The sequence below is a fragment of the Streptomyces sp. NPDC048278 genome (assembly GCF_040652195.1).
Lineage (GTDB): Bacteria > Actinomycetota > Actinomycetes > Streptomycetales > Streptomycetaceae > Streptomyces.
Map to the genome: position 1 here is coordinate 453,174 of NZ_JBEZLP010000001.1, position 227,374 is coordinate 680,547.

The following is a 227,374-nucleotide window of genomic DNA, read 5'->3' on the forward strand; positions in this document are numbered from 1 at the left end:
GGTGTGCCGGTCTTCTGCGAGAAGCCGGTCGCGAAGACGATGGCCGAGGGCGTCGAGGTCCTCAAGGCCGTCCAGGGCAGGGACGTGCCGATCCAGATCGGCTACAACCGCCGTTTCGACGCGGGCTTCGTCGCCGCCCGGGCCGCCGTCCGCTCCGGTGAACTTGGCAAGCTGCACACCGTGCGCTCCACCACCCTGGACCCGGCGCCGCCGCCGGCCGCGTACATCGCCGCGTCCGGCGGGATCTTCCGGGACTGTTCCGTGCACGACTTCGACATCATCCGCTGGGTGACCGGCCGTGAGGTCACCGAGGTGTACGCGGTCGGCGGCAACCGGGGCGCCGAGTACATCAAGGAGGCGGGCGACGCCGACACCACCGGCGCGATCCTCACCCTGGACGACGGCACCATCGCGGTGGTCTCCAACTCCCGGCACAACGCCCGCGGCTACGACGTCCGCATGGAGCTGCACGGCTTCGCGGACTCCATCGCCGTCGGCCTGGAGGACAAGCTCCCGCTGCGCTCGGTGGAGCCCGGCGTGACGTTCCCCGCGGGCACCCCGCACGACTTCTTCATGGACCGGTTCACGGCGGCCTACCGCGCCGAGCTCACCGCGTTCACCGAGGTCGTGGCCGGCACCCGGCCCTCCCCGTGCACCGTCGAGGACGCCCTGGAGGCCGGCTGGATCGCCGACGCCTGCACGCTGTCCCTGCACGAGCACCGGCCGGTGACGATCGCGGAGGTCCGCGGGGCCTGACACCTGCGGACACCGTACGAGCGGCGGGGCGGGGACCGGCACGGGTCCCCGCCCCGCCGTCCTTTCCGTCAGGCCCGCAGCCCGTCCACGATCAGGGCCAGGATGCGGGCCGCCCGGGCCTCGGCGTCGCCGCGTGCCGGGTCGATCCGCCACAGGACGCTGAGCTGGAGGAGCACGTCCTCCGGGTCGATGCCCGGTTTGAGGCTGCCGTCCGCGGCTCCCGCGGCGAGCAGGACGCCGATGGCGTCCACGAACGGGCCGTACATCGGGTCCTCGGCGGCGCCCCCGGTCGCCGCGTGCACGACCTCGGAGACGCCGAACTTGAGCCTGCCGTAGTGGGCGACCTCGGCGAACCAGCGGCGCAGCGCCTCCAGCGGCGGATGCGTGCCGAGCAGCCGCGGCGCGAGGTCGATCAGGTGCTGGAGGTCGTGCCGGTACAGCTCCATGATCAGCGCCTCCCGGGTCGGGAAGTGCCGGTAGAGCGTGCCGATGCCGACGCCGGCCTTGCGGGCGATCGCGGAGAGGGATGCCGTGCCGGCGGCGGCGAGCTCCGCCCGGGCCACGGAGAGGATCCGGTCCCGGTTGTCGCGGGCGTCCCTCCGGGTCGGTTTCGAGGGCTGCGGGTTCACGGTGTCTGTGGTCCGTCCGGTGTGGATTGCTATCCGGAGACCCCTCCGGTACGTTGGGAGACGTAGCGGAGGGGTCTCCGCTTCATTGCCGATTCTGGCACACATCCCGTCGCGCGCGTCCAGTCGCGCACATCCCGTCGCATGCGTGGAGGTCAGTCATGCCCGAACTCGTTCTGGTCACCGGGGGCACCGGGTACATCGCCGGCTGGTGCGTCGCCGAGCTGCTGCGGCGCGGTTACGACGTGCGGACGACGGTGCGGGCCCCGGGCCGCGAGCAGGCGGTCGTCGACGCCGTCTCGACCGTCGTCGACCCGGCCGGGCGGCTGGACTTCGCCGTGGCCGACCTCACCGCCGACGCCGGCTGGGACGCCGCGACGAAGGGCGTCGACCGGGTGCTGCACGTGGCCTCGCCGCTGGGCGTGACCGCGGGCTCCTCCGACCTGGTCACCCCGGCCCGGGACGGCACCCTGCGCGTGCTGCGGGCGGCCACCGCGGCAGGGGTACGGCGGGTGGTGATGACGTCGGCCGCGAACGCCGCGAGCCCGTCGTCGTACGCCTCGGAGGGGGTCACCGACGAGACGCTGTGGACCGATCCGGAGGATCCGACGCTGATCCCCTACCGGCGGTCGAAGACCCTCGCCGAGCTGGCGGCCTGGGAGTTCATGCGGGGGCACGACGGGCCGACCGAGCTGACCACCGTGCTGCCCGGCGCGGTGTTCGGGCCGGTGCTGACGGCGGACACCGCGGGTTCCGTCGGGATCGTCGCGCGGATGGTGTCCGGGGCGATGCCCGGGGTGCCGCGGATCGGGCTGGAGGTGGTGGACGTCCGGGACCTGGTCGACGTCCACCTCAGGGCGATGACCTCACCGGCCGCGGCGGGCGAACGCTTCCTCGCCACCGGCGAGTTCGTGTGGATGGCGGACATGGCCCGGGTGCTGCGGGACGGTCTCGGCGAGCGCGGGCGGCAGGTCTCCACCCGCCGGCTGCCCGACTTCGCCGTGCGCCTCGCCGCCCGCTTCCGGGACCCCTCGCTACGGGAGATCACCCCGGCGCTGGGCCGCCGCAACCGGCACAGCACCGAGAAGGCGGCGCGGCTGCTGGACTGGCAGCCGCGCCCGGCCCGGCAGACGGTGCTGGACTGCGCCGAGAGCCTGCTGGCCCACGGCGCGGTCCGGCTGCCGGCGGCGGCTCAGAGGCCGTAGCGCACCGCGAACTCGTCCGGGTCGTAGGCGTCCCGGTCGGGGTCGTGCTGGACCGCCGGCCTGGTCTCCACCATGTCCTCCGGGCGGATCCGCTCGGGCAGCGCGCCGAACCGCTCCTTGCGTGTCACGGCCTCGGCCGCGGTCTCCTCGTGGCTCATGATCGTCCTCCCCGTCGTAGCGGGTGTCACCCGTCACTGTGCGAACGCGCGCGCCCCGGCGGGTGTTCCCGAACCCGCCGGGGCGCGCGGGGTCCGTGGAGAGATCCACGGACCCGGGAAGCGGCTGTCAGGCGCCGCAGGACCACAGGAATTTCCGGGTGCGCACCGCGACGGGCAGCAGCGGCTCGTCCGGATCGCAGGGGTACATGTCCCGCTCGGGGATCGCGATCAGGTCCGCCCCCAGCCGCCGCGCCGCCGCCGCCGGCACCGGCACCGGCACCGGCACCGGCACCGGATCCAGCTCGGGCACGCCGCCGGTTGGCTCGCACATCACGCCCTGGGCCACGGCCGGCCCGAACCGGGTGCACGGGGTGTGGACGTCGGCGAGTCCGGGGCCGAGCCGACCCGGATGCGGTCGAGAGGGGTGGTCACGGGGTCACGACTTCCCTTCCGGACCGGTCGCGGCGGGTGCGGCGACCTCCTCCTCTTCGGGGAGTTCCTCGGTGTCGACCCCGCGCACCTGGGACAGCTCGTGCTTGAGGGCCGCGAGTTCGGCGCCGCCCGCCATGTGGTTGGTGAGCTCCTCCAGGGTGATGTCGCTGCGTTCGGCGGAGAGTTCGAGGGTGCCGAGGCGCAGGACGCTGAAGTGGTCGCCGACCATGTAGGCGTGGTGCGGGTTGTGGGTGATGAAGATGACGCCGAGGCCGCGTTCGCGGGCGGCGGCGATGTACTTCAGCACCACGCCGGACTGCTTGACGCCGAGGGCGGCCGTCGGCTCGTCCAGGATGAGGACGCGGGCGCCGAAGTAGACGGCGCGGGCGATGGCCACGCACTGGCGCTGGCCGCCGGAGAGGGTGCCGATGGGCTGGTCCAGGTCATCCAGGATGATGCCCATGTTGCGCAGTTCACGGTCGGCGGTCTCCTTCATCTTCGCGATGTCGAGACGGCGCACGGGCCAGGGGCCCTTGGTCATCTCGGAGCCGAGGAAGAAGTTCCGCCACACCGGCATCAGCGGGACGGTGGCGAGGTCCTGGTAGACGGTGGCGATGCCCTTGTCGAGGGCCTCGCGCGGGGTGGCGAAGCGGACCGGGGTGCCGTCGACGAGGAAGTCGCCCTCGGTGTGCTGGTGCAGCCCCGAGATGATCTTGATGAGGGTGGACTTGCCGGCGCCGTTGTCGCCGAGGACGCAGGTCACCTGGTTGGGGAAGACCTTGAGGTCGACGCCGTGCAGGGCGCGGATGTTGCCGTAGGACTTCCCGGCGCCGCGCAGTTCGACGATCGGGCCGCCGTCGGCGGACGCGTCGTCCTGGAGGACGGCGCCGTGGGTTCCGGTGGTGTTGTCTGTCATCGGGTCACCTCCTGGTCGCGGTCCGCTGGACCCACAGGTTGATCATCACGGCGCCGAGGAGCATCACGCCGAGGAAGGCCTTGAACCAGTCGGGGTTCCAGCCCGCGTAGACGATGCCCTGCTGGACCATGCCGAACATGAAGGCGCCGAAGACCGGGCCGATCGCCGAGCCGGCACCGCCGGTCAGGAGGCAGCCGCCGATGACCGCGGCGGAGATGTAGATCAGCTCCTGGCCCACGCCCTCGCCGGACTGCACGGTGTTGAAGGAGAACAGCTGGTGCATGCCGACGAACCAGGCGCCGAAGCCGACCAGCATGAACAGCGAGATCTTGGTGAAGTTCACCGGGACGCCGACCGCGCGGGCGCTCTCCTTGTTGCCGCCGACCGCGAAGATCCAGTTACCGTACTTGGTGCGCAGCAGCACCCAGGTGGCGATGGCGGCGAAGAACAGCCACCAGAAGATGGTGATCTTCACCTGGACGCCGCCGATGTCGAAGGACGACGCGAAGACGGCCTTGACCTGGCCGAAGCCGTCCATGTTGCTGATGTCGTCGGTGGCGACGTTGCCGGTGACCAGCTTGGTCACCGCGAGGTTCACGCCCTGGAGGATCAGGAAGCTGCCCAGGGTGATGAGGAAGGAGGGCAGTCCGGTCTTGACGACCAGCCAGCCGTTGAGGAAGCCGATGCCCAGCGACACGGCGAGCGCGACGATCACGCCCGCCCAGACGTTGAGGGTCAGCTGGTAGCTGAGCATGGCGGCGGTGAGGGCCGAGCTGACCACCGCGACGCCGGCGGAGAGGTCGAACTCGCCGCCGATCATCAGCAGCGCGACCGGCAGCGCCATGATGCCGATGGTCGACGACTGGTAGAGGATGTTCGCCATCGAGCTGGCCTCGCGCACCGGCGGTGCCGCGATCAGGAAGAAGACGTAGACCGCGACGGCGCCGAGGAAGACGCCGACGTCCGGCCGGGCCAGGATCCGCAGCGCCAGGGGGCGCTGGGCGGTCCGCCCGTCCTTCTCCTTGGGGCCGGGGGCCGGCGGCGTCTCCACCGCCGGCTGTGCCTGCTGACTCATACCGATCACCGTGTGCCCTTCGCGGCGAACTCGGCGACCTTGTCGACGTTGGACTTGTCGACGAAGGCCGGCCCGGTCAGCACCGGCTGCTCGCCGCCGCCCATGTAGTTGCCGTTGTTCTTGTAGAGCCACAGCGAGTCGACGGCCAGGTAGCCCTGGAGGTAGGGCTGCTGGTCCACGGCGAACTCGATGCTGCCCTTGCTGATGGCGCCGGTGAGGTCCTTGTTGAGGTCGAAGGTGGCGATCTTCGCCTTGCTGCCCGCGTCGGACACCGACTGCACGGCGATCAGCGCGATCGGGGCGCCGAGCGTGACCACGTGGTCGATGGCGGTGTCCTGGGTGAGCTTGGCGGTGATCGTCGACTTGACCGAGGTCGGGGAGGTGCCGTCGACGTACAGGGTCTCCGTCGTCCCGGAGAAGGTCTTCTTCACACCGTCGCAGCGCTGGGTGAGGCCGACGTTGCCCTGCTCCTGGATGACACAGACGACCTTCTTGGCGCCCTCCGTGTTCAGCCGGTTGCCGAGCGCCTCGCCGGCGACCGTCTCGTCCTGGCCGAAGAACTCCAGCAGCCCGAGCTTCTTCCAGTCGCTCAGGCCGGAGTTGAGGCCGACGACCGGGATCTTCGCGGCGGTGGCCTTGGCGACGACGTCCTTCATGGCGTCCGGCTTGGCGAGGGTGACCGCGATCCCGTCGACCTTCTGGTCGATCGCGTTCTGCACCAGGTTGGCCTGGTTGCCCGCGTTCGGGTCGGCGGAGTAGACGAGCTTGATGTTGTCCTTGTCCGCGGCGGCCTGGGCTCCCTTGCGGACGATGTCCCAGAAGGTGTCGCCCGGCGCCTGGTGGGTGACCAGCGCGACCGTCATCCGCGGGGTGGACGCCTTGCCCGCCGAGGCGGCCGTTCCTCCCTCTTCGGACTTCTTTCCTCCGGAGCTGCTGGAGCAGCCTGCGAGGGTCAGGGCTGCCGCCGCGGCGACGGCCACGATCGGGGCCAGCCTGCGCGAACGGGAGTGGGAAGAGCGGTCCATCCTGCACCTCACTGTGCGACCGGAGAAGGAAGGGATCCGGCGGATCCCATGGCCCGGACCGACGAAGGTGGCCCGGGTCACTGCTGTGCGTTGGGACGGGATACAAGTCCCTGTGAGGCCCGCTGTCAATACTTTGTTAAGACATCATTTCACATTCAGGTCCGAATGTAAGTACAAACCATTGACAGCGCGACCTGCCCCGATCTACACCTGAGGGGCATCCTGCCCCTGGTGCCGACGGCCACACCGTCCCGTCCGAATGAGGTCCCATGAGCCAGCCGACCACCCGCCTGACCGTCGCCCAGGCACTGGTGCGGTTCCTGTCCGCCCAGTACACCGAGCGCGACGGCGTCCGGCACCGGCTGATCGCCGGCACCTGGGGCATCTTCGGCCACGGCAACGTGGCGGGGATCGGCCAGGCACTCCTGGAGTACGGCGACGTCATGCCGTACCACCAGGGTCGCAACGAGCAGGCGATGGTGCACGCGGCGGTCGGCCACGCCCGCCAGCTGGACCGGCTCTCCGCGCAGGCGGTCACCACCTCCATCGGCCCGGGCGCCACCAACCTGGTGACCGGCGCGGCCCTCGCCACCATCAACCGGCTGCCGGTGCTGCTGCTCCCCGGCGACTACTTCGCCAGCCACGCGCCCGACCCGCTGCTCCAGCAGCTGGAGCACCCGACCGAGTTCGACGTGTCGGTCAACGACACCCTGCGCCCGGTCTCCCGCTACTTCGACCGGATCACCCGCCCCGAGGCGCTGATCCCCTCCGCGCTGAACGCCATGCGGGTGCTCGCCGACCCGGCCGAGACCGGCGCGGTCACCCTGGCCCTCCCCCAGGACGTCCAGGCGGAGGCGTACGACTGGCCGGAGGAGTTCTTCGCGGAGCGCGTGTGGCGGGTCCGGCGGCCCGCCCCGGACCCCGTGGAGCTGACGGCCGCCGTGGACGCCGTGACGGCCGCTCAGCGGCCGTTGATCGTGGCGGGCGGCGGAGTCCACCACAGCCGCGCGGAAGACGCCCTGAGGGCCCTCGTGGAGGCCACGGGCATCCCCGTGGCCTCGACCCAGGCGGGCAAGGGCTCGCTGCGCCACGACCACCCGGCCGACCTGGGCGGGATCGGGCACACCGGGACCGCCGTCGCGGACGACCTGGCCCGCGCCGCCGACCTGGTCATCGGCGTCGGCACCCGGTACACGGACTTCACCACGGCCTCCGGCACCCTCTTCCAGAACCCGGACGTCCGCTTCCTCAACGTGAACATCACCGGCTTCGACGCGCACAAGCTGGCCGCGCGGACGGTCGTGGCGGACGCGCGGGCGGCCCTGGAGGCGCTCGCAGGGGCGCTGGCCGGGTACCGCGTGGACGGCGCCTACGAGGCCGAGTACCGGGCCGGCAAGGAGCGGTGGGACGCGGTCGTCGAGGCCGCCTACCGCGCGGACGACGAAGATGCCGTGCCCACCCAGACCCAGGTGCTCGGCGCCCTCGACGCCGTCGTGGGCGATGACGACGTTGTCATCAACGCGGCCGGCTCGCTCCCGGGCGACCTGCACAAGCTGTGGCGGGCCCGCTCGCCGCGCCAGTACCACCTGGAGTACGGCTACTCCTGCATGGGCTACGAGATCCCGGCCGGCATCGGCGTGCAGCAGGCGGCCCCGGACGCGGTGGTCTGGTCGCTGGTCGGCGACGGCACCTACCTGATGATGCCGACCGAGCTCGTCACCGCGGTCCAGGAGGGCCTGCCGGTCAACCTGGTCCTCATCCAGAACCACGGGTACGCCTCCATCGGCGGCCTCTCCGAGACGGTCGGCGGCGAGCGGTTCGGCACCGCCTACCGCTTCCGCTCCGCCGACGGCACCTTCTCCGGCGCCCCGCTGCCGGTGGACCTCGCCGCCAACGCGGCCAGCCTCGGCATGGAGGTGCTGCGCGCCAAGACCGTGCGGGAGCTGCGCGAGGCCCTCGCGACGGCCCGCGCGAGCTCCCGGCCGACCTGCGTGTACGTGGAGACGGACCCGGCACCGACCGCTCCCGGTGCGGAGGCCTGGTGGGACGTGCCGGTCGCCGAGACCGCCGCCCGCGAGGCCGCCGTACAGGCCCGCGAGGAGTACGACCGGCAGGTCGCCGACCGCCGCCGGCACCTGTGAACCCCGACCCGCGCTCTGGAAGGAGGTGTCCCGGTGGCCCGAACCGGTGATTCCGCCCGCGCCGCGACCGTCTCGGCGCTCGACACCCTGGACTTCGCCCTGGACCGCGGCAGTCCGGTACCGCTCTACTACCAGCTCGCCCAGCAGCTGGAGGAGGCCATCGAGCACGGGGTGCTCGCCCCGGGCAACCTCCTGGGCAACGAGATCGACCTGTCGGTGCGGCTCGGCCTGTCCCGGCCCACGGTCCGCCAGGCCATCCAGTCCCTCGTCGACAAGGGACTGTTGGTGCGCCGCCGGGGCGTGGGCACCCAGGTGGTGCACAGCCAGGTCAAACGGCCGCTGGAGCTGAGCAGCCTCTACGACGACCTGGAGTCGGCCGGGCAGGGCCCGACCACCCGGGTGCTGCGCAACGAGCGGATCCCGGCGAGCGCCGAGGTGGCCGCCGCGCTCGGCATCGCCGAGGGCGCGGAGGTGGTCGTCCTGGAGCGGCTGCGCTGCACGCACGGCCAGCCGGTCGCGTTCCTGTGCAACTACCTGCCCGCCGCCCTGCTCGAACTCGAGACCGAGCGGCTGGAGTCGACCGGCCTGTACCGGATGATGCGCACGGCCGGCATCACCCTGCACAGCGCCCGGCAGACGGTGGGTGCCCGCAGCGCCACCGCCGAGGAGGCCGTCCGGCTCGACGAGCAGGAGGGCGCCGCCCTGCTCACCATGCAGCGCACGGCGTACGACGACACCGGACGGCCGGTGGAGTACGGCAGCCACGTCTACCGGGCATCCAGGTACGCCTTCGACTTCCAACTGCTGGTACGGCCGTAGAACGTGCCGTGCCGGGCCGGTTGCTGCGGGTTTAACCGCTGGTCCCGCGACGCGAAACCAACACGCCCGCACACGAGCCCCCACCGAGTTTGTCCGGTGGGGGCTCCGTCGTACCGCTTTGTTCAACAAACCGGCAGGCAACCATGTCGATTACGTTTCGGGCAAGAGACGGGCGAGAGAGACGCAGGCTATTGACGCATGAGCGGACAAGCGGCTGTTATTGCGCCCACGATGTTCGGCCGAGTTGGTTTCTGATCGGTTTCGGGACCTTTCGAAGATCAACTCTTCCCCTTGCCGAACCCTGTTCCTCAGGAGCCGCCATGCGCATCTCCCCGTCCGGTCTTCACGTGCCGGGTCCGAGCCGCCGTAACGTCCTGCGCGGTGCCGGTTCGGCCGCCCTCCTCGCGGGCGCCGGCATACCCCTGCTCTCCGCCTGCGGCAGCAGCGGGTCCTCCTCCGACCCGAAGACCGTCAGCCTCGGCTCCAACGCGTCCGACGCCGTGCCGAAGAAGGCGTACCAGTCCGTCTACGACGCCTTCAAGAAGTCGTCCGGCGTCACCGTCAAGGTGAACACCAAGGACCACAACACCTTCCAGGAGCAGATCAACTCCTACCTGCAGGGCACGCCGGACGACGTGTTCAACTGGTTCGCGGGCTACCGGATGCAGTTCTTCGCGCAGAAGGGCCTGGCCTCCCCGATCGACGACGTGTGGGAGAAGATCGGGGCCAACTTCCCCGACGCGATGAAGAAGCTCAGCAAGGGCGAGGACGGCAAGTACTACTTCGTGCCGCTGACCACGTACCCCTGGGCGGTCTTCTACCGCAAGAGCGTCTTCCAGGCGAAGGGCTACACGGTCCCGACCACGTGGGACGAACTCGTGGCGCTGTGCAAGCAGATGAAGAAGGACGGCCTGGTCCCGATCGCCTTCGGCGACAAGGACGCCTGGCCGGCGATGGGCACCTTCGACCAGATCAACTTCCGCCTCAACGGCTACGACTTCCACGTCCAGCTGATGGCGGGCAAGGCGGAGTGGACCGACGCCAAGGTCAAGGCCGTCTTCGACCACTGGGCCGAGCTGCTCCCCTACCACCAGGACGGCTTCATGGGCCGCACCTGGCAGGACGCCGCCCAGGGCCTGGTGTCGAAGAAGTCCGGCATGTACCTCCTCGGCTCCTTCGTGGCCCAGCAGTTCACCAACGCCTCGGACCTGGAGGACCTCGACTTCTTCCCGTTCCCGGAGATCAACTCCGCGTACGGCCAGGACACCGTGGAGGCGCCCACCGACGGCTTCATGGTCAGCAAGTCCCCGAAGAACCACGACGGTGTCGTGAAGCTCCTCGAGTACCTCGGCACCCCGGCCGCCGAGGAGACGTACCTGAAGACGGACCCGAGCGTGGTGGCCGCCTCCAGCAAGGCCTCCACCGCCGCGTACTCCACGCTGCAGAAGAAGGCGTTCGACATGATCGGCGCCGCCAAGAGCCTCACCCAGTTCATGGACCGCGACTCCCGGCCGGACTTCACCTCCACGGTGATGCAGCCCTCCCTGCAGAAGTTCCTGCAGAACCCGAAGGGGATCGACAGTCTGCTCTCGTCGATCGAGCGCCAGAAGAAGACCATCTTCGCGTCCGAGTGAGCATCCTGAATGACGACTGACACCCCCACGAAGTCCCAGGAGGCGGCCGCCGTGCCGCCTCCTGGGCGCGCGTCCAAGAACAAGCGGGTCCAGCAGGGGCACAAGCGCCTGCTGACCCGCCGCGACCGGATCACGCTCGCCTTCATGGCGGGCGTGCCGACGATCCTCCATGTCCTCCTGGTCTGGGTGACCGCCCTGGCCTCGATCCTCCTGGCCTTCACCTCCTGGGACGGCATCGGCTTCGACTCCATCAAGTGGGTCGGGTTCGACAACTTCCACCAACTCTTCACCGACAACCCGCAGTTCTGGCCGGCCGTCGAGCACAACGTCATCTGGTTCGTGGTGCTCATCCTGATCCCGACGCCGTTCGGCCTGTTCCTGGCCGTGCAGCTGGACAAGAAGATCCGGTTCAGCCGGGTCTACCAGACGGCGTTCTTCCTCCCGGTCGTCATCTCCCTGGCCTGCATCGGGTTCGTCTGGCAGCTGATCTACAACCCGGACACGGGCCTGATCAACAGCATCATCGGCGCCAACAAGCCGGGCCACTACATCGACTGGATCGGTGACCCGAACCTCAACCTGTGGGCGGTCCTGGTCGCCGCGTCCTGGCGGCACACCGGCTACATGATGATCCTGTACCTGGCCGGCCTGAAGAGCGTCGACCCGTCGCTGCGGGAGGCCTCGGCCCTCGACGGCGCCAACGAGTGGCAGACGTTCAAGAACGTCATCTTCCCGACGCTGCGGCCGACCAACACCATCGTCCTGGTCGTGACCATCATCGAGGCGCTGCGCGCCTTCGACCTGGTCTTCGTCTTCAACAAGGGCGCCCAGGGCACCGAGTTGCTCTCCATCCTGGTGACCAACAACATCATCGGCGAGTCCAGCCGCATCGGTTACGGCTCGGCGATCGCGGTGGTGCTGCTGTTCATCTCCCTGATCGTGATCATTCCCTACCTGATCGCGACCTTCCGGAAGGAGCGCCGCGCATGAGCACCGTGAGCAACGCGCTGCCCAAGCAGCGCAACCCGATCCGCCCGGCCCGCGTCCTGCTGCACACGTTCCTGGCCCTGACGGCCCTGGCGTGGCTCGCCCCGCTGCTGTGGGCGATCTTCTCGGCGCTGCGCCCGTACAGCGAGACCAGCAACCGCGGCTACGTGTCCTGGCCGCACACGCTGAACTTCGACAACTTCAAGAACGCGTTCGAGCAGTCGGACATGACCCACTACTTCATGAACACGCTGGTCATCGCGGTCCCGGCCGTGCTGCTCACGCTGTTCCTGTCGTCGATGGTCGCGTTCTACGTCGCCCGTTTCGACTTCCGGGTCAACCTGTTCCTGCTGCTGGTCTTCACGGCCGGCAACCTGCTGCCGCAGCAGGTCATCATCACCCCGCTGTACCGGATGTACCTGCTGACGAACCTGCCGGGCATCACCGCCAGCGGCAAGCTGTACGACTCGGCGCTCGGCCTGGTGCTGATCCACGTGGCGTTCCAGTCCGGGTTCTGCGCCTTCGTGCTGGCGAACTACATGCGTTCGCTGCCGCACGAGCTGACCGAGGCCGCGCTGGTGGACGGCGCGTCGGTGTGGCGGCTGTACTGGCAGATCACCCTGCCGCTGTGCAAGCCCGCGATGGCGGCCCTGGCGACCCTGTTGTCGATCTGGATCTACAACGACTTCTTCTGGGCCCTGGTGCTGATCTCGACCGGTGAGAACATGCCGATCACATCGGCGCTGAACAACCTCTCCGGCCAGTACTTCACCGACCCGAACCTGGTCGCCGCCGGTTCCCTGCTCACCGCGATCCCGACGCTGCTCGTCTACTTCGCGCTGCAGAAGCAGTTCGTCAGCGGTCTGACCCTGGGCTCCGCCAAGGGCTGATCCGGCCCCGTCCGAAAGAGAACCTCGTGCACAACCCGTTCACCCCGGTCGCCTCCGTGCCCGTGGACACGCGCACCGCCCGTGTCCACGAGGAGGGCTGGCAGTCCTGGTCGCCGAGCGGCTCCTACGCCCTCGGCTCGGCCCCGTACCGCCCGACGAACGCCAACTGGGCGACCGTCTGCTACCGCCCCGGCCGCGCCGTCCCCGCCGGGGCCTTCCAGGGCGAGGGCCTGCTGGCGCTCGACCCGGGCGACGGCTCCCCGGTCCGGCTCTGGGCCGCGGCCGACCCGCTGCACGAGGTTCCCTCGGTCCGGCTGACCGTCGCGGCCGGGGTCGCCGAGGTCGAGGCCGACGGCCCGGTCAAGGAGTGGACCGGCACGGACATCCAGTCCGTGCTGGCCGACTGGGCCGGCGCCCTGGCCGTGCCGGCGCCCCGCCCGGCGCCCACCGTCTGGTGCTCCTGGTACGAGTACTTCACGGCCGTCACCGAGGACGACATCCACGAGAACCTGCGGGCGATGGACACCCTCGACCTGCCGATCGACGTGGTGCAGATCGACGACGGCTACCAGAGCGCGCTCGGCGACTGGCTGAACCTCTCCGGCCGCTTCCGCTCCCGGCGGGGCATCGCGGACGCCATCCGCGGGCGTGGCCGCCGGGCCGGCATCTGGACGGCGCCCTTCCTGGTCGACCCGGCGAGCGACCTCGCCGAGACGTATCCGGACTGGCTGGTCCGCGACCCCGACGGCAGCCCGCTGCGCGCGGGCCGCAACTGGGGCCACGTGCTGTACGTCCTGGACACCACCCACCCGGCCGCCGCGGCCTACCTCACCGACGTCTTCGCGACGCTGCGCGCCGAGGGCTACGACTACTTCAAGACCGACTTCCTCTACGCGGGCGCCCTGGACGGCGTACGGCACTCGGGCGCCGACGCGCTCACCGCCTACCGGCTCGGCATCGGCCTGATCCGGGAGGCGATCGGCGCGGACGCCTACCTGCTGGGCTGCGGCGCGCCGCTCCTGCCCTCCATCGGCCTGTTCGACGCCATGCGGGTCAGCCCGGACACGGCTCCGCACCGCCGCCCCGAGGCCGACGACTTCAGCCAACCGGGCCAGGACCCGGCCGAGTTCACCGGCGTCGGCCGCCAGTGGCAGCACGGCCGCCTCTGGGTCAACGACCCCGACTGCCTGATGGCCCGCCCCGCCGTGGAGACCCGTGCCCGCTGGGCGGCGCACGTGGAGGCCGTCGGCGGCCTGGTCGCCTCCAGCGACCGGCTGCTCTCGCTCGACCCGTGGGGCGTGGAGACGACCCGCCGCCTTCTCACCGGAGCCAACGGAGCCAACCGATGAACGACCGCACCCTCTCCGTCCCCGGCATCGCCTACGGCGGCGACTACAACCCCGAGCAGTGGCCCGAGGAGGTGTGGGACGAGGACGTCCGCCTGATGCGCGAGGCGGGCGTGAACATGGTCAGCGTCGGCATCTTCTCCTGGGCGCTCATGGAACCCGCCGAGGGTGTCTACGACTTCTCGCGCATGGACCGGATCCTCGGCCTGCTGCACGAGAACGGCATCGCCGCCGACCTCGCCACCCCCACGGCCGCCCCGCCGGCCTGGTTCTTCCGCGCCCACCCCGAGGCACTCCCGGTGGACCACGACGGCCGCACCCTGTCGTACGGCAGCCGCCAGACGTTCTGCCCGAGCAGCCCCGCCTACCGCGAGGCCGCGCTGCGCATCGCGGGCGCGCTCGCCGACCGGTACGCGAGCCATCCGGCCGTGAAGATGTGGCACGTCCACAACGAGTACGGCTGCCACAACGCGGCCTGCTACTGCGACGCCAGCGCGGAGTCCTTCCGCCGCTGGCTGCGCGCGAAGTACGCCGGCGACCTGGCCGCCCTCAACCACGCCTGGGGCACCGCCTTCTGGAGCCAGTGGTACTACGACTGGGACGAGATCCTGCCGCCCCGCGCGACCGGCGCCGTGCCCAACCCGACCCACCAGCTGGACTGGCGGCGGTTCTGCTCGGACGAACTGCTCTCGCTGTACAAGGCGGAGCGGGACGTCCTGCGGGAGGCGGCCCCGGCGATCCCCGCCACCACCAACTTCATGGTGATGTACAACTTCGACGCCCTCGACTACTGGCGCTGGGCCCCGGAGCTGGACGTGGTGGCCAACGACCACTACCTGATGTCCGCCGACCCGGAGTCGCAGATCGACATCGCGCTGAGCGGCGACGTGATGCGGTCGCTGGCCGGCGGTCCGTGGCTGCTGATGGAGCACTCGACGGGCGCGGTCAACTGGCAGCCCGTCAACCGGGCCAAGACCGCGGGTGAGTTGCGCCGCAACGCGCTCGCGCACGTGGCGCACGGCGCCGACGGCATCTGCTACTTCCAGTGGCGGGCGGCGAAGGCGGGCGCCGAGCAGTGGCACTCGGCGATGCTGCCGCACGCCGGGACCGACAGCCGGATCTGGCGGGACGTGGTCCGGCTCGGTGCCGATCTCCAGGCACTCGCCGAGGTGCGCGGCAGCACCGGCACGGCCGAGGTGGCCGTCGTCTGGGACTGGGACGCCCGCTGGGCCGTGGAGCTGCCCTCGCAGCCGAGCGAGAAGCTGCGCTACCTGGACGTCGTCCGCGCCTGGTACGAGCCGCTGTGGCGGGCCGGCGTGGCGGTGGACTTCGTCCGCCCGGACGCCGACCTGTCGGCGTACAAGGTGGTGCTCGCCCCGAGTCTCTACCTGGTGGACGACACGGGCACCGCGAACCTCACCGCCTTCGCGGAGGCCGGCGGCACCCTCGCCGTCGGCTTCCACAGCGGTGCGGTGGACGAGAACTGCCATGTGCGGCTGGGCGGTTACCCGGGCGCCTTCCGGGAGCTGCTCGGCGTGTCCACGGACGAGCTGTTCCCGCTGCTGCCCGAGGAGCGGGTGGCGCTGAGCGAGGGCGGCACGGGCTCGCTCTGGTCCGAGCGGGTGCGGCTCGCGGGCGCGGCGGAAGTGACGTCGTTCGCCGACGGCCCGCTCGCCGGTGTGCCTGCGGTGACCCGGCACGGCTACGGTGCGGGCGCCGCGTGGTACGTGGCGACGCTGCCGGACGCGGACACCCTGGCGGGGCTGCTCGGCCGGATCCGCGCCGAGGCGGGCGTGGCCGCGGGCCGCACCGCCCCGGCCGGTGTGGAGGTCGCCGTGCGGCGCGGTGCGGACGCGGACTACGTGTTCGTGATCGACCACACCGGCGAGGGCGCCGAAGTGCCGGTCGCGGCGGGGTCGGTGGAGCTGCTGTCCGGCAAGCCGGCCGACGGCACGGTCACCGTGGCGCCGGGCGAGGTCGCCGTCGTACGGGAGCCTCGCGGTCAGTGAGCCGCGTCCAGGCGGGCGCGCTGGCCGGGCGTGAGCTCCAGGTCCACGGCGGCGAGGTTCTCCTCCAGCTGGGCCACGGACGACACCCCGGCCAGCGGGACGACCGGCAGCGGCCCGCCCAGCAGCCAGGCCAGCACCACCTGGTTGCGGGTCGCCCCGGTCTCCCGGACCACCTCGTCCAGCGCGGCGAGGCGGGACGGGGTGCCGGGGTGGTCGTAGTCGGCGGGCAGCCGCTTGCCGGGCCGGCTGTAGGCGCCCTTGAGCAGCGGTGAGTAGGCGACCAGGGTGAGGCCGGGCTCGGCGCGCAGGTAGCTGCGCAGCTGGGCGTCGGCGGAGCCGAGGCTGCCGTCCGGGAAAAGGTCGTCGGGGATGTCGGTGCGCGGGCGCAGGTAGCTGTGCTGGTACTGGAGCACCTCGTAGCCGGGCAGGCCGGCCGCGGCGGCCAGGGCGCGGGCGCGTTCCAGCCGCCAGACGGCGTGGTTGCTGGCGCCGAGCAGGCCGACGGTGCCCTCCGCGACGAGCGCGGCGAACCCCTCGGCGGTCTCGCGGAGCGGGACGGCGGGGTCCTCTATGTGGGCGTAGAGCAGGTCGAGCCGCTCGACGCCGAGGCGTTCGCGGCTGCGCTCGGCCGACTCCCGGATCACCTTCGCGGACAGCCCCTCGGGGTTGTCGGTGTAGCTCGTGCCGGGGGCGAGCGGGCGGGCGCCGAGCTTGGTGGCGATGACGACCTCGGCCCCTGTCCCGCGGCTGCGCCGCCAGCGGCCGAGCAGTTCCTCGCTCTGGCCGCCCTGGCTCCCGTCCTCCCAGAAGGCGTAGTTGTCCGACGTGTCGACGAAGTTCCCGCCGGCCTCGACATAGCGGTCGAGGACGGCGAAGGAGGTCTGCTCGTCGGTGCGGGACCCGAACAGCATGGCGCCGAGCGCGAGGACGCTCACCTCGCGGCGGGTGCCCGGGTCGGTGCCGATGGTGCGGTACTTCATGCCGTCTCCTCCGTCCGCGCACCCGGGGGTCCGGGTGCGCGGTGGTGAGTCTCCGGCTTGAAGTGCACCCGAAGTCAAGGGCGTCGGGCGAACGGTCCGTCCAGGGCCGCCCACTGCAGCAGCATGATCGTCTTGGCGTCGGCGATCTCGCCGGTCCGGATCATCTCCAGGGCGCGCCGGAAGGGGAGTTCGAGGATCTCGATGTCCTCGCCCTCCTCGTCCAGGCCGCCGCCCTCGTGGGTGCGGGTCGAGGGGCCGTAGGAGGCCGCGTAGAAGGAGATCCGCTCGGTGACCGAGCCCGGGCTCATGTAGACGTCGAAGACGTGCTCGACCTCGCCGACGGTGTGGCCGGTCTCCTCGACGACCTCGCGGCGCACCGCGTGCTCCGGGTGCTCGGCCTCGTCGTCCAGCAGGCCGGCCGGGGTCTCGACCAGCATCCCGTCGGGGTGGCCGTTGACGTACACCGGGAACCGGAACTGGCGCGTGAGCAGGACGGTCTCCCGCTCGGCGTCGTACAGGAGCAGCGTGGCCCCGTTGCCCCGGTCGTGGGTCTCGCGCTCCTCGGTGTGCCAGGTGCCGTCGGCGTGCTGGAGGTCGAAGGTGGTGGCCCGCTCGACATACCAGTGACTGGACAGGAGCCTCACCTCCCGGACCTTCACCCGCGGATTCCCGGTCAGCTCCAGCCCGGTCCGGTCGAGACCGGTACGGCCCCGGCGGTCGGGGGTGTCGATCCCGGCGGTCATCACAGACCGCCGGGACGGGCGGTGGCGTTCAGGTGTCTCATGCTCACCTGTCTACCACCGCCCGCGACAGCGCCCCGTAAGGGGCGCGGGGCTGTATCGACATGCGGCTCCGCCGCGTGGGCGCGACCAGCCACGACGGCGCCGCACCCGACCGACAACACGCCCCCGGCCCCCGCCGGCGCAGCGCCTAGTGCACTTCGGCAGGCCGCGGCCCCTCGTCCAGGAACCCGCCCGACTGGTGCTGCCACAGCTTGGCGTAGGCGCCCTCCGCGGCGAGCAGTTCGTGGTGCGTGCCCTGCTCGACGATCCGTCCGCGGTCGAGGACCACCAGCCGGTCCATGGAGGCGACCGTGCTCAGCCGGTGCGCCACCACCAGTGCCGTGCGCCCCTCCATGAGCCGCCACAGCGCCTCCTGGACGAGGATCTCACTCTCGGAGTCCAGCGCGCTGGTCGCCTCGTCCAGGAGCAGGATCGGGGCGTCCCTGAGGATCGCCCGGGCCAGGGCGACCCGCTGGCGCTGGCCGCCGGAGAGCTTGACGCCGCGCTCTCCCACCATCGTGTCGAACCCGTCCGGCAGCGCGTCGGCGAACTCCGTCACGTGCGCGGCCTCGGCCGCCAGCCGGATCTCGGCGTCGGTGGCGTCCGGCCGGGCGAAGGCGATGTTGTCCCGCAGGGTGCGGTGGAACATCGCCGGGTCCTGCGGGACGTAGGCGATCTGGCCGCGCAGGTCGGCCTGGCGCAGCCGGCTGATGTCCTGGCCGCCGATCGTGATCCGGCCGCCGTCGATGTCGGTCATCCGCAGCAGCAGCCGGGTCAGCGTGGTCTTGCCGCCGCCCGACCGGCCGACGAAGCCGAACTTCGACCCGCTGGGCACGTCCAGCTCCAGCCCCTCGAACAGCGGTTTGGCGCCCGCGTGGGTGAAGGAGACCTTCTCGAAGCGGACGCCGGCGGCCCGCGGCGCGAGCGGCTCCGGGGCCGGGGGATCGACGACGGTCGGCGGTTCGAGGAGCAGTTCGGTGAACTGGGCCGCCTCCGTCATGGAACTCTCCATACGCCGGTAGATCTGGTTGAACTCGAACATGATCCGGGTGGCGTTGGTGTAGTAGGTGAAGGCGACCACGACCGCCTCCACGCTGTGTCCGCCGCCCGCCAGGGCCACCGCGAGCAGCAGGCCCACCGCGTTGGTCGCCACGGACAGCGGCGCGACGAGGGTGTCGATGCGCAGGTTGCCGTAGTCCCAGGAGCGCAGGGTGCGCCGCCTCGACTCGGCGACCCGCGACCGGTGTTCGGCGGCCTCCCGCCGCTCGGCGGCGAACGCCCGGACGGTGTCCATGTTCATCAGGCTGTCGGCGACGTGCCCGGACACCCGGGCGATCGCCTCCTCACGCCGGTCGACGAGCCGCTGGCGGCGGCGGATCAGCGGGAACACGCACACCGCCGTCACCGCGATCATCGCGAGCAGCGCGACGACGAGCAGCGGCTCGTAGCGCCACAGCACCACCGAACCGAACGCCAGCGGCACGAAGCTGCCGACGATGTTGAAGGTCAGCGTGTCGCCGAACTCCTCGAAGCGGGTGGCGAAGCTCAGCACCCGCTTGGTGAGGGAGCCCGCGAAGTTGTCGTGGAAGAACGCGGCGTCCTTCGCGAACAGTTCGTCCATGCCGATGATGTACAGGTGCTCGATGCCGAGGGCGTCCAGACGGTTCAGGCAGTGCAGACCGATCCGCCAGAACGTCTCCGCCAGCAGCAGGACACCGGCGAAGCCGAGGACGTACGGCAGTGTGGCGCCGAGGCCCAGGCCGTGGCCGTCGGCGATCCGGCCGATCAGCTTGGCCACGACCAGCGGGGCCAGGTAGTTGATTCCGATGTTGCCGAGCGCCGGCAGCAGCATCCCGGGCAGCGTGAGCCACTTGAGCCGGGCCAGCTCCCGTCCGTAGTAGCGAAGGGCGAGCAGTACGGCGCCCTTGCGCGGTCCCGTCGCAGGTAAATCGACAGAGGATGTCATCTCAACCCTGTGTAGTCGTCGCGCGGCATGCCGAGTCGGCCGTCGCTTGGTCCGCGGCGGCCTGGAATCGGCAGGTCAGGAAAGGGAAGTGTCCCGCGACGACGGTCGTGCGGTCCACGTGTTTTTTGGTCGGCGACTACGGAGCGAACATGCTCTCGACCGGAGGGGAGCCTGCCGACCCGAGGTGCCCGGTGTCATGGCCGCAGCCAGTCCCGGTCCGGGAGTTCGAGCAGCCGGGCGATGTCCGCCGCCTCGGGCAGGGGGCCGTGATCCCCCGTCACGCCGAGCGCGGAGACGGCGGTGAGGTGGCCCAGCCGGAGGGCGCGGGACAGCGGCTCCGCACGCAGCAGCCCGGCCAGGAAGCCCGCCGCGAAGGCGTCGCCCGCGCCGACCGGTTCCACCACGGCCGTCCGCAGCGCGGGCACCGTCCACGTGCCGTGCGCGGTCACGGCGGTCGCGGTGCGGGCGCCGTCCTTGACGACGAGGATCCGCGGGCCGGGCAGCAGGTCCCGCAGCCCGGGGACGGTCAGGTCGCCGCCCCACAGCGCCTGGGCCTCGTCGAGGCCCACGAAGACGATGTCGGCACGGTCGGCCAGGGCGCGCAGCACCGTCGGCGCGGTGCCGTCCGGCCACAGCGCGGCGCGGTGGTTGACGTCGAAGCTGACGGCGTACGGCCGGTCGGCGGCGGGCCGGTCGAGGGCCCGGGTCACCAGGGCGCGGCAGGACGCGGAGAGGGCGGGGGTGATGCCGGTGAGGTGCAGCAGGGCGGCCGAGCCGAGCGGTTCGCCGTCGAGCAGGCCGGGGCCGAGGGCCGAGGCCGCCGAGCCGGCCCGGTAGTAGTGGACGCGGGTGCCGGCCGGGCCCGGGTTCTTGAGGAGAAGGCCGGTGGGCCGGTGCGGGTCGGTGCGCACATGTGTCACGTCGACCCCGGCGGCGGCGACCGCGGCGCGCACCCGGCGGCCCAGCGGGTCGTCGCCGACGGCCGAGAGCCAGTGGACCGGGACGCCGTGGTCCGCGAGGTACATGGCCACGTTCGACTCGGCCCCCGCGACGGACAGCCGCAGCCGATCGGCGTCCGCCAGCGGCCGGGGCGGGTCGGGGGCGAGGGCGGCCATGGTCTCGCCGAGGCAGACGACCGGTCCCGGGGCCGGACGCCAGGCAGCCGTCACGCGGGTCCCTCCTCCCGTACGACGGCCCGGAACGCGCGGGCCCGGTCGCGCAGGGCGCCGAGACTGCCGCCGTCCGCCGCGTCCCCGACAAGGGGGGAGCCGACGCCGACCGCGGTGGCCCCGGCGGCCAGGTAGGCCCGCGCGGCCGGCACGTCGACGCCGCCGACCGGGACGAACGCCGCGTCGGGGAACGGCCCGCGCAGCGCCTTCAGATACGCCGCTCCCCCCGCCTCGGCGGCCGGGAAGAGCTTCAGTGCGGCGGCCCCCCGGGCCTGCGCGGCGATCACGTCGGTGGGGGTCAGCACGCCCGCCAGGACCGGCATGCCGAGCTGCCGCGCGGTGTCGGCACCGGCACCGAGGCCGGGGGTGACGGCGAACGTGGCGCCCGCGCGGTGGGCGGCGTGCGCGTCGGCGGCGGTCAGCACCGTGCCGGCGCCCAGCGGGCGGTCGGGGCCGAGTTCCTTGCGGGCCCGGGTGAGGACGGTGAGGGCTTCCGTGCCGCTGAGCGACACCTCGATCAGTTCGATGCCCTCCTCGGCCAGGGTCAGCACGGTGCGCAGGGCGGCGTCCGGGTCGCCGCCGCGCACGATGGCGAGCAGGCGACGGGCGGCGAGGGCGGCTCGCAGATCCACGAGCGGGCTCCTTCCAGGGGTCTCGGGCCAGGGGTCTCGGGCTAGGGATCTGGGGCTGGGTGTCTCGGGCTGGGTGTCTCGGGGGCTCAGGGCGTCAGGCGCCAGGCTCCAGGCCCGGGGCCAGGGGGCTCAGGGGCAGCGGCAGTCGGCCGTCGCGGTGAGCCGCCAGCGGACCTCGCCCGAGGCGGGGACGCGGGCGGCGTCGTCCGGGCCGGCGTCGGCGAGGTCGAAGACGCGGCCGAGCATCGGTTCGACGCCCGTGCTGCGGTACGGCCGGCCGGCGGGGAAGCCGCCGAGGTTGCGCCACAGGGCGACGGAACACGGCTGCCCCTCCGCCTCGACGGCGAGGGCGAGCCGGTCCGCGCCGTCGTGCACACAGCACCGCCCGCCCTCCACCACGGCCCCGACCGCCGTGCCGTCGTCCGGCCCGAACCGGTCGAGCCGCAGCCCCCGGGGGGCCGGCCAGGCACCCGCCAGCCACGGGGCGCCGTCCGGCCAGGGACGGTCCAGCAGGGGCGCCGCCTCCGGGAACAGCCGGGTGGGCGCCCTCTCCCGGGCCCGGACGACGGCCTCCTCGGAGAGGTCCAGCAGTGCGTGGGCGGCCCAGAGGAAGCGGAAACCGGGCTCGGCCGCCAGCACGTAGGCGGCCTCCGCACCGTCGTCCGTGGCGCACACCGTGCGGGTCAGGACGAAGCGGTCGCAGCGAACCGTCTCCCCGGCGCCGTCACCGTCCCCTTCCCGTGTCCAGGGCCGGGACCACGCGTCCCCGTGGTCGGGGGTGCCGCGCACGGTCGGGACGCACTCCTCCACTCCCCCGGCGTCCACGAACGCGTCGCCCGGTGCGACGCCGGCACGTTCGGGGCTCTCCCGCCGCCACAGCCATTCGCGGTCGCCGTGCCGCAGCGAGGTCCAACGGCCGCCGTGCGCGGGGTCGGTGACGACGTCGAGGGGCGGTGGCACGGTCACCACTCCGCGAAGGAGCCGTCGGCGTGCCGCCACACCGGGTTGCGCCACCGGTGCCCGGAGCGGTCGGCCGCGCGGACGGCCGCCTCGTCGAGGGTGATGCCGAGCCCGGGGGCGTCACCGCGGTGCGCGTGCCCGTCCACGAAGCGGAAGGGTTCGGTGTCGAGGAGGTAGGAGAGAAGGTCGGCTTCCTTGTTGTAGTGGATGCCGCGGCTCTGCTCCTGGATGAGGAAGTTCGGGGTGGCGAAGGCGACCTGGAGGCTGGCGGCGAGGGCGATGGGGCCGAGCGGGCAGTGCGGGGCGAGCTGGGCGCCGTAGGTCTCGGCGAGCGAGGCGATGCGGTGCACCTCGGAGATGCCGCCGGCGTGCGAGAGGTCGGGCTGGGCGACCGCGATGCCGGCGGCGAGGACGGGCAGGAACTCGGCGCGCGAGTACAGGCGTTCGCCGGTGGCCAGCGGCACCGGGCTGGAGGTGACCAGGCCGGGCAGCAGGTGGCCCTGCTCGGGGACGACGGGTTCCTCCACGAACAGCGGGTGCAGCGGGGCGAGTTCGGCGAGGACGCGGCGGGCGCTGGCGGCGGTGAAGCGGCCGTGGAAGTCGACGGCGACGTCGCGGTCGGGGCCGAGGGCGTCGCGGGCCGCGCTCACCCGGGCGACCACGGCCGCCGTCTCCGCGGCCGTCGCCAGGGGCGAGGTGGCCCCGGCGCCGTTCATCTTCACCGCGGTGAAGCCCGCCGCGACCTGGGCGGCGATCTGCTCGGTCAGCTGGGCGGGTTCGTCGCCGCCGACCCAGGCGTAGACCCGCACCCGGTCGCGCACCGGGCCGCCCAGCAGGGCGTGCACGGGGGCACCGTACGTCTTGCCCGCGATGTCCCACAGGGCCTGGTCGAGACCCGCGACGGCGCTCGACAGGACCGGACCGCCCCGGTAGAAGCCGCCCTTGGTGAGCACCTGCCAGTGGTCCTGGATGCGCAGCGGGTCCTGCCCCACCAGGTACTCGGCGAGGACGTCGACGGCCGCGCGGACGACCTCGGCACGCCCCTCGACGACGGGTTCGCCCCAGCCGACCACTCCGTCGTCGGTCTCGACGCGGCAGAACAGCCAGCGCGGCGGGACGAGGAAGGTCTCTATCCGCTCGATCTTCACCGGCCGCCGCTGCCTTCCCTGTCGTCGGTCCCGATCGCGTCGCCGGAACCGATCGCGTCGCCGGTCCCGGTCGCGTCGCCGGAACCGGTCCCGTCCTCCGGTCCGTCGAGCCGGGCCAGGTCGCGGCCCGCCTGGTCGAGCAGGGCCCGCATGGCCGTCTCGGCCGCCTGTGGGTCGCGGTCGCGTACGGCGTCCAGGACGGCGCGGTGGGCGGGAACCGGGTCCTCGCTGTGCGGGGAGCTGTGCACGATGCGGTCGCGGTGGGCGAGTCCCGACTCGATCACCATCTCCATGCGTTCGAGCAGTTCGTTGTGGGTGGCGGCGAGCAGGGCCCGGTGGAAGGCGAGGTCCGCGTCGACGGCGTGCCCCGGGTCGGTCTCCTCCCGTCCCATCGCCTCCACGGCCGTCTCGAGGAGCAGCAGGTCGGCCTCGGTGCGGCGCTCGGCGGCGAGCCGGACCGCGGCCGGTTCGATGATGGCGCGGACCTCGGCGAGGTTGCGCAGCAGAGACCGTTCCGCGCCGGTCGTGGGGCCGCCCTCGAACTGCCAGCGCAGCACGTCGGCGTCGAGCAGGTTCCAGTCCGCGCGGGCCCGCACGAAGGTGCCGCGTTTCTGGCGGGCGTCGACCATGCCCTTGGCGGCGAGCACCTTGAGGGACTCGCGCAGGGCGGTGAGGCTGACGTCGAGTTCGCTCTGCAGCGCCACCAGGTCGAGCGTGGCGCCTTCCGGGATCTCGCCGCCCAGGATGCGGCGCGCCAGGGCCTCCACGGTCTGGCCGTGCACACCGCGGCGGGCGTAGGGCGTCATGTCGTACAGCCTTTCTTTCCATAGGGCATCATGCGGAGGCCTTCACGACGCTCCAGCCGCCGTCCACGACGAGGCCGGCCCCGGTGACGTAGGAGGCCTCGTCGGCGCAGAGGAACGCGATGGCGGCAGCCGCCTCCTCGGGGGTGCCGAAGCGGCGGGCGGCCGTCTGGGCGACGCTGCGTTCCCGTTCCTCCTGCGGTACCCGGTCCCAGGCGCCGGTCAGGATCGGGCCGGGGAGTACGGCGTTGACGCGTACCTCGGGCCCGTACTCGACGGCCAGCTGCCCGCACAGGGAGAGTAGGCCGCCCTTGGCCGCGGCGTAGGCGGGGTGGCCGGGGATGCCCGCGTGGGCGTGCACCGACGAGGTGAGGACGACGGCACCGCGGCGGGCGCGCAGGTCGGGCAGGACCGCCTTGACGCCGAGGAAGCCGCCGGTCAGGTTGACGGCGAGCTGCCGCTCCCAGGACGGCAGGGTCAGCTCGTGGGCCGGTGCGACCTCGACGGTGTAGGCGTTGCCGACGAGCACGTCGACCGGGCCGAAGGCGTGGGCGGCGGTGACGATCCGCGCCCAGTCGTCCTCGGCGGCGACGTCCGCGTGCACGTACCTGGCCCGGCCGCCGTCCTTCTCGATGCCGTCCACCACGGCCTGGCCGCGTTCGTCGGCGAGGTCGGCGAGCACGACGGCGGCGCCCTCACCGGCGAGGCGTGCGGCGGTGGCGGCTCCGATGCCGGAGGCGGCGCCGGTCACCACGGCGGTACGGCCGGTGAAGCGGGCACCGTACCGTCGAACGGGCTGGTCCATCGGGCTCCTTAGAGGATGAGCTGCTGGAAACATATGCGTCCTACAGGCGGCGCAGCACCACCAGGTCGGCATCGTGTTCGGCACGCCACGCGAACGGCAGGCCGTGGTGGAGCAGATGGGCTCCGCCGTACGACGTTCCGGTGGCCGTGTCCCGGTAGCGCGCCGCCGGGTCGAGGCCGCGCAGCCGGAGCCGGTCGGGCCGGCCGGGCATGAGCGGCGCGCCGTCGAGGCGGCCGGTGGAGAGCGCGGCGACGACGGTCCGGTCCCCGGCGTCGTACTGCACGCCGCAGGTGGGGTCGTCCGGTGTGCCGAGCAGCCGGGCCTCGCCGTGGTGGACCACGTCCCGCACCTCCTTGTACCGGGCGATCCAGCGGGCCGCCTCGGCCCGCTGCTCCGGGGTCCAGGCGCGCAGGTCGGCGCCGATCCCGAGGACCCCGCACATGGCGTTGACGAAGCGGAAGGCGAGGCTGCGCGGGCGCGGGTCGAAGATGCCGGGGGCGTCGGTGACCCAGGAGCTCATGACGTGCGGCGCGTGGGCGTGCAGGAAGCCGTGCTGGATGCGCAGCCGGTCCATCGGCGCGGTGTTGTCGCTGGGCCAGACGACGTCGGTGCGGGCGAGGGTGGCGTGCTCGACGCGTCCGCCGCCGCCCGCGCAGCCCTCGACGGTGACGTCGGGGTGGTGGGCGCGCAGGTGGTCGAGGACCTGCAGGTAGCCGGCGACGTGCTCGGCGTCGAGGTCGGTCCGCTCCGCGGGACCGGCGCCGGGACGGCCGCGTTCGGTGGGCGGGCGGTTCATGTCCCACTTCAGGTAGCCGATGCCGTAGTCGCCGAGCAGCCGGTCGAGGGTGCCGATGACGAAGTCCTGGACGTCGGTCCGGCCCAGGTCGAGGAGGAGCTGGTTGCGGACGAGCCGGGCCGGTCGGCCGTCGATCCGGTAGACCCACTCGGGGTGTTCGGCGTGGAGGCGGCTGCCGGGGCTGACCGCCTCCGGCTCCACCCACAGGCCGAAGTCCAGGCCGAGCGCGCGGACTTCCTCGACGAACCGGCCGAAGCCCTGAGGGAACGCCGCCGGGTCCGGGTACCAGTCGCCGAGGCCGCCGGTGTCGTCGGCGCGGCCGGTGAACCAGCCGTCGTCCACGACGAACAGTTCGGCCCCGATGTCCGCCGCCGTCTTCGCCAGCTCCAGCTGCCCCGCGGCCTCGACGTCGAAGCCGGTGGCCTCCCAGGAGTTGTAGAGCACCTTGCGGGGGCGGTGCAGACGGTCGCCGGCGAGGCGGCGCTCGTAGCGGTGCCAGACCCGGGACAGGCCGTCGAGGCCGTCCGGGCTGAAGGCGCAGGCGAGGCGGGGCGTGGCGAGGGTCTCGCCCGCGGCCAGGTGTACGGCGCCCTCGTGCGGCACCCGTCCGGCGCGGACCCGTACGGCACCGCCCGGTTCGGCCTCCGCCGTGATGTGCCAGTTGCCGGGCCATTCGAGGGCGACGCCGTAGACGGCGTCCCCGTCCTGCACGGCGAGCCAGGGCGCGTAGGCGTGGCCGGGGGCGCCCTGCGTGCTGCCGATGGTGAACGTGCCTCGGGCGAGGTCGAGCCGGGTGTGCTGGAACTCCTGCGACCACTGGCCGGAGAGGTACGTCAGCCGGGCCGCGCCCCTGACGGGGACGGTGACGGCGGCCGAGTCGAGCCGCTCCAGGCGGAGTTCGGTGGTGGCGGTGAACTCGGCCCAGCGGAGGATCACGTCGGTGCCGGGGACGGTCTCGTAGCAGAGGACGGTGCGCAGGCCGATCAGCTCGTCCACGAAGGCGAGCCGCAGGGACGCTTCCGTCTCCTCCGCACCGGCGAACTCCCACCACACGCCGCGGCCCTCGCCCGCCACCAGCTCGGCCCCTGTGAACGGCCGCAGCCCGTACGGCAGGTACTCGGCCGGGGCCGCGTCGGCGGGCGTGACGAAGTGGGTGCGGTGGGACCAGTCCAGGGCGGACGGCCCGTCCTCGACCCCCGAGGGGCCCCAGGCGTGCAGCTCGGCCCAGGGGCCGTCCGGGGAGAGCCGGACGGTGTAGCTGGTGTGCTCCGTGTGCAAGGTCCAGCGCGGGTGGGTCACTTGACGGCTCCCAGGTTGAGGCCGGCCACGAAGTGCCGCTGGAAGCGCAGGAACACGGCGACCGTGGGCGCGGCGGCGATGACCGATCCGGCGGCGATCACGTTCCACATCGACACGTACTGGCCCTGGAGTCCGATGAGGGCGGCGGTGATCGGCATCTTGGTGTCGCTGCGCAGGACGGTGATCGCCCAGAGCAGGTCGTTGAAGATCCAGGTGAAGGACAGTGCGCTGAGGGCGGCCAGGGCGGGGCGGGTCAGCGGGAGGATGATCCGCCAGAAGATCTGCCAGGGCCCGGCCCCGTCGACGACCGCCGCCTGCTGGATCTCCACCGGGATCGACCGCATGAACCCGTGCAGGACGAAGACGTAGAAGCCGACGCCGAAGCCGATCTGCACGCCGACGAGCGCGGGCAGGGTGTCGTAGACGCCCAGCACCTCGCTGAGCTTGGAGACCGGGATGAGCAGGATCTGTGGCGGCAGCAGGTTGCCGCCGAGCATCAGCAGCAACAGGGAGCGCCGGAAGGGGAGTTCGTAGCGGCTCAGGGCGAACGCGGCCATCGCGGCGAGGGCCAGGGTCACCAGGACGCAGGGGACGGTGACGAGCAGGCTGTTGACCAGGGCCTGCTGCTGGCCGCCGTCGGTCCAGGCCTGGCCGAAGTTGGCGAGGGTGAAGGAGCGCGGCCAACTGCCCAGGCCGTGGGCGGCGATGTCGTCGAAGGAGCGCAGGCTGGTCACCACGACCAGGGCGATGGGCAGCAGCCACAGGACGGCCAGCGCCCCCGCGCCCAGGTGGAATCCGGCGGTCGCGGCCCGCCTGCGGCGCAGTGCCGTGGCGTGGGCGGACATCAGTCGGCCTCCCGGAAGGCGCGGACGAGGTAGGAGGCGATGACCCCGAACGCGAGGACGAAGATGACGACGGCCAGGGCGGAGCCGTAGCCGAGGCGCAGGGACTGGAAGGCGGTCGAGTACATGTAGGTGCTCAGCAGCTCGGAGGAGTGGTAGGGGCCGCCGCGGGTGAGGGACCAGACGACGTCGAAGGAGCGCAGCGAGTCGATGACGATGACCGACAGAACCACCGCGTTGACGCTCCGCAGTTGGGGCAGCGTGACGTGCCGGAAGCGCTGCCGTGCGTTCGCGCCGTCGACCTTGGCGGCCTCGTGGAGCGCCGGGTCGATGCCCTTGAGGCCGGCCAGGTAGAGGACCATGACGTAGCCGATCTGGCGCCACAGGGCGGGCACGATCACCGCGTACAGGGCCGTGTCCTGGTCGGCGAGCCAGGCGTGCCGGAGACTGCCGAGGCCCACCCCTTCCAGCACCCGGTTGAGGACGCCGTCGGGCTGGTAGATCGCCTGCCAGACGAGGGCGGTGGCGACCAGCGAGAAGACGACCGGCAGGAACAGGGCGGCCCGGTAGAAGCCGACCCCGCGCCGCTCCTGCTGGAGCAGCAGTGCGGCGGCGAGCCCCAGGACGGCGGAGAGGCCGCCGAACAGAACCAGCCACAGGACGGTGTGGCCGAGTGCGCTGCGGAAGACGTCGTCGTGGGACATCTCCCGGAAGTTGTCCAGGCCGACGAACTGCGGCGGGGAGACGCCGTCCCACTTGGTGAGGGCGAGGTAGAAGCCCTGGAGGGCGGGCCAGAACACCCACAGGGCCTCGGCGAGCAGCGGGACCAGGACGAAGGCGAGGACCAGCGGCGGGGTGCGCCGGGGCCCCCGGGCCCGCCTGCCGCCGACGGGCGGGCGGGCCGGGGACTTCCGGTCGGGGGCGGTGAGCACGGCCACGTCAGGCGTTCCAGATCTTCTGGGCGTCGCGCTGCCAGTCGGTCAGGATCCCGCCGATCTGCTGGGGCTCGGCGAGGAACTTGGTCAGGGCGGTGTCGGCGGTGGGCTGGAGGGCGTCGCTGGAGTCCCGGTTGAAGAACTGGGTGATCTCGGCGGCCTCCGCGACGTGCGCGCGGCCCTTCTTGACCAGTGCGGTGCCGGCGTCCTTGGCGTCCGGGTTGCAGGGCAGGACGGTCCCGGAGGAGCCCTTGATGTATATCTCCTGGGCCTCGGCCGTGGCGAGGTACTTCAGCAGGTCGAAGACCTGGTCGCGGCGGCCGGTGCGGGCACTGGCGAAGTAGCCGTCGACCGGCGCCTCTTCGGCGAGCGGGATCTTGGAGTCGATGACGGGGAAGCGGAAGAAGTCGATGTCGTCCAGGGCGCTCTTGGGCGCCGAGTCGGCGAAGAAGGTGCCGATGAGCATCATGCCGGTCTTGCCGCCCAGCAGGGCGGTCGTGGCGTCCTGGAAGGCAAGGGCGGTGCCGTTCGGGTCGAAGTAGGGCAGCACCTCCTGCCAGCGGTCGAAGACCTTGCGCACCTCGGGGTCGTCGAACCGGTGCTTTCCGGCGAGGAGTTCGCGGTGGTACCGGGCGCCGTTGATCCGGATGTCGAGGTAGTCGAACCAGGCCGACGCCACCCAGGGGGTGTTGCCGCCGGCGCCGAGCCCGATCGGGGCGACGCCCTTGCTCTTGAGCTTGTCGCACAGGTCGAGGAAGCCGTCCCAGCTGGTGGGTGCGCTCACGCCCCACTTGGCGAAGGCGGACTTCCGGTAGAACATGCCCCACCAGTAGTAGGTGTTGGGCACGAAGACCTTCTTGCCCGAGCTCGCGGTGCACAGCGAGTTCAGGGCCTTGGTGTACTTCTTGAGGTCGGGCGAGGAGCTCCACACCTCGTCGAGGTCGAGCAGCAGGTTCTTCCTGGCGTAGGCGTCGGCGACCGAGCCGGGGTACCAGGTGTAGACGTCCGGCGGGTTGGCGGAGGTGAGGTAGGTCGGCAGCTGGGTGCGGAAGGTCTCGGCGGCGACCGTGTTCAGGCCGGCGCTGCCGGACCCCTTCTTGCCGTAGGCCGCGACCAGGTCCTCCATCGCGGCCTTGGCCTGCGGGGCGGAGAGGTTGGACTGGAGGGTCGCCGGGCCCTTCGAGGAGGTCTTCCCGGAGGAGGTGGAGGTGACGCAGCCGCTGAGCAGTGCCGCGGTCCCGGTGGCGCCGAGTCCGGCGAGGAAACGCCGTCTGCTGGTCTGGGGGTTGGCCATGGTGGAATCCTCGTTCAGTTGAATCGGGTCCGGTACACGTGGCCGTCGACTCCGCGGAAGGCCGCGTCCACGGCTCCGTCCGGGGCGGCGACCGCGCCGAGCGCGCCGTCGAACGCGGCGCTCGGGAACTCCTGCCGTTTGCTCCAGCCCTGCCAGGCGCCGTCGGCGTACCGCTGCTGCCAGAGCGTGTAGTCCGCGGCCCGCGCGTACAGCAGCACCGTGTCCCCGGTGGCGACCAGCGTCGGGCTGCCGCTGACGGTCCCGCCGAGCGAGGTCCAGTCGGACCACTCCCCCGCCGTGTCCCGGGTCCGCGTCCACACGTCGTCCGCGGCACTGCGCACGGCGACGTGGACGCGCCCCTGAGCATCGACGACGGCGGACGGGCGGCCGTAGACCTGCTTGCCCCCAGGTTCGCCGAGCGAGGACCAGCCGGTCGCCGGGCCGCGCTGCACGACCGTGCCGTCGGCGCCGCGTGCGAACAGCGTCCAGTGCGCGGGGTCGGTGAGGGCGACGGACGGTGCGTCGGTCAACTCCCCGCCCAGGGACTGCCATTGCCCCCAGCGGCCGTCGGCGTGGACCCGCCGGTAGGCCCGCGAGTCGGCGCCGCGCACGAAGACGTCGATCCGGCCGCCTGCGGAGGCGTACACGGCGGGCTGGCCGAGGATCTTCCCCTGCACGGGACCGCCGAGGTCCCGCGTCCGCCCACCGGTGTTCTGCACGAGCGAGCCGTGGGGCCCCCGGAAGAACGTGGAGCCGTCGCCGGCCACGGCCGGGCTCGCGGTGGCCGTGACGCCCAGGTCGGTCCCCGGCAGGGCGTCGGCGCCGGTCAGCCTGAGGAAGGCGGTGCCGTGCGCGGGGACCTCGACGGTGTACGACCCCGTGTGGGTACCCCGGTCGGCACGCGCCCGCAGGTCGCGGACGCGGACCGGGCCGCCGAGACCGGTGTCGGCGAACTGCACGGTGCGCTCGGCCGGTTGGTCCGAGCGGTTGAGCAGGACGACCGCGCGCTGCCCGTGCCCGTGCAGGACCTTGCTGTAGACGTCGCCGGTCGGGTCGGTCGCCACCCGTACGCCCTGGACGGCGAGGGGGTCCTGGTCGACGGCGATGATCTCGGGGTTGCGGAGCGTGCCGAGCATCGCGTCGGACAGCGTGCGCGGGTCGGAGCCCAGCATCAGCGGCGAGCCCATCTCGGCCCACATCACGAACTGGGTGGTGGACTCCTCCTGGGTGAGCTCGTACGTCCCGTCGGTCATCCTCCGCATGGGGATGAGGTAGTCGGGGTCGTTGTAGTGGCCGGGGCCCTGCGCCTCGGGGTGCCAGGCGTTGGCGTCCATGTTGCGCAGGATGTCGGGCCACTCGCCGGGGCTGGGGGTGCCCCAGGCGATGTCGGTGCCGGTGCGCCAGGAGTCGGCGATCGCCGGGGCGTAGACGTAGGTGTTGTGGGCGTCCTGCTCGGGGGTGTGCGGCAGGCCCCAGTCGTCGGTGAGCGGGTTGCAGAGGTTCAGCAGCATCCTGCGGCCGGACTTGGCGACCGCGTCGCTGAACTCCTTGTAGGCGGGCCCGGGATCGAGTTTCGCGCCGATCCCGCAGAGGAAGTCGACCTTGATGGCGTCGATCTTCCAGCTCGCGAACTGCCGTGCGTCCTGGTCGTAGTACCCGCGGCTGCCGAGGCCGCAGCTCCGGCCGCCGTCGTAGGCGCCGGCGTCGGTGTAGATGCCGGCCCGGAGTCCGCGGTCGTGCAGGTAGGTGACGAGGGCGGGGATGCCGGAGGGGAAGCGGTCCGGGTTGGCCGTCAACCGGCCCCGGGCGTCCCGGGGGTTGTCGGCCTGCCAGCCGCCGTCCAGCCAGACGATGTCGTAGCCGGCGTCCCGCAGACCGCTGCTGACGAGTCTGTCGGCGACGGCGCGCACCTCCTTCTCGGTGGGTGCGCCGAGCCCGTAGTAGGTGTTCCAGCCCATGTAGGGCGTCGGCGCGAGGCCGCTGTCGTAGCCGGTGGGTGCGCCTTGGTCGACTGCCGTCCGTGCGACGGCGTCGGGGGTCACGGTGGCGGCCAGGACCACCGCGACGGCTGCCGCGAGGGCGGGCCTGGTGAACCGGTGGTGCCGGGGTCCGGCTGCGGGCGGGTGCGAAGTCACTTGCGTCTCCCGGGGGTTGGGAAGCAGGAGAACGAGACGCGGGCCGCTCTGCCGGAGCGGGACCACGTCGTCACGGCGACGACTGTGGCCCGTGGCCGAAACCGTGTCAAGATTAATTACTAATTTACTAGAACCCCTCACTCCCTCCCGGGAGTGCGTGCGGCCAGGAGGGCGCACGCCACGAGTACCGGCGGGAGCGCTCCGGCCCAGCCCGGCGAGGTCCGCAGGACCGCCGCGCAGGCTCCCGCGCCCGCGATCAGGGCCGCCAGCCGGACGGGCACCCAGCGGTTCGGGCGGCCCGCTCCCACGCCCTTGACGATGTACGTGGCCAGCGTGCCGGTCAGATAGGTGGTCGGCGCCGCGGCCCGGCCGGCCGCCACCATGGCCCCCGACTGGATGCCCATCGCGAGCGCGGCGCCGAACTGGAGGACGTCCCGGGCCGCCCGCCCCGGCGCTCCGCCCAGGGCGGCCCACACCACCGCACCCACGGCCAGCAGGAGCGCCTCGCCGACGAGACAGCGGAGCACCGGCCGCGGCCAGTGCGTGACGGTTCCCTCGTGTCCGCGGGTGAACCGGGCGGTTCCGGCCGCACCCAGCCCGAACCCCGCGAGCGCCAGCACCGCCGCGGTCACGCCCGCGCCCTGGGCGCGGCCGGCCGCCATCCCGAGCAGAGCCAGGTTGCTGGTCATGACCCCGGCGAAGACATGGTCGAGCGCGGTGAAGGAGATGGTCTCCACCGCCCCGGAGGCCGCCACCAGAAGCGCGACGGCGACGCGCAGGGCGGTCCCCGGTTCGGCCGCCGGCTCCCCGGGGGTCTCTGGCGTTCGCCCGCCCGGCACGTCACTCACAGTCCCCGAGCGTAACGTGAGGTGAGGGTCGCTCCCGGTTCCGGCGGACCGGACCACGCGTGCGGACCGGACTGCCCGGAGGCGGCGCGGACTACTCGGAGGCGGCGCGGACCAGGCCGTCCAGCCAGGCCTGGTGGCCGTTGAGCATGGGGTTCGGACGCTCGCTCGCCAGGGCCGCGGCGGGTGCGCCGATCTGCGTCTCCTGGGTGAGGATGCGCACCCGGCCGCCCGGCAGGTCCTCGACCAGCCAGGCGTGCAGCACGTCCAGCCGCTCCTGCGGCCCGCCGTCCTGCTTCGCCGTCCAGGACAGCCGGCCCGGGACGCCCTCGGCCGGCGCCCGGAACTCGACGACCAGGGCGTCGAGGGGCGGGAAGCCGAAGGTACCGAAGCCGAAGACCCGGCCGTCCGCGAGTTCGGGACCGTCGCCCTGCGGGAAACCGATGTCGGCGACGTTGTCGTAGTACCCCTCCCACTCGGAGGTGTCGGTCAGGTAGTGCCAGACCCGGTCCGCCGTGACGCCCTGGACGATCACCTCGTTGGAGACGAAGTTGTCGCCGGTGCCGGGGAGGTACTTCTCGGGCCAGTTGATCGCGTTCTGCGTGGTCATGGGGGTGTCCTCACGGTGGAGTGCGCTGTCGGGACATCGACCGTAGGCCCGCCCACCATCGGAGTACCAATAGGAGCACCGATCTCTGCCATCGGAACTCCGATGCCGGTTCCGGATACGATGGCTGCCGTGAAGAAGCGGACCCCCGTCCCCCTCGACGCCGTGGCCGGCCCCGGCGGACAGCTCCCGGCGCATGCCGACCTGAACCTGCTGCGCACCTTCCTGGCCGTCTACCGCGCCGGCACCTTCACCGCGGCGGCGCCCGCGCTCGGACTCTCCCAGCCCACGGTGACCGCGCAGATCCGCACGCTGGAGCAGCAGACCGGCCGCGAGCTGTTCACCCGGCTGCCCCGCGGCGTGCGGCCCACCGCCCTGGCCCACGAGCTGGCCGCACGGATCGCGAGCCCCCTCGACGCGCTCGCCGGCCTGGAACGCGGTTCCGGGGCCGACCACGCCACGCCCGTGCGCCTCGCCGGCCCGTCGGAGCTGCTGTGCGTACGCGTCCTGCCGGCCCTGGCGCCCCTGGTCGCGGACGGCATCCAGCTCCGGGTCGCCCAGGGACTGCCCGAGCCGCTCCTTGAGGAGTTGCGGACGGGCCGTCACGACCTGGTCGTCGCCACCCGACGGCCACGCGGGCGCGCCCTGGAGTCCGTGCCGCTCACCGACGAGGAGTACCTGCTCGTCGCCGCTCCCGTCTGGGCCGGGCGGATCGCCGCGCAGGCACCGCCGGACGACCCGTGCGGCCTGCCCGCCGCCCTGCGCGCGGTCCCCCTGGTCACCTACGCCGACGACCTGCCGATCCTGCGCCGCTACTGGCGGACCGTCTTCGGCAAGCAGCTCACCACGCGCGCCGCGGTCACCGTGCCCAACCTCTACGCGGTGCTCTCCGCGGTCGGCGCCGGGGCGGGCGTCAGCGTGCTGCCCCGCTCCCTGTGCCAGGACCACCTCGACTCCGGCCGCCTGACCCTCCTGCACGAGCCGGAGGAACCGCCGCTGAACACCCTCTTCCTCGTCCAGCGCCCCGGCACCGAGGCCAACCCCGCCGTACTCCGGGTGCGCGACACCCTCCGGCGCGCGGCGAGCGCCTGGTAGCCGGGGCCGTTCACCGCCCGCTCAGGTGTTCTTCGCCGCCCGGGCCCGATGGGCCGCGACCGTCGTCCGGCTCGCGCACGCGTTGGAGCAGAACCTGCGGGTCCGGTTCCGTGACTGGTCCACGAAGTAGTTTCCGCACCCGGCCGCTGCGCACCGTCCGAGCGTCACCGCCGGATCCCCCGCCACCACCAGGGCGAGCTGGGCGGCGATCAGCTGTCCGACCCAGCGCCCGGCCGGGGTGCCGTTGCGGCTGAAGTGGATGTGCCAGCCGCCGGAATCGTCGTGGTCGGAGAGGTGCATCTCCGGCGGGTAGTCGCGCAGCAGACGGTGCACGGCATCCGGGGCGGCACCGTCGACCGACTGCGCCAGGGCCGTGCGCACGAGGTCGGGCAGCTCGCCGTAGTCGCCGTCCGGCGGCGGAGTCACCTCGTGCTCGGCGAAGAACGCGGCGACGAGTTCGCCGTGCCGATCGAGGGTCCCGGTGTTGGCCAGTTCGACGGCCAACCGCGTCACGTTCCCAATGTAGTCACCGTACTGCACTTGACCACCTACTTCGCCGCTTCCTAATGTAGGCGCCATGATAGCTGATGACACCTACACGGCCCGCCGACTGCTGCTCCTCGGGGAGTGGGACGCCGCGCTCGCCGTCCTGGGCCCGGACGCCGACCCCGAGTTGCGCGCGGAGATCGCCGTCGACCGCTGGTTCTTTCGGATCGACGGTCACGAGGAGGCCGAGAAGGCGGTCGCGGCGCTCGATCCCGCTTCGCCGACCGCACACCTGCTCGCGGCGCGGCTGGCCTACAGCCGCCTGCCGTTCCGGTACGACCCCCGCGCCGACGACCGCGCCGCGGCCGAGGCCGGCTACCGCGCGGCGGCCGGGAGCGGCGACGAGAGGACGCGGGGCTGGGCCGAATACCACCTGGCCGTCCTGCTGGACAACATCGACGAGGACCCGGCCGGCGCCCTCCCGCGCTACGAGACGGCTCTCGGGATCGCGGCGAAGTACGGCGACGGCTACTTCGAGTCCTACATCATCCGACACCTCGCGCCGCACAAGGAGCCCGCCGAGCGGATCGCGATGCTGCGCCGCTCGCTCCACCTGCGGGCCGCGCTCGGCGCCCGGCCGCAGACCGTCGCCGCGCAGGCTCTCCTCGCCGAGAACCTGCCCGAGGACGATCCCGAGCGCGCCGAACTCATGCGGACGTTCCGCCCGGGTGCCGAAGAACTGCGCATCGGGTGGCTCCTGCCGGGGAACCGACCGGCCTGACGCGGTTCAGGGGCCGCCGCGGGTGCCGGTCGTGGCCGGTGTGCCGGTTGTCGGTGAGGGGGAGGTGCTGCCGCCGGTCGTGCCGCCGAGCAGCCCGCCGCCGGTGGTTCCGGCGGTGGTGTCGGTCGGGCTCGGGCTCGCGCAGTGCCTCCGGTGCCGGTGGCAGGGTGCGGTGGTGTGGTTCGGGGTGGTGGCCGGTGCGGTCGGGGTGGCCGCGGGCGCGCTCTGGACCGCGGAGGCGGTGGGGGTCGGAGTGGGCGAGGGCGCGCCGTTCTCGTCCGTGCCCTGACCCAGCTCGGGCGCGGGTGGGAACTGCTGGACGGGTTGCCCCTGGAGGGCCGCGGTCATGTAGCGGGTCCACACCTCGGTGGGCATGTCGGCGCCGAAGACCTTGGCGTAGCCGCCGACGCCCTGCATGGACTGCAGGCCGGCGTTCTTCGGGTCCTCCTTGAACATGCTCACGGCCGTGGTCAGTTGCGGGGTGTAGCCGATGAACCAGGCGGACTTGTAGTCGTCGGTCGTACCGGTCTTGCCGGCCACCGGGCGGCCCAGGGCCTGGGCGTTGGTACCGGTGCCGTACTTCACGACGTCCCGCAGGACGTCGGTGACGGTGTCGGCGGTCGACGCGGGCATGGCCGAGGTGCCCTTCGGGCTGCCGAACCCGGGCAGCTCCCGGCCGTCGGCGACGACCTTGGTGACCGAGTACGGCTCGTGCTGGATCCCGCCGTCGTCGAAGGTGGCGTACGCGTCCGCCATGCGGATCGCCGACGGGGTGGACGTGCCGATGTAGAAGCCGGGAGTGTCGTACTGAAGGCTCGTGCGCAGGAGCCCCGCCTTCAGGGCCTCGCCCTCCACGTCGTCGTAGCCGACGTACTCGCCGAGCTGGACGTAGGGCGTGTTGACCGACTGCTCCATCGCCTTGCGCAGGGTGATGTAACCCCACTTCGTGGTCACGTCGTTGCGCTGGTGCAGGAGCCCCGTGGGGTCGTTCGAGTCCGGAAGCTCCTGGCCCTGCTGGTTCCGGATGGTGATGCCGTCGTCGCCGTCGAACTTCGAGGCCGGGGTGATCGGTGAGGCCGGCTGCCCGGGAGAGAGGACGGCGCCGTGGTCGAGAGCTGCGGCCAGGTCGATGGGCTTGAAGGTGGAGCCGACCGGCACACCGGTCGCGTCCGCGTTGTCCGTCCAGTGCCCCTTGTTCCAGCCGGCCCCGCCGTACAGCGCCACGATCGCGCCGGTGGACGGGCTGATCGACGCCGCGCCGACCTGGACGTCCTTGTCGGCCGAGCGGTGCTGCGGGTCGAGGTGCCGGTGCTCCATCGCGGCGACGGACGCCGCCAGCGCGTTCACCTTCTTCCGGTCGAAGGTGGTGTGGATCTGGTAGCCGCCGCGCCCCAGCTGCTGGTCCGTGAGGGAGGTGTGGGCTTCGACGTACTTCGCCGCGGCCTGCACCAGGTAGCCGGTCTGCCCGGACATCCCCGCCGACGACGTGTACGGCTTGGGCGTGGGGAACCCCGACGCCAGGTAGCGCTGCTCCTGGGCGTCGGTGATCTGGTGGATCTTGACCATCCGGTCCAGCACGTACTTCCAGCGCGCCTTGGCCTGGGCCCTGGCCGCCGGATCGGTGTCGGCGTGCGTCAGCAGGCTCGGCTCGTTGACCGTGGCGGCGATGAAGGCACCCTGGCTGACGTTCAGCTGGAAGGCGTGCACGTGGTAGTAGGTGCGGGCCGCGGCCTCGATCCCGTAGGCGTCCCGGCCGTAGTAGCAGGTGTTGAGGTAGCCCTGGAGTATCTCCTGCTTGGACATCTGCCCGCCGATCTTCAGCGAGATCATGATCTCCCTGAGCTTGCGGGTGACCGACTGGTCCTGGGTGAGGTAGGTGTTCTTCACGAACTGCTGGGTGATGGTGGACCCCGACTGCACCTCGCCGCCCGTGGCCATGTGGTAGACGGCGCGGAGCATGCCCTGCGTGTCGACGCCCGGATCGGAGTAGAAGGTGGCGTTCTCGGCGGCGAGGAAGTCCCACTGGACCGGTCTCGGGACCTGCGCGAGATCGACGTTCTGCCGGTTGGTCGACCCCTGGGTGGCCATCACCGAGCCGTCCGACCAGTAGTAGGTGTTGCTCTGCGCCTGCGTACTGGGGTTCGCACCGGGGATCGTCGTCGTGGCGTAGGCGTAGCCGAACAGGCCCACCAGGCTGCCGGTGAACAGGAGGAAGGTGCCGGACACCAGCTTCCACGAGGGCAGCCACCGCCGGAAGCCGCGCCTGCCCGCCCGCGGGTAGTCGATCAGGCGGCGCCGGCCGGAGCGTCCGGCGTCCGTACGCCGCGTGCCCCCGGCACGGCGGGCGGGCCCGCCCCCGGCCCGGGCGGCCCTGCGTGCCGCGGCCCGGCCGCCGTACGGCACGCCGTCGGAGCCGCGCGGCACACCGTCGGAGCCGGTCACACCGTCGGGGCTGGACGCCGGCGCGGTCCGCCCCGGCGATCGGCGCCGGTGTTCGCTCATTCTCTCCACTCCTCGGTCCAGGACACGGCCCCGCCGTCACCGCGAGACCGCCCGTAGGGTGCCACGTCACCCATCGCCGGGCCGACCTCGGGGCCGACCTCGGGGCCGGATCCTCCTACAGCCCGTAGGAGGACATCACACCCTACGAAATGTAGGGTGAGAGGAGGGTAAGAGGAGGTCCGTCGGCCTGCACCGGGGCGTCAGCCCGCACCGGGGCGGGCGATGCCCTGGTCGTAGGCGAAGATCACGGCCTGGACGCGGTCCCGGGCGCCGATCTTGGCCAGGACACGGCCGACGTGCGTCTTCACCGTGGACTCGGCCACGACGAACCGGGCGGCGATCTCGCCGTTGGTCCACCCCTTGCCGATGGCGACGAGGATCTCACGCTCGCGTTCGGTGAGGGCGGCCAGCCGGGGATCCTCGCCCGGGTCGCCCCTCCGGGCGGGCACGTGCCGGGCGTACTCGTCCAGGATCCGGCGGGTGAGGGCCGGCGCGATCACCGCGTCGCCCCCGGCGACCGCGCGGATCCCGGCGAGGAGTTCGTCGGGGCGCGCGTCCTTGAGCAGGAAGCCGCTGGCCCCGGCCCGCAGGGCGGCGTGCACGTACTCGTCGACGTCGAAGGTGGTCAGCACGAGGACCCGGGAGCGTCCCCCGGCCTCGGCGATCCGGCGGGTCGCCTCGATGCCGTCCATACCGGGCATCCGTACGTCCATCAGCACGACGTCCGGACGCAGCTCGGCGGTCCTGCGGACGGCCTCGGAGCCGTTCGCGGCCTCGCCGACCACCTCCGTCTCGGGCATGGAGTCGAGCAGCACCCGGAAGCCGTAGCGCTGCAGCTGCTGGTCGTCGACGACGAGCACCGTGGTCACCGGGTGCCTCCTCGCGGTGTCAGGTCGAGGGCGGCCTCGACGGTCCATCCCCCGTCGGCCGCCGGTCCGGCGCTCACGGTCCCTCCGTACAGTGCCGCCCGTTCGCGCATGCCCACCAGTCCGTGTCCCTCCTCGTTCCATGGTCCGGGGTGTCCGGCCGGCCCGTTGTCGCGGATCCGGACGACGAGCCGGTCCTCCCCGACGACGACCGCCAGGTTCACCCGGGTGCCGGCGCCGGCGTGCTTCAGGGTGTTGGTCAGGGCTTCCTGGACGATGCGGTAGACCGTCAGCTGCATTCCGCGGTCCAGGGCGTCCACCTCGCCGACGGTCCGGTAGACGATCTCCAGTCCCGCGGTGCGGACGCCGTCGCACAGCGACTCGATGTCCGCGAGGCCCGGCTGCGGGCTGAGCTCGGGCGCCTGCCTGGCGCCGTCCGACGCCTCGCGCAGCACGCCGAGCACCCGGCGCAGCTCGCCGAGGGCCGTGCGGCCGGTGTCGCCGATGAGCTGGAGCGCCTCCTTGCCGCGTTCGGGAGCCCTGTCGGTGGCGTACGCGCCCGCGTCGGCGAGGGTGATGATGACGGACAGGTTGTGGCCGACGATGTCGTGCATCTCCCGGGCCACCCGGGCGCGTTCCGTGGCGGTCGCGAGTCTGATGCGCTGGTCGCGTTCCGTCTCCAGCCGCGCCGCCCGCTCCCGCAGCCCGGCGAGCTGTGCCCGCCGGGTCCGCACCATCAGGCCGACGGCCAGGGCCGCGGTCGCGGTGCTCAGCAGGAAGAACAGGGCGTCCCAGACGGACACGGCCGGCGAGACCCGCACCGCGACCAGCACCATGCCCGCCGCCATGACCGCGCAGGCCCACGGCAGCCGACGCAGCCGCCCGTGCAGGGCCAGGCTGTACAGGGCGACGAACAGGGCGACGTCCGCGCGCAGCGCCGCGTTCAGCGACCACTGCAGGACGAAGACCGCGGCGACGGCGACGAAGGCCGCCATGGGCCGGCGGCGCCGCCACAGCAGCGGCAGCACCAGCCCGGCCTGCAGGGCCAGGACGGCCGCCAGGGGGAGCTCGGTGAAGGCGAACTGGAACCTGTGCCGGCCATCCCCGTCGTCGTCCCGGTACCCCGCGCCGCCGTGGTGCAGCAGGTCCGGCAGGCAGAACATCAGGAAGACCAGCGCCGCCACCGCGGTGTCCAGCACCCACGGATGGGCGCGGTCCGCGTGCCGCAGCCGCTGGCCGGCCCGGGCGAGCCGGGCGGCCAGCGGTCCGGTTCCGCCGATGTCCGCGGCGGAGGTGGTCGTCGTCAAGGTGGTCACCTGCCCATGGTGCAGGCCGTCAGACGTCGCTGCGCACCAGCCGGTACGCGGCGCCCGCCAGCGCCAGCGCCGTCCAGCCGAGGAAGACCAGCAGCCCGGCGCCCGGCGAGAGCGTGGTCGAGTCGTGGGTCAGGGCGAACATCGACTCGCCCGCATTGCTCGGCAGGTAGGGGCTGATGTTGTCCTGCCAGGAGCTGGGCAGCAGGGAGATCAGGCCCGGGACCAGCATGAGGGAGGCGACCAGGACCGAGATCCCGCCGGCCACCGACCGCAGCAGCGCGCCCAGCGCCGTGCCGATGACGCCGACCAGGCCGAGGTAGAGCCCGGCGCCCAGCAGGCTCCGTACGACGCCGGCGTGCGAGAGGCCCATGGCCGCGGCCGTGCCCGACACGATCCGGCTGCCGAACAGGAAAGCGACGAACGCACCCACCGTTGCCACCACCAGCGCGACCAGCCCGAACACCGCGGCCTTGGACCACAGCACGGGCAGCCGGCGCGGTACGGCGGTGAGCGTGGAGCGGATCATTCCGGTGGAGTACTCGCCCGCCGTGACCAGCACGCCGAGCACGCCGAGGGCGAGCTGGGCGAAGTTGGTGCCGAAGAGGGACAGGCTCACGGCCGTCGACGTGGCGAAGTCCGGGTCCCGGTGCGGGGAGCCGACGCCGGACTTGTAGTGGTTCGCGGCGATGAGCCCGAAGGCGACGAGGAAGACCAGGCCGAGGCCCAGGGTGATCCAGGTCGAGCGCAGCGACCACAGCTTGGCCCACTCCGAGGCGAGCACGCGCCGGCCGGTCACCCGGTAGGCGGGGCGGGCCGGGGCTTGCCGGGGCGCCTCGACGGGCGCGGTGAGGGTGCTCATGCCGCGCTCCCCTCGGTCACGCGGGTCTCGATGCCGGCCGTCGTGCCGTGGTACTCCACGGCATCCCTGGTCAGGTTCATGAACGCCTCCTCCAACGACACCGTCCGCGCGGTCAGTTCGAACAGCGCGATCCCTTGCTCGGCCGCCTTCAGGCCGATCTCCCGGGCACCGACCCCGGTCACCTGGAGCTCCTCGGAGCCGGCCCGGCCCGTGATCTCCACGCCCGGAGCGGCCAGTACCTCGCGCAGCCGGGCCGGGTCCTGCGTGGCCACGTGCACCGTGTCGCCGCCCGCCTCCCGGACGAGGTCCGCCACGGTGGTGTCGGCCAGCAGCCGCCCGCGCCCGACGATGATCAGGTGGTCCGCGACCAGGGCCATCTCGCTCATCAGGTGCGAGGACACGAACACGGTCCGGCCCTCCTCGGCGAGGGCCTTCAGCAGGTTGCGGATCCAGAGCACGCCCTCCGGGTCGAGCCCGTTGACCGGCTCGTCCAGCATCACCGTCTGCGGGTCGCCCAGCAGCGCCGCCGCGATGCCGAGCCGCTGCCCCATGCCGAGGGAGAACGCACCGGCCCGCTTCCTCGCCACGCTGCCGAGGCCGGCCAGTTCGATCACCTCGTCGACCCGGCGGCGCGGAATGCCGTGGGTCAGCGCGAGCGCCAGCAGGTGGTTGTAGGCCGAACGGCCCGGGTGGATCGACTTCGCCTCCAGCAGCGCCCCCACCTCCTGCAGCGGTGCCTGGTGGCGGGCGTACTGCTGCCCGTTGACCGTCACCGACCCGCTGCTCGGGGCGTCGAGGCCGACGATCATGCGCATGGTCGTGGACTTCCCCGCGCCGTTGGGCCCCAGAAAGCCGGTCACCGTGCCGGGCTTCACGGCGAAGTCCAGCCCGTCGACGGCCGTCTTCTCGCCGTACCTCTTGGTCAGCTGCTGTGCGTCGATCATGCGCGTCTCTTCCTGTGAGAACCGGCGCCCGTCGGTCGCCCCTGACGCCTCACAGGAAACGCTAGGAGGCGAAACGCCCCGATTCGGTGGTACCGCGGACTGATCCACGCCCGCCGGGTGGTACCGCGGTACTACGTGCCGCTACACCTTCGGGAAGACCGGGTCCCCTCCAGCCGGGCCCGTCCGAGGACCTGGCCCGTGACGGCGGCGCCGCTCAGGGGGCGAAGCCTGAACGGGCCGCCCTGCCGAGCCCTGCCGGACCGGGCGCCCGGCGTTCACCCCCTGCGCCGGGCGCTGGGCAGGGAAATCGGTGGGACGCCCTCGGTGACGGTGTTGCTGACGGCGCCGATGCCTTCGACCGTCATGGTGACGGTGTCGCCGACGACCAGCGGCGGCGGTTCGAAAACATGGTTGCGGCCCCAGAGTTCGGCGAGGCAGCCTCCGTTGCCGCAGGTGCCCGAGCCCAGGACGTCACCCGGCCGGATCCAGGTGCCGCGGGAGGCGTAGGCCGCCATCTCCTCGAACGTCCACGCCATGTTGGACAGCCGGTCCTGCCCCACCAGCTCGCTGTTGACGTACACGGTCAGAGCGAGGTCGAGGAAGCCCTCGGCGTCGCGGTGGGGTTCGAGTTCGTCGGCGGTGACCAGCCAGGGGCCGAGCGTGGTGGCGGTGTCCTTGCCCTTGGCGGGCCCGAGTTTGACCTTCATCTCGCGGCCTTGCAGGTCGCGGGCGGACCAGTCGTTGAGGATCGTGTAACCGATGATGTGTTCGCGTGCCTGCTCGGGGGTGAGGTCCCGGCCGGCCTTGCCGATGACGGCGGCCACTTCGAGTTCGAAGTCGAAGCGCAGGGAACCTGGCGGTACGGGGACGTCGTCGTGGGCACCGATCATCGCGTACGGGTTGGTGAAGTAGAACGCGGGCGCGGCGTACCACTCCTCGGGAACCGTGTCGCCGTATCCCTGCGCGACGCCCGCGACATGGCTCTCGAAGGTCATGTAGTCACGGACGGTGGTCGGTTCGAGCGGCGGCAGCAGCCGGACGTCGGCCAGCGTCACGGGCAGGGAGCCGGCCAGCGCACGTTCTCCCGCCTCGCGCAGCGACTCCTCCCCTTCCAGCATGAGATCGAGCAGGCCGACGGGGTGATCGAAGGGGTGGAACCGGCCGTCGGCGGCGACGCCGGACTTCCGTTTCCCGTCGTGGACGACGCTCGCGAACTTCACGCCACGCTCTCCTTGCTCTCGACCGGCCCGGTGCCACCGGACCGGAAGCCGACGAAGACGGCGGCGATCAGGGCGGCGACCGCGCACGCGGCGGCGGTGAGCAGCAGGGCGTTGTTGTAGCCGTGGGCCAGGGCGTCCGAGGTGAACGGCCTGAGCTTGGCGCTGAGCGGGCCGAGGTCGGCGGTGTGCAGGGCCAGGGGGCCGCCCGCGTCCAGGACGGCGTCGGCGATGCCGTGCTCCTTGGGGGTGAGTCCCGCGTCGGCGAGGCCGCCGGTGAGCCGGCTCGCGGCCATGCCGAGGGCGACGGCTCCGACGACGGCCGGGCCGAGGGTCTGGCCGAGGTCGCGGACCAGGCTGGTGGTGGCGCCGGCCATGCCGGTCAGGCCCGGCGGTACGACATTGACGGCGGCGGCGGTGATGGCGGCGACGACCAGGCCGAAGCCCACGCCGTTGAGGACCAACGGGCCCAGCAGGGGGAGCAGGCCGGTCTCGTGGACCGGCACGGCCCGCAGCCACAGCTGGGCGGTGGCCAGCGAGACGAAGCCGGTGACGAGCATGGGGCCGGGGCCGACGCGGTGCAGCAGGCGGACGAGCAGCGGCCAGATGAACGGGGTGATGCCCTGGATGACCACGAAGGGGACCGCGGCCTGGAAGGGGCTCTGGTGCTGGATGACCCCCAGGCGGATGCTCAGGTCGTAGGCGCCGCCGAGGAAGCCGAACATGCCGATCACCGCCATCGCGGCCGAGGCGGCGAAGGCCCGGATGCGGAAGAGTTCCAGCCGGAGCATCGGAGCGGCGCTGCGGTTCTCCACCACGACGAACGCGGCGAGGAAGACGACGAAGCCGGCGAAGGACAGCACGATCGGCGCCGAGCCCCAGCCGTCGGAAGGGCCCTGGACGATGCCGTACAGCAGGGAGAGCATGGCCAGGGCGATGGTGATCTGACCGGGCCAGTCCAGCGAGCGGCCCTCCGGAGCGGTGGACTCGGCCGCCAGCAGCCAGGCGGCGCCCGCGGTGACGACGGCGATCACGCCGGTGACGCCGAAGGCCCACTGGAAGGAGGCGTGTTCGACGATGCCGCCGGACAGGAGCGGGGCGATGAGGGCGCCCAGGGACAGAGCCGTGGTCCAGGAGGCCAGCCCCTTGGCCCGCTCGGCCGGTGTGGTGGTGACGGCGGTGATCATCGTCAGGGAGGCGGGGAAGAGGGCGGCGGCTCCGATGCCGGAGATCGCCTGCCCGGTGATCAGCTGGGCCGCGGAGCCGGCGGTGGCGGAGACCAGGTAGCCGATCGCGGCCAGCAGCGACGCGCCCACCACCAGCTTCTTACGGCCGTACAGGTCGCCCACGACACCGAAGGTCAGGGCGAGCACCGCGGCCGGCACCAGGAAGGCGTCGCTGATCCAGGTCAGTTCGGAGCCGGAGGCCTGGAGGGAACGCTGTATGACGCCGTTGATCGCGGCGGGCAGCACCAGGCCGATCTGCGCGAGGCAGACGGCCAGGCAGCCCGCCAGGATGGCGCCTGTGTGCCGTTGCGGAGTGGCGAGGGCGATGCCGGACGAGTCGGTCGGTGGGTCGTAGGCAGGTGTGGCGACCATGACTTCTCCTTTGAAGATCGGCGGAAACACATACCGGGGACGGGGGACGGGGGACGGGGAAGAACTGCGTGACCGTCAGGAACCGGTGCACAGCTCGGCCATGCAGCCGAACAGTCCGGGGCCGTCGAGCGGGGGCAGTTCCGGGTCGAGCTCCCGGTAGACGGTGTGGACGTTGACGGCCAGGCGTTCGCTCTCGGCCAGCTCCGCGAAGCGGCCGAGCCGGATGTCGCGCGCGGCGTCCATGACGGGCATCCCGGCGGCGAAGCGGGCGGTGGCCTGCTCGTGGACGTGTACGAGGTACTCGCGGATCTCGCGGACGGCCTGTTTGGTGGTGACCGGTCCATGGCCCGGCACGATCGTGTCGGCGTCGAGAGCGAGCAGGAGGTCGCACGCGGCGAGCCAGCGGGCGAAGGGGCCGTGCCAGACGATCGGCGTGGCGCGGGCGAAGACGATGTCACCGGTGTAGACGACCCCGGCCCGCGGCACGTGGACGATCGTGTCCCCGGCGCTGTGCGCGGGGCCGACGTCGACGAGGCGGACCTCCGTACCGCCGACGTCCAGGACCGCCTCGCCGTCGAAGACCCGGCTCGGCAGCACCGGTTCGATACCGGAGTAGTCGAAGCGGCCGAAGGCGCGGCGGGCGAAGTGTCCCGCGGCATTGTCCATCCCGGTCAGCGCCCGCATCTCGGCCGGGCCCACCTGTCGCATGTCCGCCACCGACCCACGGGCCGCGACGATCTCGGCGTGGGCCACGAGCTGGTTGCCGAACCAGTGGTCGCCGTTGCCGTGCGTGTTGACCACGGTGGTGATCGGCGCGGTGGCCGTGACCGGTGCCAGCGCGTCCAGCATGAGCCTGGTCAGCCGCAGGTCGTAGAGGGTGTCGACGAGCAGTGAAGCGCCCCGGCCGGTGATCAGCCCCGCGTTGCTCATGCCCCAGCCTCCGGCGTCCGCCGTCCAGGCGTGGCAGCCGCCGCCGAGCGCGATCCGGCCCGTGCGGGGGGTCACGGAAGCCATGGCATCTCCTTGTCGCGTTTCACAGCCAGCGTCGCGAGACTCCAGTACATTTTTGGACTGGAGTCCATCAGTGGCGAGGAATCTAGAGAGATACCGGGGAGAGGTCAAGAGCCATGCGGACCTGTGCTCTACTGAGGCCCATGAACATCAGGTCTGCGGCAGCCGGCGACGAGGCCGGTGCGGCGGTCGGACGTCAGGAGCGCAAGCGCCGCAAGCTGTACGACCAGCTGTACGACACGGCTGTCGGCCTCTTCGTCACCCACGGGTTCGAAGCGACCACCATGGACCAGATCGCCGAGGCCGCCGACGTGGCCCGTGCCACCGTCTTCAACCACTATGCGCAGAAGGTCGGCTTCCTGGAGGAATGGGGCGTCCGCCGCCGCGCCCGGGTCGCCGAGATCCTCGGCGCGGAGCACGCGGAGAACCTGCCGGTCGACGACCGCCTGCACCGCTACCTGAAGGAGATGGCCGACCTCAACACCGCATCCCGCGCGGAGACCACCGTCCTGATGGACGCCTCGGCGCGCTACGGCCGTCTGCTCCAGGACCCGTCCCTGGAGGTGGAGCTCACCAGGATCGTCGAAGAGGGGCGCCGCCGGGGGGAGATCAGGACGGGCGTCGACAGCGACCAGGCCGGAGCGCTCCTGGCCGCCTGCTACTTCTCGACGGTCCTGCGCTGGATCCGTGCGGAACCGGCCCCCTTCGACCTCCACCAGCGTCTCCGCGGCGCACTCGACATCATCCTGCGCGGGCTCCTGGCCAACTGCGGGGACTCCAGCGCGCCCTGACAGCGGTTGGGCAGCACATGTCGGGCGCTGCCCCTGGTCGAAAGCCCGCCCGCGGTGCGGGAACACACGGGCCCGCTTGACACGGCTCCCCGACACCCGCCGGACCCGGTCAGGGGCACCGGTCCCCAGGAACGATCAAGGGCCGGTTTCGGATGCCTCCGAAACCGGCCCTGACCTGCGACTGTCTCCAGTCGGGACGACAGGATTTGAACCTGCGACCCCTTGACCCCCAGTCAAGTGCGCTACCAAGCTGCGCCACGTCCCGGTGCGTTTCCCCGCGGTGACCCGCGTGATCGCGCGAACAGCACCTTACCCCACGTTCCCGGGCGGGCAGAAAGAGGGCGGGTGCGGTGGGGAGGGACAATCGGTCGTATGGAAGACGCGGGGACAGGGGCACGGGACCGGGACGCCGAGGGGCGGGCGCGCAGCGCACGGCCGCGGGACGGGCTGGGGCGACCGCTGCCGTACGGCGAGACGGGCGTCGAGCGGCAGCCCGAGGGGGTCGTGCGGACTCCGCAGGAGACGGTCGCCGAGGCGCAGGCGCTGCTGGACGCCGGGAAACCGTTCCACGCGCACGAGGTGTTCGAGGACGCCTGGAAGTCGGGGCCGGAGGCGGAGCGCACGCTGTGGCGGGGCCTGGCCCAGCTGGCCGTCGGGCTCACGCACGCGGCCCGGGGGAACGTGACCGGCGGGGCGCGGTTGCTGCGGCGCGGCGCGGGCGCGGTGGAGGAGTGGGCGGACGGGGGCGGGGGGCTACGGCCTCACGGGATCGATGTCGGCGGACTCGCGCGGTGGGCGCGGGAGCTGGCCGGGCGGGTGGAGGGCGGCGCCGGGAGCGTCGACGCGAAGGGCGAGGCACCCCGGCTGCGCGGCTCGCGGTAGCACCGGGGTGACCCGCTGTCAGTGGCATGCGGCAGACTCGGAGGGGTGCGAGAGATTCATGTCATCGGTATCGGTGCGGGCGACCCCGACCAGCTCACCCTCCAGGCGGTCCGGGCGCTGCGGAGCACCGACGTGTTCTTCCTGCTCGACAAGGGCGAGGTCAAGAGCGATCTGACCGGACTGCGCCGGGACATGCTCGACACGCACCTACCGGACGGCGGCTACCGGCTCGTCGAGGCGCGGGACCCGGAGCGCGACCGGGCCGCCGGCGGCGGGGCGTACTCACCGGCCGTCGGTGACTGGCGCAGTGCCCGAGCGGACATCTACGAGCGGCTGATCCGCGAGGAGCTGGGCGAGGACCAGACCGGCGCCTTCCTGGTGTGGGGCGATCCGTCGTTGTACGACAGCACGTTGGCGATCCTGGAGGAGGTGCTGGCCCGGGGTGCGGTGCGGTTCTCGTACGACGTGGTGCCCGGGATCAGCAGTGTCTCGGCGCTGGCGGCGCGGCACCGTACGGGGCTGAACCGAGTGGCCCGGCCGGTGCAGATCACCACCGGGCGGCGGCTCGCCGAGGGGCTGCCGGACGGGGTGGACGACGTGGTGGTGATGCTCGACGCGCACCAGGCCTTCCGCCGGTACGCGGACGAGGACATCGACATCTACTGGGGCGCCTACCTGGGCACCCCGGACGAGATCCTGGTCTCCGGTCCGATCGCCGAGGCCGGTCCGCGCATCGAGCGGCTGCGGGCCGAGGCACGCGAGCGCAAGGGCTGGATCATGGACACCTACCTGCTGCGCCGCCACCCGGAGCTCCCGAAGGAGGGTTGAGCGGCACCCGGGTGGCGTCGGCTTCGTGACGGTCGTGGTCAGGCGGGGCCGAGCCCCAGCCGTTCCAGCACGCCGGCGACGTCCGGCACGGCCGTCACGCCGGACGGCAACGGGGGCCGGCGTACGACGACCACGGGCAGCCCGAGCTCCCGTGCGGCCGTGAGTTTGGCGGCCGTGGCCGTTCCCCCGCTGTCCTTCGTGACCAGGACGTCGATCAGGTTCCCGGCCAGCAGCACACGCTCGTCGGCGACGGTGAACGGGCCGCGCGCCAACAGCACTTCGGTGTGCCGGGGCAGCGGAGGCTCGGGGGGTTCCACGGACCGCACGACGAAGTGCCGGTCCGTCAGGTGGGCGAAGGCGGACAGGCCCAGGCGTCCCGTGGTGAGGAAGACCCGGGGGCCGAAGCGGTGCAGGGCGGTCGCCGCCGCGGGCAGCGACGGGACCGGGTGCCAGCCGTCGCCCGGCTGCGGCTGCCAGCCGGGGCGGCGCAGGACGACGGAGGGGATTCCGGTGGCCCGGGCGGCTCGGACCGCGTTCGCGGTGATCGTCTCGGCGAAGGGGTGGGTGGCGTCCACCAGCGCGTCCACGCGATGCTCGCGAAGCCAGTCGCCGAGGCCGGCCGCCCCGCCGAAGCCGCCGATCCGCACCTCGCCGGCGAGCGTGCCCGGCCGTGCGACCCGGCCCGCGAGCGAGGTGGTGACACGGACCCCGGAACACCCCGACAACTCGGTGGCGAGGCGGCGGGCCTCGGCCGTACCGCCGAGGATCAGGACGTGCGGGGACATGGGGCGAGCGTACGGGGTCCTTCGCGGAGGGCGCCTCCGCGGGGACGCCGTGGCACACGACGGCCGCCCGGCGGGATCGCCGGGCGGCCGTCGTGGGACGGGACCTCCGTCAGCCCTGGCGGGCCTTGAAGCGGGGGTCCTTCTTGTTGATCACGTAGACCACGCCCCGCCGGCGGACCACCTGGGCGCCGGGCTTGGCCTTCAGTGAACGCAGGGACTTGCGGACCTTCATGGTTCTGTTCTCCTCGGGTCGGTCGCCGGGCGGGTCAGCCGCGGGCGGCGGCGGTACGGCCGTACCGGCGCTCGAAACGCTCCACCCGGCCGGCGCTGTCCAGGACCCGCGCCCTGCCGGTGTAGAAGGGGTGCGACGCGGACGAGATCTCCACGTCGATCAGCGGGTAGGTGTTGCCGTCCTCCCACTCGATCGTCCGGGACGAGTCTGCGGTGGAGCTGGTCAGGAACGCGGTGTCCGCGGCACGGTCCCGGAAGACCACGGGACGGGACGCGGGATGGATGCGGGCCTTCATGGGGTTTCCTCTCTGGGGTGGCTGGTGCGCTGCCGCTCGGCTTCAGCGCTCTTCGCGGAAGTCGACGTGCGCGCCGGCCACCGGGTCGTACTTGCGCAGGACCAGCCGGTCGGGGTCGTTCCGGCGGTTCTTGCGGGTCACGTAGGTGACACCGGTCCCGGCCGTCGACTTCAGCCTGACGACGGGACGCGCGGTACTGCGTGCCATGAGGTTCTCCCTTCGCCCACACCCGGCGTTCTTGATCCGGGCATGTCATTCACGACCTGTGCAACACCACCTCCCGCCGTCGCATTCCCGGGCCCGAGGAGTGTTCAGCGCAGCAGGAGCTGCAGGCCGCCCAGGACCGTCGCGGCGATGACCAGCTGCTCGAACAGTCGCTGGTTGATCCGGTGCACCGCCCACCTGCCGATGAGCGCGCCGGGCACGACGAACACCACGAGCGCGGCGTCCAGCAGCAGCGAGTGGCCGTCGATCAGGCCGAGGCCCGCGCTGAAGGGGACCTTGGAGAGGTTCACGATCAGGAAGAAGAACGCCGAGGTACCCAGGAAGCCGAGTTTGCGGAAGCCGGCCGACAGCAGGTACATCGACATCACCGGGCCGCCCGCGTTGGCGACCATCGTGGTGAAGCCGCCGAGCACCCCGTAGGAACCGGCCTTCGCCCGGCCCGCCCGGGTGGTGACCTCGTCCGGGTCGTCGGGGCGCTCGGCCGTGCGGCGCCGCCAGACCGTGACCCCGGCCATCAGCAGCAGGATCGCGCCGATCGAGGTCCGTACGACGCCGTCGTCGGCCCAGACCAGGAACAGCGTGCCGATCAGCACGCCGGCCGCGACCGCGGGGAACAGCCGCCACAGCGTGGGCCAGTGCGCGTGCCGCCGGTAGGTCGCCACGGCCAGCACGTCGCCCGCGATGAGCAGCGGGAGCAGGACTCCGGTGGAGGCGCGGGCCGGGAGAACCGCGGCGAAGACGGCGAGACTGACGGTGTTGGCCCCGCTGACAGCGGTCTTGGAGAAGCCGACGAGCAGGGCGGCGAATGCCAGGGCGGCGAACTCCCAGCCGGATATGTGCCAGAGCGTCATCGTGTTCATGCGGGGACCGATGCTATGTCCGGACAACCGGATGGTGTAAGTACCGTCTCGCCGATTGGCCCCGGCACCCCTGCGCGGAGGGCGCGGACCGGCCACGACGGGCCGCCCCGGCACGCACGCTCACCCGCCGGAGGCTCACCTGAGCCGGGCCGGTCCATCCGGTGCGTCCACGTCGAGTGCCGCCGCACGCAGGGCGGCGGCCACCCGGACGACCGCGTCGGCGGGTGGATGCGGCAGCCGGGCCAGCAGCTGGCGGCGCTGCTCCTGCGGCCCGCCGCGGACCGGCAGGATCCGGACCCCGGCCGGTGCCGCGGAGGCAAGGGCGGCCGGAACGGTGGTCAACCCGCAGCCGGCGGCGACGAGATGGAGCTTGGCCAGCCAGTCGCGGGCGACATGGACGATCTCCGGCCGCTCGTCCAGCCCCGGCCACACGCCCATCAGCCGGTCCTCCCCGGATGCGGAGCCGGCGATCCAGCGCTGCCCGCGCAGGTCGGCCACATCGACGAAGTCGCCGCGGGCCAGGGGGTGGCCGGCCGGCAGCGCGAGGCACAGGGCGCGCTCGGTGAGGGTCTGGAGCACCAGCGGGGGCGACTCGGCGTCCGGCGCCCGGAACGGCGGCGCCGACGCGAGCAGGGCCAGGTCGATGCTGCCGGCGCGCAGGGCACGCACCAGTGCCGGGGTGGTGCCCTCACGGCCGACGACCTCCAGGCCGGGGTCCGTCCTGCGCAGCGCGGTCAGGGCGTGCGGGACCAGTACGGCGCCCGCGGTGGGGAACCAGCCGAGGCGGACCGTGCCGCCCGCTCCGGGCAGTCCGGACAGTTCCCGCGCCGTCGCCTCGATCTCGTCGAGCACGGTCGTCGCGCGCCGCATGACGACCCGGCCGGCCGCGGTGAGCCGTACCCCGTCGCGGCGCCGCTCCAGCAGCTCCGCGCCCGCCGCGCGCTCGATCGCGGCGATCTGCCGGGACACCGCCGACTGGGTGTAGCCGAGCGAGGCCGCGGCGGCGGTGAAGGTTCCCTGTTCGGTGACCGCGCGGAAGACCCGCAGCGCGGTCAGTGACACATCGTTGAAGTCCATGACGTTCACGCATACTAGCCGTGCGTAACTTTCGTTGGACTCATGAACGCGCCGTTCCTAGCGTGGGACGCATGAACGCTTCCCGCATCGCCCTTGTCACCGGCGCCAACCAGGGGCTCGGCCGCGCCCTCGCCGAAGGCCTCGCCGCCCGGCTGGGCCCGCACGACCTGGTCCTGCTCACGGGGCGCGACCCCGCGCGGGTGACGGACGCCGCCGTCGAGGTGGCCGGGCTGCCCGGAACGCGCGCCCGCGTCGAGGGCCGGGTCCTGGACGTCACCGACGCCGACGCGATCGCCCGGCTCGCCGACGAACTCCGGTCCCGGTACGGCGGGGTGGACATCGTCGTCTCCAACGCGGTCGCCCGGGTCCTGCCCGAGGACTCGCAGTCCGAGCGGGCCGACGAGTTCATCGACGTCTCGAACACCGCCACCCACGCCGTCCTGCGCTCCTTCGGCACCGTCCTGCGCCCGGGCGGCCGGCTGCTCGTGGTGGCGAGTTCGCTCGGCACCCTCGGCCACCTCGACCAACGGCTGCACCACCTGTTCGACGGGGCCAGCCTCGACCAGGTCGAGTACGCCGTCGAGTCCTGGCGCAGCGCCGTCCACAACCGCACCGCCACCGAGGCGGGCTGGCCCGTCTGGCTGAACGTGCCCTCGAAGGTGGCCCAGGTCGCCGCCGTCCGCGCGGTCGCCGCCGAGCGCCGCGAGCAGGACCTGGCCACCGGCACCCTGGTCGCCTCGGTCTGCCCCGGCATGGTCGACACCGCCACGTCCCGCCCCTGGTTCAGCGACTTCAGCGGGGCCCAGTCCCCCGCCGAGGCCGCCCGTGCGGTGCTCGACCTGGTCTTCGCCGAGGACGTCGAGCCCGGCCTCTACGGCGAGCTGATCCGCTTCGGCAAGCCGCTGCCCTGGCACGACGGCACGCCTCCGGTGGAACAGGACCGTCTCGTCAGGCCGTGAGCGCCGGCTGCTGCGCCCGGAGCACGGGTACGAGGCCGCCGGGCGCCGACTCCCCGGCGGCGGTAGCGCAGTTCGGCGCGGTCGGCGTGAAACCCTGGCCGGGACGCGTGCAGCCGAGCCCGTCGAGGAGGACGTCGTATGCCACCCCTGGTCGACCCCGTACCCGGCGGGAGCCCCGGCGATCTCGCCCGGGCCCATGCCCTCGCCCACGAGCTGTCCGCGCAGGGCGTACGCGGGATCGTGCTGGCCTATGTGGACACCGCCGGGATCTGCAGGGTCAAGACCGTCCCCTGGCAGGGGTTGCAGCCGGCGGTGGCCTGGGGCGTCGGCATGTCCCCGGTGTTCGACACCTTCCTGGCGAACGACGCGATCGTGCGCACCGACGTGCTCGGCTCGCCCGACGGCGATCTGCGCCTCTACCCGGACCTGGACCGGCTGGTGGTGCTGGCCGGGCAGCCCGGCTGGGCCTGGGCGCCCGTCGACCGCCTCACCCAGGAGGGTGAACATCACCCCGGATGCAGCCGCACCTTCCTGCGCCGGGTCGTCGCCGACGCCCAGGACCGGCACGGCATCACCTTCAGGGCGGGGGTCGAGATCGAGTGGACGCTCGGCCGGGCCGCCGCGCCGGCCGACGAGTTCGTACCGGCCACGTCGGGTCCGGCGTACAGCGCCGCCCGGCAGATCGAGCTGAGCGACTACACCGCCGACCTGCTCGCGGCCCTGGAGAAGCAGGAGGTGCCGGTCGCCCAGCTCCATCCGGAGTACGCGCCCGGTCAGTTCGAGCTCTCCACCGGCGCCCTGGACCCGGTGGCGGCGGCCGACCAGAGCGTGCTGGTGCGGCAGACCGTGCGGGCCGTGTCGCAGAAGTACGGCCTGCGGGCCTCCTTCGCCCCGGCCGTCGCCGAGCGGGGCGTCGGCAACGGCGGCCACCTGCACCTCTCCCTGTGGCGCCACGGGGGCAACCTGCACGCCGGGGGCGACGCCCGGTACGGCATGACGCCCGCGGCGGAGTCGTTCATCGCCGGGCTGCTGACGCATCTGCCCGCGCTGACGGCGGTGACCGCACCGAGCCCGGCCAGCTATCTGCGGCTCAAGCCCGGCCAGTGGGCCGGGGTGTTCACGGCCTGGGGCCGGGAGACCCGCGAGACCGGGATCCGGGTCATCACCGGCACGGCCGGCCACCAGAGCCAGGACGCCAACCTGGAGGTCAAACCGGTCGACCTGGCCGCCAACCCGTACCTGGCCCTCGGCTGCGTCATCGCGGCCGGACTCGACGGGATCGCCTCGGCCGCGCCGCTGCCCGAGGAGGTCATCGACGACCCGGCCCGGCTGGTCCCGGACGAGGCGGTGGCCCGGGGCGTACGGCGGCTGCCGACCTCGCTCGCCCAGGCCGTCGAGGAGTTCCGCGAGGACAAGGTGCTGCGCAGCGCGCTCGGTCCGGTCCTCGCGGACGCGGTGATCGCCGTACGCGAAGGCGAGACGGCGGCCGTCGCGGGGCTCGACGACGCCGGGGTGGCGGCGGCCTACCGCTGGAAGTACTGATGCCGGGGCCGGTCCGGGAGGCCCTCGACGCGCTCCCGCTCGTCGACCACCACTGCCACGGCGCGGTCACCGCCAACCTCACCGGGCCCGGGTTCGAGTCGCTGCTGACCGAGGGCGAGGCGTGGCCGGGCGTCTCGCCGTTCGACAGCCCCGCCGGCATCGCCGTACGACGGCACTGCGCGCCCCTGCTCGACCTGGAGCGGCACGCGCCGGTGGCCGACTACCTGGCGCGCCGGGCCGAACTGGGCTGGCAGGAGGTCAACCGCCGGTTCCTGACGGCCGCCCGCACGGAGACGTTCTGCGTGGACACCGGCTACGCCCCGCACCCGCTCACCTCCCCCGCCGAACTCGCGGCGGCGGCCGGCGCGCGTGCCTACGAGGTCGTGCGGCTGGAGAGCGTCGCCGAGGCGGTGGCCGCCCGGGGCATCGACGCGGCCGACTACGCGGCTGCCTTCCGGGCGGCGGCCGAGGAGGCGGTACGGCGGCCCGGAGTGGTCGCCGTCAAGTCGGTGGCCGCCTACCGCACCGGCTTCGCCCTGGATCCGGCGCGGCCGACGTACAACGAGGTGACCCGGGCGGCGGCGCTGTGGTTCTCCGGGGGCGGCAGGCTCACCGACCCGGTGCTCATGCGCCATCTGCTGTGGACCGCCGTCGGACTCGGGCTGCCGCTCCAACTGCACGCCGGTTTCGGCGACTCGGACCTGCGGCTGCACCACGCGGACCCGGCCCTGCTCACCGACTGGCTGCGGCTGACCGTGGGCACCGTCCCCGTGCTCCTGCTGCACTGCTGGCCCTACCAGCGCCAGGCCGCCTACCTCGCCGCGGTGTTCGAGCACGTGCACCTCGACGTCGGTCTCGCCCTGCACCACGTGGGCCCGGCCCGGGCCGGGGCGGTGCTGGCGGAGGCGATGGAGATCACCCCGTTCCGCAAACTGCTGTACAGCTCGGACGCCTATGGTGTGGCCGAGTTCCACCACCTCGGCGCGCTGTCCTTCCGGCAGGGGCTGGCCGGAATGCTGCAGGCCCGGGTGGACGCCGACGAACTGAGCCCGACCGACGCGGTGCGGATCGCCGCCTGGACGGGACGTGACAACGCCCGTCGTCTCTACGGACTTCCCGCACCCGACCCCGGCCGCGACTGACCGCGCGCCCTGTCCGGAAAGTATGATCAAGCAATGTCTGACATGACCGAAACCACGCCCGGTTGGCTGTCCTCCGACGAGCTGGAGATGGCGCGCGCCCGCATGCCGATCCTCTACGTGGAGGCCGTGCCCGTGCGCGTCGACGACAGCGGCGAAGTCACCAGCATCGGCCTGCTGCTCCGCATCGGCCCGGACGGAACGGTCAGCCGGACCCTCGTCTCCGGCCGTGTCCTGCACCACGAGCGGGTCCGCGACGCCCTGTTGCGCCATCTGGAGAAGGACCTCGGCCCGGTGGCACTGCCCCGGGTGCCGGCCTCCCTGCAGCCGTTCACGGTGGCCGAGTACTTCCCGACGCTGGGCGTCACCCCGTACCACGACCCGCGTCAGCACGCGGTGTCGCTGGCCTACATCGTGCCGGTGACCGGGGACTGCCGGCCCCGGCAGGACGCCCTGGACCTGGTGTGGTTCAGTCCGCAGGAGGCGACGCTGGAGGCCGTGCAGAGCGAGATGCCGGGCGGCCACGGGGTGTTGCTGAAGCAGGCCCTGGCCCATGTGGGGGTCGTGAGCTAGGGAGGCGGTCCGGCAGGCGGCGCGGCTTCAGCGGGTCCGGTCCCGGACTTCGGGCGGCCCGGAGCCGTCCGGGATGTCCTGCTCGGTCCAGATGCACTTGGCGTCGCTGAGGTAGCGGGCACCCCAGCGTCGGGACAGCGCGGCGACCAGCTGGAGGCCACGGCCGCCCTCGTCGGTGGTGGTGGCGTGCCGGATGCGCGGGGTGCTGAGGCTGCCGTCGTAGACCTCGCAGGTCAGGAGGCGGCTGCGCAGCAGCCTGAGCCGCATGGGGCCCCTGGCGTGCCGGATCACGTTGCCGACCAGCTCGCTCACCAGGAGTTCGGTGGTCGTCGACAGGTCGTCCAGGCCCCACCGGGAGAGCTGGTCGCGGACGAGTCGGCGGGCCTGGCCGGCCGCCCGGGGGTCGTCGGGCAGGCCGAAGGAGGCGATGTCGTCGGCGGGCAGGGCCCGGGTGTGGGCGATGAGCAGGGCCGCGTCGTCGGTGGTCCGCGCCCGGTCCGGGAGCAGCTCCGAGACGACCGTGTCGCACAGCTCCGCCAGGCCCCGTACGTCCGCCTCCTGGTCGGCGCCCGAGAAGCGCGCCGGGCGGACCGCGGACCGGCGCAGGACGCGCAGCAGCTCGGCCAGGCCCTGCTCGGCGTCCTGGGCGTCGGACTCGATGAGCCCGTCGGTGCACAGGACGACCAGGCTGCCGTCCGGGAGCGGCAGTTCGTGCACGGCGAACGGCGGGGTGGCGGCGCCGAGCGGCGGATCGGGGCTCACGACGGGAGAGTGCACGGTGCCGTCGGGATGCACGAACACCGGCGGAGGATGCCCGGCGAGGGCGTAGCAGCAGGTCCGGCCGACCGGGTCGTAGACGGCGTAGAGGCAGGTGGCGTAGGAGTCCTCGCCCAGGTCGCTGACCAGGTCGTTGAGGTGGCCCAGCAGGTCGTCCGGGGCCATGTCGAGATCGGCCAGGGTGCGCACGGCGGTGCGCAGCCGCCCCATGGTGGCGGCCTCGGCGATGCCGTGGCCCATCACGTCGCCGACCACCAGGGCGACCCGGTCCGCGGAGAGCGGGATCACGTCGAACCAGTCGCCGCCCACCTGCTCGCCCCGGCCCGCCGGCAGATAGCGCGCGGCGGCGACGGCGGCGGGCAGCCGGGGCAGGGTCCGGGGCAGCAGGGCGCTCTGCAGTTGCTGCGCGCGGGCGTGCTCCAGGTCGTACAGGCGGGCCCGCTCCAGGGCCTGGCCGACCAGGGCGCTGAGCGTGGTCAGCAGGGAGCGTTCCTCCTCGCCGAAGGGGTGCGTCCGGTTGTAGGAGAGGACGGCCACGCCCACGGCACGCCCGGAGGCGACCAGCGGCAGGAACGCCCAGGCCATCTTCGGCGAGGTCCCCATCCGGATCATGTCCGTCATCACCGGATAGCGCTCGTACATCCGCGCGGGTGACTCCAGGAACTCCGGCCGCCGGGTCCGCAGCACGTCGGTGACCGGCATGCCGGCGATGAGGGGGCCCTCGAAGCGGGCCAGGTAGGCCTGCGGGTAGCCGACGTCGCCGACCCTGGTCAGCCTGCCGTTCTCGAACACGGAGACGATCAGCCCGTCGGCGCCGAACGGCGCCAGGACGCACTGGCCCACGGCCCCCACGACGTCCTGGACGGTCACGGCCTCGGCGAGCGCCGCCGTCAGCTTCGTCGACCGGACCGCGAGCTCGTGCCCGGGTGCGCGGTGCGCCGGCCGCCCGGTGCGGCGCTCCAGGCGCCCGGCGGCCCAGGCCGCCATCGCCCGCAGAAAGGACAGCTGTACGTCGTCAGGCCCGCCGGTGCCGCCGAGCAGCACCGACAGCGTCCCGACCGGCCCGTCGGCCCCGACCAGCGGCACGGCCAGGGTGCGGGACGCCCCCGTCCCCAGGTCGTCCCCGTCGGCCTGGACGAGGACTCCGCGCCGCAGCGCCCGGGCCGGTGGCGCGTCCTGCTCCTCCCGCAGCTCCGCCCAGGCCGACGCGGCCCCGGCGGCGACTCCGTCCACCGCCTCCAGGGTCAGCCGGCTCGTGCCGGGGTCCCACCGGTGCGCCAGCGCGCCCAGTCCCCCGACGCCTGTCACGACCTGGCGAAGGGCGAACGCCAGCGTCGCCGCCCGTCCTCCCGCGGCCGGGGGCTGCTCCGTTTCGGCCCCCTTGTGGCGGTCCGGGCCCATAACGACAGATTAACGACCCTGCCCGGAAGCGTCACTCGGGGTTGCGGCCCACGAAGAACTCGCGGAACGGGTCCATGCTCGGTTCCAGGCCGGCCTCGATCAGCCCCCGGCGCAGGGCGGTCATCTGGGCGTCGTGGATGCGCTGGGTGGGCTGGCGCAGCGGCCCGCCGTTGTAGCCCTGGAGCCAGCCCTGGAACTTCCAGGCCTGCCGGTTGAGGAACGCGCCGCCGTGCAGGGCGGGGGCGAGTCCCGCCTTGATCCTGCGGGCCGGGTGCAGCTGCCAGTACAGGTCGGCCGCGTCGTCGTACCTGCCCTCGCGCAGCAGCCGGAAGGCGCGCGGGATCATCGGGCCGTAGTACTCGTGGTCGCTGGTGGCGGAGAACCGGATCGGCATGATCTGGGAGAGCGGGATCAGCTCGCCCTCGATGGGCATGGAGATGACCACCTCGTCGCCGAAGTGCCGGTGGCACTCGATGACGGACTGGATGCCGGGGAAGCCGCCCTCGGCCTTGATCGCGGCGATGTTGGGGCAGTCGTCGACCAGCCGCCGGATCAGCCGGACCGGGATGTCGGAGGGGTGGATGCGGGGGCTGAATCCCCACAGGTACATGGGGAAGAGCATGACGGCCAGGTTCGTCGCGTCGCAGACGGCCTTGGTGTAGTCGTAGACGTCCTGCTCGGTCTCCGGGTAGAAGTTCGGCGGGTACGACAGGAGCACCAGTTCGGCGCCGGCCTCCTCGGCGCCCTGCACCGCCTCGATGTTCTGCTCCAGGGTGCTCCAGCCGGCGTGGTGGGTGAGCAGGAACCGGTCCCCCGCCTCGTCCTTGACGATCCGCAGGAAGTCCAGGTACTCGGGGAGCTGGATGGCGACCTCGCAGACCCCGAGGGTGCCCATGAAGCCGTGCTCGACGGCGAGCCGGGTGTCGTGCCGGATCGCCTGCTCGTTGATGTGCCTCAGGTCGCCCGTGAAGGACGGGATGGTGCAGTTGACGACGCCGACGAGGTGCTCTCGCGCCCATTCGCGGGCCTCGGCGCGGGTGTAGCGGGCCATGGCTGTGGTCCTTTCACAGGTGCGGTGACCAGGTCGTACCAGCGGCGCAGGATCCGCGAGCGCTCCTCGGCGGCCGGGGCACGCCAGGCGGGCAGGGCGCGGTGTGCCGCGGCGTTCTCCAGCAGCTCCAGCAGGGAGACGTCGTCGGGTCCGCCGCGCACGGGGGGCCTCACTTCGCGACCGGGGCGACGGTGACCGGCAGTTCGGTGCCGAGGGAGAGCTCGGCGGCCCTGCGGACGCACATCGCGGCGACCGCGAGGTCCTGGACGGCGGAGCCGACGGACTTGTAGACGACGATCGCGTCGGGGTCCGGACGCCCCCGCGCCCGGCCGGAGATGACGTCGGCGAGCGGGACCAGCTTCCCGGCGAGGTCGACGCCCGCCTCCTGCGCGGCGATCAGGTCACCGGTCTCGTACGCCACTTCGTGGAGCTGGTCGGCGACGACCAGGGCGGCCCGCTCGATGACCTCGGTGCCCAGCTCACGCTGTTCGGGCAGCGTGGAGCCGATCGAGACGACGGTGGTGCCCGCCGGTACCTCGCGCAGGGTCGGCCGTTCGTCCCGGGAGCGGGCGGCGCAGAGGACCAGACCGGCGCCTTCGACGGCCTTCGCCGCGGTGTCCGCCGTGTGCAGGGGCACGCCGAGGTCGGCGAGCCTGGACGTGAACCGGGCCCGGCTGCGGGGGTCGGGGCTGAACACGGTGACCGAGGACAGCTCGCGGACCGCGGCCAGGGCACGGACATGGTGCTGTGCCTCGAAGCCGGAGCCGATCACGCCGACCGTGACCGTCCCGGGCGGGGCGAGTGCGTCGGCGGCGAGCGCGGAGGTGGCCGCCGTACGGAAGCCGGTGACCGCGTTGCCGTCGAGGAGCGCCAGGAGTTCGACGGTGTCCTGGTCGAAGAGCGGGATCAGGTACGCGGCGCGTCGGCTCCGCGGAGAGGCGGCGATCAGCTTGGCGCCCATCGGGGCCCCGTCCCCCGGCACCCCGCTGAGGGTGCGCAGCCACAGGCCCTCGCCGCGGGCCATCGTGCGCGGCGGGAAACGGGCCTCGTCCGGTGGCGCGCCGTAGGCGGCGCGCAGGGCGGCGACGGCCTCGGGCCAGCCGAAGGCGGCTCGGACGTCGGCGTCGGTCAGAAAGATCGTCACGGGCACCCCGTCGGGAGAGGGACGAGCATCCAATGTGCTGGACATTGAACATTGGATATTCTGTACAGACAAGGCCGTGCCGCTAAGTTGTCCGCAGCGGAAAAGAGAAGAACGAAGGAGCGGGTGGATATGCCCAGCATCCAGCGGCGCGCCGCCGACCTGGTGTTCGAGCACCTCCAGGAGCGCATCGTCTCCGGCGAGTTGGCCCCCGGGGACCGGCTCGATCCCACGGAGATCGCCGCGAGCCTGGGCGTGAGCCGCACCCCGGTCCGGGAGGCCATCCTCCAGCTGGACAGCGCCGGTCTGGTACGACGGCTGCCCTACCGGGGCGTGGTGGTGGCCGACGTCGACCTGGGCCTCGCGGAGGAGGTGGCCGCGCTGCGGATCCACCTGGAGACGCTGGCCGCCAGGATCGCCGTACCGAGACTGCGGGACGAGGACCTGGCCGCCATGCGCGACGCGCACGAGCGGCTGGAGTCGGCGCTCTCCGGCGACGACGCGCAGCGGGACTTCAACGGACTCAACCGCCGCTTCCACATGGCCCTCTACCAGCGCGCCGGATCCTCGGTGCTGCTGCGCGAGATCGAGGGCCTCGCCGACCAGGCCGAGCGCATCCGGATGCACTTCGACCTGCGGCACAGCCCGGCCGGACAGCACCACGCGGCGATCCTGGACGCCTGCGAGCGCGGGGACGCCGAGGCCGCCGCGGCGGCGACCCGCGACCACATCCTGATCACGCACCGGATGGTGACGGGCGCCGACCAACGCCTCGAACCGGGCTCCCCGCTCGCGGCGGTCCTTGCCGCCTCGGGCGCGCCGATCGCCTAGCCCGCCTTACCGAGCGCCGAGCGGAGTGCGTCGTCGATGGCGGGCTCGCGGAAGGTGAAGCCGGACTTCAGCAGGGCGTCCGGGACGGCCCGGCAGCTGCCGGTGATGCCCGCGGCGAACTCGCCGAGGACGGTCCGCAGCGCGAAGGCGGGGACGGCTGCGAGGGTGGGGCGGTGCAGGATCCGGCCCGTCGCCCGGGTGATCTCGCGGTTGGTGAGCGGTTCGGGGGCCGTGAAGTTGAGGGGGCCGGCGATGTCCTCGCGGTCGATCACGTGGCGCAGGGCGGCGATGTGGTCGGGCAGCGAGATGAACGGCCAGAACTGGTCGCCCGAGCCGAGCCTGCCGCCGAGGCCGTACCGGAAGAGCGGGAACAGCCTGCCCCAGGCGCCGCCGTCGGCGGAGACGACGAGACCGGTACGCGGGTGGACGACGCGGACGCCGGCCCGCTCGGCCGACGCGGCGGCGGACTCCCAGCCGACGCAGACGGAGGCCAGGAAGTCCTGTCCGGCCGGGTCGGACTCCGTGACGACACGGTCGCCGGTGTCGCCGTAGTAGCCGGTGGCCGAGGCCGAGACCAGCACCCGGGGCGGCCGGGCGGCCTCGGCACAGGCCTCGGCCACGGTCCGCGTCCCCCGGAGCCGGCTGAGCCTGATCTCCTCCTTGTACGCCGCGGTCCAGCGCCGGTCGCCGACCCCGGCTCCGGCCAGGTGGACCACGGCGTCGACACCGTCCAGGACGGCCGGGTCCAGCCGGGCGCCGGGCTCCCAGGCCGCGGACTCGCTGCCGTCCGCCGTCGGCGCCGCGGTCCGGCCGCGGGTCAGACGCAGCACACCGTGACCGTCGGCGAGGAGGGAACGGGTGAGGGCGGAACCGATGAGTCCGGTGGATCCGGTGATCGCGACGCGCATGACGTTCTCCGATGAGCAGCTGTTTGAGAATTCAAACCAACGGTCGTCAGCGTACTCCGGCCGGGTGTCCGCAGGGCATAAGCGACCCGGCGCGCTCGTCGTCGGGCGGTGCGGCCTCCCGGAACCCCGACCCCGACGTGCCCGGGGTTCGGTCGCCGGGAGGCCGCCTCGTCACCAGGGCGCCGGTGCGGGCGCGGTGGTGGATCCGGCGACCGCTGTCGCTACGGGGCCAGGGTCTCGCCGAAGCGGGCGTCCGGGACGGGGGCGCTCAGGTTGCCGCCGTTGAAGGACCAGGATCCGCTGCCGACGGGGCCGTTGGCCGTGCCGGGGAAGACCCAGGCGGCGCCGTCGTCGGTGTCCTCGCCGGGCGCGGAGGCGATCAGCTCGGCCTTGCCGTCCTTGTCGGCGTCGACGAACCGAAGGGCTCCGCCGAACCAGTCGCCGTCCTCGTTGTCCCCGGGCACGGACGGGGTGCTCTGGCTGTAGCTGACGAGGCCGCGCGGGGTGAGTCCGCGGGCGGTACCGCGCACCACCCACGCGGTGCCCGGGTCGGTGAGGCTGTTGATGTCGTTGCCGGGTGCGCCGATCGCGGCGTCCGCGTAGCCGTCGCCGTTCACGTCCGCCACGGTGACGGCGGCGCCGAAGCGGTCACCGACCTTGTCGTCGCCGGAGGCGCCGATGGTCGTCTGGTCGAAGTGCTGGGCTGCGTCCGGGCCGCTCAGTCCCCCGGGCCCGCCGAGGAAGACGTCGACGGTGCCGCCGTCGACCAGGACCTCGTTGAGGTCGTCGCTGTCGGTCGGGGAGCCGAAGACCACGTCGGGGTAGCCGTCGTTGTTGATGTCACCGGTGGCGCCCACCGGGCCGCCGCGCAGGCCGCGGCCGTACGTCAGCCCGTTGGCGCCGCCGGGCAGGTAGCTGGCCGCACCGAAGGTCTCGACGGGATTGATCGTCTCGTAGACGGTGAAGGTGCCGAGCAGCACGACGTCGTCGGCGCCGCTCCTGTCGTAGTCGCCGGAGGTGAGGCCGGTGGGGGTGAAGTCCTCCGCCCACTTCCAGTCCATGGGAGTGGCCTGGAAGGTGTGGGTGCCGCCGGCGCCGGCCTGGAAGCCGTACGTCTGCAGGGACTTGCCGCTGAGCAGGGCGAGTTCGGTGCGGGAGCCGTGGAAGCGGCCGGTGGCCAGGCCCAGTCCGAAGTGTCCGCGTGCCGTGGGTGCGCTGTCCTGCAACAGGAGCGCGCCGGTCGCCTGCAGCCCGTTCGCGGAGCCCCACAGCACGACCGCCGCTCCCGCGTCGGCGGTGGTCCCGGCGTCCCTGCCGGGCATGCCGACGACGAGATCGGCGTAGCCGTCGCCGTCCAGGTCCCCGGACGTGGTGGTCCGTCCGAAGCCGTCGCCGGTCTGGGCGAGGCCGGGTATCCCGGGCTTGCTCAGGCTGAACGTCGCCCGGCGGGAGGTGGACAGGCCGCTCGCGGATCCGTACAGCACGGCGACGTAGCCGGCGCCCTTCTGGGCGCTGACGGTGCCGCCGGGGGCGGAGATCACGGCATCGGGGTAGCCGTCGCCGTTGAAGTCGTCATGGGCGGCTTCCAGGGCCGCGGGTGCGGCGGGCGCCGGAGCGGCCGTCGCGGTGATCGTGGCGGCGATGGTGAGCAACACGGTCGCCGCGGCCGGCCCGGACAGCAGGTTCGCTCGGCCCCGGAGGGTTCTGGACGTGCTCGTGCTGGAACGCGTACTGGGCACTTCGTGGCTCCTGGGATCTCGGCGTGGCCCGTCGGGATGGAGTCGTGGGGGTACGGCGAGGGCCCGTCCCCGCCGCCGCGGGGTTGGACCGGCGATCCGGCCCAAGGGTTGTGCCCCGGCGCGCCCGGGATCCGAAGCCGCGAACGGCTCGGCGCCCGTCTCCAGTCGGGACGACAGGTTGTGAACCTGCACTCCCTCGACCCCCGGTCGTGGAGCCGGTCAGAGGCGTGCGACTCAAGCCTCGGCTCCCGTACCCACGGGATCTGGATCTCACCGGTGGATACGCCGTGCGGGCGCACCGTCTCGTGAACCGCCCCGCTCCCCGCCCGCTTCGTCGTGCCCGAACCCGGCCACCGGACAGGACGCGCGACGCCGCCGACCGCCGCGGCCGGGAAGACATGGGGACGCGGGAGCCTGTCGTCAGCCGAAGCGGCCCTGCACGTAGTCCGCCGTACGGGGGTCGGAGGGGGTGGAGAACAGGGTGGAGGTGGGGCCGTGTTCGACGATGGTGCCGGGGGTGCCCTGGGCGGCGAGGAAGAAGGCGCACCGGTCGGAGATGCGGGCCGCCTGCTGCATGTTGTGGGTGACGATGACGATCGTGACCTCGTGGGCCAGTTCGCGGATCGTCTGCTCGATGCGCAGGGTCGAGGTGGGGTCCAGGGCGGAGCAGGGCTCGTCCATGAGGAGGACCTTGGGGCGGACCGCGAGGGAGCGGGCTATGCACAGGCGTTGCTGCTGACCGCCGGAGAGGGCACCGCCGGGCTGGCGGAGGCGGGTGCGCACCTCCTGCCACAGGCCCGCCTTGGTGAGGCACTCCTCGACCAGCTCGTCGCGGGCCTCGCCGCTCAGGTGCGTGCCGGTGAGTTTGAGACCCGAGGTGACGTTGTCGTAGAGGGACATGGCGGGGAAGGGGTTCGGCTTCTGGAAGACCATGCCGATCTCGCGGCGGGTCTCGGTGAGACGGCGGCTGGGAGCGTAGACGTCCTCGCCGTCCAGGAGGACCTCGCCGGCCAGGGTGGCGGCCGGGATCAGCTCGTGCATGCGGTTGAGGATGCGGAGGAAGGTGGACTTGCCGCAGCCGGAGGGGCCGATGAGGGCCGTCACCAGGCCGGACGGCATCGACAGCGACACGCGGTCCAGGACTTTGTGGTCGCCGAACCAGGCCGAGATCCGGCGGGTGTCGAGGGTGGCGCCGGCCGCCGTGTCCGGATGGGCGGGCAGGGGAACGGTGGTGTCCGTGTCGCCGGTGGTCTGTTCGGTCACTGCACGTCCTCGGTCGGCGGTCACATCAGGTTGGGGAGGAGCGCGGTCGCCTGGTCGGCGACGGCGAGACCGAGGACGCCCAGCAGGGGGATCCCGAACACCCAGGTGTGGCGGCGGCCCCAGCGGGCGTGGCTCCACGCGACGGCCGCGGCCACGAGCACCAGTGCCTGTCCCCAGAGCACCAGGGGCAGCCAGGCCGAGGGCTGGGCGGCCATCGGTGTCTCGTCCTGCGGGAGGGCGCCGGGGGCGACGCCCGGGGTCGGGGTGGCCTGGACCCGGGAGACCAGGTCCGCGTCCACGCGCAGGATGCCCCGGGGCATGAAGGGGGTGCCGTCGGCCGTGACCAGGGTCAGCCGGCCGTGGCCCGCGGCCGGTGCCGCCGGCTGCGGGTCACCGGCGCGGCGCAGACCGAGCACCCGGTAGGTGTGCCGGCCCTGGCCGGTCGTCACGGTGAACTCCACCCCCGGCCTCAGCTCCCGCAGGTGCAGGAAGGGGCCGCCGAACGTCGTCTGCCGGCCCATCACGACACTGACCCCGGCCTGGCCCGGCAGGGGCGTGTCCCTGCGGTGGCCCGGGCCGCGGGACAGGTCGCCGGCCGTGGTGCCCTCCCGGACGACCTCGCGCAGGTGCAGGGCAGGGATGCTGAGGAGTGCCACCGGTGTGCCGGGCGGCACCGTACCGCCCACCGGAGCCACCCCGTTGGCCAGGGCGCCCCGGAGGGCGGCGTAGTCGACCTGCCGGTCGCGGACGTGGCGGAGGTCGCCCAACGGGCCGGCGTCCAGGACGAATCCGAGCAGCAGCGCGCCGAGGATGCTCAGCGCGACGCCGAGGACCCGGATCCCGGGGCCGGCCGGGCGGGTCTGCCGTGCCGGGGCGGACTCCGCCTCGGAGGGGTCGGGCGCCCCTCCGCCGGCCGGAGCCCGCACCACGGCGCTGGGTGAGGTCATCCCACCCTCACTGACTTCGACGTGGCCGTCCCGTTGGCGTAGCCGGACCGCTTCGCGGTGATGGTGACCGTGATCAGGTGGCCCTTGTCCGTGCGGGTGAGGACGTACGTGGAGTGCGTCCCGCCGCGGATCGCGTGCCCGTCGCGCTTCCAGACGTAGCCGTACGACGTCGCCGCGGGCTTCCAGCTGCCGGGCTTGGCGGTGAGCCGCTTGCCGGTCTTCGCCGTCCCGGTGACCGACGGGCGCGTGGTGTTCTTCAGGGCCGGGCCGCGGGCCACGGTCACGGCGGGGCTGGTCGCACTCGTGCTGCCGCCGCTGTTGGTGGCGGTCACCCGGCAGGCGAGCTTGTGCGGGTAGTCGGCGGCGACCAGGGTGCGGGTGCGCGCGGTCGCCCCGCTGATCGCACTGCCGTCACGCAGCCAGGCGTACGTGGAGGAGGTCGCGCCGTCGAAGGTGGCGCTGCACGTCACGGTGGAGCCGACCCGGACCGTGCCCGTCACCTTCGGCGCCGTGACGACCGTAGGAGGCTTGACCTTGACGGTGTAGGGCAGCGCGGTCGAGGCGGAGGGCGCGTACACGGCGGCGTCGGACGGAGTGAACGCGGCGGTCAGGGAGTGGCTGCCCGCGGCCAGCCCGGACGTGGTCAGCGCCGCCGTGCCGGCGGACACGGCGACCGGGCTGCCGAGCGCCTGGGTGCCGTCCTTGAACTGGACCGTGCCGGCGGCCGTGCCGGGCGCCACCGTCGCGGTGAGCTTGACGGACGTGCCCGCCACGACCGGGCTCGCCGGGGTGGCCGCGAGCGTGGTCGTCGTCGCGGTCACGGACGGGACCGGGTCGGTGTTCTGGTAAGCGGTGTTGGAGGTGAACCAGATCGGGGCGCCGAAGTCGCCGTACGTCGCCGAGCCGAAGGCGCCCCGGCAGGTGAGCGTGAAGTCGTAGCGGCCCTGCAGGGTCTGGAAACCGGCCTCGTTCGCGTAGTCCCGCATCGTCTCCGTAAGCGGCACCACGATCCCGCCGGCCGGCGATGTCTGGTACGTGCCGATCGGCGAGTTGCTGACCACGACCTTGCCGTCCGACGGGAAGCCGGAACCGGTGACCGAGACGATGAGGTTCGTCGCCGGGCTGGGGCACGCGCCGGACGTGGTGACGGTCATTCCACTGGTGTCGGTACCCGTGGGCGGGCCGACCTCCAGGGTGCCGAGCGAAGCCGCCTCGGCCCCGGTCGCGCCGAGGCCGATCGCCCCGGCGACGAGCACGGCGGCGAGACCGGCCGGCACGGAACGGCGTACTGAGGTGAACGTCATGGCTGTGTCTTCTCCTGCTCTCAGTCCTGCGAGCGGTCGGTGTCGTGGTGCGCGGTGGGCGGGGTGCCGGGGAAGTCCAGCAGGCGGCGTCGGCGGACCGACTGGACGAAGAGGGTGCCCAGCAGGACGAGGGCGGCGGCGACGGAGGCCAGCAGGGCCGCGCCGGTGCCGGTGGAGGCGAGGGAGCCGTTGCCGCCGCTGGAACCGCCGGTGACCTCGGTGCCTATGCCCTCCGAGCCGCCGGAGGTGCTGCCGCCGTCCGAACCGCCCGTACCGGCCGTGTCCGTGGGACCGGCGGTGTCGGTCGGCGACGCGGTGTCCGTCGGGGTCGCCGTGTCGGTGGGGGTCGCCGTGTCCGTGGGGCTCCCGGTCTCCGTCGGCGTGGCCGAGTCCGTCGGGGTCGAGGTGGCGGGCGGCGACGAGGAGGCGGGCGGGCTGGTCGTGGCGCCGCCGCTGGGGTCGGTGTCCTGGTAGTCGGTGTTCGAGGTGAACCAGATCGGCGCGGTGAAGTCGGCCAGGCTGGTGCCGTTGAAGGCGGTACGGCAGGTGAGCGTGAAGTCGTAGCGGCCCTGCAGGGTCTGGAAGCCGGCCTCGTTCGCGTAGTCCCGCATGGTCTCCGTGAGCGGCACGACATAGCCGCCGGCGGGCGTCGTCCCGTACGTGGTGAGCGGCGAGTTGCCGACCACGACCTTGCCGCCCGACGGGAAGCCGGAGCCGGTCACGGTCATGATCAGGTTGGTGGCGTTCGACGGGCACGCGCCCGCCGAGGTCAAGGTCATGGTCTCGGTGTCCTTGCCCGTGGCCGGGGCCACCTCCAGCTGGCCGACGGCGGCGGCGTGGGCGCCGGGAGCGGCCAGCAGACCCGCTGTGCCGCAGGCCAGCAGCAGCGCTCCGAGGCCGGCGGCGGCCGGACGGGACAGACGTTTCGACGACACGGTGATGTCTCCTCTGGCTCGTGTGATCGGGTGTGGGTGTTCAGTCGCTCGATCCGGATGTGACCGCCGCGCGGGCCCGGCGCCCTCGCACCCGGAAGAGGGCGCCCACGAGCAGGGCCAGGAGGGCGACGACGAATCCGGACGTCGACAACGCGATGAGCGTCGCGTTCGAGTGCTGGGCCGCGGGCGCGGCGGCCTTCTGCACGCCGCCGGCCGCGGCGGTGGGTGCGGCGGGGCCTCCGTTCGGCACCGCGGGCGACGATCCCCCGGACCCCGCGCCGCTGCCCCCGGCCGAGGCCGAACCGCCCGCCTGCCCCGCCGCGGACGACGGCGACGACGGCGACGCGCCAGCCCCTGCGCCCGCGCCCGCGCCCGCCGACGCCTTCGCCTTCGTCCCGTCCCGGTACGCGGTGTTGGACGAGAACCGCAGCGACCCGCTGAAGTCGCGCACGCTCGACTGCGAGAACGCCCCCTTGAGGCAGCTGAGCGTGAAGGTGTACGTACCGCGCAACGTGTGGAATCCGGCGGTGGTGGCGTAGTCCCGCATCGTGTAGATGAGCGGGATCGACGCACCGCCCCCGGGCGTCTTCTGGTACGTGGTGAGGGGCGCGTTGCCCACGACGATCTGGCCGACGCGGGGGAATCCGGCACCGGCGACGCGTGCGATGACGTTCGTCGTGCCCGACGGGCAGGGCTCGGCCATGGTGAGGGTGAGGGGCTGGGTGTCGCTGCCGTGCCGGGGGGAGACGGTGAGCTGCCCGGCGTCGGCGGCCCGCGCGGAGGGCGCACCGGCGAGCACCGTCGCCATCGTGCCGATCGCCAGCACCATGGCGGCCGGCGTCATCGCCGCCGCCTGTCCGGCCGTGGCCCGGCGCCTCGCACTTTCCACGGGACGACGGCTCGTGGCGCCCGTGCCCCGGCGGCGCGGCCGGCGTCGTACGAAGAACACCACCACGGACGCGACCACCAGCAGGATCAGGCCGAGCCCGGTCCAGGGCACGGCCCAGAAGCCGGCCGATGCGGTGACCCGGGGGTGCACCGGCGGCGGGACGTCGCCGCGTACCGGGACCGGGTCGACGGAGACGGTGACCGTGTCCCGCAGCGTGGGCAGCACGCCCGTGGCCGAGGCCGTGACGGTCAGGGCGGAGCCGGGCAGGAGTTCGGGGATGTCCCGGGGCCTGCGGACCGTCGCGTCGCCGCCGAACAGATCGCTCACCCGCACCGTCTGGCGCGCGCCCAGCCGGACGTTGCCCGTGTTGCGCACGGTGTAGGTGACCGTGGCGGTGCCGGTCCCGAAGGGGTTGAACGTGCCGTGGTAGGTGGTGTGCGGGCCGTCCACGGAGAGCCGCGCCTCGAGCTTGCCCGCGACGCGGAGGTAGATGCGCGCGCCCACGCGCTGGTCGACCTCGACCTTGTTGCCCTTGGCGTCCGTGCGGGTGGCGGCGAGCGAGGCGACGATGCCGCCCGCGTGGTCGCCGGGAGTCAGGTTCTGCGGCACGGCCAGGGTGAAGGGGACGATGACATGGGACCGCCCGGGGACCGTCACCCGCCCCTTGCCGAGCCTCACCCAGGAGCCCACGGCGGTCGACTTCTTGTTCGCCGCGAGCACGTCGAAGCCGCCGTCGGCGGTGATGAAGGCGTCGCCGCCGTACAACCGCAGGGTGATCGGCCTGGTGCCGTAGTTCCACACGGCTACGTGGTCCCGCAGGGCCGCGCCCGGGGTCACGCTGTACGAGAGGTTCGGCCGCCGGTCGGGCTTCTTCGCACCCGACGGCTGGATGCCGAAGGTGGTACGCCCGTGCGGGGCGGCCGGTGTTGACGAGGCGGCGGCCCACCCGGCGGCCGGGAGCCCGGCGAGGACGCAGACGGCGAGAAGGAGGGCGGCAAGACGGCGGGCAGTGGCGGTGATCATGTCGGTCGTCCGATCGGGCGCGAGCGCGGGCTGGGACGGAGGTACGGCGGGGTGGTGCGGAGGTACGGCCGCCCGCCCCGAAAGGCAGTCGGGGCGGACGACCCGCACGGGCGAGCCGAGGTGCGTCCGGGGCGGGCGGAGGGGCCCGCCCGCCCCGGACCCGGGGTGACGCCGGGGGTAGGGATCGGCGTCACCCCTGGCCATCCGGGGATGTCAGATGGCCGTCAGGGTGAGCGTTGCGGTGTAGGTGCCGGCGACGGTCGAGGTCGGCACGTTGAGCGCGAGGTCGGCGCCGAGGTGCGCGGTGCCGAGGCCCGTGCCGGTGGCCAGCGAACGGGACGACTTCAGACCGGCGTTGCCGGCGTCGGCCGGCGCGACACCGCTGGCGGCGGCGACGGTGCCGCCGGCCGTGACGGTCTGGGCCGGCGACTTGTCGACGACGTTCGGGGTCCAGCCGAGGTTCTGGCCGTTGATCTTGTGCGTGCCGCCGTCGGAGAAGTCCGACACCTGGCCGCTCACCGACCAGCCGGGGTTGCCGGCCCGGGTGTCGGTCAGCGTGACCGGGTTGATCTTGCCGGCGGTGGTCAGCAGGTCGCCGTTGGTGTTGAGCACGGGCGACGGCAGGGTGACGTTCGGGGCGTCGACGCTGATGACCAGCGCACCCGGGTTGACGGTCGTGGTGATGTTCTCCGAGGCGGTGACGCCGGCGAACGCACCGATCGTGTAGGCGATCTGGGCCGAGTCCGAACCGAGGTACTTGGTGGTGTCGGCCGGGACGAAGGTCGCGGAGAAGGTGTGGTCACCGGTGGCCAGGCCGGAGGTGCTGTACGTGGCCTGACCGCCCGAGACCGGCACGGTGGCCAGGGTGGTCGTGGTGGCGCCCACGGTGTCCTGGAACTTCACGGAACCGGCGGCGCCGTTCGGCGTGACGGTGGCCGTGAAGCCGACCGGGCTGAACTGGGCCGTCGTACCGGCCGGGGAGACGGCGAGCGCGGTGGTGGTCTGCTGCGCGGGGGCCGTGCCGACCGTGTAGGCGACCGCGCTGGAGGAGGACACGTCGTAGCTGGTGCCGGTCGGCGTGAAGTCCGCGGTCAGCGAGTGCGAGCCCGCGGCCAGGTTGGCGGTGCTGAAGGTGGCGGTGCCGTTGTTCACGGTGACGGGGCCGCCCAGCGCGGTGCCGTTGTCGCGGAACTGCACGGTGCCCGCGGTGGCGGCCGGGGCCACGGTCGCGGTCAGCGTGACGTCGGTGCCCGCGATGACGGGGCTCGCCGGGGAGACGGCGAGGGACGTGGTGGTGGGCGTCTTCACCGACGGGTCGGTGTTCTGGTACGTCGTGTTGGACGTGAACCAGACCGACGCCGGGAAGTCACCGAGGCTGGTGCCGTTGAACGCCGTACGGCAGGTGACGAGGAAGGTGTACTTGCCCGTCAGGGTGGTGAAGCCGGCCGTGTTGGCGTAGTCCCGCATGGTCTGCGTGAGCGGGATGATCAGTCCGCCGTTGGTGTCCGTGCCGTACGAGCTGATCGGCGAGTTGCCGACGACGTTCTGGCCGGCGGCCGGGAACCCGGAGCCCGTCACCGACACGATCACGTTCGTGGCGTTCGCCGGGCATGCACCCGACGTGGTGACGTTCATGCTGGACGTGTCAGTGCCGGTCGCCGGGGTGACGGTCGCGGTGCCGATCTCGGCGGCGGACGCCGACGGGGCCACGAGGCCGACCGTCAGCAGAGCCACCAGGCCCGCGAGACCACCCGCCGTGACCCGCGAGAGTCTGAGCTTCCACACGGTTGTGCTCTCCCTCTTGGAGGATTGCTTGGAGGATTGCTGGGAGGACTGCTGGGAGGACGCGGCTGATTCGGGGTCGCCCCACCCGGTCACGGGGTCTGCTTGCTGGTGTCGCCGCAGTTCGCGTTGGTGGCGAAGCCGTACTCGTTGATGAGGTTGGGCTGCTGGCAGACGAGCGAGTTGGACCCGACGAACACGGTGCTCCAGGGCGCCGTGCCGATCTTGGAGGTCGGGATCACGTTGTAGACGTCGCGCTTCACGCCGAAGCTGCTGTTCAGCGTGTTGGGCGCCACGTCGTCGATGGTGCCGAGGATGGCCCGGCCGCGGACGTCCGCGATGGTCTGCGAACTCTGCGCGTTGTACTGGGCGATGGAGAACGGGGCGATCGACTTGTCGTCGAGGACGCGGCCGTCGTGCTCCTCGACCGGCGAGCCGTTCTTGGTGTCCTTGATGCAGGGGTAGACGCCCGCGACCACGTCGGCGTCGGTGATGCCCATCGTCGACTCCCAGAAGGAGCGCGTACCCGAGCCCGCCTGCGGCAGGTAGACCGTGATGTCGTAGTTCGGGCCGGTCCCCACGTAGTTGGGGTCGCAGTGGTAGATCGCCTTGAGGTCGGTCAGGGCGAGCTTGCGCGGGATCTGGCTGGTCGGGGTGATCGCGTAGCTGACCGCGTCCACGGCGAACGGGACGTAGGTCAGGCCCGGGCTCGCCGCCGCCAGGTTCAGGCTGGAGGAACGGGAGAAGTCCAGGCAGCCGTTGCCCGCCGCGAGCGAGTTCGACAGGGCGGTCCGGCCGGCACCCGAGCCGTTCGGCCGGGCCATGGTGCAGCCGGGCGTGGTGGCGGGGTCCTTGGTGGTGATGTTCGCCGAGCCGACGGCGTCGTAGGAACCGATGACCTTCTGGCCGTTGATGGTGATCGTGTTGGCGAGGCCGTTCATCACGCCCTGCGTGGTGTCGGAGCCCACACCGGACAGCTGGCGGTAGGTCGGAGTGCCGGACGGGTCGGCGACGGCCATGCCGGCGCTGACGGTACCGGTGAGGAGGCCGGCGAGACCGACGGCGGCGATGGCTATCTTCCTTGTGTTCACGTGGGTTTACCCCTCGGCTAGGCTTGCGCCGGGTGATGCCCGGCGCCGGTTTCAGACAGTTCGTTGGCGCGGACCTGTCGATCTTTCGGGTGCGGGCATCACCTCCCCCGGCCGCGGGGTGTCCGGCCCCTCGCCCGCCGGGCCGCGATACCGGCCGCCAGCTGCGGTGCCACCCTCGGCAGGAGGGGGCCGCCGGCGGTCGCCGCGAGGCCGACGACGAGGGCGATCAGGAGGGTGTAGCGCGCGGCGCCGAGCACCCAGGGCGGAGTGAGCGGGGTCGAACTGCCGCTCGCGGCGGGGGCCGTGGCGGACGGTGACCCGGACGGCCGGGCGGACGGCGACGGGGAGGACGAGGGGGACGCCGACGTACCCCCGGCGCCGCCCGTGCCCGCCGCCCCTCCGGCGCCGACACCGCCGCTCGCCGTACCGCCGCCGCCCGACGAGGACCCGGATCCGCCCCCCGCACCGCCCGAGCCGCCGCTCGTGCCGCCGGAGGAGCCCCCGGTGCCGGAACCGGCCCGGGACGCGATGGCGTCGGCCGCGGCACCGGTCTGTCCGCGGAGGCTCTTCGGCAGCGGCGCGTACCCGCCCGGCAGGGTCCCCGCGGACACGCCGGGTGTCTGCCCGCTGCCCACGGCGAACCTCAGCAGCGCGGCGAAGTCCTGGCCCTCTTTCTTGGTCAGCTTCTCCGGCACGGTCGCGGCATAGGTGAGCAGCGTCAGCGGATAGGCGCCCGCGGACGTCGACCTCGGGTCGGTCCGCAGCACGCCCGTGACGCCGCTGGGCTTCATCGCCGCCTCGCCCGCCAGCAGGGCGGTCGAGGTCGGGGCCACGAACGTCCCCGCCGCGTTCTGCAGTTTCGCCGTCACCAGCCCGTAGCGGTTCGCCGTCGCCGTGTCGGTCACGGCGAGCACGGCCCGCTGTCCGGCCGGCTGCGCGGGGTTCTTCTTGTAGGCGGGCGGGATGGCGGTGTTGTCCCAGGTGGTGCGGGCCAGCGTGTCACCGCGGGCGACCGCGCGGGCGGCGGCGTGCATGTCGGTGGCGTACGGGTGCTTGTCCTGCACGCACAGCGGGTTGTCCGGGTGGTCCTGGAACTGCTGGCAGAACGGGTCGCTCTTCGGGTAGTCGGTGACGGGCAACTGGATGCCCTTGTACGCCGGGTTGACCGTCATCCCGGAGAAGGAGGCGTCGCCGTAGCGGCCCTGGTTGTCGGCGGTCCCGTCGAGGAACTCGCGGGCGGCCGGGTCCTGGCCGACCCAGTTCCACAGCTGCCAGGCCGCGTCGGACAGCGCCTCGGGCACCAGGGCGTCGCCGAGGTTGCCGCCGAAGTCCAGGTCCGCGTAGCCGGGGTTGTACTTGCGGAACTCCGGGTCGCGGGCCAGGTTGAACGGGTTGTTCTGAGTGCTGGGCGCGAAGCGGGAGTTGCCGTCCTGATAGGACTCGGTGAGCAGCTTGGCGACCAGTCTCGGGGTCAGGTTCAGCGAGGTGAGCCGGGTGCCGTCGCGTGCCTTGACGTCGGCGGGGGCGTTGAAGCCGGCCCGGCTCTCGATGAAGAAGCCGAAGGTCAGCCCGGAGAGGGTCACCGGTGCGTAGACGGGGTGCTGGTCCGCGGGGAGTTGGTCGCCGGTGACCGGGCGGTTGAGGAAGACCATGCCGGGCTTGCCGGAGACCAGCTTGGCGCGGGCGGTGTCGTCGGTGACCTGGGCATAGCCGTAGATGGCCTTGTCCCCGGTCTGGCACAGCGCGGGCTGCCAGCGCAGGATGGCCTCGGCGACCGGTTCGTCGCCCAGGGTGCTGCGCTCGTCGGCGCCGATCGGGCAGAAGTTGCCGATCGGCTCGAACGACAGCGGTACGACGATGCGGTGCTGCCAGTTGGTGGCGGTCAGCGGCGACGACTGCAGCAGCCCGTTCGGCTGGGACCGGTACCCGCTGCCGTCGACCTCCTGTTCGCCGCGCGGCACGACGACCAACCAGCACTTGCGGCCGGTGGCCGGGTCGCTCGCCCCGGCCGGCACCGCGCCGCAGCCGAGGCCCGGTGCCTCCAGGGAGGTCTGGGCCTCGAAGTACACCTCGCCGGTGCCGTCGGAACCGGTGCGGGCGTAGGGCACTTCGTTGGTGCTGTTCGAGTCGTAGAACTCGTTCCAGTTGCCCTTGGTGATGACATCACCGGTCACCGAGTGGAAGGGCATGTACGAGATGCCGGTCGGGGTCGGCGGCGGGAGCTGCTGGGCCGGGTCCTTCAGGCCGCCGTAGGTGAGCTGCCGGGTGTTGGTGTACGCGCCGGCGCCCTGGCTGCCCGCGCCGGCGCCGAGCGCGGAGGAGCCGCCGAACTGGCACTGCTCCGGGTCGGGACCGCTCGCACCGTCCCCCCAGCACTGCATGATCTGGAGGTAGTCGGCCGCGTAGTCGGTGTCGGAGACGGTGGGCGTGGCGCCCTTCCAGGAGATCTTGATCACCTGGTTGACCAGGTGGGCGGTCTGGCTCACCGTGACCTTCAGGTTCGCGTAGGCGCCGGTGCCCGACACGGTGACCGCGGATCCCTCGGTGGTGGCGGAGGTGGTGGCGGACGAGATGGCCGCGCCGGTCGTCGCGAGCGCGAGGGCGAGGGCGACGAGCAGTCCGGCGAGCGATCGGCGGACGGCGCTCATGAGCCGCCCCGCTTCGCCCGGAGCCGGGAGTTGATCAGGGGCGGCCCGACGGTGACGGCCAGCAGCAGCACGCCCGCCAGCGCCATCAGCACGGCCTGCATGCCGCTTCCGATGCTCCTGGACGTGGAGACCGGCACGGCGTACGCGCCGCCTCCGCCGCTCGACGTGGAACCGCCGTCCGTGCCGATCACCTGGCCGGTGTCCGGGTCGGTCGACGGGCTCGCGCTGCCGCCGGACCCGGCACCCGCGGTCGTACCACCGCCCGATCCCCCGCCGGCTCCGGACCCTCCCGATCCGCCGCCCCCGCTCGACCCGCTCGCCCCGCCCGACGTACCGGCGCCCCCTGACCCGCCGGACCCGCCCGTGCCACCCGTGCCGCCGGACCCGCCGCCCACCACGGTCGGGTCCTTCGCGCCGCCCGTGCCGGTGGAGCACTGGGTCGTGCCCTTCTTGTCACAGGCGGGCGGGTAGGCGGCGGTCTTGGCGAGGGTGTTGCCGCCGTCGCTGGAGAAGGTGGGGTTGTGGCAGTTCTTGATGTTGATCGACTCGACGTCGACACCGGGGATCTTGCGCACCTGGTTGAGGCCGGCCTGCACCAGGTTGATCGGCAGCGGGGAGTACCCGAGGTCGTCCACGTGCTGCTGCCCCTGGCAGAGGAAGTAGTACGAGAAGGCGCCGAGCGTCTTGCCCTTCTGGGTGTTGAAGTTCGACTCCAGCTTGGTCGGCAGGATCATGTAGCTGTAGCTCGACAGCGGATAGGCCCGCGCGTCCGGGTCGGCGTAGACGTCGTCGAGGATCTGCGTGAGATAGCCCGGCGAGGAACTGTCCTCGTTGATCCGCGCCTTGAGCAGGGCGACGGCGACGTTGCTGGCCTTCGGCTCCACGTAGTACCCGGCCTGGTTGAGCACCTTGGCCACCGGGAAGCCGGTGGTGTACACGGCGTACGAGTACTCGACGTAGGTGATCGTGCCGACGTTGCCGCCCTGGGCGACATAGCCGGAGACCCCGTTCGAACCCGACTGGGCGACGAAGCCGCTGCCCGGTACGAGCGGGTAGTTGGAGGTGGTCCCGCAGGGCGTGCTGCGTCCGGCGCGGCGGCAGTAGGCGTCCCACACGGAGCCGTACCGCTTGCTCATCCAGGTCGTGAACTGCGCGGTCGTGCCCGAGCCGTCCGAGCGCACCACCGGCACCACCCGGCGGGCGGGCAGCGCCGCGGCCAGGGCCGGGTTGTCGGCCTTGATCGCCGGGTCGTTCCAGGTCGTGATGGCGCCGGTGAACATCTTGGCGATGACGTCCCCGGAGAGCCGGAGGTTGGTCACCCGGCGGCCCGCGATCGTGAGGTTGTACATGAAGGACGTACCACCGGCCACGATCGGCATGTACGCGTACTTGCGGGACGGCGGCGGGTCCACGACGCCCGAGTCCTTGATGCCGTACGGGATTTCCGACACCGCGTAGTCGACGGTGCCGTTGCGGAACTGGTTGCGGCCGTCGGAGGAGCCGGTGCCGTTGTAGTTCACCGTCATGCCGTACTGCTTGACGTTGGCCCGCCACTGGTCCAGGGCGTTCTGGCTCCAGGTGGAGCCGGCACCGGAGATCGGGACGTAGGTCTCGGCGGCGGCGGGCACGAGGGTGCAGTAGAGGAAGGCGATCACAAGGGCGGTCAGGGTCCTGGCTCGGGCGGTCCTGGCGGTCCTGACTCGGGCGCGTGCGGGGGCTGCCGGGCGTGATCCGGACATGGCGGGTTGGCTCCTGGCTCCTTGGTCGTGGTTCCTGAGTCGTGGTTCCTGAGTCGTGGTTCCTGGGTGCGTCGGTGGTGCTCAGCGGTGTTCGGCGGGGGGCGCGGAGGGGGCGGCGGCCGGTGGGTCGGCGTGCTGGGCCGCCATGCGCTCGGCGTCCCGGCGGGAGGCCAGCACCCTGCGGTGCAGCTGGCCCCGGGTCAGGTCGCCGGGCCCACGGCCGCCGATCACGCGGGCCAGCAGGAAGAGCAGCAGTACGAGGGCCATCAGCAGGGCGGCGGAGCCGAACCCCCGGGCGATGTAGGAGGGTTGCGGCGAGCGCACCAGGTCGAAGGTGGCCAGCGGCAGCGAGATCTGCGGATCGTGCACCGGGTCGGCGTTCAGCCCGGCGTTGACCCCGGAGGTGAGCAGTACAGGCGAGGTCTCGCCGATCCCGCGGGCGGTGCCGAGGATCACCGCGGTGGTGAGACCGGAGCGGGCCGTGGGCAGCACCACGGTCCACACCGTGCGCCACTGGCTCGCGCCCAGGGCGTACGACGCCTCGCGCAGCGAACTCGGCACCAGCCGGATGACCACGTCGGCGGCCCGGATGACGATGGGCAGCATCATCACGCTGAGCGCCAGCGCGGCGGCGAGGCCGGACTTGTCGAGACCGAGGACGAGGATGACCGTGGCGTAGATGAACAGGCCGGCCACGATCGACGGCAGCGCCGTCATCGCCTCGACGATCGTCCGCACGAAACGCGCGTAGCGTCCGGGCACTTCGTTGAGGAACACCGCGCAGGCGAGCCCGAGCGGGATGGTGACGGCCAGCGAGATGGTGATCTGTTCCAGCGTGCCGACGATCGCGTGCACCATGCCGCCGTCGGTGAGCGGCTGCAGCGGGCCGGTCCGCGACATGTCCTGGGTGAAGAAGTTGAGGTGGACCAGAGCCCGGTGACCGCGCCACAGGGTGAAGGCGATCACGAAGACCAGGGCGGCGAGCAGCAGCACTGCGAGGCTGTGCCAGAGCACCGCGGCGACCCGGTCCCGCACCGCGGCGCCGTTCTCGTCGAAGGAGACGAGCACCGCGTACAGGGCGACGAAGAGCACGTAGGTGACGACCACGAAGCCCAGCACCGAGTCGAACGGCGCGATTCTGGCGAACAGCAGGATCGTCAGAGCGGCGGCCCCTGCCACGGCGGCGGCCAGCGCGAGCAGGTCGGTGACGCGGACGGCGGAGGTGTTGCGGCGGGTCTCGGGGCCGTCGTCGGACCCGCGGGCCGGTGGTGCCTGTTCCCTGTCGAGGAGGTCGCTGTCGATGAGGTCGCTCATGTCAGGCCTCCGTCCCGGCACCCGAGCGGCTGCGCGCCACGATCGAGGAGGCGATGAAGTTGACGACGAGGGTCATGAGGAAGAGGGCGAGTCCGGCGGCCATGAGGGCCGACATGCCGAAGTCGCTGGCGGAGCCGTAGCGCAGGGCAATCAGCGCGGAGACGGAGTTGGCGCCGTTCTGCAGGAGGTGCGGCTGGACGGCGAAGACCGGCGAGATGATCATGTACACGGCGATGGTCTCGCCCAGAGCGCGGCCGAGGCCCAGCATGGTCCCGCCGATCACCCCGCCCAGACCGAAGGGCAGGACGACCGCGCGGATCATGCCCCACTTGGTCCCGCCGAGCGCCAGCGCCCCTTCCCGCTCGCCCACCGGTGCCTGGGAGAACGCCTCGCGCATGACCGAGCAGGCGATCGGCGTCACCATCAGGGCGACGACCATCCCGGCGATGAAGGTGGACGAGGTGTAGACCGTCGTGGTGGCCAGCGGGTCGCCCGGGTCGGCCCCGTCGACCTCGAAGAGGGGGATCCAGCCGAAGTACGTGGCGATCCACCGGGACAGTCCGACCACCTGGCCCTGCAGGAAGAAGGCCCCCCACAGCCCATACACCACGCTCGGCACCGCCGCCATCAGGTCCACGAGGCTGATCAGCGTCCGTCGCAGCCGCCGGGGCGCGTACTCCGAGATGTACAGGGCGGTGCCCAGCGCCAGCGGCACGGCGAAGGTGATCGCCACCAGGCCGATCAGCACGGTGCCGGTGAGCACGGCGGCGATGCCGAAGTGATGGGAGTCCGGCTCCCAGGCCGAGGTGGTCAGGAAGGACCACCCGGCCACCCGGAGCGCCTCTGCCGCGCGATAACCGAGGAAGACGCCGACCAGCAGCATGATCGCCAGCACCACGGCGCCGCTGCCGCGTGCCGCACCGCGGAAGAGGCGGTCCGCCGGTTCGACCCTGGTCCGCAGATCACGGGGCGTGTCCAGGCGCTCCGGACCCGGCTGCCCGAGCCCGGAGACGGCGGCGCTCACGACACACCCGCCCCGGCTCGTGCCCCGGCAGGGGCCAGGGGAGGTTCCTCTGCCTCGGCCTCCGGCCGGGCGGACCGCGCCGGTCCCGGCAGGTGCAGCCCGCGCAGACGCGGCCGGCTGACCAGCCCCTCGCCCAACTGGGCCACCGGCACCGCGGCCAGGAACAGTTTGACGTTGTACTGGCACTCCCGTTGCCGCTGATACGACCGTCCGGCCGTGGCGACATCCCGCCCGTCGAGCTCGATCCGCCAGGTCCAGGCGCCCGGCGCGTCGGCCATGACGAACAGCGCCCGCACCTCCGTCACCCGCTCCCGGAGCCGGACGACCGTGGCCTCACACGCGACCAGGTCCTCGAACGACCGCGTGCAACGCCCGAGTTCACGGTTGTTGGCGCTGACCAGACGCCACCCGACCGGTCTGCGTCCCCCGTCCGGTCTTCGTTGCCCTTCTGGATCTTCAGGCAGGTCCATGCCAAGGTCTTCGATCGGTACGTACAAAAAGCGTGGGCGGACCATGAAGACCACCCCCTCCCCTATGTGGTTTTTTCGCCGCTGACCGAAAAAATCCCCCTTGGTGCAGCCGCACCCGAGAGTCTTCGGCTGTGGAGGTTCTGTGAACACAGCTGAGCGAAGGCCGAACGGAACGAAAATGAACGGGAGGTGTTGAAGAACTCGCTGTGACAACGATCAAAGCCGCCATCACGCTGCGCTCCGAATAGGCACCATCACCGGGGGTGGCGTTCAGCGAAGGGCGAAGCCCTCGGCCCGCACTGGGACGACGCCCACCTCACCGAGGGCGTCCTCTCCGTACGCTGCACACTCTCCGCGACCGCTCTCGGCCAACGCCAAACCGGGCGCCGCGACCAACAGTGCGACCACCAGCCCGCCGAGAACACCAAAAGCCGCCCTCCCGTATACGAGAGAACGGCTTCCGACCTGCGTCAAAGCTGGTCGGGACGACAGGATTTGAACCTGCGACCCCTTGACCCCCAGTCAAGTGCGCTACCAAGCTGCGCCACGTCCCGATGCCGTTTGACCTGGGGATTCCCCGGGTGAAACGCGCAAGGAAACAATACCGCACTCGGCTCGGTGGTCGCGCACGCCTTTCGTCCCGGCCGGCCGGGACAGCCGCCCGGGGGCGGTCAGGCGCCGCCCGGCAGCCCCAACTCCGGGTGGGAGTCCAGGAGCCGGGGCGGGGCCGCCTGCCGCCAGGAGTCGGCGAGGATGTCGCGCAGTTCGCCCTCGTCCTCCAGCGCGGCGAGCCGGACCCGGACCCAGGCGAACTGGGCCTCGTGATCGGCGATCCAGAACTTGCCCGGCTCGGCGAGCACCAGCTCCTCGCGCTCCTCCTTGGGGCAGCGCACGGCGATGGAGGTCTCGTCCTCGGGCAGCGTGGCGAACATCTTCCCGGCGACCCGGAACGTGGGCATGCTCCAGGCGATCTTCTCGCTGGTGTCCGGCAGGGACAGGGCGACACGGCGTACGTCTTCGGCTTCCGGCATGCCCCGAACCGTAGCCCCTGCCACCGACAGTCACCTGGTGGGAGCACCCACGTGCTTGTAGTAGAGGGTCGTCGGGCGCAGCACTCCGGCGGGGTCGAGGGCGTAGTCGGGGATGACGCCCGCGCGGGTCCAGCCGGCCGAGCGGTAGAGGCGCTCGGCGGGACTGTCCGTCTCGGTGTCGAGATGGAGCAGGGTGATCCCGGCGCCGGCCGCGGCCTCCTCGGCGACGGTCAGCAGGCCGCGTCCGATGCCCTGGCCGCGGGCGTCGCGGTGGACCATGAGCTTCACCAGCTCGGCGCGGTGCGGGCTGTTCGGCTTGCCGGGGTAGGGGAAGGCGAGGCCGACCGTGCCGACGGTCCGGCCGGCGCCGTCCAGCGCGGCCCAGACGGCGAGCTGCCCGGCGGCCACGGCGGCCACCCGCTCCCGCCACCAGGCGACGGCGCGCTCCCGGTCGAAGGGGGCGATGAAGCCGACGGACGCCCCGCCGTTCACGGTGTCGGCCAACAGCTCGGCCAACTCCCCCACCCGGAGCGACAGTTCATCTGCTTCGAGGCGCAGCGCCCTCACGGCCGCACCACCGCCAGCACGTACCGGGTCGCCGTCGGCCCCGCGCACCGGAACCGGGTCGGCCCCCACACCCGCAGCCGCAGGCAGTCCCCCGTGTCCAGGAGATGCCCGGTCCCCTCCGCCGTCACGGCCAGGCTGCCGTCGAGCACCCAGATGTGCTGCTCCAGGCCGGGCACCGGCGGGCGGTCGTAGGCGATGTCCGCCCCGGGCGCGAGCCGGCCCTCGACGAGTTCGCCGCGCAGTCCGCCGTGCGGCGGCGACACGGACCGGCGGACGAATCCGGAGGCGCGGTCCTCCCACACCTGCTGTTCGGCGGCGCGCAGCACGGGCGCGGGCTCCGCCTCGACCTCGCTGAGCAGCTGGGACATGGTCCGGCCGTAGACGTTGCAGAGGCGGTTGAGGAGGGCTGCCGTGGGGCTGGTCTCGGCCCGTTCGGCCCGGGACAGGGTGGATTTGCTGATTCCGCTACGTTCCGCCAACTCGCCCAGGGACCACCCGTGTTCGATGCGCAGTTCGGCAAGGCGGCGGCCGAGGCGGGCGTCGACGGGGTCAGGGCCGGGGTCAGGGCCGGGGCCGGGGTCGGGGGCGGGTTCGGGAGCGGCCGGGCCTGGGGCGGCCGGGGTCGGGGAGACCGGCGCTTCGTGTTTCATATCCGGGACGGTATCCCTGATGTGGGACGCCCGTGTTAAAGAAGCCTCACAGCCGCGCCGCCTCGCCCAGGGCGTCGAGCACCGGGCGGATCAGCGGATGGCCCTCGGCTCCGCGTCGTACGGCCGCGAAGACCCTGCGGGTCGGGGCGACGCCGTCGACCGGGCGGACCACCACGCCGGTCAGGTCCGTGCCGCGCAGTGCGGAGCGCGGGACCAGGGCCACGCCCGCGTCGGCCGCGGCCAGCGCCACCACGGCCCGGAAGTCGTCGGAGGAGTGTTCGAGCCGGGGCTGGAAGCCGGCGCTCTCGCAGGCGAGGACGACCACGTCGTGGCAGGGGTTGCCGGGATAGGGGCCGATCCAGGTGTCCTTGGCCAGTTCGGCGAGGGGGACCTCGGAGGCCTCGGCCAGCCGGTGGTGGAGCGGGACGACGGCGTCGAACGGCTCCGCGTACAGCGGCACGTGGGTGAGCCGGGGGTCGTCGGCGGGCGGCGCCCCTCGGTACTCGACGGCGACCGCCACGTCGACCTGCCGGTCCAGGACCATGGGGAGGCTGGCGTCGCCCTCGGCGTCCTGGACGCGGATGCGGATGCCGGGGGCGGTGCGAGCGAGGTGGGCCACGGCCGGGGCGACCACCTGGGCGATGCCGGTGGCGAAGGCCGCGACGGTGACCGTGCCGGCCTCGCCGGAACCGTATGCGGCCAGCTCGGCCTCGGCCCGCTCCAGCTGGGCGAGGACCGCGTTGGTGTGGGCGAGCAGGATCTCGCCGGCGGCGGTCAGCCGTACGCCCTTGGCGCTGCGCTCGACCAGGCGGTGGCCGGTCTCCTGTTCGAGGGCCGTCAGCTGCTGGGAGACGGCCGACGGGGTCAGGTACAGCGCGGCGGCAGCCGCGGTCATCGTGCGGTGGTCGGCCACCGCACGGAGGATGTGGAGCCGCCGCGCCTCGATCATGAGGTTGATTATCGCAATATGTCGGAGCCGCTCGGGCCGTCGGCTCCGTTCAGCCCGCCAGCTCCGTTCAGCCCGCCAGCTCCGCGCGGGCCGCGACGAAGGCGTCCACCGCGCGGTCGACGTCGTCCGTGGAGTGGGCCGCGGAGAGCTGGACCCGGATCCGGGCCTGCCCCTGCGGGACCACCGGGTAGGAGAAGCCGATCACGTACACGCCCCGCTCCAGCAGCAGCTCGGCCATGCGGCCCGCCTCGGCCGCGTCGCCGATCATCACGGGGGCGATGGCGTGGTCGCCGGGGAGGACGTCGAAGCCCTCCTCGGTCATCCGGCGGCGGAACAGGGCGGTGTTCTCGGCGAGCCGGACGCGCAGGTCGTCCGCCGCCTCCAGCAGGTCGAGCACCTTCAGCGAGGCCGCCGCGATCACCGGGGCGAGGGTGTTGGAGAAGAGGTAGGGGCGGGAGCGCTGGCGGAGCAGGGCGACGATCTCGGCGCGGGCCGCGACGTAGCCGCCGGAGGCGCCGCCGAGGGCCTTGCCGAGGGTGCCGGTGATGATGTCGACGCGGTCCATCACGCCGTGCAGCTCGGGGGTGCCGCGGCCGGACGGGCCGACGAAGCCGACGGCGTGCGAGTCGTCGACCATGACCATCGCGTGGTAGCGGTCGGCGAGGTCGCAGATCTCGCGGAGCGGCGCCAGGTACCCGTCCATGGAGAACACGCCGTCGGTGACGACCAGGCGGCGCCGGGCGCCCTGCGCCTCCTTGAGCTGCCGTTCCAGGTCGGCCAGGTCGCGGTTGGCGTACCGGAGGCGGCGGGCCTTGGAGAGGCGGATGCCGTCGATGATGGAGGCGTGGTTGAGGGCGTCGGAGATCACCGCGTCCTCCTCGCCGAGGAGGGTCTCGAAGACTCCGCCGTTGGCGTCGAAGCAGGAGGAGTAGAGGATCGTGTCCTCCTGGCCGAGGAACGCCGACAGGCGGGCCTCCAGCTCCTTGTGGACCTCCTGGGTGCCGCAGATGAAGCGGACGGAGGCCATCCCGTAGCCCCAGCGGTCCAGGGCCTGGTGCGCGGCGGCGATCACCTCGGGGTGGTCGGCGAGGCCCAGGTAGTTGTTGGCGCAGAAGTTGAGCACCTCGCCGGGACGGCCGCCGGCGGTGACGGCGACGGTCGCGGACTGCGGGCTGCCGATCACCCGCTCGGGCTTGTGCAGCCCGGCGGCGCGGATCTCGTCGAGGGTGGTGCGCAGGTCGTCGCGCACGGAGTCGAACATGCCAGAAGCTCCTAAGGATTTACGCGAGGAATGACGCGAGGAATGACGCGAGGAATGACGCGAGCGATGACGCGCGGAACAGCACGAGGGATCACGCGACGCATCACGCGACGCATCACGCGGTCCAGTCGAGGATGACCTTGCCGCCACGGCCGCTCGCCGCGTCGGCGAAGGCCGCCTCGAAGTCGCGGTAGCCGTAGCGGCCGGTGATCACGGGAGAGAGGTCGAGTCCGCCCTCCAGGAGAACCGACATCGCGTACCAGGTCTCGAACATCTCGCGGCCGTAGATGCCCTTGATGGTGATCATCGAGGTGACGATCCGGGCCCAGTCGACGGGGAACTCCTGGGCGGGCAGGCCGAGCACGGCGATACGGCCGCCGTGCGTCATGTTGGCGATCATGTCGCGCATGGCCTCGGGGCGGCCGGACATCTCCAGGCCGATGTCGAAGCCCTCGCGCAGCCCGAGCTCCCGCTGCCCTTCGGCGATCCCGGTCCGCGCCACGTTCAGGGCGAGGCTCACGCCGATCTTGCGGGCGAGGTCGAGACGCTCCTCGCTGACGTCGGTGATCACGACGTGGCGGGCGCCCGCGTGCCGGGCCACGGCGGCGGCCATGAGACCGATCGGCCCCGCGCCGGTGATCAGGACGTCCTCGCCGACCAGCGGGAAGGAGAGGGCGGTGTGCACGGCGTTGCCGAACGGGTCGAAGATCGCGGCCACGTCGAGGTCGACGGGGACGCGGTGCACCCAGACGTTGCCCGCGGGCAGTGCGACGTACTCGGCGAACGCCCCGTCCCGGCCGACGCCCAGGCCGACCGTGGCCCGGCACAGGTGGCGCCGTCCGGCCTGGCAGTTGCGGCACTTTCCGCAGACGAGGTGGCCCTCGCCGCTGACCCGGTCGCCCACCTTGATGTCGGTGACGTCCCGGCCGGTCGCCGCGACCTCGCCGACGAACTCGTGGCCGACCACGAGCGGGGTGGTGATCGCCTGCTGGGCCCAGCCGTCCCAGGCCCGGATGTGCAGGTCGGTGCCGCAGATGCCGGTCCGCAGGACCTTGATCAGTACGTCACCGGGTCCGACCGTGGGCTCCGGCACGTCCGTGAGCCACAGCCCGGGCTCCGCCTTCTCCTTGACCAGCGCCTTCAACGCTACGGCTCCTGTGCGTGAGGTCCCGGCCGCGGGGACGCCGAAGCGGCCCGCGGCCGGGGAGGGGGGTGGAATCTCCCAGCAATCTGCCGCACCCGGGCGCATCGGTCCATCGAGGATTTCTTAAGCGCCGCCACAGCTCGGCTTCACACCCCCCGGAACACCCGGCGGGAGACGGCTAGTCGAGGCGCGAGACCTGGTAGTGGGCGATGTGCCAGTCCTCGCCCGTCCGGGTGACGAGGACGGAGAGTTTCACGTCCAGCGGGGGCCGGTCCGTGAAGGAGAACTCGACGGCCAGGTAGCCGAGGACGACGCCGTCGGCGGGCCGCCGGGTCTCCAGGACGCGGTACGCCGCCTTCATCCCGAGGGGCTGGGAGTCGTAGTACGCGGCGACGCCCTGCCGTCCGACGCTGTAGGGATGCAGTCCCTGGAAGACCGCGTCCTCGGTGAACTGGGCCGCGACGCGCTCGGGTTGGTGTGCGCCGACGGCCGCCTTCCACCGGTCGAGGACCGCGCTCAGGATCGCCGTGTCCTCCGCCGTGCTGGTCATGTCCGCTCCTTGCTCTTCCGGGTGGGTGAGTTCCGTGCCGTGTGGGGTGTAGGGCGTGCCGTGTGGGGCGTGCCGTGTGCCGTCAGTGTCCGGCGCTCATGCCGCCGTCGACATGGAGGATCTCGCCCGTGACGAACGGCGCGGTCTCCAGGAAGAGCACCGCGTCGACGATGTCGCTCGCTTCACCCATCCGGCCCACCGGGTGCAGGGCGGCGAGGAACTCGTGGGTCTCCGCCGGGTGCATGGGTGTCTTGATCGTGCCCGGCGACACCGCGTTGACGCGGATGCCGCGGGTGGCGTACTCGATCGCGAGCGACTTGGTCGCGGACTGCAGGCCGCCCTTGGTCAGCGAGGCCAGTACCGACGGGACCCGGGCGTCGGCGCTGTCGACCAGGCTGGTGGTGACGCTGACGACGTGCCCGCCGCCCTGGGCGAGCAGGTGCGGAACCGCCTGCTGGGTGAGGTGGAAGAAGCCGGCGACGTTGATGCCGGTCACGGTGGCGTAGTCCTCGGCGGTGTAGTCGGTGAAGGGCTTCGCCACGAAGATGCCGGCGTTGTTGACCACGGTGTCGATGCGGCCGAACCGCTCGACGGCGGCGGCCACGACCCGCTCGGCGGTCGCCGGGTCGGCGATGTCCCCCTGGACGGTCAGGACGTCGGCGTCATCGACGGGGGCGATGGTGCGCGAGGTGGCGACGACCGCGAAGCCGAGCTTGCGGTAGCCCTCGACGAGGGCGGCGCCGATGCCCTGCGAGGCGCCCGTGACGATCGCGACCTTCTGCTGCTGCGTGCTCATGATGACCTTCTCCGTACTGCTCCGTAGTGGCTGACCGGTACTAGCCGACCGGTCGACTATTTGGAAGGTAGGCCGGGTCCGCCAAAGGTGCCAGGATCGGTTTCCTCCCGGCTGGGAGGCGCGGCCTCCCAGCGCCGCTCAGCCGTGGAGCGCGTACGGGTCGCCCGCGGGCAGCCAGGCGTCCGCGGCGTTGATCCCGAGGTCGCCGACGCCGGCGCACAGGGCGTCGACGGCGGCCAGGACGCCGGCCCGGTCCTCGCTCACACGCCAGACCAGGGACCAGGTCCAGTACACCTTCGGCGCGACGATCTCGCGGCGGACCAGGTCGGGCGGGAGCGGAGTGGTCTGGCCCTTCGGCGAGTTGAGGACGGGCCGGGTGCAGCGGCGGACGTGGTCGAAGTAGGCGGGGCCGGTCACGGCGCCGTCGGAGATGCGCACCGGGCGGGCGCCGACGGCCCGCGTGAGCTCCTCGGCGTACACGTTCCAGGAGGCCCAGGAGGTGACGTCGTCGTCGATCAGGATGTCGGCGTCCCGGGCCGGCAGGTCGCTCGTGTCGGGGCCCTTCGCCACGGCGTACAGCCGGTCCGCGCCGATCAGCCGGGCGCGCAGCCCGAGCCGTTCGAGGTCCTCGCCGCGCACCCAGCAGACGGCGAGGTCCAGACTGCCGTCGGCGACCCGGGCGGCCTGGGTGTGGGAGGGCGCGACCCAGGCGTCCACATGGACCCGGGCCACCGAGGCCGTCCGCGAACCGAGGTCCGGCGGAAGCCAGTTGACGTAGCCGAGCCGCACCGACTGGGAGCCCGAGAGCCGGCCCGCCCGGCGCCTGAGGTCGTCGGCGCGCTCCAGCAGGTCGCGGGTGTGCGGGAGCAGCGCGGCGCCGGCGGGGGTGAGGGAGACCGAGCGGCGGTCCCGGTCGAACAGCCGGACGCCCAGGTCCCGTTCGAGCGCCTTGATCTGCTGGGAGAGGGACGGGCCGGCGATGAGCAGCCGCTCGGCGGCCCGGCCGAAGTTCAGTTCCTCGGCGACCGCGACGAAGTACCGCAGCTGGCGCAGTTCCACGCGCGTCATGCTACGCGCGCTGGGAGGCTGCGCCTCCCAGCAGCGAGCCGGCCGGTCGTGGCAGCGGTGCCGGTGGCGGCGGACGATGGAATCGACGATGAAGTCACCGACGACGGAGGGAGCGCATCGTGCGAGAGTTCCTGGTCGAGATCACCACGACCGTCCCCGAGGGCACGGACCAGGACGAGGTCGACCGGCGACGGGCCGCGGAGGCCGTGCGGGCGCGGGAACTGGCCGCGACCGGCCACCTGGCCCGGCTGTGGCGCCCGGTGGGCGAGCTGCGCAGCATCGGCGTCTGGCGGGCCGCCGACGAGGAGGAGCTCCACGAGAAGGTGCTCGGTACCCTGCCGCTGCGCCCGTGGATGACGGTCACCGTCACGCCACTGGAGTCCCACCCCAACGACCCGGGCCGCGCCGAGGCCACCCGATGACCCGTGTCTCCTCGGCCCATGGCTCCACGGCCCATGGCTCCACGGCCCATGGCTCCAGGGCCCTTGGCTCCGCCGAGTCCGCCCCTGCCGTTGCCCCTCCCGCTGCCCCTCCCGCTGCCCCTCCCGCTGCTGCTGCCGCCGCTGCCTCGCCCTGGACGCATGTCGCCAGGGCCGCAGCCGCGCTCGCCGCGGGCATGGGCGTCGGCCGTTTCGTCTACACCCCGATCCTGCCCCTGATGCACGAACAGGCGGGCCTGTCCGCCGGTGCCGGGGCGAACCTGGCCACCGCCAACTACGCCGGCTACCTGGTCGGCGCGCTCGCCGGCACCCTGGCCCCCGCGCTGGTCCGGTCGCGCGCCGTGCTGCGCGGCTCGCTGCTCCTGCTGACCGCCACGCTCGCCGCGATGCCCCTCACCCACAGCACGGCGGTGTGGGGCGCGCTGCGGCTGCTCGCCGGAGCGGCGAGCGCCCTGGTGTTCGTGATCGCCGTCGCCTCGCTGCTGCACCATCTGCGGGACCACCCGGCACACCTGCCCGGCTGGGCCTTCGGTGGGGTGGGCGCCGGCATCGCGCTGTCCGGCCTGCTGGTCCTGGCCCTGCGGTCCGCCTCCGACTGGCGGGCTGCCTGGTGGGCCGCCGCCGCGCTCACCGGGGTGCTGGCCGCGGCCTCCTGGCGGCTGCGGCCCGAGGACGCGCCCACCGCGAGCGGAACCCACGGCGCCCGGCCCGGGGTCCGCACCCACCGCTGGTTCGGCGCGCTGTTCGTCAGCTACTTCCTGGAGGGCGTCGGCTACATCGTCGCCGGCACGTTCCTGGTCGCGGCGATCGGCCAGGGCTCCCCCGGCTGGGTGGGCAGCGGCGCCTGGGTGCTGGTGGGGCTGGCCGCCGTACCGTCCTCGGCATTGTGGGCCCGGCTCGGGCGCCGCTGGTCCCGGCCCGGTCTGCTGCTCACCGCGCTCGTGATCCAGGCGGCCGGCATCGCGCTGCCGGCGCTGACCGGGAGTACGGCCGCCGCCCTCGGCTCGGCCGTGCTGTTCGGCGCCACGTTCCTGGGGGTGAGCACCCTGGCCCTGGCCACGGGCGCGCAGCTGCGCTTCCCGCGCTCCGTCGCGCTGCTGACCGCCGGTTACTCCGTCGGCCAGATCCTGGGTCCCCTCGTCGTCGCCCCACTGCTGCGGCACGGCTACCACCAGGCCCTGCTGCTGGCCGCCCTCGTCGTCCTCACGGCCGCCGTCGCCGCCGCCGTGCTGCGGATCGGGTTCCCGCATCACATGGGTGCGGACCACACGGGTGCGGACCACGTGGGTGCGGACCACACAGTGCCGGCACGACAGCCGCAACCGGCCGAGGCCGCCCGCCCGTAGACCGAGCCCGTAGACCGACTCGCCCATCCCCGAGCCGAGCCGCCCGTTCCCGGGCCGAACCGCCCGCCCCCAGGGCGAAGCCCACCCGGGCCCTAGGCAGAAGCCGCGCGGCCCTCGACCGAGGCTGGCCGCCCCGGGGTCCCGGTCCCCGGGCCCGGCTCCGCGGTCACGCCGAGCAGCGCCCGGCAGTTGTCCCAGAGGGGGCTCAGCCGTCCGGTGCTGTTGTACAGCTTGGCGAACATCACCTGGCCCTCCAGCTGGGCCACCACCGCCCGTGCCGCCTCCCGGGTGTCGGTCACGCCCACCTCGCCGCGCTCCCGGGCCTCGTCGACGACGGCCGTCACCATGTCGACCTGGGCGTCGAAGATCTCCTTCAGCCGTCCGCGGACCGCCTCGGTCTGGTTGCTCAGCTCCAGGGCGAGGTTCCCGAACAGGCAGCCCGCCACGGTCCCGCAGCCCCGCTGGCCGGCCAGCTGCCCCGCCTCGGTCTCCTCGAACAGCCGCCGCAGCCGCCGCAGCGGTTCCGCGTCGCCGGTGAGGGCCCGGGTCCAGTCGCCCTTCTGGGCCGCCCAGTGCTCGTCGACGACCGCGAGCGCGAGGGCCTCCTTGGACTCGAAGAAGTAGTAGAAGCTGCCCTTCGGCACCCCGGCGGCCTTGCAGATCTCGGCCACGCCGAGCGCCGCGTAACCCCGCCCCTCGATCAGCGAGCGAGCGGCGTCGAGGATCTTCCGCCTGGCGTCACTGGTACGTCCCATACGACCAGCGTACGGAGGTAATAGACCGGTCGGCTAGCGAGGGGGCTGTTCCCGCCGTCACAGCAGCGGCAGGCCGTCCGCCTCGCGGCGCTCGATGCGGGCCACCAGCTCCGCCGCCGAGGACTTGATGGTCTCCAGACCGGGCCGACCCCAGGGCCGCGGCTCCACGTCGACCACGCACACCGTGCCGAGCACCGTCCCCGTGCTGTCGATCAGCGGGGCGCCCAGGTAGGAACGGATGCCGAAGTCGTCGACGACCGGGTTGCCCGCGAACCGCGGGTAGTCACACACGTCCTCCAGGACCAGCGCCTTGCGGCGGACCACCACATGGGGGCAGAAGCCATGGTCGTGGGGCAGCTCACGGCCGAGGACCGGGATGCTGCCGTCGGGCCGTACCACGGGCGGTGCCACGTCCGGCAGGTGCAGACCCGCGAAGAACTGACGGTTCACGTCGATGAAGTTGACCATGGCGTACGGCGCCCGGGTGACCTCGGCGAGCCGGTCCGCGTAGGCGTCGAGGGCGGGGTCCGGGTCTGCGCCCAGGCGCAGTTGGCCGAGGCGCCGGGTGCGCTCGGGGGCCTCCTTGTCCTCCGGCGTGAGCAGCAGGCGGCCGGCCGGGCGCGACGGGTCGTACCTCATGCGCGGGCTCCGTCGCAGTGGACGTGGGTCATATACGGGCTCCGTGAGGGGTGTTTGGGGTTCACATGTGGGCGCCGTGGCTCGGCGCGGAGACCGGGGCATGGGCAATGAGATGGCGGACGAGGGTGAGCAGGGTCTGGACTCCGGAGCTGGAGATACGGGCGTCGCAGCGGACCACCGGGACCTCCGGGTCGAGGTCGATGGCGGCGCGCACCTCGTCGGGGTCGTAGCGGTAGGAACCGTCGAACTCGTTGATGGCGACGATGAAGCCGAGGCCCCGCTCCTCGAAGAAGTCGACGGCCGCGAAGCAGTCCTCCAGGCGCCGCGTGTCGGCGAGGATGACCGCGCCGAGCGCGCCCTCGGACAGTTCGTCCCACATGAACCAGAACCGCTCCTGTCCGGGCGTGCCGAACAGGTAGAGCACGTGCTCCGGGTCCAGGGTGATGCGGCCGAAGTCCATGGCCACGGTCGTCTCGACCTTGTTCTCGATCCCGTCGAGGTTGTCGGTGGCGGCGCTGACCGTGGTGAGGAGTTCCTCCGTGGACAGCGGCGCGATCTCGCTGACCGCGCCCACGAAGGTGGTCTTGCCGACCCCGAACCCACCGGCCACCAGGATCTTCAGCGCGGTGGGGAAGGGATCAGAGCTGTCGTCGTAGTCCATCGAGCACTGCCTCCAGGAGGGACCGGTCAGTGGGGTTGTGGTGGAACACGGGGGGCTTGGCGGTCAGCGCCCCGCAGTCGACGAGGTCGGAGAGCAGCACCTTGGTGACCACGGCGGGCAGTTTGAGGTGCGCGGCGATCTCGGCGACCGAGACGGGGACGCGGCACAGGTCGAGGGCCTGCGCGTGTTCGGGACCGAGGTAGCCGAGGGGCACGGACCCGGTCGCCATCACCTGCGACATGAGGTCGAGGGCGATGCTGGGTTCGGTCCGGCCGTTGCTGACCGTGAACGGGCGCACGAGGCGTCCGGCCGCGTCGTCGAGCCAGGGCCCGTCGCCGGCTGCCGCCACCCTCAAGGCCTCATCGCCGTGGAATCGACGGCGTGCTGCCGGGGCGCGGTGACGAGGTACGGGCGGACGCTCTTGACCAGCATCGCCATCTCGTAGCCGAGGACGGCCGCGTCGGCCTCCCGGCCCGCCAGCACGGCGAGGCAGGTGCCGGAGCCGGCGGTGGTGACGAACAGCAGCGTCGAGTCGAGTTCGACGACGACCTGGCGGACGTCCCCGCCGTCGCCGAACCGGACGCCGGCGCTGCGGCCGAGCGAGTACAGGCCGGAGGCGAGCGCCGCCATGTGGTCGGCGCTGTCCGGGTCTAGGCCGTGGACGGACTTCACCAGCCCGTCGCAGGAGAGGAGCACCGCGCTGGTGGTGTGCGGCACACGCTGCACCAGGCCGCTCATCAGCCAGTCGAGGTCGGATACCTGGGCGGTCGGCGCATCGCTCGCCATGGTGGATCGACTCCTTGGGGTACGAAGACCAGCGGGAGCGCTGGGGGTGGGGGTGCGGGTGGGGGTCGAGACGGTGCTGGTCATCCGGCCGGTGCGCTCCCGTCGGGCCGGGCGGTGAATTCGGAGGTGTGCACCGGGCGCAGGGCCTGGGAGTACGACTGGGTCCGGGACGCGGACTGGGTGTCGGCGGGGTCCCGGTGGCTCCAGCTGATGTGTGGGGGTGCCATGTGGTCCACGGCCATGGGGTCCGTCGCCATGTGGTCCGTGGCCGGGTGGCCTGTGGTCAGGTGGTCAGAGACCGTGTGGTGGTCCGAGCTCGTGTGGCCTGAGGCCAGGTAATCCGGGGCCAGGGGGTCCAGCGCCATGGGGTCTGGCGTCGTGCGGTCCCGGGCTGCCTGATCCTGGGCCGTGAGGTCGTGGGCGGTGAAGTCGGGGGGCAGGTACCCGGACTCCATGTGTGCCGCCTCCATGTGCGGGGCGTCCATGTGCGCGGCATCCATGTGCGCGGCATCCATGTGTGTGGCATCCATGTGCGTGGCATGGGACGTGTTGGTCGGCAGTTCGCCGGATACGTCACGGGCGGCGGTGTCGGCGAAGCCCGTACCCGTGAACCCGTCATGGGCGGAGGCGCCATGGGGGGACGCGCCATGTGCGCCACTCACAGGCTCGGCGGCCGTCGGCTCCGCCTCGGTGGCCTCCAGGTGCTGCTGGGCCTCGGCGAGGCCGATGCCGCGCTGGAAGGCGGCCACCAGACCGGGGTCGTGGCCGGCGGGGTTCTCGTTCTCCTGGCGGGGTGCGGGGCCGCCCCGCAGCTGGGGAACGATGTGCTCCTGGGCGCGGCGGCGCGGCAGTTGGGGTTTGCCCATGGTGCCGCGGACGGCGCCGACCCGCGGTACCGGCGGGGCACCCGCGTGCTCGGCGACCACCGACCGGTCCTCGGGCCGGATGCCGGGCAGTGCCTCGGCCGGGTTCGGGCGGGCCTCCTGGGCGCCGCGCACCGGCAGCGGCGCGGGCGCGCCCCCGTGCTGCGTGCCCCCGTGCTGCCCGCCACCGTGCTGGCCGCCTCCCTGCTGCGCGTGTCGGCGCCGCCCGCCGGCGGCGGGCGTGGCGGGACCCTGCTGCTGCCCCGCCCCCCGGCCGGCCGACGATCCGACCGTGGCGGCCCTGCTTCCGGCTCCCGTGTCCGGCCCCGCGGCGCCACGGCCGCCGACCGGCGCCCCGGCGCCGTCGGACGGCCGGCCTCCCCCGGCGCCGATCACACCGGTCGCACCGGTCGGCGCACCCGGCGCACCGCCCCCGTTCGCCGCGTCGCGCGGCGGCGGAACCGAACCGGCTGCCCCGGCCGAACCGGCCGCCCCCGCCGCCGTGAGTGCGCCCGGTGCCGAGCCCAGCAGGCCCTGCGGGACGACGAGGACCGCCTGGACCCCGCCGTAGATGTTGGTCTGGAGCCGGACGTTGATGCCGTGCCGGCGGGCGAGCTGGGAGACGACGAAGAGGCCGATGCGGCCGTCGGCCAGCAGGCTGGCGACGTTGACCTGGTCGGGGTCGGCGAGCAGGGCGTTCATCTTGGACTGCTCGCCGACCGGCATGCCGAGTCCGCGGTCCTCGACCTCGACCGCGAGGCCGGAGGTGACGAGGTTGGCGCGGAGCAGCACCTGGGTGTGCGGGGCGGAGAACACCGTGGCGTTCTCGACGAGTTCGGCGAGCAGGTGGATGACGTCGGCGACGGCGTGGCCGCGCAGTTCGCCGTCGATCGGCGGGACGAGTTTGACCCGGGAGTACTGCTCGACCTCGGCGATGGCGGAGCGCAGCACCTCCGTCATGGAGACGGGGTTGCTCCACTGCCGCCGGGACACGGCGCCGCCGAGGACGGCGAGGTTCTCGGCGTGCCGTCGGATCCGGGTGGCCAGGTGGTCGACGTGGAAGAGGCCCTTGAGGAGGTCAGGGTCCTCGATCTCGTTCTCCAGTTCGTCGAGGATCGAGATTTCCCGGTGCACGAGGGACTGAAGCCGCCGCGCCAGGTTGACGAAGACCTCCAGCTTCTGTTCGCTGCCGGCCTGGCTGGAGAGCTGGGCCGCCTGCACGACGGCGGTGACGGCGCCGTCGTGCGCACGGGACAGGTCGGCGGCGAGCAGTTCGAAGTCGTCCGCGTCCTCGGGCGGTCCGCCGCGCGGCTTGCGCTGGGGCGGGGTCTCGCCGTGGCGCAGCGCGTCGACGAGGGCGAGCAGTTCGGCCTCGCCTCGGGCGGCGTTTCGGCGCAGGATGCCGACCCGGTCGCTGACCGAGCGGGCGGCGCGGCCCGCGGCCACGGCGGCGATCACGATGCCCGCGGCCGTCACCGAGACCGCTCCGGTGAGCACGGCCAGCAGGGTGAGACTGGGCCGGGCGCCGGTGGACCGGACGGTGAACAGGACGGCCGCGCAGCCGCTGAGCGCCACCGCGACCGGTGGCAGTACCGCCAGTCGCATGAGCTGAGGCCGTATGTGGGTCTCGGGCAGCGCGGGAACGGGTCGGGCGACCGGCCGTCCGTGCCGGCCGCCCTCACGGCGGTCGGCGCGGGCGGCCGGTGCACGGAGGTGAGACATCTGCGTCCTCGTACTGGTGGTCCGTCGGGCCTGGTTTCTCACGCGGGTCGCGCGAGTCGGGGATGCGCCATCGCGGTGCCGGGCGAGGGGACCGCAAAAGAATTCGGCCCCGTGCCGCCCGACGGACACTCACAGTAGTCGCCGACGCATCATGTGCGGTGGGCAGTTGACAAAGTCCCCCCGAGAGGGTCCCGCTCTGGTATGAGCCGTCGTACGAAAGACCGATAACCCCCTCGGCGCTCCGCGCTCGAACGGTCACCCACCGATCCGACCTGCTCAGAACCGGTCGTACGCAGAAGACACAGCAGGCGCGGAAGAGGCGGATCAACGGCTCCGACGCTCCCTGCACAGCTCCTCGCCCATCGGTCCGCACCCCCTCGGCCGACCTCCCGAGGCGGTCGGCGGGCCGTCCGTACCCGCCTCATCACCCCCCAGAACGTCACCCAAAGTGACCACCCTGGCTTCGGCGGTCCTTCGTCGGGGCGCGGGGCGGGCCGTCGTGGGTGTCGACGCCCGTCACTGCACCAGCCGCGGCCAGGGTGAGGTCCGGGCGGCTCAGGACCTCCGCGCTGTCGATGAACTGGTCCACCGCGCCGGCCCCGCGCAACTCCCGTATGTCCGGGTCCTTGATGCGGGCGGTGAGGGCCCGGGCGAAGCGGTCGGCGCGCACCACCCGGAACGGCCGGGAGTGGTACGCACGCGTGGCCGGGTCGACCCGGTCGGTGAGCTCCAGCTCGTTGTGCAGGTGGGCGACGATCTCGTACGCCTGCGCCAGGTGACGCTCGCGGAGGTGCCAGTCGGTGGCGGCGAGAACGGCGGTGAGTTCCGGGGTGAGCCGCGGCGCCGCGTGGGTGCGGGCGAAGGCGCTGCCGAGCCATTTGCCGTACGGCGGGTAGCACCGGTCCATCAGCAGGCAGAGCCGCATGAGGTCGCGGACCAGGCGGGCGGCCTCGACGGCGGAGCCCAGTTCGTCGCCGACCTCGCCGCAGCGGCCGACGAAGGCCTCCTTCTGGGAGATGCGCTGCCACTGGCAGGCGAGGACGTGGAGCCAGAGGTCGTGCGGGTACCAGCGCAGGGCGGCTCGGGCCGGGGTGAGCGTACGGAGGCCGTCGTGGAAGACGGCGCCGGCGGTGACCTCGGCGAGCAGCTGGGTGGGCAGGGCGAGCCAGTGGGCCGGGGTGACTCCGGACGCGGGGTCGAAGCCGAGGGTGGCGCGGAACCAGGAGGAGACGCCGGTCACCTCGACGCGGTGGTGCACGGGCCCGTCGGTGACCCGCATGACGCGGATGTCCCGGTCCCCTGTCGCGGCGAAGTGGGTGGGCCAGCCATGGAAGGTCTTCGGGAGGTGTTCGGCGAGCACATGTCTGATGCGTCCGGCATGGCGGCTCACATCGTGGGAGTGGAGGAAGAGCTGGAGCCGTGGGCCCCATTCGTGGTCGGCGGAGCGCTCGGTGTCGTAGCCGAGCACCTCGGAGCCCGCGCCGATGCGGGCGGCGGAGTGGGGTATGCCGGGCGCGGCCTCCTCCAGGAGGGGGCGGACGGCCTCGGTGTAGAAGCGCCGGGAGAGTTCAAGTCCTGGTAAGAAAGCGGGGCTTGGCATATGTGCATGGCTCATGTCGATGCCCCTGCCCAGGTTGTGCAGGGGCATGCACACCGCTTTCACGTGACCGCCACAGTGGTGGCGGAGTCACCGGCACTTCGTCACATTCGGCACCGAAGACCCGTCGTCACGGTTCGAACCGGATGCCCGTCGTCACCGTTCGCCCGCGAGGCCGAGGTCCCCCTGTCCGGGCGTGCCCTCCGGCCGCTTCTCGCGCTGCCACGGCCGGGCGACCGGTGCCGAGACCGTGCGCCACCAGGGGTCCGCGGGCAGCTTGCCGGACGGCTCGAAGGGCTCGCCGGGGCGCGGCAGCGCGACCGCCTGCCCCACCTCGTCGCCGGCGTCCTTGGTCCACTCCCCCGGCTCGGCCCAGGCGTGCGGGGCGAGGTTGAAGGTGCCCCAGTGGATCGGCAGCAGCAGGCCGTGCGGCTGGCCGCCCTGGAGGTCGAGGTGGGCGCGCATGCCCTCCTCGGGGGTCATGTGTATGTCGGGCCAGAACTCGCTGTACGCGCCGATCTGGATCATCGTCACGTCGAACGGGCCGTGGTCGGCGCCGATGTCCTTGAAGCCGTCGAAGTAGCCGGTGTCACCGCTGTGGTAGATCCGGTGCTCCTCGCCCGCGACGACCCAGGACGCCCACAGGGTGTGCTGGGTGTTGCGCAGCCCTCGGCCGCAGAAGTGGCGGGCGGGGGTGGCGGTCAGGGTCAGGCCGCCGACCTTGGTCTCCTCGTGCCAGTCCAGCTCGCGCAGCCGGTCGGCGGAGACACCCCAGTGTTCGAGGTGGGCGCCGACGCCGAGCGGCACGGCGAACACGGTGTCCGTGTCGGCCAGCGCCTTGATGGTGGGCAGGTCGAGGTGGTCGTAGTGGTCGTGCGAGATGACCACGACGTCGACGGGGCCGAGCGCGGCGAGCGGCAGCGGCACCGGGTGCAGCCGCTTGGGGCCGGCGAAGGGGAACGGGGAGCAGCGCTCGCCCCAGACGGGGTCGAACAGCACGCGGTGTCCGTCGATCTCCGCGAGGACGCTGGAGTGGCCCATCCATGTCACCCGCAGGCCGCCGACGGCGGGCCGGGCGAGGTCGGCGACGGTGGTGGGGTGTACCGGGACGGTCCCCCGGGGGGCTCGGCGGGTGCGCTGCTCCTTCTCGAAGTAGGTCCTGGCGAACTCCAGCATCGAGCCCGAGGGCCGCATCCGGGTGGTGCCGCCGGGGTTCTGGAAGACGCCGTCCTTGAAGTGCGGTGAAGCCTGGATGCGGGCCATGCGCTCGCCGCCGGGGTCCACGCCGAAGGCCGCGGGCCGCAGCACGCGGAGCCCGGAGCTCAGGGAACGCAAGCCGGTCACGGTACCTCCAGTGGTGTCGCCGAGGTCCCCATTATGGTCGGCCCTTGTGACAGTCGGCGTTGACACCGCACCACCCGCCTCCCGATACTGACCCACTGTTCAGTAGCACTGTTTCTTCACACCGCTCCCGAGGAGCCACCGTGACCGCTCCCCTGATGTCCCTGGTCTGGACCGACCACGTCACCGGCCGCCAGGGTTTCCTGGTCGTCGACCGGCTGGTGCGGGGGGTGGCCAGCGGCGGCCTGCGGATGCGGCCCGGCTGCACCCTGGAGGAGGTGACCGGGCTCGCCCGCGGCATGACGATGAAGGAGGCCCTGCACTACAACCCCGAGGGCCGCTACATCCCGCTGGGCGGCGCCAAGGGCGGCATCGACTGCGACCCGCAGGACCCCGGGGCGTACGCCCTGCTGGTCCGCTACCTGCGCGCCATGCGGCCGTACGTGGAGGGTTTCTGGACCACCGGCGAGGACCTGGGGCTCACCCAGGACCTGGTGGACCGGGCGGCGGCCGAGGCGGGTCTCGTCTCCTCGATCCAGGCCGTGTATCCGCTGCTGGACGACGAGGCGACGGCCCGGCGGCGGCTGGCGGACGCCTTCGCGGTCGAGGTGGACGGGATCGGTCTCGACGAGCTGGCGGGCGGCTGCGGGGTCGCCGAGTCGGCGCTGACGGCGCTGGACCGGGCCGGGGTGCCGTACGCGGGCACGCGGGTCGCCGTGCAGGGCCTCGGCACGATGGGCGGGGCGACGGCGCGGTTCCTCGCCCGCGCGGGGCTCACGGTCGTGGCGGTCGCCGACGTCAAGGGCACGATCGCCAACCCGGCGGGCCTGGACGTCGAGGCGCTGCTGCGCGCGCGGGACGCGTACGGCACCGTCGACCGCGCGGTGCTGCGCCCCGGTGACGTGGAACTGCCGGGTGACGCCTGGCTGTCCGCCGAGGCCGAGGTGCTGGTGCCGGCGGCGGTGTCGTACGTGGTCGACACGGGCAACGAGCAGCTGGTCACCGCCCGCTGGATCGTGGAGGCGGCCAACATGCCGGTGCTGCCCGAGGCGGAGGAACGGCTCACCGCGCGCGGGGTGACCGTGCTGCCGGACGTGGTGGTCAACTCGGGCACCAACGCCTGGTGGTGGTGGACCCTGTTCGGCGACATCGGCCCGGACGCCGACGAGGCGTTCGCCCACACGCGCCGCTCGATGCGGGCCCTGGTGGAGCTGATGCTGGACCGCGCGGAGTCCGACGGCACGACCCCGCGGGCCGCCGCCCATGCCCTGGTGACCGACCGGCTGCCGGTGATCGCGGAGCGGTTCGGCTGGTACCGGTGACGCGACCCGCCCTCAGCGGCGGCCGAGAGCGGCGGCGAGCAGCAGCGCGCCCAGAGCCGTGAGGCCGGTGCCCTGCCAGCCGAGGGTGTCGAGCAGGGGTGCGGCGACGGCGGTGCCCAGGGCGCCGACCGTGAAGTACACCACGAGGTAGACGCTGCTGAGGCTGCCGGAGCGGGCGGGGTCGAGGGCGATCACGCGGCTCTGGTTGGCGGCCTGGGCGGCGAAGCAGCCGGCGTCGAACAGGGCGAGGCCGAGGGCCGTGTGCCAGGGGGTGTCCAGGCCGGTGGCCAGCAGGGCGGTGCCGGCCGCGGCGACGGCCATGGAGGCGCCGATCACCGCGCGCGGGCCGTACCGGTCGGTGAGGCGGCCGGTGAACGGGAGCGCGGCGAAGCCGAGCAGCCCGGCCAGGCTGTAGAGGCCGATGGCGGACGGGCCGAGGGAGTGCGGTGGCTGGGCCAGGGCCAGGGTGAGGGCGATCCAGACGAGGTTGAAGGCGAAGTACCAGAGGGTGCCGGTGGCCACCGCGCGGCGCAGCCCCGGCTGGTGCAGGAGCAGACGCGGGAGGGCCGCCAGGGTGGCGCGGTAGCCGCGGTCGGCGTGCGGGCGTCGCCGGGGCAGGAGCGTGGCGGCGGCGAGCGCGCCGAGCAGCGCGAGAGCGGCGAAGACGAGGAGCATCCGCCGCCAGCCGAGGGCGTCGGTGAGGGCGCCGCCCACCAGCCGGCTGAGCAGGATGCCGGCCGACATTCCGGCGGCCACCAGGGCGACGCCGGTTCCGCCGCGGCCGGGCCGGGCGTGCCGGCCGGCGATGTTGCCCGCCTGGGCGGCCACGCTGGCGGCGGCGCCGACGAGCAGGTAGGCGGCCAGGAGCACGAACGCGTCGCGCGCGGTCGCGGCGAGCGCGAGGGCGGCGGCCAGGGCGGTGAGCTGCGCCGCGACCAGGCGGTTGGGGGCGAGGTGGTCGGTGAGCGGGAGCAGCAGGGCGAAGCCGGTCATGCAGCCGGCGAGCGCGGCGGTCGGGACCAGGCCGATCACGGAGAGCGGCACGTCCAGGTCGGTGGCGACCGCGGTGAGCGCCGGCTGCACGGCGTAGTTGTTCGCGATCGCCGTGCCGGCTATGGCGGCCAGCAGGAGCGTGCCGTCGCGGGGCGGCGTCCGGCTCACGGCTGGGCGTCGCGGGTGAGGACGACGGCGTAACGGCATTCGGCGTCGGTGGTGTTGGCGAAGACGCGCTCGGCGGGTGCCCCGAGTTCGATGGTGTCGCCGGCGTCGAGTTCGTGGACCGTGTCGCCGTCGTGGAAGGTCAGCCGGCCGTCGAGGACCCAGACGAGTTGCCGTACGAAGGCGAAGGCCGCGGCCGGGTAGGGCACCCGGGCTCCGGCGGGCAGCCGGATCTCGGCGATCTCCGCCGGGAAGCGCGGGCCGGTGATCTGGCGGCGCCGGTAGCCGGTACCGGGGTCGCGCCATTCGGCGGCGTCGGTGCCGCGCCGCACGCCCGGGGTGTCGGCCACGGACTCCTGCGCGTCCTGCGCGCCCTCGGCGAGGGCCAGCAGTGAGGCGACGCCGAGCTGGAAGGCGGCGGACAGCTTGCCGAGGACGACGGCGGTGGGGCTGCTCTCGCCGCGTTCGATCCGGCTGATCATCGCCGGGGAGACACCGGAGGCGTCCGCGAGCTGCGCCAGGGTCCAGCGGCGGCGCTCCCGCTCGGTGCGGACCCGGGCGGCGATCTGCCGTACCAACGGGTCCGCCGATGGTTCTACTATGTTGGACATGAATCCAATATACGAGAGAAGCGCGGTGACGGTCCGCCCGGCCCGTCCCGAGGACCAGGAGGCCGTCCGCGCGATCCGCAATCACGCGATCGAGCACTCCACGGCCCTGTGGACGGAGACCCCGCAGTCCCCCGCCGAGGGCGCGGCGTGGTTCGCCGCGCACCTGGAGCGCGGCTCGGCGCTCGTGGCCGAAGTCGCCGACGCGCCGGGCGAGGTGGCCGGGTTCGCGGTGTACGGCCCGTGGCGCGCGCTCGACGGCTACCGGCACACGGTGGAGAACTCCGTCTACGTCCGCGAGGGCAGCCACGGGCTCGGCATCGGCTCCGCGCTGCTCGGCCCGCTGATCGCCGCGGCGCGTACGGCCGGACACCATGTGATGATCGCCGGCATCGAGGCCGGGAACGCCGCGTCCGTCCGGCTGCACGGCCGGTTCGGCTTCGAGCACGTCGGCACGGTCCGGGAGGTGGGCACCAAGTTCGGCCGCTGGCTGGACCTGACGATCATGCGGCTGCCGCTGGCCTGGGACGGCGACGCGGGCGGCGGGACGACCGATTAGGGTGACCGCGTGGCGAGAGTGCGGTTGAGCGTGGCCGAGCGGCGGGAGGAGCTGCTGCGGGCCGCCATCGAGCAGATCGAGGCGCGGGGCGTGGCGGCGGTGCGGATCGCCGATGTGGCCTCGGCCCTCGGGGTGAGCAACGCGCTCGTGCTGTACCACTTCTCGACGAAGGAGAAGCTGGTCGCCGCCGCCTTCACCTTTGCCGCCGAGGACGATCTGGCGCATCTGCGCAAGCTGCTGGGCCGCCGCACGTCGGCGCTGCGCCGGCTGCGGGCCGCGGTGCGCTGGTACGCGCCGACCGGGCAGGCCAAGGGCTGGCGGCTGTGGATCGAGGGCTGGGCGGTGGCCTTGCGCGAACCCGCGCTGCGGGACGTCACCAAGGGCCTGGACCAGCAGTGGAAGGCGGCGATCGCCGAGGTCGTCGCCGAGGGGGTGGCGGCGGGCGAGTTCCGGTGCCCCGACCCCGCGGCGGCGGCGCTGCGGCTGACCGCGCTGCTCGACGGGCTCGCCGTCCAGCTGACGTCGTACCCCGGAGCCGTGCCCCGGGCCAGGGCGCAGCAGTGGGTCGACGAGGCGCTGGCGCGCGAACTGGGGCTGCCCGGGCACGAGTAAGGGGCGGCCCGCCAGGAGGCCGCCCCTTACCCGCCGGTGCCGCCTCAGGCCACGGAGGCGATCCGCATCTTGATGTCGTCCGGGGAGAGCGCACCCTTGGCCGTCACGTGGTCGCCGGACGACTCGCCGCGCAGCCGGCGCCCGATCCACGGGACGAGGTACTCGCGGGCCCAGTGCACGTCGTCGCGGCGGACCTCCAGGGTGCCGCGGGGCGGCAGCGGGGGCCACGGCTGGTCGGGATCGGCCGGCACGTCGACGCCGAGCACCTGGCCGGCGCGCAGCGCCACGCGTGTGTGCCCGTCGGGCGAGAGGTGCAGGCGGTCGCCGTCCCAGGCGCGGCGGTCCTGCACGGTCTTGAGGGACCAGAGGTCCAGGACCGGGCAGCCGTACCGGTCGGCGATGGCCCGGACGTGTCCGTTGTACGTGGCGATCTTGCCGCGCAGGTGCTTGAGGACGGGCACGCCCCGGGTGTCGAACCCGGTGGTCACCAGCACCGTGCCGACGGCCTCGGTCAGCTGGGCCACGGCCCGCTCGAACCGCTCGGCGACCTCGTCGGGGTCGGTGCCGGGGCGGATGATGTCGTTGCCGCCCGCGCAGAACGAGACCAGGTCCGGGGCGAGTTCCAGGGCCTGCGGCACCTGGTCCGCCACGATCTGGTCGAGCAGTTTCCCGCGCACGGCAAGGTTGGTGTAGCTGAAGTCGCCCTCGGGCCGCCGGTCGGACAGCAGTACCGCGAACCGGTCGGCCCAGCCGACGAACGCCCCGTCGGGGCCGGGGTCTCCCACGCCCTCGGTGAAGCTGTCCCCCACCGCTGCGTACGACCCGATCACTGATGCATTGTCACTCTTCGAATCGTCTCCCACATCGGACCATGATTCACCTTCGACTGTGACCTACGCGACCGTAATAAGGGCTTGACGCTCGGTGACATAAGACACCCTTAAATACTTTGCCAACCTTGGAATAAGTCCCTGGCCAGCGGCGTTTGAGTGACGACGAACGCGGGGTCAGCCGACGGTGAGGCCCTTGGCGCGGAGGTAGGCGACCGGGTCCACGTCCGAGCCGTAGTCGGGGGTGGTACGGATCTCGAAGTGGAGGTGCGGGCCGGTCACGTTGCCGGTCGCGCCGGAGAGGCCGATCTGCTGGCCCGCGGTCACGGTCTGGCCGACCGAGACGGACAGGGCGGAGAGGTGGCCGTACTGCGCGTAGTAGCCGTCGGCGAGCCGGATGACGACCTGGTTGCCGTAGGCGCCGCCCCAGCCGGCGGTGACGACCGTACCGGCGCCGACGGCCTTGACCGGGGTGCCGGTCGGGACGACGAAGTCGACGCCCGTGTGGTAGCCGCTGGACCACATGCTGCCGGCCACGTGGTAGCCGGTGCCGATGGCGCCACCCGTGACCGGGAGGGCGAAGCCGGAGGCGGTCGCCACCGAACCTTCCGAACCGGTCGAGTCGTTCGAACCGGCAGAGTCGTTCGAACCGGTCGTGCGGTTCGAATCGTTCGAGGAGGCCGAGGACGAGGACGCGGTCGACCTGGACGGCTGTGGGTCCGCGTGGACCCGCGAACGGGAGCCGGAGTCCGTCGTCGCGGCGTGCCGGCCGCCGAGGACGAGCTCGAGACCGGGGTGGATCAGCGAGGGGTTGCCGCCGACGGCCTCCCGGTTGTCGGCGTAGAGCCGGTGCCAGCCGCCGCGGACGTGCTGGTCGCGGGCGATCTTCGAGAGATAGTCGCCGGACACCACCGTGTAGACGCGGTGCGCGGAATGCGTGGCGCCGGAATTCCCCGCGGGCGCCTGCTTCACCGCGGTCTTCTCGATCACCGGAAGCGACTGCGTGGTCTTTTCGGAAAGGGACTGCGGAGTGGCCGCGTGGGCTCCGGTGGTCCCCATGAGCGGCAGAGCCAGCGCGGCGCCACCGGTTCCTGCGACGGCCATGGAGCGGGTGAAACGCTGGGACTTGGGGCGGCGGTGCTTACCCTTCGCGGGCATGGCGCATTCCTCTCCTGCGCCTGCGAGGTGAGCTGTCGGGTTCGGGCTGGAGCTGCCCGGCCGCGCCGAAAGACGCGGCTACACCCCAAGCCGTCCCGGGAACCGGAACAGGCGGTCATACCTGGTGGGTCCCCCGCTCCTGCCGGGCACGGGTGAGTGTGTGTGGGGACTCCGGGCGGCGGCAGGATTCGGCGTTCCGACCGGATGTGTGGCGAACGTAAGCGAGTGGGACGGACGTGGACAAGCAGTCGGTTCCGGCCGTCCGGATTTCACTTGATCCGCTTCCGGAAATCCCGGTCACCCTCCGTGAATTCCGATCTATTCGTTTATCCAACCCTCATGGAAGGCGCCGGAATTACGTGAGCATGACGCGCGACGGACGGTCACGAATATGACGCTCCTCACGCACGTCACGCCACGTCCCCTTATTCCATGGCGAGTTGCAACGAAAGCACTAATTCGGGCAGATAGGTCAGATCCGACGAAGCCGGATGACTGCCGCATCCAGGTCACCCTTCAGCCCGGTGCGCAGCCCGTGATGCAGGAGAACGGCACCTCCGTGCGATTCGCCCGTTTCGAGGCATTCGTACGACGCCGTCGGGTCGAGCCCCTGGAGCCGCAGCGCCGGTGCCGGCTCGCCGTAGCTCTGCGCCTGCAGCCAGGCGAGGACGACGGTCTCGTCGCCGAGCGTGTACTGCACCGCGCTGAGCCCGCCGGCCGGCGGTCGCAGCCGGAACTGGTCGCCGCGCTGCACCAAGGGCCTGATCTCCTTGTAGAGCTCCACCCAACGGCCGGCCTCGGCGAGCTCCTCCTCGGTCCAGTTCGAGAGGTCGCCGCCTACGCCGAGCGCCCCGGCCATGGAGCTGACGAACCGGAAACGCAGCGAGCTGACCCGGTCGTTGAGCTGGTGGTTCGGGCTGTCGGTGACCCAGGCGGACATCACCCGGGCGGGGTGGATCTGGCTGAAGCCGTGCTGGATGGCGAGCCGGTCCAGCGGGTCGGTGTTGTCGGAGGTCCACACCTCGTCGGTGCGGCTCATGATCCCGAGGTCGATCCGCCCGCCACCGCCGGAGCAGGACTCGATGGCGACGTCCGGGTGGGCCGCGCGGATCCGGTCGAGCAGGGCGTACAGCCCGCGCACGTGGTCGACCCACAGGCGCTGCGGGTAGGGCTCGCCGGGCCAGCCCGCATCCGTGAAGCAGCGGTTGAAGTCCCACTTGACGTAGTCGATCGGGGCACTGGACAGCAGGGTGTCGAGCTGCTGCCAGAGGTACTCCTGGACGTCCTCGCGGGCGAGGTTGAGGACGAGCTGGTTGCGGAGTTCCGTCCGCTTCCGTCCCTGCTGGTACTGCACCCAGTCGGGGTGTGCGCGGTAGAGGTCGCTGTCCGCGTTGACCATCTCGGGCTCGACCCAGATGCCGAACTGCATGCCGAGGGCGTGCACGTAGTCGGCGAGCGGCTTGAGGCCCTTGGGGAAGCGGTCGGGGTTGGGCGTCCAGTCGCCGAGGCCGGCGTGGTCGCTGGTGCGGGCGCCGAACCAGCCGTCGTCCACCACGAACAGTTCGACGCCGATCGCGGCGGCCCGGCGGGCGAGGGTGGCCTGCTGGTCCTCGGAGATGTCGAAGGTGGTGGCCTCCCAGGAGTTGAACAGCACGGGCCGGTCCTGGTCGGCGTCCGGGATGACGTACGCGCGCTGGTAGGCATGCCAGGCGCGGCTGGCCCCGCCGAAGCCGCCGTCGGTCCACAGGCCCGCGAAGACGGGACTGGTGTACGACTCGCCCTCGGCCAGCATCAGCAGGCCCGAGTCGTCGTAGCCGGCGCCGCCGGTGATCTGCACGCGCGCGTCGGGGAGTTGGGCGACCGCGATGCGCCAGGAGCCGGACCAGCCGAGGGCGCAGCCCCAGACCTCGCCGCGCTCCTCGGTGGCGTCGGTGTCGAGGGCGACCCAGGGCAGGTGCTGGTGGCCGGTGTGGCCGCGCCGGCTGCCGATGACCTTCTCGCCGTAGGTGAGCGGGGCGCTGACCAGCCGGGACTCGGCGGCCCAGCGGCCGTGCAGCTGGGAGAGCCGCCAGCCCTCGCGGTCGGGGAGCGTCCAGGTGGCGGGGTCGGCGCGGAGCAGCTCCACGCGCGCGTGCGCCTCGTTGTCGACGGTCACCCAGCGCTCGACGACATCGCCGCGCATCCGGTAGTGCAGGGTGATGACGATCCCGTCGTCCGTGAAGCGCAGCCGGAGCTCGTCCTCCTCGACCGCGTAGGAGTCGAAGGTCCACTCGGTGCCCCGGCGCTCGTCGGTCCGCACGGACAGCGCGGGACGGACGAAGCGGGGGCCGCCCTCGACCGGGTACTCCTCACGGCCGTCCAGCGGGGACTCGAAGGGCCAGTAGCCGGGCAGCGCCCGGGTGCTGAGCTCCTCGGCGTCGGTGAGCCGGATCCTGGGGCCCCAGTGCAGGTGGAGCAGTTCGTCGGCCTCCGTCAGATGCAGCGCGTAGCTGCTGCCGGGGCCCGAAAGGAGCCAGGTACGACCGTTTTCGGCGATGTCCACCATCGAGAAACCTCACACAGGGGCCAACAGATCCGCTCAAGCACCAACATCATCAAGGGCCACGGGCTCCGGAAGCAAGGGTCACGGGCCGCCGAGGCGATGCCTGTGGACAACTCATTGCCCACGGAAACCGATGTCGTATGGTCGATCCAGTGCCCGTCGACGAGCAGCGCCGACGGGGCCGGCCGGGAGGAGCCCCCCGTGACGCAGCAGGTCCCGTCGACCGAGCCCGAGCTGGCCGGTGTGCGCAACTTCCGTGACGTGGGCGGCCTGCCGACCGTGGACGGGCGCCGGGTGCGGCCGGGCGTGCTGTTCCGCAGCGGGCATCTGGCGCACGCGACGGAGCAGGACGCGGAGTTCCTCGCCTCGCTCGGCCTGCACACGATCTTCGACTTCCGCAACGCGGCGGACCAGAAGCTGGAGGGCCCGGACGTCGAGCTGCCCGGCGTGCGGAACATGAACCTGCCGCTGACCGACCCGGCGCACGGTGCCGACTTCTGGAAGATGGTCCGCGAGGGCGAGATCGACCAGCTGCGCGGGCTCCTGGGCGACGGCAAGGCCGCGGCCCGGATGGTCACCTCGTACCGCACGATCGTCAAGGACCGCACCGACGAGCACTCGCGCGTGCTGCACGCGCTCGCCGAGGACAGCGTCCCGGCACTGATGCACTGTGCGGCCGGCAAGGACCGGGCGGGCATCTCCATAGCCGTGACGCTGCTCGCGGTGGGTGTGGAGCGGGACGCGATCCTCACCGACTACCTGGAGTCCAACGCCAAGCACCGCCGCTACAAGGTGCGGCGCAGCGGCGGCGGGGAGAGCGCGTACAGCCCCGAGGTGATGGACCTGCTCAGCCCGCTCTTCGATGCTCGCGCGGAGTACCTGGCGGCGGCCTTCGAGAGCATCGAGGAGACGTGGGGTGATGCGGACACGTACCTGGAGCAGGGGCTGAAGCTGGCCCCGGAGACCCGGGAGCGGCTGCGCGAGCGGCTGCTCGACTGAGACCGGACGGAAGGGAAGGCCCCGGCTCAGCCCTTGCCGCCGAGGGAGAACAGCAGGAAGAGGAAGCCTGCCAGGACATGCCCGACGGCGAGATAGATGACCAGCCGGATCCACAGGGACCGGGGGAACTTCTCCTCGATGTTGCTCACGGCAGCTCTCCAGTGATGCCAGTGCTGGGGCCCAGGCACAGCGTGGCCGTGGGGCTCTGCAGCAGGGTGTGGACGAACAGGAGCTCGACCCCGTCGTGGTCCTCGGCGGCGAGCCGGTGCGGGGTGAGCGAGTCGAAGTGCGCGCTGTCGCCGGGCGCGAGCACATGGGTGGTGTCACCGAGGCGCAGCCGGAGCCGGCCGCGCAGGACGTACAGCCATTCCTCGCCGGGATGTACCCGCACGATGTCGCCCTGGGTGCCGAACGGCACCCGGACCCGCAGCGCCTGCATGCCCCGGCCGGAGGCCCCGGCCTGCCAGTACGTCCAGCCGCCGGCGCGGGTCGGTTCCATGCCGCCGGCACGCACGATCGCGTCCCGGTCGGCGACGGTCTCGCCCAGCAGCTCCGATACCGTCGTACTGTAGACACGAGCGAGCGCGAGCAGCATCGGCAGCGAGGGCTGCCGCTGTCCGGTCTCCAGCCGGGAGAGGTGAGCGGGCGACAACCCCGCGTCCCGGGCTGCGGCCTCCAGGGTGAGACCGGCACGGCGGCGCAGGGAGCGCAGCTGCGGGGCGACGGCGGGCAGGCTGTCGACCGGCCCGTCCGTGCCCTCGTTGTCGGAGGTGCTCATGCCTCCATTCAGCCGCAGTTTTGCCTCCGGGGCAATTTTCTTGCCTCAGAGGCAAAACGCTAGCGGTTGGCCACCGCCTGCTTGATCAGCGTCCTGCCGAAGTCCCACATCAGGCCGCCACCGCTGTGGGCGTCGTCCATGACGTCCGTGAAGGCGTCCACGAAGCGGTCCACGTCCTTCTCGTCGACGATCAGCGGCGGAATGAGCTTGATCACCTCCAGGTGGTCGCCGGAGACCTGGGTGAGGATCCGGTGCCGTTGCAGCAGCGGTACGACGACCATCTGGGCGAACAGCCCCTTGCGGGCGGCCTGGAGCATGGTCCAGCGGCTGCGCAGCTTCAGCGAACCGGGCCGGCCGAACTCGATGCCGATCATCAGCCCCCGGCCGCGTACCTCGGCGAGCAGCTCGTACTTGTCGGTCAACGCGGCGAGCCGGGACCTGAGCCGCTCCCCCATGGCCCGGGAGTTGGCGACGATCTGGTCGTTCTCCATGACCGAGAGGACCGCGAGCCCGGCGGCCATGGCCTGGGCGTTGGCGCCGAAGCTGGCCGAGTGGACCAGGACGCGGTCCATGGAGGAGTAGACCTTCTTGAAGATCCAGTCCTTGCCGAGGGTGGCGCCCACCGGGACGTACCCGCCGGACAGCGCCTTGGCCACACACACCAGGTCCGGCTCGACGCCCTCCTCGTGCTGGTAGGCGTAGAAGTCGCCGGTGCGGCCGAGGCCGGTCTGCACCTCGTCGGCGATCAGCAGCGCCTTGTGCCGGTGCAGCAGCTCCTGGGCGGCCCGCAGATAGCCGGGCGGCGCCTCGTGCACGCCCTTGCCCTGGATCGGCTCGACGATCAGGGCGGCCACGTCGCCCTTCTTCAGCTCGCGGGCGAGCGCGTCGAGGTCGCCGAGGGGTACGGCGGTGTCCGGCAGCAGCGGGGCGAAGCCGTCCCGGAAGCCGTCCTCGCCGTTGACCGACAGCGAGCCGGTGGTCAGGCCGTGGAAGGCGTGGTCGCAGTAGAGGACGCGCGGCCTGCCGGTGGCGAACCGGGCGAACTTCAGGGCCGTCTCGACCGCTTCCGTCCCGCTGTTGCCGAAGAACACCCGGTCCAGGTGCGGGCTGTGCGCGAGGAGCCGCTCGGCGAGCAGTCCGGGCAGCGGCTGGCAGTCGAAGCGGGTGAGGTCGGCCAGCTGGGCGTCGAGCACGTCGTGCAGGGCCTTGCGGACGACGGGGTGGTGGCGCCCCAGGCCCATCACCCCGAACCCGGCGAGCATGTCCAGGTAGTCGTTCCCGTCCGCGTCCCAGAAGTGCGCGCCCTCGGCCCGCTCGTAGACCTTGTCGAACCCGATGGTGTGCAGCATGCGCGGGAGCTGGTGGTTCAGGTACTTCGCATGCAGCTCGTACCGCTCACCACTGCGCTCGGCGAGCAACGCACCGAGGTCGAACTCCGTACTCATGGTTTCTCCTTGGCAGCGCTCTCGGTGAAAGCGCCCTCGACTTCGGCGCCCTCAAGGGGCGCGGGGAACTGCGCGACCAGCCCAGACGCCGCCGCACCCGCCACACGACCCCCCGCGACACCGCGCTCCGCGCCGCCCCGCCCCGCGAGACTCGCCCCGATGCGCCCCGCGATCTCCACCGGCGTCAGCCCGATGTCGGCCAGCACCTCCCCCCGCTTCGCATGCGCCAGGAACTGCTCGGGAATCCCGAACCGCCGTACCGGCACGTCCACGTCGGCGTCGCCGAGCGCCAGCGCCACCGCCGCGCCCACCCCGGCCGCCCTGCTGTTGTCCTCGACGACGGCCACCAGCTCGTGCTGAGCCGCCAGCACCGGCAGCGCGGGATCCACGGGCTTGACCCAACGGGGGTCCACGACGGTGCAGTCGATGCCCCGAGCGGAGAGCAGCTCCGCGGCCTGGAGGCAGACCGGCGCCATCACGCCGACCGCGACCAGCAGCACCCGCGGGTCCGCACCACGGTGCAGCACGTCCACCCCGCCGACCCGGTCGACCGCAGGGATGTCCGGCCCCACCGACTCCTTCGGGAAGCGGACCAGCGTCGGCGCGTCGTCCACGGCGACCGCCTCGCGCAGCTGGAGCCGCAGCTGTTCGGCATCGCGCGGGGCGGCGATCCTGAGGCCCGGCACCACCTGGAGGACGGACATGTCCCACATGCCGTTGTGGGAGGCCCCGTCGACCCCGGTCACGCCCGCCCGGTCCAGCACGAACGTCACCCCGCAGCGGTGCAGCGCCACGTCCATCAGCAACTGGTCGAAGGCACGGTTGAGGAACGTCGCGTAGACGGCGACGACGGGGTGCAGTCCGCCGGTCGCCAGCCCCGCCGCGGAGACCGCCGCGTGCTGCTCGGCGATGCCGACGTCCCAGACCCGGCCGGGGAAGCGCTCGGCGAACTTGCCGAGGCCGACCGGGTGCAGCATGGCCGCGGTGATGGCCACGACGTCGTCCCGCTCCTCGCCGATCCGGACGATCTCGTCGCCGAACACCGAAGTCCAGGAAGGGCCGTTGGACGGCGCGAGCGGCTCGCAGGTGAGCGGGTCCATCACGCCGACGGTGTGGAAGTGGTCCTCCTCGTGGGCGAGGGCGGGCTCGTAGCCGCGTCCCTTCTCCGTGAGGCAGTGCACGAGCACCGGCCCGTGGAAGCGTTTCGCGCGCCGCAGCGCCGACTCGACGGCCTTGATGTCGTGTCCGTCGATCGGGCCGACGTACTTGAGGCCCAGGTCCTCGAACATGCCCTGCGGGGCGAAGGCGTCCTTGAAGCCCTTCTTCGCGCCGTGCAGGGACTCGTAGAGGGTGTTGCCGACCACGGGGGTGCGCAGGAGGACGTCCTTGCCCCAGGCCAGCACCCTCTCGTAGCCGTCGGTCGTGCGCAGGGTCGCCAGGTGGTTGGCGAGGCCGCCGATGGTGGGCGCGTAGGACCGCTCGTTGTCGTTGACGACGATGATCAGCGGCCGGTCCTTGGCCGCCGCGATGTTGTTGAGCGCCTCCCAGGCCATCCCGCCGGTCAGCGCGCCGTCGCCGATGACCGCGACGACATGGCCCTTCTCCCCCTGTACCTGGCGGGCCTTGGCGAGGCCGTCGGCCCAGCCGAGCGCGGTGGAGGCGTGGCTGTTCTCGATGACGTCGTGCTCGGACTCCTCGCGGGAGGGGTATCCGGACAGGCCGCCCTTGCCGCGCAGCTTGGAGAAGTCCTGACGGCCGGTCAGCAGCTTGTGGACGTAGCTCTGGTGGCCGGTGTCCCAGAGGATGCGGTCGGCCGGGGACTCGAAGACCCGGTGCAGCGCGACGGTCAGCTCCACGACGCCCAGGTTGGGCCCGAGGTGGCCGCCGGTCCTGGCGACCGCGTGCACCAGGAACTCGCGTATTTCTTCGGACAGTTCGCCGAGTTCCGCCTCGGACAGCGCCTTCAGGTCGCGTGGTCCCCGGATGGTCTCCAGAATCGTCACGCTCGGCCCCCTCTCGGTCCGTGCTGTTCAGCTCACCGTGACGGCGGGTGCTCCGGACCCGGCGCCGTCCTGCTCCATCTGCTCGGCGATCTTCATCGCTTCCTCGATGAGGGTCTCCACGATCTTCGACTCGGGCACGGTCTTGACGACCTCGCCCTTGACGAAGATCTGCCCCTTGCCGTTTCCGGAGGCGACCCCGAGGTCGGCCTCCCGTGCCTCGCCGGGGCCGTTGACCACGCATCCCATGACGGCGACGCGCAGCGGCACCTCCATGCCCTCCAGGCCCGCCGTCACCTCGTCCGCCAGCTTGTAGACGTCGACCTGGGCGCGCCCGCAGGACGGGCAGGAGACGATCTCCAGGCGCCGCTGCCTGAGGTTCAGCGACTCCAGGATCTGGATGCCGACCTTGACCTCCTCCGCGGGCGGGGCGGACAGCGAGACGCGGATCGTGTCACCGATGCCCTGGGACAGCAATGCCCCGAAGGCGACCGCCGACTTGACCGTGCCCTGGAAGGCCGGGCCCGCCTCCGTGACGCCGAGGTGCAGCGGGTAGTCGCACTGGGCGGCGAGCTGCCGGTACGCCTCGATCATCACGACCGGGTCGTTGTGCTTGACGGAGATCTTGATGTCCCGGAAGCCGTGCTCCTCGAAGAGGGACGCTTCCCAGAGAGCGCTCTCCACGAGCGCCTCCGGGGTCGCCCTGCCGTACTTCTGGAGCAGCCGGCGGTCGAGCGAGCCGGCGTTGACCCCGATCCGGATCGGCGTGCCGTGGTCCTTCGCGGCCCGCGCGATCTCCTTGACCTTGTCGTCGAACTGCTTGATGTTGCCGGGGTTGACGCGGACCGCCGCGCAGCCGGCCTCGATGGCCGCGAACACGTACTTCGGCTGGAAGTGGATGTCCGCGATCACCGGGATCTGCGACTTCTTCGCGATGGTCGCCAGGGCGTCCGCGTCGTCCTGCGTGGGGCAGGCGACGCGGACGATCTGGCAGCCGGACGCGGTGAGTTCGGCGATCTGCTGGAGGGTGGCACCGATGTCCGAGGTGCGGGTGGTGGTCATCGACTGGACCGACACCGGGGCGCCGCCGCCGACCGCCACCGGCCCGACCTGGATCTGCCGGGACACGCGCCGTTCGGCGACCGGCCGGGCCGGGACCTCGGGGAGGCCCAGGGAGACTGCGGTCATGCCGTCACTCCCGGTTCCCGGAGACCGTCTCGCGCATGGCGCGCAGCGACTCCTTGAGCGACCCCATGGTGGCGAGGACGGCGGTGGGCTCGTAGCCGCAGTGCGCCATGCAGTTGGCGCAGCGCGGGTCCTTGCCGCGGCCGTACTTGTCCCAGTCGGTCTTCTCGATGAGTTCGCGGTACGTCGGCACGTACCCGTCGCTCATCAGGTAGCAGGGGCGCTGCCAGCCGAAGAGCGAGTAGTTCGGGATCGCCCAGGCCGTGCACGGGAAGTCGACCTTGCCCTCCAGGAAGTCCAGGAAGAGCGGGGAGTGGTTGAGCCGCCACTTCTTGCGGTTGCCGCCCGCGAAGGCCTTCTTGAAGAGCTCGCGGGTCTGCTCCACGCCGAGGAAGTGCTCCTGGTCGGGGGCCTTCTCGTAGGCGTAGGCGGGCGAGATCATCATCTCGTCGACCTTGAGGTCGTCGTTGAGGAAGTTGAGCACCTCGACGATGGTCTGCGGGGTGTCCGTGTTGAAGAAGGTCGAGTTGGTGGTCACCCGGAAGCCGCGCCGCTTGGCCTCCTTGATGGCCGCCACCGCCTCGTCGAAGACGCCTTCCTTCGCGACGGACTCGTCGTGCCGCTCGCGCAGCCCGTCGATGTGCACCGCGAAGGCGAAGTAGGGCGAGGGCGTGAACTTGTCCATCTTCTTGCGCAGCAGCATCGCGTTGGTGCACAGGAAGACGTACTTCCGCTTCGCCACCAACTGCCGCACGATCTCGTCGATCTGAGGATGCATCAGGGGCTCGCCGCCCGCGATGGACACCATCGGCGCACCCGACTCCAGCACCGCGCCGACCGCCTGGGCGACCGGCATGCGCTGCTTCAACACCCCCGCCGGGTGCTGGATCTTGCCGCAGCCCTCACATTTCAGGTTGCACGCGAAGAGGGGTTCCAGCTCCACGATCAGCGGGAACTTGTCCCGCTTGCGAAGCTTCTGTTCAGCCAAGTAGGTAGCGACCTTGATCGACTGGCGCAGCGGCATGGCCATCTGGGCTCACCTCCGGGGGAGCAGCAAAGAACGGTGCCATTCGAAGAAAGCTGGAAGAACGGATCGAAGAACGCGGAAAGCTGATATTCCACCGCGGACCGTGCCGATCCGGACGAGTTCATGTTCAGGAGCGTCCACGACCACCCTGACGGCCGCAACGGGGCGTTCGCCCGCGTGCACGGCGCTCAGGAGCGTGGCCGCCGATTCCATGTCGACCGCGATTGCGCCGGTCGCGAGCAGGTCCGATCGCTCGTGACCGCGGACGACGTGGTCGGAGCCGGTGACGGGTCCGGTGTGGACGGTCCGTCCGGGCAGGGTCCGTGCGAGTTCCTTCACGAGGAGTTCGGTGCCCACGCACGGGACGCTGCCGCGGGGGTCCCGGGTCTCCTCGGCGACGACCAGGTCGCCGGGGTGCATGCCGGGGGCGAGCCCCGCGCAGAAGCCCGTCGCCAGGACCGCGGCACCGGCCAGCGCGGGATCGGCCAGGACCCGGGTGACGGACCGTTCCGCCGCCCTGGGGCCCATGCCGGTGCGCAGGACCGTGACGGGTCCGCCCGCGCCCCCGCGTTCGCCGGCGCGCAGGGCGAGGTGCTCGATGCCGAGTGCGCAGGCGATCAGCAGCGGGGCCGGCGCGGGCGTGGCGTTCATCAGTCCCCCTCTGCCCCGGGCGTGGGCTCGCCGTGCACGTAGCGGCCGAGCGCGGTGAGCGGGAAGACCTGCCGGTAGAGGTGGTAGTTGATGGAGAAGTCCCACGGGAAGCCGGTGCCGGTGAAGTACGGCTCGTCCCAGGAGCCGTCCTCGGCCTGCGTCTCGGCGAGCCACCGGATGCCCCGCTCGACGGCCTTGGCGTCCTTCTCCCCCGCCGCGAGCAGCGCCATCAGCGCCCACGCGGTCTGGGAGGCGGTGGAGGCACCGCGACCGCTCCAGTCGCCGGCGTACTTGTAGGAGCGCAGGTCCTCGCCCCACCCTCCGTCCTCGTTCTGGACCTGCTCGAGCCAGGTCACCGCGCGCCGGATCGCCGGGTGCGAGACGGGCAGCCCGGCGGCGGTGAGCGCGGGTACCACGGAGCCCGTGCCGTAGACGTAGTTGACGCCCCAGCGCCCGAACCAGGCGCCGTTCGGCTCCTGTTCGGCGAGCAACCAGTCGATGCCGCGCCGGGTGCGCGGGTCGTGGGACATGCCCTCGAAGGCGAGCATCTCCACGACGTGCGCGGTGACGTCGGCCGACGGCGGGTCGATGACCTCGCCGAAGTCGCAGAACGGCAGCCGGTTGGGGAACGGGCTGGTGTTGTCGACGTCGAAGGCGCCCCAGGCGCCGTTCTTCGACTGCATGCCGAGGTTCCAGCGCACCCCGCGCCCGATGGCCTTCTCCATCCGCTCCGGGTCGTGGTGCCTGACCCGGCGCAGTGCGAGGACGACCTCGGCGGTGTCGTCGATGTCGGGGTAGTTGTCGTTGTGGAACTCGAACGCCCAGCCGCCCGGGGGGAGCTGGGGCCGTTTGACCGCCCAGTCGCCGGGGCGGACGATCTGCTCGCCGAGCATCCAGTCGGCGGCCTTGACCAGTTGCGGGTGGTCGGCCGGCAGGCCCGCGTCGGCGAGGGCGATGGTCGCCAGACAGGTGTCCCACACCGGCGACTGGCACGCCTCGATCATCCGGGCGCCGTCCTCGCGCCACACGGCGTAACGATCCAGCGACTCCAACCCGGCGCGCATCACGGGGTGTTCGAGGTCGTAGCCGAGCAGGTACAGGGCGATCACCGAGTAGACGGCCGGGGGCTGGATGCCGCCCCAGGCGCCGTCGTTCTCCTGGCGCTCGACGATCCAGCGGGCGGCGGACTTGAGGGCGGAGCCGCGCAGCCGGCCCAGCGCGACCTTGCGGTAGCCGCGGACAACCTTGTCGAGCCGCTGGAAGACGCCCTCCCAACTGGCCACCGTGGCCAGGGGCTGGGGCGGGTTCGGGTCGGCCGGGTCGGTGTGGAGCTCGTCCAGCGGGAAGGGGGCCGGGCGCACCGGGCGCTTGGCCGAGACCACGGTGAGCGGCACGATGGTCTGCCGGGCCCACTGGCCGAAGTTGTAGATGCTGAGCGGGAACCACTTGGGGAAGTACAGGAGTTCCGGCGGGAGTTCGGGCAGGTCCTCCCACTTCCACCAGCCGAACAGGGCCAGCCAGATCCGGGTGAAGACCCGGGCGGCGGCGATCCCGCCGCGCTCGCGGATCCAGGCCGACGCCTTCGCCATGTGGGGGTCGTCCGGCGCGTCTCCGGCCAGCCGCAGGGCGACGTAGGCCTCGATGGTGGTGGAGAGTTCGCCGGGGCCGCCGTAGAAGGTGGCCCAGGTGCCGTCCTCGCGCTGCTCGCCGCGGATGAAGAGCGCGGCGGCGGCGGTCGTGGCCTCGTCGCGGATACCGAGGAACTGGCGGAGCAGCAGGTCCTCGGCGTCCATGGTGACGTTGGTCTCCAGGTAGCCCTTCCACCAGCCCTGCGCGTCCTGCTGGGCGAGCAGATGGCCGGTGGCACGCTGTACGGCGCGTTCGGCGGCTTCGTGTACCCCGGTCGCCACGGGGGTGGTGAGTTCGGTGGTGGCCGAGTCGGCCCGGGGCGGCAGGGTGGCCCCGGTGCTTCCGTCGGTCGTCGCTGTCATGGCTTCCCCTTCGTGCAGTCGTGCGAAATCGTTCTGCTGTGGGTCCGCCGTCGGCCGGTGCTGGCTGCGCGCTCGCACCGGCCGGCGACTACGCGAGGACTATTCGACCGATAATGATCATCTCTTTCGTACGACGACGAAGTCCGCGAGCGCCGTGAACTGCGCCCGTACCCGGTCGGGCATGTCGATGGCGTGCAGGGCCTCGATGGCGATGGTGTGCTGACGGCGCGCCTCTTCGGCGGTCCACTCGCGACCGCCGGCCTCCTCGATGAGGGCGGCGCGGGCGGCGAACTCCTCCTCGGAGAAGTTCTCGAAGTCGCTGCTCTTGGCGTCGGCGGCGAGGATCTCGCCGAGCCGTTCGGAGGCGGGTCCGCCCGCGGCGAGCGCGGCGACGACCGGCAGGGACTTCTTGCGCTGGCGCAGGTCGCTCCAGGTCTGCTTGCCGGTGGACCCCGGGTCGCCCCAGATGCCGAGCAGGTCGTCGACGGCCTGGAAGGCGAGGCCGAGGTGGTAGCCGTACTTCTCCAGGGTGTCGGCGGTGCGGTCGTCCGCGCCGCCGAGCACCGCGCCGATGGAGCTGGAGGCGGCGAGCAGGGCGCCGGTCTTGTTGCCCTCCATCTCCAGGCACTCCTCGACGCTGACGCGGTCGCGGTGCTCGTAGGAGATGTCCTGGGCCTGGCCGTCGATCAGGGCGCGGGTGGCGGTGGTGATGCGGCGGGTGGCGCGGCCGGCCTCGGCGGTGCCGAGTTCGAGCAGGATCTCGTTGGCGAGGGCGAACAGGGCGTCGCCGACCAGGATGGCCTGGGCGGGGCCGTGCACCTTCCAGACGGTGTCGCGGTGCCGGCGCTGTTCGTCGCCGTCCATCAGGTCGTCGTGCAGCAGGGAGAAGTTGTGGACGAGTTCCACGGCGACGGCGCCCGGGATGCCGACCTCGGGGGCGGCGCCGGTGACCTCGGCGGAGAGCACGGCGAGCGCGGGGCGTACGGCCTTGCCGCCGTCGCCGTCGGCGGGGTTGCCCTCGGCGTCGATCCAGCCGAAGTGGTAGGCGGCCACGGTGTCCATGGGGGAGGCCAGGCGGTCGACGGCCGCCCGCAGTACCGGTGTGGCAAGGGTCCGGCCGCGCTCCAGGAGCGCGGTCACGTCCACTGCGGTCTCTCGGGCGCCCTTCGAGTCCGGGGGCACAGTGGGCACAGTTTCTCCTCTTGTTGCGGTACCGGGGGTGCGGGGGCCTGCCGCCTGCTGATCGAGCGTCACGCCGCCTCCTCGAACGCGAAGAGGTGACGGGGGCGGGGCCGGCCCAGAGTGCCGAGGACGGCGTCAGCCGCGCTCACACCGCTGCGGACCGCACTCTCCATGGTCGCGGGCCACCCGGTGGCGGTCCACGCTCCGGCCAGGTAGAGGCCGGGTGCCTTGGTGCGGGCGCCGGGCCGCAGCCGCCCGACGCCGGGGGTGGGGGCGAACGTCGCGGTGCGCTCCCGGGTCACGAAGAAGTCCTGCACCCCGGCGCCGCGCGCACCGGGCAACAGCCGTTCCAGCTCGGGCAGATAGCGCTCGCGCAGGTCCGCGACGGGCAGGTCGATCTCGTCCTGGGCGGCCGACTGGGACAGCGCGAGGTACTGCCCGTCGCGCAGCCCGGAGGCGTGGGTGCGGTCGAACACCCACTGGACCGGGGAGCCGAGGGCCGCGAAGAACGGCTTGGTGAGCACCGTGCGGTCGTAGACCACATGGACGTTGAGGATCGGCGCGGTGCCGATCTCCAGCAGGTTTTCCGGGGCGTCCAGGGCACCGGAGGGCAGCAGGTCGTGGGCCTCGCGCTGGGCGACGGCGAGCACGACGGCGTCGGCGGCGAGCGTCTCGCCGGGAACCTGAACGCTCCAGGTTCCGTTCTCGTTAGTGGAGACGGAGGTGACGCGTGTACGGACCTCGGTACGCACGCCCGCGGAGTCGAGCGCCTTGCGGGCCAGCCGGTCGTGCAGTTCGCCCAGCGGCACATGGGCCCAGCCGATGTCGGCCGCGCCCGGGTCGGACAGCAGACCGGTCTTGAACACCATCGCGGCGAGCCCCAGCGAGGCGTCGCCCGCGACCGCGTTGAGGGTGGCGACCCCGACCAGGTCCCACAGGGCCTCGACGGCACGCGCCGACTGGCCGTGGGCGGCCAGCCAGCTGCCGAAGTCCTGTGCGTCCAGGCTCGGATCGGCGAGGTCGAGCCCCTTGAGCGCGAGCGCGGCACGCCCGACCCTGGCCCGCTCGGCGAGCGAGAGGTGCGGATAGGCGGCCAGGCTGCGCCCCAGATGCAGGGGCACCGGCAGCGGGTCGCGCCTCAGCCTGCCCAGGCGCCGCCCCTCCGGCTTGGCGAGGTCCAGGACGGGTACGTCGAGGCGGTCCTGCAGCGGTGCCAGCGCCGTGCCCTCGATGCGGTCGAGGAACCAGCGGTAGGCGGTGCAGCAACGCAGGTACACGTGCTGGCCGTTGTCCACGGTCAGGTCGCCGCGCTGGAAGGAGAAGGCGAGCCCGCCGAGCCTCGGCCTGCCTTCGAGGAGGGTGACGCGCACCCCGGCGTCGGCGAGTGCGAGCGCCGCCGTGATGCCCGCGAGGCCGCCGCCGATCACGACGGCGGTGCGCCCGGACGGCATGCCGTCGGGCGTCCGCTCGGATCGCGTGCCGTCGGTCATCGTGCTTCCTCCCCTGCCCGCCCGCCGTGCCGGTGGAACGGGGCAGGTCGGGCCGTCGCAGTCAGGGACGCCACGCCGTGCCGGAGGGTTGCCTGCCGTTTCTCTCCGGTGGAGTCACCTTGACCCACTTTGTCCATCAGGCGCGCCTCCTGACGGTCAGGCGGGAGGTGTGGCGCCGGGTGTCCAGCCCGGACAGGCCGCGCACCGCGACGTACGCCTTCTCGCGTCCGGGCAGCGAGACCCGGCCGCGCAGCACCGCCTCCGGCTCGCGCTCGATGCGGTCGAGGAGGCGGCGGTAGATGCCGGCCATGGCGGCGACACAGGCGCCGCTGCGCCGGTCCAGCATGGGCAGCAGCCGGTAGCCCTCGGCGAAAAGGGCACGGGCGCGCCGTACTTCGAAGTGCACGAGCCCCGCGAAGTCGGAGCCCTCCGGCGGGGTCGGCCCGTGGAACCCGGCCGAGCAGCCGAACTTGGCGAGGTCGTCCGAGGGCAGGTAGGTACGGCCGTTGCCGGCGTCCTCGCGGACGTCTCTCAGGATGTTGGTGAGCTGGAGCGCGAGCCCGAGCGTGTCGGCATACTCCGGCGCGCGCTCGGCGCCGCGCGCCCCCGGTTCCGTACCGAACACGCCGAGCGAGAGCCGGCCGATGGCACCGGCCACGCACCGGCAGTAGACCTTGAGGTCGTCCCAGGTCTCGTAGGTCTCGCCGCGGACGTCCATCAGGACGCCGTCGATCAGCTCGTCCAGGCCGCCCAGCGGGATCGGGAAGGCCTGGGCGGCATGGGCGAGGGCGACCGCGACCGGGTCGGTGTCGTCCTCGCCGACCGCGCCGTCCTGGACCCGGGCGAGCAGCGCCCGGGTGTCCTCCAGACGGGCCGCCTTCACGTCGTCCGCCAGCTCGCCGTCGCCGATGTCGTCGACACGCCGGGAGAAGGCGTAGAGCGCCGACATGGCACGCCGCTTGGGCGCCGGGAGCAGCCGGATGCCGTAGGCGAAGTTCCGTGCCTGCTGTCCGGTGACCGTCTCGCAGTAGCTGTAGGCGGCGAGTACCGGTGCGGACACGTGTGTGGGAGAGTCCACGGTCCGGATCACCCCTCTCCTCGCAGAGTCACGCCCACCTCACGCAGCAACCGGCCCTTGCCGGGCTTGGGCGGGCCGGGAAGTACGTCGTATTCGGCGGCGGCGATCGCGTGGACCGCCGCCCTTCCCCCCGCCACGAACCCCGCAAGCAGCAGCTTCAACCTGCCGTGGACGCTACCCACAAGGGGGGCGCCTTCATTCAGGAGATCGCGGGCGCGTTGTGCTTCGTATGCAACCAGTGCACGCACCGATGCGCCCGTGGTTTTCCTGGCGAGATCCGCCTCCTGGACGTGAAAGCGCTTCATGTCCTCGGCGGGCAGATAGATCCGGTCGCGGCCGAGGTCCTCGGCCACGTCCTGGAGGTGTTCGACGATCTGGAGTGCGGTGCAGATCGAGTCGGAGAGCCGGATCCGCCCGGGGGTCGAGGTGCCGGTGACGGCGAGGACCAGGCGGCCGACGGGGTTGGCGGACAGCTCGCAGTAGGCGAGGAGGTCGTCGTAGGTCTCGTAGCGCTTGACGAGCTGGTCCTGGCGGTTGGCGGCGATCAGCCCGAGGAACGGCTCGGGGGTCAGCTCGCGACGGCGGACCGTGGGCTGGAGGCGGCGCAGCAGAGGGTGGTGCGGGACGGCGTCGAAGACGCGGCGCAGGTCGGCCTCGAAGGCGTCGAGCAGGACCAGGCGGTCCTCGGCGTCCTGCGGGGAGACGCCCAGGAGGCGGGCGTCGGCGCCGCCGGGGGCCAGGTCGCCGTCGCCGATGTCGTCGACGAGGCGGGCGAAGCCGTACACCGCCATCAGGTCGTCGCGCCAGGCTTTCGGCAGGAAGAACGGGGCCACGGGGAAGTTCTCGTCCGCGGCCTTGTCCAGGGTGCCGCGCTCCGGGTCTCCGGTGCGCACCGGGCCGGTTGCCGTCACCGTTCGCTGCCCGGGGCCGGGACGGCGCGGCCTGCGTTGAGCTGGGGAGTTTCCGTAGCCATTGCCGTCACATCTCCCGTTCTACACTGCCGACCCAATACACACTATTTCGGACACGCCGCCCAGCAGTCCGCGGGGCGGCCCGGCGGAGGGTGTCGCGCATTATCGCCCCACTTGCCGCTTTCCGGGACCGGTACAGCTTACGTTGTACAACGCATCGAGGTTCGTCGGGGTGTCCCGCAGATCACAACAACACACCGATTGGCGTCAAGATTCCTAAGGCGAGCCCGAGTTGACGTTTCCTTTGCAGACGCGGGCCCCGCCGGAAAGGTTCCGGCGGGGCCTGGGCCGGACGGGGCTACTTGCCCGTGAACTTCTCGTACTCCTTGAGCACCTCTTCGGTCGGGCCGTCCATGCGCAGCTCACCGCGTTCCAGCCACAGCACCCGGTCACAGGTGTCACGGATCGACTTGTTGTTGTGACTCACCAGGAACACGGTGCCGGCGTGCTCGCGCAGTTCGCGGATCCGGTCCTCGGAGCGCTTGCGGAAGGCCGCGTCACCGGTGGCCAGCGCCTCGTCGATCATGAGGACGTCGTGGTCCTTGGCGGCGGCGATGGAGAAGCGGAGGCGGGCCGCCATGCCGGAGGAGTAGGTGCGCATCGGCAGGGTGATGAAGTCGCCCTTGTCGTTGATGCCGGAGAAGTCGACGATCTGCTGGTAGCGCTCCTTGATGTCCTCCCGGGTCATGCCCATGGCGAGGCCGCCCAGGATGACGTTGCGCTCGCCCGTGAGGTCGTTCATCAGGGCCGCGTTGACGCCGAGCAGCGAGGGCTGGCCGTTGGTGTAGACCCTGCCCTGCTCGGTGGGGAGCAGGCCGGCGATGGCCCGCAGCAGGGTGGACTTGCCGGACCCGTTGGAGCCGATCAGGCCGATGGCCTCGCCGCGGTAGGCGACGAAGGAGACACCGCGGACCGCGTGCACCTTGCGGACGCCCCGCTCGTCGCCGCGCCGGAAGATGCGGCTGAGGGCGGCGGTCGCGCTGCCCTTGCCGGTCTTGGCGCCGTTGACGCGGTAGACGATGTGCACGTCCTCCGCGATGACGGTGGGGATCCGCTCCCCCAGGATCTCCTCCCCCAGGATCTCCTCCCCCATGGTCTGGTCCCCTATGGCCTGGTTCCCTACGGTCTGCTCAGCCACGGCCGTACCGCTCCTCCGCCTTCCAGAAGTACACGAAACCGCCGGCGAACACGACCACGGCCCAGGACAGCGCGACGGCCCAGACGTGCGGCGGCAGGTTCGAGGCGCCGTAGCCGTCGATGAGGGCGAAGCGCATCAGGTCCATGAAGACGGTGGCGGGGTTCACCTGGAACAGCGTGCGCGCCCACTCCGGGCGGCCCTCCATCATCTTGGTGATCGAGAACATCACACCGGACATGTACATCCAGGTGCGCAGTACGAACGGCAGCAGCTGGGCGAGGTCCGGCGTCTTGGCGCCCAGCCGGGCCACGATCAGGGCCAGGCCGGTGTTGAAGAGGAACAGCAGGAACAGGATCGGGACGACCAGTACCCAGGACAGGCCCGGGCGGCTGCCGAACCCGACCACCACGGCGACCATCACGATCATCGAGAACAGCAGCTGCTGGAGCTGCTGGAGCGCGAAGGAGATCGGCAGCGAGGCGCGCGGGAAGTGCAGCGCGCGCACCAGACCGAGGTTGCCCGAGATCGCCCGCACGCCCGTCATGATCGAGCTCTGGGTGAACGTGAAGGTGAACACGCCGGTGACCAGGAACGGGATGTAGATGTCCTGCGACATGCCGCGGCTGGCGTGCAGGATGACGCCGAAGATGAAGTAGTACACGGCCGCGTTCAGCAGCGGCGTCGCCACCTGCCAGAGCTGGCCGAGCTTGGCCTGGCTGTACTGGGCGGTGAGCTTCGCCTGCGAGAAGGCCAGGATGAAGTGGCGCCGCCCCCAGAGCCTGCGTACGTACTCGGTCAGCGAGGGGCGCGCGCCGCTCACCGCGAGCCCGTACCTGGCGGCGAGCTGCGCCGCCGTGAGGCCCTCGTCGGGGGACGCCACCGCGGTCACCGCGATCCCGCCGTCATGCGTTGTCTCACTCAAGGGTGGAAGCCTTCGTGCTCGGATGCGTCTTACGTTCGTCTTACGGAATTGTGCTACTGGGCGCGACACGTCTCCGCCATCAGACACATTCCCGGGGGCGTCCGCGCGCCGTGCGCGTCCGTTCCCGTGGCGTGTCCGCAGGCCGAACGCGCGGACACGCACCTTCGAGCTTGTCAGATCACCGGGGGACGGCCCAGTCGCGTGAGTTTCCACACGGTCCGCCAGCGCATCGGGCGGCGGGGTCCGCAGGGGGTCGTCCAGCCCTCCCGGAAGCCGGCGAACCAGGCGTGCAGGGCCGGGCGGGAGGGGCGGCGCGCCAGGGTCAGCAACAGCCACACCCCGAGGTAGACCGGGACCAGGGGGGCGGGCAGGTTGCGGCGGGCCAGCCAGACCCGGTTGCGGGCGACCATCCGGTGGTAGACCGCGTGCCGGGAGGGGGCGGTCGTCGGGTGGTTGAGGACCATGTCGGAGCGGTAGTCGATCATCCAGCCGGCGTCCAGGGCCCGCCAGGCCAGGTCGGTCTCCTCATGGGCGTAGAAGAACTCGTCCGGCAGGCCGCCGACCTCGGCGAGGACCTGGGTGCGGACGGCGTTGGCGCCGCCGAGGAAGGTGGTGACCCGGGAGGAGCGCATCGGGTCGGAGGCCCGCAGCCGCGGCACGTGCCGACGCTGGGTGACGCCGGTGTCCGGGTCGGCGATGCGGAAGCTGATGATGCCGAGCCGCTGGTCGGCGGTGAAGGCCTGGCGGCACAGCTCGGCGGTGTCGTGCTCGGCGAGCAGGCCGTCGTCGTCGAGGAAGAGCAGTATGTCGACGTCACGGCCGCTGGGGCCGAAGGCTTCTATGCCGACGTTCCGCCCGCCGGGGATGCCGAGGTTCTCGGGCAGCTCCAGGGTGCGGACGCCGTCCGGGACGTCGGGGACGGGCGAGCCGTTGCCGACGACGACCACCTCGACCCGCTCGCCGTCCTGCTTGGCGACCGAGTCGAGGAGGGCGCGCAGCTCGTCGGGACGGTTGCCCATGGTGATGACGACCGCGCCGACCTTCAGCCCGGCGCTCACCGCAGCCTGCTCGACGCGAGGACCGAGACCAGGTGCAGCAGGGTCTGCAACAGCGCGATGCCGGCCAGCACGGCGGTGCCGAGCCGGGTCCAGAACAGGTCGCCGTGGAAGTGGTCGGCGACGGCCAGCAGCAGGATCAGCAGCGAGGCCTCGATGCCGAGGATCAGCCGGTGGAACCGGAACAGGGCGGCGGCCCGGCGGGCCAGCGCCATCCCGGAGGAGCGCATCTCCGCGGCGGCCTCCTTGACCACCGGCAGGCCGGCCTGGTGGCGGGCGACGCCGACCAGGTCGGTCTCGGCCTTGATCAGGATGGCGCCGAGCGCGGCCAGGGTGCCGAGGAAGGCCCACAGCCAGTCGATACGGCCGCTGCCGAACAGGTCGGCGGCGCGCAGCCCGAGCCCGACCAGGACGGCCGCGTCGGTCAGGTACGCCCCGACCCGGTCGAGGTAGACACCGCCGAGCGAGTACTGCTGCTTCCAGCGGGCGACCTCGCCGTCGACGCAGTCGAGCAGCAGGTACATCTGGACGCACACCACGCCGAGCACGGCGCCCCAGACGCCCGGCACCAGCAGGGCCGGGCAGGCGAGCACGCCGAAGACGGTCATCAGGTACGTGAGCTGGTTGGGCGTGACCCTGGTGTTCACCAGGTAGCGGTCGACCCGCAGGGACACCTCACGCATGTAGAGGCGCCCCATCCAGTGCTCACCGCTGCGCCGGTCCTTGACCCCTGCGGGGTGGACGACCGGACGGAGTTCAGCTACCGATGGCCTTGACATAGTCGACGTAGAAGTCCTTGATCTGGTGGGTCTTGAGGTCGAGGTGTTCGAGGATGGTGTAGCGGCCGGGGCGGGTCTCCGGGGCGAACTCGACGACCCGGACGAACTCGTCCACGGTGAAGCCGATCTCCTCCGGCAGCACCGGCAGTCCGTGCCGGCGCAGCACATCGGCCATGTACACGGACTCCTCGTGGGCTCCGCGCAGGTACATCGCGAAGGCCGCGCCGAGTCCGCACTGCTCGCCGTGGCTGGCGGCACGCCTCGGGAAGAGCAGGTCGAAGGCGTGGTTGATCTCGTGACAGGCGCCGGAGGACGGGCGGGAGTCACCCGACACCGACATGGCGATGCCGCTGAGCACCAGCGCCTCGGCGAGGACCTGGAGGAAGTCGTTCTCGCCGATGCCACCGGGGTGGCGCAGCACCGCCTCGCCGGCCTGCCGGGCCATGGCGGCGGCCAGACCGTCGATCTTCTCGCCGGTGACACGGTGGGACAGCTCCCAGTCCGCGATCGCCGAGATGTTGGAGACGGCGTCGCCGATGCCGGAGCGCACGAAACGCGCCGGGGCCTCCCGGACGACGTCGAGGTCGATGACGACCGCGATCGGGTTGGGCACGCCGTACGACCCGCGGCCCGCGTCGTTGTCGAGGGTGGCGACGGGCGAGCAGAGGCCGTCGTGCGCGAGGTTCGTCGGCACGGCGACCAGCGGCAGGCCCACCCGGGCCGCCGCGAACTTGGCGCAGTCGATGATCTTGCCGCCACCGAGGCCGACGACCGCGTCGTAGTGGCCGGCCTTGATCTCGCCGGCCAGCCGGATCGCGTCGTCGAGGGTGCCGCCGCCGACCTCGTACCAGGTGGCGCCGGGCAGGCTCGGCGAGACGCGCTCGCGCAGCTTGGAGCCGGAGCCGCCGCTGACGGCGACGGCGAGCCGGCCGGAGTGCGAGATGCGTTCGTCGGCGAGCACGCCGGCGAGGTCGTCGAGGGCACCCGCGCGGATGTCGACGACGACCGGCGAGGGGATCAGCCGGGTCAGTACAGGCACGCGATCTCCCGTCCCCGGGCGAGGTCGTCGTGGTTGTCGATCTCGACCCACCGGACGTCGCCGATGGGCGCGACGTCGATGCGGAAGCCGCGGTTGACCAGTTCCTGGTAGCCGTGCTCGTAGAACTGCTGCGGGTCGGTCTCCCAGACCGCCTTCAGCGCCTCGGCCAGCTCGGGCGCGGCGTCGCCCTCGATGAGGGTGACGCCGATGTACTCGCCGGTCGCCTCGGCCGGGTCCATCAGCTTGGTGATCTTCGTCATGCCGCCCCTGTCGGCGTCGACGACGACCTTCATCTCCTCGTCCGCGAGGGACTTCACGGTGTCCAGGGCGAGGATGATCTTCTTGCCGTCGCCGCGGGCGGCGAGCAGCGTCTTCTCGACGGAGACCGGGTGCACGGTGTCGCCGTTGGCGAGGATCACGCCGTCCTTGAGGGCGTCACGGCCGCACCACAGGGAGTAGGCGTTGTTCCACTCCTCGGCCTTGTCGTTGTCGATGAGGGTGAGCTTGAGCCCGTACTTGGCCTCCAGGGCCGCCTTGCGCTCGTAGACGGCCTCCTTCCGGTAGCCGACGATGATCGCGACCTCGGTCAGGCCGATCTCGGCGAAGTTGCCGAGGGTCAGGTCGAGCACCGTGATCGAGTCCTCTATCCCGGCAGGCCCCACCGGCACCAGCGCCTTGGGCAGGCTGTCGGTGTAGGGGCGCAGACGCCGTCCGGCGCCGGCCGCCAGCACGAGGCCGATCATGCGGGTTCTCCTTCGTCGTGTACGGCGGGTGCCCCTGCGGACACCCAGAAGCGGATGCTCTCGACGAGCACCAGCCCGGCCACGACCACGGCGAGGACCGTGAGCGCGGCCTTGAACTGCGCGGCGGTGAGCGCCGTGGCCAGGACGGTGACCAGCAGCGTCCGCCCTTCCTGCCCCCCGACGGCACGTACCAGCCAGGCCGGCGGCGCCCCGGCGTCACCGCGGATGCGGTACACCGTGTCGTAGTGATGGTAGGCGACGGCGGCTACCAGGCCGAAAGCCGCAGGAAGGGCTCCGTTCACCCCGGATTTGCTTGCGAGGATCAGGACGGTGCCGTACTCGGCGACCCGGAAGAGGGGCGGGACCAGCCAGTCGAGGGCGCCCTTGAGGGGTTTGACGACCGCTTCGGACGAGATCAGGACGTAGACGACGGCGGCCCCGACGAGCGCCGGTCCCGGCCCGTCGAGCCAGGCGGCGAGGAGCAGCAGCGCGGTACCGGCCGCCGCCCACAGCACGGCCGGACCCCTGCTCGCGCGGTGCAGGACACGGGCGCCCAGCTCCGCCAGCGGGCCGGTGTCCGCGAGGTCCGCCAGGGCCTTCGCCGCCCGGTCGGTCCGCTTCGCCTTCCGGGTCAGCGACCGCAGCACCCGCCCGGCCGTGGTGTACGTGGCGGCGAAGGCGCAGCCGACGAGGAGTACGTAGAAGGTGATCCGGGGGGTGGTGGCGGCCGTGAGGACGGCTATCAGGGCCCATCGTTCGCCGATGGGCAGGACTATCATCCGGCGCACCCAGACCGTCCAGCCGACGCTGTCGAGCCGGCCGGAGAGCGCGGCCGTGGGGCTGGTGTTGGCGGTGGCGTCGTGGTTGGCCTCGTTGAAGGAGAAGTCGACCACGTGCCGGCAGGTCTGCAGGACCATCGCGCCGAGCGCGAGGGCCCACACGTCGTCATGGCCGCCGCCGCGGGCGGCGCCGAGGGCGAGGCCGGCGTAGTAGGCGTACTCCTTGGCCCGGTCGAAGGTGGCGTCGAGCCAGGCGCCGAGCGTGGAGTACTGCAGGGAGTAGCGGGCGAGCTGCCCGTCGGTGCAGTCCAGGACGAACGAGCAGAGCAGCAGGACGCCCGCGGCGACGAACCCGGCCCGGGTGCCGGTGGCCGCGCAGGCCGCCGCGACCAGGGCGGTGAGCAGCGAGGCGGTGGTGACCTGGTTCGGGGTCAGTCCGCGCCGGGCGCACCAGCGGGCGATGTACCGGGAGTACGGGCTGATGAAGAAGGTGGTGAAGAAGCCGTCCCGGGACTTCACGGCCGACTTCAGGCGTACGGCCTCGTCGTCGACGGCGGCGACGGCCTGCCGTGCCTCGTTGCGGGCCTGCGGGTCGGCGGGGACGGCGGCGACCAGGCTGCCCAGCTCGGGGCGGTGGACGTCCGCGTCCAGGGCGGTGACCAGGCCGTCGACGGCGAGGTCGGTGGCGCCGCCCGCGGCGGCCTCCCGGGACAGCGCCCGGGCCAGGGCCGGACGGGCGGCCGGCTGGGCGGTGACGGCGCCGGGGATCGCGGCGAGCGGGAAGCGGGGGTCGGTGAGGCCGAGACGCAGGGCGTGCGCGTGGCCGACGAAACGGGCGTCCATGACGGCGACCCGCCGGTCGGCGGGTACGGCCGCGAGCAGGGCCTCGGCCTCGGCGGTGTCCGACGCCGTCCGCACCTCGAAGCCGAGCGCCCGCAGATCGCTCTCCAGTGACGATCCGGGCACCGGCGGACCGGTGACGATGGCGGTCGACAACCGAACTCACTCCCTGGGTGCCGGCGTACGGGCGCCGGTCTGCTGCGTGGTGGGGCGGCGTATGCCTGGTGGCCCCCGGACGGCATTCGGCAGAGGTTAGCGGATGGTGAGGACTGCTTGTTCACCGGCCGTTCACGGCACGGTCGGTCTGCCCTGTCCCTGCCTTTGCCGAGATCATCATCGGCGATCCGGGCCCCGGCTCACAAATGGCACGCACAGAACGGGCATCGGGGACACCGGCCCAAGGCGGGCGCCCGGTCACCCATGGAGCCCGCTCCGACACGGAAGGTAACTGAGGCTGCCCTGACCTGGGATTCGTTTCCGCAGGTCAGGGCACATGACAACGGTGTTCAGTGCCGCGTTGCCGGATACCCCCCACCCGTAGTTCACTGTGATCCCGGGCGAACAACAGGAGGCGTATCTCATGGGGGCAGGGCACGACCACGGCCATGGGCACAGCCACGCGCCGCCGACCGGTACGGCCGCCGCGGCGTACCGCGGCCGGCTCCGGGTGGCGCTCGCCATCACCCTCGGCGTGATGGTGGTCGAGATCGCCGGCGGTCTGGTGGCCGACTCGCTCGCGCTGATCGCGGACGCGGCCCACATGGCGACCGACGCGCTGGGCCTCGGCATGGCCCTGCTGGCGATCCACTTCGCCAACCGTCCCCCGAGCACCAACCGCACCTTCGGCCTCGCCCGCGCCGAGATCCTCGCCGCCCTGGCCAACTGCCTGCTACTGCTCGTGGTCGGCGGGTACGTGCTGTACGAGGCGGTCCAGCGGTTCGTCACGCCCGCGGACACGCACGGCGGCCAGATGATCGTGTTCGGTCTGATCGGCCTGGTCGCCAACATGATCTCGCTCACGCTGCTGGTGCGCGGCCAGCAGGAGAGCCTGAACGTGCGCGGCGCCTTCCTGGAGGTGGCTGCCGACGCGCTGGGCTCGCTGGCGGTGCTGATCTCGGCCGTGGTGATCCTGACCACCGGCTGGCAGGCGGCCGACCCGGTCGCCTCGCTGGTGATCGGGCTGATGATCGTGCCGAGGACGGTGAAGCTGCTGCGCGAGACCCTGGACGTCCTGCTGGAGGCGGCGCCGCGGGACGTCGACATGGCGGAGGTGCGGTCGCACATCCTGGCGCTGGACGGCGTGGAGGACGTGCACGACCTGCACGCCTGGACGATCACCTCGGGGATGCCGGTGCTGTCGGCGCACGTGGTGGTCCGCTCGGACGTGCTGAGCGCCATCGGCCACGAGAAGATGCTGCACGAGCTGCAGGGCTGCCTGGGCCACCACTTCGACGTGGAGCACTGCACCTTCCAGCTGGAGCCGGGCGGGCACGCCGAGCACGAGGCCCGGCTCTGCCACTGACCCCGGCACCCCCGGCCCCCCGGAACGCGGCGCTCCGCACTCCCCCGGCGTCCTGGTGTTCGAGACCCCCGGACGGTTCCCTCCGGCACCCGTAGGGCACGATCAAGTACCGGGTCCCTCTTCCGGCGTGCCCGTGCCGGGAAGTGCCGGGAGTGTCGGATTCGTACGGCAGACTTGGTGCGAAGACCGAGGCGAAGGATGGGTATGCCGATCACACCTGCCACCGCGACGCACAGCACGTCGGAAGGGACCGCAGACGCGATTTTCCTCGAACTCGTCGACGAGAAGGGTGTGACCATCGGCACCGCGGAGAAGCTGGCCGCGCACCAGCCGCCCGGGCAGCTGCACCGGGCGTTCTCCGTCTTCCTCTTCGACGAGCAGGGCAGACTGCTGCTCCAGCAGCGGGCCCTGGGCAAGTACCACTCCCCCGGCGTGTGGTCCAACACCTGCTGCGGCCACCCCTACCCCGGTGAGGCACCCTTCGCGGCGGCGGCCCGGCGGACCTTCGAGGAGCTGGGGGTCTCCCCGTCGCTGCTCGCCGAGGCGGGCACGGTCCGCTACAACCACCCGGACCCCGCCTCCGGCCTGGTCGAGCAGGAGTTCAACCACCTGTTCGTCGGCATGGTGCAGGCACCGCTCGCGCCGGACCCGGAGGAGGTCGAGGCGACCGTCTTCGTGACGGCCGCCGAGCTGGCCGAGCGGCACGCCCAGGATCCCTTCTCGGCCTGGTTCATGACCGTGCTGGACGCGGCCCGCCCGGCGATCAGGGAGCTGACGGGCCCGGCCGCCGGCTGGTGAACCCCCTCAGGGCAGCGTCGCGGGTTTGAGCGGCAGGGCGGCCCAGATCACCTTGCCGCCGCTCGACGTGTGCTCCACGTCCACGACCCCGCCCGCCTCCCGGGCCACCTCCCGCACCAGCAGCAGCCCCCGGCCGCCGGTCTGGCCGTGGTCGGCCTCCAGGGCGGTCGGGCGGTAGGGGTGGTTGTCCTCCACCGACACCCGCACCCACTCGGCACCGACGGCGACCTCCACGGCGAGCACCGGCGACAGCAGCGCCGCGTGCTTGACCGCGTTGGTGACCAGCTCGGAGACGATCAGCAACAGCCCGTACACCAGGTCCTCCGAGACCGGGACGCCCTGGCGCTGGAGCAGGTCCCGTACGGCGCGCCGCGCCTGCGGGACCGAGGCGTCCACGGCGGGGGCGGTGAACCGCCAGACTCCTTCGTACGGCAGCGGATCCGGCGGCGGAGCGCCGCCTCCCTCTGGACGCGGGTCATGCCCGCGCCCGTGGTTCTCCATCGTCCGGTCGCCACCCTCGCGCTCGATTGTCACCACACGACGAGTGTTGGCAACGACCTGCGCCGGCCCGGATGACTGAACACAAGTCAGCGAATATCGAGCGGATCTGACCGTTGGCGTATGACAAGGTCAGTTGTGGAACGACTCTTGCCCTCCTCGATACCGGTTTCGCGAACTATTCGGGTTGTACGGGTATGAGAACTTTCCGAGGCATGCCACGGCAGCCGCCCGGGGCACGGCGGACCGACGCCTATAGCATCCCGCCCATGGAGCCCCGCCTCACCCACCGGGTCGAAGAAGCCGTTGCCACGGTCGTCATTGGCAACGCTGCCAAACGCAACGCGATGACCGCGGAGATGTGGCGTGCCCTCCCGCCCCTCCTCGACATCCTGGCGGCCGACCCCGCGGTGCGGGTTCTCGTGCTCACCGGCGAGGGCGGCACCTTCTGCGCCGGCGCCGACATCTCCACCCTCCGCGGCTCCCCGGCCGAGGCGCAGTCCCTGGCCGTCGCCGCCGAGGAGGCCCTCGCCGCGTTCCCCAAGCCGACCCTCGCGGCGGTCCGCGGCCACTGCGTCGGCGGCGGCTCGCAGCTCGCCGCCGCCTGCGACCTGCGGTTCGCCGAGGAGGGTGCGCTGTTCGGGGTGACACCGGCGAAGCTCGGCATCGTCTACCCGGCCGGCTCCACCCGTCGCCTGGTGTCCCTCGTCGGCCCGGCCACCACCAAGTACCTGCTCTTCTCCGGCGAGTTGATCGACGCGGAACGGGCGCTGCGCACCGGTCTGGTCGACGAGGTGCCGGCGGAGGGCGGACTCGACAAGCGGGTGGCCGAGTTCACCCGGATCCTGGCCGCCCGCTCGCAGCTGACGCAGGCCGCCACGAAGGAGTTCGCGAACGGCCGCACGGACCGGGACGCGCACTGGGCGGAGCAGGCAGGCGGCAGCGGCGACACCGCCGAGGGCGTCGCCGCGTTCCTGGAGCGCCGCCAGCCGCGGTTCACGTGGGCGGTTCCGCCCCGGGGATGAACCGGCGCACCGAGCGAAACAGGCCGAGGACCTCGGCGGACGCCTTCCGCGCGGGGTGCGGCACCGCGGCGAAGGTCTTCGCCGCGGTCAGGGCGGGCTGCCCGTGGTCGGTACGGACGGGGCCGGCCTCCTCGGCGACGAGGACGGCCTCGGAATCCGCCGACCGTTCCTGCCATGCCGGACGTCGTACAGGATCTCCAGGATCTCCATGGGTCGGACACTGGAAGTACGTACCAACCAGTCAGTAGCGTGCGTCCATGACAACCGCCGCCCTGGAGCCGCGCGCCGGCCGCCGCTGCCAGACCCTGCTCAACTCCCTGCACGCGACCCACTTCTTCAGCCCCGAGCTGGCCGAGGAACTGGCCGCGCTCGGGGTCACCCATCCCCGGGCCGTCAACTTCGCGGTGCGGGCAGCTGCGTTGGGGCCGGTCGGGGCCGGCACGGTGACGGCGACGTTCTACAACTACAAGTACGAGCTGGTGGCCCGGCATGTGCCGGCCGTCTGGGAGACCGCGTCCCCGAAGGACGTCCTCGCCGCACGCACGCGTGCCGTCGACGCGTCGATGCGGCGGCTGCTCGGCGCGGACGCGGTGGTCTCCGACCGGATGGCCGAGGCCGCGCGGCTCGCGCTCCGCGCCACCGAGGCCTGCTCGCGCTCCGGCCGCCCGCTGTACGCCGCCCACGCGGATCTGCCGGTGCCCCAGGAGCCCCACCTCGCCTACTGGTACGCGAGCACGCTGCTGCGCGAGCACCGCGGCGACGGGCACCTCGCGGCGCTGCTGGCGGCCGGTCTCGACGGTCTGGAGGCGGTGGTGACGCACACGGCGACCGGCAAGGGCATGGCCCCGAAGTGGGTGTTCGCCACGCGCGGCTGGAACCAGGACGACTGGGACGCGGCGGTACGGCGGCTGCGGGAGCGCGGCCTGCTCGACGCGGCGGGCGAACTGACCGAGGCGGGGGTGGCCCTGCGGGCACACATCGAGACGGAGACGGACCGCCTGGACCGGGCACCGTACGAGCACCTCGGCGCCGACGGCGTATCCCGGCTGACCGAACTGGCCACGGACTTCACACACACGGCGGTGGCCGCGGGGGCGTTCCCCGCAGACCTCATCGGCAAAAGCTGACGCCCCCCCGAGGGCGGAGCACGGCCCGCGGCGCGAGGCCCGTCCGGCACCGCCGGACGGCACCATCCGGGCTGAGCGCCGTCGCGGCGGATCGTGGGAAGGGGACGGCTCGCCGGAGACAGGCGACCGGAACGGGGCCGTCCCTCCACCCGAGGCGGTTCGGCACCGCCGGACGGCGCCGTCCGGACTGAGCACCGTTGCGGCGGGTCGTGGGGAGTGGGCGGGTCGTTGGAAGCGGGCGGCTCGTCGGGGGGCGTGGTAGTTGTCAGCGTTTGGGTCGTCTAGTTGTCACCACTTCGGGTTTTCCGTCCAGGTGTCACCGACTTCGGTCGTCAGGGTCGGCATAGGGAGGCGGGTTGTTCGGGTACGACGGCGAGGTCCCCGCGGCTTCTGCTGATGCACTGTGGTCGTACCTGTGCTCGTGGGCCGACCTGCTGGCGCCGGTCGATGTCTCCGGCGGCCGGGCCGGGCTGGACCTGACGCCGGGGTGAGAGTCGCGGTGGTCGGTGACGTGGCGAACCGCCAGCGAAGAGCTGACGCGGTCGGTCGAGGAGTTGGTCCGGTACGGGTAGCGTGAGTTCGTGCCGATGCGCGTGTTCACGTGGCGGCGGGAGCAAGGTCGTCGTCCCGGGCTGCCGTTTGTTCAGAGCACGGGGCGGCTGCACGGGGCGGAGAGCATGGAGAAGGCCCGGTTCCTGCTCGCTCTGGACTTCGCCGGTGAGGTGACGGATGTTGTTTCGCAGCCGTTCAGGATGCGCTTCGGCGGAGCCGTCAGGGAACGACCACACACCCCGGACTACCCGGTACGCACGCGGACCGGCGATTGGTTGATCGACGTACGCCCGACTGAGCTGATCTTCGACAGGGATCGGCAGCCGGCTCACGAAATCCGAGCGGATCGAGGTCGCCCGGGAACGCGAGCAGGCCCGCGCCGCCGCAGCCGAGCGCCCTCACGTCCCCCGTCGTTCCAGCAGCGCATCGCCCGCAGGACGAGGACAGGCCACGCCGGCGCCGTGAAGCCGCAGTCAGCAATCAAACGGCGACGCCGGCATCCGACCTGGAAAGCCTTCAGCCACGACGGACGTGGCCACCACGCAGGTCAGCAACTCCTCGACCTTCTACAGAAATACGCAGAGGACCTTGCGCACCAGATCGATGACCCGGGAACGACAGCCGGAACCAGTTCCGGACATCTCGGACTTGCGGTGAATTCCTGGGCGTCAACCCTGCCGGAGGTCGTCGGCTGACCGTTGCCCCAGGCGCTGACGCAATAAAATCAACAGCACTTATATAAGTGCTGTTACGATGCGGCGCATGGGTGACAGCCATGCAATCGATCCGACGCAGCAGAGTCTCTGGCGGCCCCTGCGCCTGCTGCAGTCGTCCATGGACGCCGACATCGCCCGGATCTATTCCGAGCACCAGATCGAGGGGCTCAAGCCCAGCTTCGTCATGGAGTTGCTCCGGCTCCACGCCCGCGGCCCCATGACCATCGCGGAACTGGCCGAGTCGGTTCAGCGCACACATTCGGCACTCAGCCAGAAGGTCGCCGCGATGCGCAAGGCCGGCTGGGTCCAGACCGTCGTGGGTGACGACGCACGCACCAGGAAGGTGACACTCACCAAGAAAGCCAGCCGCATCGTGGATCGCCTGGCGGCTGAATGGCGGGCCACCGAGGCTGCCGTCGCTGACCTGGAGTCGGAGATTCCCTACCCGCTCTCCCAGGTCGTCACCGATATCGAGCGGGCTCTGGAGCGCAAGAGTTTCCACGACCGGATCGCCGAGAAGCTTGCGGAGGATCCCGCATGGGGTTGAAGCGCACGCTGATCGACGTGACTCCGTTACGGTCGTCACCACCGTTCCGACGGCTGTGGATCGGCCAGACCCTGTCCGGTTTCGGCGGCCAGATGACGCTCGTCGCCGTCATGTTCCAGGTCTGGCAGATGACGAAGAGCCCCACGTGGACGGGTGCCGTCGGGCTGGCCCAGGCGATTCCCCTCGTCGTGCTCGGACTGTTCGCCGGATCGCTCGTCGATCGAGTGGACCGCCGGAAGTTCTACCTGCTCACGACCAGCGGGCAAGCCGTGTGTTCGCTCCTCCTCGCATTCCAGGCGTTCCTCGGGCACGTTCCTGCCGCCGACGTGCTGGGGCTCGTCGCGCTCCAGTCCTGCTTCGGCGCAGGCGGCGGCCCGGCCTCGCGCACCTTCGTCCCGCTACTTCTGCCCAAGCACCAACTGGCTGCAGGGCTGGCGCTGAGACGCATCGCCTTCCAGGGCGCCATGCTGCTCGGCCCCGCGCTCGCCGGATTGATCGTGGGCGGGCTGGGAGTCGGCGCCTGCTACCTGATCGACGCCTTGACGTTCGTCGCCGCGTTCTACGGTGCCTTCGGCTTGCCGCAGACGAACCCGGGAGACGAACCCGCACGGCCCGGCCTGCGGGGGGTCCTGGACGGCCTGGCCTTCCTGGGCCGCACTCCCGTCATTCGCGGGGCCCTGCTCACCGACCTGGCCACCACCGTGCTGTCGATGCCCATCAGCCTGTTCCCCTTGATCAACGCCGAACGATTCGGCGGCAACCCACGAACCCTAGGACTGTTCCTCACGGCCATCGCCGTCGGCGGCGTCACAGCGTCACTCTTCTCGGGAACCTTCACCCGCCTCCCCCGCCCCGGCCTGGTCATGCTCGGCGGTTCCGCCACCTGGGGCGCAGCGTTGACGCTGTTCGGCCTGTCAGCCAATCCGTGGATCGGCTTGGCTTTCCTCGTCACAGCCGGCGCCGCCGACACCGTCTCCGTCGTCTCCCGGAGCACTGTCGTCCAGATGCACACGCCGCACGAACTCCTCGGCCGAGTCAGTGCCGCTGAACAGATCGTCGGGCAAGCCGGACCCGACATCGGCAACATGCGCGCAGGCCTCGTGGCGGACGCCACCTCGGGAGCGGCAGCCCTCATCAGCGGTGGCCTGCTATGCCTCGGCGCCGTCGCCGTGGTGGGTGCCACCACGGCAGACCTGCGCCGTTCTTCTGCACCGCCCCGTCCACGCACAGCCGCAGCCAGCCCATGATCCCTGCTCCGAGGCGCGCATTCACTGGTTCCAGCTTCGTGACCAGGTTCCAACTATCGTGTCATGACTGAATCGACCACCAAATCCAGGCCAGTGACAGGTGTCGCGCCCAAGTGACAACTATCTCGCCCAGTCACAGTCCGTGTCGCGGAACGGTGCCCTGGGGCCCGGTTGTCGGTGTCACCTGCCACAATTGCGGCGCAACCTCAGTGGAGAAGGCGGTACGGGATCGTGACGACACCCGGGTCCCTGGTTCCAGGGTCCATCGAAGGCAGGATCGCCGAGGAGCTCGGCGTACGGGAGCGGCAGGTCAAGGCTGCCGTGGAGCTGCTCGACGGCGGTTCGACGGTGCCCTTCATCGCCCGCTACCGCAAGGAAGCGACCGAGATGCTCGACGACGCGCAGCTGCGCACGCTCGAGGAGCGGCTGCGCTACCTGCGGGAGCTGGAGGAGCGACGGACGGCGATCCTGGAGTCGGTGCGGGAGCAGGGCAAGCTCACCCCCGAGCTGGAGGCGCAGATCCGGGGCGCGGAGACGAAGGCGCGGCTGGAGGACATCTACCTGCCGTACAAGCCGAAGCGGCGGACCAAAGCGCAGATCGCGCGGGAGGCCGGCCTGGAGCCGCTGGCCGAGGGGCTGCTCGGGGATCCGGGGGTGGAGCCGCTGGCGGCAGCCGCCGCGTTCGTGGACGCCGACAAGGGGGTCGCCGATCCGCAGGCCGCCCTGGACGGTGCCCGCGCGATCCTCACCGAGCGTTTCTCGGAGGATGCCGACCTCATCGGTGAGCTGCGCGAGCGCATGTGGGTGCGCGGCCGGCTCGCCGCGAAGGTGCGGGACGGCAAGGAGGAGGCGGGCGCCAAGTTCGCCGACTACTTCGAGTTCGCCGAGCCCTTCACCGCGCTGCCCTCGCACCGCATCCTGGCCATGCTGCGCGGCGAGAAGGAGGAGGTCCTCGACCTCGTCCTGGAGCCGGAGGAGGCGACGGAGGGCCCGTCCTCGTTCGAGGGCATCGTCGCCCACAAGTTCGGGATCACCGACCGGGGCCGGCCGGCCGACAAGTGGCTGTCGGACACGGTCCGCTGGGCCTGGCGCACCCGGATCCTCGTCCACCTCGGCATCGACCTGCGGCTGCGGCTGCGCACGGCCGCCGAGGACGAGGCGGTCGACGTCTTCGCGGCGAACCTGCGCGACCTGCTGCTCGCCGCCCCGGCCGGCACCCGCGCGACGCTGGGCCTGGACCCCGGCTTCCGGACCGGCGTGAAGGTCGCCGTCGTCGACGCGACCGGCAAGGTGGTCGCCACCGACGTCATCTACCCGCACGTCCCGGCCAACAAGTGGGACGAGGCGATCGCCAAGCTGGCCCGCCTCGCCAAGGAGCACGCGGTCGACCTGGTCGCGATCGGCAACGGCACGGCGTCCCGGGAGACCGACAAGCTCGCCGGTGAGCTGATCACGAAGCATCCGGAGCTGAAGCTCACCAAGGTGATGGTCTCCGAGGCCGGCGCGTCCGTGTACTCGGCCTCTGCCTTCGCCTCGCAGGAGCTGCCCGACATGGACGTGTCGCTGCGCGGCGCCGTCTCCATCGCCCGCCGGCTCCAGGACCCGCTGGCCGAGCTGGTGAAGATCGACCCCAAGTCGATCGGTGTCGGCCAGTACCAGCACGACCTGTCCGAGGTGAAGCTGTCGCGCTCGCTGGACGCGGTGGTCGAGGACTGTGTGAACGGCGTCGGGGTCGACGTCAACACCGCCTCCGCGCCATTGCTCGCCCGGGTCTCCGGCATCACCTCCGGGCTCGCCGAGAACATCGTGGCCCACCGGGACGCCAACGGCCCGTTCACCTCCCGCGGCCAGCTGAAGAACGTGGCCCGGCTCGGCCCGAAGGCGTACGAGCAGTGCGCGGGCTTCCTGCGCATCCGCGGCGGCGACGACCCGCTGGACGGGTCCAGCGTCCACCCGGAGGCGTACCCCGTCGTCCGGCGGATGGTGAAGACGTCGGGCCAGGAGGTGGCCGCGCTCATCGGCAACACGGGGGCGCTGCGCTCGCTGCGGCCGACGGACTTCGTGGACGAGACGTTCGGTCTGCCGACCGTCACCGACATCCTCAAGGAGCTGGAGAAGCCGGGGCGCGACCCGCGGCCGGCCTTCAAGACGGCCACCTTCAAGGAGGGCGTCGAGAAGATCGCCGACCTGTCCCCGGGGATGGTCCTGGAGGGGGTCGTCACGAACGTGGCGGCGTTCGGCGCGTTCATCGACGTCGGTGTCCACCAGGACGGTCTGGCGCATGTCTCCGCGCTGTCCAAGACGTTCGTCAAGGACCCGCGGGACGTGGTGAAGCCGGGTGACATCGTCAAGGTGAAGGTGCTCGACGTGGACATCCCGCGCAAGCGGATCTCGCTGACGCTGCGGCTGGACGACGAGGCGGAGGCCTCCGGCGGTGAGCGCCGACCGCAGCGGGGTGGCGGTGGGCGTCCGCCTCAGCAGCGGCAGCAGCAGCGCCAGGGCGGGGGCGGGGGTTCCCGTCAGGGGGCTGCGCCGGCTCCGGCCAACAGTGCGATGGCTGACGCGTTGCGCCGGGCGGGTCTGCTGAATCCGAAGAACGGGAAGCGCTGACCGTACCGTCCGGGGGCGTGGGGAGCCGCGGGTCCGTCGTGGCCGGTCGCGCAGTTCCCCGCACCCCTGACGGGCGCATCGCCCCCCCCTGGCCCCTACATAATCGGGTGGCCGAAGATCCTTGGGTCCGGAGACTGGGCCCATGACGACATCCGATTTCAAGGCCGATCTCCACACCTACCTCCAGGACGCCCGCGACGTGCTGCTGTGGAAGCTGGAGGGGCTCGGCGAGTACGACATACGACGGCCGCTGACTCCCACGGGTACGAATCTGCTGGGGCTGGTCAAGCATCTCGCCGGTGCCGAGGCGTGGTACCTCGGGGCGACCTTCGGGCGGCCCTTCGACGGGACCGCCCTGTGGATCACCGGGGACGCGGAGCCCAACGCGGATCTGTGGGCGCGTGCCGACGAAACGCGTGAGGAGACGGTCGGCCTGTACCGGCAGGCCTGCGCCCACGCGGACGAGACGATCGGCACGCTGCCCCTGGACGCGGTCGGGCAGCTGCCCGTCGACCCGCCGAAGGAGATCACCCTGCATCGTGTCCTCACCCACATGGTCGCCGAGACGCAACGGCACGCCGGGCATGCCGACATCGTGCGGGAGCTCGTCGACGGGGCGACGGGGCAGCGGGCGGACGGCGCGAACATGGCGCCCGGCGACGCGGCGGACCGGGCCGGGCACCGGGACCGGGTGGAGCGGGCGGCGGCGGAGGCCGGGCGGGGTGGTCGGTGAGCGGGGGCGAGGGGCAGCGGCCCCGTTACACGTATCCGCGGCGCTGCACGAACCCCAACGCGGCGGCGCCCAGCGGGACGTTGAGCCAGAACGTGAGCAGGCGGTAGACGAGGACCGCCGAGGTGGCGGGGCCCGCCGGTACGCCGAGGGCGGTCAGGCCCGCGATGAGGCCTGCTTCGAGGGCGCCGAGGCCGCCGGGGACCGGGGCCGCGTTGGCGAGCAGGCGGGCCGCCATGAACGCGGCGCCGAGCTGGACGAAGGGGAGGCTGCCGCCGAGCGCGTGGAGGCTGAGGGCAAGCCCGACGATCTGGACGAGGGGCAGGCCGAGCATGCCGACGATCCCCAGGGTCAGCTTGGCGGGGTCGGCGGCGATCCCGGTGAGCGTCGTGCCCGCCGCGCGCAGGAACGGCCACACCTTCTCGCGCAGGAAGCGGCGGCCGGGCGGGGTCAGGCCGAGCAGCCCTCCCGCGGCCAGCACGAGGACGATCGCGGGCAGGGCGTACCTGCCGACGGGCAGGTCCAGGTGGACGCCGCCGTGGTGCTGCCCGGCCGCGGCGAAGAACACGGTGGCGACCACCACGTTGGAGACCGCGCCGGCCAGGCTCTGCAGTCCGACGGAGGCCGTCGCCGCGCCGGTCTCGACCCCCGTCTTCTGGAGGTAACGCAGGTTCAGCGCCATGCCGCCGACGTTGCCCGGGGTGATCCGGTTCAGGAAGGAGCTGGCGAACTGCACCTGGTAGGTGGCCCGGAAGGGCAGCCGGCCGGGGATGGTGCCCAGTTGCAGGCAGGTCGAGAAGCCCTGTGAGACGAAGGTGACGGGGACGACCGCGAGCAGCCACCACCAGTCGGCGTCGCGCAGCGCGCGGAGGGCGGCCGGGGCGTTGGCGAGCTGCGGCAGCACGAGATGCAGGACGAGGAACGCGCCGGCCAGGCCCAGGACGCTCTTCCAGGTGAACCGGGCGAGCGGGGCCGTTTTGACGGCAGGCGCGGCGCAGACACGGCGTACTTCCGCGGCCAGGTCGTGCACGAGGTTCGGCCGGCCGCCGGGGCGCAGGGTGCGGCGCCTGGCGCCCGCCGTGGCCTCCCGGGCGCGGGCCTGGTCGTAGCGGGCCACCTCGCGGCGGGCGGGGCCCAGCAGGGCGAGCGGTTGCAGGAAGGGCAGGGCGGTCGCGAGGCGTTCGGGGCCGAGGCCGGCCAGGGCGCAGGCGGTGGCGCGGGCCGGGCCGACCCGTACGGCGGTGGTGGCGAGCAGTTCGGCGAGGTCGCTGCCCAGCGTCTCGGGCGGGGCGTTGAGCTGGGCCCGCGCGAACGCGGTGAGCCGGATGGCGCCGTCCGGTGTGACGAGGATGTGCTCGGGGCGCAACGCCCGGTGTGCGAGGCGGTGTTCGTGGATGCGGGCCACGGCCGCCCAGGCCGCGCCGAGCAGGGCGTCGGTCAGCTCCTCGGCGGGGAGCGCGGACAGCGGGCGGGCGCCGTGCCCGACCGTCACCAGGACCGCGCCGCCCCCGGTCACCGGGTAGGCGATGACGGGGTCGGCGACCCGGGCGCCGGTGCGGGCGGCGAAGACCAGCATGAGCAGTTCGTGTTCGGCGGCGCCGAGCGGCGTCTGCTCGCCGGGATCGGCCGGGTGGCGGAGCAGGACGCGCCGGGCGAGCCGGTGGAACAGGTCGCGGCCCCGGTCCTCGGCGGCGAGGGCGCGTACCGTCAGCTGTGTTCCCTCGGCGGTCTCGGCGTCGTAGAGGACGCCCTCGCCGGGGAGTTGGCGGTCGGGCGGCAGTTCGCGGAGGGCGGCGAGGGGGATGCCGCAGGCGACGAGGGCGTCGGCGACGGCCTGGGCCGGCGGGCGGTCGGGCGGGCCGCCGGCCATGAGGAGGACGGCCGATCCCGCGGCGCCGCCGACGACGAGGGCGCCGAGCGCGTTCAGCGGGACGAGCGAGGCGGCCAGCGCGCCGAGCACCGCGCAGCCGGCGGTCAGGGCCCACAGCACCCGCCGCCACGGCCGGGCCAGCCAGGGGCCCGCGGCGACCACCGCGCCCGCGCAGGCCGCCAGGTACACCGCCGACGGCCAGCCCGCGTGCACCAGTCCGCCGCGGCCGACGAGGACCTCCGGCCACAGCTCGGGTCTGCTGTCGGCCAGTGCGAGACGGGTGAGCGTCCAGCCGACGGCCGCGCCCAGGGCAGCGGCGGGCAGCACCCTCGACACCGCGTCGAACCGGCGCCGTACGACGAGGGCGACCAGGGCGGCCAGCGGGGCGAGCACGGCGACCGCCTGCACCGTGCCGACGAGCGCGTCGCGCAGGGCGGGTGGCAGTGCGGTGGCCGCGGTCAGCAGGCCCTGCTGCGCCCTGCGGGCGAAGTCCCGGGTGGCGACCGCCACCAGCACCGTCAGCGCGAGGGCGGCCAGGGAGACCAGCAGCCGCAGCAGGTCGGCGGCGCGGCGCACGTCCCGGGGCGGCGGGGCGTCGACGACGGGCGCCGCCCCGTCCGCGGCGGCTTCGCCCACGAGGTCGGCGGAGAGCAGCATGCCGTGCCGGTCGGTCATGTGCCGCCTCCGGCGAGGCTGCGAGGACGGCCCATGCGCGCGCTCCTTCGGGCACAGGTCCGGCTCGCCCGGACGCCGGTCCATGGTTCCACGCGGCAGGAGTTGCGCGCCTGCGTCGAATGACTGCCGGGCAGTCGCGGTCGGCCGGCGGATCAGCTCTGCTTCGGAGGCTGGGGGGTGCCGTTCATCCGGGCGCGGTTCTCCGCGAGCAGTTCCTGGACGCGCCGCTCGACCTCCACGGGGTCGATGCCGAGGGCGCGGCCCATGTGGATGGACCACACCTCCGAGCGGACGTTGGTCTCGAAGTCCAGGTCGGCGCGGACGTTCTCGCGGGCGGCCTGGCGGTTCTGGCTCACCATCACGAAGGTGGACAGGAAGATCGCCTCCAAGCTGACGATCATGGTGAGCAGGCCGAAGGGGAACGGGTCCCAGATCGCGCCCTTGCCGAACACGCCCTCGTTGCAGACGATCCAGACCGCGAACCACAGGGCGTGCAGGTAGACGAAGGTCATGGTGCCGGAGAAGGCGGTGATCGCGTCGGCGATGCGGTCCTGGGTGCCGCGCAGTTGGGCGAGGACGTCCTGTTCGTTCGCGATCCGAAGGGCCGGGCGCTTCGACGATGTGCTCATGGCCACTCTCCTGGCAAGTACGGGGTTGCCGGGCCGAGTTGTCGGTCGGCTGCGGGTGCGTTGTGGTTGATCGCGCAGTTCCCCGCGCCCCTGACGGGGCGCCTGCAGTCGGGGAGCTTCTAGCGTTCGGTCACTTTCCCTGCGGCCACTTCCAACCGGCGGGTCACGTGGACCGCGTCCAGCATGCGGCGGTCGTGGGTGACCAGGAGGAGGGTGCCCTGGTAGGTGTCGAGGGCCGACTCCAGTTGCTCGATCGCGGGGAGGTCGAGGTGGTTCGTCGGCTCGTCCAGGATCAGGAGGTTGACGCCCCGGCCCTGGAGGAGGGCGAGGGCGGCGCGGGTGCGTTCGCCCGGCGAGAGGGTGGTCGCGGACCGGAGGACGTGGTCCTGCTTGAGGCCGAACTTGGCCAGCAGGGTGCGGACTTCGACCGGTTCGGTGTCCGGAACGGCCGCGCCGAAGGCGTCCAGCAGGGATTCCGTGCCGTGGAAGAGCTTGCGGGCCTGGTCGACCTCGCCGACCACCACGCCCGGTCCGAGGGCGGCGTGCCCGGCGTCCAGCTCCACCCGGCCCAGCAGCGCGGCGAGCAGCGTCGACTTGCCCGCACCGTTGGCGCCGGTCACCGCGACCCGGTCCGCCCAGTCGATCTGGAGGGAGACCGGTCCGAAGGTGAAGTCGCCGCGCCGTACCTCCGCGTCCCGCAGGGTGGCGACGACGGCACCGGAGCGCGGGGCCGCCGCGATCTCCATGCGCAGTTCCCACTCCTTGCGGGGCTCCTCGACGACCTCCAGGCGCTCGATCATGCGCTGGGTCTGGCGGGCCTTGGCGGCCTGCTTCTCGCTGGCCTCGCTGCGGAACTTGCGGCCGATCTTGTCGTTGTCGTTGGAGGCCTTGCGCCGGGCGTTCTTAACGCCCTTGTCCATCCAGCCGCGCTGCATCTGGGCACGGTCCTGGAGGGCGGACTTCTTGTCGGCGTACTCGTCGTAGTCCTCGCGGGCGTGCCGGCGGGCCGTCTCGCGCTCCTCCAGGTAGGCGTCGTAGCCGCCGCCGTAGAGGTTGATCTGGTTCTGGGCCAGGTCGAGTTCGAGGACCTTGGTGACCGTGCGGGTGAGGAACTCGCGGTCGTGGCTGACGACGACGGTGCCGGCGCGCAGGCCGGTCACGAACCGTTCGAGGCGTTCCAGGCCGTCCAGGTCGAGGTCGTTGGTGGGCTCGTCGAGGAGGAAGACGTCGTAGCGGGAGAGGAGGAGGGAGGCGAGGCCGGCGCGGGCGGCCTGGCCGCCGGAGAGGGCCGTCATCGGCTGGTCGAGGTCGACGGCCAGGCCGAGGGAGTCGGCGATGTCGTCGGCGCGCTCCTCCAGGTCGGCGCCGCCCAGGTCGAGCCACCGCTCCAGGCTCACGGCGTAGGCGTCGTCGGCGCCCGGTGCGCCGTCGACCAGGGCCTGGGTCGCCTCGTCCATCACGCGCTGTGCCTCGGCGACCCCGGTGCGCCGGGCCAGGAAGGCGCGGACGGTCTCGCCCGGCCGGCGCTCCGGCTCCTGGGGCAGGTGGCCGACGGCCGCGGTCGGCGGGGAGAGGCGCAGTTCGCCCTGTTCGGGGGCGATGAGCCCGGCGAGCAGCCGGAGCAGGGTGGACTTGCCCGCGCCGTTGGCACCGACCAGACCGATCACGTCTCCGGGCGCGACGACGAGGTCGAGCCCGGAGAAGAGCGAGCGGTCGCCGTGCCCGGCGGCGAGGTTCTTGGCGACGAGGGTGGCAGTCATCAGAACGCCGATCCTAATGGGCCGGGCAGCCCGTGCTCAGCCGCCCTGTTCTCCCCCGGTCAGCGCTCGGGCGCCGCCACCAGCACGCTCCCGGAGGTGCGGGCCACGACGAAGGCGCCTCCCTTGGCCGCCCTGCCGTCCAGCGGGATGCGGTGGCGGCCGGGTTCCAGGACGCCGTCGAAGTGTTCGTGGGCGCGGGGGCGGGAGAGGCGGTCGAGGCGGTACGACGTGAGCCGCACCCGGCAGGGCGCGGTGACCTCGATGCCGGCGGTGCCGTCGGCGGCGACCAGGCGGGCCAGCCGGCGTTGCGGGAGCGGGCTGCGGTCGAGGGCGTGCTCGATCTGGGCGACGAGGAGCGGGACGATCGGGGCGAGTCCGTCGACGTGGACGACGGCCACGTCCGCGCGCTCGAAGGCCTGGCGTACGGCGGTCCGCTCGGCCTCGCCGACCGCGGGGCCGAAGACGACGGCCGCGTAGCCGCGGAGCTCCTCGGCGGGGACGCCGTCGGCGTCGCGGGTGATGTCGGCGCCGATACCGATGGCGCGCAGGGCGGCGGCCAGCTTGGCCAGGAGGGCGACGCGGGCACCGATCAGCAGCACCCGGCGGCCGGGCGGCGGGCCGGAGTCCGCCAGGAGCGCGCCGAGGGCCTCGCGGTACTCGGGGCCGTGGAAGCGGAATGGGCCGATGCCGTGGTAGCCGTTGAGCTCCAGGTCGGCGTGTTCGGAGGTCTGCCAGGCGAAGTCCCGCCAGATGTAGTCGTCGCCGTCGTGCTCGATGACCGCGGTGACCGCGCCGCAGGCCAGGTCCTCGCATTCGGGGCAGCCGTAGACGACGTAGCGGCCGTCGGGCAGCGGGGCCTCGGATTCCAGTAAGAGGCTGCGGACCTGGGCGGTGAAGATCGCGGGCGGGACGTCGGAGGCGAGTGGGGAGACGGCGTCCAGGTCGGAGAGCTGGAACAGCAGCGGGTGACCGTCGACGACGAAGTCCACGAAGTCCCGGTGGAGCTGGTAGCCGCCGTCGGCGAGGACACCGCCGGCGCGCATCGCCGGGGCCAGGCCGAAGGTCGCGTATGCGGCAGACATGCTGTGAGTATCCCCAGAGCGGGACGATCTGAGCGCGGCATGACATATTCCGCTAACGTCGCGGTGTGCAGCCTGAGCTGAGTGACGAAGTGATCGTGGTCGGCGGCGGGGTCGTCGGGCTCACCACGGCGGTGGTGCTGGCGGAGAGCGGGCGACGGGTGCGGGTGTGGGCCCGGGAGACCGGCGGCCGTACGACCTCGGCGGTCGCCGGCGCGCTGTGGTGGCCGTACCGCATCGAGCCGGAGGCACTGGCCGGGGAATGGGCGCTCGCCTCCCTTGTCGTGTACGCGGAGTTGGCGGCGCGGCCCGAGGAGACGGGCGTACGCCTGGTCGAGGGCGTACACGGCGGCCTGCGGCTGGACGGGCTGGGTGCGTGGGCGGCCGAGGTGCCGGGGCTGGCCGAGACCGGTGAAGGTCTCGCGGCCCGGCTGCCGTTGATCGACATGCCGGTCCACCTGGCGTGGCTGCGGGCGCGGTTGGAGCGGGCGGGCGGGACGGTCGAGGAGCGGGCGGTGGAGGCGCTGGGCGAGGTGCCCGCGCCGGTCGTGGTCAACTGCACGGGGCTCGGGGCCCGTTCGCTGGTCCCGGATCCGGCGGTGCGTCCGGTGCGCGGGCAGCTGGTCGTGGTGGAGAACCCCGGGATCACCACCTGGTACACGTCCGACGAGGTGGCGGGGGGCGCGTCCGCCTACTTCTTCCCGCAGCCCGGCGGGCTGCTGCTCGGGGGTACGGCGGAGGAGGACGCCTGGTCGCTGGAGCCGGATCCGGAGGTCGCGGCCGGGATCGTGGCGCGCTGTGCGGCGGTCCGGCCGGAGATCGCCGGGGCGCGGGTGCTGGCGCACCGGGTGGGGCTGCGGCCGTACCGGTCGGCGGTCCGGCTGGAGCACGGACTGCGGCCGGACGGCGGGGTGCTGGTCCACAACTACGGGCACGGCGGGGCCGGGGTCACGGTCGCCTGGGGCTGTGCACGGGAGGCGGCCGGGCTGGTGGATGCCGGCCCGGCCGCCTGAGCGGTCAGTTCGCGGGGACGCGCTGGACGGTGCGCGGGGCGCGGACCCCGTGCAGGGCGTTCTTCCCGGGTGCGGTCCACCGGCCGGCGGTCGCGCGGGTGAACGCGGCCGGGCCGCCGACCAGCGGGACCCTGGCCGTCGTACGGGACAGGTCCACGGTGAGCGTCGGGGTGGTGGACGGCGGATCGATGAGGTCCTTGTCCGTGCCCGCGACGATCAGCGCCAGGCGGTGGCCCTTGGGTACGACGTGGTCGGTGGCCGCCAGGTCGAGCGTGATCGTGTAGGCCTTGCCGGGGGTGAGCGGGACGCCCTTGCCGGGGTCGGCGTAGGTGCCCAGGTCGGCCCAGCCACGGCTGAAGACGGTGTAGTCGACGGCCTTGGTCTTGGCCGCGGTCTTCAGGAAGCAGGCGCTGTCACCGGCGGTGCTCTCGCCCCAGCAGGTGCGGTCGGTGAGGGTGGTGATGCCCTCGGCGCCGTCGGCGTAGTCCCGGATGGTGTCCGGGCCGAGGTCGACCAGGACGGCGGTCAGGTGGGCCGTCGAGGTGGTCGGGGTGGCGGTGACGGTCACCTTCGAGGAGCCGGACAGCCGCAGGTCCCGGGTGAGGGGCGCGGTGAGGAAGCCGGCCTTGTCCTGGGTCGGGGTGGCGAGCTGTGCGGCCCAGTCGGTCTCGCTCTGCTGCGGGTCGTCGGTGAACGTCTCGGTGCCGGAGCCCTGGTGCAGGCCGAGGGTGCCGACGCCGGCCTGGGTGCCTGCGGCCGGACGCAGGGTGGTGGTCCGCGTGCCGCTCGGCGGCCAGACCGGCGACGTCACCCACTGGTCGGGGTGGCGCTCGATGTCGGCCATCGGCTCGCGGTCGATTCCGTTGTCGTAGCCGAGGAGTTCGTGGTCGAACCAGCGGTGCAGGGTGTCCACCCAGGCGCCGCGCCGGTAGTCGAAGGGGTCGACGTGCCCGGTCTGGGAGAGCCAGATCTTGCGCTCGACGCCGTTCCTGGCGAGGGCGTCCCACCACTGGCCGAAGTGCTTGGTGCGGACGTTGAGGTCCTGCATGCCGTGCACCAGGAACACGCTGGCCTTCACCTTGGCGGCGTCCTTGACGTAGTCGCGCTCGGTCCACAGGCCGGTCCAGTCGCCGGTGCGCGGGGCGCCGTCGACGAGTTTCTGCTGGACGGCACCGCACTTGGCGTAGGCGTCGTCGCTCTCGACGGCGCCGGCCAGCCAGTCGGGCCCTGAGTCGTAGAGCGGGGCGCCCTGGGCGAAGTAGTAGTCGTACCAGGAGGAGATGGCGCTGATCGGGACGATCGTCTTCAGGCCCTTGACGCCGGTGGCGGCCACGCCGTTGGCGATGGTGCCGTCCCAGCTCTTGCCGATCATGCCGGTCTTCCCGTTGGTCCAGCCCGCCTTGACCGTGGTGGTGCCGGTACGGCTGCTGTACGCCTTCGCCCGGCCGTTCAGCCAGTCGACGACGGCCTTCGCGGACTGGATGTCGGACCGGCCGCCGACGTCGACGCAGCCGTCGGAGCGGTTGGTGCCGGCCAGGTCGACGCCGACGAAGGCGTAGCCGCGGGGCACGAAGTAGTTGTCGTAGAAGAGCGGCATCTGGACGACGTTCCCGTTGGCGTCGTACGTCTTCAGCTGGCTCTCGTTGCCGCGACCGCAGCAGGAGTAGTAGGGGCTGGCGTCCATGATGACCGGCACCTTGCGGCCCTGCGCGGCGGGTTCGGCGGGCCGGACGATGTCGGCGGCGACCCGGTCGGTCTTCCCGTCGCCGTCCGAGTCGAGGCCGGTGTCCACCCAGACGGCCTCGCGGATGGCGTTCGCGTACGAGTAGACGGGCCGGCTCTCGCGCGGGGCGCCGGAAGCCTGGGCCGCGGCCGGGGTGAGGAAGGCGGCGATCAGGGCGGCGACGGCCGCGACGGCGAGCGGTCGCCAGATCGTGAAGCGCGTGCGTTTCGGCATGCGGCGGACGCTACCCCGGTCAACTCCTGTGCAGAAGGGGGCATCTGGGGGACCGTCAGGACTGATTGCGGCCGAATGGCGATCGTGTGACAGCAGGTGCCATGGACAGGCGAGGTGACACAGGGACTGAATAGGCTCCGAACAGTTTCGTGCTCCATCGACTTGGCGCGTCCCGCCCCGGTGTGGCGGGTGCGTCTCGGCCCCCTACCGACCTGGAGTTCTCGTGCACCGCAGAATCCTCGCGCCGGGCGCCCTCGCGGCGGCCTCCCTGCTGCTGGCGATCCCGGCATCGGCCGCGAGCTACAGCCCCGGCGCGCCGGGCATCGGCGACCCCTACTACCCGTACTACGGCAACGGCGGTTACGACGTCTCCCACTACGACCTGCGGCTGCAGTACCAGCCGGCCACCGACGAGCTGGCCGGTACGGCGACGATCCTGGCGCGCACCACGCAGGACCTGTCCAGCTTCGACCTGGACTTCCTGCTGGACGTCAGCGAGGTGCGGGTCAACGGGGTGAAGGCGGACTTCGCCACGTCCGGTCAGCACGAACTGGTCGTCACCCCCAGGTCGCCACTGGCGAAGGGCACGCAGGTCACCGTCGTCGTCCGCTACACCGGGGTGCCGTCGACCAAGAGCGCGTACGGCTTCGACACCTGGCACCGCACGCCGGACGGGGCGGTCGCGGCGGACGAGCCCGAGGCCGCGTGGTGGTGGTACCCGAGCAACGACCACCCGCTGGACAAGGCGACCTACGACGTGTCGGTGGCCGTCCCCGACGGCACCCAGGTCATCTCCAACGGCCTGCTCCAGTCGACCAGTTCGCAGCGCGGCTGGACCCGGTACAACTGGCGGCAGAACAAGCCGCAGGCGACCTACCTGACCACCCTGGCGGTCGGGAAGTTCGACATCACGACGAGCACCTCCGAGGGCGGGGTCCCCGTCGTCAACGCCTACAGCAAGGACCTCGGCGACAACGACGGGGCGGCCCGGGCGAGCGTGGAGCGCACCGGGGAGCTGGTCGACTGGCTCTCCGGCTACTTCGGGCCGTATCCCTTCGGCTCGGCCGGCGGGTACGTGCCGAACACCACCACCGGGTACGCGCTGGAGACGCAGACCCGCGTGTACTACAGCCCGAAGCAGTTCGCGAACGGCTCCAACACGTCGGTGGTCGTGCACGAGCTGGCGCACCAGTGGTACGGCGACGACGTCTCCCTCAAGGGCTGGAAGGACATCTGGCTCAACGAGGGGTTCGCGCGCTACGCCCAGTGGCTGTGGTCGGAGCACGAGGGCGAGGGCACGACGCAGGAACTGGCCGACTACGTGTACGCGTCGCATCCGGCCGACGACGCGTTCTGGACGGTGAAGCCGGGGGATCCCGGTCCCGACGACCAGTTCGACATCGCTGTCTACGACCGGGGGGCGCTGGCCGTGCAGGCGCTGCGGAACGCGGTCGGGGACGACGCGTTCTTCGCGATCCTGAAGGGGTGGCCGAAGGAGCACGCGTACGGGAACGCGTCCGTGGCCGACTTCGAGTCGTATGCGGAGAAGGTGTCGGGGAAGTCGCTGGGGTCGCTGTTCGACGCGTGGCTGTTCGAGCCGACGAAGCCGGTTTCGCCTTCGGCGAAGGCCGTGGGGGCAATTGCGCAACCGAAGTCATGGAAGCAGATCGAGGCTACGAACTACGTGCACTGAGCAGGTGCCGGGTGCGGTGCGTGGGGGGCTGCGGGCCGGTTGTGGCTGGTCGCGCAGTTCCCCGCGCCCCTTTCAGGGGCGCTGCACGGAGGCGTCTTCCCCGTGGTCGTAGATCGTGACCGCGATACCTCGCGCCACCAACCGTTCGTTTATCAGCGGCTCGATCCGGGACCATTTTCCGCCTGCCAGGCCGCAGCCTATGCGGGGCATGTGGACGGAGGCGCCGCGCTCGATCGCCTCGTCGGCGAGCTTGGCCAGCGCCGTGTCGATCGCCTCGTAGCGGACCGGGACGCCCTTGCTGCCGGTCCGCGTCCCCCGTTGGCCGATCATGTTGGCCACCCAGATGTACCGGTCTACGCGGACCAGTTGGAGCGCGCCCAGGCCGAAGTCGTTCGCGGCTCGGTCGCGGTGCCAGGCGCGGTATGCCTTCTCGGGCTCGGGCCAGCGGCGGGAGAGGGCCAGGACGAAGCCCTTTCCCCAGCCTCCCAGGTCGTTGCAGACGTGGGCGATGACCTTGACGCCCTTGCCCGACGGTGTGGTGGCGTCGCCCCGGATGTATGTGATCTCCCCCATGACGCCACCCTAGGCGCCACCACTGACAACGGCGCCGGCCTGCTACTTCGTGAGCCGGGTCAGCTCGTTGTCCGTCGTGCGGGAGACGCGGCGGCGGACGCCGAACCAGCCGGCCACCAGCAGGGCGGCGATCACCGGGATCAGGAGGAGGGTCTTTCGGCCGACCTCGGGGTCGTTCCACATCATGCCGAGGCAGACCAGCAGGAAGACGATCGTGGCGATCTCGGTCGCCGGGCTGAAGCGGAGGCGGAAGGCGGGGCGGTCGACCAGGCCGGCCTTCGCGCGGCGGACGAAGATCAGGTGGCAGAGCATGATGATCACCCAGGTGCTGATGATGCCGAGGGAGGCGACGTTCAGGACGATCTCGAAGGCCTGGGCGGGCATGAGGTAGTTGAGGCCGACGCCGAGCACGCAGACCGCGCAGGTCAGCAGGATGCCGCCGTAGGGCACCTGGCTGCGGTTCATGCGGGCGGTGAACTTCGGGGCCGAGCCGGCCATCGCCATGGAACGCAGGATGCGGCCCGTGGAGTAGAGGCCGGAGTTGAGCGAGGACATCGCGGCGGTGAGGACGACCAGGTTCATCACGTCACCGGCGCCCGAGACGCCGATCTTGGAGAGGACGGTGACGAAGGGGCTCTCGTCGGCCGAGTAGACCGAGCCGGGCAGGAGCAGGGCCAGGAGGACGACCGAGCCGACGTAGAAGATGCCGACGCGCCACATGATCGAGTTCACCGCGCGCGGGACGACCTTCTCGGGCTCGGCGGTCTCGCCGGCCGCGACGCCGACCAGTTCCAGGGCCGCGTACGCGAAGATCACACCCTGCATGACGAGGACGACCGGCATCAGGCCGTGCGGGAGGACACCGCCGTGGTCGGTGATCATGCTCGGGCCCGGGGTGTGGCCGTCGACCTTGTGCTGGGTGGCGAGCAGGAAGATGCCGATCAGCATGAAGCCGACCAGGGTCGCGACCTTGATGATCGCGAACCAGAACTCCATCTCGCCGAAGATCTTCACGGAGATCAGGTTGACCGCCAGGACGACGGCGAGGGCGATCAGTGCGAGCGTCCACTGGGGAATGCTCGTGAACATGCTCCAGTAGTGGGTGTAGAGCGCGATCGCGGTGATGTCGGCGATGCCGGTGGTCGACCAGTTCAGGAAGTACATCCAGCCGGCGACGTACGCGCCCTTCTCGCCGAGGAACTCGCGCGCGTACGACACGAAGGAACCGGAGGAGGGGCGGTAGAGGACCAGCTCGCCGAGGGCGCGGACCACGAAGAAGGCGAAGATCCCGCAGACCAGGTAGGCCAGGGCGAGGGCCGGGCCCGCGTTGTGCAGACGGCCGCCGGCGCCCAGGAAGAGGCCGGTGCCGATCGCGCCGCCGATGGCGATCATGTTGACGTGGCGGGCCTTGAGGTCCTTGCTGTAGCCGGCGTCGCCCGCGTCCGCGGGCGCCTGGGCCGCGTCGGTCCGGGTGGCGGCCTGTGCCGTGTCCACGGCGTCCTTGCTCACAGGTGGTTCCACTCTCTGGTGCGCCCGAGCGGGTCGCGCTCGGGTGTCCGGACGTAGTCGGTCGGCGCGCTCGGTGGTGGGCACAGACCGAGGGGCCACCTTCCCCCGCCCCTCAGGGCGTATGCGATGGCACAGATCACAGAGCGGAAATTCTCACAAGGTCACGATCTTGGCCTGAAGATGAACATCGGACGAACACATCTCGGTCATCTTCCGGTGTCACAGCGCTGGTGTAACAGCGATACTGCTGCACATGACGACCGACACCGACGGCGACTCCGGGGACCCGCCGCTCACGATCGACGAGCTGGCCGCCCGGGCCGGCACCACGGTCCGCACGGTCCGCTTCTACGGCACCAAGGGGCTGCTCCCGCCGCCGGTGATCGGTCCGCGCCGGGTGGGCCACTACGGGCGGGACCACCTGGCCCGGCTGGCGCTGATCGAGGAGTTGCAGCACCAGGGCATGACGCTGGCGGCGATCGAGCGCTACGTGCGGCGGCTGCCGCCCGGCCTGAGCCACCACGACCTGGCCGTCCACCGGGCCGTGGTGGCCTCCTGGGCGCCCGACGCCGAGGAGACGGTGACGGCGCAGGAGCTGCGGCGCCGGGCCGGACGTCCGCTGGACGAGGAGGACGTGGAGCGGCTCGTCGCCATGGATGTCGTACGGCCCGAAGGCGACGGCTACCGTATCGACCCCGGTCTGCTCCGGCTCGCCGTACAGCTCCTCGACGTACCGCTGTCCGAGAAGGCGATCCTGGCCGCGCGCACGGTGCTGACCGAGCACTCGCGGGCCGCCGCCCAGGAGCTGTCGCGGCTGTTCAGGGCCGAGGTGGCGGAGCGCACCGAGGCGGACGTGAAGTCCCTGTCCGCGCACATGCAGCCCCTGATCGTGCAGGCACTGCTGACGACCTTCCAGCGGTCGCTGAGGGCGGAGGTCCACCAGTGGCTGCCGGAATCGGCGGGATCAGCGGGATCAGCAGGATCAGAGGAAGGCCGACCCTCCTGACACGTTGAGCGTCTGCCCGGTCAGGAAGCCGCTGCCCTCGTCGACCACGTAGAGGAGCGTCGAGACCAGGTCGGACGTCTCCTGGGTGCGCGGCACGACCTGCTGGGAGCGGACGAGCTCGAAGCCGCCGTCCGCACCGACCGTCCGCTCGGCGGTCGCGGTGCGCACCATGCTGGGCGCGATCGCGTTGACCGTGATGCCGTACGGGCCGAGCGCCGCGGCCAGCGCGCGCGTGAAGCCGATCAGGCCGGTCTTCGAGGCGACGTAGGGGACCATGTCGGGCGGCGCGGTGAACACGGCCGCCGAGGCGATGTTGACGACGCGGCCCCACCCGGCCGCCTTCAGATGCGGCAGCGCGGCCTGCGTCACCAGGAACGGCGCCTCCAGGTTGACCCGCATGATCCGCCGCCACTCCTCGGCGGTGGTCTCCTCGAAGGGCCGCGCCGGGTAGACGCCGGCGTTGTTGACGACCACGTGCAGGGTGCCGAACGCGTCGGTCACGCGCCCCAGCGCCGCCCGTACCTGCGCCTCGTCGGTGACGTCGGCGACCAGCTCCAGATAGTCCAGGGCCTTCCCGGCGGTCTCGGTCTGCGGGGCGAGGTCGAGGCCGGCCACCCGGTAGCCGCGCCCGGCGAGCGCGACGGCGAACTCCTGCCCGAGCCCCTGTGCCGCTCCGGTCACCAGCGCGGTCCGCGTCTGCATGCGGCGAGTGTGACGACCCTCCGGCGGCCGGGCAAGACCGTGTTCCACTCGCCGGAACGGGCCGGTTGCCGCGGCGGGCCCGCGGCTCGACGCTGCGGATCGACCCCAGCGCCAGCCGTACGGGAGCAGTGCCCGATGACCGATACCGAGCGTGCCGTGGACGACGCCGAGCGCGCCCGTGACCAGGGCGGTGGGCCACGCCGGCGCCCGCTGCCGGTCCGGCTGCTCCGGCTGGTCCGGGACGAGCTGGGCGTGCTGCTCGTGCTGGGGTTGCTCGTCGCCGGGATCGGCATCCCCTATCCGGACTTCCTGAGCAGCGGGAACCTGCTGTCCACCGCGCACAACTCGGTCTACATCTCGCTGATGGCGTGCGGGATGGTCTTCGCGCTGTCGATGCGCGAGGTCGACCTGTCGGTGGGCGGGACCTACGCGATGGTCCTGGTGGTCGGGGCGCTCCTGGTGCGCGGCGGGGTGGAGGCCTGGCTCGCGGTGCCGGTGATGCTGCTGACCGGGATCGCGCTGGGGGTGTTCAACGCGCTCGTGACGACGCTGCTCGCGCTGCCCTCGTTCATCGTGACGCTGGGCACGCTGATGCTGTTCCGGGGGGTCGGGCTGGCGCTCGCGGACGGCAAGCAGATCACCGACCTGCCGCTGGACGACTCGTTCTTCACCTTCGCCGGCGGCGATCCCGGCGGGGTGCCGTTCGCGCTGTGGGTGCTGCTCGCGGTGGCCGCGGTCCTCGCCGTGGTGCTGTCGCGGACGCGGTTCGGGGCGCGGGTGCGGGCGATCGGCTCCAACCCGGACGCGGCCGAGTTCAGCGGTATCCCGGTCGTGCGGACCCGGATCCAGGCCCTCGCGCTGTCCGGGCTGACCACGGCGTGCGCGGCGGCGCTGGCGCTCGCCTTCTACGGCGCCGGTGACCCGACCCTCGGCCAGGGCTACGAGTTGCAGGCCATCGCCGCCTGCATCATCGGCGGCACCCCGCTGGCCGGTGGGCGCGGTTCGGTGGTCGGCGCGGTGGCCGGGGCGATGATCCTGTCCGTCGTGGCGGCAGGCCTCGTGTTCTTCGAAGTACCCATCAACTGGACGTCGTTCGCGACCGGCGGGGTCATCCTCGTCGCGGTCGCGGCGGACAGCGCGCTGCGCCGCACGGGGCGCCGACGCAAGTGACGTATTGGAGGCCGTGATGCACTCCCGATTCCGTACGGTGTCCGCCGCGCTCGGCGCGCTGCTGCTGCTCGGCGCGGCCGGCTGCGGCAGCTCCGGCCCCGGCAAGGGCGACAAGCTGCACATGGGCATCGCCGTCGCCAACATCTCGCTGAACTTCGCCCACGAGATGGTGCTCGGCGCGCAGAGCGCCGCGAGCCACGCGGGCAAGGTCGACTTCCAGGCGGTGGGCCCGCCCAACACGGACGGCCCGGCCGAGGTGCAGCTCTTCCAGAACCTCACCACCCGCGCCAGGGACGGCATCGTCCTGGAGAACCTGGACCCGCCGATCTTCACCCGCCCCGCCGCCCGCGCCGTCGACCAGGGCATCCCGGTCGTCGCCCTGGACACCTCCCCCACCGACGGCAGCAAGGTGGGCTTCTACGTGGGCAACGACAACTACGCCCTCGGGGAGCTGATGGCGAAGGAAGCGCTGAAGCGGCTCGGCGCGGACCCGGAGGGGGAGGTCGTCATCGGGGTGCCGAACCCGGGCACGCCGGTGCTGGACAACCGGGCCAAGGGGATCTCCGACACCTTCGCGAAGGAGGCGCCGGGCGTGAAGGTGCTCGGCCCGTTCCAGACGTACAGCGATCCCGGGCAGAACTACAGCTCCTGGTCGGCGCAGGTCAACGCGCATCCGGACGCGCTCGCCTTCCTGGGGGTCGGGGACGCCGACAGCTACAACCTCGCCAAGATCAAGAAGGCGGAGAACGGGAAGTGGCTGACGGCGGGCTTCGACGTCGACCCGAAGACCCTGGAGGCGGTGAAGGACGGCTCGAACTTCGTCACCATCGACCCCCAGCACTTCCTCAAGGGCTATCTCTCCACGGCGATGCTGATCGAGGCGGTCCGCGACAAGGACGGGAAACTGCCGCAGGGCTGGTTCCTCTCCCCCGGCGCGGTGGTCGACTCCTCGAACATCGACGCGATCATCGCCCGGCAGAAGTCGGCGACGGCGGCGTACGACTGGTACAAGCCGACGATCGACAAGCTGCTCGGCGACGAGCAGGCGAACCTGAAACCGCTCAGGGACGCGCGCTGACATGGGCGATGTCCTGGTGGCCGAGGACGTGGTCAAGTCCTACGGCGGGGTACGGGCGTTGGACGGCGCGTCCGTCGCGCTGCGCGGCGGCGAGGTGCACGCCCTGGTCGGCGAGAACGGCGCGGGCAAGTCGACGCTGGTGCGGATCCTGTCGGGGACGCTGGCGGCGGACGCGGGCACGGTACGGGCGGCGGACGACACCCGGATCGCCGTCGTCTCCCAGGAGTTGAGCCTGTTCCCCGACCTGACCGTGCGGGAGAACCTCTTCCCGGACGGCGGACCGCGCCGGTTCGGACTCGTCGACCGGGCCGCGGCGGACCGCGCGGCCGGGCCGGTCCTCGCCGAACTGGGCCTGCACGTCGACCCGGGCACCCGGCTCGCGGAACTACCGCTCGCCGACCAGCAGTTGACGGAGATCGCCCGGGCCCTGCTGCGCGCCCCGCGCCTGCTGGTCCTGGACGAGCCGACGTCCGCGCTGCCCAAGGAGGCGGTGGACCGCCTGGAAGGCGTGCTGCGCGCGCTCACCGCCCGGGGCATCGCGGTCCTCTACGTCACGCACTTCCTGGACGAGGTGATGCGCTTCGCGCAGCGGGTGACGGTGCTGCGGGACGGCCGGGTGGCGCTGTCCGGCGTCCGGCGGACGGAGGTGGGCGTGCCCGAGCTGGTGGCGTCGATGCTGGGCGACGGGGCCCCCGGGCGACCGGTGCGCCGGGCCCGCGTGGTGGACCAGGGGCCGCCGCCGGTGGTGCTGTCGGCGGTGAGCGTCCCCGGCCGGCTCGCGGACGTGACGTTCGCCGTCCGGGCGGGCGAGGTGGTGGGGGTCGCGGGGCTGCAAGGGGCGGGCCATCTGGACGCGTTGGCGGTGGTGTGCGGCCGTACGGCGGTGTCGGCGGGCCGGGTCGACGTCGGCGGCCGGGGGCTGCCGCGCTCGCTGCGGGCGGCGGTCCGGGCCGGGGTCGCGTTCGTGCCCAGCGACCGCAAGCGGTACGGGCTGATGACGGACCGGACGGTGTGGGAGAACACGACGTCGGTGAGCTGGCTCGCGCTCGGCCGGGGCGGGGTGCTGCCCGCGCGCGGCGAACTCGTGCGCCGCACGGCCGACCTGACCGGGCGGCTGCGGCTGCGCGGCGGGCCGTACGACGTGGTGGCGCGGCTGTCCGGCGGCAACCAGCAGAAGGTCGTCTTCGCCAAGTGGCTGGCCACCGACCCGAGGATCGTCGTCCTGGACGATCCGACACGGGGCGTCGACATCGGGGTGCGGGCCGAGATGCACCGGATCGTCGGCGAGCTGGCGGTCGGCGGCGCGGCCGTGCTGGTCGCCTCGACCGATCTCGCGGAGCTGACGGAGGTGTGCGACCGGGTGCTGGTGTTCGTGCGCGGCCGGATCCGCGCGGAGTTGTCCGGGGCGGGGCTCACGGAGCGGGCGCTGGCGGTGGCGATGCAGCAGGGCTCAGGCTGACAGCCTGCGGGTGAGGGCCCGCGCCGCCGCGCAGACCGAGGCGCCCACCCGGTCCACGTCGAGGCGCCGGGTCCCGCCGGTCACGGAGAGCGCGGCGACCGGGCGGGAGCCGCGGCCCAGCGCGTACACCGGTGCCGCGACCGCCGAGATCCCCACCTCGGCCTCCTCCAGGTTGACGCCGTAGCCGCGGGCCCGGGTGAGGGCGAGGTCGCGGGCGAGCTGGCCGGGCAGCACCAGGGTGCGCGGGGTCAGCCGGGGCAGGGTGCGATGCGGCGGGCAGGGGTCCTGGGCGAGGAAGACCTTGCCGGTGGCGGTGCAGTGGGCGGGGAGCCGGCCGCCGCTGCGGGAGACGATCGGGGTGGCGCGCCGGCCGGTGACCTTCTCCAGGAAGAGGGTGTCGGCGCCGTCGGGCACGGCCAGGTGCACGTTCTCCCGGGTCGCCTCGTGCAGGTCCCCGAGATACGGCAGCGCCGCGTCCCGCAGCTCCCGTACGGTGGGCGCCGACTGCCCCAGCACGAACAGGGCGAGCGCGAGCCGGTAGCTCCCCTCGGCGGTCCGCTCCACCAGCCCCAGCCGCACCAGTTCACCGAGCAGCCGGTGCACGGTGGGCTTGGGCAGGCCGCTGCGCTGGGCGAGTTCGGCGAGCGAGAGCGCGCTCTCCGCGTCACCGCAGGCACGGAGCAGGAGGGCACCGCGGGCGAGCACGGACTTCGGAAGCTGGCGGTCCGTCATGCAGCGATGGTGGTCGTCGTGGGGGCGGGACTACAAGGTGTGCGGCAGGGCGAGTTCACGAGCGCAGGGGGACGTCCACCAGGAGCGGCGCGCGCAACTCGCCCGCGCCGGTGACCAGTTCCCGGAGGTGGTCGGCGCTCTCGGCCCGTACCGCCGCGACCCCGAAGAACTCCGCCGCCGTGGTGAAGTCGAGGCGGCCCAGTTCCGTCCCCGGGCAGGTGCCCTTGCCGCCCATCGCCGCGTAGGTGTCCTGGAGGGTGCGGTAGGCCCCGTTGCCCATGACCACGAAGAGCACGGGTACCGACTCGCGGGCGGCGCTCCACAGCCCCTGGAGGCCGAAGAGCGCGCAGCCGTCGCCGAGGACCGCCACCACGGGGCGGCCGGGTTCGGCGAGGGCGCGACCGACGGCGGCGCCGATGCCCCAGCCGAGGCCGCCCCCGACGGCGTGGGTGTAGCTGCCGGGGCGGTCGAGGCGGACCAGGCGGCGCAGCAGCAGTCCGACGGTGATGGCCTCCTCCACCACCACGGCGTCCGGCGGCAGTCCGGCGGCGACGGCGTGCGCCGCGGCCCAGGGGGCCAGGGGGGCCGGGGAGTAGGCGGCGCGGGCGGCGGCCTCGGTGTCCGCCCGCTCGGCGGTGTGCCGGTCCCCCGCCTCCTCGGCGCGGGCCGCCGCCCCGGGCACCCGGTCGCGGAGCAGGTCGGCGAGGCGGTGCAGGGAGGGGGCCAGGGCGCCGACCAGTCCGGCGTCGACCGGGAAGTTGCGGCCGATCTCGTCGGGGTCGGAGTCGACCTGGACGACCCTCAGACCCGGGGGCAGGGCGGGGCCGGGGCTGTAGTGGTGGGGCGTGAAGGCGTGGGCGCCGGCGATGAGGACGGTGTCGTAGCGGGCGAGGGTCTCGCGGATCACGTCGTGGCGGGGCGGCAGCATCCCGGCGTACAGGGGGTGGGTGGTCGGGAAGTTCAGGCAGTCGGCCATCGGCTGGTGGTGGACCGGCGCGCCGCAGGCCTCCGCCACCAGGACCAGGTCGGCGAGCGCGTGCTCGCGGCCGACGCCGTCCCCGGCCACGACGGCGGGCCGGTCCGCGGCGGCCAGCAGCGCCGCCGCTCGGTCCAGATCGGTGGCCGGGCCGAGGCGGGGCACGGTCGTCCGGGGCGGGACCTCGACCTCCGTCTCCTCGGCCATCAGGTCCATCGGGACGGACAGGAACACCGGCCCGGCGGGCGGGCGTACGGCGAGGGCGAAGGCGCGGCGCAGGGCCAGCGGGAGGTCGCGGGCGTGCTGGATGTCGTACGCCGCCTTCACCGCGGGGCGGGCGAGACCGACCAGGTCGCCGGAGAGCATGGGGTCCTGCTGGAGGTGGCGGCGGTCCTGCTGGCCCGCGGTGACCACCAGCGGGGTGCGGGAGCGGCGGGCGTTGAGGAGGCCCAGCAGGCCGTTGGCGAGGCCCGCGGCGATGTGCAGGCTGACGAAGGCGGGGCGGCCCGTGCCGCGCGCGTAGCCGTCGGCCATCGAGACGACGGCGCCCTCGTGGACGCCGGGGACGTACTCGGGGGCGTCGGCGGCCTCGGACAGGGCGGCCAGGAACGGCAGTTCGGTCGTCCCCGGGTTGCCGAAGACCCGGTCCACGCCCTCGCCGCGCAGGATCTCCAGCAGGGCGAGGGCGGGACGGTATCCCATGGGGGCTCCTAGGGGAGGCGGCGGTACCGGTGACCGGCTCGGTCAGCGTCCGGTTCCGCATCCTCCGGGAGCAAGCGCGGCGTGTCGCTCAGCGACACACACGGCTCGGCGACACACACGACTCAGCGATACGCGCGACTCGGCGACCCGCGCGACTCAGCGCCCGTCGGTGAAGGTCTCCCCCTTCTCCGCCTTCTCGACCAGCAGCGCGGGCGGGGTGAACCGCTCGCCGTAGGCCTGCGCCAGCTCACGCGCGCGTGCCACGAAGCCGGGCAGGCCGCCTTCGTAGCCGTTGATGTACTGGAGCACACCCCCGGTCCAGCCGGGGAAGCCGATGCCGAAGAGCGAGCCGATGTTGGCGTCGGCGACCGAGGTGAGAACGCCCTCCTCGACGAGGCGGACGGTGTCGAGGGCCTCGGAGAAGAGCATCCGCTCCTGCATGTCCCGGAACGGGATCTCGTGGCCGGCCTGGGTGCTGTGCCTGCCCGGGGGGCGACCCCCGGAACCCCCGAAATGCTCGCGCAGGCCGGGCCACAGGGCGGCGCGGCTGCCGTCCTCGGCGTAGTCGTAGAAGCCCGCTCCCCCGCTGCGGCCGGGGCGGCCGAACTCGTCGACCATGCGGTCGATGACCGCCTCCGCGGGGTGCGCGGTCCAGGTGCCGCCGGCCTCCTCGACGGCCAGCCGGGACTCGCGGCGGATCTTCTGCGGCAGGGTGAGGGTCAGCTCGTCCATCAGGGAGAGCACCTTGGCCGGGTAGCCGGCCTGGGCCGCCGCCTGTTCGACCGAGGCGGGCTCGACGCCCTCGCCGACCATGGCGACGCCCTCGTTGATGAAGTGGCCGATGACGCGGGAGGTGAAGAAGCCGCGCGAGTCGTTGACGACGATCGGCGTCTTGTTGATCTGCCGGACCAGGTCGAAGGCGCGGGCGAGGGCCTCGTCGCCGGTGCGCTCGCCCTTGATGATCTCGACGAGCGGCATCTTGTCGACGGGCGAGAAGAAGTGCAGGCCGATGAAGTCGCTCTGGCGCTCGACGCCTTCGGCGAGGGCGGTGATGGGGAGCGTGGAGGTGTTGGAACAGAGCAGCGCGTCGGGGGCGACGACGGACTCGATCTCCTGGAACACCTTGTGCTTGAGGGCGGTGTCCTCGAAGACGGCCTCGATCACGGCGTCGCAGCCGGCCAGGTCCTGCGGGTCCGCGGTGGGCGTGATCCGGGCGAGCAGCGCGTCGGCCTTCTCCTGGCTGGTGCGGCCCCTGGCGACGGCCTTGGCGCAGAGCTTCTCGGAGTAGGCCTTGCCCTTGCGGGCGGCCTCGGCTGAGACGTCCTTGAGGACGACGTCGATGCCCGCGCGGGCGCACGAGTAGGCGATGCCCGCGCCCATCATGCCCGCGCCGAGGACGGCGACCCTGGTGACCTTGCGCGGCTCGACGCCCTGGGGGCGGTTGGCGCCGGAGTTGACGGCCTGGAGGTCGAAGAAGAACGCCTGGATCATGTTCTTCGAGGTCTGCCCGGCGGCCAGCTCCACGAAGTAGCGGGCCTCGATGACCTGGGCGGTCTCGAAGTCGACCTGGCTGCCCTCGACGGCGGCGGCGAGGATGCGGCGCGGCGCCGGGTAGGGGGCGTTGTTGGTCTGCTTGCGCAGGGACGCCGGGAACGCGGGCAGGTTGGCGGCGAACTTGGGGTTGGCGGGCGTGCCGCCGGGGATCCGGTAGCCGGGCTTGTCCCAGGGCTGCTGGGACTCGGGGTTGGCGTCGATGAACGCGCGGGCCTTGGCCAGCAGTTCGTCCGGGGTCGCGGCCACCTCGTGGATCAGGCCGTTCTGCTGCGCGCGCGTGGCGTTGTACTGGGTGCCCTGGAGGAGGACCTTCAGCAGGGCGTCGGCGATGCCGAGGAGGCGGACCGTGCGGACGACCCCGCCGCCGCCCGGGAGCAGGCCGAGGGTGACCTCGGGGCAGCCGATCTTGGTGCCGGGGGTGTCGAGGGCGACCCGGTGGTGGCAGGCGAGGGCCAGTTCGAAGCCGCCGCCGAGGGCCGCGCCGTTGATGGCGGCGACGACCGGCTTGCCGAGGGTCTCGATGCGGCGCAGGTTGCGCTTGATCGCGAGGCCGCCGTCGAAGAGGTCCTGGGCGGTCTCGGGGGTGACCCGGATGAGGTCGCGCAGGTCGCCGCCGGCGAAGAAGGTCTTCTTGGCGGAGGTGAAGATGATCCCGCGGACCGAGTCCTTCTCGGCCTCCAGGCGGTCGGCGATCGCGGCGATCGACTCGACGAAGGCCGCGTTCATGGTGTTCGCGGACTGGTTCGGGTCGTCGAGGACGAGGGTGACGACGCCGGTGTCGTCCTGTTCCCAGCGGATGGTGGTGCTCTCGGTCATGGCTCGTGTCTCCGTGAGGTCTCTTGGTTCCGCGGGGATGTCAGACGCGCTCGACGACGGTCGCGATGCCCATGCCGCCGCCGACGCACAGGGTGGCGAGGCCGTAGCGCTTGTCCTGGCGCTCCAGTTCGTCGACGAGCGAGCCGAGGATCATCGCGCCGGTCGCGCCGAGCGGGTGGCCGAGGGCGATGGCGCCGCCGTTGACGTTGACCTTGTCCAGGGACAGGCCCATGTCCTTCACGAAGCGCAGGACGACCGCCGCGAACGCCTCGTTGATCTCGACGAGGTCGATGTCGTCGATGGTGAGGCCGGCCTTGGCGAGGGCCTTGCGGGTGGCGGGGGCGGGGCCGGTGAGCATGATGGTCGGCTCGGAGCCGGAGACGGCGGCCGAGACGATCCGGGCGCGCGGGGTGAGGCCGTAGCGCTCGCCGATCTCCTTGGTGCCGATGGCGACCAGGGAGGCGCCGTCCACGATGCCGGAGGAGTTGCCCGCGTGGTGGACGTGGTCGATCTTCTCCACCCAGTGGTACTTCTGCAGGGCGACCGCGTCGAAGCCGCCCAGTTCGCCGATGTCGGCGAAGGAGGGCTTCAGCTTGGCGAGGGAGTCGGCGGTGGTGCCCGGGCGCAGGTGCTCGTCGTGGTCGAGGACGGTGAGGCCCGCGCGGTCCTTCACGGGGACCACGGAGCGCTCGAAGCGGCCCTCCTTGACGGCCGTCGCGGCGCGCTCCTGGGAGAGCGCCGCGTACTCGTCGACGTCCCGGCGGGAGAAGCCCTCGATGGTGGCGATCAGGTCGGCGCCGATGCCCTGCGGCACGAAGTTGACGGCCAGGTTGGTCATCGGGTCGTTGAACCAGGCGCCGCCGTCCGAGGCCATCGGCACCCGGGACATCGACTCGACGCCGCCGGCGAGGACGAGGTCCTCGAAGCCCGAGCGGACCTTGGCGGCGGCCATGTTGACCGCTTCCAGACCGGACGCACAGAAGCGGTTCTCCTGGACGCCGGCCACCGTGTCGGGCAGTCCGGCGGCGAGCGCGGCGATCCGCGCGATGTCGGAGCCCTGGTCGCCGACCGGGCCGACGACGCCGAGCACGACGTCGTCGACGGCGGCCGGGTCGAGGTCCGGGAAGCGGTCGCGGATCTCGTGGATGAGTCCGACGACCAGGTCGATGGGCTTCGTGCCGTGCAGGGCGCCGTTCGCCTTGCCGCGACCGCGCGGGGTGCGGATCGCGTCGTACACGTACGCTTCGGTGCTCACTGACAAGCCTTTCAACGAGGGTTGGTGCGCGGTGGGGGCAGCGGGGGCTCAGAGCCAGTTCTTGACGGTCTCGATCAGACGGGCCGGGTCCGGGCCGACCGGGGTGACGTCCAGCACGGTCACGCCCGCCTCGCGGTAGGCGGCGATGCGGTCGCGGACGTACCCCTCCGGGCCGCACAGGGATATGAGCTCGCAGAACTCGTCGGGCACGGCCGCCTCGGCCTCCTTCTTGCGGCCGGCGAGGTACAGCTCCTGGATGAGCCGGGCCTCTTTCTCGTAGCCGTAGGCGACGGCGAGGTCGTTGTAGAAGTTCTTGCCGGGTGCGCCCATGCCGCCGACGTACAGGGCGATCCTGGGGCGGACCTGGTCGCGGACGGCGACCGCGTCCTCGCCGATGGCGAGCAGCCCGCCGGCGACGATCTGCAGCGGTCCGAGGGCCGGGTCGCGGCGGGCGGCGCCCTCCGCCAGGGGGGTGCCCCAGACCTGGTGGGCCTTCTCGGGGATGAACAGGGTGGGCAGCCAGCCGTCGGCGATCTCGGCGGTCATCCGGACGTTGGCGGGGCCCAGCGAGGCCACGTAGAGCGGGACGTCGGGGCGGACGGGCTTGGTGAGGATCTTCAGGGGCTTGCCGAGACCGCCGGGGCGGGGCATGTCGGTGATGCCGTGGTGGTCGATGACCTCGCGGCGCAGGATCCGCCGGGTCAGCTCGATCGTCTCGCGGGTACGGCCGAGGGGCTTGTCGTACGCCTTCCCGTGCCAGCCCTCGACGACCTGCGGACCGGAGGCGCCGAGCCCGATGATCGCGCGCCCGCCGGAGACCGCGTCGAGGCCGGCGGCCGTCTGGGCGATCAGGGCGGGGGTGCGGGAGTAGACGTTGAGGATCGCGGAGCCGATCTTCATCCGTTCGGTGCGGGCGGCCAGGTAGCCCATGAGCGTGGGCGAGTCGAAGCCGTAGGCCTCCGCGACCCAGACCGTGTCGAGGCCCGCCGACTCCAGCGCGGCGGCCCGGTCCGCCGCCGCGCGCGGGTCGCCCGCGTAGTCGAGGAAGGTCGAAAGCTCCATCAGGTGCCGTCCTTGTCGTGATCGTCGCGGTCGTCGCGGTCGTCGCGGTCGTCGTGCCCATCGTGCTTGTCGTGTTCGCCGAGGAGTGCGGGTACGTCCCAGTCACCGGCCACCGTGGCGGTGTCGGCGCCGGGCCTGGCGGGCGGGGTGCGCACGGTCGTGGGGGTCGCGGAGAAGCGCGGGGCGGGGGCCGGCTGGGTGATGCCGCCGTGGTCGGTGAAGGTGGCGCGAGCGGCCAGGTGGGGGTGGTGCGGGGCCTCGCGGAGGGAGAGGACGGGGGCCACGCAGGCGTCGGAGCCCTCGAAGACCGCGGTCCACTCGGCCCGGGTGCGGGCCTTGAAGCGGGCGGCGACGCGTTCGCGCAGCTCGCCCCAGCGGGTCCAGTCCTTGCGGGCGCCGGCCAGGTCGTCCACGCCGCCGAGCAGCCGGAGGAACTCCGCGTAGAACTGGGGCTCCAGGGCGCCGACCGCCATGTGGCCGCCGTCGGCGGTCTCGTAGGTGCCGTAGTACGGGCAGCCGCCGTCCAGCAGGTTGGCCCCGCGCCGGTCCTGCCAGCCGCCCGCGGCCACCATGCCGTGGATCATCGCGGCGAGGTGCGCGGTGCCGTCCACGATGGCGGCGTCCACGACCTGGCCGGTGCCGGTCGCGCGCGCGTGGTGGAGGGCCGCCAGGACGCCGACGACCAGGTAGAGGGAGCCGCCCGCGTAGTCGCCGAGCAGGTTGGCGGGGACGGCCGGGGGCTCGTCGGGGCGGCCGATCATGCCGAGGGTGCCGGTGAGGGCGATGTAGGCGATGTCGTGGCCGGCGCGGTGCGCGAGGGGCCCCTCCTGGCCCCAGCCGGTCATCCGGCCGTAGACCAGACGGGGGTTGCGGGCGTGGCACTGCGCGGGGCCGACGCCGAGCCGCTCGGCGACGCCGGGTCGGTAGCCCTCGACGAGGATGTCGGCGCGGGCGGCCAGGTCGAGGACGCGGGCGGGGCCGTCCGGGGACTTCAGGTCGACGAGCACCGAGCGCTTGTTGCGGTTGGTGACGTCGTGGGCCGGGTCGATCGCGAGCCCCTGACCGCCGGGCCGGTCGACGCGGACCACGTCCGCGCCCAGGTCGGCGAGGAGCATGGCGGCGAACGGGCCGGGGCCGATCCCGGCCAGCTCGACCACGCGCACGCCGGAGAGCGGGCCGTGTCCTGGCGTCCCTGCCGTGGTCATGCCGCCCCCAGTCATGTGACACAACTGATGTAACACCGACGATGCTAAGAACACGTTCCACTGGGCACAAGAGCCAGCGGGCAAGTGGCGAGCAAGCGCTTAGTCAAGATACCCGGTAGGGGTGCGTCCGCACTCCTCACGCTAGCCTCAGCCACCGACAACGGCACGGGTTGCACGACCGAGAGGTGTCATGAGCAGGCTGAAGACGACGGACCGTTCCTACGACCTCGTGCTCTTCGGGGCCACCGGCTTCGTCGGCGAACTCACCGCCGAGTACCTCGCCGCACACGCCCCCGAGGGCCTGCGCTGGGCGATCGCCGCCCGGGACGAGCGCAAGCTGCGGGCCCTGCGCGACAGGCTGCCGGGCGGGGCGGCGGTCGGGGTGCTGCGCGCCGACGTCGCGGAACCGGACACGGTCCGCGCCCTCGCCGGGCACGCGCGCGTGGTGGCCACGACGGTCGGCCCCTACGGCCGCTACGGCGAGGACCTGGTCGCGGCCTGCGCGGACACCGGCGCCGACTACCTGGACCTGTGCGGCGAGCCGGAGTTCGTGGACCTGACGTACGTCCGGCACGACGCACGCGCGCGGGAGACGGGCGCCCGCCTGGTGCACGCGTGCGGTTTCGACTCGGTCCCGCACGACCTGGGCGCGTACTTCACGGTCCGCCGGCTGCCGGAGGGCGTGCCGCTGACCGTGGACGGGTTCGTGACCGCGGACGCGACCTTCTCCGGCGGCACCTTCGCCTCGGCACTGGACCAGTTCGCGCGCCCCCGGCAGATGCTCGCCGCCGCGCGGGACCGCGCCCGGTACGAACCCCGCCTGCTGAGCCGCCGCACCAGCGCGCCGGCGGGTGCCCCGCGGTTCGCGTCCGAGGTCGGGGCCTGGGCGCTGCCGCTGCCCACCATCGACCCCCAGATCGTGCGGCGTTCCGCGAAGGCCCTGGACCGCTACGGCCCCGACTTCCGCTACCGGCACTACGCGGCCGTCCGGCACCTGCCGATGGCGCTCGGCGGGGTCGCGGCCGTCGGCGCGGTCGCCGCGGCGGCCCAGCTGCCGCCCGCCCGGCGCTGGCTGTCGGACCGGCTCAGGCCCGGGGACGGGCCGGACGCGGAGAAGCGGGCCCGCAGCTGGTTCACCGTCCGCTTCGTCGGCGAGGGCGGCGGACGGCGGGTCTTCACGGAGGTCTCGGGCGGGGATCCCGGCTACGGCGAGACGGCGAAGATGTTCGCCGAGGCCGCCCTCTCCCTCGCCCTCGACGACCTGCCGCCGACGGCCGGCCAGGTCACCACCGCGCAGGCGATGGGCGACGCGCTGACCGAGCGGCTGCGGGCGGCCGGGATCACCTTCCGGGTGGCGGCGACCCGCTGAACGCCTAGGACTGCCACTGGATCACGGTGTAGAGCATCCCGGCCACCCAGCCCGACCCTGCCACCACGGAGAGGACCAGCGCGGCCGTCACGGTGCGCGCGACGGGCTGGGCGGGGGCGACGACGGACTCGGAGGCACGGTGTGTGGTCATGCGGCCAGCCTGCCGCCGGACTGTAACAGCGGCATCCGTACTCGTACTCAGAATCGCTACTCAGTTCTGAGCTGCTCAAGTCCGGGCTGCCCAAGTCCGGGCTGCCCAAGTCTGGGCTGCTCGAGTCCAAGCTGCTCGAGAGCTGTTCAGGCCTGGGCTTCGCGCAGCGCCCTGCGGCACAGGGCGTCCGCGCGGCGGGTGGTCTCGGGCAGGCGGTACCTGGGGGTGAGCGCGAGTGTGTGGGCGCAGGCGTTGTCGAGGCTCACCCGGTGGCCGACGGAGACGAACACCGGCTTGACGGCGGTGCGGGTGCGCAGGGCCCGGCCGACCTCCTCGGCACCGGCGAGAAGCGGCGCGTGGCTGCCGCGCGGGGCCTCCGGGTCGTCGTGGGCGAAGGTGAAGGGGTTCTTGGCGACGCCGACGGTGGGCAGGCCGGTGAGGACGCCCAGGTGGCTGGCGAGGCCGAAGCGGCGCGGGTGGGCGAGGCCGTAGCCGTCGCAGACGACCAGGCCCGGCGGGCAGGGCAGGGCGTCCAGGGCGGCCCGTACGGTCGGGATCTCGCGGAAGGCGAGCAGTCCCGGCACGTACGGGAAGGAGACCCGGCCGACGGCGGTCGCCTCCGCGACCACCTCCAGGGTCGCCGCGTCCAGGACGACGGCCGCCGCGGCGACCAGGTCGCGCTCGTCGTCGTAGGCCACGTCGACGCCGGTGACCCGGCCGGTGCCGGGCGCCGGGCCCGGCTCGTCGAGGACCACCCGCCCGCGCAGTTCGTCCTGTACGGCCAGGGCCTGTTCCTCGGTCGCGGGCCAGCCCGCGGGTACGCATACCGTCGTCATGGTGGGCACGAGCGTACGGCGTGCCACGCGCGCGTGCGGTGGATCACCACGTGCACGACGGTGATCGCGAGCAGCGTGTCGCGGATGCCGAAGCCGTCGACCGCGCCGCCGACGGCCGCGTACCCGAGCGGCGCGCACGCGAGGGAGCCCGGCCAGTCGTGGGAACCACGGGGTGAACGAATTTGGTTCAAGAAACAGCACGGCGCACGTGGTTTCAGGCCTGGAGGTGCGTCAGCGCCTCGCGCAGGATCGTCAGACAATTACTGGTCAGCACCGACTCGACGTGGAACGGGAAGGTGCTGAAATTCTCCGAGCGCAGCGCGATCACCCGTCCGTCGGATTCGGCGGCGATCTCCACGCCCGTGGGTGCGTTTTCCGGACGGAGCGCGAAGTTGGCGTTGTAGAAGCCGACCGTCTCCTGGAGGGCCGACAGCCACAGGACGGGGCCTTTCGCGGCAGGTTCGGGCAGGAGTGATTTTTGCTCGCGCAATGCCCGGTTCATGCCTGCGGCAAGAGCGCGGTGGCGCACACGATACAGCCGGTGACGGACCGGTACCGGTGGGCGAAGGCGAAGGGACCGGTCCAAGGTTCCGGTGGCCGAGTGCCGGTGCAGGTCACGCGGGTCCGGCACCCGGCGGGCCGGGTATGGCCGGCAAGGCCGGTTCCGGAAGTACATCGGCTGGCAACTCCCTTGTACGATCAGGGTGTTGTCCACCACGTCGTTGGGCCGGCTCCTCCCGCCGGAGCCGGCACACCGCCCCCGCGGGCGGAGGGGACCGGCCGCGGACCGTGGACGGCACGCCGGTACCGGAGCGTGACCGCGGTACCGCCACGTCCACTCGCACCTACCGCAGCGGGGCGGGTGCGGGTCGTCAGCGACGCCGACATCCGTCCGGTGGCCACGGCCGCCCGCCCGGTGGCAGCACGGGGACCGCCTTCGCCACACGGTCAAGGGGGTCCCCCGCACGCACGACCTCGCGCTCAGCACCTCGTCCTCGGCACCCTGCCGAACCGGCACCCGCACCCGGCTCCGGGCCCGCGGACTCCCGGCCCGTCCGCCGAGACCCACGGCTTTCACACCGATGCCCCCTGTCCTGTTCCAGTCATGGCGGGTTCAGGCCGCCGATGATCGTTGCAGCTTGGGGAGGGGAACAGGAAAGATGGTGCCCGATGGCCAGGCTCGCCGTTATGGAGTCGCAGCCCGGTGGAATGGGCTGATGGTGCGAACGGGGGACGGAATTCGTATGGCATTCACCGGAAAAAGAGCCGAAAACTTCGAGGAAAACCCGACGTGGCCCACTGCCCCGGGTGATTTGATCTGGCCGCCCCTGAGCAACGTCGCTCACTGAGGGATTCTCGGCCTCATTCCTTCTGACCTTCACGATGCCCACAGGTCCCATAGTCGCGGTCCCAGGGCGTCGTCGGCATGCCCGGAATTCCTTGGAGGCACACTGTGATTCGCCAGTCCGGCGAGGCACTGAGCCGACCCCTCACCGCAGCACAACTCGGGGTCTGGTTCGCCGGAGAAGCAGCCGACCCGAACGGATCCACCTTCAACGTCGGTGACTACCTCGAGATCAAGGGCCCCGTCAGCGCGGAGACGCTGACGCTCGCCCACGACCGGTTGAGCGCGGAGGTCGAGGCCTGCCGGGTGACGTTCGCCGAAGGCGACGACGGCCCCGTGCAACTCCTCGGCGACGAGCCACGCTGGCCGTTGACACGAGTCGATCTACAGGGGCGTCCCGACGCCCGAGCCGCCGCGCTCGCCTGGATGGAGGAGGACATGGCGCGGCGTACCGACCTGGTGGCCGGCCCGCTGTTCTTCGCCGCGCTGTTCGTCCTCGCCGAGGACCATCTGCTCTACTACCGCCGCGGCCACCACATCGTCCTGGACGGCTGGAGCCTGGACCTGGTCGGGCGCCGGCTGGCCGACATCTACACCGAGCTGGCCGACGGCACGCCCCGCACCTCGCCCGTGGCGCTCGCCCCGATGGGGGTGCTCCAGGAGGAGGACCGCGCCTATCGTGCCTCCGCGCGCCGCGACCGCGACCGCGACTTCTGGCTCGCCCGGCTCGCCGGGGCGCCGGAGCCGCCGACGCTCTCCCCGCGGCCCGCGCCCGGCCCGCGCGGAACACAGCGCGTCAAGACCGACCTGGGCCCGGCCCGGGTGGAGGGACTCCTCGCCACCGCCGAACGCCTCGGCGTGGCCTGGCCCGAACTGGCCATCACCGCGACGACGGTGTACGTGGCGCGGCTCACCGGCCACACCGACGTCACCCTCGGCATGCCGATATCCGGCCGCACCAGCAAGGCCGGCCGGAACGTGCCCGGCATGACCGCCAACATCCTTCCGCTGCGCGTGACCTGCGATCCCGCCGACACCTGGACGGAGCTGGCCCGCCGGGTGCGCTCGGAGGTCCGCCAGACCATGCTGCACGGCCGGTACCGCGCGGAGGACCTGCTGCGCGACCTCGGCCTCGTCGGGCAGGGCCGGCAGGTCTCCGGGCCGATCGTCAACGTGCTGGGCTTCGAGGCGGACCTCTGGTTCGGGCCCTGCCCGGCGGTGCGGCGCAGCGCGCAGGGCGTGGGCGTGGACGACGTCAGCTTCACCTTCCGGCAGTCGTCCGCCGACGAGGTCGAGCTGATCGTCGACGCCAACCCGCGGCTCTACACCGAACCGGAGGCGCAGGACCACCTCAGGCGCCTGCTCGGCTTCCTGGACCAGGTCCTGGAGACCGACCCGGACACCGCGGTGTCCCGGCCCGACCTGGTCGGGGCCAAGGAACGGGCCCTGCTGCTCGACTGGGGCACCGCGGCCGGGGCCGGCGGCCCGGACGGGCTGGTCCCCGACCTCTTCCACCGGCAGGCCGCCACGACGCCCGACGCCGTCGCGATCGAGGACGGCGCCACGTCCGTGACCTACGCCGAACTGGACGCCTGGACCAACCGGATCGCCCGGCTGCTGGCGGCCCGCGGGGTGGGACCCGGCGATGTGGTGGCGCTCGCGCTGCCCCGCTCGGCCCGGCTGGTGGCGGCCATGACGGCGGTCCTCAAGGCGGGCGCCGCCTACCTCCCGCTCGACCCGGGCTACCCGGCCCCCCGGCTGGCCTACATGGCCGCCGACGCCCGTCCGGCACTGCTGCTGGTCGACGAGACCACGGCCGGGCCGATGGGAGCCGTCGACGCGATCCGAACGGACCTGGACGACCCGAGCGTGCGGGGCAGGATCGAGCGGCTGTCCGACGCTCCCCTGGGCCAGCAGGACCGTACCCGGCCGCTCACCGCCGAGCATCCCGCCTACGTCATCTACACGTCGGGCTCGACGGGTTCGCCCAAGGGCGTGGTCGTCCCGCAGCGCGGCGCCGCCAATCTGCGCAACCTGGCCACCGACTGCTTCGGCCTCGACGGACGCAGCAGGCTGCTGCAGTTCGTGTCCCCGAGCTTCGACATGTCGGTCGCGGACGTGTGGATGACCCTGTTGACGGGCGGGACGCTGGTGGTGGCCGGCAAACCGCAGCTGCAGCCAGGACCCGAACTGGAGCGGCTGATCGCGGAGAAGTCGGTCAGCCACGTCATGCTGCCGCCTTCGGTGCTCCAGGTCCTCGACCCCGCGCAGATCCCCGCGTCCGTGACGTTCGTCGTCGCCGGTGAGGCCTGCACACCCCAGGTGGTGCAGGACTGGACGGGCGACCGGACACTGATCGACGCCTACGGACCGACCGAGGCGAGCGTCTACTCGACCGTCAGCGACGCACTCACCGCGGCGGACGCGGCGGCGGTACCGATCGGCAGGCCGGTCCCGGGCTTCCGGACCTATGTGCTGGACGCGGGACTGCGGCCGGCGCCGGTCGGTGTGCCCGGGGAGCTGTACATCGCGGGCGTCGGTCTCGCCCTCGGCTACCTGGGCCGTCCCGAGCTCACCGCCGCCCGTTTCGTACCGGACCCCTTCGGGCCGCCCGGCAGCCGGATGTACCGGACCGGTGACCTGGTGCGCTGGACCCCGGACGGCAGTCTGGTCTTCCTCAACCGCAACGACGACCAGGTCAAGGTGCGCGGCTTCCGGATCGAACTCGGCGAGGTGGAGACGCTCCTGCTGCGGCTGCCGGGGGTCGCCCGTGCCGCCGCCATGGTGCGGGAGGACCGGCCCGGCGAGCACCGGCTGGCCGGATACGTGGTGGCGGCCGACGGCGAAGCCCTCGACCCGGCCGGACTCCGCGCCCGCCTGGCCGAACAGGTGCCGGACCATCTGGTGCCGCTGCTCACCGTGGTCGGCACGCTGCCGCTCACCCCCAGCGGAAAGGTCGACCGCGCCGCGCTGCCCGCGCCCGCCGTTTCCGCGCCCACAGCCTCCGGTGCCCCGCTGAACCCCGCCGAACAGGGCATCGCCGATCTGTTCGCCGACATCCTGGGCCTGCCCACGCAGGACGCCACCGCCAACTTCTTCGAACTCGGCGGCGACTCGCTGTCCGCCGCGCGCCTGCTCGGCCGGGTGCGCGTCGCGTTCGGCGTCAAGCCCACCATGCGCGAGCTGTTCGCCGATCCGACCGTGGCCGGCCTCGCCCGCCGGGTCTCCAACCCCTGACCTGCGCCCGCATTCGCTGATACGGGGGGCCGGCGATCCCGTCGCCCCCTTGGGAGAAGGCATGCTCGAAAACACGGAACAGTTCCTGGACACACCGGAGTTACTCGCCAAGTACAAACCCCTGCGGCGGGATACAGACGGCCGGATCTTCGCGGCCAAGCTCGCCCTGGCCGCCGTGCTGCTGGCCGGAGGCATCTTCCTCACCCTGACCACGGCCCTGTGGGCCCGCGCGCTCGGCACGGTCGTCGTCGGCCTGATGTTCGCCCACATGCTGGAGCTGCAGCACGAGACCCTGCACAGCATCGCCTTCCGCGGCCGGCGTCCCAACGTCGTCGCCGGCGTGCTCCTCGGCCTGCCGACACTCGTGTCGTTCGCCGCCTACCAGGTGTCGCACCTGCGCCACCACCGCGACCTCGGGACCCCGGAGAACCAGGAGTTCTTCGACTACGGCGACCAGTACGGCAGCGAGCAGGGCTCGGTCCTGCGCAAGGCCGGGCTGTGGACGTACCGCCTGACGATGGTCGCCCACTACAAGCAGTTCCTGCGGACGTCCGGCCGCGTGCTGACCGGCCGGAACCTGGGCGAGGAGAGCCCGTTGACCCAGCGCCGGATCCGGCGCGACCACTGGGTGATCCTCGGCACGCTGGTGCTGTCGGTCGCGGCCTCCGCGCTGACCCACTCCTGGGCCGTGGTCTGGGCGTGGCTGCTGCCGCTGGCGCTGGTCGGGCTGCCCGCGCACGCGCTGATCGAACTGCCCGAGCACTTCCGCTGCGACACCGACACCCCGGACGTGTTCGAGAACACCCGCACCATCACCTCCAACCGCTTCATGGCGTGGCTGACCAACACCAACAACTTCCACGTCGAGCACCACCTGCTGCCCACCCTGCCGTTCCGCAAGCTGGCCGAGGTGCACCAGGAGGTGGCCCCCAGGGCGCGCTTCTACCACCGCACCTACCGGGACTTCTTCGGCCGGCTGATCCGCGGCGAACGGAGGGCTGCGCGATGACCGAGCAGAGTTCCTACACGCTCGCGACGAGTGCCGCGGACAAGGCGGCGGTGATCCGGCTGCGCGACCAGGTCTACGTCCAGGACCAGGGCCGGCTCGACGACGCGGGCGACATGGCGGCGACCTTCGACCGGTTCGACGCCTACGCCGACTACATCCTCGCCCGGCTGGACGGTGAACCGGTCGGCTGCATCAAGGTCGTACGCGACTCGGAACTCGGGCTGCCCTGCCAGGACGTCGCGGATCTGACCGAGTTCAAGGACGGGCACCGGGTGGTGGAGCTGGGGCATCTGATGACCCGGCCGGACGTGCGGCACCAGATGCTCGGGATGGCCCTGATGCGCGAGGGGCTGCTGCACGGCATCCGGCACGGGGCCACCCGCCTGGTCGGCGACTTCTTCGTCGACGACACCGGCGAACTGCGCGGCTTCTACCGGTCCCTCGGCTTCGTCGCGCTCTGCAAGCCCTACCCCGACGAACGGTTCGCGGGCGCGCCGCTCAGCCTGGTCGGCGGCCTCGACTTCGCCGGCGCCGCGGACCGGGTGCCCGGCAGCCACGGCAAGGAACGCCAGTTGCTGGAGTACTTCTTCGGCGACTACGCCGAGCGGCGCCGGACGTACCTGGAACAGGCCGACGGCCCGGCTCTGGCCTCCGGCTCCCACTGACGAGGAGGCGACGGACGTGCGTACACAACGCCAGACCCTGGCCGAGACCAAAGCCGCGTTCAACCACCCCACCTACGCCAAGATGGCCTTCACCATGGGCTGCGGGGTGCAGGGCCGTGGGGAGGGGTGCCAGGTCCACGACGAGACCGGGCGGCCTTTCCTGGCCCTGTTCGACCAGTACGGCAACCAGTCGTTCGGCTACTCGCACGAGCGGCTGGTGCAGGCCCTGCGGGACCGCCTGGACACCGCCAACCTCAACAGCACCAAGATCCTCTTCGAGGAGGTGCAGATCCGTCTCTCGGAGCGGCTGGCGCGGCTGACCGACGGGCATCTGCGCTACTCCTACCTGGCCAACGGCGGCGGCGAGAGCATAGACAACGCCCTGAAGCTGGCCCGGGCGGCCACCGGGAGGCCTAACTTCGTCACCGCGGTCGACTGCTTCCACGGCAAGACGATCGCCACGCTGAGCGCCTCCCGCCGGCCTGAGCACGAGGCGGTCTACCGGCCGCTGATGAGCGAGTTCCGGCAGGTCCCGTTCGGCGACGTCGCCGCGATCGAGGCGGTGGTGGACGAGGACACCGCGGCGGTCCTGCTGGAGCCGGTGCAGGCCGAGGGCGGTGTCGTCGTCCCGTCCGACGAGTACCTGCGCGAGGTGCGGCGCGTGTGCACCGAGCGCGGCGCGCTGCTGATCCTGGACGAGATGCAGACGGCCTTCGGCCGTTGCGGCACCTTCTTCGCCCACCAGCAGTTCGGCGTGCTCCCCGACCTGGTGTGCATCGGCAAGGCCTTCGGCGGCGGCCTGCTGCCGATCTCCGCGGTGCTGGGCACCGCGGAGGTGTGGACCTCGCTGAAGCGCACGCCGTCCACCTTCGGCTCCAGCCTGGGCGGCAACCCGCTGTCCTGCTCGGTCGGCCTCGCCGCGGTGGAACTGGCCTCGGAGCCGGAGTTCCTGGCGCGGGTGAACGCCCGCGCGGAGCAGCTCCGGCTGCGGCTGACGGAGCTCCCCGCCCGCTTCCCGAAGCTCGTCCGGGCCCACCGGGGCCTGGGCATGATGCACGGCCTGGAGTTCCACGACGAGGCGCTGGGCGGACTGGTGCTGCGGCTGCTGATCCGGCATCAGGTCACGTCGACGTACTCGCTGTACAACAACAGCGTGCTGCGCGTGCAGCCGCCGATGGTGATCGACGAGGCCGAACTCGACCGGGGCCTGGACGTGCTGGAGCGGGTCCTCACGGAGGTCGAGGCCCACCAGGACGCCGGCGGTCCCACGGGCGTGGCGGCGATGTCCCCGCAGCAGCTCTCGGTGGAGCTGCCGTTCGCTGCGGGTGCCGTGCGCGAACTGCTCGCCCGGCGGCCGAGGCTGCTCGACCCGTTCAGCCTCCGTCCCGAGCAGGAGGACTGCCCGCCGGTGGAGCCGGAGTTCGCCGGCACCCTCGGCGAGGACCTCGTGGTGTGGGAGGACCGGCACGAGACGGGCCCGGACGGGCCGGTCCTGAGCGCCGGGGACTGCTGGATGTGGGCGTCGCTGCGCCGCGACTTCGCGGTGGTACCGGTCGGCGACACCTCCTGCCGGGTGGACATCGGCGTCGAGTGGGACGCGGGCACCGGGGGATACGAGGCCCTGCTCGCCGGGGGCATCAGCTGGTTCGTCGCGACCAGGGTCGACGAGCTGGCCGACGGGATCCGAAAGCACCTCGCCGAGTGAGGCGGACCGAAAGGAAGGCGACAGTGAGCGAAGAGATGCGGTTGCAGGGCCTGCTCGACCACTACGCGGGCAACGACGCGGTGGTGGTGGACATCTCCGTGGGCGGTACCCGCCGGGAGGTCAGCCACGCGGAGCTGGCCGACAGGGTGCGGGAGCGGGTGGAGGACCTGCGGTCCGCCGGGGTCCGCCCCGGCCAGCTGATCGGCATCAACGCCCGCAACAGTCTGGAGTGGCTGGTCTGGGACCTGGCGACGCTGGAGTTCGGGGCGCACCTGTACGCGGTGCCGGACGGCACCCCGGTGCCCGGCGACGTCGAGGCGTTCCTGGCCGAGGCCGGGCTGGTCGCGCTGGTCGCGGAGGAGGCCGGGACCGAGGGCACCGCCGGCGGTCCGCTGCTCTCCCCCGGCGACCGCCTCACGGGGCGCCGGCTGCACCTGGACGCCCCCGCCCAGGACCTGCCGAACCTGCACAGCCTGGTGTTCTCCTCGGGCACCTCGGGATCCCTGAAGGGGCTCAGGATCTCCCGGAGCGGCACCGAGTACGTCATCAACCGCTTCCTGGAGGCCTTCGGCGTCACCGGCGAAGACCGCCACCTGATCTTCCTGCCGCTCTCCAACTACCAGCAGCGGCTGTCCGTGTACTGCTGCCTGTGGGCGGGTGCCGACCTGGCCCTCGCGCCGTTCCAGCGGGTCTTCGCCGCGCTGCAGAGCGAGCGGCCGACCTTCCTGATCGCGCCCCCCGTGTTCTACGACTCCACGCTCCAGCTGCACCGCAAGGCGGGCAAGGGCCAGCCCCTGGACGCCTTCCTCGGCGGGCGGATCCGCTTCATGATCACCGGCATGGCCCCGATCCGGACCTCGACCCTGGACGCCTACGCGGCGGCGGGGCTGAGTCTGCTGGAGGCCTACGGCATGACCGAGAGCGGGATGATCGCCTGGAACACCACCGGGGCCCGGCGCGCCGGTACCGTCGGCAGGCTGATCGACCCGAGCGCCGTCACCTTCACCGAGGACGGCGAACTCGTCATCACCCGTGAGGCCCCGCTCAGCCTCGGCTACTTCGAGGTGGACCCCGCGGCCGAACCGACCTTCCTGCCCGACGGATCCATCCTCACCGGCGACTTCGGCACGCTGGACGGCGACGGATTCCTCACCCTGCGCGGCCGGCGCAAGGACGTGATCACCCTCGGCAGCGGACGCAAGGTCAACCCGGCGGAGATCGAGGCCCTGTTCGCCGGTACCGAGGGGGTCGCGGAACTCGTCGTGGTCTCCTCCGGCCACTCCGGACGACTCGGTGCGGTGGTGAGCCTCACCGGTCCGGTCACCGCGGACGGCGAGGCGGCGGCACGGGCCGCGATCGAGAAGGTCAACACCACCGTCGACCAGCACCGCAGGCTGGGCAGCCTGGTCTTCGTCGACCACCCGCTGCACTCCGAGCCCCGCTTCCAGACCAAGAACATGAAGCTGCGCCGGGCAGCCGTCGAGGAGTACTTCGCCGAGTTGTCGGCCCGCCGCGAGAGCAAGGGGTGACCCGCATGACCACCACGTCCGGCCCGGAGCCGGTCCGCATCATCGACGCCCACGTCAACCTGGGCAGCGACCTCGCGATCCCGCCCGAGTACATCGACGAGCAGGCGGAGAACGCCTATCACCGGCTCGCGGCGATGGGCCAGCCGGTCAAGCGGGACCGCATCCACGACCGCGTCCACGCCCAGTACCAGGACCACGACGCCGACCGGCTGGTGAAGGAGATGGACGCCGCAGGTGTCGCCGAGTCGGTGCTGATCGTCCCGGACTTCACCCATGTCGCCGACGCCAAGCTGACCCCCGTGGAACTGGCCGAGCTGCACGCCGGCATCCTGCGCCGGCACCCGGGCCGGTTCCGCGTCCTGTGGGGCGTCGACCCTCGGGCGGGCGACGAGGGGGTGGCCCTCTTCGAGCGCTGCGTGGACGAACTGGGCTTCCAGGGCATGAAGCTGTACCCGCTGGCCGGATACTCCCCCAGCGACCGGCGGCTGTACCCGTACTACGAGATCTGCGCGGCACGCGGACTGCCGGTGCTCAGCCACACGGGCCCCGGCTGGCAGGCCCTGGACTTCACCTATGGACAGCCGCTGCTGCTCGACCAGGCCTCCCGGGACTTCCCCGGCGTCGACTTCGTCATGGGGCACGGCGCGGTGACCCACGTCGAGGAGGCGATGTACCTGTGCGGCTACCGGCCGAACATGTACGTCGACGTCAGCGGCTTCGTCTCCGTACTGGACCCGGACGGGTGGCAGCACCACCTCAACCGGGTCTTCAGGCTGGGCCTCAACCACAAGATCGTGTTCGGTTCCAGCTGGCCGGCCTTCCGGCTCTCGGCGACGCTCGCCCAGGTCGTCGGGGAGTTCCGCGAAGGCTCGACCGTGTTCGCGGGAATCAAGCGCTCACAGCGAAAGATGATCATGGGGGCTACGATCGATCGCCTCCTCACGGGAAACCGGCAGCCCGCCGGGCAGACGGGAGCACAGTGATGGCAGTCGACCTTGCGGCCCTGGAGAAGAAGCTGCTCGACTGGGTCGTCGAGTGGAACGAGGGCGAGTACGACGGCGAACTCGACGCCGAGACGGACCTGTTCGCCGCCGGAGTCCTGGACTCGATGGGCTTCACGGGTCTGATCGCCTACCTGGAGGACGAGGCCGGCATCGAGTTCGACTTCGAGCACGCGGAGGAGGCCGGCGCGGTCTCGCTGCGGGCGCTGCTGGCCTACTGCTTCCCCACGGCGGACGCCACCGACGCCTGACCCTCCGAACGAACGGAAGTGAGAACCCGTGACCGGTCCGACCGACCTGCCCGTCATCTTCGACGCGCACTGCCATGTGGCGTCAGCGGACTTCATCCCGGAACGCTTCGTGTCCGACGTCGCGGCCAACATCGAGCGGCGCCACACCGCCGAGGGCATCAAGCCGCGTCCCGGACGGGCGCTCAACGCCCTGCAGGCCCAGCACCGGGATGACCTGGCGGACGAGCTGGTCCAGGAGATGGACCGTGCGGGCATCGCCCGCACGGTCCTGCTGGTGCCCGACTTCGGGATGGTGCATCCGATGCGGCTCTCCCTCGACGAGATGGCCGCCCGGCACCACGAGATCCGTCGGCGGCACCCCGGCCGCTTCTGGGTGTTCATCGGCGTGGACCCCCGGCGCGGCAAGGAGGGGCTGCGGGACTTCGAACGGCAGGTGACCGAGTACGGCTTCGAGGGCATCAAGCTCTACCCGCCGTGCGGCTACTCGCCGTCCGACGAAGGGCTCTTCCCCTACTACGAGATCTGCGCCGAGCGGGGCCTGCCGGTCTTCCTGCACACGGGCCCGACCGCGGGCAGCTTCGCCTACGAGCCGGCGCACCCGCTTCAGATCGACCGCGCCGCCCGCACCTTCCCCGGCGTCAACTTCATCCTGGGACACGGCGGTCTGGTCCACCTGGACGTCACCGGCTACCTCGCCTCCTACCGCCGCAACGTCTACCTGGACATCGGCGGCTTCGCGGGCACCGCCTTCCCCGACGGCTGGGAGGCCCACCTGAACCGCCTGTTCCGGCTGGGCCTCAACCACAAGATCGTCTTCGGTACGGACTGGCCGCTGAACCGGATGACCAACGGCCTGACCCGGCTGGTCGAGAAGGTGGTGCACGGGCCCACGGTGTTCGCCGGCGTCAAGCGGCGCGAACAGCAGCTGATCCTGTCCGGCAACCTCACCCGGCTGCTGCCGGCCGGTGCCGTGGACGCCGTGCCCGCCCCGGCCGTGGCGGGTTCGTGATGCCGGCCGGATTCGCACCGATCACCGGGCGCACCGCGCTCACGGTGCTGCTGGGCGACCCGGTCGTCCAGGCCCGCTCCCCGGAGCTGGTCAACGCCGAACTGGAACGGCGCGGGCTGGACGCCCGCATGATGCCCGTGCAGGTGGCGGTCGCGGACTTCGGCCCGGTCGTCACCGCGCTGCGCGCCGCCGGCACCTTCCGCGGCGCCGTGGTCACCATGCCGCACAAGCACGCCGTCGTCCCCCTGCTGACGACGGCCGGACCACGCGTGGCGCGCACCGCCGCCTGCAACGTGATCCGCCGCGAGCCGAACGGGGACCTCACCGGCGACATGCTGGACGGTGAGGCGATGGTGCGGGCGATCCAGGACGCGGGCGGCACCGTCAAGGACACGCGCGTACTCCTGGCCGGGGCCGGCGGCGCCGCCTCCGGGATCGCCCTCGCGCTGGCCGACCACGGCGTGGCGGAACTGCACATCGTCAACCGGACCGAGGCCCGGGCCGGCGCGCTCGCGGACCGGGTCTCGGCCGCGGTCCCCGGCGTCCACGTCACGAGCGTGGCCGCGCCGCGCGGCGGCTACGACCTCGTCGTCAACGCGGGCGCCGTCGGCATGCGCCCCGGGGACGGACCGCCGGTGCCGCCCCAAGCGCTCACCGGGGCTCACGTGGTCGCCGACGTCGTCATCTCCGAACGGCCGACGGCGCTGCTCACGGCGGCGGCAGCGGCGGGCCGCACGACCGTCGACGGCGGCCGGATGCTGGCCGCCCAGATCGGCCTGATGGTCGACTTCATGTTCGCGGGCGAGAACACGAGCGAGAGCAGGGGACGATGACGACGCCGAACGCCCAGGAACAGCGACTTCCGCTCACGCACGGCCAGGAACAGCTCTGGTTCCTCGACCGGCTGAACCCACGACAGCCCGTCTACAACGTCCCGTTGGCCTTACGCATCCGTGGCTCGCTGGACCCCGTCCGGCTGCGTGCCGCGGCCGACCGGGTCGTCGCCCGGCACGAGGCGCTGCGCGTCCGCTTCCCGGAGACCGACGGCGGCCCCGTCCAGCTCCTGGCGCCGCCCGGACCCGCGCACTGGCAGGAGAAGGACGCCGCCGAGAGCGAGTTGGACCACCTGCTCGCCGCGGAGGCGGCCCGGCCCTTCGCCCTGCGGGAAGGCCCCCTGCACCGCTTCCTGCTGCTCCGGCTGGGCCCCGGCGACCACGTGCTGTCCCTGGTCTTCCACCACATCGTCGTGGACGGCACCTCACTGGGCCTGGTGGTGTCCGACCTGCTGGAGTACTACCGGGACGACTCCGCTCCGGGCACCCCCGAGGGATCCCCGTCCTGGAGCGCCTGGGTGCGCCGGCGCCGCGAGGAGGTCGACGAACCCGGAGAACTCGCCGCCGGTCTCGACTTCTGGGAGAGCAGGCTGAGCGGGCTGCCCGTGCCCGAACTGCCCGCCGACCGGCTGCGCGGCGCCGCCCCGTCCACCCGCGGCGACCACGTCCGCCGGGAGCTGCCGCCCGGACTCGTCTCCCGGCTGCGGCAGCTCGCCCGCAGCAGGCGTGTCTCCCTGTTCGTCGTCCTCGCGGCGGCGGTGAACGTGCTGGTCAGCCGCTACACCGGCGAGGACGACATTCCCCTGGGCGTACCCCTCGGCGAGCGGGGCGACCCGGCGGCCGAGGGGGTCGTCGGGCACTTCGTCAACATGGTCGTCTTCCGCACGGACCTGTCCGACGACCCGGCCTTCGGGGAGCTGCTGGACAGGGTCCTCGACCAGACCATCGACCTGCACGACTACGGCTGGGTGCCCTTCGAGCGGGTGGTGGAGCGCCTGCGGCCGGTACGCGAGCCCGGGCGCAACCCGCTGTTCCAGGTCTCCGTGCAGCTGGTGGCCGACCCGGCCGCACAGGACGGGCTGCACCTGCCGCAGGCGACGGTCGAGACGGTCGGCACCAGGATCCCGCAGTCCAGGTTCGACCTCGCCGTGAACTTCTTCGACGCCGGGGACCGGATCACCCTGGACCTGGAGTACTCGACCGAACTCTTCGACGCCTGGCGGATCGAGGCCCTGGCCGGCCATCTGACGGTGGCGCTGGAAGCGGTGGCCGTGGATCCCGGAATTCGGCGGTCCGCCGTGCCGTTGCTCGCCGCGGCCGAGCGGGAGGCGCTGTCCCGGGCCGGCGCCGGGGACGAACTCCCGCTGCCCGCCGAGCCGTTGCACGTGCGCATCGCCAGGACCGCGGCGCTGCGCGGCGACGCCGTGGCGGCCGTCTGCGGGGATCGGCGGATCGGTTACGCCGAACTGGAGCGCCGGGCGGACCGGTTGGCGCGCCGGCTGCGGGCCGCGGGTCTGCGGGCCGGTGACGTGGTGGCCGTCGTCCTGGAGAAGGACCTGGACGCACTGGTGGCCGAGCTCGCGGTGCTGAAGGCCGGCGGCGCCTTCGCCGTACTCGACCCCGCTCAGCCGCAGGCCCGGCTCGCCCTGCTGCTGGCCGACGCCGGTGCCCGCCTGGTGATCACCCGCGAGGGCCTCCGGGAGGCCGTGCCGCCCGCCGCCGGCCGCGACACGGTGCTCGTCGACGACGCCGGCCCGGCCACCGCGCCCGGGGACGACGAGCCGCTCCGGGAATGGGCCACGGAGCGCTCCGCCGCCTATGTTCTCTACACCTCGGGCTCCACCGGCGTGCCCAAGGGCGTGGTGATCGAACACGCCGCGCTCACCTGCTTCGTGGAGGGCTACCGGAAGGTCTTCCCGTTCGCCCCCGAGGACCGGCTGCTGCAGTTCTCGGCGCTCACCTTCGACATGGCGCAGGGGGAGATCTTCACCGCTCTCACCGTCGGCGCCACGCTGGTCCTCGTCCCGCCCGACACGGCCCGTTCCCCGGGCGGGCTGGCGCGGCTCCTGCGGGAGAGCGAGGCCACCTACGCGGGCCTGATGCCCGCCCTGCTCGCCCTGCTCGAACCGGAACCGTACCCGCACCTGCGCCATCTGATGGCCGGCGGGGACGTGCTCGCCGCCGAGCTGGTCAACAAGTGGAACCTGCCGGGGCGGCTCATGGTCAACATGTACGGCCCGACCGAGGCCGCCGTCGCCTGCGCCCACCACGTCTGCGACGGGCGCACCCGGACCACCGTGCCGCCCATCGGCCGCCCGCAGCACAACCGGCTGCTCTACGTCGTCGACCGCTGGGGCAACCTCGTACCGCGCGGCATCCCGGGCGAGCTGCTGATCGGCGGGCACGCCGGACTCGCCCGCGGCTACCTCGGCGCACCCGGGACGACCGACGAGAAGTTCGTGCCGGACGTGTGGGGACCGGGCGAGCGGGTGTACCGCTCCGGCGACCTGGTGAGCTGGAACGCCGAGCACGCCCTGGAGTTCCACGGCCGGCGCGACGACCAGGTCAAGCTCAACGGGCTGCGGATCGAGCCCGGCGAGATCGAGTCGGCCCTGCTGCGCCACCCCGCCGTGACCACCGCGGCCGTCGTCCTGCGCACCTCGGAAGAAGGCGCCAAGCGGCTCGTCGGCTATGTGGGGACCCCGGAGCCCTCGGCCCTCGACGTGGCGGAGCTGCGCCGGGTCCTGGCCGACGCCGTGCCCGCCTACATGATCCCCTCGGCCTGGATGCTCCTCGACGAGCTGCCGCTCACCTCCTCGGGGAAGGTCGACCGGCGCCGGCTGCCCGAGCCGGGACCGGACCCGGACGGGGCGCGGACGGCTGCCGGGCAGTGGCGCGGCGAGCTGGAGCCCCAGGTGGCCGCGATCTTCTCGGCCGTGCTCGACGGCGCCGACATCCGCCCCGGCCAGGGCTTCTTCGAACTGGGCGGCACCTCCTTCCAGGCCATGCGGGTGGTCGGGCGGATTCAGAAGCAGCTCGGCGCGGAGCTGAGCACCAGGACCCTGTTCGCGCATCCCACGGTCGAGGACGTCACCGCGGAGGTCGCCCGGCTCCTCGGCACGGAACAGAAGAAAGGCGCCACCGATGTCTGACGAGACCCTGCTGCTGCCCGTGGGCGGGACGGGCGACCGGCCCCCGCTGTACTGCGTGCACGCCGTCTCCGGCTCGCCGTTCCCGTACGTCCCGTTCGGGCGGTCCTTCGTCGCCGGCCGGCCGGTCCTCGCCGTCGAGGCACCCGGGTTCGACAACGCCGCCCACCCCGTCGCCGACGTCGCGGAGCTGGCCGAACGGTATGCGGCCCTGTTGCGCACCCGCCATCCGGCAGGTCAGGCGGCCCTGCTGGGCTGGTCGTTCGGCGGGGTGGTGGCCCACGAGACGGCGCTCAGGCTCCAGGAGGCGGGCACGGACGTCGCCCTGCTGGTCCTCGTCGACTCGACCTGCCCGACGCCCGCTCCCGTCCCCCCGGAGCCGGAACTGCTGCGCCGCTTCGTCCAGGACATGCTCGCCGAGGCGGGCCTGCCCGCCCAGGAGGTCCGCGCCACGCTCGCGGCGCTGCCGCAGGAGTCCGCCCCGGAACCCTTCTTCGCCGCGGCGACCACCGGCGACTCACTGCTCGCCGACCTCGCCCCCGCCCTGCTGCACCGCCGCTACGACGTGTTCCGCGCCCACGTCCACGCGCTGTACACGCACCGCGCCCGCCCCGGCCTGCGGGGCCGGACCCTGTGCGTGCAGGCCGCCGACTCGCCCCCGGTGGCCCGGACCTGGGACGGCGTCCTCGACGGGGCCGAGGTCGTCACCGTGCCCGGCGACCACCACTCGGTCTGGTCCGGAGCGGGCCCGGCACGGATCGCCGCCGAGGTCTCCGGCCGGCTCGCCGGGGTGGAGGTCCGTTGAGCGGCGTCCGCGGGCAGACGACCGCCGACCGCACGGAACCGGAGCACGCCGACGCGCACCGCAGACGCACGGTGGCTCTGCTGGTGCTCCTGGTGGCGCCGTTCATGGCGCTGCTCGACATGTTCATCGTGAACATCGCCGCGCCCTCCGTCGAGACCCAGCTGCACGCCACCTTCGCCCAGGTCCAACTGGTCATCAGCGGCTACATCGTGGCCTTCGCCGTCGGTCTGATCACCGGCGGACGCCTGGGCGACCTGTGGGGCCGCGGGCGGATGTTCCTCTACGGCATGGGCGGCTTCGGGGTCACCTCCGCGCTGTGCGCGCTGGCGGGTTCGGCCGACCAGCTGATCGCGGTACGCCTGTTCCAGGGACTGAGCGCCGCGCTGATGCTCCCCCAGGTGCTGTCGCTGATCCAGGTGCTGTTCCCGCCCGCCGAGCACGCCCGTGTCCTCGGGCTGTACGGGGCGACGCTGAGCTGCGGGTCGGTCACCGGGCAGGTGCTCGGCGGGGTGCTGATCAAGGCCGACGTCGCCGGTCTCGGCTGGCGGCTGATCTTCCTCGTCAACATCCCCTTCTGCCTGGCGGCGGTCCTGGTCGGCGCCCGTTTCCTGCCGCGCCGGCAGGATGCCGCGACCCGGCCCGGCTTCGACCCCGTGGGCGTGCTGCTGATCTCGCTGGCCATTCCGCTGCTGCTGGTCCCGCTGGTCTTCGGCGCCCAGACCGGCTGGCCGCTGTGGGTGTGGCCGACGTTCGCCGCCGCGCTCGCCGTGTTCGCGCTGTTCCTGCGCTGGGAGGCCCGGTTCCCCGCCGACAGCGGATCGGCCCTGCTGCCGCTGCGGCTGTTCGGGCTGCCCGGATTCGCCAACGGCGTGCCCACCGCGCTCGCCTTCTACAGCGGGAACTCCGGCTTCTACCTCGTCCTCGCCTTCTACATGCAGGACGGTGTGCGGCTCTCCCCGGTCGCCGCCGGACTGGCGTTCGTGCCGCTCGGCACGGCCTTCGCGCTGGCCTCGCTGGCCGCCCGCAGCCTGGTGCCCCGGTTCGGCCGCAAGGCGCTCCTCGGCGGCACCGTCTGCATCCTGCTGGGACTGGTCTACCTGCCGCTCGGCGCCTGGACGGGCGGTGGCGCCGGCACGCTCGACCGGGCGCTCTGGATGGAGCCCGGCCTCGTCCTGTGCGGCATGGGACAGGGACTCGTCCTGCCGTCCCTGCTCTCGCTGGCCCTGCGCGGCGTCGCCACCGCCGACGTGGGTGCGGCCTCCGGCGGCATCCTGATGACCTCCCAGTTCGCGGGGGCTCTCGGGGTGGCGGCGGTCGGCGCCGCCTACCGCTCCGCTCTCGGCGAGCACTCCTACACCCAGGCCTTCCGCGCCGGAGTCCTCGCCCTCGTGGTCATCGCCCTGCTGAGTCTGGTGCTGCTCGCCCGGCTGGAATCCCGCACCAGAGACCGTGAATAGAGCCCGCTGGAGATGACGCCTTGCCTGCCCTGACCGATCGGATCAAGTTCATACGATGGCCGGCCGAGGCCGGCCTGCGCACCGTCTACCGGCGCCAGGGGATCCCCTGCCTGCTCGTCGTGGAGGGCGGTGCCCTGCCCCCGATCTGCACCGCCCCGTCCGAGGACTGGGTCCGCGCCCCGGCCTCCCGCGAGGACGTCGAGGCCCGCGTCCACGCACTGCGGCAGCGGGCCTACGGCCGCAGGACGCCGACGGTCGACTCGACGGGCGTGCTGTCCTTCGGTACCCGGTCCCTCACCGTGTCGAGCACCCAGGCCGAGCTGATGGAGCTGTTCATCGCCCACTTCGAGGAAGTGGTGTACCGGTCCGAACTGGAACAGCAGCTCGCCCGGCGCGTGCCCGCCCCGACCCGCAACGCGCTCGATCTGCACATCATGCGGCTGCGGCGCCGGATCGCCGCGGTCGGCCTCGGCATCGGGACCGCCTGGGGCCGCGGCTACCTCCTCGAACCCACACCACTGGAACAGGCGTGGTCCGAGGAGAGCTCCCCAGGTATGACGTACGGCAGCCAGGAAAGGTGACCGGTGATGCAGGGCGCAGAGCAGGACACGGCGCACGACCAGCTGCCCGACGGACCGCCACGCCCCGCCCGCGGCCCCGACGCGCGCGTGGCCTTCGTCCTGCACGACATGTTCGCCGTGCCGTTCGGTGACATCGCTGTCATCGTCGGCCGTACCACCGCCACCACGAAGAAACTCGCCAGCCGCGCCCGGCACAAGGCCGGCGGCGGCCCCGTGGCCGACGCCGCCGGGCCGGCCCGCAACCGCGGGGTCGTCGAGGCCTTCCTCGCCGCCTCCCGCTCCGGTGACCTCGATGCCGTGCTGAACGTCCTCGCCCCCGACGTGGTGCGCCGCGCCGACCGGACGGTTCTCGGTCCCGGCCGCCCCGAACGGGCCGAGGGCGCCGACACCGTCGGCCGCGAGATCGCCCACTTCGGCGCGGCGGCGGCCCGGCACGCCGAACCCGCGCTCGTCGACCGGGCCGTGGGCCTGGTGATCGCCCCGCTCGGCCGGCTCCACACCGTGGTCACCCTGACGATCGCGGACGACCGGGTCGCGGCCTCCGAACTCGTCGCGGACCCGGCCCGGCCGGCCCGGACGCGTATCGCCGTACTGCCCGGCGCCCTGCTCGGACCCGACCGGCCCACCGTCCGGTCCTCGGAGGCCGTGGCCGGTCCGGCCGGCCGGGGCCGGTCCACGCCCTGACGCCGGCGCCGGCCACGCGTCTCCCCGGCCGCGTCGGCGGGTCATCGCGGCCGGAAGCTGACGGGGAGGCTGCTGTCGCCGTGCAGGAACGTGGACCGGATCGCGGTCGGGGTGCCGCGCAGTTCGATCCCGGCGACGCGGTTCACCAACGCCGCCGACAGCGCGTGCAGTTCGGCCCGGCCCAGGAAGGCGCCCAGGCAGAAGTGCGGTCCGTGGCCGAGGGTGACGTGCTTGTTCGGGGAGCGGCCGAGGTCGAAGGCGCGCGGGTCGGGAAAGACCGTCTCGTCGTTGTTCGCGGAGATGTTCCACAGCGTCACGATGTCGCCCGCCCGGACCCGCCGCCCCCCGATCACCAGGTCCCGCCGGGCGGTGCGGGCGAAGTGCAGTCCGGGCGTGGCCCAGCGCAGCATCTCCTCGACCGCGGTGTCCGGATCGACCTCCCCGCCCCGCAACGCCCGCCACTGACCGGGGTGTTCGGCGAGGGCCCGGACCGCGCAGACGGCGGAGATCCGGGACGACTCGTCCCCGCCGAGGATGAGGCTGTAGCAGTTGAGGGCGACCTCCTCCAGGGTGAGCGGCTCCCCGTCGACGCGGGCCGTCGCGATCATGCTGACGACGTCGTCGCCGGGAGCGGCCCGGCGGCTCTCGGCCAGGTCCATGAAGTACAGGACGAGCTCGTTGCGGGCCTCGACGGGATCCAGGTCGCCGTCGTCCGGGCCGCCGGTGGTGAAGGCCGCCTTGCTGTACCGCAGCAGGTCGGCACGGTCCCGCTCGGGAACGGAGAGCAGCTCGCAGATGGTGGTGAGGGGGATGCGCTCGGCCACCTCGGCCGCGAAGTCGAAGGTGCCGGCGCCGGTCACCTCGTCGACGAGCCGCTCGGTGAGCCGGTGCACCCGCTCTGCGACCCGGTCGAGATGCCGCGGCGCGAACGCCCGCCACAGCACGGCACGCAGGTCGCGGTGGCGGGGCCGGTCGGTGACGGCCAGCATCCGGCCGCCCGCCGAGTCGTCGCCGTGCAGCAGCACGTCGAGCACCGTGCCGCGCCGCGAGCCCAGCGCGTCCGCGTCCGCGTACCCGGCGACGACGTCCGCGTGGCGGGAGACGACCCAGAATCCGGGCCTGCCCGCGGTGCCTTCATGCCAGTAGACGGGGTGCCGTTCGCGGACCTGGCGCCAGAACGGGTAGGGATCCCGACCGGCGAATGCCGCGGGATCGGTGAGATCCACGGTATGCACGGCGAGAACACCCGGGTCGGGACTGCTCACTGCCGAACTCCTTTGGCAGAGCGGTTCTTTTGGGCATCGGGATCGTCGCAGAACGCTCCGGGGCACGGGGAATTCATTGCCGAAATCTTTCTCTCGCCACCTGCCGTCGCCACGGAGACGAAAGACTGCCGAGGAGGCGAAAGCCGGACGACCGTCTCCTGATTTCCGCGACAGCCCGGCGAGCCCGCCGCGAGAAGGGAACCGGATTCATGGCGAGCCCCCGACAGTCGTGGCTCAGGAACCTGACGGACGAACGGGCCCCGGCGAGACGGCTGGTGTGCTTCCCGCATTCCGGCGGAACCGCGGAGAGTTACGTCTCCTGGATTCCCCGGATCCGGCCGGGCACCGAGTTGCTCGCGGTGCAGTACCCGGGGCGCTCGGACCGGTTCGGGGTGCCCCTCGCGCGTGGTGTGCGGGAGATGAGCGCCGGTGTCGCGGACGGACTCGCCCGGCTGGAGCCCGTGCCCTGCGCCCTGTTCGGGCACAGCCTGGGCGCCCTCGTGGCCTACGAGACGGCCGTACGGCTGTCCGCCGCGGGCCGGCCGCCGGAGAGCCTGACGGTGTCCGGCTCTCCGCCGCCGGGCCGGGCGGGGACCGGACGGATGCACCTGGCCCGCGACGCGGACCTGTGGGCGCAGGTGTGCGCCCTGGGCGGGATGCCGCCGGAGGTGGCGGACGACGAGGAGCTGGCGGACATCCTGCTGCCGACGCTGCGCGCGGACATCGCGGCCCACGAGACCTACCGGCCGGCCTCCGGCACCGGCGTCCTCACCTGCCCCGTGCGCTGCTACCACGGCATCGGCGATCCCCTGGTGGACGACGCCCACCTGCCCGAATGGGCGGAGACGACGACCGGCCCGTTCACGCTGACGCGACGCGCGGGATCGCACTTCCACACGTTCGTGGACCCGGAGAGCCTCGCCCAGGAGATCCAGGACCCCGTCGGCAACTGACGCTGCGGAGGCAGTCATGACCGGCTTGACCTACTCGGACTACGTGCAGACGGCGACCCTGCTGTCCCTGCAGAAGACGCAGGCGCCCGCCGGCGCCGACCGTGCCGTGCACCTGGCCGAGCACTTCTTCATCGTGGCCCACCAGTGCAGCGAGCTGTGGCTGAAGCAGGTCCTCGCCGACCTCGACGCGGTCGTGGAGCTGCTCCTGGCGCGGTCCGGCGACGACGACCTGGACCTCGGTGCGGAACTCCTCGGGCGGGCGAGCGGGGTGCTGCGGCTGATGCACGAACAGGTCGTCGTGCTGGAGCGGCTGCCGCTGCGGTGCTTCGTGGAGTTCCGGCCCCATCTGGGCACGGCGAGCGGTGCGCAGTCGGACCAGTTCGGGGCGCTGGCCCGGATGATCGGCGGGGACGGCACGGACGGCACCCTGTACCGGGCCTTCGAGTCGGCGGCGGCGCACCGCGGGCGGTCCGTCCCCGGCGTCTGCCGGGCGGGGCTCGCCGCCGGCGCCCTGCACCGGATCGCCGAGGCCCTGCTCGACGTCGGCAACGGCTACTGGCGGTGGAAGGTCGCCCACCTCGCCCTGATGTCCTCGATGGTCGGCGCGCAGGAGGGCACGGGCGGCACCAGCGGCACGGAGTACCTCGCCCGGCGCATCACCGTGCCCTTCCCCGAACTGCGCGGCATCCGCGGCTCCCTGCACGCCGGTCTCACCGACACGGCCCGCTGAGCCCCGCCGTCAGCCCGAGCGGCGCGGACCGGCGGGCCCGAGGTCCGTCCAGTGCTCCTCGACGTGGGCCAGGCAGGCGGTACGGCTGTCCGGGCCGGCCACACTGCGCCAGCCCGCCGGTACGGCCGCGAAATCCGGCCAGATCGCGTGCTGCCCCTCGTCGTTCACCACGACGTGGAACCGCCCCGTCTCGTCGTCGAACGGGTTCACGGACACAGGCAACTCCCCGGAGAAGAACCGACACTTCGCCTCAGCGTGTGGCGTGCGGCAATTCCTGTCAACGGGCGGCGAAAGAACCCGGAAAAATCTGTCAGGGATCTTTTCCCGGCTGATTTGGCGACCGGAGCCACTGGGAGGATGCCGGGCAGTTCCGGCACACCGAATTCCTTGTCACGCAGTAGTCACGCAGCGGTCGTGCAGCAGTCGTGCAGCAGGAGAACCGAGATGGGGGAACATGGTTGACAGTGTTGTCATCGTCGGCGGTGGCACGGCCGGCTGGATGACCGCCACATATCTCAAGGCCTCCTTCGGCGACCGTCTCCGGGTCACGCTCGTGGAATCGAGGAAGGTCCCGACGATCGGCGTGGGCGAAGCCACCTTCAGCACGGTCCGGCACTTCTTCGCCCACCTGGGACTCGCCGAGCACGAGTGGATGCCGGAATGCCATGCGTCGTACAAGCTGGCGATTCGCTTCGAGAACTGGCGTGCCCCGGGCCACCACTTCTACCACCCCTTCGAACGCCCTCGCGTGGTCGACGGGTTCCCGCTCGCCGACTGGTGGCTGCACAAGCGCCCCAGCGACCGGTACGACCACGACACGTCGGTGCTGGCGGCCCTGTGCGACGCGAAGCGCTCGCCGCGCCACGCCGACGGCGACCTCTTCGAGACACCGGACGGCCCGACGACCCAGTTCCCGTACGCCTACCACTTCGACGCCGCCCTGCTGGCACGGTTCCTCACCCGGTACGGCACCGAGCGCGGGGTCCGGCACATCCTGGACGACGTCCTGGACGTGCGTCTGGACGACACCGGGGCGATCAGCGGCGTACTGACGAAGGAACACGGCGAGTTCTGCGCGGACCTGTACGTCGACTGCACCGGATTCCGCGGGATGCTGCTGAACAAGGCGCTGGAGGAGCCGTTCCGGTCGTACCAGGACAGCCTCCCCAACGACAGCGCGGTCGCCCTGCGCGTCCCGGTCGACGTGGCGCAGCAGGGGATGCGGCCCTGCACCACGGCGACGGCCCAGGACGCGGGCTGGATCTGGACGATCCCGCTGTTCGGCCGGCTGGGCACCGGCTACGTCTACGCCGGCGACTACTGCACCCCGGAGCAGGCCGAACGGACGCTGCGGGAGTTCGTCGGCCCCGGGGCGGCGGACCTGCCCGCCCACCACATCCGGATGCGCATCGGCCGCAGCGAGCGGTCCTGGGTGAGGAACTGCGTCGCGATCGGACTGTCCAGCGGCTTCGTCGAGCCCCTGGAGTCGACCGGGATCTTCTTCATCCAGAACGGCGTCGAGCAGCTGGTCCGGCACCTCCCGGACGGCGGTGACGACGAGGCGCTGCGCCGCGCGTACAACCGGCAGGTCGCGGGGGTCATGGACGGGGTGCGCGAGTTCCTCGTCCTGCACTACTACGCCGCGGGCCGCGCCGACAACGCCTACTGGCGCGACGCCAAGACCCGGCCGCTGCCCGACGCGCTCGCCGCCCGCGTCGAGGACTGGCGGCACCAACTGCCCGACGCGGACTCCGTCCACCCGTGCTTCCACGGCTTCGAGCCCTACTCGTACACCGCCATGCTCCTCGGCCTGGGCGGACTCCCCGTGCGGCCCAGGCCGGTGCTCGCGCACTTGGACGGCACCGCGGCGCTGCGGGAGTTCGACCGGGTGCGCGTCCAGTCGGCGGCCCTGGTCGAACGGCTGCCGTCCCAGGCCGACTATCTGGCACGGCAGCAGGCATGCCGGAACGGCTGAGGCGGCCGGCCGCCCCGGCCGCGGTCCCCCCGCCCCGGTTCCGGGCCATGATGGCGTCCTTCCCGGCCGGTGTCACCGTCGTCACCGCGGCCGGACGGGACGGCCGCCCGCAGGGGATGACCTGTACCGCCGTGTCGAGCGTGTCGGACGAACCGGCCACCCTGCTGGTCTGCCTCAAGCAGGGCAGCCGCACCCTGGCCTCGCTGACCGAGGCGGCACGGTTCGCGGTGAACCTGCTCGGCAGCGACGCACGGCCGGTGGCGGAGCTGTTCGCCGCCCGCGGGACGGACCGCTTCGCACGGGTGCCCTGGGCCTTCGAGCCGGGCTCCGGCGGGCCGCACCTGACCCGGCACGCCCACACGGTCGCCGACTGCCGCGTCACCCGCACCGTGGACGTCGGCGAGCACGCGGTCGTCTTCGGCGAGGTGTTCGCCGTGACCGCGCGGGCCGGCACGGCGCCCGACCCCCTGCTCTACGGACTGCGCGGCTACTGGGCCCTGGGCCGGCCGGGCGACGCATCCGGTGCCGCGGGCACCACGATCCAGCAGCGCGCGAGGAGTTGAGGACAGCATGACCGAGTACGGCATATCGATCCTGCCGGACACCGGCCCCCAGGACCGCACCCCGCAGGAGTACTACGCCAACCTGCTGGACGTGGCCCGGCTGACGGACCGGCTGGGCCTTGAGTACGTCAAGATGACCGAGCACTACCTGCACCCCTACGGCGGGTACTGCCCGGACCCGCTCGCCTTCCTGTCCGCCGTGGCGGTCTCCACCGACCGGGTCCGCCTGATGACCGGCGGCATCCAGGCCTCCTTCCATCATCCGATCCAACTGGCCGCGAGCACCGCCCAGTTGGACGCGATCAGCGGCGGTCGGCTGGACGTCGGGTTCGCCCGGGCCTTCCTGCCCTACGAGTTCGACGCGTTCGGTGTCGACATGGACACCAGCACGGACCGCTTCCGGCGGACCGTCGACGCGACGGTCCGGCTGTGGACCGAGCCGAAGGTCGACGAGGACGGCCCGTTCTTCCGCTACTCGGGCGTGTCCTCCGTACCGCCGCCCACCCAGCTCGCCCATCCTCCGGTGTGGACGGCGGCGCTCGTCACCAGGTCGAGCTTCCAGTGGATCGGCGAGTCCGGCTACAACCTGCTCGTGGCCTCGGCGCCGACGCGGGAGAAGACGGGCCAGGTCAAGGAGATGATCGACTTCTACCGCGCCTGCTTCCTCGGCGCCGAGAAGAACCGGGGGCGCCGGCCCAAGGTCGCCATCAGCGTCGCGCTGATGCTGGCGGACACCGACGAGGAGGCCCGTGAGCTGGGTCAAAAGCATCTGCGCCGGCACTGGGACACCTTCGCGGCGGCGGCCGGCTCCTGGCAGGGCCGCGCCTCCGCGTCGTACCAGGGCTACCGGGAGGCCATGGTCGACAAACACCGCTCGGGCGCGAGCGAGGACGCCGGTCTGGCCGTGATCGGTTCGCCGGCCGGCGCGCTGCGCCAACTGCGCGAGATCCGCGAGGCGCTGACCCCCGACGTGATCCTCTTCCAGATCGACTACGGCCAGCAGCCGCCGGCCGCCATGCGGCGCAGCCTGGAACTCTTCGCCCACCGGGTCCGGCCCGCGCTCGACGCCGGGGAGCAGCGGGAGGACGACCGGTGACCGGGACGCTGCCCGCCTCGGTACCCGAGCTCTTCGCGGCGGTGGCGGCACGCGTGCCGGACGCGCCGGCGGTCGTCCACAAGGACACCGGTCTCAGTTACCGGCAGCTCGACGAGCAGGCCAACCGGCTCGCCCGCGAGCTGATCCGGCACGGGGTCGGTCCGGACCGCCTGGTCGCGGTGGCCGTACCGCGCTCGGCGCAGCTCGTCGTGGTGCTGCTGGCCGTGCTCAAGGCCGGCGGCGCCTATCTGCCGCTCGACCCCAGGTACCCGGCGGCCCGGCTGTCGTACCTGGTCGACGACGCCGCCCCGGTGCTGCTGGTGCGCGCGGGCGAGGTGGCACTGCCCGCGGCGGACCTCCCCGAGGTCGTCGTCGACGACCCGGAGTTCACCGCCCGGTGCGCCCGCCACAGCGGTGCCGCCGTCACGGCGGACGAACTCCGCCGGCCGCTGCGACCGGACCATCTGATGTACGTGATCTACACCTCCGGCTCGACCGGCAGCCCCAAGGGCGTTCTCGTGTCCCACGAGGGGGTGCGCGACCTGGTCGCCACCCAGACCGAACGGTTCGGTCCCGCTCCCGGCGAGCGCGTGCTGCAGTGGGCCTCGGTCAGTTTCGACGCGTTCTTCTGGGACCTCACCCTGGCCCTGCTGTCCGGGGCCACCCTGGTGATGGCCGACGCGGACGACCTGCTGCCGGGTGAGAACCTGCACGAGACCCTGGTCAAGTACGACATCACGCACGCGGTGCTGCCCCCGGTCGCGCTGAGCATCACCGACAGCGACGGGGTGCTGCCCGGCGGCACGATCATGTCCACCGGCGACGCCTGCACCCCGACCCTGATCGCCAAGTGGGCGCCGGGCCGCCGCATGTTCAACGGGTACGGGCCCACGGAGGTGACCGTGGGCGTGTCGATCGCGGGTCCTGTCGAGGACCCGTCCGACACCGCGATCGGACGCCCGTGGACCGGCGGCCGTGTCCATGTCCTGGACGAGCGCCTGCGGCCGGTCCCCGACGGCGAGGAGGGCGAGCTGTACCTCGCCGGCTCCGGCCTGGCCCGCGGCTATCTGAACCGGCCGGGACTGACCGCGACCAGGTTCGTGCCCGACCCCTTCGGCCCGCCCGGGACGCGGATGTACCGCTCGGGCGACCGCGGGTGGCGCGGACCCGCCGGTGAGCTCCACTTCGCCGGCCGTGCCGACGACCAGGTCAAGGTGCGCGGCTTCCGGATCGAGCTCGGCGAGATCGAGGCCTGTCTGACCGGGCACCCGGCGGTGCAGATCGCGGCCTGCGTGGTGACGGGCGCACTCGCCGACGCGCGGGTCGTCGCCTTCGCGACGCTCCGGCCCGGCGCCGGGGCCGGGGCCGGCTCCGGCGAGCTGCGGGAGTTCCTCGTGGCGCGGCTGCCCGAGCACATGGTGCCGGCGCGCGTCACCGTGCTTCCGGTGCTGCCCACGCTGTCCAACGGCAAGATCGACCGCCGTGCCCTGCGGGGCCGGGCCGACGCGGACCGCACCCGGGCGACGGCCGACCCGGCGGCCACCCCTGCAACCGCCCCGGCGGGCGTTCCGACGGGCGTCCCAGCGGCTGTCCCGCACTCGCACGAGGAGGTGCTGTACGCCACCGTCCGGGAGCTGCTGGCCCTGGACAGCGTGGACCCGGGCGACAACCTCTTCCGGATCGGCGGCAACTCGGTGGTCGCGGCCCGGCTGGTCAGCGTCCTGCGCAGGAAGACGGGCGTGCGCCTGCCGATGCGCGCGGTCTTCGAGGCGGAGACCCTGGCCGGGCTCGCGCGGCTCCTGCACGAGCACGACACGACGGCCCCCGGGGAACGGCGGTGACCGCGGCCGGCGGCACGGGGAGCCGGCATGGCTGAGCGGGACGGCTTCCGGACGGCCGGCAGCCCGGGGACCGTCGTCGTGGGCGCGGGGCTGGTGGGGCCCGTCGCCGCGATGTACCTCGCCGGGCGGTACGGTCCGGTGACGGTGCTCGAACGCCAAGACGACCCCCGCACGGCCCCTGCGGCCGGCGGCCGCTCGCTCACGGTGATCCTCTCCGCGCGGGGCTGGCGGGTCCTGCGCGAACTGGGTCTGGAGGAGCGGGTCCGGGCGATCTCCGTACCGCTGCACGGCCGCCGCGGGCACCTGCCGGACGGCGGCACCCCGCTCACCGCGTACAGCAGGGACGGAGCGCCGATCTGGGCCGTGGAGCGCGCCCGCCTGCAGCACATCCTGCTCGATGCCGCCGAGGCCACGCCCGGCGTGCGGATCCTGTTCGGCGAACAGGTCGTCGGAGTCGACCTGGACGCCCCCGAGGTCCGGGTGCGCGGCGCGTCGGGTGACCGCGTGCTGCGCTGTGCGCACCTGCTCGGGTGCGACGGCGCGCACTCCGCCGTCCGCGCGGCCCTGTCGGCACGTGGCGCACGGGAGCACGTCGGCACGCTGGAGCTGGCCTACCAGGAGATCACGCTGGAACTCCCCTGGTGCGAGCGGGAGAACATGCACTACTGGCCGGCCGGTGACGCCCTCTTCGGAGCCTTCCCCACCCTGTCGGCCGACCGGTTCACCGGCTGTGTCTTCCTCCGCAGACAGGGGCCTGCGCCGTCCTACGCCGCGGTGGCCGCCGGTCTGCCCGCGGCGGACCAGTTCGCCGGGGCCTTCCCCGAACTGGCCCGGGCCATCCCGGACCTGGGCGAGCAGCTGGCCGCCAGACCGGTCTCGCACATCGCGCTGGTGAACTGCGACACCTGGGTCTGGGAGGACAAGGCGGCGCTGGTGGGCGACTCCTGCCATGCGATGGCGCCCTTCATGGGCCAGGGCATGAACTGCTCCTTCGAGGACGTCCGCGTGCTGGTGGCCTGCCTGGACGGCGAGCGCGACTGGTCGGCGGGGCTCGCGGCGTACGAGCGGCAGCGCAGGCCGGACGCCGACGCGGTCTCCGCCGTCTCGCTGGAGCACTACCGCACCATGTCGCGGCTGCCCGACCCCGGAGCGGAGGAGGCGGCGGCACTGAGCCGGCGCCTGTCCGCGCTGTTCCCCGACCGCTTCGTCCCGCTGTACGAGCGCTGCGCCTTCACCGAGGAGAGCTACGCCGAGGCGCAGGAGGGCGAACGGCGGCTGCGGCGGCTGGTCCGGGAGATCCAGGACCGCCACCCGGGCACCGCCGACCGGATCCCCGACCGGGAACTGCGCGGACACGTGCTGTCCCGGTCACCGCTGTGCTGACGAACCGTCCCGACGTGTGGAGGCCATGGTGATCCTCGTGCTGTTCAGGTCGCGCCTTTCCGAACGCGCCGACAAGGAGTACGACATCACGGAGGACCGGCTCGCCAGGCGGGTCCGGGAACTCGCGGGCGACGACCTCGTCCACATCAAGAACTACACCTCGGACGACGGTGAGCGGCTGGCACTGGTGTGGTGGCGCGACCCGGAGACGCTGGAGCGCTGGCGCACCGACCCCGAGCACCAGGAGGCCCAGCGGCTCGGCCGTGAACAGTGGTACTCCTTCTACGAGTTGACCGTCGCCGAGGTGATCAGGACCAGTTCCGGCGAGGACCCGTCGCGCTATCCGGGCCGGTGAGCCGCCGGCCGGCGCGGCACCGACCGGCCGGGGCGGCGCCGGTCACAGGGCGGCCAGCACGGCGGCCGTCGTGCCGGCGGTGCCCAGCGTGCCGCCGAGATCCGGGGTGACCCGGCCGGCCGCGACGGCGCTGCCTACGGCCTGCCGGACCGCCCGGGCCTCGTCGTCGTGGCCGAGGTGTGCCAGCAGCAGCGCGGCCGACAGGATGGCGCCCAGCGGGTTGGCGGTACCGGTGCCGGCGATGTCCGGTGCGGTGCCGTGCACCGGTTCGAACAGGCCGTAGCCGGTGGTGCCGTTGAGACTGGCGGAGGGGGCGAGGCCGATGCCGCCGGCGAGGGCGGCGGCGAGGTCGCTGAGGATGTCGCCGTACGAGTTGTTGGTGACGATGACGTCGAAGGAGTCCGGGTCGGTGACCAGCCGCATCGCGGCGGCGTCGACGTAGAGGTGGGACGCGGCCACCCCCGGGTTCCGCCCGGCGGCGGTCTCCCAGCAACGCTGCCACAGACTGCCGCCGGACCGGACGGCGTTGGCCTTGTCGACCATGCAGACCCGCCGACGGGCGACGGAGAAGGCGAAGTCGAGGATCCGGGAGACGCCGTGACGGGTGCTGACCTCCGCGTCGATCGCCGTCTCCCAGGGCGACGCCGGATGCACGGCCCCGCCGACACCGCTGTACAGGCCCTCGGTGTTCTCCCGGACGATCGCGCAGTCGAAGCCCCGGTGCGCGGGGTCGCGCAGGGGGCTGAGCCGGTCGTGCCACAGCCGCACCGGCCGGTAGTTGGCGTACAGGTCGAAGCCGAGCCGCAGCCGCAGGAGCACTCCGCGCACATAGTCGGTGTGCTCCAGCGACGGGTGGCCCACGGCGCCGAGCAGGGTGGCCGAACTGGCGGAGATCCGCGCGAAGTCGGCGTCCGACAGCGCCGTCCCCTCGCGCCGGTACGTGCCCGCGTTCACGTGGTCCAGGACGTCCGGCGAGAGGTCCGTGCCGAGGGCCTCCAGCACCCGCAGCGCGGACTCGACGACCTCCGGGCCGATGCCGTCACCGGGTATGACGGTCACAGTCCTCATGGGCCACCTTCCCCGAGCGGAAATCGTCGCCGTCGATCACGGAGGGAAGGCTAGCCGCGGGCCCGGAGGCGCGGGCCGGATCTTTCGGTTGTCATTCATGCCGGCTGTCCCTCCCGCCGGTCACCGCCCCCTCCGCTCGCCCCACCGGGACCAGCAGGGCCGCCAGCGCCACGGCCGTGACCAGCCCGCCCACGAGGAACAGCCCGCGCACTCCGACGGTGGGCAGCAGGAGGCCGCCCGCCGACGCGCCCGCCGCCACGCCCACGTTGAAGGCGGCGGAGTTCCCGGCCAGTCCCAGCTCGGTGCGGCCCGGCACCGTGCGGAAGACCAGGTTCTGGGTCGCCATGAAGAACGGCCCCGTGGACACCCCGAGCAGGACCAGAGCGCCCACGGTGACCGCCCGGCCGTGCCCGCCGCTCGCGTACAGCCCCCACAGTCCCGCCGTCTGGCCGGCCGCCAGCAGCGCGGGCACGGCACGCGGAGAGCGGTCGAGGACCGTACCCGCCAGCACCACGGCGGCGAACCCGGCACCGCCGTACACCGTCAGCAGCACGCTCACCGAGGCGTCGGGAAACCGCCCGGTGCCGGTCAGGAAGGCCGTCAGATAGGTGAATCCGGTGAACACGCCGGTGGCCGACAGGGCCGTGGCGGCCAGGACGGCGGTGAAACGGCGGGCGTCGGGGGCGGTTCCGCGCGCGGCGTGCCCCTGGCCGGGAGCCGTGGTCGGCAGCAGCGCGGCGACCACGGCGAGGGCGACCAGGCCGACCCCGCCGAGCACCAGAAACGGTGTGTGCCAGCCCCATGCGATCCCCAGCCAGGTGCCGGCCGGCACCCCCAGCACCTGGGCGAGCGAACCGCCCACCGACACGAGGCCGATGATCCGGCCGCGCCGCGAGGGCGGGAAGAGACCGACGGCCACCGGACCCGAGACCGCCCAGAAGAGCGCCTGGGCCAGCGCCGTCACGATCCGGGCCGCCAGCAGTCCCGGGTAGGACCGTCCGATCGCCAGGGGCGCCCAGCTCGCCAGCGCGAACACCGCCAGCACTCCTGTGAGCAGATGGCGGCGGGGTATCGCACGGGTCACCTGGGCGACGGGCAGGGACGTCGCGGCCACCGTCACGCCGTAGCCGGTGACGAGGAGGCCCACGGCCGGGAGGGACACGCGCAGGTCGGCGGAGATGGGCCGCAGCAGGCCGATGGGCAGGTTCTCGGTGGTGTTGAAGGCGAACGCGGCCAGCATGAGCGCGGCGAGGACGGCGGAGCTCCGCCTGCCGGGGAGTTCTATGCCTCGATGCCCCTTCCCGCGCCGGTGATCCAGCCCATCCGGGCCGCGTGCACACCCAGTTGGTACCGGGTCTGGACATTCAGCTGGACCATGAGGGAATTGACCATGCGCCCCACCGTCCGCACCGATATTCCCAGCTTCCGGGAAACGCTTTCGTCCTTCATTCCTTCCGACATCATCTGGAGCATGACCCGCTGCTGGGCCGTCGGCTGCTGCCCGGAGTCCGTCCCGGATTCCTCTTCCGGGACGTCTGGTTCGTTCGCGGAGCCAAACGGGGCGGAGTTGAGCCAGCAGAACTCGAAAACCTCGCGTAATAGGCGGGTGATCTCCCGCCCGCGCAACATCATGACCGTCGAACTCCCCCGGTCCGGAACCCCCGGTGTCACGGCGAAGGAATCGTCCACGATCAGCAGTCTGAACGGCACGTGATGGAGCAGGCGCACCTGCATTCCGTCCGTGTCGAGGGCCTTGAGATGCGTGTACCCGTGCGAACTGCGGGCCGTGGAGGCCAGATGGACGGTGCGCATCCGCACGCCCCGCTCCATGGCCCTGCGGTTGCGGGCCCGGCCCGTCTCCAGCGCCTCGACCGAGTTGGGCACACTGGTGTGCACGCTGAGGATCTCGTCCGTCGCCGACTCGGCCGCGTCGCTGAGCATCTGCTCGATCCGCCGGCGGTCGGTGATCATGTCGGCGTAGATGACCTGCATCTTCGCCGCCTGCGTATGGGTGAACTCCGAGGCGACCACGGACATCGCCGCGTGGGTCGCCTCCATCTCACGCTGTATCAGGTTCCACATGCCCTCGCCGCGCTGCATCAGCCGGGCGAGGGAGACTTCCGGGGTGGAGGTCACGTACCGCACCGGGCATGCCTCCTCCTGCGTGTCGGTCGACTGCACCGGTTCCAGGAGGCCCAGTTCGATCAGGCGTTGCTGTGTCTCACCGAGCCGCGCGGTCGGAATCCGGACCAGATCGGCGGCTTCCGGCACGCCCAGACCGGCGTTCCTCGACATGGCCCGGTAGAGTTCCTGCGCCCATGCGTCGAGATCCCGCGCCGTCACCGGAGCGTCCCCCTTCCTATTCCGCGCAACACCAGCACCCTACCCAAGGGTAGCGAAAATCCAACACCCTCGAACATGGTCGAACAAGGTTGGCCAATTCCGGTCGGCTGCGAGGGAACGGAAAATAGCCGACGGGGAGAAGTCGACGTTCGCGGGCCCGGAAGAAATACCCGTCCACCTGCCTGGAACGCCTCCGAATGCCCCTCCCTGATACCTGAAGATAATCAGCCTGTTGCTTCCACCGGGACGGCTCGCCGAGGAAGTATGAGCAGCTCCCGGACGTTCTTTCACCAACTCACCGTAAAGTTCGCGATGGTGACGTGAACGCGTCCCGGCGGTCGAACGCCCGCTCAGGCCGAGGTGATGTCGGCGACCACGGCCTTCGGCGGGACCCGGACGAGGTCCGCCGCCTCCGCCTCCACGGTGCAGTGCGGCCGGCCGCTCCCGACCAGCACCGGGCCCATCCGGGGCACCGCGGCGTCGAAGACCACGGTGACGTCCGGAGCGTCACAGACGGGACCGACCCCGCCGCGTTCCATGTCCAGCTTCCGCAGGGCCGCCTCGTCGGCGGATCTCAGGGCCGAGCGCGACACTCCCAGGACCGACGCGAGCCGGCCGTAGCGGATCCGGGCCGGGCCCGGAACGGCCGCCAGCACGAGGCGGTCGGGGCCGACGGTGAAGGCCATCGTCTTCAGCGAGTTCTCGATGTTCTCCTCGGTGAACCCGGTGCGGGTCCGGATGTCGTCGCCGGTGCGGATCTCCGCATGCCGGTGCACGGTGAATTTCACCCCGGCAGCGGTGAGGAGCACGACAGCGGGTGGGGACGAAGTCGGTGTGTTCTCCATGTTTCTCCGATCGCAACTGGTCAGGAATCAAACCCGGTCGCCTCTCATGCCCGAGGCGACGGCCGCCGCCGCGAGCAGGGCGATCCCGCCGAAGACGAGCCACGCCGTGGCCCCTGCGCCCTGCCACAGCGCGACTCCGGCCACGGGGCCGATCGCGGTCCCCACCCCGAACACGGCCTGGGACGCGCCGAGATACCTGCCGACGATCTCGCCGGAGCCCGCCTGCGCCGGGTACGCCACCATCGTCGGGGAGCCGACGACCTCGCCCAGCGACCAGACCAGCGTGGCCACCGCGAAGCCCACGACCCCGAACGGCAGGCAGTACGCGGCCAGCCCGGCGGCGACCAGGACCACACCGCAGGCCGCACCCAGCCGCCGCGGCCAGTGCTGCACCCTTCTGGTGACAGCGAGCTCGCATGTGATCACCACGAATCCGTTGAGCGCGACCATGACGCCGTACACCATGGTGGGCCGGCCTGCGTCGTGGACGGCCAGCGGCAGGACGGAGACGTACTGGATGTAGACCGCCGAGTAGGCGAGCATGCCCACGAGGAAGCACAGGTACCGGGTGTCGCGCAGCAGCGCCAGGTACCCACCGCGCACACCGGGTTCGCGGGACGTCCGGGCCGCGCGCGGCGGGTCGGCCGGCAGGGCCCGCCGGCAGATGAGGGCACACATCAGCGCCGCGACGGCCTCCCCCCAGAACAGCAGCTGGTAGGAGACCGCCGCCAGCAGGGCTCCGAGCAGCGGCGCGGCCGTCGTTCCCAGGTTCTGCGCCATGCGGTACAGGGCGAAGGCCATCACATGCCGCTGCTCCGGCACTCCGGCGCTCACCAGTTGGGCGGAGACGGGCCGGTAGACCTGGCTGGTGACGCCGAGCGCGGTCACGACGACGAGCAGGACGGGGAACGACGTCACGAGCGGAACACCGGCGGTGAGAAAGGCTGTCGACGCCATCGACCCGGTGATCGCCCGGCGGGCCCCGATGCGGTCCACCAGCCAGCTGCCCAGCAGGACGCCGAGGATCGCGCCGGCACCGTTCGCGCCGAGCGCGACGCCGGCCCGCCCGGCGTCGTACCCGTCCTGCACCAGGTACAGCACCAGGAACGCCTGGAGAAAGCCGCCGAGCCGGTTCACGAACACCCCGGCGATCACTGCCTTGACCGCCCGCGGCGCCGCTCGCCAGGTGGCGACCGCGCCGGTTGCCGCGGTCTGCTCCGCGGTCCGGTACGCCGTCGACGGTCGCCTGCCCACGGCTCAGCCGCCCGGCACGACGCGTACGGCACGCTCGGCCGCGTCCAGCGCCTCGGCGCACTGCCCGGCGGTGTCACCGGTGACGATCACCAGGGCGTAGCGGCAGGTGACGTGCGCGGCGGGCGGCAACAGCAGTTCCTGTCCCGGAGTCGCGAGGACCTCCACGAGTTCCACGGCCGGCGGCAGGCTGGAGCGGTCGACCCGCACGGAGCCGACGACGGTGTCCCGTTCGGGATACAGGAAGCGGATCGCCGCCGCTCCCCGTGGCCCGGCCGGGACGGCCGGCCGTTCCCCGAGTGCGAGTGACACGGCGGCCAGAGCGGCGTCCACTCCGGTCACCATCCGCCCGAGGTAGGGGATGAGGTCGCCGCCGCTGCGGGCGTTGATCTCCACCAGCCGGGGCCCGCGTGCGGTGAGCCGCCACTCGGTGTGCGTCCAGCCGCGGGTGAGGCCGACGGCGGCGTGTGCCGCATGGAGTGCCCGCGCCAGCTCGGGGTCCCGCAGCAGGGGGTCGGCGGCGTCGACCGTGTGGCCGACCTCCTCGAAGTGGGGCGGGAATCCCAGGTGCTTGCGGGCGACGAAGACCGGGGTGACCTCGCCGTCCCAGCACAGGCTGTCCACGCTGATCTCCGGCCCGTCGAGGTACTCCTCGACCACGACCGGTTCCGGGAACCGCTCGCGCACCTCCGGCATGGATCGCGTGGCCACCGACTCGAACACCTCGGTCAGGTGCTCGGGGCCGGTGACCAGAGTGGTTCCGTTGCTGCCGACCAGTGCGCGCGGCTTGAGCACCACCGGGTACCCGATCGCCGCCGCGGCCCGTAGCGCCTCCCCGGTGTCGCGGGCGGCGACGGCGCGCACGGGCGAGGCGTCGTGGCGTCGCAGCGCGTTCCGCGTGGCCAGTTTGTCGCGGCACGTGGCCACCACCGCCGAGGGCATGGTGGGCAGGCCCAGGCTCTCGGCGAGCAGCGCGGAGGGCAGGATGCGGGTCTCGTCCCAGCACAGGATGCCGCTGACCGGGACGGAGCCCGCCGCCACGTCGTGGGCGGCCCTGAGCATCGCCTCGTGGTCCAGCGTGTCGACGACCGTGTACCCGCAGACCAGCGGCTGGTCCCAGGTCGGCTCCTCCTCCTTGAACACCCAGATCCGGTGTTCCTTGGCCACGGCCTGCAGCATGTAGCCGCGGGTGAGCTCCCCCATCGGACTCACCAGGATCAGCAGCGGCCGGTCGGCCCCGTCCGATCCGGTCGAACTTGATCGGAGCATGTTCAGCGCGCCCCCGACAGCCGCGGACGCGCAGCCGGTGAGACGCCGGCACCGACGGGATCGCGTTCGATGGGTGAGAAGTCGTAGCGGTCCAGCGGGTCGTGCTTGAGGTCGGTGATCGACAGGTTGGTGGAGCGGATGCGTGCGCGCACACTGTCGCTGGCGAGCTTGATGGCAACGCTGTCGGCGAACGGGGCTCCCCTGTCGGTCACCGAGACGACATCGGGGCCGATCTCCAGCAGCCCGTTGTCCACGAAGGGCCGCAGTTCGGCGGCGAACTGCTCGGCGGGGTCGACGCCGTACCTCCGGCGGAACTCCTCGCGGTGCACCCCGCTGGACCGCAGGGCGAACATCACGGCGCGGCGCATCCGCTCCTCGACGCCGAGATGCGCGCCGCGCCACACCGGCGGCCGGCCGCTCTCGACCGCGTCCATGTAGCCGCCGACCGTGCACTCGTTGTAGTACTGCGTGTGGCCGACGTAGCCGAACCCGGAGACGCCGAAGGGCAGGAGGTTGATGTCCTCGGTCGAGTCGAACTTGCTCTCCTGCTGGCGCGAGTGGTGCTCGTCCTGCGCGTAGTAGAACAGCGGGCCGCGGCGGAAGCCGATCTCCTTCATGATCGCCTCGGTGGCGAAGTGCATGAGCAGCCGGTCCCGGTTGCCCGGGAAGATCTCCGGGTTCTTCCGGTAGTGCGCGGAGATGGGGTCGGCCTGCTTGAACATCAGGGGGAAGATGTTGAACTTCTTCACCCCTGCCTCGACCAGGGTGCGGATCGACGTGTACCAGTTCTGCAGGTTCTGGTACGGCAGGCCGAAGATGAGGTCGACCGAGAGGTTGTCCACCCCGCGTTCGGCCAGCATCCCCAGGAGCCGGTGCACGTCCGCCGCGGTGTGGCCGCGGTTGAGCTTGCCGAGGATCTGGTCCTCCATGGCCTGCACCCCGAACACCCAGCGGTTCACGCCGGCCTCCGCGACGGCGTCGAGCCGGTCCGCGTAGTCCGGTGCGTCTATGACACCGGGATGGAGTTCGAACGTCATCTCCGTCTCGGCGGTGACCCCCACCGCGGCGCGCAGGCTGCGGGAGACCTCGGCGATCTGCTCGGCGTTCAGGTACGAGGGGGTGCCGCCGCCGAAGTAGACGGTGGCCGCGGTCGGACGGCCGGCCAGATCGCCCACCAGGGCCAGATCCTCGCGCAGCGCGCGGACGTAGCGTGCGACGCGCTGGTCCTCCGGCAGTATTTCCTTCGCGAAATGACAGAAGGTGCAGCGCTGTTCGCAGAATGGAATGTGGAGATACACATTGCACATTCCCGTCGCCCTCGGCAGGAATTCCATGGGGTCCACGGGGTCCATGGCCTTGAGCGGTGGATAGGTGCCGATCAGGTAGTAGTTCTCGATGGGCTGCAGGATCCCCAGTTCCGTCAACTGGGCCAACGGGAGTCCCGCGAGCGCGGACTGAGCCTCATCAGCGACCTGCCGAAAGCTGGGAAACGAAGCGAGCGCGTCCATTCCTCACCCCTTGAGATTGATCTGGGGCCCACGCTACGAGTTCGTCCGTACCAGCGAGTATCCGCCCGGTGTCCCGAGGGATCGGCGGGTGCCCGTGCGGTGTTGGCCTGGTGTCTCCGCGGTGGCCGAATCGGTCCGTCGCGTCAAGTGGCCCTGATTACGATGGCGTTCAGGCCCTCCACCCGTTTCCCAACAGGAGTGCGCAGCACGGAGCGGAGAGGAGCGTTGCCTTGAGGTTCGGCATCCTGGGTCCCGTCACCGCCTGGCACGACGACGGGTCCGAGGTGAACCTGGCGGGATGGCGACCACGCTCCATGCTGGCGCGGCTGCTGCTGGATCCCCGCGAGGCCGTGTCGGCCCAGGATCTGGTGGAGGCCTTCTACGGCACGGAGTTGCCCGACAGCGTCGGCAGCACACCCAAGACCGCGGCCAAGCTGTTGCGGCAGGCGCTCGGCACGCAGCGGGACCTCGTCGAGACCGTCCCCGGTGGCTACCGGATCGCCGCCGCCCCCGAAGACATCGATGCCCATCGCTTCCGCGCCCTCGTGGAGCAGGCCGAGCGGCAGGACACCCAGGAGACGTCCCGGACCCTGGCGGAGGCACTGGACCTGTGGCGCGGGCCGGCCCTGGCCGGACTGAGCAGTGCCGTGTTCCGGTCGGCCGCGTCGCGGTGGGAGGAGATGCGGCTGGTCGCGGTCGAGCGACGGCTCGGCGCGGATGTGGAGCTCGGCCGCCGTCACGACCTGGTCGGCGAGTTGTACCAGCTCACCGAGAAGTACCCCAAACGTGAGGCGCTGCGCGCCCTGTTGATGAGGGCGCTGTTCCGTTCCGGCCGCACGAGCGAGGCGCTGGAGGTCTACGCGGCCTATGACAAGCAGGTCCGCGGCGAGTTCGGAATCGAACCGTCACCGCAGCTGAGCCGACTGCACCTGCGCATCCTCCACATGGATCCGGAGTTGCAGGAAACGGCTCAGGACCGGCCGGCCACGCCCGTGGCGGTCGGATCCGCGCCCGCACCGGCGCCCGGCCCGGCCTGCGCCCCGGCCAACCTGCCCGCCCGCCCCCGCGGAATGATCGGCCGCACCGATCAACTGACGCGCATGCGAAGCGCGTTGACCACGACCGCGGCGGGGTACCTGCCGATCGCGGTCCTCAGCGGACCGGGCGGCTACGGCAAGACCACGCTGGCCACGGAGGCCGCCCACCGCATGACGGGCGACTACCCGGACGGCCAGCTGTACGCCCACCTGTCCGGCTCCCGGTTACGACCGGCGAGCGCCGGTGACGTGCTGGCCCGGTTCCTCACCTTCCTCGGTGTCTCCGAGATCCCGGCGACGGTCGACGCCAAGGCCGAGGTGTTCCGTGCGGCCGTGGCCGGCAAGAGGCTGCTCGTCGTCCTCGACGACGCCGCCACCACGGCACAGGTGTTGCCGCTGCTGCCCGGGGAACCACGCTGTGCGGTGATCGTGACGAGCCGCAACCCGATGCCCGGCCTCGGCGGCGGGCACATCGTGCTCGGCCCGCTCGACCACAACGAGGCCGGCGAGTTGATCAGCGACCGGGTCGGCGCCGACCGCAGCGGTGCACCCGGTGTGCTGAAGCGGCTGATCAAACTGTGCGGCGGCATGCCCCTGGCGCTGGACCTGGCCTGCGCCCGGCTCGCCACCCACCCGCACTGGGATCTGCCCTACCTCGCCGACCGGCTCGCGGACATCGACCAGCGGCTCTCGGTGCTCGACGTCGACGGCCGCGATGTCCGGACCTGCTTCGAGCTCGGGTACCAGCTCCTCTCCCCGGGGGCCCGGGCCCTGCTGCGGGCGATCGGCAATCTCGGCGTCGGGGAGATCAGCGCCTGGACCGCGGCGGCCCTCGCGGACAGCACCGTCGGCGAGGTCACCCCACTGCTGGACGAGCTCGCCGCGGCCCACCTGCTGACCATCACCGGGACCGTCCCCTACGTGCACTGCCGACTCCACGACCTGGTCCTGGCCTACGCCCGCGAACGGGCGACGACCGACGGCGACCCGGCCGAGCTCTGCGCCGAGCTGAACCGTGCCTTCGGCGCCCAACTGGCCCTGACGGACGCCGCCTACGCCGCGATACACGGGCCCCAGCAGCGCGCCCTGAACGGCGGCACCGCCCGGTGGACGCCGGTGGACGTACCGGCGTCGATCACGGGCTCGGCCACCGAGTGGTTCGTGACCCGTCTGTCGCACCTCTCCCAGATGGTGCAACGGGCGGCCGAGGCCGGCCTGCACGAGGCCTGCTGGGAACTCGCGGTCGCACCGCAGACGGCTCTGGAGGCCGGCGGCTACTTCGACCTGTGGCACACCACGCACACGCACGCCCTGGCCTCGGTGGGCATCAGCTACGGCGAGGCCGTCCTGCTGCACTCGCTGGGCTACCGCGCGCTCGTCCTGCGCGACTACCTCGACGCCGAGACCCACCTGCGCCGGTCGGCGGAGATCTTCAGCCGCCTCGGCGACACCGAGGGACAGGCCGCCGTGATGGTTCTGATCAGCGACACCTGCCGGATCCAGGGGGATCCGACGGCCGCCCGGACGGCCTGTGAACGCGGCTTCGCCCTGCGGCCGGACAACCGGCGCACGCTCGCCAACCTGTGGCTGAACCTCGGCCGGTCGCAGACACATCTCGGTGAGCTCACGCAGGCCACGGAGTCGCTGCGCCGCTCGCTCACGCTGTACGAGCAGAGCGCCGACCGGCGGGGACAGGCCGAAGCCCACTGCGACCTGGCGCGGATCTTCGTCCGCCAGTCCGACCTCGACGCCGCGTCCGGCGCCTTCGGCGCGGCGTTCCACCAGGCCAAGGCCGTCGGCGACACCCTCGGCATGGCGTACATCCTGACGGACCTGGGCGAGGCCCACGCTCGTCTCGGCACGGCGGAGAAGGCGTACCCGTTGCTGCTCGAAGCCGCGGATCTCGCCCAGCAGGCGAACAACGCGTACGTCCAGAGCCGCGCCCGGCAGGTCCTCGCCGAGCTGATGCCGAGCGGGCGCTCCGACACCGTTCACACGGTGCTCACGCCCGGCCCCGACGGCGAGCACGGAGAGCTGCTCTGACCCGCCCTCCGGAGCGCGCCCGGGGCCTCGTCGTGTCCGGGAACGGGTGCCCGCCGGTCAGTTCTCCAGGCGTGCCGCCCGTCCCTGCTCGCCGGCCGCCCAGCAGCTGAGGTCCGGGGTGCAGGCCACGGTGTCGTACGAGCCGGTGTCGACGGTGCGCCAGGTGCGACCGCCGTCGGTGGTCAGGTCGGTGCCGGTGGGACCGACGGCGAGGGCCGTGGTGCGGCTGTGCGCGAGCCAGGCCACGCCGGACCGGTAGGCGGGCGGCGGGGTGGCGGCGGCCCGCCAGCTGCGACCGCCGTCCGGGGTGGCCGCCGCCGCCTGCGGCGAGGCCTGGTCGGCTCGGTAGTCGCCGCCGACCGCGAGGCCGTGGGTGCGGTCCCGGAAGGCGACGGCGAAGACGCCCTTGGCCGGATCGCCCGCCGGGATCGTGGTGTCGGCGGCGGTCCAGGTCAGGCCGCGGTCGGTGGAGTGCAGCACGCGCGCGTGCGCGCCGCCGCCGGTGGCCAGCCAGGCGTCCCGCGGCCCGGAGGCGACCAGGCACTGGCCGCTCGCCGCGAAGCCCGCCTCGCCCGTCAGCGCGGCCGGCATGCCGTCGTCCGGCAGGACGCGCCAGGAACGGCCGCCGTCACTCGTCGACAGGATGCGGAACCTCCCGTCGACCGGGTCGCTCATGGCGAGGCCGTGGCGGCGGTCGAAGAAGGCCATGCAGTCGTAGAAGGCGGCGGGGTCGGTGTTGCGGAAGGACTCCGTCCAGGTCCGGCCGCCGTCGTCGGTGCGGTAGACCCGGGACGCCTCGCCCTCGCCGATGGCCAGCACCACCGCGCGGCGCGCGTCGAACGCCTCGACGTCCCGGAACTGGAGGTCGCCCGCGCCCGGCGGGGAGACGTTGTGCCAGCTCGTCCCGCCGTCCGTGGTGCGCAGCACGGTGCCGCCGGTACCCGCCAGCCAGGCGGTGTGCCGGTCGACGGCGGCCAGGCCGCGGAACCGCACGTCCGGGGTGCCGGTGTCCTTGAGCGCCCAGTGCGGGGCCCGTGCCGTGGCCTGTGCCGGACCGGCGGTCAGCGCGGCCAGCGCCGCCGCGCACGCCACCCCCACCAGGGCCGGCCGGCCGGTCCGTCGGGCTCGTCCTGTGCGTCGCGTGCTCCCCAAGCGCCTCATGGCGCGCGAAGCTAGCCGACCGCCGAGGCGCCGTCCAGAGGGCCCCGGCCGCCGCCGGCAGGTAAGCCCCGGGTGTGAATAGGGCCGGTGACAGAGGTCACTCGCTCTTCGCGTGCACGGATCGGCCACTTCCTTCGTCTCTTCCAGTGCCAGGTCTCACACGCCCGGAAATTCGTACCACCGTCACGAGGGAGCAAGGCGTTGTCCATCGTCATCGAGCAGCCCGTAGAGGCTCGACTGGTCGCCGCGTCGCCGCGCATGCCGAGCATTCCCGCCACCCTGTGCTACGACCGCGAGGACCCCTTCGCCGTACGCATGACCTTCCCCGCCCCGGCCACCCTGGAGGGGGTCGACGTCTGCTGGACGTTCTCCCGCGAGCTGCTGGCGGCCGGACTGCACGCGCCGGAGGGCAACGGGGACGTCCGGGTGCGGCCGTACGGCTACGACCGGACCGTGCTGGAGTTCCACGCCCCCGAGGGCACCGCCGTCGTCCATGTGCGCACCGGCGAGATACGCCGCTTCCTGGAGGCGACCGGCGACCTGGTCCCCACCGGTCGCGAACACCTCCAGCTGGACCTGGACCACGACCTGGCCGAGCTGATGCGGGACGCCTGCTGACCGGCGCTCCCGCCGCGTCAATTGCGTTGACACCCCCCTGTGGGTCCTCCTAGCGTGTGTACCGGTCCTGTTGCCGCCGATTGGAGAAGGACGTTGCTCGTCTGAGGTCCTGAGACACCGCGTCACACCCGTGAGGTGTGTCTGTGGCGTTCGACCTCGGCGTGTGAGCCGTCCTCCCGGCGCGGGATCCCTCCCCGGCCCTTTCGGCTTCTGCCTCGCGGTGTCTCGACACGCGTCCGTCACCCGACACCGCAAGCAACCGCGAGGCGCCCATGTCAGCATCCCTGACCATCACGTCCCTGTCCTTCGCCTGGCCCGACGGCTCCGCCGTCTTCGACGGCCTGGACATCTCCTTCGGCCCCGGCCGCACCGGCCTGGTCGGTGTCAACGGATCGGGGAAGTCGACGCTGTTGAAGCTCGTCGCCGGAGAACTCACCCCGGCCGACGGCTCCGTGAAGGTGACCGGTGAGGTCGGCCACCTCCCGCAGAACGTCACGCTCGACACCGCGCTGCGCGTCGAGGAGGTGCTCGGCATCGCCGCCCGGCGGGCCGCGCTGCACGCCATCGAGGCGGGTGACGCGTCCGAGCGGCACTTCGAGGCGCTCGGCGACGACTGGGACGTCGAGGAGCGCGCCCTGGTCACCCTCGGCGAACTCGGGCTGGGCCACATCGGTCTCGACCGGACCGTCGGCGAGGTGTCCGGCGGCGAGTCGGTGCTGCTGCGGCTGGCCGCGCTGCTCCTGCGCCGGCCGGACGTGCTGCTGCTCGACGAGCCCACCAACAACCTCGACCTGTACGCCCGCAAGCGGCTGTACGCGGCCGTCGCCTCCTGGCCGGGCGTCCTGATCGTGGTCAGCCACGACCGCGAACTCCTCGACCTGGTCGACCAGATCGCCGACCTGCGGGACGGGGAGGTCACCTGGTACGGCGGCAACTTCTCGGCGTACGAGGAGGCCCTCGCGGTCGAACAGGAGGCGGCCGAGCGCATGGTGCGGGTCGCCGAGGCCGATGTCCGCAAGCAGAAGCGCGAACTGTCGGACGCCCAGGTCAAACTGGCCCGCCGCAAGCGGTACGGGCAGAAGATGTACGAGCAGAAGCGCGAGCCGAAGATCGTCATGGGGGCGCGCAGGCGGGCGGCGCAGGAGTCCGCGGGCAAGCACCGCATCATGCACGAGGAGCGGCTCAGCGAGGCGAAGGAGCGGCTGGACGAGGCGGTGGAGGCGGTACGGGACGACGACGAGATCCGCGTCGAGCTGCCGTACACGGCCGTGCCGCCGGGCCGGAACGTGCTGACGCTGGAGAACCTGGAACTCGCGCACGGCTCGCGGGTGAAGGGCATCCTCGACCTGCGCGGGCCCGAACGGATCGCGCTGGTCGGACGCAACGGCGCGGGCAAGACGACGCTGCTGCGGACGATCGCCGGGGAGCTGGCGCCGCTCGCGGGCGAGGCGCACGCGCACGTGCCGATGCGTTTCCTGCCGCAGCGGCTGGACGTCCTGGACGACGGGCTGACCGTCGCCGAGAACGTGGCCCGGTTCGCGCCGGACGCCGGCAACAACCGGATCCGGGCCCGGCTGGCCCGCTTCCTGTTCCGGGGCGCCCGCGCCGACCAGAAGGCGGGGACGCTCTCCGGCGGCGAGCGCTTCCGGGCGGCGCTGGCCGCGCTGCTGCTCGCGGAGCCCGCGCCGCAGCTGCTGATGCTGGACGAGCCGACGAACAACCTCGACATGGCGAGCGTCCGGCAGCTCACCACGGCCCTGGAGTCGTACGCGGGGGCCCTGGTCGTGGCCAGTCACGACCTGCCGTTCCTGGAGTCGATCGGGATCACCCGGTGGCTGCTGATGGCGGACGGGGAGCTGACCGGCACAACCCCGGACGAGGTGGCGCGTCTCGGTGAGGGCACAGCCTGACGACAGGGGTTTTGTCGACACCGATCCGCCCTGCATGATGGCGGTCCGGCGCCCCCACAATGGGCGCCGGACCGAATCACCGACCCCGGAGACCCGCCGTGCCCAGCAAGAAGGCCCTCATCCGCCGCCCCAGCCCGCGCCTCGCCGAAGGCCTGGTGACGCACATCGAGCGGGAGAAGGTCGACGTCGAGCTCGCCCAGGAGCAGTGGGAGGCGTACGCGGAGACGCTGCGCACGCACGGCTGGGAGACCGTCGAGGTGGACCCGGAGGACGACTGCCCGGACTCGGTGTTCGTCGAGGACACGGTCGTCATGTACCGGAACGTGGCGCTGATCACCCGGCCCGGCGCCGAGTCCCGCCGCGCGGAGACGGCCGGGGTCGAGGAGGCGGTGGCCCGCCTCGGCTGCTCGGTGAACTGGATCTGGGAGCCCGGCACCCTGGACGGCGGAGACGTCCTCAAGGTCGGCGACACCGTCTACGTCGGCCGCGGCGGGCGGACCAACGCGGCCGGGGTGCAGCAGCTGCGGGCCGCGTTCGAACCGCTGGGCGCGCGGGTGGTCGCCGTACCGGTGAGCAAGGTGCTGCACCTGAAGTCGGCGGTGACCGCGCTGCCCGACGGAACGGTGCTGGGGCACATCCCGCACGTGGACCGGCCGTCGCTGTTCCCGGGGTTCCTGGCGGTGCCCGAGGAGGCGGGCGCCCATGTGGTGCTGCTCGGCGGCGGCAGCCTGCTGATGTCGGCGAGCGCCCCGAAGACCGCGGAGTTGCTGGCCGACCTGGGCCACGAGGTGGTCACGGTGGACATTTCCGAGTTCGAGAAGCTTGAGGGGTGTGTGACGTGCCTCTCGGTGCGGCTGCGGGAGTTGTACGCCTGACAGGTGATCGTTTCACCTCTTCAGCCCCGGGACCTGCGCGTCCCGGGGCCCGTTGGCATGTCCCGATTCGCCTTGTGCACCGCGCCTGATCAGCAGTCTTTACAGCGCACTTAACCTACGGCTTCGTAACCTACGGATTCGTAGCCTACGATCACGTAGGTTTCCGGCCCCGCTCGCCGGTTCTCTCCCGTTCATCCGCTCTTGTTCGGCGTCCCCCTGGAGTTCTCGTGACGATCACTTCTCCCCACCTCGGCAGCCCGTCCGCGTGGACCGACGCGCGGCTGCTGTACGCCCTGGAGGAAGTGGTCGAGAACGAACTCAACCGGCATCTGAAGGTCGCCAAGGACTGGATGCCGCACGAGTACGTGCCGTGGACGGACGCCCGTAACTTCCCCGGCTTCTTCGAGGACGGCGAGGCCTGGGGCAAGGAGCAGTCCAAGGTCACCGAGATCGGTCGGATCGCGCTGGTGGTGAACCTGCTCACCGAGGACAACCTGCCCAGCTACCACCACGAGATCGCCTCGCTGTTCGGCCGGGACGGCGCCTGGGGCACCTGGGTGCACCGCTGGACCGCCGAGGAGGGCCGGCACGGCATCGTGATGCGCGACTACCTGCTCGCCTCGCGCGCCGTGGACCCGGACAAGCTGGAGCAGTTCCGGATGTCCCACATGAGCGAGGGCTTCGAGTCGGACAACCGGCACTCGATGCTGCACTCGGTCGCCTACGTCGCCTTCCAGGAGCTCGCGACCCGCATCTCGCACCGCAACACCGGCCACCAGTCCGGCGACCCGGTCTGCGACCGCATGCTGGCCCGCATCGCGACCGACGAGAACCTGCACATGGTCTTCTACCGCAACCTCCTGAAGGCCGCGTTCGAACTGGCCCCCGACCTGACCATGCAGGCGGTCCGGGACGTCGTCGTCGACTTCCGGATGCCCGGCCACGGCATCCCCGGCTTCGAGCGGGCCGCCGCCCAGATGGCGATCGGCGAGGTCTACAACCTGCGCATCCACCACGACGACGTGCTCCAGCCGGTGCTGCGCCACCTGAAGGTCCTGGAGATCGACGGCCTCGGCCCGGAGGGTCTGAAGGCGCAGGAGGAACTCGGCCTGTTCATGGGCGGACTGGACGCGGAGGCCGCGAAGTTCGACGAGAAGCTGGCCGCGCGCAAGGCCCGGATGGCGGCACGCGCCGGCGCGTGACACGACGCCGACAGGGCGCCCGGATTGTCCGGTGCGCCCTGTCGGCGGTCTGCGGCATCATGCCCGCTGCTGGTACTTCTCCGGGCAGCGCTCGGTGAACCGCACGGCCCGGACCAGCAGGGCGGCGGGGACGTAGGTCTCCGGCCGGATCAGCGGGCCCCGCGGCGCAGTTCCAGGCGTTCCTTCTCGGACATGCCGCCCCAGACGCCGAAGCGTTCGTCGTTGTCGAGCGCGTACTCCAGGCAGGCCGAACGCATCTCGCACATGCCGCAGATGCGCTTGGCCTCGCGTACCGAGCTGCCGGGCTCGGGAAAGAAGAAGTCCGCCCCGGTCTGCGCGCACAACGCCTGCGCCTGCCAGGCCGGGACGGGCGTGCGGGGCGGGGTGATGGTGTCGAAGTGCATGGCCAGGATCGTGCCGGGCGGCGAAAAACGTTCGCTCAACGCCCGCTCAACGCCCCGGCGACAGGGCACCACAGCCTCGATCATGCTCTTGCGCGCCACGCCCGCGCACGGCGGCGCGCGGAACGGATCCGAAACTCGGCGATTGCGTCGGGTGACCCTCGGTAACCGGCCGCCGGTGGGCGTGGTCGGGCAGCGATTGTCAGTGGGCGGTGGAAGACTCGGCGCAGCAGAGAACAGGACCCTTCCGAGGAGGGCGATGATGCTCACCACCCGTTTCGTCAACGGCGCTCCCAACTGGATCGACCTCGGCACGCCCGAGATCGACGGCGCCGTCTCCTTCTACAACGGTCTCTTCGGCTGGCAGTTCCGGTCGGCGGGGCCCGACGCCGGCGGTTACGGCTTCTTCCAGCTGGACGGCCGGACCGTCGCCGGAGGTATGCAGACCAGCCCGGAGCAGGGTCCGCCGTCCTGGACGGTGTACTTCCGGAGCGAGGACGCGCAGGCCACCGCGAAGGCGGCCGAGCAGGCGCACGGCAGCGTCCTCGCCCAACCGATGGACGTGATGGGCCAGGGCCACCTGGCGCTCCTCACCGACCAGGCGGGCGTCCCCTTCGGCATCTGGCAGCCTGCGCTCACCCAGGGCGTGGACGTGGCGGGCGATCCGGGTTCGCTGTGCTGGGTCGAGCTGTACACCCCGGACATCGCGGCTGCGGCTGCCTACTACCACAAGGTGCTGGGTCTGGAGACCTCCGGCGTGCCCTTCCCCGGCGGCACCTACACCTGCGTCAACCCGGCGGGCGGCGACGACGCGTCGATGTTCGGCGGGATGGTGCCGCTGGCCGAGGACCCGGCCGAGGCGCAGGCCGGCGCGTACTGGCTGCCGTACTTCGAGGTCGAGGACCCGGACGCGGTGGTCGAGAAGGCCCAGCAGACGGGCGGCCGGGTGCGGATGCCGGCGACCACGCTGGAGGGGGTGGGCCGGATGGCGAAGCTGGCCGACCCGTACGGCGCCCGCTTCGCGGTGATCAAGGGCGAGCCGCAGGGGAGCTGAGGCGAGCGCCGGGGCGCCTCACGCGGTCGCACGCCGTATCAGCGTCGTGGGCAGGACGACGCTGGACGGCGCGCCGGTCGCGGACGTGTCGCGGGTCAGCGTGGACAGCAGCAGGCGGGCCATCAGCCGGCCCATCTCCTCGATGTCCTGACGGACCGTCGTCAGCGGCGGCTCGGTCTGTTCGGCGACGGGCAGCACGTCGTCGAAGCCGATCACGGCGACGTCCTCGGGCACCCGGCGGCCCCGCTCGCGCAGCACGCGCAGGGCGCCGAGGGCGGTGAGGTCGTTGGCGGCGAACACGGCGTCCACGTCCGGGCAGCGGTCGAGGAGTTCGCCCATGGCGCGCTCGCCGCCGGAGGGGGTGAAGTCGCTGGCGACGACCAGCCGGGGGTCGCTCTCCCCCATGACGTCCCGGTAGCCCTGGAGGCGGTCGGCGGCCGAGGTCTGGTCCAGCGGTCCGGTGATGTGCGCGATCCGGGTCCGGCCGAGGCCGGCGAGATGGCGTACCGCGTCCTCGGCGCCGCCCCGGTTGTCGCAGTCGACGTACACCGCGCTGTCCGTGCCGTCGCTCCAGCCGGGCCGGCCGCCGAACACGGTGGGGACGCCGGCGCCCTCGATCAGACCCGGCAGCGGGTCGTCGAGGTGGAGGGAGAAGACCAGCGCGCCGTCGACATGGCCGCCGGCGAGATAGCGGGCCACCCGCGCGTGGTCGTCCCGTCCCTCGGTGAGCAGCAGGACGAGCTGGCTGTCGTGGGCGGTCAGTTCCTTGCTGATGCCGCGCAGTTGTAGGGCGAAGAAGGGGTCGGTGAAGATCCGGGTCTCGGGTTCGGCGATGACGACGGCGACGGCGTCGTGCCGTCGGGTGACGAGGCTGCGGGCCGCCTGGTTGGGGACGTAGCCGAGTTCCTCGACCGCCCGCCGGACCCGCTGGACGAGGGGCTCGCGCACGCCGTCCCCGCCGTTCACGACCCGTGACACGGTGGCCCGGGACACCCCGGCCCGCGCGGCCACGGCCTCCAGCGTGGGGCGTGCCACTGCCTCGGACACCTCGGCCCTCCTCCCCGGCGGTTGACGATCAGCATAGTCCCGGGCGCCGCCCGCCGACCGCCGCCGAACGGCCTGCCCGACTCCCGCCGTCAGGAGGGCTGTTCGGGCCGGGCCCGGCTCGGCTGGACGCGCTTGGGCTCGCCCGGCATCTTCGGGTACTCCGGCGGATAGGGCAGGTCGCCGAGGCCGTGCTCCTCCTCGTCGCGTCGGGCGAGTTCCAGGAGGGCGTCGAGGGAGTAGGCGTGGTCGTCCATGTCGGCGTGCACGTCGCCGAGTTCGGCGAACCGGGCCGGCATCGTGGCCAGGTCGAAGTCCGCGGGCCGCACGTCGTCGACCTCGTCCCAGCGCAGGGGCGCGGAGACGGGGGCGTTCGGGCGGGGCCGCAGGGAGTAGGCGGAGGCGATGGTGCGGTCGCGGGCGGTCTGGTTGTAGTCGAGGAAGATGCGCTCGCCGCGTTCCTCCTTCCACCACTTGATGGTCACCCGGTCCGGCATCCGGCGTTCCAGCTCGCGGCCCACGGCGATGGCGGCGCGCCGGACCTGGGTGAAGGTCCAGCGGGGTTCGATGGGCACGAAGACGTGCAGGCCCCGGCCACCGGAGGTCTTGGGCCAGCCGCGCAGTCCGCCGAACTCGTCGAGGACGGCGCGCAGTTCGTGGGCGGCGCGGACCGCGTCGGCGAAGTCGGTGCCGGGCTGCGGATCGAGGTCGATGCGCAGCTCGTCGGGGTTGTCGACGTCGGCGCGCCGCACCGGCCAGGGGTGGAAGGTGAGCGTGCCGTACTGCGCGGCCCACACCACCGCGGCCTCCTCGGTGGGGCACATCTCGTCGGCCGTACGGCCGCTGGGGAAGGTGATGTGGGCGGTGGGGATCCAGTCGGGCATGCCCTTGGGGGCGCGCTTCTGGTAGAACCACTCGCCCTCGACGCCGTCCGGGTAGCGCTGGAGGGTGGTGGGCCGGTCGCGCAGGGCGCGCAGGATGCCGGGGGCGACGGCCGCGTAGTAGCGGGCGACGTCCAGCTTGGTGAAACCGCGCTCCGGGAAGAAGACCTTGTCGGGGCTGGACAGCCGTACGGTCCGGCCGGCCACCTCCAGTTCCACCGCTTTCACCATGCCGCCACGGTAGGCGCACCACCCCCACCCCGCATATCGGCCCGCCGCGCCCGCGCAGGGCGGGCCACGTGACGAGCGACGGTCGGGGACCCCTCGTACAGCCGGAGTCCGATTCTCCGCCTTCACAGATACCTGCAGGTCAGATGCGGTTTCAGCAGAACCACAAGAGATCGTTTCTCACAATCGTCTCACCAGGTGAAACGCCTCCCGGACGGCAAGGTGACGGCCGCCGCGGGCGGCGCGCTCAGCACGATCGGGAACGTCGGGAGAGTCCCAAACCACCTCGACGGGCAGACCGTGACCACATGTGTGGTCACGCGGTATCGGATCCCCGGGAACCCGAACGCGCCGTCCGGGACCTACCTGGGGTCGACGGCCGGCAGGTCGGCGAACGGTGATCTCCTGCGCCGAGCGAGCGGTGGCCCGGCGCAGCACTTCGACCAGGGCGGCTACATCCAGGGCCCGGGCACTGGCACCTCGGACAGCATCTACGCAAGGTTCGCGTCGGGCGCTGGGTGCGTTTCATGATGCGGGACCCGGACGGGCAGTTCCCCGCTCTGTTCGACGCCGTCCTGGCCGATGCCGGGCGGCCCAGCGCATGGTCGGCCGCCGGGTGTGCTGAACCCTCCACCCCGCCATTCGCGCCCACCCCCTTTTCCGGGCACCGGCCGCGTGCTGGTGGGAGCGGTTGATGGTGGAGTCCACCGACACGGTCCATTCCACCGCTCCGACGGAGGCGTCCCGCGCCTGAATCTGCTGCAGGAGGCGGGCCCAGGTCCCATCCCGCTCCCAACGGGCGAACCGCTCACAAACCGTCTGCCACGGCCCGTACCGTTCCGGCAGGTCACGCCAGGGAGCACCTGTTCGCAACCGCCATAACACGCCGTTGATTACCTGCCGGTGGTCACGCCACGGACGGCCGGGTCCATCGGCAGCCGGCAACAGGGGCTTCAGCGCCTCCCATGCAGGGTCCGTCAGCTCGCCGCGTCCTGTCACCGGATCGGTCACGAACTGGCCCTCATGCAGCCGTGGGCGTCTGCGTCCCGGCTTGGCGCACCCCGCGCAGGGCGCCGGACCAGGCGATCACCTGGTCGAGCATGTCGCCTACGGCGCTGTCGAGGCCCTCCTGGGGGACGAAGGTGCCGGTGTGGAACGAGGGGTGTGTCGAGATGGTGGGCTGGGCGCGGACCGTGGCCACCTGGAGTTCGGCGAGGACGAGTCGCAGCGCCTCGGCGGCCCGGGCCCCGGCGACCCAGCCGCCGTAGCTGATGATCCCGGCGGCCTTGTCGTTCCACTCCCGGTAGACGTAGTCCAGGGCGTTCTTCAGGGCTCCGGGGTAGGAGTGGTTGTACTCGGGGACGAGGAACACGTAGCCGTCGAAGCTGTCGATGAGTGAGCCCCAGGCGCGGGTGTGGTCGTGCTGGTACTGCTGGAAGTTCGGGTTGCCAGGCTCGTCGAGGTTGCCGAGGCCGTGGTCGGCGAGGTCGATGAGTTCGTAGTCGGCTCCACCGTGGGCACGGGCGGCCTCCAGTGCCCAGGCGGCGATCTGGTCGCCGCGGCGACCGGGGCGGGTGCTTCCAAGGATGAGTGCGATGCGAAGTGGCATGGTCTTCCTTCCCAGAGAGTTGTCACGTCAACTCTAGATTGATGAGAGTTGACATGACAACTCTGCTGGTCGCGGTATCCTCGGCGGCATGACGGAGACTCGATCGCTGGAACCCGAGGAGTGGAAGTTCTGGGATACCTGGATGCGCGCACAGCGTCTGCTCACCAGGGAGCTGGAGCGTGGTCTACAGCGCGACTGCGATGTCTCGAAGGCCGAGTTCAGCGTGCTGGTGACGCTGTGGCAGGCCGCCGGCCGCGAGATGCGTGTCGGCGAGCTCTCCGAGTCGCTCGACTGGGACAAGAGCCGCGTCTCACATCAGCTGACGCGCATGGAAAAACGCGGCTTCGTCGAGCGCACCCCATACGCGGCCGATGGTCGCCGCGCGGGGATCGGGCTTACCTCCGAGGGTCGCCGCGCCGCCCAGAATGCCGTGCTCGTGCACGGCGGCAACATCCGCCGCCACTTCCTCGACTCACTGACCCCCGAGCAGGCATCAGTCATCCGGGCATGGAGCGAGCAAGAAGTCGATCGCCTCGACCGGTATGGCAGCGACGCTGCCAGCGAGGGCGCGTCCTAGACCGCGTCTGGCACCGCCCTCACAGAACCCGCAGATACGTCCCTGGGCATTGTCAGACAGGCCCTAGTGCGGTGCGGAGCGGTCCGCCGGCTCCTTCGACACCGCGGACGCGTCCCGTTCGTCGGCCGCCTCCTTGCGCCGGTCACGCCACCAGTTGATCCCCCTGGGCAAGAGGCCGTTCTTCTCTGCCCGGGGTTCGAGCAGCCGGATCAGGTACTGGAACGGCCTGTCGTCCTCGGGAACGTAGTCGCCCTTGAACCAGTTGCCGAGTTTGCCTTCTGCCCAGCTTCACGATCGGCGTCTGCTTCCCACCCTGCGTCTCGATCTGGGTGTACGAGAGGCCCGAGGCGTCCTTCAGCTTCTGCAGTTCCCCGGCCAGCCGGTCACGCGCTGACGTCTCCCCCATGGGTCTCCCTGTTCAGTGGTTCAGGCCTCTCGCTGAACACTCCGGCGCTCCGGCCCTCATGTCGTCGTCACCCACGACGACACGAGGGAGCAGAAGATGAAGATCACCACGAACGATCCTGCGGTACGCCCTGGACGCCCTGGACCAGTGGCTCCACATGTGACTGCTCATGGCCCCACCTGATGTCACCGGCTACCAGGCCCCGGGGTCGGTCCCTGGACAGGAACCGAGACCCTGCCGTCGTGTCTCCTCGTCCCGGCCACTTCGGCGGTCGGTGAAGCCGACTTCGACCCCATGGTCCGGCTCGGCTGGGTCCGCTCCCCGCAGTCCGAGGTCCGCTTCGGCACCAGCGGGGCCGGGGCCGTCGACGTCGCCCTCTACACCACGGCGTCCGTCGACGCAGTCATCCCCACCCACCCCGAGATCGACTGGGAGCAGCTGCGCGCGGTGGAGAAACGCCGGCGCTCCCCGCTCGCGGCACTGGCGAAGCAGGCCGCCGCGGCGTGACGCCGCCAGGCCCCGTTCGTTGAACAAGTCTGCGGAGCAAGGGACAAGCCTCCGGGGCCGGTTGGGCCCCGGAGGCTTCGTCGTACTGGCGCCCCGCCGTGGAGGGGCCGGCCTTTGCGGCGCGGGCCTGAGCGTTCGTTGCTGGGACGCCCAACACCTTCACTCCACCCTCTCCGGAGCACCGAGTGCCCTGGAGGAATGAGGTTTACGGGGATGTGGCGCACCCCTATCAAAAGACTCGCCGACGGTCACGGTTACGGGGGCTGCCGTTCGTGGGTCAACCCGAGCCCAGGTCGGCCCGCAGATGGGCGACCAGCCCGTCGGCCGACACGTCGACCCAGGTGGCCTCCGCCGAACCGGCCCGCATGACGTCGTATCGCCCCCCGTCCGATTCGGCGACGAGGACCTGCCGGCTGGCTCCGTCCAACGCGTCCGCCCTCAGCCGTACGGCCCCGTGCGAGACCGTCGGAAAGCAGTGCCGCAGCACCTCGTCCGCTTGCAGGCGACGCAGCAGGTCCCACTGTCTCTCGTAGAAGTCGGTCGACAGAAGGGCGGCCCACTGCGAACGGGCGGGTTCCCCGCGTTCGAGCGCCGTGCGGAACTCGTCGAGTTGCAGGAACTCGAAGCGCTGCCGGAGCTCGTCGAACGGCATGCCCTCCCGCCAGGCGGCGACCGCCTCGACGAGCGATCCGAGATCGTCCGTCGCGCCGATCGCCCAGGCGTGGTCCGGAATGCAGACACCCATCCGGAACAGCCGCTCATCCGCCGCCAGCCCGACCGACACGAAACCTCTCGCGGTCTCGGTCACCGCGCCGTCGGGGGTCGGGGACACCCGCCCGATGACGCTTCCGCGCAATGCCGCGACCTCTGTCATGGCAGCCACGAGGCCGCCCAGAGCCGCCACGTCCGGGTACAGGGTTTCCGGATGGGTTTCCATGTTCCGTTTCCTTTCCGTCTCCTCAGCCTCCTCAGCAGAAGCAGGACCCGATGACCGAGCCCTTCAGGGGGACGGCCATGTCCTCTCCCACCAGCGTCGACAGGTCCGGCATGGCTGTCGGAGCGTGTTCCTTCATCGCTCCTCCTGGACCGTTCGGAGAATAGAACTTGACCGTGTCCCAGGAACGCTGACCGTGAGCGAGTGATCTCGCGATCATGGACATCTCATAGTCCGTGGCGTGTCCAGCCTCACCAGCCCGCAGGCCACGCTGGGCGGCTGCCAGGAAGTCTCCCTGGCCCTCCAGCCCGGTCATGTTGACGTGCAGGGTCACGTTGGAGTCGGCGATCTCCTTCTGCGCCATCTGGGCGAAGTCCTGCGGGGCGGCGTCGGAGAGGGTCTTGAACTTGTTCGCGCGCGCCCACTCGTCGAGCTTGCCACCGTTCTGCCAGCCCAGGGCCAGATCGCAGTTGTGCACCAGGAGCGGGGACTGTCCGGCGAGGACGTAGTACGCGTGGATCCCCGTGATCGTCAGATCGTGCGTGCGCTGGCGCTTGTCGAAGTGGCGGTTGGCCGTGAGTTCGACGGTGTCGCCGGACGGGGTGCGCAGCTTCATGCCGGGTTCGAGGGCGCCGGCCTTGATCCAGGCGTGCTCGGACTCGACCCAGAAGGGGTGCGTGACCGTCGCGACCAGCATCTCCTCGGTGCCGGCTTCCCTCTTCACCGTGAGGTCGGAGAACTCCTTGTCGTCTTCGGTGACGATGGTCCCCGCGACCTCGCGGACGACCGTCTCACCGGTCTGCGGGTCGGTCACCGTGACCTTGTCGCCGAGTTCGACGTCCTCGATCGGTTTGGTCGAGCCGTCGGCCGGCAGGACCTTCGTACCGGGCAGGAAGCTGTCCCGCGTTCAGGCCGGTGTCGTGGTTGGTCTCCGACTTGCGGTTGCCGATGGCGTCGGTGGTGTACGACTTCCAGTACGGGGCGGGGCCGCCGAGCGTGCTCGTGCCCGGGGCTGCCTTGCAGGCGCTGGGGCCGGAGCCGTCGACGGGCGTGGTGGTGCCGAGCGTGCCGGAACCGGCCGCGTTCGCCGCCGTGGACTCCGGTGTCCACGCCTCGGACAACCGCTGCCGGCTGTCGTAGGCGAAGCACTGCACGTCCGGGGAGGCGCTGTTGGCCGAGTCGGCGATCGACAGGACGTTGCCGGCCTGGTCGTAGGAGTACGTCGACTGCTTGGCCGGTGCGGTCGCGCCGTAGACGTCCACGGTGGAACGGGGGAGGCGGTCGGTGCCGGTCTCGTAGTCGTAGGTCTGCCACACCTTCTTGCCGGAGCCGGTGTACAGCTCCAGCTGCTGCAGCCGGCTGGTCTTCGAGTAGACCGTGTTGGTGACGTAGGACGTCGTGCCCGTCAGGGTGGTCGGGCGCTGGAGCGCGTCGTACCCGTAGGTCAGGGCCTCGGCGGGCAGACTGCCGACGGCGGGCAGGCCCGTCGTCTGGACGGTGCCGTCCCGGTTGTACGTCGAGGTGAAGGTGTAGGTGCCGGCCAGCGAACCCTGTGACGCGGGCACCGAGTAGGCCGTCTTCAGCGGCTGGTAGAACTCGTCCATCGACTGGACGACCGACGCGAAGTACTCGGTCGGGGACATGTAACTGAGCTGGGCGTACGCCTGCCCGAGCCAGCCGGCCTTGTCGTACCGGGTCTCGGTCAGCCTCGTCCCGGTGCCGACGTCGCCCGTCCAGGTGCCGGTGACCCGGCCGAGCGCGTCGTAGGACGTGGACGACTTCTTGTTACGGCCGTCCCACTGGACGACGGGCTGGTCCAGCTCGTCGTACTCGGTGCGGGTCTCGCCGTGGTGGTGTGGAGCGGCCCTGGTGCATGGTGGTGATCCAGGCGCGGACCTCGTCGGCCATGGGGACAGACAGGGCTGCGATCTGGTGGTGCGCCCAGGTGATCACGGCGGGCAGGCGGTCGCCTTCGTGCAGGTCTGCCAGGGTCAGGACAGCAGTGACGTGGGACGGTGAGAAGCGCTGCGTGCTGGCCGTCATCAGGAAGTGATGTCGGCGGGGGTGAAGGACGGCGCCGGGGACCTGGAGCAGTCCGAGGGCGGCGTGCACGAGGGGACGGACCCGACCGCTTCGCACCGGGGTGAGGGGATTCCGGCGTGTGGTGGACTCGCAGAGGGCCGTGCGTCGGCCCCGGGGCTTGGGCGGGCGGTCAGTTCAGGGTGCGGCGGGCCAGCACGGCGGCCTGGGCGCGGCTGTGGCAGCCGGTTTTCGTCAGCATGCGGCTGACGTGGGTCTTCACCGTGTGCAGGCTGACCACGAGATGGCCGGCGATCTCGGCGTTGCTGAGCCCGTCCCCGACCAGGCGGAGAACGTCGCGCTCTCGCGGAGTGAGTTCGGCGAGCCGGGCCAGGTCTCCGTTGTCGGGTTGCTGCCTGGCGGCGGCGAGGTGGCTTGCGATGATGCGCTGGGTGACGGCGGGGCTCAACGCGCTGTGCCCGGCGGCGGTGGCCCGCACGGCGGCGGTCAGTTCCTCGTAGGAGCTGTTCTTCAGCAGGAAGCCGGTGGCGCCGGAGGCGAGCGCCTGGTCGACGTATTCGTCGAGGTCGAAGGTGGTCAACATGAGCGCCTGGGTGCGGCCGGGGCCGAGCAGGGCGCGTCGGCCGAGTTCGGCCAGTGCCCAGAGGCCGTCGCGGTGCGGCATGCGGATGTCCAGCATGATCACGTCGGGCTTGAACCGGCCGCACGCCTCGACGGCCTCCTCGCCGTCCTGGG

Annotated in this window: 203 protein-coding genes, 2 tRNA genes, 4 pseudogenes and 1 riboswitch (2 of these 210 only partly in view); of the genes and pseudogenes, 72 read left to right on the forward strand and 137 right to left on the reverse strand. The window is 72.2% G+C overall.

Going from position 1 to position 227,374, the window contains the following annotated elements:
* Positions 1-756 carry the 3' portion of a Gfo/Idh/MocA family oxidoreductase gene (locus AB0D74_RS02070; RefSeq protein WP_362579327.1) on the forward strand. Its footprint begins 249 nt before the window's first position, so 756 of the gene's 1,005 nt are visible here — the last part of the coding sequence; its start codon lies off the left edge, out of view; it ends in the stop codon at positions 754-756.
* A 68-nt stretch (positions 757-824) separates the two neighbouring features.
* Here the strand turns inward: AB0D74_RS02070 and AB0D74_RS02075 are convergent, their stop codons facing one another.
* Positions 825-1,385 carry a TetR/AcrR family transcriptional regulator gene (locus tag AB0D74_RS02075; RefSeq protein WP_362579330.1) on the reverse strand — a complete coding sequence of 187 codons (561 nt, stop codon included), beginning with the start codon at positions 1,383-1,385 and terminating at the stop codon, positions 825-827.
* 158 nt (positions 1,386-1,543) lie between these two features.
* Between AB0D74_RS02075 and AB0D74_RS02080 the strand changes: the two genes are divergently transcribed.
* Positions 1,544-2,587, forward strand: coding sequence for an NAD-dependent epimerase/dehydratase family protein (locus AB0D74_RS02080; RefSeq protein WP_362579333.1), 1,044 nt, complete (start codon positions 1,544-1,546; stop codon positions 2,585-2,587).
* Here the strand turns inward: AB0D74_RS02080 and AB0D74_RS02085 are convergent.
* From AB0D74_RS02085 to AB0D74_RS02105, 5 genes and pseudogenes are all read right to left on the reverse strand, one after another.
* On the reverse strand, positions 2,575-2,745 hold the full coding sequence (locus AB0D74_RS02085) for a hypothetical protein (RefSeq protein WP_177232845.1): 171 nt from the start codon (positions 2,743-2,745) through the stop codon (positions 2,575-2,577). The genes AB0D74_RS02080 and AB0D74_RS02085 overlap by 13 nt on opposite strands.
* Before the next feature lie 127 nt (positions 2,746-2,872).
* Positions 2,873-3,103: pseudogene (locus tag AB0D74_RS02090) on the reverse strand (hypothetical protein); the annotation flags it as partial.
* Positions 3,104-3,181: 78 nt separating this feature from the next.
* On the reverse strand, positions 3,182-4,093 hold the full coding sequence (locus AB0D74_RS02095) for an ATP-binding cassette domain-containing protein (RefSeq protein WP_362579337.1): 912 nt from the start codon (positions 4,091-4,093) through the stop codon (positions 3,182-3,184).
* A gap of 4 nt (positions 4,094-4,097) precedes the next feature.
* On the reverse strand, positions 4,098-5,174 hold the full coding sequence (locus tag AB0D74_RS02100) for an ABC transporter permease (RefSeq protein WP_362580146.1): 1,077 nt from the start codon (positions 5,172-5,174) through the stop codon (positions 4,098-4,100).
* Positions 5,174-6,193, reverse strand: a complete 1,020-nt coding sequence (locus AB0D74_RS02105) for a sugar ABC transporter substrate-binding protein (protein ID WP_362579340.1) — start codon at positions 6,191-6,193, stop codon at positions 5,174-5,176. The genes AB0D74_RS02100 and AB0D74_RS02105 overlap by 1 nt, the downstream gene beginning before the upstream one ends.
* A gap of 269 nt (positions 6,194-6,462) precedes the next feature.
* Between AB0D74_RS02105 and iolD the strand changes: the two genes are divergently transcribed.
* From iolD to AB0D74_RS02140, 7 genes are all read left to right on the forward strand, one after another.
* Positions 6,463-8,334: a 3D-(3,5/4)-trihydroxycyclohexane-1,2-dione acylhydrolase (decyclizing) gene (iolD, locus tag AB0D74_RS02110; RefSeq protein ID WP_362579343.1), complete on the forward strand. Its 1,872-nt coding sequence runs from the start codon at positions 6,463-6,465 to the stop codon at positions 8,332-8,334.
* Positions 8,335-8,367: 33 nt separating this feature from the next.
* Complete coding sequence (locus tag AB0D74_RS02115; RefSeq protein WP_362579346.1) at positions 8,368-9,153, forward strand: GntR family transcriptional regulator; 786 nt, start codon at positions 8,368-8,370, stop codon at positions 9,151-9,153.
* Between the two features lie 320 nt (positions 9,154-9,473).
* A complete protein-coding gene (locus AB0D74_RS02120; RefSeq protein WP_362579349.1) occupies positions 9,474-10,787 on the forward strand; it encodes an extracellular solute-binding protein in 1,314 nt (437 codons plus the stop codon).
* A gap of 9 nt (positions 10,788-10,796) precedes the next feature.
* Positions 10,797-11,777 carry a sugar ABC transporter permease gene (locus AB0D74_RS02125; protein ID WP_362579352.1) on the forward strand — a complete coding sequence of 327 codons (981 nt, stop codon included), beginning with the start codon at positions 10,797-10,799 and terminating at the stop codon, positions 11,775-11,777.
* Positions 11,774-12,664, forward strand: coding sequence for a carbohydrate ABC transporter permease (locus tag AB0D74_RS02130; protein ID WP_362579356.1), 891 nt, complete (start codon positions 11,774-11,776; stop codon positions 12,662-12,664). The genes AB0D74_RS02125 and AB0D74_RS02130 overlap by 4 nt, the downstream gene beginning before the upstream one ends.
* Before the next feature lie 26 nt (positions 12,665-12,690).
* Positions 12,691-14,013 (forward strand): glycoside hydrolase family 36 protein, encoded by a 1,323-nt coding sequence (locus tag AB0D74_RS02135; protein ID WP_362579359.1) that lies wholly within the window; start codon positions 12,691-12,693, stop codon positions 14,011-14,013.
* Positions 14,010-16,019 carry a beta-galactosidase gene (locus AB0D74_RS02140; protein WP_362579362.1) on the forward strand — a complete coding sequence of 670 codons (2,010 nt, stop codon included), beginning with the start codon at positions 14,010-14,012 and terminating at the stop codon, positions 16,017-16,019. Before AB0D74_RS02135 ends, AB0D74_RS02140 begins: the two co-directional genes overlap by 4 nt.
* On the opposite strand, the gene AB0D74_RS02145 is transcribed toward AB0D74_RS02140, so the two are convergent.
* The 16 genes from AB0D74_RS02145 to AB0D74_RS02220 form a co-directional block, all read right to left on the reverse strand.
* Positions 16,013-16,999 (reverse strand): aldo/keto reductase, encoded by a 987-nt coding sequence (locus AB0D74_RS02145; RefSeq protein ID WP_362579365.1) that lies wholly within the window; start codon positions 16,997-16,999, stop codon positions 16,013-16,015. The two genes, AB0D74_RS02140 and AB0D74_RS02145, sit on opposite strands and share 7 nt — an antisense overlap.
* Positions 17,000-17,073: 74 nt before the next feature.
* Positions 17,074-17,742 (reverse strand): NUDIX domain-containing protein, encoded by a 669-nt coding sequence (locus AB0D74_RS02150; RefSeq protein ID WP_362579368.1) that lies wholly within the window; start codon positions 17,740-17,742, stop codon positions 17,074-17,076.
* A gap of 187 nt (positions 17,743-17,929) precedes the next feature.
* Positions 17,930-19,747, reverse strand: a complete 1,818-nt coding sequence (locus AB0D74_RS02155) for an ABC transporter ATP-binding protein (RefSeq protein WP_362579371.1) — start codon at positions 19,745-19,747, stop codon at positions 17,930-17,932.
* Between the two features lie 194 nt (positions 19,748-19,941).
* On the reverse strand, positions 19,942-20,916 hold the full coding sequence (locus tag AB0D74_RS02160) for a sugar kinase (protein WP_362579373.1): 975 nt from the start codon (positions 20,914-20,916) through the stop codon (positions 19,942-19,944).
* The gene (locus AB0D74_RS02165) at positions 20,913-21,548 is read right to left on the reverse strand and encodes a bifunctional 4-hydroxy-2-oxoglutarate aldolase/2-dehydro-3-deoxy-phosphogluconate aldolase (protein ID WP_362579375.1); all 636 of its coding nucleotides are present in this window, start codon (positions 21,546-21,548) and stop codon (positions 20,913-20,915) included. The genes AB0D74_RS02160 and AB0D74_RS02165 overlap by 4 nt, the downstream gene beginning before the upstream one ends.
* Before the next feature lie 129 nt (positions 21,549-21,677).
* The gene (locus AB0D74_RS02170; RefSeq protein ID WP_362579378.1) at positions 21,678-22,508 is read right to left on the reverse strand and encodes a hypothetical protein; all 831 of its coding nucleotides are present in this window, start codon (positions 22,506-22,508) and stop codon (positions 21,678-21,680) included.
* 2 nt (positions 22,509-22,510) lie between these two features.
* Complete coding sequence (dgoD, locus tag AB0D74_RS02175) at positions 22,511-23,656, reverse strand: galactonate dehydratase (protein WP_362579381.1); 1,146 nt, start codon at positions 23,654-23,656, stop codon at positions 22,511-22,513.
* Positions 23,653-24,462 carry a FadR/GntR family transcriptional regulator gene (locus tag AB0D74_RS02180; protein WP_362579383.1) on the reverse strand — a complete coding sequence of 270 codons (810 nt, stop codon included), beginning with the start codon at positions 24,460-24,462 and terminating at the stop codon, positions 23,653-23,655. The genes dgoD and AB0D74_RS02180 overlap by 4 nt, the downstream gene beginning before the upstream one ends.
* Positions 24,463-24,490: 28 nt before the next feature.
* Positions 24,491-25,264, reverse strand: coding sequence for an SDR family oxidoreductase (locus AB0D74_RS02185; protein WP_362579386.1), 774 nt, complete (start codon positions 25,262-25,264; stop codon positions 24,491-24,493).
* A gap of 40 nt (positions 25,265-25,304) precedes the next feature.
* The gene (locus AB0D74_RS02190; protein WP_362579389.1) at positions 25,305-27,359 is read right to left on the reverse strand and encodes an alpha-galactosidase; all 2,055 of its coding nucleotides are present in this window, start codon (positions 27,357-27,359) and stop codon (positions 25,305-25,307) included.
* Positions 27,356-28,204: a carbohydrate ABC transporter permease gene (locus AB0D74_RS02195; RefSeq protein WP_362579392.1), complete on the reverse strand. Its 849-nt coding sequence runs from the start codon at positions 28,202-28,204 to the stop codon at positions 27,356-27,358. Before AB0D74_RS02195 ends, AB0D74_RS02190 begins: the two co-directional genes overlap by 4 nt.
* Complete coding sequence (locus tag AB0D74_RS02200) at positions 28,204-29,139, reverse strand: sugar ABC transporter permease (RefSeq protein WP_362579395.1); 936 nt, start codon at positions 29,137-29,139, stop codon at positions 28,204-28,206. The genes AB0D74_RS02195 and AB0D74_RS02200 overlap by 1 nt, the downstream gene beginning before the upstream one ends.
* Before the next feature lies 1 nt (position 29,140).
* Entirely contained in the window at positions 29,141-30,430 is a 1,290-nt protein-coding gene (locus AB0D74_RS02205; RefSeq protein WP_362579398.1) for an extracellular solute-binding protein, read from the reverse strand.
* Between the two features lie 14 nt (positions 30,431-30,444).
* On the reverse strand, positions 30,445-32,565 hold the full coding sequence (locus AB0D74_RS02210; protein WP_362579401.1) for a glycoside hydrolase family 27 protein: 2,121 nt from the start codon (positions 32,563-32,565) through the stop codon (positions 30,445-30,447).
* Positions 32,566-32,702: 137 nt separating this feature from the next.
* Positions 32,703-33,413, reverse strand: a complete 711-nt coding sequence (locus AB0D74_RS02215; RefSeq protein WP_362579404.1) for a YoaK family protein — start codon at positions 33,411-33,413, stop codon at positions 32,703-32,705.
* A 91-nt stretch (positions 33,414-33,504) separates the two neighbouring features.
* Entirely contained in the window at positions 33,505-34,020 is a 516-nt protein-coding gene (locus AB0D74_RS02220; RefSeq protein WP_362579407.1) for an SRPBCC domain-containing protein, read from the reverse strand.
* 162 nt (positions 34,021-34,182) lie between these two features.
* Here AB0D74_RS02220 and AB0D74_RS02225 point away from each other — a divergent pair, with 162 nt between their 5' ends.
* Complete coding sequence (locus AB0D74_RS02225) at positions 34,183-35,112, forward strand: LysR family transcriptional regulator (RefSeq protein WP_362580148.1); 930 nt, start codon at positions 34,183-34,185, stop codon at positions 35,110-35,112.
* A 21-nt stretch (positions 35,113-35,133) separates the two neighbouring features.
* On the opposite strand, the gene AB0D74_RS02230 is transcribed toward AB0D74_RS02225, so the two are convergent.
* On the reverse strand, positions 35,134-35,625 hold the full coding sequence (locus tag AB0D74_RS02230) for a CGNR zinc finger domain-containing protein (RefSeq protein ID WP_362579410.1): 492 nt from the start codon (positions 35,623-35,625) through the stop codon (positions 35,134-35,136).
* Positions 35,626-35,689: 64 nt separating this feature from the next.
* On the opposite strand from AB0D74_RS02230, the gene AB0D74_RS02235 reads away from it, so the two are divergent.
* Complete coding sequence (locus tag AB0D74_RS02235) at positions 35,690-36,379, forward strand: hypothetical protein (protein WP_362579412.1); 690 nt, start codon at positions 35,690-35,692, stop codon at positions 36,377-36,379.
* A 6-nt stretch (positions 36,380-36,385) separates the two neighbouring features.
* On the opposite strand, the gene AB0D74_RS02240 is transcribed toward AB0D74_RS02235, so the two are convergent.
* From AB0D74_RS02240 to AB0D74_RS02275, 8 genes are all read right to left on the reverse strand, one after another.
* On the reverse strand, positions 36,386-38,881 hold the full coding sequence (locus AB0D74_RS02240) for a transglycosylase domain-containing protein (protein ID WP_362579415.1): 2,496 nt from the start codon (positions 38,879-38,881) through the stop codon (positions 36,386-36,388).
* Positions 38,882-39,081: 200 nt separating this feature from the next.
* Positions 39,082-39,750: a response regulator transcription factor gene (locus tag AB0D74_RS02245; RefSeq protein ID WP_362579418.1), complete on the reverse strand. Its 669-nt coding sequence runs from the start codon at positions 39,748-39,750 to the stop codon at positions 39,082-39,084.
* A complete protein-coding gene (locus AB0D74_RS02250; protein WP_362580150.1) occupies positions 39,747-41,054 on the reverse strand; it encodes a sensor histidine kinase in 1,308 nt (435 codons plus the stop codon). The genes AB0D74_RS02245 and AB0D74_RS02250 overlap by 4 nt, the downstream gene beginning before the upstream one ends.
* Before the next feature lie 28 nt (positions 41,055-41,082).
* A complete protein-coding gene (locus AB0D74_RS02255) occupies positions 41,083-41,922 on the reverse strand; it encodes an ABC transporter permease (RefSeq protein ID WP_362579421.1) in 840 nt (279 codons plus the stop codon).
* Entirely contained in the window at positions 41,919-42,866 is a 948-nt protein-coding gene (locus AB0D74_RS02260) for an ATP-binding cassette domain-containing protein (protein ID WP_362579424.1), read from the reverse strand. The genes AB0D74_RS02255 and AB0D74_RS02260 overlap by 4 nt, the downstream gene beginning before the upstream one ends.
* A 275-nt stretch (positions 42,867-43,141) precedes the next feature.
* Positions 43,142-44,086 (reverse strand): fumarylacetoacetate hydrolase family protein, encoded by a 945-nt coding sequence (locus AB0D74_RS02265; protein WP_362579427.1) that lies wholly within the window; start codon positions 44,084-44,086, stop codon positions 43,142-43,144.
* The gene (locus AB0D74_RS02270; protein ID WP_362579430.1) at positions 44,083-45,681 is read right to left on the reverse strand and encodes an MFS transporter; all 1,599 of its coding nucleotides are present in this window, start codon (positions 45,679-45,681) and stop codon (positions 44,083-44,085) included. The genes AB0D74_RS02265 and AB0D74_RS02270 overlap by 4 nt, the downstream gene beginning before the upstream one ends.
* A gap of 75 nt (positions 45,682-45,756) precedes the next feature.
* A complete protein-coding gene (locus AB0D74_RS02275) occupies positions 45,757-46,695 on the reverse strand; it encodes an MBL fold metallo-hydrolase (RefSeq protein ID WP_362579433.1) in 939 nt (312 codons plus the stop codon).
* A gap of 140 nt (positions 46,696-46,835) precedes the next feature.
* Here AB0D74_RS02275 and AB0D74_RS02280 point away from each other — a divergent pair, with 140 nt between their 5' ends.
* Positions 46,836-47,483 carry a TetR/AcrR family transcriptional regulator gene (locus AB0D74_RS02280; RefSeq protein ID WP_362579436.1) on the forward strand — a complete coding sequence of 216 codons (648 nt, stop codon included), beginning with the start codon at positions 46,836-46,838 and terminating at the stop codon, positions 47,481-47,483.
* A gap of 191 nt (positions 47,484-47,674) precedes the next feature.
* On the opposite strand, the gene AB0D74_RS02285 is transcribed toward AB0D74_RS02280, so the two are convergent.
* Positions 47,675-47,748 (reverse strand) — tRNA-Pro (locus AB0D74_RS02285).
* A 107-nt stretch (positions 47,749-47,855) separates the two neighbouring features.
* Between AB0D74_RS02285 and AB0D74_RS02290 the strand changes: the two genes are divergently transcribed.
* Complete coding sequence (locus AB0D74_RS02290) at positions 47,856-48,365, forward strand: DUF309 domain-containing protein (RefSeq protein ID WP_362579439.1); 510 nt, start codon at positions 47,856-47,858, stop codon at positions 48,363-48,365.
* 45 nt (positions 48,366-48,410) lie between these two features.
* The gene (gene cobF / locus AB0D74_RS02295) at positions 48,411-49,193 is read left to right on the forward strand and encodes a precorrin-6A synthase (deacetylating) (protein ID WP_362579442.1); all 783 of its coding nucleotides are present in this window, start codon (positions 48,411-48,413) and stop codon (positions 49,191-49,193) included.
* Positions 49,194-49,231: 38 nt separating this feature from the next.
* On the opposite strand, the gene AB0D74_RS02300 is transcribed toward cobF, so the two are convergent.
* The 6 genes from AB0D74_RS02300 to AB0D74_RS02325 form a co-directional block, all read right to left on the reverse strand.
* A complete protein-coding gene (locus tag AB0D74_RS02300) occupies positions 49,232-49,978 on the reverse strand; it encodes a cobalt-precorrin-6A reductase (protein ID WP_362579444.1) in 747 nt (248 codons plus the stop codon).
* Positions 49,979-50,087: 109 nt separating this feature from the next.
* Positions 50,088-50,210 carry a type B 50S ribosomal protein L36 gene (gene ykgO, locus AB0D74_RS02305; RefSeq protein WP_046728129.1) on the reverse strand — a complete coding sequence of 41 codons (123 nt, stop codon included), beginning with the start codon at positions 50,208-50,210 and terminating at the stop codon, positions 50,088-50,090.
* A 34-nt stretch (positions 50,211-50,244) separates the two neighbouring features.
* Positions 50,245-50,505 carry a type B 50S ribosomal protein L31 gene (locus AB0D74_RS02310; RefSeq protein ID WP_362579449.1) on the reverse strand — a complete coding sequence of 87 codons (261 nt, stop codon included), beginning with the start codon at positions 50,503-50,505 and terminating at the stop codon, positions 50,245-50,247.
* Positions 50,506-50,547: 42 nt separating this feature from the next.
* Positions 50,548-50,712 carry a 50S ribosomal protein L33 gene (rpmG, locus tag AB0D74_RS02315; protein WP_046728127.1) on the reverse strand — a complete coding sequence of 55 codons (165 nt, stop codon included), beginning with the start codon at positions 50,710-50,712 and terminating at the stop codon, positions 50,548-50,550.
* A 104-nt stretch (positions 50,713-50,816) separates the two neighbouring features.
* Complete coding sequence (locus tag AB0D74_RS02320) at positions 50,817-51,590, reverse strand: sulfite exporter TauE/SafE family protein (RefSeq protein WP_362579452.1); 774 nt, start codon at positions 51,588-51,590, stop codon at positions 50,817-50,819.
* 135 nt (positions 51,591-51,725) lie between these two features.
* Positions 51,726-52,667 carry a LysR family transcriptional regulator gene (locus AB0D74_RS02325; RefSeq protein ID WP_362579455.1) on the reverse strand — a complete coding sequence of 314 codons (942 nt, stop codon included), beginning with the start codon at positions 52,665-52,667 and terminating at the stop codon, positions 51,726-51,728.
* A 71-nt stretch (positions 52,668-52,738) separates the two neighbouring features.
* Between AB0D74_RS02325 and AB0D74_RS02330 the strand changes: the two genes are divergently transcribed.
* Complete coding sequence (locus AB0D74_RS02330) at positions 52,739-53,626, forward strand: SDR family NAD(P)-dependent oxidoreductase (protein ID WP_362579458.1); 888 nt, start codon at positions 52,739-52,741, stop codon at positions 53,624-53,626.
* Here the strand turns inward: AB0D74_RS02330 and AB0D74_RS02335 are convergent.
* Entirely contained in the window at positions 53,616-53,771 is a 156-nt protein-coding gene (locus tag AB0D74_RS02335) for a hypothetical protein (RefSeq protein ID WP_362579461.1), read from the reverse strand. The two genes, AB0D74_RS02330 and AB0D74_RS02335, sit on opposite strands and share 11 nt — an antisense overlap.
* Here AB0D74_RS02335 and AB0D74_RS02340 point away from each other — a divergent pair.
* From AB0D74_RS02340 to AB0D74_RS02350, 3 genes are read left to right on the forward strand one after another with little or no spacing between them, the layout of a single operon-like run.
* Entirely contained in the window at positions 53,765-55,168 is a 1,404-nt protein-coding gene (locus tag AB0D74_RS02340) for a glutamine synthetase family protein (RefSeq protein WP_362579464.1), read from the forward strand. The genes AB0D74_RS02335 and AB0D74_RS02340 overlap by 7 nt on opposite strands.
* A complete protein-coding gene (locus tag AB0D74_RS02345; RefSeq protein ID WP_362580152.1) occupies positions 55,165-56,310 on the forward strand; it encodes an amidohydrolase family protein in 1,146 nt (381 codons plus the stop codon). Before AB0D74_RS02340 ends, AB0D74_RS02345 begins: the two co-directional genes overlap by 4 nt.
* Before the next feature lie 42 nt (positions 56,311-56,352).
* Positions 56,353-56,880, forward strand: coding sequence for an NUDIX hydrolase family protein (locus tag AB0D74_RS02350; RefSeq protein WP_362580153.1), 528 nt, complete (start codon positions 56,353-56,355; stop codon positions 56,878-56,880).
* 27 nt (positions 56,881-56,907) lie between these two features.
* Here AB0D74_RS02350 and AB0D74_RS02355 read toward each other — a convergent pair whose 3' ends face one another.
* The 3 genes from AB0D74_RS02355 to AB0D74_RS02365 form a co-directional block, all read right to left on the reverse strand.
* Entirely contained in the window at positions 56,908-59,058 is a 2,151-nt protein-coding gene (locus tag AB0D74_RS02355; RefSeq protein ID WP_362579467.1) for a SpoIIE family protein phosphatase, read from the reverse strand.
* Positions 59,059-59,089: 31 nt separating this feature from the next.
* Positions 59,090-60,109: a dihydrodipicolinate synthase family protein gene (locus AB0D74_RS02360; RefSeq protein ID WP_362579470.1), complete on the reverse strand. Its 1,020-nt coding sequence runs from the start codon at positions 60,107-60,109 to the stop codon at positions 59,090-59,092.
* A gap of 169 nt (positions 60,110-60,278) precedes the next feature.
* The gene (locus AB0D74_RS02365) at positions 60,279-61,253 is read right to left on the reverse strand and encodes an ornithine cyclodeaminase family protein (protein WP_362579473.1); all 975 of its coding nucleotides are present in this window, start codon (positions 61,251-61,253) and stop codon (positions 60,279-60,281) included.
* Between the two features lie 129 nt (positions 61,254-61,382).
* Here AB0D74_RS02365 and AB0D74_RS02370 point away from each other — a divergent pair, with 129 nt between their 5' ends.
* Complete coding sequence (locus AB0D74_RS02370; RefSeq protein WP_362579475.1) at positions 61,383-62,081, forward strand: GntR family transcriptional regulator; 699 nt, start codon at positions 61,383-61,385, stop codon at positions 62,079-62,081.
* Here AB0D74_RS02370 and AB0D74_RS02375 read toward each other — a convergent pair.
* The 24 genes from AB0D74_RS02375 to AB0D74_RS02490 form a co-directional block, all read right to left on the reverse strand.
* On the reverse strand, positions 62,078-62,989 hold the full coding sequence (locus tag AB0D74_RS02375) for a TIGR01777 family oxidoreductase (RefSeq protein WP_362579478.1): 912 nt from the start codon (positions 62,987-62,989) through the stop codon (positions 62,078-62,080). The two genes, AB0D74_RS02370 and AB0D74_RS02375, sit on opposite strands and share 4 nt — an antisense overlap.
* Positions 62,990-63,210: 221 nt before the next feature.
* Entirely contained in the window at positions 63,211-64,728 is a 1,518-nt protein-coding gene (locus AB0D74_RS02380) for an FG-GAP repeat protein (protein ID WP_362579481.1), read from the reverse strand.
* 420 nt (positions 64,729-65,148) lie between these two features.
* A complete protein-coding gene (locus AB0D74_RS02385; protein ID WP_362580155.1) occupies positions 65,149-65,898 on the reverse strand; it encodes a phosphate ABC transporter ATP-binding protein in 750 nt (249 codons plus the stop codon).
* Between the two features lie 113 nt (positions 65,899-66,011).
* Positions 66,012-66,938: a sortase gene (locus AB0D74_RS02390; protein WP_362579484.1), complete on the reverse strand. Its 927-nt coding sequence runs from the start codon at positions 66,936-66,938 to the stop codon at positions 66,012-66,014.
* The gene (locus tag AB0D74_RS02395) at positions 66,935-68,242 is read right to left on the reverse strand and encodes an Ig-like domain repeat protein (protein ID WP_362579487.1); all 1,308 of its coding nucleotides are present in this window, start codon (positions 68,240-68,242) and stop codon (positions 66,935-66,937) included. Before AB0D74_RS02395 ends, AB0D74_RS02390 begins: the two co-directional genes overlap by 4 nt.
* A gap of 20 nt (positions 68,243-68,262) precedes the next feature.
* Positions 68,263-69,177 (reverse strand): hypothetical protein, encoded by a 915-nt coding sequence (locus tag AB0D74_RS02400; protein WP_362579490.1) that lies wholly within the window; start codon positions 69,175-69,177, stop codon positions 68,263-68,265.
* 40 nt (positions 69,178-69,217) lie between these two features.
* Complete coding sequence (locus AB0D74_RS02405) at positions 69,218-71,089, reverse strand: hypothetical protein (protein ID WP_362579493.1); 1,872 nt, start codon at positions 71,087-71,089, stop codon at positions 69,218-69,220.
* Between the two features lie 213 nt (positions 71,090-71,302).
* Complete coding sequence (locus tag AB0D74_RS02410) at positions 71,303-72,874, reverse strand: Ig-like domain-containing protein (RefSeq protein ID WP_362579496.1); 1,572 nt, start codon at positions 72,872-72,874, stop codon at positions 71,303-71,305.
* Between the two features lie 89 nt (positions 72,875-72,963).
* Positions 72,964-73,962: a substrate-binding domain-containing protein gene (locus AB0D74_RS02415; RefSeq protein WP_362579499.1), complete on the reverse strand. Its 999-nt coding sequence runs from the start codon at positions 73,960-73,962 to the stop codon at positions 72,964-72,966.
* A gap of 98 nt (positions 73,963-74,060) precedes the next feature.
* Positions 74,061-76,610 carry a hypothetical protein gene (locus AB0D74_RS02420; protein ID WP_362579502.1) on the reverse strand — a complete coding sequence of 850 codons (2,550 nt, stop codon included), beginning with the start codon at positions 76,608-76,610 and terminating at the stop codon, positions 74,061-74,063.
* Positions 76,607-78,349 (reverse strand): phosphate ABC transporter substrate-binding protein PstS, encoded by a 1,743-nt coding sequence (pstS, locus tag AB0D74_RS02425; protein ID WP_362579505.1) that lies wholly within the window; start codon positions 78,347-78,349, stop codon positions 76,607-76,609. Before pstS ends, AB0D74_RS02420 begins: the two co-directional genes overlap by 4 nt.
* Before the next feature lie 81 nt (positions 78,350-78,430).
* Positions 78,431-79,663: a phosphate ABC transporter permease PstA gene (pstA, locus tag AB0D74_RS02430; RefSeq protein WP_362579508.1), complete on the reverse strand. Its 1,233-nt coding sequence runs from the start codon at positions 79,661-79,663 to the stop codon at positions 78,431-78,433.
* Position 79,664: 1 nt separating this feature from the next.
* Complete coding sequence (gene pstC / locus AB0D74_RS02435; protein ID WP_362579511.1) at positions 79,665-80,687, reverse strand: phosphate ABC transporter permease subunit PstC; 1,023 nt, start codon at positions 80,685-80,687, stop codon at positions 79,665-79,667.
* Positions 80,684-81,157: a hypothetical protein gene (locus AB0D74_RS02440; protein ID WP_362579514.1), complete on the reverse strand. Its 474-nt coding sequence runs from the start codon at positions 81,155-81,157 to the stop codon at positions 80,684-80,686. Before AB0D74_RS02440 ends, pstC begins: the two co-directional genes overlap by 4 nt.
* Before the next feature lie 477 nt (positions 81,158-81,634).
* Positions 81,635-81,711 (reverse strand) — tRNA-Pro (locus AB0D74_RS02445).
* Between the two features lie 117 nt (positions 81,712-81,828).
* Positions 81,829-82,188 carry an MmcQ/YjbR family DNA-binding protein gene (locus tag AB0D74_RS02450; RefSeq protein WP_362579517.1) on the reverse strand — a complete coding sequence of 120 codons (360 nt, stop codon included), beginning with the start codon at positions 82,186-82,188 and terminating at the stop codon, positions 81,829-81,831.
* Positions 82,189-82,218: 30 nt separating this feature from the next.
* Positions 82,219-82,755, reverse strand: a complete 537-nt coding sequence (locus AB0D74_RS02455; protein ID WP_362579519.1) for a GNAT family N-acetyltransferase — start codon at positions 82,753-82,755, stop codon at positions 82,219-82,221.
* Positions 82,752-83,405, reverse strand: a complete 654-nt coding sequence (locus tag AB0D74_RS02460; protein ID WP_362579522.1) for an XRE family transcriptional regulator — start codon at positions 83,403-83,405, stop codon at positions 82,752-82,754. Before AB0D74_RS02460 ends, AB0D74_RS02455 begins: the two co-directional genes overlap by 4 nt.
* 46 nt (positions 83,406-83,451) lie before the next feature.
* A complete protein-coding gene (locus AB0D74_RS02465) occupies positions 83,452-84,354 on the reverse strand; it encodes a LysR family transcriptional regulator (RefSeq protein WP_362579525.1) in 903 nt (300 codons plus the stop codon).
* Positions 84,355-84,421: 67 nt separating this feature from the next.
* Positions 84,422-85,615, reverse strand: coding sequence for a glycine C-acetyltransferase (locus tag AB0D74_RS02470; RefSeq protein WP_362579528.1), 1,194 nt, complete (start codon positions 85,613-85,615; stop codon positions 84,422-84,424).
* 115 nt (positions 85,616-85,730) lie between these two features.
* Positions 85,731-86,759, reverse strand: coding sequence for an L-threonine 3-dehydrogenase (gene tdh / locus AB0D74_RS02475; protein WP_362579531.1), 1,029 nt, complete (start codon positions 86,757-86,759; stop codon positions 85,731-85,733).
* A 178-nt stretch (positions 86,760-86,937) separates the two neighbouring features.
* Entirely contained in the window at positions 86,938-87,309 is a 372-nt protein-coding gene (locus tag AB0D74_RS02480; protein WP_362579533.1) for a nuclear transport factor 2 family protein, read from the reverse strand.
* A gap of 82 nt (positions 87,310-87,391) precedes the next feature.
* The gene (locus AB0D74_RS02485; protein ID WP_362579536.1) at positions 87,392-88,105 is read right to left on the reverse strand and encodes an SDR family oxidoreductase; all 714 of its coding nucleotides are present in this window, start codon (positions 88,103-88,105) and stop codon (positions 87,392-87,394) included.
* A gap of 138 nt (positions 88,106-88,243) precedes the next feature.
* Positions 88,244-89,173, reverse strand: a complete 930-nt coding sequence (locus AB0D74_RS02490) for a LysR family transcriptional regulator (RefSeq protein WP_362579540.1) — start codon at positions 89,171-89,173, stop codon at positions 88,244-88,246.
* Positions 89,174-89,292: 119 nt separating this feature from the next.
* Here AB0D74_RS02490 and AB0D74_RS02495 point away from each other — a divergent pair, with 119 nt between their 5' ends.
* Positions 89,293-89,595, forward strand: a complete 303-nt coding sequence (locus AB0D74_RS02495) for a muconolactone Delta-isomerase family protein (protein ID WP_362579543.1) — start codon at positions 89,293-89,295, stop codon at positions 89,593-89,595.
* 194 nt (positions 89,596-89,789) lie between these two features.
* On the forward strand, positions 89,790-90,959 hold the full coding sequence (locus AB0D74_RS02500) for a YbfB/YjiJ family MFS transporter (protein WP_362579546.1): 1,170 nt from the start codon (positions 89,790-89,792) through the stop codon (positions 90,957-90,959).
* Positions 90,960-91,051: 92 nt separating this feature from the next.
* On the opposite strand, the gene AB0D74_RS02505 is transcribed toward AB0D74_RS02500, so the two are convergent.
* From AB0D74_RS02505 to AB0D74_RS02540, 8 genes are all read right to left on the reverse strand, one after another.
* A complete protein-coding gene (locus tag AB0D74_RS02505; protein WP_362579548.1) occupies positions 91,052-91,714 on the reverse strand; it encodes a TetR/AcrR family transcriptional regulator in 663 nt (220 codons plus the stop codon).
* 57 nt (positions 91,715-91,771) lie between these two features.
* Positions 91,772-92,353, reverse strand: coding sequence for a GAF domain-containing protein (locus AB0D74_RS02510; RefSeq protein ID WP_362579551.1), 582 nt, complete (start codon positions 92,351-92,353; stop codon positions 91,772-91,774).
* Positions 92,354-92,414: 61 nt separating this feature from the next.
* Positions 92,415-93,014, reverse strand: a complete 600-nt coding sequence (locus AB0D74_RS02515) for an ATP/GTP-binding protein (RefSeq protein ID WP_362579554.1) — start codon at positions 93,012-93,014, stop codon at positions 92,415-92,417.
* Positions 92,992-93,363, reverse strand: coding sequence for a DUF742 domain-containing protein (locus AB0D74_RS02520; protein ID WP_362579557.1), 372 nt, complete (start codon positions 93,361-93,363; stop codon positions 92,992-92,994). The genes AB0D74_RS02515 and AB0D74_RS02520 overlap by 23 nt, the downstream gene beginning before the upstream one ends.
* Before the next feature lie 2 nt (positions 93,364-93,365).
* Positions 93,366-93,800 (reverse strand): roadblock/LC7 domain-containing protein, encoded by a 435-nt coding sequence (locus tag AB0D74_RS02525; RefSeq protein WP_361290652.1) that lies wholly within the window; start codon positions 93,798-93,800, stop codon positions 93,366-93,368.
* 80 nt (positions 93,801-93,880) lie between these two features.
* Positions 93,881-96,385 carry an ATP-binding protein gene (locus tag AB0D74_RS02530; protein ID WP_362579561.1) on the reverse strand — a complete coding sequence of 835 codons (2,505 nt, stop codon included), beginning with the start codon at positions 96,383-96,385 and terminating at the stop codon, positions 93,881-93,883.
* Positions 96,386-96,824: 439 nt separating this feature from the next.
* Positions 96,825-97,985: a DUF4037 domain-containing protein gene (locus AB0D74_RS02535; protein WP_362579564.1), complete on the reverse strand. Its 1,161-nt coding sequence runs from the start codon at positions 97,983-97,985 to the stop codon at positions 96,825-96,827.
* Between the two features lie 153 nt (positions 97,986-98,138).
* On the reverse strand, positions 98,139-99,326 hold the full coding sequence (locus AB0D74_RS02540) for an MBL fold metallo-hydrolase (RefSeq protein ID WP_362579567.1): 1,188 nt from the start codon (positions 99,324-99,326) through the stop codon (positions 98,139-98,141).
* A 140-nt stretch (positions 99,327-99,466) separates the two neighbouring features.
* On the opposite strand from AB0D74_RS02540, the gene AB0D74_RS02545 reads away from it, so the two are divergent.
* Entirely contained in the window at positions 99,467-100,645 is a 1,179-nt protein-coding gene (locus AB0D74_RS02545) for a Glu/Leu/Phe/Val dehydrogenase dimerization domain-containing protein (RefSeq protein ID WP_362579571.1), read from the forward strand.
* Positions 100,646-100,657: 12 nt separating this feature from the next.
* Here AB0D74_RS02545 and AB0D74_RS02550 read toward each other — a convergent pair whose 3' ends face one another.
* Both AB0D74_RS02550 and AB0D74_RS02555 read right to left on the reverse strand, forming a co-directional pair.
* Positions 100,658-101,806 (reverse strand): MFS transporter, encoded by a 1,149-nt coding sequence (locus tag AB0D74_RS02550; protein WP_362579574.1) that lies wholly within the window; start codon positions 101,804-101,806, stop codon positions 100,658-100,660.
* Positions 101,803-102,414 carry an XRE family transcriptional regulator gene (locus tag AB0D74_RS02555; protein WP_362579576.1) on the reverse strand — a complete coding sequence of 204 codons (612 nt, stop codon included), beginning with the start codon at positions 102,412-102,414 and terminating at the stop codon, positions 101,803-101,805. The genes AB0D74_RS02550 and AB0D74_RS02555 overlap by 4 nt, the downstream gene beginning before the upstream one ends.
* Here AB0D74_RS02555 and AB0D74_RS02560 point away from each other — a divergent pair.
* Positions 102,413-102,970, forward strand: coding sequence for an N-acetyltransferase family protein (locus tag AB0D74_RS02560; protein ID WP_362579579.1), 558 nt, complete (start codon positions 102,413-102,415; stop codon positions 102,968-102,970). The two genes, AB0D74_RS02555 and AB0D74_RS02560, sit on opposite strands and share 2 nt — an antisense overlap.
* A 9-nt stretch (positions 102,971-102,979) precedes the next feature.
* Complete coding sequence (locus AB0D74_RS02565) at positions 102,980-103,582, forward strand: TetR family transcriptional regulator C-terminal domain-containing protein (protein ID WP_362579582.1); 603 nt, start codon at positions 102,980-102,982, stop codon at positions 103,580-103,582.
* A 44-nt stretch (positions 103,583-103,626) separates the two neighbouring features.
* Here AB0D74_RS02565 and AB0D74_RS02570 read toward each other — a convergent pair whose 3' ends face one another.
* From AB0D74_RS02570 to AB0D74_RS02580, 3 genes are all read right to left on the reverse strand, one after another.
* Entirely contained in the window at positions 103,627-104,412 is a 786-nt protein-coding gene (locus AB0D74_RS02570; RefSeq protein WP_362579585.1) for an SGNH/GDSL hydrolase family protein, read from the reverse strand.
* A 177-nt stretch (positions 104,413-104,589) separates the two neighbouring features.
* Entirely contained in the window at positions 104,590-105,570 is a 981-nt protein-coding gene (locus AB0D74_RS02575; RefSeq protein WP_362579588.1) for a LysM peptidoglycan-binding domain-containing M23 family metallopeptidase, read from the reverse strand.
* Positions 105,571-105,574: 4 nt separating this feature from the next.
* Positions 105,575-105,735, reverse strand: a riboswitch (cyclic di-AMP (ydaO/yuaA leader).
* 307 nt (positions 105,736-106,042) lie between these two features.
* Complete coding sequence (locus AB0D74_RS02580; protein WP_362579591.1) at positions 106,043-108,115, reverse strand: alpha-galactosidase; 2,073 nt, start codon at positions 108,113-108,115, stop codon at positions 106,043-106,045.
* Between the two features lie 198 nt (positions 108,116-108,313).
* Here AB0D74_RS02580 and AB0D74_RS02585 point away from each other — a divergent pair, with 198 nt between their 5' ends.
* A complete protein-coding gene (locus AB0D74_RS02585) occupies positions 108,314-109,111 on the forward strand; it encodes a tyrosine-protein phosphatase (RefSeq protein ID WP_362579594.1) in 798 nt (265 codons plus the stop codon).
* A gap of 26 nt (positions 109,112-109,137) precedes the next feature.
* On the opposite strand, the gene AB0D74_RS02590 is transcribed toward AB0D74_RS02585, so the two are convergent.
* The 20 genes and pseudogenes from AB0D74_RS02590 to AB0D74_RS02685 form a co-directional block, all read right to left on the reverse strand.
* Positions 109,138-109,260 carry a DUF6126 family protein gene (locus tag AB0D74_RS02590; RefSeq protein ID WP_355714737.1) on the reverse strand — a complete coding sequence of 41 codons (123 nt, stop codon included), beginning with the start codon at positions 109,258-109,260 and terminating at the stop codon, positions 109,138-109,140.
* Positions 109,257-109,889 (reverse strand): XRE family transcriptional regulator, encoded by a 633-nt coding sequence (locus AB0D74_RS02595; RefSeq protein ID WP_362579598.1) that lies wholly within the window; start codon positions 109,887-109,889, stop codon positions 109,257-109,259. Before AB0D74_RS02595 ends, AB0D74_RS02590 begins: the two co-directional genes overlap by 4 nt.
* 59 nt (positions 109,890-109,948) lie before the next feature.
* Positions 109,949-111,334 (reverse strand): aspartate aminotransferase family protein, encoded by a 1,386-nt coding sequence (locus AB0D74_RS02600; RefSeq protein ID WP_362579601.1) that lies wholly within the window; start codon positions 111,332-111,334, stop codon positions 109,949-109,951.
* Positions 111,331-113,337 carry a 1-deoxy-D-xylulose-5-phosphate synthase gene (dxs, locus tag AB0D74_RS02605; protein WP_362579604.1) on the reverse strand — a complete coding sequence of 669 codons (2,007 nt, stop codon included), beginning with the start codon at positions 113,335-113,337 and terminating at the stop codon, positions 111,331-111,333. Before dxs ends, AB0D74_RS02600 begins: the two co-directional genes overlap by 4 nt.
* Before the next feature lie 27 nt (positions 113,338-113,364).
* Complete coding sequence (gene ispG / locus AB0D74_RS02610; RefSeq protein ID WP_362579607.1) at positions 113,365-114,522, reverse strand: flavodoxin-dependent (E)-4-hydroxy-3-methylbut-2-enyl-diphosphate synthase; 1,158 nt, start codon at positions 114,520-114,522, stop codon at positions 113,365-113,367.
* A 4-nt stretch (positions 114,523-114,526) separates the two neighbouring features.
* Positions 114,527-115,549, reverse strand: a complete 1,023-nt coding sequence (gene hpnH, locus AB0D74_RS02615) for an adenosyl-hopene transferase HpnH (RefSeq protein ID WP_123972052.1) — start codon at positions 115,547-115,549, stop codon at positions 114,527-114,529.
* 6 nt (positions 115,550-115,555) lie between these two features.
* Positions 115,556-116,197 (reverse strand): 1-hydroxy-2-methyl-2-butenyl 4-diphosphate reductase, encoded by a 642-nt coding sequence (locus tag AB0D74_RS02620; RefSeq protein ID WP_362579612.1) that lies wholly within the window; start codon positions 116,195-116,197, stop codon positions 115,556-115,558.
* On the reverse strand, positions 116,197-118,188 hold the full coding sequence (shc, locus tag AB0D74_RS02625; RefSeq protein WP_362579615.1) for a squalene--hopene cyclase: 1,992 nt from the start codon (positions 118,186-118,188) through the stop codon (positions 116,197-116,199). Before shc ends, AB0D74_RS02620 begins: the two co-directional genes overlap by 1 nt.
* Positions 118,189-118,305: 117 nt before the next feature.
* Positions 118,306-119,442 (reverse strand): polyprenyl synthetase family protein, encoded by a 1,137-nt coding sequence (locus tag AB0D74_RS02630; protein ID WP_362579618.1) that lies wholly within the window; start codon positions 119,440-119,442, stop codon positions 118,306-118,308.
* Positions 119,439-120,872, reverse strand: a pseudogene (gene hpnE, locus AB0D74_RS02635) (hydroxysqualene dehydroxylase HpnE); the annotation flags it as partial. The pseudogene hpnE and the gene AB0D74_RS02630, both read right to left, overlap by 4 nt.
* Positions 120,857-120,997, reverse strand: coding sequence for a DUF6380 family protein (locus AB0D74_RS02640; protein WP_351714341.1), 141 nt, complete (start codon positions 120,995-120,997; stop codon positions 120,857-120,859). The pseudogene hpnE and the gene AB0D74_RS02640, both read right to left, overlap by 16 nt.
* Positions 120,997-121,950: a presqualene diphosphate synthase HpnD gene (gene hpnD, locus AB0D74_RS02645; protein WP_362579622.1), complete on the reverse strand. Its 954-nt coding sequence runs from the start codon at positions 121,948-121,950 to the stop codon at positions 120,997-120,999. The genes AB0D74_RS02640 and hpnD overlap by 1 nt, the downstream gene beginning before the upstream one ends.
* Complete coding sequence (gene hpnC, locus AB0D74_RS02650) at positions 121,947-122,849, reverse strand: squalene synthase HpnC (RefSeq protein ID WP_362579625.1); 903 nt, start codon at positions 122,847-122,849, stop codon at positions 121,947-121,949. Before hpnC ends, hpnD begins: the two co-directional genes overlap by 4 nt.
* 358 nt (positions 122,850-123,207) lie before the next feature.
* Positions 123,208-124,002: an ABC transporter ATP-binding protein gene (locus tag AB0D74_RS02655; RefSeq protein ID WP_362580157.1), complete on the reverse strand. Its 795-nt coding sequence runs from the start codon at positions 124,000-124,002 to the stop codon at positions 123,208-123,210.
* A gap of 37 nt (positions 124,003-124,039) precedes the next feature.
* The gene (locus AB0D74_RS02660; protein WP_362579628.1) at positions 124,040-124,969 is read right to left on the reverse strand and encodes an ABC transporter permease; all 930 of its coding nucleotides are present in this window, start codon (positions 124,967-124,969) and stop codon (positions 124,040-124,042) included.
* Positions 124,970-125,142: 173 nt separating this feature from the next.
* Positions 125,143-126,027 carry a glycosyltransferase gene (locus AB0D74_RS02665; RefSeq protein WP_362579631.1) on the reverse strand — a complete coding sequence of 295 codons (885 nt, stop codon included), beginning with the start codon at positions 126,025-126,027 and terminating at the stop codon, positions 125,143-125,145.
* Complete coding sequence (locus tag AB0D74_RS02670) at positions 126,024-126,803, reverse strand: CDP-alcohol phosphatidyltransferase family protein (RefSeq protein WP_362579634.1); 780 nt, start codon at positions 126,801-126,803, stop codon at positions 126,024-126,026. The genes AB0D74_RS02665 and AB0D74_RS02670 overlap by 4 nt, the downstream gene beginning before the upstream one ends.
* Positions 126,781-127,842, reverse strand: a complete 1,062-nt coding sequence (locus AB0D74_RS02675) for an iron-containing alcohol dehydrogenase family protein (RefSeq protein ID WP_362579637.1) — start codon at positions 127,840-127,842, stop codon at positions 126,781-126,783. The genes AB0D74_RS02670 and AB0D74_RS02675 overlap by 23 nt, the downstream gene beginning before the upstream one ends.
* Positions 127,830-128,585 carry a phosphocholine cytidylyltransferase family protein gene (locus AB0D74_RS02680; RefSeq protein WP_362579640.1) on the reverse strand — a complete coding sequence of 252 codons (756 nt, stop codon included), beginning with the start codon at positions 128,583-128,585 and terminating at the stop codon, positions 127,830-127,832. Before AB0D74_RS02680 ends, AB0D74_RS02675 begins: the two co-directional genes overlap by 13 nt.
* Entirely contained in the window at positions 128,582-130,360 is a 1,779-nt protein-coding gene (locus AB0D74_RS02685; protein WP_362579643.1) for a DUF5941 domain-containing protein, read from the reverse strand. The genes AB0D74_RS02680 and AB0D74_RS02685 overlap by 4 nt, the downstream gene beginning before the upstream one ends.
* Positions 130,361-130,784: 424 nt before the next feature.
* Between AB0D74_RS02685 and AB0D74_RS02690 the strand changes: the two genes are divergently transcribed.
* Positions 130,785-131,726 (forward strand): cation diffusion facilitator family transporter, encoded by a 942-nt coding sequence (locus AB0D74_RS02690; protein ID WP_362579646.1) that lies wholly within the window; start codon positions 130,785-130,787, stop codon positions 131,724-131,726.
* A 204-nt stretch (positions 131,727-131,930) separates the two neighbouring features.
* The gene (gene idi, locus AB0D74_RS02695; RefSeq protein ID WP_362579649.1) at positions 131,931-132,524 is read left to right on the forward strand and encodes an isopentenyl-diphosphate Delta-isomerase; all 594 of its coding nucleotides are present in this window, start codon (positions 131,931-131,933) and stop codon (positions 132,522-132,524) included.
* A gap of 6 nt (positions 132,525-132,530) precedes the next feature.
* On the opposite strand, the gene AB0D74_RS02700 is transcribed toward idi, so the two are convergent.
* Positions 132,531-133,025, reverse strand: coding sequence for an ATP-binding protein (locus AB0D74_RS02700; RefSeq protein WP_362580159.1), 495 nt, complete (start codon positions 133,023-133,025; stop codon positions 132,531-132,533).
* A gap of 266 nt (positions 133,026-133,291) precedes the next feature.
* Between AB0D74_RS02700 and AB0D74_RS02705 the strand changes: the two genes are divergently transcribed.
* From AB0D74_RS02705 to AB0D74_RS02740, 8 genes are all read left to right on the forward strand, one after another.
* A complete protein-coding gene (locus AB0D74_RS02705) occupies positions 133,292-134,047 on the forward strand; it encodes an enoyl-CoA hydratase/isomerase family protein (RefSeq protein ID WP_362579652.1) in 756 nt (251 codons plus the stop codon).
* Between the two features lie 257 nt (positions 134,048-134,304).
* Complete coding sequence (locus AB0D74_RS02710) at positions 134,305-135,174, forward strand: hypothetical protein (RefSeq protein WP_362579655.1); 870 nt, start codon at positions 134,305-134,307, stop codon at positions 135,172-135,174.
* Between the two features lie 356 nt (positions 135,175-135,530).
* Positions 135,531-135,665 carry a hypothetical protein gene (locus AB0D74_RS02715; RefSeq protein WP_362579658.1) on the forward strand — a complete coding sequence of 45 codons (135 nt, stop codon included), beginning with the start codon at positions 135,531-135,533 and terminating at the stop codon, positions 135,663-135,665.
* A 96-nt stretch (positions 135,666-135,761) separates the two neighbouring features.
* Entirely contained in the window at positions 135,762-136,421 is a 660-nt protein-coding gene (locus tag AB0D74_RS02720; protein ID WP_362580161.1) for a hypothetical protein, read from the forward strand.
* Positions 136,422-136,488: 67 nt separating this feature from the next.
* Positions 136,489-136,989, forward strand: a complete 501-nt coding sequence (locus AB0D74_RS02725; protein WP_362579661.1) for a MarR family transcriptional regulator — start codon at positions 136,489-136,491, stop codon at positions 136,987-136,989.
* Positions 136,980-138,236, forward strand: a complete 1,257-nt coding sequence (locus tag AB0D74_RS02730) for an MFS transporter (RefSeq protein ID WP_362579665.1) — start codon at positions 136,980-136,982, stop codon at positions 138,234-138,236. The genes AB0D74_RS02725 and AB0D74_RS02730 overlap by 10 nt, the downstream gene beginning before the upstream one ends.
* 231 nt (positions 138,237-138,467) lie before the next feature.
* Positions 138,468-140,846 (forward strand): Tex family protein, encoded by a 2,379-nt coding sequence (locus AB0D74_RS02735; RefSeq protein ID WP_362579668.1) that lies wholly within the window; start codon positions 138,468-138,470, stop codon positions 140,844-140,846.
* 142 nt (positions 140,847-140,988) lie between these two features.
* The gene (locus AB0D74_RS02740; protein WP_362579671.1) at positions 140,989-141,579 is read left to right on the forward strand and encodes a DinB family protein; all 591 of its coding nucleotides are present in this window, start codon (positions 140,989-140,991) and stop codon (positions 141,577-141,579) included.
* A 25-nt stretch (positions 141,580-141,604) separates the two neighbouring features.
* On the opposite strand, the gene AB0D74_RS02745 is transcribed toward AB0D74_RS02740, so the two are convergent.
* From AB0D74_RS02745 to AB0D74_RS02760, 4 genes are all read right to left on the reverse strand, one after another.
* A complete protein-coding gene (locus AB0D74_RS02745; RefSeq protein WP_362579674.1) occupies positions 141,605-144,121 on the reverse strand; it encodes a lysylphosphatidylglycerol synthase transmembrane domain-containing protein in 2,517 nt (838 codons plus the stop codon).
* Between the two features lie 152 nt (positions 144,122-144,273).
* On the reverse strand, positions 144,274-144,750 hold the full coding sequence (locus AB0D74_RS02750) for a DUF1003 domain-containing protein (RefSeq protein WP_362579677.1): 477 nt from the start codon (positions 144,748-144,750) through the stop codon (positions 144,274-144,276).
* A 119-nt stretch (positions 144,751-144,869) separates the two neighbouring features.
* Positions 144,870-146,510 (reverse strand): ABC-F family ATP-binding cassette domain-containing protein, encoded by a 1,641-nt coding sequence (locus AB0D74_RS02755; protein ID WP_362579681.1) that lies wholly within the window; start codon positions 146,508-146,510, stop codon positions 144,870-144,872.
* A gap of 59 nt (positions 146,511-146,569) precedes the next feature.
* Positions 146,570-147,592, reverse strand: a complete 1,023-nt coding sequence (locus AB0D74_RS02760) for an oxidoreductase (protein WP_362579683.1) — start codon at positions 147,590-147,592, stop codon at positions 146,570-146,572.
* A 65-nt stretch (positions 147,593-147,657) separates the two neighbouring features.
* Between AB0D74_RS02760 and AB0D74_RS02765 the strand changes: the two genes are divergently transcribed.
* A complete protein-coding gene (locus AB0D74_RS02765; protein WP_362579686.1) occupies positions 147,658-148,602 on the forward strand; it encodes an FAD-dependent oxidoreductase in 945 nt (314 codons plus the stop codon).
* 4 nt (positions 148,603-148,606) lie between these two features.
* On the opposite strand, the gene AB0D74_RS02770 is transcribed toward AB0D74_RS02765, so the two are convergent.
* Positions 148,607-150,559 (reverse strand): Xaa-Pro dipeptidyl-peptidase, encoded by a 1,953-nt coding sequence (locus AB0D74_RS02770; protein ID WP_362579689.1) that lies wholly within the window; start codon positions 150,557-150,559, stop codon positions 148,607-148,609.
* Positions 150,560-150,782: 223 nt separating this feature from the next.
* Between AB0D74_RS02770 and AB0D74_RS02775 the strand changes: the two genes are divergently transcribed.
* On the forward strand, positions 150,783-152,252 hold the full coding sequence (locus AB0D74_RS02775) for a M1 family metallopeptidase (protein WP_362579692.1): 1,470 nt from the start codon (positions 150,783-150,785) through the stop codon (positions 152,250-152,252).
* A gap of 72 nt (positions 152,253-152,324) precedes the next feature.
* Here the strand turns inward: AB0D74_RS02775 and AB0D74_RS02780 are convergent, their stop codons facing one another.
* Positions 152,325-152,825, reverse strand: a complete 501-nt coding sequence (locus AB0D74_RS02780; protein WP_362579695.1) for a macro domain-containing protein — start codon at positions 152,823-152,825, stop codon at positions 152,325-152,327.
* 42 nt (positions 152,826-152,867) lie between these two features.
* Complete coding sequence (locus AB0D74_RS02785) at positions 152,868-154,334, reverse strand: amino acid permease (RefSeq protein WP_362579698.1); 1,467 nt, start codon at positions 154,332-154,334, stop codon at positions 152,868-152,870.
* 253 nt (positions 154,335-154,587) lie between these two features.
* Here AB0D74_RS02785 and AB0D74_RS02790 point away from each other — a divergent pair, with 253 nt between their 5' ends.
* Positions 154,588-155,340: a MerR family transcriptional regulator gene (locus AB0D74_RS02790; protein ID WP_362579701.1), complete on the forward strand. Its 753-nt coding sequence runs from the start codon at positions 154,588-154,590 to the stop codon at positions 155,338-155,340.
* Here AB0D74_RS02790 and AB0D74_RS02795 read toward each other — a convergent pair.
* Positions 155,317-156,042 (reverse strand): SDR family oxidoreductase, encoded by a 726-nt coding sequence (locus AB0D74_RS02795; RefSeq protein ID WP_362579704.1) that lies wholly within the window; start codon positions 156,040-156,042, stop codon positions 155,317-155,319. The genes AB0D74_RS02790 and AB0D74_RS02795 overlap by 24 nt on opposite strands.
* 135 nt (positions 156,043-156,177) lie before the next feature.
* Between AB0D74_RS02795 and AB0D74_RS02800 the strand changes: the two genes are divergently transcribed.
* The 3 genes from AB0D74_RS02800 to AB0D74_RS02810 are packed head-to-tail and all read left to right on the forward strand — an operon-like array spanning position 156,178 to position 159,749.
* The gene (locus AB0D74_RS02800; RefSeq protein ID WP_362579707.1) at positions 156,178-157,212 is read left to right on the forward strand and encodes an ABC transporter permease; all 1,035 of its coding nucleotides are present in this window, start codon (positions 156,178-156,180) and stop codon (positions 157,210-157,212) included.
* Between the two features lie 16 nt (positions 157,213-157,228).
* A complete protein-coding gene (locus AB0D74_RS02805; protein WP_362579710.1) occupies positions 157,229-158,290 on the forward strand; it encodes a sugar ABC transporter substrate-binding protein in 1,062 nt (353 codons plus the stop codon).
* 1 nt (position 158,291) lies between these two features.
* Positions 158,292-159,749 carry a sugar ABC transporter ATP-binding protein gene (locus tag AB0D74_RS02810; protein WP_362579713.1) on the forward strand — a complete coding sequence of 486 codons (1,458 nt, stop codon included), beginning with the start codon at positions 158,292-158,294 and terminating at the stop codon, positions 159,747-159,749.
* Here the strand turns inward: AB0D74_RS02810 and AB0D74_RS02815 are convergent.
* The 6 genes from AB0D74_RS02815 to AB0D74_RS02840 form a co-directional block, all read right to left on the reverse strand.
* Entirely contained in the window at positions 159,741-160,481 is a 741-nt protein-coding gene (locus AB0D74_RS02815) for an IclR family transcriptional regulator (protein WP_362579719.1), read from the reverse strand. The two genes, AB0D74_RS02810 and AB0D74_RS02815, sit on opposite strands and share 9 nt — an antisense overlap.
* A 55-nt stretch (positions 160,482-160,536) precedes the next feature.
* Positions 160,537-162,159 (reverse strand): thiamine pyrophosphate-binding protein, encoded by a 1,623-nt coding sequence (locus AB0D74_RS02820; RefSeq protein WP_362579721.1) that lies wholly within the window; start codon positions 162,157-162,159, stop codon positions 160,537-160,539.
* 156 nt (positions 162,160-162,315) lie between these two features.
* A complete protein-coding gene (locus tag AB0D74_RS02825) occupies positions 162,316-164,529 on the reverse strand; it encodes a 3-hydroxyacyl-CoA dehydrogenase NAD-binding domain-containing protein (RefSeq protein WP_362579724.1) in 2,214 nt (737 codons plus the stop codon).
* Positions 164,530-164,569: 40 nt separating this feature from the next.
* Positions 164,570-165,784 carry an acetyl-CoA C-acetyltransferase gene (locus tag AB0D74_RS02830; protein WP_362579727.1) on the reverse strand — a complete coding sequence of 405 codons (1,215 nt, stop codon included), beginning with the start codon at positions 165,782-165,784 and terminating at the stop codon, positions 164,570-164,572.
* A gap of 48 nt (positions 165,785-165,832) precedes the next feature.
* Positions 165,833-166,846, reverse strand: coding sequence for an LLM class F420-dependent oxidoreductase (locus AB0D74_RS02835; RefSeq protein ID WP_362579730.1), 1,014 nt, complete (start codon positions 166,844-166,846; stop codon positions 165,833-165,835).
* The gene (locus AB0D74_RS02840) at positions 166,846-168,051 is read right to left on the reverse strand and encodes a CaiB/BaiF CoA-transferase family protein (protein ID WP_362579733.1); all 1,206 of its coding nucleotides are present in this window, start codon (positions 168,049-168,051) and stop codon (positions 166,846-166,848) included. Before AB0D74_RS02840 ends, AB0D74_RS02835 begins: the two co-directional genes overlap by 1 nt.
* A gap of 190 nt (positions 168,052-168,241) precedes the next feature.
* Here AB0D74_RS02840 and AB0D74_RS02845 point away from each other — a divergent pair, with 190 nt between their 5' ends.
* Positions 168,242-169,420, forward strand: coding sequence for a saccharopine dehydrogenase NADP-binding domain-containing protein (locus AB0D74_RS02845; RefSeq protein WP_362579736.1), 1,179 nt, complete (start codon positions 168,242-168,244; stop codon positions 169,418-169,420).
* Between the two features lie 4 nt (positions 169,421-169,424).
* Here the strand turns inward: AB0D74_RS02845 and AB0D74_RS02850 are convergent, their stop codons facing one another.
* The 4 genes from AB0D74_RS02850 to AB0D74_RS02865 all read right to left on the reverse strand — a co-directional run bounded on the left by AB0D74_RS02850 (position 169,425) and on the right by AB0D74_RS02865 (position 171,125).
* Positions 169,425-169,571, reverse strand: coding sequence for a hypothetical protein (locus AB0D74_RS02850; RefSeq protein ID WP_362579739.1), 147 nt, complete (start codon positions 169,569-169,571; stop codon positions 169,425-169,427).
* A 146-nt stretch (positions 169,572-169,717) separates the two neighbouring features.
* Positions 169,718-170,407: an endonuclease V gene (locus AB0D74_RS02855; RefSeq protein WP_362579742.1), complete on the reverse strand. Its 690-nt coding sequence runs from the start codon at positions 170,405-170,407 to the stop codon at positions 169,718-169,720.
* Positions 170,404-170,598, reverse strand: coding sequence for a hypothetical protein (locus AB0D74_RS02860; RefSeq protein ID WP_362579745.1), 195 nt, complete (start codon positions 170,596-170,598; stop codon positions 170,404-170,406). The genes AB0D74_RS02855 and AB0D74_RS02860 overlap by 4 nt, the downstream gene beginning before the upstream one ends.
* 23 nt (positions 170,599-170,621) lie before the next feature.
* Positions 170,622-171,125, reverse strand: a complete 504-nt coding sequence (locus AB0D74_RS02865; protein ID WP_362579748.1) for a hypothetical protein — start codon at positions 171,123-171,125, stop codon at positions 170,622-170,624.
* A gap of 735 nt (positions 171,126-171,860) precedes the next feature.
* Here AB0D74_RS02865 and AB0D74_RS02870 point away from each other — a divergent pair.
* The 14 genes from AB0D74_RS02870 (at position 171,861) to AB0D74_RS02935 (ending at position 189,667) form a co-directional block, all read left to right on the forward strand.
* Entirely contained in the window at positions 171,861-174,989 is a 3,129-nt protein-coding gene (locus tag AB0D74_RS02870) for an amino acid adenylation domain-containing protein (RefSeq protein ID WP_362579751.1), read from the forward strand.
* A 61-nt stretch (positions 174,990-175,050) separates the two neighbouring features.
* Positions 175,051-175,998 (forward strand): fatty acid desaturase, encoded by a 948-nt coding sequence (locus tag AB0D74_RS02875; RefSeq protein ID WP_362579754.1) that lies wholly within the window; start codon positions 175,051-175,053, stop codon positions 175,996-175,998.
* Positions 175,995-176,663 carry a GNAT family N-acetyltransferase gene (locus tag AB0D74_RS02880; RefSeq protein ID WP_362579756.1) on the forward strand — a complete coding sequence of 223 codons (669 nt, stop codon included), beginning with the start codon at positions 175,995-175,997 and terminating at the stop codon, positions 176,661-176,663. The genes AB0D74_RS02875 and AB0D74_RS02880 overlap by 4 nt, the downstream gene beginning before the upstream one ends.
* Before the next feature lie 16 nt (positions 176,664-176,679).
* On the forward strand, positions 176,680-178,368 hold the full coding sequence (locus AB0D74_RS02885; RefSeq protein WP_362579758.1) for an aminotransferase class III-fold pyridoxal phosphate-dependent enzyme: 1,689 nt from the start codon (positions 176,680-176,682) through the stop codon (positions 178,366-178,368).
* Between the two features lie 23 nt (positions 178,369-178,391).
* Positions 178,392-179,897: an AMP-binding protein gene (locus AB0D74_RS02890; protein WP_362579762.1), complete on the forward strand. Its 1,506-nt coding sequence runs from the start codon at positions 178,392-178,394 to the stop codon at positions 179,895-179,897.
* Positions 179,898-179,902: 5 nt separating this feature from the next.
* Positions 179,903-180,880 (forward strand): amidohydrolase family protein, encoded by a 978-nt coding sequence (locus tag AB0D74_RS02895; protein ID WP_362579765.1) that lies wholly within the window; start codon positions 179,903-179,905, stop codon positions 180,878-180,880.
* Positions 180,880-181,149 carry an acyl carrier protein gene (locus tag AB0D74_RS02900; RefSeq protein ID WP_362579768.1) on the forward strand — a complete coding sequence of 90 codons (270 nt, stop codon included), beginning with the start codon at positions 180,880-180,882 and terminating at the stop codon, positions 181,147-181,149. The genes AB0D74_RS02895 and AB0D74_RS02900 overlap by 1 nt, the downstream gene beginning before the upstream one ends.
* A gap of 28 nt (positions 181,150-181,177) precedes the next feature.
* Positions 181,178-182,158, forward strand: coding sequence for an amidohydrolase family protein (locus tag AB0D74_RS02905; protein WP_362579771.1), 981 nt, complete (start codon positions 181,178-181,180; stop codon positions 182,156-182,158).
* Positions 182,158-182,991, forward strand: a complete 834-nt coding sequence (locus AB0D74_RS02910) for a hypothetical protein (protein ID WP_362579773.1) — start codon at positions 182,158-182,160, stop codon at positions 182,989-182,991. The genes AB0D74_RS02905 and AB0D74_RS02910 overlap by 1 nt, the downstream gene beginning before the upstream one ends.
* Positions 182,988-186,143, forward strand: coding sequence for an amino acid adenylation domain-containing protein (locus AB0D74_RS02915; protein WP_362579776.1), 3,156 nt, complete (start codon positions 182,988-182,990; stop codon positions 186,141-186,143). The genes AB0D74_RS02910 and AB0D74_RS02915 overlap by 4 nt, the downstream gene beginning before the upstream one ends.
* Positions 186,136-186,945 carry an alpha/beta fold hydrolase gene (locus tag AB0D74_RS02920; RefSeq protein WP_362579779.1) on the forward strand — a complete coding sequence of 270 codons (810 nt, stop codon included), beginning with the start codon at positions 186,136-186,138 and terminating at the stop codon, positions 186,943-186,945. The genes AB0D74_RS02915 and AB0D74_RS02920 overlap by 8 nt, the downstream gene beginning before the upstream one ends.
* Positions 186,942-188,402: an MFS transporter gene (locus tag AB0D74_RS02925; RefSeq protein ID WP_362579782.1), complete on the forward strand. Its 1,461-nt coding sequence runs from the start codon at positions 186,942-186,944 to the stop codon at positions 188,400-188,402. The genes AB0D74_RS02920 and AB0D74_RS02925 overlap by 4 nt, the downstream gene beginning before the upstream one ends.
* Before the next feature lie 20 nt (positions 188,403-188,422).
* Positions 188,423-188,983: a winged helix-turn-helix domain-containing protein gene (locus AB0D74_RS02930; RefSeq protein ID WP_362579785.1), complete on the forward strand. Its 561-nt coding sequence runs from the start codon at positions 188,423-188,425 to the stop codon at positions 188,981-188,983.
* A 6-nt stretch (positions 188,984-188,989) separates the two neighbouring features.
* Positions 188,990-189,667 carry a hypothetical protein gene (locus AB0D74_RS02935; RefSeq protein WP_362579788.1) on the forward strand — a complete coding sequence of 226 codons (678 nt, stop codon included), beginning with the start codon at positions 188,990-188,992 and terminating at the stop codon, positions 189,665-189,667.
* Positions 189,668-189,708: 41 nt separating this feature from the next.
* Here AB0D74_RS02935 and AB0D74_RS02940 read toward each other — a convergent pair whose 3' ends face one another.
* On the reverse strand, positions 189,709-190,932 hold the full coding sequence (locus AB0D74_RS02940; RefSeq protein WP_362579791.1) for a cytochrome P450: 1,224 nt from the start codon (positions 190,930-190,932) through the stop codon (positions 189,709-189,711).
* Positions 190,933-191,141: 209 nt separating this feature from the next.
* Between AB0D74_RS02940 and AB0D74_RS02945 the strand changes: the two genes are divergently transcribed.
* Together AB0D74_RS02945 and AB0D74_RS02950 are read left to right on the forward strand one after the other, a co-directional pair.
* A complete protein-coding gene (locus AB0D74_RS02945; protein WP_362579794.1) occupies positions 191,142-191,885 on the forward strand; it encodes an alpha/beta fold hydrolase in 744 nt (247 codons plus the stop codon).
* Positions 191,886-191,901: 16 nt separating this feature from the next.
* Complete coding sequence (locus AB0D74_RS02950) at positions 191,902-192,615, forward strand: tryptophan 2,3-dioxygenase family protein (protein ID WP_362579797.1); 714 nt, start codon at positions 191,902-191,904, stop codon at positions 192,613-192,615.
* Positions 192,616-192,624: 9 nt separating this feature from the next.
* Here the strand turns inward: AB0D74_RS02950 and AB0D74_RS02955 are convergent, their stop codons facing one another.
* Positions 192,625-192,831: an MbtH family protein gene (locus tag AB0D74_RS02955; RefSeq protein WP_362579800.1), complete on the reverse strand. Its 207-nt coding sequence runs from the start codon at positions 192,829-192,831 to the stop codon at positions 192,625-192,627.
* Positions 192,832-193,069: 238 nt separating this feature from the next.
* Here AB0D74_RS02955 and AB0D74_RS02960 point away from each other — a divergent pair, with 238 nt between their 5' ends.
* Genes AB0D74_RS02960 through AB0D74_RS02985 form a run of 6 tightly spaced genes read left to right on the forward strand, consistent with a single transcriptional unit; the run spans position 193,070 to position 199,828 of the window.
* Positions 193,070-194,590 (forward strand): tryptophan halogenase family protein, encoded by a 1,521-nt coding sequence (locus AB0D74_RS02960; RefSeq protein WP_362579803.1) that lies wholly within the window; start codon positions 193,070-193,072, stop codon positions 194,588-194,590.
* Positions 194,575-195,153 carry a flavin reductase family protein gene (locus AB0D74_RS02965; RefSeq protein WP_362579806.1) on the forward strand — a complete coding sequence of 193 codons (579 nt, stop codon included), beginning with the start codon at positions 194,575-194,577 and terminating at the stop codon, positions 195,151-195,153. The genes AB0D74_RS02960 and AB0D74_RS02965 overlap by 16 nt, the downstream gene beginning before the upstream one ends.
* Positions 195,154-195,160: 7 nt before the next feature.
* Positions 195,161-196,249 (forward strand): LLM class flavin-dependent oxidoreductase, encoded by a 1,089-nt coding sequence (locus AB0D74_RS02970; protein ID WP_362579809.1) that lies wholly within the window; start codon positions 195,161-195,163, stop codon positions 196,247-196,249.
* Positions 196,246-198,090, forward strand: a complete 1,845-nt coding sequence (locus tag AB0D74_RS02975) for a non-ribosomal peptide synthetase (RefSeq protein ID WP_362579812.1) — start codon at positions 196,246-196,248, stop codon at positions 198,088-198,090. Before AB0D74_RS02970 ends, AB0D74_RS02975 begins: the two co-directional genes overlap by 4 nt.
* Positions 198,091-198,117: 27 nt before the next feature.
* Positions 198,118-199,473: an NAD(P)/FAD-dependent oxidoreductase gene (locus AB0D74_RS02980; RefSeq protein WP_362579815.1), complete on the forward strand. Its 1,356-nt coding sequence runs from the start codon at positions 198,118-198,120 to the stop codon at positions 199,471-199,473.
* 25 nt (positions 199,474-199,498) lie between these two features.
* Positions 199,499-199,828, forward strand: a complete 330-nt coding sequence (locus AB0D74_RS02985; RefSeq protein WP_362580163.1) for an antibiotic biosynthesis monooxygenase — start codon at positions 199,499-199,501, stop codon at positions 199,826-199,828.
* A 42-nt stretch (positions 199,829-199,870) separates the two neighbouring features.
* Here the strand turns inward: AB0D74_RS02985 and AB0D74_RS02990 are convergent, their stop codons facing one another.
* From AB0D74_RS02990 to AB0D74_RS03020, 7 genes are all read right to left on the reverse strand, one after another.
* On the reverse strand, positions 199,871-200,896 hold the full coding sequence (locus AB0D74_RS02990) for an isocitrate/isopropylmalate family dehydrogenase (RefSeq protein ID WP_362579818.1): 1,026 nt from the start codon (positions 200,894-200,896) through the stop codon (positions 199,871-199,873).
* 91 nt (positions 200,897-200,987) lie between these two features.
* The gene (locus AB0D74_RS02995) at positions 200,988-202,136 is read right to left on the reverse strand and encodes an MFS transporter (RefSeq protein ID WP_362579821.1); all 1,149 of its coding nucleotides are present in this window, start codon (positions 202,134-202,136) and stop codon (positions 200,988-200,990) included.
* A 41-nt stretch (positions 202,137-202,177) separates the two neighbouring features.
* Positions 202,178-203,239 carry a helix-turn-helix transcriptional regulator gene (locus AB0D74_RS03000; RefSeq protein ID WP_362579824.1) on the reverse strand — a complete coding sequence of 354 codons (1,062 nt, stop codon included), beginning with the start codon at positions 203,237-203,239 and terminating at the stop codon, positions 202,178-202,180.
* A 350-nt stretch (positions 203,240-203,589) separates the two neighbouring features.
* The gene (locus tag AB0D74_RS03005; RefSeq protein ID WP_362579827.1) at positions 203,590-204,084 is read right to left on the reverse strand and encodes a YbaK/EbsC family protein; all 495 of its coding nucleotides are present in this window, start codon (positions 204,082-204,084) and stop codon (positions 203,590-203,592) included.
* Positions 204,085-204,111: 27 nt separating this feature from the next.
* Positions 204,112-205,338 (reverse strand): MFS transporter, encoded by a 1,227-nt coding sequence (locus tag AB0D74_RS03010; protein ID WP_362579830.1) that lies wholly within the window; start codon positions 205,336-205,338, stop codon positions 204,112-204,114.
* A 3-nt stretch (positions 205,339-205,341) separates the two neighbouring features.
* Positions 205,342-206,604: an ATP-grasp domain-containing protein gene (locus AB0D74_RS03015; protein WP_362579833.1), complete on the reverse strand. Its 1,263-nt coding sequence runs from the start codon at positions 206,602-206,604 to the stop codon at positions 205,342-205,344.
* A gap of 2 nt (positions 206,605-206,606) precedes the next feature.
* Positions 206,607-208,037, reverse strand: a complete 1,431-nt coding sequence (locus AB0D74_RS03020) for a coproporphyrinogen-III oxidase family protein (protein ID WP_362579836.1) — start codon at positions 208,035-208,037, stop codon at positions 206,607-206,609.
* 305 nt (positions 208,038-208,342) lie between these two features.
* On the opposite strand from AB0D74_RS03020, the gene AB0D74_RS03025 reads away from it, so the two are divergent.
* Complete coding sequence (locus AB0D74_RS03025) at positions 208,343-211,192, forward strand: BTAD domain-containing putative transcriptional regulator (RefSeq protein WP_362579839.1); 2,850 nt, start codon at positions 208,343-208,345, stop codon at positions 211,190-211,192.
* Positions 211,193-211,249: 57 nt separating this feature from the next.
* Here AB0D74_RS03025 and AB0D74_RS03030 read toward each other — a convergent pair whose 3' ends face one another.
* Positions 211,250-212,284 (reverse strand): oxidoreductase, encoded by a 1,035-nt coding sequence (locus AB0D74_RS03030; RefSeq protein WP_362580164.1) that lies wholly within the window; start codon positions 212,282-212,284, stop codon positions 211,250-211,252.
* Between the two features lie 270 nt (positions 212,285-212,554).
* Here AB0D74_RS03030 and AB0D74_RS03035 point away from each other — a divergent pair, with 270 nt between their 5' ends.
* The 4 genes from AB0D74_RS03035 (at position 212,555) to AB0D74_RS03050 (ending at position 216,958) form a co-directional block, all read left to right on the forward strand.
* Positions 212,555-212,971 carry an SsgA family sporulation/cell division regulator gene (locus tag AB0D74_RS03035; protein WP_362579842.1) on the forward strand — a complete coding sequence of 139 codons (417 nt, stop codon included), beginning with the start codon at positions 212,555-212,557 and terminating at the stop codon, positions 212,969-212,971.
* A 272-nt stretch (positions 212,972-213,243) separates the two neighbouring features.
* Positions 213,244-214,881 (forward strand): ABC-F family ATP-binding cassette domain-containing protein, encoded by a 1,638-nt coding sequence (locus AB0D74_RS03040; protein ID WP_362579845.1) that lies wholly within the window; start codon positions 213,244-213,246, stop codon positions 214,879-214,881.
* 98 nt (positions 214,882-214,979) lie between these two features.
* Entirely contained in the window at positions 214,980-215,756 is a 777-nt protein-coding gene (ddaH, locus tag AB0D74_RS03045) for a dimethylargininase (RefSeq protein WP_362579848.1), read from the forward strand.
* Between the two features lie 227 nt (positions 215,757-215,983).
* Positions 215,984-216,958: an acyl-ACP desaturase gene (locus AB0D74_RS03050; RefSeq protein ID WP_362579851.1), complete on the forward strand. Its 975-nt coding sequence runs from the start codon at positions 215,984-215,986 to the stop codon at positions 216,956-216,958.
* A gap of 149 nt (positions 216,959-217,107) precedes the next feature.
* Here AB0D74_RS03050 and AB0D74_RS03055 read toward each other — a convergent pair whose 3' ends face one another.
* Positions 217,108-217,362 carry a WhiB family transcriptional regulator gene (locus AB0D74_RS03055; protein ID WP_362579854.1) on the reverse strand — a complete coding sequence of 85 codons (255 nt, stop codon included), beginning with the start codon at positions 217,360-217,362 and terminating at the stop codon, positions 217,108-217,110.
* 259 nt (positions 217,363-217,621) lie between these two features.
* On the opposite strand from AB0D74_RS03055, the gene AB0D74_RS03060 reads away from it, so the two are divergent.
* Positions 217,622-218,413 (forward strand): VOC family protein, encoded by a 792-nt coding sequence (locus tag AB0D74_RS03060; RefSeq protein ID WP_362580166.1) that lies wholly within the window; start codon positions 217,622-217,624, stop codon positions 218,411-218,413.
* Positions 218,414-218,431: 18 nt separating this feature from the next.
* On the opposite strand, the gene AB0D74_RS03065 is transcribed toward AB0D74_RS03060, so the two are convergent.
* From AB0D74_RS03065 to AB0D74_RS03080, 4 genes and pseudogenes are all read right to left on the reverse strand, one after another.
* The gene (locus tag AB0D74_RS03065; protein ID WP_362579857.1) at positions 218,432-219,460 is read right to left on the reverse strand and encodes a LacI family DNA-binding transcriptional regulator; all 1,029 of its coding nucleotides are present in this window, start codon (positions 219,458-219,460) and stop codon (positions 218,432-218,434) included.
* An 89-nt stretch (positions 219,461-219,549) separates the two neighbouring features.
* Positions 219,550-220,569, reverse strand: a complete 1,020-nt coding sequence (gene ligD, locus AB0D74_RS03070; protein WP_362579860.1) for a non-homologous end-joining DNA ligase — start codon at positions 220,567-220,569, stop codon at positions 219,550-219,552.
* A 648-nt stretch (positions 220,570-221,217) separates the two neighbouring features.
* Positions 221,218-221,565 (reverse strand): annotated as a pseudogene (locus AB0D74_RS03075) (IS5 family transposase); the annotation flags it as partial.
* 22 nt (positions 221,566-221,587) lie between these two features.
* Positions 221,588-222,175 carry an NAD(P)H-dependent oxidoreductase gene (locus AB0D74_RS03080; RefSeq protein ID WP_362579863.1) on the reverse strand — a complete coding sequence of 196 codons (588 nt, stop codon included), beginning with the start codon at positions 222,173-222,175 and terminating at the stop codon, positions 221,588-221,590.
* An 88-nt stretch (positions 222,176-222,263) separates the two neighbouring features.
* Here AB0D74_RS03080 and AB0D74_RS03085 point away from each other — a divergent pair, with 88 nt between their 5' ends.
* Both AB0D74_RS03085 and AB0D74_RS03090 read left to right on the forward strand, forming a co-directional pair.
* The gene (locus AB0D74_RS03085; protein WP_362579866.1) at positions 222,264-222,752 is read left to right on the forward strand and encodes a MarR family transcriptional regulator; all 489 of its coding nucleotides are present in this window, start codon (positions 222,264-222,266) and stop codon (positions 222,750-222,752) included.
* A 685-nt stretch (positions 222,753-223,437) separates the two neighbouring features.
* Positions 223,438-223,665 (forward strand): annotated as a pseudogene (locus AB0D74_RS03090) (hypothetical protein); the annotation flags it as partial.
* 277 nt (positions 223,666-223,942) lie between these two features.
* Here the strand turns inward: AB0D74_RS03090 and AB0D74_RS03095 are convergent.
* From AB0D74_RS03095 to AB0D74_RS03110, 4 genes are all read right to left on the reverse strand, one after another.
* On the reverse strand, positions 223,943-224,602 hold the full coding sequence (locus tag AB0D74_RS03095; protein WP_362579869.1) for a hypothetical protein: 660 nt from the start codon (positions 224,600-224,602) through the stop codon (positions 223,943-223,945).
* A gap of 31 nt (positions 224,603-224,633) precedes the next feature.
* Positions 224,634-225,413, reverse strand: coding sequence for a polymorphic toxin-type HINT domain-containing protein (locus AB0D74_RS03100; protein WP_362579872.1), 780 nt, complete (start codon positions 225,411-225,413; stop codon positions 224,634-224,636).
* Positions 225,391-226,242 carry a hypothetical protein gene (locus AB0D74_RS03105; RefSeq protein WP_362579875.1) on the reverse strand — a complete coding sequence of 284 codons (852 nt, stop codon included), beginning with the start codon at positions 226,240-226,242 and terminating at the stop codon, positions 225,391-225,393. The genes AB0D74_RS03100 and AB0D74_RS03105 overlap by 23 nt, the downstream gene beginning before the upstream one ends.
* A gap of 569 nt (positions 226,243-226,811) precedes the next feature.
* Positions 226,812-227,374, reverse strand: partial view of a response regulator transcription factor gene (locus AB0D74_RS03110; RefSeq protein ID WP_362579878.1) — the 3' portion only. Its footprint extends 115 nt past the window's final position; the window shows 563 of its 678 coding nt (coding positions 116-678); its start codon lies off the right edge, out of view; it ends in the stop codon at positions 226,812-226,814.

Coding starts and splice junctions, on each gene's coding strand:
- AB0D74_RS02350 (WP_362580153.1), top strand. CDS start 56,353: ATGACCGAAACCACGCCCGGTTGGCTGTCCTCCGACGAGCTGGAGATG.
- AB0D74_RS02640 (WP_351714341.1), bottom strand. CDS start 120,997: ATGGACAAAGTGGGTCAAGGTGACTCCACCGGAGAGAAACGGCAGGCA.
- AB0D74_RS02960 (WP_362579803.1), top strand. CDS start 193,070: ATGGTTGACAGTGTTGTCATCGTCGGCGGTGGCACGGCCGGCTGGATG.
- AB0D74_RS02835 (WP_362579730.1), bottom strand. CDS start 166,846: ATGGAGCTTTCGACCTTCCTCGACTACGCGGGCGACCCGCGCGCGGCG.
- AB0D74_RS02825 (WP_362579724.1), bottom strand. CDS start 164,529: ATGACCGAGAGCACCACCATCCGCTGGGAACAGGACGACACCGGCGTC.
- AB0D74_RS02150 (WP_362579368.1), bottom strand. CDS start 17,742: ATGACCGCCGGGATCGACACCCCCGACCGCCGGGGCCGTACCGGTCTC.
- AB0D74_RS02255 (WP_362579421.1), bottom strand. CDS start 41,922: ATGAGCACCCTCACCGCGCCCGTCGAGGCGCCCCGGCAAGCCCCGGCC.
- AB0D74_RS02450 (WP_362579517.1), bottom strand. CDS start 82,188: ATGCCGGAAGCCGAAGACGTACGCCGTGTCGCCCTGTCCCTGCCGGAC.
- AB0D74_RS02205 (WP_362579398.1), bottom strand. CDS start 30,430: ATGGCCAACCCCCAGACCAGCAGACGGCGTTTCCTCGCCGGACTCGGC.
- idi (WP_362579649.1), top strand. CDS start 131,931: ATGCCGATCACACCTGCCACCGCGACGCACAGCACGTCGGAAGGGACC.
- AB0D74_RS02815 (WP_362579719.1), bottom strand. CDS start 160,481: ATGACGGACCGCCAGCTTCCGAAGTCCGTGCTCGCCCGCGGTGCCCTC.
- AB0D74_RS02795 (WP_362579704.1), bottom strand. CDS start 156,042: ATGCAGACGCGGACCGCGCTGGTGACCGGAGCGGCACAGGGGCTCGGG.
- pstA (WP_362579508.1), bottom strand. CDS start 79,663: ATGAGCGACCTCATCGACAGCGACCTCCTCGACAGGGAACAGGCACCA.
- AB0D74_RS02375 (WP_362579478.1), bottom strand. CDS start 62,989: ATGCGCGTCGCGATCACCGGATCCACCGGACTCATCGGTTCCGCCCTC.
- AB0D74_RS02920 (WP_362579779.1), top strand. CDS start 186,136: ATGTCTGACGAGACCCTGCTGCTGCCCGTGGGCGGGACGGGCGACCGG.
- AB0D74_RS02270 (WP_362579430.1), bottom strand. CDS start 45,681: ATGGTCGCCACACCTGCCTACGACCCACCGACCGACTCGTCCGGCATC.
- AB0D74_RS02525 (WP_361290652.1), bottom strand. CDS start 93,800: ATGGCGAGCGATGCGCCGACCGCCCAGGTATCCGACCTCGACTGGCTG.
- AB0D74_RS03055 (WP_362579854.1), bottom strand. CDS start 217,362: ATGCACTTCGACACCATCACCCCGCCCCGCACGCCCGTCCCGGCCTGG.
- AB0D74_RS02360 (WP_362579470.1), bottom strand. CDS start 60,109: ATGGCCCGCTACACCCGCGCCGAGGCCCGCGAATGGGCGCGAGAGCAC.
- AB0D74_RS02275 (WP_362579433.1), bottom strand. CDS start 46,695: ATGGCTTCCGTGACCCCCCGCACGGGCCGGATCGCGCTCGGCGGCGGC.
- AB0D74_RS02220 (WP_362579407.1), bottom strand. CDS start 34,020: ATGACCACGCAGAACGCGATCAACTGGCCCGAGAAGTACCTCCCCGGC.
- AB0D74_RS02600 (WP_362579601.1), bottom strand. CDS start 111,334: ATGAGTACGGAGTTCGACCTCGGTGCGTTGCTCGCCGAGCGCAGTGGT.
- AB0D74_RS02755 (WP_362579681.1), bottom strand. CDS start 146,510: ATGACTGCCACCCTCGTCGCCAAGAACCTCGCCGCCGGGCACGGCGAC.
- AB0D74_RS02800 (WP_362579707.1), top strand. CDS start 156,178: ATGACCGATACCGAGCGTGCCGTGGACGACGCCGAGCGCGCCCGTGAC.
- AB0D74_RS02720 (WP_362580161.1), top strand. CDS start 135,762: ATGCGCGTGTTCACGTGGCGGCGGGAGCAAGGTCGTCGTCCCGGGCTG.
- AB0D74_RS03040 (WP_362579845.1), top strand. CDS start 213,244: ATGTCAGCATCCCTGACCATCACGTCCCTGTCCTTCGCCTGGCCCGAC.
- shc (WP_362579615.1), bottom strand. CDS start 118,188: ATGACAGCGACGACCGACGGAAGCACCGGGGCCACCCTGCCGCCCCGG.
- AB0D74_RS02180 (WP_362579383.1), bottom strand. CDS start 24,462: ATGACGCCCTACGCCCGCCGCGGTGTGCACGGCCAGACCGTGGAGGCC.
- AB0D74_RS02465 (WP_362579525.1), bottom strand. CDS start 84,354: ATGATCGAGGCGCGGCGGCTCCACATCCTCCGTGCGGTGGCCGACCAC.
- AB0D74_RS02740 (WP_362579671.1), top strand. CDS start 140,989: ATGACGACATCCGATTTCAAGGCCGATCTCCACACCTACCTCCAGGAC.
- AB0D74_RS02980 (WP_362579815.1), top strand. CDS start 198,118: ATGGCTGAGCGGGACGGCTTCCGGACGGCCGGCAGCCCGGGGACCGTC.
- AB0D74_RS02145 (WP_362579365.1), bottom strand. CDS start 16,999: ATGAAGTACCGCACCATCGGCACCGACCCGGGCACCCGCCGCGAGGTG.
- AB0D74_RS02990 (WP_362579818.1), bottom strand. CDS start 200,896: ATGAGGACTGTGACCGTCATACCCGGTGACGGCATCGGCCCGGAGGTC.
- AB0D74_RS02500 (WP_362579546.1), top strand. CDS start 89,790: ATGGGCGTCGGCCGTTTCGTCTACACCCCGATCCTGCCCCTGATGCAC.
- AB0D74_RS02260 (WP_362579424.1), bottom strand. CDS start 42,866: ATGATCGACGCACAGCAGCTGACCAAGAGGTACGGCGAGAAGACGGCC.
- AB0D74_RS02895 (WP_362579765.1), top strand. CDS start 179,903: ATGACCACCACGTCCGGCCCGGAGCCGGTCCGCATCATCGACGCCCAC.
- AB0D74_RS02995 (WP_362579821.1), bottom strand. CDS start 202,136: ATGCTGGCCGCGTTCGCCTTCAACACCACCGAGAACCTGCCCATCGGC.
- AB0D74_RS02485 (WP_362579536.1), bottom strand. CDS start 88,105: ATGAGCACGCAGCAGCAGAAGGTCGCGATCGTCACGGGCGCCTCGCAG.
- AB0D74_RS02405 (WP_362579493.1), bottom strand. CDS start 71,089: ATGATCACCGCCACTGCCCGCCGTCTTGCCGCCCTCCTTCTCGCCGTC.
- AB0D74_RS02235 (WP_362579412.1), top strand. CDS start 35,690: ATGATAGCTGATGACACCTACACGGCCCGCCGACTGCTGCTCCTCGGG.
- AB0D74_RS02850 (WP_362579739.1), bottom strand. CDS start 169,571: ATGACCACACACCGTGCCTCCGAGTCCGTCGTCGCCCCCGCCCAGCCC.
- AB0D74_RS02470 (WP_362579528.1), bottom strand. CDS start 85,615: ATGTTCGACTCCGTGCGCGACGACCTGCGCACCACCCTCGACGAGATC.
- AB0D74_RS02460 (WP_362579522.1), bottom strand. CDS start 83,405: ATGAAACACGAAGCGCCGGTCTCCCCGACCCCGGCCGCCCCAGGCCCG.
- AB0D74_RS03005 (WP_362579827.1), bottom strand. CDS start 204,084: ATGGAGAACACACCGACTTCGTCCCCACCCGCTGTCGTGCTCCTCACC.
- AB0D74_RS02420 (WP_362579502.1), bottom strand. CDS start 76,610: ATGAGCGCCGTCCGCCGATCGCTCGCCGGACTGCTCGTCGCCCTCGCC.
- iolD (WP_362579343.1), top strand. CDS start 6,463: ATGAGCCAGCCGACCACCCGCCTGACCGTCGCCCAGGCACTGGTGCGG.
- AB0D74_RS02880 (WP_362579756.1), top strand. CDS start 175,995: ATGACCGAGCAGAGTTCCTACACGCTCGCGACGAGTGCCGCGGACAAG.
- AB0D74_RS02105 (WP_362579340.1), bottom strand. CDS start 6,193: ATGGACCGCTCTTCCCACTCCCGTTCGCGCAGGCTGGCCCCGATCGTG.
- AB0D74_RS02945 (WP_362579794.1), top strand. CDS start 191,142: ATGGCGAGCCCCCGACAGTCGTGGCTCAGGAACCTGACGGACGAACGG.
- AB0D74_RS02985 (WP_362580163.1), top strand. CDS start 199,499: ATGGTGATCCTCGTGCTGTTCAGGTCGCGCCTTTCCGAACGCGCCGAC.
- AB0D74_RS02875 (WP_362579754.1), top strand. CDS start 175,051: ATGCTCGAAAACACGGAACAGTTCCTGGACACACCGGAGTTACTCGCC.
- AB0D74_RS02670 (WP_362579634.1), bottom strand. CDS start 126,803: ATGTCAAGGCCATCGGTAGCTGAACTCCGTCCGGTCGTCCACCCCGCA.
- AB0D74_RS02490 (WP_362579540.1), bottom strand. CDS start 89,173: ATGACGCGCGTGGAACTGCGCCAGCTGCGGTACTTCGTCGCGGTCGCC.
- AB0D74_RS02745 (WP_362579674.1), bottom strand. CDS start 144,121: ATGACCGACCGGCACGGCATGCTGCTCTCCGCCGACCTCGTGGGCGAA.
- AB0D74_RS02935 (WP_362579788.1), top strand. CDS start 188,990: ATGCAGGGCGCAGAGCAGGACACGGCGCACGACCAGCTGCCCGACGGA.
- ykgO (WP_046728129.1), bottom strand. CDS start 50,210: ATGAAGGTCCGCAAGTCCCTGCGTTCACTGAAGGCCAAGCCCGGCGCC.
- AB0D74_RS02700 (WP_362580159.1), bottom strand. CDS start 133,025: ATGGAGAACCACGGGCGCGGGCATGACCCGCGTCCAGAGGGAGGCGGC.
- ligD (WP_362579860.1), bottom strand. CDS start 220,569: ATGGTGAAAGCGGTGGAACTGGAGGTGGCCGGCCGGACCGTACGGCTG.
- AB0D74_RS02965 (WP_362579806.1), top strand. CDS start 194,575: ATGCCGGAACGGCTGAGGCGGCCGGCCGCCCCGGCCGCGGTCCCCCCG.
- AB0D74_RS02555 (WP_362579576.1), bottom strand. CDS start 102,414: ATGTCCAACATAGTAGAACCATCGGCGGACCCGTTGGTACGGCAGATC.
- pstS (WP_362579505.1), bottom strand. CDS start 78,349: ATGTCCGGATCACGCCCGGCAGCCCCCGCACGCGCCCGAGTCAGGACC.
- AB0D74_RS02095 (WP_362579337.1), bottom strand. CDS start 4,093: ATGACAGACAACACCACCGGAACCCACGGCGCCGTCCTCCAGGACGAC.
- rpmG (WP_046728127.1), bottom strand. CDS start 50,712: ATGGCACGCAGTACCGCGCGTCCCGTCGTCAGGCTGAAGTCGACGGCC.
- AB0D74_RS02280 (WP_362579436.1), top strand. CDS start 46,836: ATGAACATCAGGTCTGCGGCAGCCGGCGACGAGGCCGGTGCGGCGGTC.
- AB0D74_RS02480 (WP_362579533.1), bottom strand. CDS start 87,309: ATGACCAGCACGGCGGAGGACACGGCGATCCTGAGCGCGGTCCTCGAC.
- AB0D74_RS02085 (WP_177232845.1), bottom strand. CDS start 2,745: ATGAGCCACGAGGAGACCGCGGCCGAGGCCGTGACACGCAAGGAGCGG.
- AB0D74_RS03080 (WP_362579863.1), bottom strand. CDS start 222,175: ATGCCACTTCGCATCGCACTCATCCTTGGAAGCACCCGCCCCGGTCGC.
- AB0D74_RS02620 (WP_362579612.1), bottom strand. CDS start 116,197: ATGAACGCCACGCCCGCGCCGGCCCCGCTGCTGATCGCCTGCGCACTC.
- AB0D74_RS02370 (WP_362579475.1), top strand. CDS start 61,383: ATGCCCAGCATCCAGCGGCGCGCCGCCGACCTGGTGTTCGAGCACCTC.
- AB0D74_RS02730 (WP_362579665.1), top strand. CDS start 136,980: ATGGGGTTGAAGCGCACGCTGATCGACGTGACTCCGTTACGGTCGTCA.
- AB0D74_RS02810 (WP_362579713.1), top strand. CDS start 158,292: ATGGGCGATGTCCTGGTGGCCGAGGACGTGGTCAAGTCCTACGGCGGG.
- AB0D74_RS02290 (WP_362579439.1), top strand. CDS start 47,856: ATGGAAGACGCGGGGACAGGGGCACGGGACCGGGACGCCGAGGGGCGG.
- AB0D74_RS03060 (WP_362580166.1), top strand. CDS start 217,622: ATGCTCACCACCCGTTTCGTCAACGGCGCTCCCAACTGGATCGACCTC.
- AB0D74_RS02900 (WP_362579768.1), top strand. CDS start 180,880: ATGGCAGTCGACCTTGCGGCCCTGGAGAAGAAGCTGCTCGACTGGGTC.
- AB0D74_RS02300 (WP_362579444.1), bottom strand. CDS start 49,978: ATGTCCCCGCACGTCCTGATCCTCGGCGGTACGGCCGAGGCCCGCCGC.
- AB0D74_RS02130 (WP_362579356.1), top strand. CDS start 11,774: ATGAGCACCGTGAGCAACGCGCTGCCCAAGCAGCGCAACCCGATCCGC.
- AB0D74_RS02595 (WP_362579598.1), bottom strand. CDS start 109,889: ATGAGCACCTCCGACAACGAGGGCACGGACGGGCCGGTCGACAGCCTG.
- AB0D74_RS02140 (WP_362579362.1), top strand. CDS start 14,010: ATGAACGACCGCACCCTCTCCGTCCCCGGCATCGCCTACGGCGGCGAC.
- AB0D74_RS02530 (WP_362579561.1), bottom strand. CDS start 96,385: ATGTCTCACCTCCGTGCACCGGCCGCCCGCGCCGACCGCCGTGAGGGC.
- AB0D74_RS02390 (WP_362579484.1), bottom strand. CDS start 66,938: ATGACCTCACCCAGCGCCGTGGTGCGGGCTCCGGCCGGCGGAGGGGCG.
- AB0D74_RS02780 (WP_362579695.1), bottom strand. CDS start 152,825: ATGGGGGAGATCACATACATCCGGGGCGACGCCACCACACCGTCGGGC.
- AB0D74_RS02580 (WP_362579591.1), bottom strand. CDS start 108,115: ATGGTGGACATCGCCGAAAACGGTCGTACCTGGCTCCTTTCGGGCCCC.
- AB0D74_RS02240 (WP_362579415.1), bottom strand. CDS start 38,881: ATGAGCGAACACCGGCGCCGATCGCCGGGGCGGACCGCGCCGGCGTCC.
- AB0D74_RS02845 (WP_362579736.1), top strand. CDS start 168,242: ATGAGCAGGCTGAAGACGACGGACCGTTCCTACGACCTCGTGCTCTTC.
- AB0D74_RS02575 (WP_362579588.1), bottom strand. CDS start 105,570: ATGCCCGCGAAGGGTAAGCACCGCCGCCCCAAGTCCCAGCGTTTCACC.
- AB0D74_RS02805 (WP_362579710.1), top strand. CDS start 157,229: ATGCACTCCCGATTCCGTACGGTGTCCGCCGCGCTCGGCGCGCTGCTG.
- AB0D74_RS02120 (WP_362579349.1), top strand. CDS start 9,474: ATGCGCATCTCCCCGTCCGGTCTTCACGTGCCGGGTCCGAGCCGCCGT.
- AB0D74_RS02505 (WP_362579548.1), bottom strand. CDS start 91,714: ATGGGACGTACCAGTGACGCCAGGCGGAAGATCCTCGACGCCGCTCGC.
- AB0D74_RS02950 (WP_362579797.1), top strand. CDS start 191,902: ATGACCGGCTTGACCTACTCGGACTACGTGCAGACGGCGACCCTGCTG.
- AB0D74_RS02915 (WP_362579776.1), top strand. CDS start 182,988: ATGACGACGCCGAACGCCCAGGAACAGCGACTTCCGCTCACGCACGGC.
- AB0D74_RS02690 (WP_362579646.1), top strand. CDS start 130,785: ATGGGGGCAGGGCACGACCACGGCCATGGGCACAGCCACGCGCCGCCG.
- AB0D74_RS02355 (WP_362579467.1), bottom strand. CDS start 59,058: ATGGGCCCGGACCGCCACAAGGGGGCCGAAACGGAGCAGCCCCCGGCC.
- AB0D74_RS03015 (WP_362579833.1), bottom strand. CDS start 206,604: ATGCTCCGATCAAGTTCGACCGGATCGGACGGGGCCGACCGGCCGCTG.
- AB0D74_RS02185 (WP_362579386.1), bottom strand. CDS start 25,264: ATGGACCAGCCCGTTCGACGGTACGGTGCCCGCTTCACCGGCCGTACC.
- AB0D74_RS02855 (WP_362579742.1), bottom strand. CDS start 170,407: ATGACGACGGTATGCGTACCCGCGGGCTGGCCCGCGACCGAGGAACAG.
- AB0D74_RS02680 (WP_362579640.1), bottom strand. CDS start 128,585: ATGATCGGCCTCGTGCTGGCGGCCGGCGCCGGACGGCGTCTGCGCCCC.
- AB0D74_RS02195 (WP_362579392.1), bottom strand. CDS start 28,204: ATGTCCGCCCACGCCACGGCACTGCGCCGCAGGCGGGCCGCGACCGCC.
- AB0D74_RS02705 (WP_362579652.1), top strand. CDS start 133,292: ATGGAGCCCCGCCTCACCCACCGGGTCGAAGAAGCCGTTGCCACGGTC.
- AB0D74_RS02820 (WP_362579721.1), bottom strand. CDS start 162,159: ATGGGATACCGTCCCGCCCTCGCCCTGCTGGAGATCCTGCGCGGCGAG.
- AB0D74_RS02395 (WP_362579487.1), bottom strand. CDS start 68,242: ATGACGTTCACCTCAGTACGCCGTTCCGTGCCGGCCGGTCTCGCCGCC.
- AB0D74_RS02125 (WP_362579352.1), top strand. CDS start 10,797: ATGACGACTGACACCCCCACGAAGTCCCAGGAGGCGGCCGCCGTGCCG.
- AB0D74_RS02310 (WP_362579449.1), bottom strand. CDS start 50,505: ATGAAGGCCCGCATCCATCCCGCGTCCCGTCCCGTGGTCTTCCGGGAC.
- AB0D74_RS02155 (WP_362579371.1), bottom strand. CDS start 19,747: ATGACATCCTCTGTCGATTTACCTGCGACGGGACCGCGCAAGGGCGCC.
- hpnH (WP_123972052.1), bottom strand. CDS start 115,549: ATGGCCATGCCGCTGCGCCAGTCGATCAAGGTCGCTACCTACTTGGCT.
- AB0D74_RS02970 (WP_362579809.1), top strand. CDS start 195,161: ATGACCGAGTACGGCATATCGATCCTGCCGGACACCGGCCCCCAGGAC.
- AB0D74_RS02790 (WP_362579701.1), top strand. CDS start 154,588: ATGACGACCGACACCGACGGCGACTCCGGGGACCCGCCGCTCACGATC.
- AB0D74_RS02750 (WP_362579677.1), bottom strand. CDS start 144,750: ATGAGCACATCGTCGAAGCGCCCGGCCCTTCGGATCGCGAACGAACAG.
- AB0D74_RS03095 (WP_362579869.1), bottom strand. CDS start 224,602: ATGGAAACCCATCCGGAAACCCTGTACCCGGACGTGGCGGCTCTGGGC.
- AB0D74_RS02325 (WP_362579455.1), bottom strand. CDS start 52,667: ATGGACTTCAACGATGTGTCACTGACCGCGCTGCGGGTCTTCCGCGCG.
- AB0D74_RS02340 (WP_362579464.1), top strand. CDS start 53,765: ATGCCACCCCTGGTCGACCCCGTACCCGGCGGGAGCCCCGGCGATCTC.
- AB0D74_RS02320 (WP_362579452.1), bottom strand. CDS start 51,590: ATGAACACGATGACGCTCTGGCACATATCCGGCTGGGAGTTCGCCGCC.
- AB0D74_RS02910 (WP_362579773.1), top strand. CDS start 182,158: ATGCCGGCCGGATTCGCACCGATCACCGGGCGCACCGCGCTCACGGTG.
- AB0D74_RS02560 (WP_362579579.1), top strand. CDS start 102,413: ATGAATCCAATATACGAGAGAAGCGCGGTGACGGTCCGCCCGGCCCGT.
- AB0D74_RS02655 (WP_362580157.1), bottom strand. CDS start 124,002: ATGGGGGAGGAGATCCTGGGGGAGGAGATCCTGGGGGAGCGGATCCCC.
- AB0D74_RS02330 (WP_362579458.1), top strand. CDS start 52,739: ATGAACGCTTCCCGCATCGCCCTTGTCACCGGCGCCAACCAGGGGCTC.
- AB0D74_RS03085 (WP_362579866.1), top strand. CDS start 222,264: ATGACGGAGACTCGATCGCTGGAACCCGAGGAGTGGAAGTTCTGGGAT.
- AB0D74_RS02840 (WP_362579733.1), bottom strand. CDS start 168,051: ATGACCACGGCAGGGACGCCAGGACACGGCCCGCTCTCCGGCGTGCGC.
- AB0D74_RS02760 (WP_362579683.1), bottom strand. CDS start 147,592: ATGTCTGCCGCATACGCGACCTTCGGCCTGGCCCCGGCGATGCGCGCC.
- AB0D74_RS02080 (WP_362579333.1), top strand. CDS start 1,544: ATGCCCGAACTCGTTCTGGTCACCGGGGGCACCGGGTACATCGCCGGC.
- AB0D74_RS03105 (WP_362579875.1), bottom strand. CDS start 226,242: ATGTCCCCGACCGAGTACTTCGCGTCGGTCGTCCAGTCGATGGACGAG.
- AB0D74_RS02510 (WP_362579551.1), bottom strand. CDS start 92,353: ATGAGGTACGACCCGTCGCGCCCGGCCGGCCGCCTGCTGCTCACGCCG.
- AB0D74_RS02535 (WP_362579564.1), bottom strand. CDS start 97,985: ATGCCAAGCCCCGCTTTCTTACCAGGACTTGAACTCTCCCGGCGCTTC.
- AB0D74_RS02725 (WP_362579661.1), top strand. CDS start 136,489: ATGGGTGACAGCCATGCAATCGATCCGACGCAGCAGAGTCTCTGGCGG.
- ispG (WP_362579607.1), bottom strand. CDS start 114,522: ATGACCGCAGTCTCCCTGGGCCTCCCCGAGGTCCCGGCCCGGCCGGTC.
- AB0D74_RS02710 (WP_362579655.1), top strand. CDS start 134,305: ATGACAACCGCCGCCCTGGAGCCGCGCGCCGGCCGCCGCTGCCAGACC.
- AB0D74_RS02440 (WP_362579514.1), bottom strand. CDS start 81,157: ATGGACCTGCCTGAAGATCCAGAAGGGCAACGAAGACCGGACGGGGGA.
- AB0D74_RS02770 (WP_362579689.1), bottom strand. CDS start 150,559: ATGCCGAAACGCACGCGCTTCACGATCTGGCGACCGCTCGCCGTCGCG.
- AB0D74_RS02515 (WP_362579554.1), bottom strand. CDS start 93,014: ATGGACTACGACGACAGCTCTGATCCCTTCCCCACCGCGCTGAAGATC.